At 62.8% G+C, this 229,427-nt stretch carries 215 protein-coding genes, 3 tRNA genes, 3 pseudogenes and 1 riboswitch (2 of these 222 cut by a window edge); of the genes and pseudogenes, 123 read left to right on the top strand and 98 right to left on the bottom strand.

What is annotated here, in order from left to right; all coding sequences use genetic code 11:
* The 3 genes from sbnB to NTU39_RS03005 form a co-directional block, all read right to left on the bottom strand.
* A protein-coding gene (gene sbnB, locus NTU39_RS03015) for a 2,3-diaminopropionate biosynthesis protein SbnB (RefSeq protein ID WP_150664130.1) crosses the window boundary here: on the bottom strand, positions 1-790 show its 5' portion. 245 nt of this gene lie to the left of the window's left edge; only the first 790 of its 1,035 coding nucleotides appear in the window; its start codon is at positions 788-790; its stop codon lies off the left edge, out of view.
* Positions 787-1,908 (bottom strand): 2,3-diaminopropionate biosynthesis protein SbnA, encoded by a 1,122-nt coding sequence (sbnA, locus tag NTU39_RS03010; RefSeq protein WP_257959173.1) that lies wholly within the window; start codon positions 1,906-1,908, stop codon positions 787-789. The genes sbnB and sbnA overlap by 4 nt, the downstream gene beginning before the upstream one ends.
* A 270-nt stretch (positions 1,909-2,178) precedes the next feature.
* On the bottom strand, positions 2,179-3,099 hold the full coding sequence (locus tag NTU39_RS03005) for a methyltransferase domain-containing protein (RefSeq protein WP_150664128.1): 921 nt from the start codon (positions 3,097-3,099) through the stop codon (positions 2,179-2,181).
* 340 nt (positions 3,100-3,439) lie between these two features.
* On the opposite strand from NTU39_RS03005, the gene NTU39_RS03000 reads away from it, so the two are divergent.
* A complete protein-coding gene (locus NTU39_RS03000; protein ID WP_174984559.1) occupies positions 3,440-4,084 on the top strand; it encodes a ComF family protein in 645 nt (214 codons plus the stop codon).
* Between the two features lie 9 nt (positions 4,085-4,093).
* Positions 4,094-4,564 (top strand): tRNA (uridine(34)/cytosine(34)/5-carboxymethylaminomethyluridine(34)-2'-O)-methyltransferase TrmL, encoded by a 471-nt coding sequence (gene trmL / locus NTU39_RS02995; protein WP_150664126.1) that lies wholly within the window; start codon positions 4,094-4,096, stop codon positions 4,562-4,564.
* Here the strand turns inward: trmL and NTU39_RS02990 are convergent.
* The 5 genes from NTU39_RS02990 to NTU39_RS02970 form a co-directional block, all read right to left on the bottom strand.
* Positions 4,546-5,094, bottom strand: coding sequence for an O-acetyl-ADP-ribose deacetylase (locus tag NTU39_RS02990; protein WP_150664125.1), 549 nt, complete (start codon positions 5,092-5,094; stop codon positions 4,546-4,548). The two genes, trmL and NTU39_RS02990, sit on opposite strands and share 19 nt — an antisense overlap.
* A gap of 123 nt (positions 5,095-5,217) precedes the next feature.
* Positions 5,218-6,237: an NAD(P)H-dependent glycerol-3-phosphate dehydrogenase gene (locus NTU39_RS02985; protein ID WP_150664124.1), complete on the bottom strand. Its 1,020-nt coding sequence runs from the start codon at positions 6,235-6,237 to the stop codon at positions 5,218-5,220.
* Positions 6,238-6,300: 63 nt separating this feature from the next.
* Entirely contained in the window at positions 6,301-6,807 is a 507-nt protein-coding gene (gene secB, locus NTU39_RS02980; protein ID WP_039395381.1) for a protein-export chaperone SecB, read from the bottom strand.
* Positions 6,808-6,872: 65 nt separating this feature from the next.
* Positions 6,873-7,133 carry a glutaredoxin 3 gene (gene grxC / locus NTU39_RS02975; RefSeq protein ID WP_039395378.1) on the bottom strand — a complete coding sequence of 87 codons (261 nt, stop codon included), beginning with the start codon at positions 7,131-7,133 and terminating at the stop codon, positions 6,873-6,875.
* A gap of 16 nt (positions 7,134-7,149) precedes the next feature.
* On the bottom strand, positions 7,150-7,557 hold the full coding sequence (locus NTU39_RS02970) for a rhodanese-like domain-containing protein (RefSeq protein WP_039395376.1): 408 nt from the start codon (positions 7,555-7,557) through the stop codon (positions 7,150-7,152).
* A 232-nt stretch (positions 7,558-7,789) separates the two neighbouring features.
* On the opposite strand from NTU39_RS02970, the gene gpmA reads away from it, so the two are divergent.
* The 3 genes from gpmA to NTU39_RS02955 all read left to right on the top strand — a co-directional run bounded on the left by gpmA (position 7,790) and on the right by NTU39_RS02955 (position 11,410).
* Entirely contained in the window at positions 7,790-8,536 is a 747-nt protein-coding gene (gene gpmA / locus NTU39_RS02965) for a 2,3-diphosphoglycerate-dependent phosphoglycerate mutase (protein WP_039395373.1), read from the top strand.
* Between the two features lie 494 nt (positions 8,537-9,030).
* On the top strand, positions 9,031-10,587 hold the full coding sequence (locus NTU39_RS02960; protein WP_257959172.1) for a S41 family peptidase: 1,557 nt from the start codon (positions 9,031-9,033) through the stop codon (positions 10,585-10,587).
* A 70-nt stretch (positions 10,588-10,657) separates the two neighbouring features.
* Positions 10,658-11,410 carry a HesA/MoeB/ThiF family protein gene (locus tag NTU39_RS02955; RefSeq protein ID WP_150664122.1) on the top strand — a complete coding sequence of 251 codons (753 nt, stop codon included), beginning with the start codon at positions 10,658-10,660 and terminating at the stop codon, positions 11,408-11,410.
* Between the two features lie 142 nt (positions 11,411-11,552).
* Here the strand turns inward: NTU39_RS02955 and ptsP are convergent, their stop codons facing one another.
* From ptsP to NTU39_RS02910, 9 genes are all read right to left on the bottom strand, one after another.
* Positions 11,553-13,289: a phosphoenolpyruvate--protein phosphotransferase gene (gene ptsP / locus NTU39_RS02950; protein WP_150664121.1), complete on the bottom strand. Its 1,737-nt coding sequence runs from the start codon at positions 13,287-13,289 to the stop codon at positions 11,553-11,555.
* 160 nt (positions 13,290-13,449) lie between these two features.
* The gene (locus NTU39_RS02945; protein ID WP_046290625.1) at positions 13,450-13,719 is read right to left on the bottom strand and encodes an HPr family phosphocarrier protein; all 270 of its coding nucleotides are present in this window, start codon (positions 13,717-13,719) and stop codon (positions 13,450-13,452) included.
* Between the two features lie 3 nt (positions 13,720-13,722).
* The gene (locus NTU39_RS02940) at positions 13,723-14,136 is read right to left on the bottom strand and encodes a PTS sugar transporter subunit IIA (protein ID WP_046290624.1); all 414 of its coding nucleotides are present in this window, start codon (positions 14,134-14,136) and stop codon (positions 13,723-13,725) included.
* Positions 14,137-14,370: 234 nt separating this feature from the next.
* Positions 14,371-15,309 carry a glutathione synthase gene (gene gshB / locus NTU39_RS02935; RefSeq protein ID WP_150664120.1) on the bottom strand — a complete coding sequence of 313 codons (939 nt, stop codon included), beginning with the start codon at positions 15,307-15,309 and terminating at the stop codon, positions 14,371-14,373.
* 59 nt (positions 15,310-15,368) lie between these two features.
* Complete coding sequence (locus NTU39_RS02930) at positions 15,369-16,625, bottom strand: helix-turn-helix transcriptional regulator (RefSeq protein ID WP_257959171.1); 1,257 nt, start codon at positions 16,623-16,625, stop codon at positions 15,369-15,371.
* Between the two features lie 512 nt (positions 16,626-17,137).
* Positions 17,138-18,427: a glutamate--cysteine ligase gene (gene gshA, locus NTU39_RS02925; protein ID WP_150664118.1), complete on the bottom strand. Its 1,290-nt coding sequence runs from the start codon at positions 18,425-18,427 to the stop codon at positions 17,138-17,140.
* 489 nt (positions 18,428-18,916) lie between these two features.
* Positions 18,917-20,443 (bottom strand): ammonium transporter, encoded by a 1,527-nt coding sequence (gene amt / locus NTU39_RS02920; protein WP_150664117.1) that lies wholly within the window; start codon positions 20,441-20,443, stop codon positions 18,917-18,919.
* Positions 20,444-20,468: 25 nt separating this feature from the next.
* Positions 20,469-20,807, bottom strand: coding sequence for a P-II family nitrogen regulator (locus NTU39_RS02915; protein ID WP_010804740.1), 339 nt, complete (start codon positions 20,805-20,807; stop codon positions 20,469-20,471).
* Between the two features lie 13 nt (positions 20,808-20,820).
* Positions 20,821-21,666 (bottom strand): TorF family putative porin, encoded by an 846-nt coding sequence (locus NTU39_RS02910; RefSeq protein WP_150664116.1) that lies wholly within the window; start codon positions 21,664-21,666, stop codon positions 20,821-20,823.
* Positions 21,667-22,061: 395 nt separating this feature from the next.
* Between NTU39_RS02910 and NTU39_RS02905 the strand changes: the two genes are divergently transcribed.
* The 9 genes and pseudogenes from NTU39_RS02905 to NTU39_RS02865 all read left to right on the top strand — a co-directional run bounded on the left by NTU39_RS02905 (position 22,062) and on the right by NTU39_RS02865 (position 28,457).
* Entirely contained in the window at positions 22,062-22,310 is a 249-nt protein-coding gene (locus NTU39_RS02905) for an accessory factor UbiK family protein (RefSeq protein ID WP_150664115.1), read from the top strand.
* Positions 22,311-22,614: 304 nt separating this feature from the next.
* Positions 22,615-23,568 (top strand): annotated as a pseudogene (locus tag NTU39_RS02900) (YifB family Mg chelatase-like AAA ATPase); the annotation flags it as partial.
* Positions 23,569-24,346: 778 nt separating this feature from the next.
* A complete protein-coding gene (locus NTU39_RS02895) occupies positions 24,347-25,501 on the top strand; it encodes a hypothetical protein (protein WP_257959168.1) in 1,155 nt (384 codons plus the stop codon).
* Between the two features lie 34 nt (positions 25,502-25,535).
* Positions 25,536-26,123, top strand: coding sequence for an HAD family hydrolase (locus NTU39_RS02890; RefSeq protein ID WP_257959167.1), 588 nt, complete (start codon positions 25,536-25,538; stop codon positions 26,121-26,123).
* A 585-nt stretch (positions 26,124-26,708) separates the two neighbouring features.
* A complete protein-coding gene (locus NTU39_RS02885) occupies positions 26,709-27,239 on the top strand; it encodes a helix-turn-helix domain-containing protein (RefSeq protein WP_257959166.1) in 531 nt (176 codons plus the stop codon).
* Positions 27,240-27,374: 135 nt separating this feature from the next.
* Positions 27,375-27,496, top strand: a tRNA-OTHER gene (locus NTU39_RS02880).
* A gap of 9 nt (positions 27,497-27,505) precedes the next feature.
* A tRNA-OTHER gene (locus NTU39_RS02875) sits at positions 27,506-27,625 on the top strand.
* A gap of 239 nt (positions 27,626-27,864) precedes the next feature.
* The gene (locus NTU39_RS02870) at positions 27,865-28,056 is read left to right on the top strand and encodes a hypothetical protein (protein WP_257959165.1); all 192 of its coding nucleotides are present in this window, start codon (positions 27,865-27,867) and stop codon (positions 28,054-28,056) included.
* A 107-nt stretch (positions 28,057-28,163) separates the two neighbouring features.
* Positions 28,164-28,457 (top strand): hypothetical protein, encoded by a 294-nt coding sequence (locus NTU39_RS02865; RefSeq protein ID WP_257959164.1) that lies wholly within the window; start codon positions 28,164-28,166, stop codon positions 28,455-28,457.
* 68 nt (positions 28,458-28,525) lie between these two features.
* On the opposite strand, the gene NTU39_RS02860 is transcribed toward NTU39_RS02865, so the two are convergent.
* Positions 28,526-28,864: a hypothetical protein gene (locus NTU39_RS02860; RefSeq protein WP_257959163.1), complete on the bottom strand. Its 339-nt coding sequence runs from the start codon at positions 28,862-28,864 to the stop codon at positions 28,526-28,528.
* A gap of 176 nt (positions 28,865-29,040) precedes the next feature.
* Between NTU39_RS02860 and NTU39_RS02855 the strand changes: the two genes are divergently transcribed.
* From NTU39_RS02855 to NTU39_RS02845, 3 genes are read left to right on the top strand one after another with little or no spacing between them, the layout of a single operon-like run.
* Positions 29,041-29,403, top strand: coding sequence for a hypothetical protein (locus NTU39_RS02855; protein WP_257959162.1), 363 nt, complete (start codon positions 29,041-29,043; stop codon positions 29,401-29,403).
* A complete protein-coding gene (locus NTU39_RS02850) occupies positions 29,396-32,404 on the top strand; it encodes an HsdM family class I SAM-dependent methyltransferase (RefSeq protein ID WP_257959161.1) in 3,009 nt (1,002 codons plus the stop codon). The genes NTU39_RS02855 and NTU39_RS02850 overlap by 8 nt, the downstream gene beginning before the upstream one ends.
* Positions 32,391-33,203: a hypothetical protein gene (locus NTU39_RS02845; RefSeq protein ID WP_257959159.1), complete on the top strand. Its 813-nt coding sequence runs from the start codon at positions 32,391-32,393 to the stop codon at positions 33,201-33,203. Before NTU39_RS02850 ends, NTU39_RS02845 begins: the two co-directional genes overlap by 14 nt.
* A 362-nt stretch (positions 33,204-33,565) precedes the next feature.
* Here the strand turns inward: NTU39_RS02845 and NTU39_RS02840 are convergent, their stop codons facing one another.
* The 8 genes from NTU39_RS02840 to NTU39_RS02810 form a co-directional block, all read right to left on the bottom strand.
* The gene (locus NTU39_RS02840) at positions 33,566-34,363 is read right to left on the bottom strand and encodes a hypothetical protein (RefSeq protein WP_257959158.1); all 798 of its coding nucleotides are present in this window, start codon (positions 34,361-34,363) and stop codon (positions 33,566-33,568) included.
* A gap of 400 nt (positions 34,364-34,763) precedes the next feature.
* Entirely contained in the window at positions 34,764-35,582 is an 819-nt protein-coding gene (locus tag NTU39_RS02835; protein ID WP_257959157.1) for a hypothetical protein, read from the bottom strand.
* Positions 35,583-35,799: 217 nt separating this feature from the next.
* Entirely contained in the window at positions 35,800-36,819 is a 1,020-nt protein-coding gene (locus NTU39_RS02830; protein ID WP_257959156.1) for a DUF4917 family protein, read from the bottom strand.
* 847 nt (positions 36,820-37,666) lie between these two features.
* Positions 37,667-38,182: a 3'-5' exonuclease family protein gene (locus NTU39_RS02825; protein ID WP_257959155.1), complete on the bottom strand. Its 516-nt coding sequence runs from the start codon at positions 38,180-38,182 to the stop codon at positions 37,667-37,669.
* 109 nt (positions 38,183-38,291) lie between these two features.
* The gene (locus tag NTU39_RS26975) at positions 38,292-39,410 is read right to left on the bottom strand and encodes a TniQ family protein (protein WP_373275388.1); all 1,119 of its coding nucleotides are present in this window, start codon (positions 39,408-39,410) and stop codon (positions 38,292-38,294) included.
* Positions 39,411-39,463: 53 nt separating this feature from the next.
* A complete protein-coding gene (locus NTU39_RS02820) occupies positions 39,464-40,354 on the bottom strand; it encodes a TniB family NTP-binding protein (RefSeq protein WP_257959154.1) in 891 nt (296 codons plus the stop codon).
* 8 nt (positions 40,355-40,362) lie between these two features.
* Positions 40,363-42,234 (bottom strand): TnsB C-terminal domain-containing protein, encoded by a 1,872-nt coding sequence (locus NTU39_RS02815; protein WP_257959153.1) that lies wholly within the window; start codon positions 42,232-42,234, stop codon positions 40,363-40,365.
* Between the two features lies 1 nt (position 42,235).
* The gene (locus tag NTU39_RS02810) at positions 42,236-42,901 is read right to left on the bottom strand and encodes a TnsA endonuclease N-terminal domain-containing protein (RefSeq protein WP_257959152.1); all 666 of its coding nucleotides are present in this window, start codon (positions 42,899-42,901) and stop codon (positions 42,236-42,238) included.
* A 43-nt stretch (positions 42,902-42,944) separates the two neighbouring features.
* Between NTU39_RS02810 and NTU39_RS02805 the strand changes: the two genes are divergently transcribed.
* Positions 42,945-43,610: an ATP-binding protein gene (locus NTU39_RS02805; RefSeq protein ID WP_308340642.1), complete on the top strand. Its 666-nt coding sequence runs from the start codon at positions 42,945-42,947 to the stop codon at positions 43,608-43,610.
* Between the two features lie 142 nt (positions 43,611-43,752).
* On the opposite strand, the gene NTU39_RS02800 is transcribed toward NTU39_RS02805, so the two are convergent.
* On the bottom strand, positions 43,753-44,301 hold the full coding sequence (locus tag NTU39_RS02800; protein ID WP_150664113.1) for a hypothetical protein: 549 nt from the start codon (positions 44,299-44,301) through the stop codon (positions 43,753-43,755).
* A gap of 170 nt (positions 44,302-44,471) precedes the next feature.
* Between NTU39_RS02800 and NTU39_RS02795 the strand changes: the two genes are divergently transcribed.
* The 3 genes from NTU39_RS02795 to NTU39_RS02785 all read left to right on the top strand — a co-directional run bounded on the left by NTU39_RS02795 (position 44,472) and on the right by NTU39_RS02785 (position 46,810).
* A complete protein-coding gene (locus NTU39_RS02795; RefSeq protein ID WP_246184531.1) occupies positions 44,472-45,131 on the top strand; it encodes a thioredoxin domain-containing protein in 660 nt (219 codons plus the stop codon).
* Between the two features lie 97 nt (positions 45,132-45,228).
* The gene (locus NTU39_RS02790; RefSeq protein WP_150664112.1) at positions 45,229-45,753 is read left to right on the top strand and encodes a TlpA disulfide reductase family protein; all 525 of its coding nucleotides are present in this window, start codon (positions 45,229-45,231) and stop codon (positions 45,751-45,753) included.
* A 346-nt stretch (positions 45,754-46,099) separates the two neighbouring features.
* Positions 46,100-46,810 carry a carbonic anhydrase gene (locus tag NTU39_RS02785; RefSeq protein WP_257959151.1) on the top strand — a complete coding sequence of 237 codons (711 nt, stop codon included), beginning with the start codon at positions 46,100-46,102 and terminating at the stop codon, positions 46,808-46,810.
* 64 nt (positions 46,811-46,874) lie between these two features.
* Here NTU39_RS02785 and NTU39_RS02780 read toward each other — a convergent pair whose 3' ends face one another.
* The 12 genes from NTU39_RS02780 to NTU39_RS02725 all read right to left on the bottom strand — a co-directional run bounded on the left by NTU39_RS02780 (position 46,875) and on the right by NTU39_RS02725 (position 60,203).
* Positions 46,875-48,224, bottom strand: a complete 1,350-nt coding sequence (locus tag NTU39_RS02780; protein WP_150664224.1) for a sigma-54-dependent transcriptional regulator — start codon at positions 48,222-48,224, stop codon at positions 46,875-46,877.
* Positions 48,224-50,233, bottom strand: a complete 2,010-nt coding sequence (locus NTU39_RS02775; RefSeq protein ID WP_150664110.1) for a sensor histidine kinase — start codon at positions 50,231-50,233, stop codon at positions 48,224-48,226. The genes NTU39_RS02780 and NTU39_RS02775 overlap by 1 nt, the downstream gene beginning before the upstream one ends.
* A gap of 191 nt (positions 50,234-50,424) precedes the next feature.
* Positions 50,425-51,711, bottom strand: coding sequence for a dicarboxylate/amino acid:cation symporter (locus NTU39_RS02770; RefSeq protein ID WP_150664109.1), 1,287 nt, complete (start codon positions 51,709-51,711; stop codon positions 50,425-50,427).
* A 44-nt stretch (positions 51,712-51,755) separates the two neighbouring features.
* Positions 51,756-52,550 carry an ABC transporter ATP-binding protein gene (locus tag NTU39_RS02765; protein WP_150664108.1) on the bottom strand — a complete coding sequence of 265 codons (795 nt, stop codon included), beginning with the start codon at positions 52,548-52,550 and terminating at the stop codon, positions 51,756-51,758.
* 10 nt (positions 52,551-52,560) lie between these two features.
* On the bottom strand, positions 52,561-53,397 hold the full coding sequence (locus NTU39_RS02760; RefSeq protein WP_052252453.1) for an ABC transporter permease: 837 nt from the start codon (positions 53,395-53,397) through the stop codon (positions 52,561-52,563).
* Between the two features lie 14 nt (positions 53,398-53,411).
* The gene (locus tag NTU39_RS02755; RefSeq protein ID WP_150664107.1) at positions 53,412-54,380 is read right to left on the bottom strand and encodes an ABC transporter substrate-binding protein; all 969 of its coding nucleotides are present in this window, start codon (positions 54,378-54,380) and stop codon (positions 53,412-53,414) included.
* 420 nt (positions 54,381-54,800) lie between these two features.
* On the bottom strand, positions 54,801-55,580 hold the full coding sequence (locus tag NTU39_RS02750; protein ID WP_046290609.1) for an IclR family transcriptional regulator: 780 nt from the start codon (positions 55,578-55,580) through the stop codon (positions 54,801-54,803).
* Between the two features lies 1 nt (position 55,581).
* Complete coding sequence (locus NTU39_RS02745) at positions 55,582-56,466, bottom strand: N-formylglutamate amidohydrolase (protein WP_150664106.1); 885 nt, start codon at positions 56,464-56,466, stop codon at positions 55,582-55,584.
* Between the two features lie 408 nt (positions 56,467-56,874).
* Positions 56,875-57,882 (bottom strand): lipoyl synthase, encoded by a 1,008-nt coding sequence (gene lipA / locus NTU39_RS02740; protein WP_257959150.1) that lies wholly within the window; start codon positions 57,880-57,882, stop codon positions 56,875-56,877.
* Positions 57,883-57,906: 24 nt separating this feature from the next.
* Entirely contained in the window at positions 57,907-58,620 is a 714-nt protein-coding gene (gene lipB / locus NTU39_RS02735; protein ID WP_150664105.1) for a lipoyl(octanoyl) transferase LipB, read from the bottom strand.
* 109 nt (positions 58,621-58,729) lie between these two features.
* Entirely contained in the window at positions 58,730-59,665 is a 936-nt protein-coding gene (locus NTU39_RS02730; RefSeq protein ID WP_150664104.1) for a DMT family transporter, read from the bottom strand.
* 205 nt (positions 59,666-59,870) lie between these two features.
* On the bottom strand, positions 59,871-60,203 hold the full coding sequence (locus NTU39_RS02725; protein WP_150664103.1) for a DUF2917 domain-containing protein: 333 nt from the start codon (positions 60,201-60,203) through the stop codon (positions 59,871-59,873).
* A gap of 100 nt (positions 60,204-60,303) precedes the next feature.
* On the opposite strand from NTU39_RS02725, the gene NTU39_RS02720 reads away from it, so the two are divergent.
* Positions 60,304-61,344, top strand: a complete 1,041-nt coding sequence (locus tag NTU39_RS02720; protein WP_150664102.1) for a transcriptional regulator GcvA — start codon at positions 60,304-60,306, stop codon at positions 61,342-61,344.
* A gap of 71 nt (positions 61,345-61,415) precedes the next feature.
* Here the strand turns inward: NTU39_RS02720 and NTU39_RS02715 are convergent, their stop codons facing one another.
* From NTU39_RS02715 to NTU39_RS02665, 11 genes are all read right to left on the bottom strand, one after another.
* The gene (locus NTU39_RS02715) at positions 61,416-61,685 is read right to left on the bottom strand and encodes an HP0495 family protein (RefSeq protein WP_150575326.1); all 270 of its coding nucleotides are present in this window, start codon (positions 61,683-61,685) and stop codon (positions 61,416-61,418) included.
* Positions 61,682-62,530, bottom strand: coding sequence for a D-amino acid aminotransferase (locus NTU39_RS02710; RefSeq protein ID WP_257959149.1), 849 nt, complete (start codon positions 62,528-62,530; stop codon positions 61,682-61,684). Before NTU39_RS02710 ends, NTU39_RS02715 begins: the two co-directional genes overlap by 4 nt.
* Positions 62,531-62,549: 19 nt before the next feature.
* Positions 62,550-63,782: a D-alanyl-D-alanine carboxypeptidase family protein gene (locus tag NTU39_RS02705; RefSeq protein ID WP_373275356.1), complete on the bottom strand. Its 1,233-nt coding sequence runs from the start codon at positions 63,780-63,782 to the stop codon at positions 62,550-62,552.
* Positions 63,783-63,994: 212 nt separating this feature from the next.
* Positions 63,995-64,633, bottom strand: a complete 639-nt coding sequence (locus NTU39_RS02700) for an alpha/beta hydrolase (protein WP_150664099.1) — start codon at positions 64,631-64,633, stop codon at positions 63,995-63,997.
* 63 nt (positions 64,634-64,696) lie between these two features.
* On the bottom strand, positions 64,697-65,029 hold the full coding sequence (locus tag NTU39_RS02695) for a (2Fe-2S) ferredoxin domain-containing protein (RefSeq protein WP_039395291.1): 333 nt from the start codon (positions 65,027-65,029) through the stop codon (positions 64,697-64,699).
* 156 nt (positions 65,030-65,185) lie between these two features.
* Positions 65,186-66,727: an MFS transporter gene (locus tag NTU39_RS02690; RefSeq protein ID WP_257959147.1), complete on the bottom strand. Its 1,542-nt coding sequence runs from the start codon at positions 66,725-66,727 to the stop codon at positions 65,186-65,188.
* A 274-nt stretch (positions 66,728-67,001) separates the two neighbouring features.
* Complete coding sequence (locus NTU39_RS02685) at positions 67,002-68,174, bottom strand: VanZ family protein (protein WP_150664097.1); 1,173 nt, start codon at positions 68,172-68,174, stop codon at positions 67,002-67,004.
* A gap of 15 nt (positions 68,175-68,189) precedes the next feature.
* Positions 68,190-69,053: an ABC-type transport auxiliary lipoprotein family protein gene (locus NTU39_RS02680; protein ID WP_257959146.1), complete on the bottom strand. Its 864-nt coding sequence runs from the start codon at positions 69,051-69,053 to the stop codon at positions 68,190-68,192.
* A complete protein-coding gene (locus NTU39_RS02675) occupies positions 69,050-70,015 on the bottom strand; it encodes an MlaD family protein (protein ID WP_150664095.1) in 966 nt (321 codons plus the stop codon). Before NTU39_RS02675 ends, NTU39_RS02680 begins: the two co-directional genes overlap by 4 nt.
* Positions 70,005-70,940, bottom strand: coding sequence for an ABC transporter ATP-binding protein (locus NTU39_RS02670; RefSeq protein ID WP_257959145.1), 936 nt, complete (start codon positions 70,938-70,940; stop codon positions 70,005-70,007). The genes NTU39_RS02675 and NTU39_RS02670 overlap by 11 nt, the downstream gene beginning before the upstream one ends.
* On the bottom strand, positions 70,940-72,061 hold the full coding sequence (locus NTU39_RS02665) for an MlaE family ABC transporter permease (protein ID WP_373275355.1): 1,122 nt from the start codon (positions 72,059-72,061) through the stop codon (positions 70,940-70,942). The genes NTU39_RS02670 and NTU39_RS02665 overlap by 1 nt, the downstream gene beginning before the upstream one ends.
* A 239-nt stretch (positions 72,062-72,300) precedes the next feature.
* Here NTU39_RS02665 and NTU39_RS02660 point away from each other — a divergent pair, with 239 nt between their 5' ends.
* From NTU39_RS02660 to NTU39_RS02650, 3 genes are read left to right on the top strand one after another with little or no spacing between them, the layout of a single operon-like run.
* On the top strand, positions 72,301-73,317 hold the full coding sequence (locus NTU39_RS02660; protein WP_257959144.1) for a biotin--[acetyl-CoA-carboxylase] ligase: 1,017 nt from the start codon (positions 72,301-72,303) through the stop codon (positions 73,315-73,317).
* Entirely contained in the window at positions 73,317-74,432 is a 1,116-nt protein-coding gene (locus NTU39_RS02655; protein WP_257959143.1) for a type III pantothenate kinase, read from the top strand. The genes NTU39_RS02660 and NTU39_RS02655 overlap by 1 nt, the downstream gene beginning before the upstream one ends.
* A 1-nt stretch (position 74,433) precedes the next feature.
* Positions 74,434-75,285 carry an SPOR domain-containing protein gene (locus NTU39_RS02650; protein WP_257959142.1) on the top strand — a complete coding sequence of 284 codons (852 nt, stop codon included), beginning with the start codon at positions 74,434-74,436 and terminating at the stop codon, positions 75,283-75,285.
* 124 nt (positions 75,286-75,409) lie between these two features.
* Here the strand turns inward: NTU39_RS02650 and NTU39_RS02645 are convergent, their stop codons facing one another.
* The 3 genes from NTU39_RS02645 to NTU39_RS02635 all read right to left on the bottom strand — a co-directional run bounded on the left by NTU39_RS02645 (position 75,410) and on the right by NTU39_RS02635 (position 78,066).
* The gene (locus NTU39_RS02645) at positions 75,410-76,417 is read right to left on the bottom strand and encodes an asparaginase (protein WP_257959141.1); all 1,008 of its coding nucleotides are present in this window, start codon (positions 76,415-76,417) and stop codon (positions 75,410-75,412) included.
* Complete coding sequence (rfaE2, locus tag NTU39_RS02640; protein ID WP_257959140.1) at positions 76,414-76,917, bottom strand: D-glycero-beta-D-manno-heptose 1-phosphate adenylyltransferase; 504 nt, start codon at positions 76,915-76,917, stop codon at positions 76,414-76,416. Before rfaE2 ends, NTU39_RS02645 begins: the two co-directional genes overlap by 4 nt.
* 279 nt (positions 76,918-77,196) lie before the next feature.
* Positions 77,197-78,066 (bottom strand): ferritin family protein, encoded by an 870-nt coding sequence (locus tag NTU39_RS02635; RefSeq protein ID WP_174984604.1) that lies wholly within the window; start codon positions 78,064-78,066, stop codon positions 77,197-77,199.
* A gap of 712 nt (positions 78,067-78,778) precedes the next feature.
* Between NTU39_RS02635 and NTU39_RS02630 the strand changes: the two genes are divergently transcribed.
* The 3 genes from NTU39_RS02630 to NTU39_RS02620 all read left to right on the top strand — a co-directional run bounded on the left by NTU39_RS02630 (position 78,779) and on the right by NTU39_RS02620 (position 80,554).
* Positions 78,779-79,375, top strand: coding sequence for a chalcone isomerase family protein (locus NTU39_RS02630; protein ID WP_257959139.1), 597 nt, complete (start codon positions 78,779-78,781; stop codon positions 79,373-79,375).
* A 24-nt stretch (positions 79,376-79,399) separates the two neighbouring features.
* The gene (locus tag NTU39_RS02625) at positions 79,400-79,837 is read left to right on the top strand and encodes a nuclear transport factor 2 family protein (RefSeq protein WP_150664088.1); all 438 of its coding nucleotides are present in this window, start codon (positions 79,400-79,402) and stop codon (positions 79,835-79,837) included.
* Positions 79,838-79,966: 129 nt separating this feature from the next.
* A complete protein-coding gene (locus NTU39_RS02620; RefSeq protein WP_150664087.1) occupies positions 79,967-80,554 on the top strand; it encodes a LysE family translocator in 588 nt (195 codons plus the stop codon).
* 16 nt (positions 80,555-80,570) lie between these two features.
* Here NTU39_RS02620 and NTU39_RS02615 read toward each other — a convergent pair whose 3' ends face one another.
* The 6 genes from NTU39_RS02615 to NTU39_RS02590 form a co-directional block, all read right to left on the bottom strand.
* Positions 80,571-81,437, bottom strand: coding sequence for an AraC family transcriptional regulator (locus tag NTU39_RS02615; protein WP_257959138.1), 867 nt, complete (start codon positions 81,435-81,437; stop codon positions 80,571-80,573).
* Positions 81,438-81,508: 71 nt separating this feature from the next.
* Entirely contained in the window at positions 81,509-82,795 is a 1,287-nt protein-coding gene (locus NTU39_RS02610) for a patatin-like phospholipase family protein (protein WP_150664085.1), read from the bottom strand.
* Between the two features lie 79 nt (positions 82,796-82,874).
* On the bottom strand, positions 82,875-83,852 hold the full coding sequence (locus NTU39_RS02605) for a PhaM family polyhydroxyalkanoate granule multifunctional regulatory protein (RefSeq protein WP_150664084.1): 978 nt from the start codon (positions 83,850-83,852) through the stop codon (positions 82,875-82,877).
* An 87-nt stretch (positions 83,853-83,939) separates the two neighbouring features.
* Positions 83,940-84,761 carry an enoyl-CoA hydratase/isomerase family protein gene (locus NTU39_RS02600; RefSeq protein WP_150736572.1) on the bottom strand — a complete coding sequence of 274 codons (822 nt, stop codon included), beginning with the start codon at positions 84,759-84,761 and terminating at the stop codon, positions 83,940-83,942.
* A 146-nt stretch (positions 84,762-84,907) separates the two neighbouring features.
* The gene (locus NTU39_RS02595; RefSeq protein WP_150664082.1) at positions 84,908-86,059 is read right to left on the bottom strand and encodes an ABC transporter substrate-binding protein; all 1,152 of its coding nucleotides are present in this window, start codon (positions 86,057-86,059) and stop codon (positions 84,908-84,910) included.
* Between the two features lie 292 nt (positions 86,060-86,351).
* Complete coding sequence (locus tag NTU39_RS02590) at positions 86,352-87,338, bottom strand: fumarylacetoacetate hydrolase family protein (RefSeq protein ID WP_150664081.1); 987 nt, start codon at positions 87,336-87,338, stop codon at positions 86,352-86,354.
* A gap of 187 nt (positions 87,339-87,525) precedes the next feature.
* Between NTU39_RS02590 and NTU39_RS02585 the strand changes: the two genes are divergently transcribed.
* From NTU39_RS02585 to NTU39_RS02570, 4 genes are all read left to right on the top strand, one after another.
* A complete protein-coding gene (locus tag NTU39_RS02585) occupies positions 87,526-88,392 on the top strand; it encodes an IclR family transcriptional regulator (protein ID WP_150664080.1) in 867 nt (288 codons plus the stop codon).
* 177 nt (positions 88,393-88,569) lie between these two features.
* A complete protein-coding gene (locus NTU39_RS02580; protein ID WP_257959137.1) occupies positions 88,570-89,655 on the top strand; it encodes a DUF3108 domain-containing protein in 1,086 nt (361 codons plus the stop codon).
* A gap of 231 nt (positions 89,656-89,886) precedes the next feature.
* The gene (pcaD, locus tag NTU39_RS02575) at positions 89,887-90,681 is read left to right on the top strand and encodes a 3-oxoadipate enol-lactonase (RefSeq protein ID WP_257959136.1); all 795 of its coding nucleotides are present in this window, start codon (positions 89,887-89,889) and stop codon (positions 90,679-90,681) included.
* Positions 90,682-90,877: 196 nt separating this feature from the next.
* Complete coding sequence (locus NTU39_RS02570) at positions 90,878-91,135, top strand: BTH_I0359 family protein (protein WP_039395232.1); 258 nt, start codon at positions 90,878-90,880, stop codon at positions 91,133-91,135.
* A 143-nt stretch (positions 91,136-91,278) separates the two neighbouring features.
* Here the strand turns inward: NTU39_RS02570 and NTU39_RS02565 are convergent, their stop codons facing one another.
* Entirely contained in the window at positions 91,279-91,671 is a 393-nt protein-coding gene (locus tag NTU39_RS02565; protein ID WP_150575302.1) for a rhodanese-like domain-containing protein, read from the bottom strand.
* Positions 91,672-91,815: 144 nt separating this feature from the next.
* Between NTU39_RS02565 and NTU39_RS02560 the strand changes: the two genes are divergently transcribed.
* From NTU39_RS02560 to NTU39_RS02545, 4 genes are all read left to right on the top strand, one after another.
* Entirely contained in the window at positions 91,816-92,916 is a 1,101-nt protein-coding gene (locus NTU39_RS02560) for a homocysteine S-methyltransferase family protein (RefSeq protein WP_257959135.1), read from the top strand.
* A gap of 54 nt (positions 92,917-92,970) precedes the next feature.
* Positions 92,971-95,676 (top strand): methionine synthase, encoded by a 2,706-nt coding sequence (gene metH, locus NTU39_RS02555; RefSeq protein WP_150575808.1) that lies wholly within the window; start codon positions 92,971-92,973, stop codon positions 95,674-95,676.
* Positions 95,677-95,934: 258 nt separating this feature from the next.
* A complete protein-coding gene (locus NTU39_RS02550) occupies positions 95,935-96,645 on the top strand; it encodes an MgtC/SapB family protein (RefSeq protein ID WP_150664221.1) in 711 nt (236 codons plus the stop codon).
* A gap of 198 nt (positions 96,646-96,843) precedes the next feature.
* A complete protein-coding gene (locus NTU39_RS02545; RefSeq protein WP_150664076.1) occupies positions 96,844-97,170 on the top strand; it encodes a hypothetical protein in 327 nt (108 codons plus the stop codon).
* Between the two features lie 221 nt (positions 97,171-97,391).
* On the opposite strand, the gene NTU39_RS02540 is transcribed toward NTU39_RS02545, so the two are convergent.
* Positions 97,392-97,718, bottom strand: coding sequence for a DUF1840 domain-containing protein (locus NTU39_RS02540; RefSeq protein ID WP_150664075.1), 327 nt, complete (start codon positions 97,716-97,718; stop codon positions 97,392-97,394).
* Between the two features lie 232 nt (positions 97,719-97,950).
* On the opposite strand from NTU39_RS02540, the gene argS reads away from it, so the two are divergent.
* The 6 genes from argS (at position 97,951) to NTU39_RS02510 (ending at position 104,447) form a co-directional block, all read left to right on the top strand.
* Positions 97,951-99,714 carry an arginine--tRNA ligase gene (gene argS, locus NTU39_RS02535; protein WP_257959134.1) on the top strand — a complete coding sequence of 588 codons (1,764 nt, stop codon included), beginning with the start codon at positions 97,951-97,953 and terminating at the stop codon, positions 99,712-99,714.
* Positions 99,715-99,774: 60 nt separating this feature from the next.
* Positions 99,775-100,458: an SPOR domain-containing protein gene (locus NTU39_RS02530; RefSeq protein ID WP_257959133.1), complete on the top strand. Its 684-nt coding sequence runs from the start codon at positions 99,775-99,777 to the stop codon at positions 100,456-100,458.
* Between the two features lie 279 nt (positions 100,459-100,737).
* Positions 100,738-101,436, top strand: coding sequence for a thiol:disulfide interchange protein DsbA/DsbL (locus tag NTU39_RS02525; protein WP_257959132.1), 699 nt, complete (start codon positions 100,738-100,740; stop codon positions 101,434-101,436).
* A gap of 55 nt (positions 101,437-101,491) precedes the next feature.
* Complete coding sequence (locus NTU39_RS02520) at positions 101,492-102,313, top strand: SDR family oxidoreductase (RefSeq protein WP_150664071.1); 822 nt, start codon at positions 101,492-101,494, stop codon at positions 102,311-102,313.
* 90 nt (positions 102,314-102,403) lie between these two features.
* Positions 102,404-102,883, top strand: a complete 480-nt coding sequence (locus NTU39_RS02515; protein WP_150664070.1) for a hypothetical protein — start codon at positions 102,404-102,406, stop codon at positions 102,881-102,883.
* A gap of 244 nt (positions 102,884-103,127) precedes the next feature.
* Complete coding sequence (locus tag NTU39_RS02510) at positions 103,128-104,447, top strand: MFS transporter (protein WP_257959131.1); 1,320 nt, start codon at positions 103,128-103,130, stop codon at positions 104,445-104,447.
* Positions 104,448-104,565: 118 nt separating this feature from the next.
* On the opposite strand, the gene NTU39_RS02505 is transcribed toward NTU39_RS02510, so the two are convergent.
* Positions 104,566-105,648: an MBL fold metallo-hydrolase gene (locus tag NTU39_RS02505; protein ID WP_257959130.1), complete on the bottom strand. Its 1,083-nt coding sequence runs from the start codon at positions 105,646-105,648 to the stop codon at positions 104,566-104,568.
* Positions 105,649-105,802: 154 nt separating this feature from the next.
* Here NTU39_RS02505 and NTU39_RS02500 point away from each other — a divergent pair, with 154 nt between their 5' ends.
* From NTU39_RS02500 to NTU39_RS02425, 16 genes and pseudogenes are all read left to right on the top strand, one after another.
* The gene (locus tag NTU39_RS02500) at positions 105,803-106,237 is read left to right on the top strand and encodes a MerR family transcriptional regulator (protein ID WP_150664220.1); all 435 of its coding nucleotides are present in this window, start codon (positions 105,803-105,805) and stop codon (positions 106,235-106,237) included.
* 312 nt (positions 106,238-106,549) lie between these two features.
* Entirely contained in the window at positions 106,550-106,969 is a 420-nt protein-coding gene (locus tag NTU39_RS02495; RefSeq protein WP_257959129.1) for a PaaI family thioesterase, read from the top strand.
* Positions 106,970-107,070: 101 nt separating this feature from the next.
* Positions 107,071-108,252, top strand: a complete 1,182-nt coding sequence (locus NTU39_RS02490; protein WP_039395188.1) for an isovaleryl-CoA dehydrogenase — start codon at positions 107,071-107,073, stop codon at positions 108,250-108,252.
* Between the two features lie 94 nt (positions 108,253-108,346).
* Positions 108,347-110,167: a bifunctional isocitrate dehydrogenase kinase/phosphatase gene (gene aceK / locus NTU39_RS02485; protein WP_150664066.1), complete on the top strand. Its 1,821-nt coding sequence runs from the start codon at positions 108,347-108,349 to the stop codon at positions 110,165-110,167.
* Between the two features lie 63 nt (positions 110,168-110,230).
* A complete protein-coding gene (gene can / locus NTU39_RS02480; protein WP_150664065.1) occupies positions 110,231-110,911 on the top strand; it encodes a carbonate dehydratase in 681 nt (226 codons plus the stop codon).
* Positions 110,912-111,052: 141 nt separating this feature from the next.
* Positions 111,053-112,237 (top strand): acetyl-CoA C-acetyltransferase, encoded by a 1,185-nt coding sequence (locus NTU39_RS02475; RefSeq protein WP_246184526.1) that lies wholly within the window; start codon positions 111,053-111,055, stop codon positions 112,235-112,237.
* 85 nt (positions 112,238-112,322) lie between these two features.
* Entirely contained in the window at positions 112,323-113,000 is a 678-nt protein-coding gene (locus tag NTU39_RS02470) for an SDR family oxidoreductase (RefSeq protein WP_150664063.1), read from the top strand.
* A 113-nt stretch (positions 113,001-113,113) separates the two neighbouring features.
* Positions 113,114-113,719 carry a 2-hydroxychromene-2-carboxylate isomerase gene (locus NTU39_RS02465; protein ID WP_150664062.1) on the top strand — a complete coding sequence of 202 codons (606 nt, stop codon included), beginning with the start codon at positions 113,114-113,116 and terminating at the stop codon, positions 113,717-113,719.
* Between the two features lie 29 nt (positions 113,720-113,748).
* Positions 113,749-114,156, top strand: coding sequence for a YchJ family protein (locus tag NTU39_RS02460; RefSeq protein WP_150664061.1), 408 nt, complete (start codon positions 113,749-113,751; stop codon positions 114,154-114,156).
* An 86-nt stretch (positions 114,157-114,242) separates the two neighbouring features.
* Positions 114,243-115,850, top strand: a complete 1,608-nt coding sequence (locus NTU39_RS02455) for a carboxyl transferase domain-containing protein (RefSeq protein WP_150575285.1) — start codon at positions 114,243-114,245, stop codon at positions 115,848-115,850.
* A gap of 62 nt (positions 115,851-115,912) precedes the next feature.
* Positions 115,913-116,704 carry an enoyl-CoA hydratase/isomerase family protein gene (locus NTU39_RS02450; protein ID WP_150664060.1) on the top strand — a complete coding sequence of 264 codons (792 nt, stop codon included), beginning with the start codon at positions 115,913-115,915 and terminating at the stop codon, positions 116,702-116,704.
* A 319-nt stretch (positions 116,705-117,023) separates the two neighbouring features.
* Positions 117,024-118,394, top strand: coding sequence for an adenosylmethionine--8-amino-7-oxononanoate transaminase (gene bioA / locus NTU39_RS02445; protein ID WP_257959127.1), 1,371 nt, complete (start codon positions 117,024-117,026; stop codon positions 118,392-118,394).
* Positions 118,391-119,599, top strand: a complete 1,209-nt coding sequence (gene bioF, locus NTU39_RS02440) for an 8-amino-7-oxononanoate synthase (RefSeq protein WP_257959126.1) — start codon at positions 118,391-118,393, stop codon at positions 119,597-119,599. Before bioA ends, bioF begins: the two co-directional genes overlap by 4 nt.
* Positions 119,592-120,395, top strand: a complete 804-nt coding sequence (bioD, locus tag NTU39_RS02435; protein WP_257959125.1) for a dethiobiotin synthase — start codon at positions 119,592-119,594, stop codon at positions 120,393-120,395. The genes bioF and bioD overlap by 8 nt, the downstream gene beginning before the upstream one ends.
* Positions 120,396-120,531: 136 nt before the next feature.
* Positions 120,532-121,521 (top strand): annotated as a pseudogene (bioB, locus tag NTU39_RS02430) (biotin synthase BioB); the annotation flags it as partial.
* Positions 121,522-121,720: 199 nt separating this feature from the next.
* Entirely contained in the window at positions 121,721-123,742 is a 2,022-nt protein-coding gene (locus NTU39_RS02425; RefSeq protein WP_257959123.1) for an acetyl/propionyl/methylcrotonyl-CoA carboxylase subunit alpha, read from the top strand.
* 56 nt (positions 123,743-123,798) lie between these two features.
* On the opposite strand, the gene NTU39_RS02420 is transcribed toward NTU39_RS02425, so the two are convergent.
* Positions 123,799-124,602 carry an AraC family transcriptional regulator gene (locus NTU39_RS02420; RefSeq protein WP_257959122.1) on the bottom strand — a complete coding sequence of 268 codons (804 nt, stop codon included), beginning with the start codon at positions 124,600-124,602 and terminating at the stop codon, positions 123,799-123,801.
* A 44-nt stretch (positions 124,603-124,646) separates the two neighbouring features.
* Here NTU39_RS02420 and NTU39_RS02415 point away from each other — a divergent pair, with 44 nt between their 5' ends.
* The 4 genes from NTU39_RS02415 to NTU39_RS02400 all read left to right on the top strand — a co-directional run bounded on the left by NTU39_RS02415 (position 124,647) and on the right by NTU39_RS02400 (position 128,600).
* Positions 124,647-125,732, top strand: a complete 1,086-nt coding sequence (locus NTU39_RS02415; RefSeq protein WP_373275354.1) for an NAD(P)-dependent oxidoreductase — start codon at positions 124,647-124,649, stop codon at positions 125,730-125,732.
* Positions 125,733-125,953: 221 nt separating this feature from the next.
* The gene (locus NTU39_RS02410; RefSeq protein ID WP_150664217.1) at positions 125,954-127,168 is read left to right on the top strand and encodes a porin; all 1,215 of its coding nucleotides are present in this window, start codon (positions 125,954-125,956) and stop codon (positions 127,166-127,168) included.
* 306 nt (positions 127,169-127,474) lie between these two features.
* Positions 127,475-127,660, top strand: coding sequence for a hypothetical protein (locus NTU39_RS02405; protein WP_150664055.1), 186 nt, complete (start codon positions 127,475-127,477; stop codon positions 127,658-127,660).
* Positions 127,661-128,354: 694 nt separating this feature from the next.
* A complete protein-coding gene (locus NTU39_RS02400; RefSeq protein ID WP_150575275.1) occupies positions 128,355-128,600 on the top strand; it encodes a hypothetical protein in 246 nt (81 codons plus the stop codon).
* A gap of 18 nt (positions 128,601-128,618) precedes the next feature.
* On the opposite strand, the gene NTU39_RS02395 is transcribed toward NTU39_RS02400, so the two are convergent.
* Positions 128,619-129,887: a diguanylate cyclase gene (locus tag NTU39_RS02395; protein WP_150664054.1), complete on the bottom strand. Its 1,269-nt coding sequence runs from the start codon at positions 129,885-129,887 to the stop codon at positions 128,619-128,621.
* Between the two features lie 355 nt (positions 129,888-130,242).
* Here NTU39_RS02395 and NTU39_RS02390 point away from each other — a divergent pair, with 355 nt between their 5' ends.
* The 3 genes from NTU39_RS02390 to NTU39_RS02380 all read left to right on the top strand — a co-directional run bounded on the left by NTU39_RS02390 (position 130,243) and on the right by NTU39_RS02380 (position 133,021).
* On the top strand, positions 130,243-131,166 hold the full coding sequence (locus tag NTU39_RS02390) for a DMT family transporter (protein ID WP_150664053.1): 924 nt from the start codon (positions 130,243-130,245) through the stop codon (positions 131,164-131,166).
* Positions 131,167-131,294: 128 nt separating this feature from the next.
* Positions 131,295-132,032: a helix-turn-helix domain-containing protein gene (locus NTU39_RS26880; protein WP_308340641.1), complete on the top strand. Its 738-nt coding sequence runs from the start codon at positions 131,295-131,297 to the stop codon at positions 132,030-132,032.
* A 605-nt stretch (positions 132,033-132,637) separates the two neighbouring features.
* Positions 132,638-133,021, top strand: coding sequence for a helix-turn-helix domain-containing protein (locus NTU39_RS02380; RefSeq protein WP_257959119.1), 384 nt, complete (start codon positions 132,638-132,640; stop codon positions 133,019-133,021).
* Positions 133,022-133,118: 97 nt separating this feature from the next.
* On the opposite strand, the gene NTU39_RS02375 is transcribed toward NTU39_RS02380, so the two are convergent.
* Entirely contained in the window at positions 133,119-133,955 is an 837-nt protein-coding gene (locus NTU39_RS02375; RefSeq protein ID WP_257959118.1) for an alpha/beta fold hydrolase, read from the bottom strand.
* Positions 133,956-134,132: 177 nt separating this feature from the next.
* On the opposite strand from NTU39_RS02375, the gene NTU39_RS02370 reads away from it, so the two are divergent.
* From NTU39_RS02370 to NTU39_RS02305, 14 genes are all read left to right on the top strand, one after another.
* The gene (locus NTU39_RS02370) at positions 134,133-134,684 is read left to right on the top strand and encodes a YaeQ family protein (RefSeq protein WP_150664050.1); all 552 of its coding nucleotides are present in this window, start codon (positions 134,133-134,135) and stop codon (positions 134,682-134,684) included.
* Between the two features lie 127 nt (positions 134,685-134,811).
* Positions 134,812-135,756 (top strand): 2-hydroxyacid dehydrogenase, encoded by a 945-nt coding sequence (locus NTU39_RS02365; protein WP_257959117.1) that lies wholly within the window; start codon positions 134,812-134,814, stop codon positions 135,754-135,756.
* Between the two features lie 93 nt (positions 135,757-135,849).
* Positions 135,850-136,785 carry a hydroxymethylglutaryl-CoA lyase gene (locus NTU39_RS02360; RefSeq protein WP_150664048.1) on the top strand — a complete coding sequence of 312 codons (936 nt, stop codon included), beginning with the start codon at positions 135,850-135,852 and terminating at the stop codon, positions 136,783-136,785.
* 42 nt (positions 136,786-136,827) lie between these two features.
* Complete coding sequence (locus NTU39_RS02355; RefSeq protein ID WP_150664047.1) at positions 136,828-137,346, top strand: YbaK/EbsC family protein; 519 nt, start codon at positions 136,828-136,830, stop codon at positions 137,344-137,346.
* 51 nt (positions 137,347-137,397) lie between these two features.
* Positions 137,398-137,835, top strand: a complete 438-nt coding sequence (locus tag NTU39_RS02350; protein WP_150575266.1) for a thioesterase family protein — start codon at positions 137,398-137,400, stop codon at positions 137,833-137,835.
* A gap of 31 nt (positions 137,836-137,866) precedes the next feature.
* Positions 137,867-138,109 (top strand): DUF1289 domain-containing protein, encoded by a 243-nt coding sequence (locus NTU39_RS02345; RefSeq protein WP_257959114.1) that lies wholly within the window; start codon positions 137,867-137,869, stop codon positions 138,107-138,109.
* Between the two features lie 59 nt (positions 138,110-138,168).
* The gene (locus tag NTU39_RS02340; protein WP_150664045.1) at positions 138,169-138,600 is read left to right on the top strand and encodes a MaoC family dehydratase; all 432 of its coding nucleotides are present in this window, start codon (positions 138,169-138,171) and stop codon (positions 138,598-138,600) included.
* A 50-nt stretch (positions 138,601-138,650) separates the two neighbouring features.
* The gene (locus NTU39_RS02335) at positions 138,651-139,574 is read left to right on the top strand and encodes an MBL fold metallo-hydrolase (protein ID WP_150664044.1); all 924 of its coding nucleotides are present in this window, start codon (positions 138,651-138,653) and stop codon (positions 139,572-139,574) included.
* A gap of 380 nt (positions 139,575-139,954) precedes the next feature.
* Positions 139,955-140,902 carry an NAD(P)H-dependent flavin oxidoreductase gene (locus tag NTU39_RS02330; RefSeq protein ID WP_150664043.1) on the top strand — a complete coding sequence of 316 codons (948 nt, stop codon included), beginning with the start codon at positions 139,955-139,957 and terminating at the stop codon, positions 140,900-140,902.
* A gap of 218 nt (positions 140,903-141,120) precedes the next feature.
* Positions 141,121-143,145 (top strand): hypothetical protein, encoded by a 2,025-nt coding sequence (locus NTU39_RS02325; protein ID WP_257959113.1) that lies wholly within the window; start codon positions 141,121-141,123, stop codon positions 143,143-143,145.
* A gap of 213 nt (positions 143,146-143,358) precedes the next feature.
* On the top strand, positions 143,359-145,500 hold the full coding sequence (locus tag NTU39_RS02320; RefSeq protein ID WP_257959112.1) for a hypothetical protein: 2,142 nt from the start codon (positions 143,359-143,361) through the stop codon (positions 145,498-145,500).
* Positions 145,501-146,137: 637 nt separating this feature from the next.
* On the top strand, positions 146,138-147,718 hold the full coding sequence (locus tag NTU39_RS02315; RefSeq protein ID WP_257959111.1) for a hypothetical protein: 1,581 nt from the start codon (positions 146,138-146,140) through the stop codon (positions 147,716-147,718).
* Between the two features lie 93 nt (positions 147,719-147,811).
* Positions 147,812-149,854, top strand: coding sequence for a hypothetical protein (locus NTU39_RS02310; protein WP_257959110.1), 2,043 nt, complete (start codon positions 147,812-147,814; stop codon positions 149,852-149,854).
* 40 nt (positions 149,855-149,894) lie between these two features.
* Positions 149,895-152,120, top strand: a complete 2,226-nt coding sequence (locus NTU39_RS02305) for a hypothetical protein (protein WP_257959109.1) — start codon at positions 149,895-149,897, stop codon at positions 152,118-152,120.
* A 57-nt stretch (positions 152,121-152,177) separates the two neighbouring features.
* Here NTU39_RS02305 and NTU39_RS02300 read toward each other — a convergent pair whose 3' ends face one another.
* From NTU39_RS02300 to NTU39_RS02285, 4 genes are all read right to left on the bottom strand, one after another.
* The gene (locus tag NTU39_RS02300; protein WP_150664037.1) at positions 152,178-153,026 is read right to left on the bottom strand and encodes a 3-hydroxybutyryl-CoA dehydrogenase; all 849 of its coding nucleotides are present in this window, start codon (positions 153,024-153,026) and stop codon (positions 152,178-152,180) included.
* Between the two features lie 248 nt (positions 153,027-153,274).
* Positions 153,275-154,324 (bottom strand): porin, encoded by a 1,050-nt coding sequence (locus NTU39_RS02295; protein ID WP_150660987.1) that lies wholly within the window; start codon positions 154,322-154,324, stop codon positions 153,275-153,277.
* Between the two features lie 488 nt (positions 154,325-154,812).
* The gene (locus tag NTU39_RS02290; protein ID WP_039395103.1) at positions 154,813-155,088 is read right to left on the bottom strand and encodes a hypothetical protein; all 276 of its coding nucleotides are present in this window, start codon (positions 155,086-155,088) and stop codon (positions 154,813-154,815) included.
* 352 nt (positions 155,089-155,440) lie between these two features.
* Entirely contained in the window at positions 155,441-155,959 is a 519-nt protein-coding gene (locus NTU39_RS02285; protein WP_150664036.1) for a hypothetical protein, read from the bottom strand.
* A gap of 565 nt (positions 155,960-156,524) precedes the next feature.
* On the opposite strand from NTU39_RS02285, the gene NTU39_RS02280 reads away from it, so the two are divergent.
* The 7 genes from NTU39_RS02280 (at position 156,525) to NTU39_RS02250 (ending at position 162,522) form a co-directional block, all read left to right on the top strand.
* The gene (locus tag NTU39_RS02280) at positions 156,525-156,926 is read left to right on the top strand and encodes a hypothetical protein (RefSeq protein ID WP_257959108.1); all 402 of its coding nucleotides are present in this window, start codon (positions 156,525-156,527) and stop codon (positions 156,924-156,926) included.
* A 196-nt stretch (positions 156,927-157,122) separates the two neighbouring features.
* Positions 157,123-157,527, top strand: a complete 405-nt coding sequence (locus NTU39_RS02275) for a hypothetical protein (protein WP_039395094.1) — start codon at positions 157,123-157,125, stop codon at positions 157,525-157,527.
* Between the two features lies 1 nt (position 157,528).
* Positions 157,529-158,131, top strand: a complete 603-nt coding sequence (locus NTU39_RS02270; RefSeq protein ID WP_257959107.1) for a hypothetical protein — start codon at positions 157,529-157,531, stop codon at positions 158,129-158,131.
* A gap of 314 nt (positions 158,132-158,445) precedes the next feature.
* On the top strand, positions 158,446-159,051 hold the full coding sequence (locus NTU39_RS02265; RefSeq protein WP_257959106.1) for a hypothetical protein: 606 nt from the start codon (positions 158,446-158,448) through the stop codon (positions 159,049-159,051).
* A complete protein-coding gene (locus tag NTU39_RS02260) occupies positions 159,048-160,664 on the top strand; it encodes a TolC family protein (protein ID WP_257959105.1) in 1,617 nt (538 codons plus the stop codon). The genes NTU39_RS02265 and NTU39_RS02260 overlap by 4 nt, the downstream gene beginning before the upstream one ends.
* Complete coding sequence (locus NTU39_RS02255; RefSeq protein ID WP_257959104.1) at positions 160,661-162,007, top strand: multicopper oxidase family protein; 1,347 nt, start codon at positions 160,661-160,663, stop codon at positions 162,005-162,007. Before NTU39_RS02260 ends, NTU39_RS02255 begins: the two co-directional genes overlap by 4 nt.
* A complete protein-coding gene (locus NTU39_RS02250) occupies positions 162,004-162,522 on the top strand; it encodes a cupredoxin domain-containing protein (protein ID WP_257959103.1) in 519 nt (172 codons plus the stop codon). Before NTU39_RS02255 ends, NTU39_RS02250 begins: the two co-directional genes overlap by 4 nt.
* A 52-nt stretch (positions 162,523-162,574) precedes the next feature.
* On the opposite strand, the gene NTU39_RS02245 is transcribed toward NTU39_RS02250, so the two are convergent.
* Positions 162,575-163,159 (bottom strand): IMPACT family protein, encoded by a 585-nt coding sequence (locus tag NTU39_RS02245; protein WP_150664032.1) that lies wholly within the window; start codon positions 163,157-163,159, stop codon positions 162,575-162,577.
* 15 nt (positions 163,160-163,174) lie between these two features.
* Positions 163,175-164,044: a PhzF family phenazine biosynthesis protein gene (locus tag NTU39_RS02240; RefSeq protein WP_150664031.1), complete on the bottom strand. Its 870-nt coding sequence runs from the start codon at positions 164,042-164,044 to the stop codon at positions 163,175-163,177.
* A gap of 381 nt (positions 164,045-164,425) precedes the next feature.
* Here NTU39_RS02240 and NTU39_RS02235 point away from each other — a divergent pair, with 381 nt between their 5' ends.
* A complete protein-coding gene (locus NTU39_RS02235) occupies positions 164,426-165,145 on the top strand; it encodes a pirin family protein (RefSeq protein ID WP_150664030.1) in 720 nt (239 codons plus the stop codon).
* A 175-nt stretch (positions 165,146-165,320) separates the two neighbouring features.
* Here NTU39_RS02235 and NTU39_RS02230 read toward each other — a convergent pair whose 3' ends face one another.
* Both NTU39_RS02230 and NTU39_RS02225 read right to left on the bottom strand, forming a co-directional pair.
* Positions 165,321-165,815, bottom strand: a complete 495-nt coding sequence (locus tag NTU39_RS02230; RefSeq protein WP_150664029.1) for a 6-pyruvoyl trahydropterin synthase family protein — start codon at positions 165,813-165,815, stop codon at positions 165,321-165,323.
* Between the two features lie 4 nt (positions 165,816-165,819).
* Complete coding sequence (locus NTU39_RS02225; RefSeq protein WP_150664028.1) at positions 165,820-167,076, bottom strand: GTP-binding protein; 1,257 nt, start codon at positions 167,074-167,076, stop codon at positions 165,820-165,822.
* A 567-nt stretch (positions 167,077-167,643) separates the two neighbouring features.
* Here NTU39_RS02225 and NTU39_RS02220 point away from each other — a divergent pair.
* The 5 genes from NTU39_RS02220 (at position 167,644) to alkB (ending at position 171,782) form a co-directional block, all read left to right on the top strand.
* The gene (locus NTU39_RS02220) at positions 167,644-168,063 is read left to right on the top strand and encodes a copper resistance CopC family protein (protein ID WP_257959102.1); all 420 of its coding nucleotides are present in this window, start codon (positions 167,644-167,646) and stop codon (positions 168,061-168,063) included.
* The gene (locus tag NTU39_RS02215) at positions 168,063-169,052 is read left to right on the top strand and encodes a CopD family protein (protein ID WP_257959101.1); all 990 of its coding nucleotides are present in this window, start codon (positions 168,063-168,065) and stop codon (positions 169,050-169,052) included. The genes NTU39_RS02220 and NTU39_RS02215 overlap by 1 nt, the downstream gene beginning before the upstream one ends.
* Positions 169,053-169,239: 187 nt before the next feature.
* Complete coding sequence (gene ada, locus NTU39_RS02210; protein WP_257960030.1) at positions 169,240-170,367, top strand: bifunctional DNA-binding transcriptional regulator/O6-methylguanine-DNA methyltransferase Ada; 1,128 nt, start codon at positions 169,240-169,242, stop codon at positions 170,365-170,367.
* Positions 170,364-171,095 (top strand): 2OG-Fe(II) oxygenase, encoded by a 732-nt coding sequence (locus NTU39_RS02205; RefSeq protein ID WP_257959100.1) that lies wholly within the window; start codon positions 170,364-170,366, stop codon positions 171,093-171,095. The genes ada and NTU39_RS02205 overlap by 4 nt, the downstream gene beginning before the upstream one ends.
* A 27-nt stretch (positions 171,096-171,122) precedes the next feature.
* Positions 171,123-171,782, top strand: coding sequence for a DNA oxidative demethylase AlkB (gene alkB / locus NTU39_RS02200; protein WP_150664024.1), 660 nt, complete (start codon positions 171,123-171,125; stop codon positions 171,780-171,782).
* 36 nt (positions 171,783-171,818) lie between these two features.
* Here the strand turns inward: alkB and NTU39_RS02195 are convergent, their stop codons facing one another.
* Together NTU39_RS02195 and NTU39_RS02190 are read right to left on the bottom strand one after the other, a co-directional pair.
* Positions 171,819-172,439, bottom strand: a complete 621-nt coding sequence (locus NTU39_RS02195; RefSeq protein ID WP_257959099.1) for an NAD(P)-dependent oxidoreductase — start codon at positions 172,437-172,439, stop codon at positions 171,819-171,821.
* 72 nt (positions 172,440-172,511) lie between these two features.
* Positions 172,512-173,246: a DsbA family protein gene (locus NTU39_RS02190; protein ID WP_257959098.1), complete on the bottom strand. Its 735-nt coding sequence runs from the start codon at positions 173,244-173,246 to the stop codon at positions 172,512-172,514.
* A 154-nt stretch (positions 173,247-173,400) separates the two neighbouring features.
* Here NTU39_RS02190 and NTU39_RS02185 point away from each other — a divergent pair, with 154 nt between their 5' ends.
* Together NTU39_RS02185 and NTU39_RS02180 are read left to right on the top strand one after the other, a co-directional pair.
* Entirely contained in the window at positions 173,401-174,321 is a 921-nt protein-coding gene (locus tag NTU39_RS02185) for a LysR family transcriptional regulator (RefSeq protein WP_150660970.1), read from the top strand.
* Positions 174,322-174,620: 299 nt separating this feature from the next.
* On the top strand, positions 174,621-176,333 hold the full coding sequence (locus NTU39_RS02180; RefSeq protein ID WP_257959097.1) for an acid phosphatase: 1,713 nt from the start codon (positions 174,621-174,623) through the stop codon (positions 176,331-176,333).
* A gap of 87 nt (positions 176,334-176,420) precedes the next feature.
* Here NTU39_RS02180 and NTU39_RS02175 read toward each other — a convergent pair whose 3' ends face one another.
* Positions 176,421-176,876 (bottom strand): MarR family winged helix-turn-helix transcriptional regulator, encoded by a 456-nt coding sequence (locus tag NTU39_RS02175; RefSeq protein WP_150664020.1) that lies wholly within the window; start codon positions 176,874-176,876, stop codon positions 176,421-176,423.
* A 195-nt stretch (positions 176,877-177,071) separates the two neighbouring features.
* Here NTU39_RS02175 and NTU39_RS02170 point away from each other — a divergent pair, with 195 nt between their 5' ends.
* The 6 genes from NTU39_RS02170 (at position 177,072) to NTU39_RS02145 (ending at position 182,188) form a co-directional block, all read left to right on the top strand.
* Positions 177,072-178,757 carry an FAD-dependent monooxygenase gene (locus NTU39_RS02170; protein ID WP_257959095.1) on the top strand — a complete coding sequence of 562 codons (1,686 nt, stop codon included), beginning with the start codon at positions 177,072-177,074 and terminating at the stop codon, positions 178,755-178,757.
* A gap of 27 nt (positions 178,758-178,784) precedes the next feature.
* Complete coding sequence (locus tag NTU39_RS02165) at positions 178,785-178,988, top strand: DUF2783 domain-containing protein (protein WP_150664018.1); 204 nt, start codon at positions 178,785-178,787, stop codon at positions 178,986-178,988.
* 131 nt (positions 178,989-179,119) lie between these two features.
* A complete protein-coding gene (locus tag NTU39_RS02160) occupies positions 179,120-180,529 on the top strand; it encodes an MFS transporter (RefSeq protein ID WP_257959094.1) in 1,410 nt (469 codons plus the stop codon).
* 120 nt (positions 180,530-180,649) lie between these two features.
* Positions 180,650-181,450, top strand: a complete 801-nt coding sequence (locus tag NTU39_RS02155; protein WP_150664016.1) for an NYN domain-containing protein — start codon at positions 180,650-180,652, stop codon at positions 181,448-181,450.
* A gap of 93 nt (positions 181,451-181,543) precedes the next feature.
* Positions 181,544-181,620: transfer RNA gene (locus NTU39_RS02150), tRNA-Val, on the top strand.
* 268 nt (positions 181,621-181,888) lie between these two features.
* Positions 181,889-182,188: a hypothetical protein gene (locus NTU39_RS02145; RefSeq protein WP_150664015.1), complete on the top strand. Its 300-nt coding sequence runs from the start codon at positions 181,889-181,891 to the stop codon at positions 182,186-182,188.
* A gap of 138 nt (positions 182,189-182,326) precedes the next feature.
* On the opposite strand, the gene NTU39_RS02140 is transcribed toward NTU39_RS02145, so the two are convergent.
* On the bottom strand, positions 182,327-183,226 hold the full coding sequence (locus NTU39_RS02140; protein WP_257960029.1) for a LysR family transcriptional regulator: 900 nt from the start codon (positions 183,224-183,226) through the stop codon (positions 182,327-182,329).
* 144 nt (positions 183,227-183,370) lie between these two features.
* On the opposite strand from NTU39_RS02140, the gene NTU39_RS02135 reads away from it, so the two are divergent.
* From NTU39_RS02135 to NTU39_RS02100, 8 genes are all read left to right on the top strand, one after another.
* Complete coding sequence (locus NTU39_RS02135) at positions 183,371-184,057, top strand: glutathione S-transferase family protein (RefSeq protein WP_257959093.1); 687 nt, start codon at positions 183,371-183,373, stop codon at positions 184,055-184,057.
* 81 nt (positions 184,058-184,138) lie between these two features.
* Positions 184,139-185,116: a pyridoxamine 5'-phosphate oxidase family protein gene (locus tag NTU39_RS02130; protein WP_257959092.1), complete on the top strand. Its 978-nt coding sequence runs from the start codon at positions 184,139-184,141 to the stop codon at positions 185,114-185,116.
* Positions 185,117-185,237: 121 nt separating this feature from the next.
* Positions 185,238-185,399, top strand: coding sequence for a hypothetical protein (locus NTU39_RS02125; RefSeq protein ID WP_174984545.1), 162 nt, complete (start codon positions 185,238-185,240; stop codon positions 185,397-185,399).
* Positions 185,400-185,648: 249 nt separating this feature from the next.
* Positions 185,649-186,497, top strand: coding sequence for a DMT family transporter (locus tag NTU39_RS02120; RefSeq protein WP_150664012.1), 849 nt, complete (start codon positions 185,649-185,651; stop codon positions 186,495-186,497).
* A 115-nt stretch (positions 186,498-186,612) separates the two neighbouring features.
* Complete coding sequence (locus NTU39_RS02115; RefSeq protein ID WP_257959091.1) at positions 186,613-187,509, top strand: LysR family transcriptional regulator; 897 nt, start codon at positions 186,613-186,615, stop codon at positions 187,507-187,509.
* Between the two features lie 197 nt (positions 187,510-187,706).
* Entirely contained in the window at positions 187,707-189,041 is a 1,335-nt protein-coding gene (gene argG / locus NTU39_RS02110) for an argininosuccinate synthase (protein WP_150575224.1), read from the top strand.
* 242 nt (positions 189,042-189,283) lie between these two features.
* Complete coding sequence (locus NTU39_RS02105) at positions 189,284-190,696, top strand: HdeD family acid-resistance protein (RefSeq protein WP_150664010.1); 1,413 nt, start codon at positions 189,284-189,286, stop codon at positions 190,694-190,696.
* 139 nt (positions 190,697-190,835) lie between these two features.
* The gene (locus NTU39_RS02100; protein ID WP_150664009.1) at positions 190,836-192,008 is read left to right on the top strand and encodes an alpha/beta fold hydrolase; all 1,173 of its coding nucleotides are present in this window, start codon (positions 190,836-190,838) and stop codon (positions 192,006-192,008) included.
* A 253-nt stretch (positions 192,009-192,261) separates the two neighbouring features.
* Here the strand turns inward: NTU39_RS02100 and NTU39_RS26875 are convergent, their stop codons facing one another.
* From NTU39_RS26875 to NTU39_RS02075, 5 genes are all read right to left on the bottom strand, one after another.
* Positions 192,262-192,432: a DUF6726 family protein gene (locus tag NTU39_RS26875; protein WP_306592201.1), complete on the bottom strand. Its 171-nt coding sequence runs from the start codon at positions 192,430-192,432 to the stop codon at positions 192,262-192,264.
* Between the two features lie 289 nt (positions 192,433-192,721).
* On the bottom strand, positions 192,722-193,003 hold the full coding sequence (locus tag NTU39_RS02090) for a DUF1653 domain-containing protein (protein ID WP_150664007.1): 282 nt from the start codon (positions 193,001-193,003) through the stop codon (positions 192,722-192,724).
* A gap of 124 nt (positions 193,004-193,127) precedes the next feature.
* Positions 193,128-193,910 carry a bestrophin-like domain gene (locus NTU39_RS02085; protein ID WP_150664006.1) on the bottom strand — a complete coding sequence of 261 codons (783 nt, stop codon included), beginning with the start codon at positions 193,908-193,910 and terminating at the stop codon, positions 193,128-193,130.
* Between the two features lie 207 nt (positions 193,911-194,117).
* The gene (locus NTU39_RS02080; protein ID WP_257959089.1) at positions 194,118-194,615 is read right to left on the bottom strand and encodes a GNAT family N-acetyltransferase; all 498 of its coding nucleotides are present in this window, start codon (positions 194,613-194,615) and stop codon (positions 194,118-194,120) included.
* On the bottom strand, positions 194,602-196,686 hold the full coding sequence (locus tag NTU39_RS02075) for an ATP-dependent helicase (protein ID WP_257959088.1): 2,085 nt from the start codon (positions 196,684-196,686) through the stop codon (positions 194,602-194,604). Before NTU39_RS02075 ends, NTU39_RS02080 begins: the two co-directional genes overlap by 14 nt.
* A 176-nt stretch (positions 196,687-196,862) precedes the next feature.
* On the opposite strand from NTU39_RS02075, the gene NTU39_RS02070 reads away from it, so the two are divergent.
* The gene (locus tag NTU39_RS02070) at positions 196,863-197,804 is read left to right on the top strand and encodes a DUF72 domain-containing protein (protein WP_150664003.1); all 942 of its coding nucleotides are present in this window, start codon (positions 196,863-196,865) and stop codon (positions 197,802-197,804) included.
* Here NTU39_RS02070 and NTU39_RS02065 read toward each other — a convergent pair.
* Positions 197,801-199,114: a voltage-gated chloride channel family protein gene (locus NTU39_RS02065; RefSeq protein ID WP_257959087.1), complete on the bottom strand. Its 1,314-nt coding sequence runs from the start codon at positions 199,112-199,114 to the stop codon at positions 197,801-197,803. The two genes, NTU39_RS02070 and NTU39_RS02065, sit on opposite strands and share 4 nt — an antisense overlap.
* 167 nt (positions 199,115-199,281) lie before the next feature.
* Positions 199,282-199,360, bottom strand: a riboswitch (Fluoride riboswitch).
* A gap of 154 nt (positions 199,361-199,514) precedes the next feature.
* Here NTU39_RS02065 and NTU39_RS02060 point away from each other — a divergent pair.
* Together NTU39_RS02060 and NTU39_RS02055 are read left to right on the top strand one after the other, a co-directional pair.
* Complete coding sequence (locus tag NTU39_RS02060) at positions 199,515-200,087, top strand: restriction endonuclease (protein ID WP_257959086.1); 573 nt, start codon at positions 199,515-199,517, stop codon at positions 200,085-200,087.
* Positions 200,088-200,089: 2 nt separating this feature from the next.
* Complete coding sequence (locus NTU39_RS02055) at positions 200,090-200,623, top strand: hypothetical protein (protein WP_150664000.1); 534 nt, start codon at positions 200,090-200,092, stop codon at positions 200,621-200,623.
* A gap of 72 nt (positions 200,624-200,695) precedes the next feature.
* Here the strand turns inward: NTU39_RS02055 and NTU39_RS02050 are convergent, their stop codons facing one another.
* The 3 genes from NTU39_RS02050 to NTU39_RS02040 all read right to left on the bottom strand — a co-directional run bounded on the left by NTU39_RS02050 (position 200,696) and on the right by NTU39_RS02040 (position 203,901).
* Positions 200,696-202,165: a catalase gene (locus NTU39_RS02050; RefSeq protein WP_257959085.1), complete on the bottom strand. Its 1,470-nt coding sequence runs from the start codon at positions 202,163-202,165 to the stop codon at positions 200,696-200,698.
* Between the two features lie 192 nt (positions 202,166-202,357).
* Complete coding sequence (locus NTU39_RS02045; protein WP_257959084.1) at positions 202,358-203,104, bottom strand: SDR family oxidoreductase; 747 nt, start codon at positions 203,102-203,104, stop codon at positions 202,358-202,360.
* A gap of 20 nt (positions 203,105-203,124) precedes the next feature.
* Complete coding sequence (locus NTU39_RS02040; RefSeq protein ID WP_257959083.1) at positions 203,125-203,901, bottom strand: SDR family NAD(P)-dependent oxidoreductase; 777 nt, start codon at positions 203,899-203,901, stop codon at positions 203,125-203,127.
* 167 nt (positions 203,902-204,068) lie between these two features.
* On the opposite strand from NTU39_RS02040, the gene gcvA reads away from it, so the two are divergent.
* Positions 204,069-205,097, top strand: a complete 1,029-nt coding sequence (gene gcvA, locus NTU39_RS02035) for a transcriptional regulator GcvA (RefSeq protein ID WP_257959082.1) — start codon at positions 204,069-204,071, stop codon at positions 205,095-205,097.
* Here the strand turns inward: gcvA and NTU39_RS02030 are convergent.
* The 3 genes and pseudogenes from NTU39_RS02030 to NTU39_RS02020 form a co-directional block, all read right to left on the bottom strand.
* Positions 205,021-206,178, bottom strand: a pseudogene (locus NTU39_RS02030) (cysteine desulfurase family protein); the annotation flags it as partial. The gene gcvA and the pseudogene NTU39_RS02030 overlap by 77 nt on opposite strands.
* A 142-nt stretch (positions 206,179-206,320) precedes the next feature.
* Positions 206,321-207,829, bottom strand: coding sequence for a sensor histidine kinase (locus NTU39_RS02025; protein ID WP_257959081.1), 1,509 nt, complete (start codon positions 207,827-207,829; stop codon positions 206,321-206,323).
* 21 nt (positions 207,830-207,850) lie between these two features.
* The gene (locus NTU39_RS02020; RefSeq protein ID WP_150663993.1) at positions 207,851-208,549 is read right to left on the bottom strand and encodes a response regulator; all 699 of its coding nucleotides are present in this window, start codon (positions 208,547-208,549) and stop codon (positions 207,851-207,853) included.
* A 159-nt stretch (positions 208,550-208,708) separates the two neighbouring features.
* Here NTU39_RS02020 and NTU39_RS02015 point away from each other — a divergent pair, with 159 nt between their 5' ends.
* The 4 genes from NTU39_RS02015 to NTU39_RS02000 all read left to right on the top strand — a co-directional run bounded on the left by NTU39_RS02015 (position 208,709) and on the right by NTU39_RS02000 (position 213,952).
* Positions 208,709-209,806, top strand: a complete 1,098-nt coding sequence (locus NTU39_RS02015; RefSeq protein WP_150664212.1) for an ABC transporter substrate-binding protein — start codon at positions 208,709-208,711, stop codon at positions 209,804-209,806.
* Between the two features lie 163 nt (positions 209,807-209,969).
* A complete protein-coding gene (locus NTU39_RS02010; RefSeq protein WP_150663992.1) occupies positions 209,970-211,733 on the top strand; it encodes an ABC transporter permease in 1,764 nt (587 codons plus the stop codon).
* Entirely contained in the window at positions 211,726-212,796 is a 1,071-nt protein-coding gene (locus NTU39_RS02005) for an ABC transporter ATP-binding protein (protein ID WP_150663991.1), read from the top strand. The genes NTU39_RS02010 and NTU39_RS02005 overlap by 8 nt, the downstream gene beginning before the upstream one ends.
* An 82-nt stretch (positions 212,797-212,878) precedes the next feature.
* Positions 212,879-213,952 carry a porin gene (locus NTU39_RS02000; protein WP_150663990.1) on the top strand — a complete coding sequence of 358 codons (1,074 nt, stop codon included), beginning with the start codon at positions 212,879-212,881 and terminating at the stop codon, positions 213,950-213,952.
* Between the two features lie 176 nt (positions 213,953-214,128).
* On the opposite strand, the gene NTU39_RS01995 is transcribed toward NTU39_RS02000, so the two are convergent.
* Positions 214,129-215,226: a saccharopine dehydrogenase family protein gene (locus NTU39_RS01995; RefSeq protein ID WP_257959078.1), complete on the bottom strand. Its 1,098-nt coding sequence runs from the start codon at positions 215,224-215,226 to the stop codon at positions 214,129-214,131.
* Positions 215,227-215,558: 332 nt separating this feature from the next.
* Between NTU39_RS01995 and NTU39_RS01990 the strand changes: the two genes are divergently transcribed.
* The 4 genes from NTU39_RS01990 (at position 215,559) to NTU39_RS01975 (ending at position 218,454) form a co-directional block, all read left to right on the top strand.
* Complete coding sequence (locus NTU39_RS01990; protein WP_257959077.1) at positions 215,559-216,068, top strand: lytic transglycosylase domain-containing protein; 510 nt, start codon at positions 215,559-215,561, stop codon at positions 216,066-216,068.
* A 262-nt stretch (positions 216,069-216,330) separates the two neighbouring features.
* On the top strand, positions 216,331-217,485 hold the full coding sequence (locus NTU39_RS01985) for a porin (protein WP_257959076.1): 1,155 nt from the start codon (positions 216,331-216,333) through the stop codon (positions 217,483-217,485).
* A 190-nt stretch (positions 217,486-217,675) separates the two neighbouring features.
* Complete coding sequence (locus tag NTU39_RS01980; protein WP_150663987.1) at positions 217,676-218,101, top strand: DUF3224 domain-containing protein; 426 nt, start codon at positions 217,676-217,678, stop codon at positions 218,099-218,101.
* A complete protein-coding gene (locus tag NTU39_RS01975; RefSeq protein ID WP_257959075.1) occupies positions 218,098-218,454 on the top strand; it encodes a VOC family protein in 357 nt (118 codons plus the stop codon). Before NTU39_RS01980 ends, NTU39_RS01975 begins: the two co-directional genes overlap by 4 nt.
* A gap of 128 nt (positions 218,455-218,582) precedes the next feature.
* Here the strand turns inward: NTU39_RS01975 and glmS are convergent, their stop codons facing one another.
* The 5 genes from glmS to NTU39_RS01950 form a co-directional block, all read right to left on the bottom strand.
* A complete protein-coding gene (gene glmS / locus NTU39_RS01970; RefSeq protein WP_150663985.1) occupies positions 218,583-220,412 on the bottom strand; it encodes a glutamine--fructose-6-phosphate transaminase (isomerizing) in 1,830 nt (609 codons plus the stop codon).
* Positions 220,413-220,520: 108 nt separating this feature from the next.
* Complete coding sequence (gene glmU, locus NTU39_RS01965; protein WP_257959074.1) at positions 220,521-221,882, bottom strand: bifunctional UDP-N-acetylglucosamine diphosphorylase/glucosamine-1-phosphate N-acetyltransferase GlmU; 1,362 nt, start codon at positions 221,880-221,882, stop codon at positions 220,521-220,523.
* A 155-nt stretch (positions 221,883-222,037) separates the two neighbouring features.
* Entirely contained in the window at positions 222,038-223,006 is a 969-nt protein-coding gene (gene ttcA, locus NTU39_RS01960) for a tRNA 2-thiocytidine(32) synthetase TtcA (protein ID WP_373275353.1), read from the bottom strand.
* A gap of 1 nt (position 223,007) precedes the next feature.
* Positions 223,008-223,403, bottom strand: a complete 396-nt coding sequence (locus tag NTU39_RS01955; RefSeq protein ID WP_039394985.1) for a dihydroneopterin aldolase — start codon at positions 223,401-223,403, stop codon at positions 223,008-223,010.
* Positions 223,404-223,424: 21 nt separating this feature from the next.
* Positions 223,425-224,285, bottom strand: a complete 861-nt coding sequence (locus tag NTU39_RS01950; RefSeq protein ID WP_257959073.1) for an SDR family oxidoreductase — start codon at positions 224,283-224,285, stop codon at positions 223,425-223,427.
* Positions 224,286-224,541: 256 nt separating this feature from the next.
* On the opposite strand from NTU39_RS01950, the gene NTU39_RS01945 reads away from it, so the two are divergent.
* The 3 genes from NTU39_RS01945 to NTU39_RS01935 all read left to right on the top strand — a co-directional run bounded on the left by NTU39_RS01945 (position 224,542) and on the right by NTU39_RS01935 (position 227,149).
* Positions 224,542-225,756 (top strand): class I SAM-dependent methyltransferase, encoded by a 1,215-nt coding sequence (locus tag NTU39_RS01945; protein WP_257959072.1) that lies wholly within the window; start codon positions 224,542-224,544, stop codon positions 225,754-225,756.
* 26 nt (positions 225,757-225,782) lie between these two features.
* Complete coding sequence (locus NTU39_RS01940) at positions 225,783-225,977, top strand: DUF2905 domain-containing protein (protein WP_044453465.1); 195 nt, start codon at positions 225,783-225,785, stop codon at positions 225,975-225,977.
* A 260-nt stretch (positions 225,978-226,237) separates the two neighbouring features.
* Complete coding sequence (locus NTU39_RS01935) at positions 226,238-227,149, top strand: glutamate/aspartate ABC transporter substrate-binding protein (protein ID WP_150663981.1); 912 nt, start codon at positions 226,238-226,240, stop codon at positions 227,147-227,149.
* An 89-nt stretch (positions 227,150-227,238) separates the two neighbouring features.
* Here NTU39_RS01935 and NTU39_RS01930 read toward each other — a convergent pair whose 3' ends face one another.
* The 3 genes from NTU39_RS01930 to NTU39_RS01920 all read right to left on the bottom strand — a co-directional run.
* Positions 227,239-228,489 carry a multifunctional CCA addition/repair protein gene (locus NTU39_RS01930; RefSeq protein WP_257959071.1) on the bottom strand — a complete coding sequence of 417 codons (1,251 nt, stop codon included), beginning with the start codon at positions 228,487-228,489 and terminating at the stop codon, positions 227,239-227,241.
* Positions 228,486-229,130 carry a glutathione S-transferase family protein gene (locus tag NTU39_RS01925; RefSeq protein WP_039394972.1) on the bottom strand — a complete coding sequence of 215 codons (645 nt, stop codon included), beginning with the start codon at positions 229,128-229,130 and terminating at the stop codon, positions 228,486-228,488. Before NTU39_RS01925 ends, NTU39_RS01930 begins: the two co-directional genes overlap by 4 nt.
* 109 nt (positions 229,131-229,239) lie before the next feature.
* Positions 229,240-229,427: the 3' end of a complex I NDUFA9 subunit family protein gene (locus tag NTU39_RS01920; protein WP_150663978.1), read on the bottom strand. Its footprint extends 763 nt past the window's final position; only the last 188 of its 951 coding nucleotides appear in the window; its start codon lies beyond the right edge, outside the window; it ends in the stop codon at positions 229,240-229,242.

The raw sequence follows: 229,427 nt of genomic DNA, 5'->3' as shown, positions 1-229,427 counted from the left end.
GGTCGATGTCGTCAACCACGTTGTGCGACGCCACGACAATCGATGGGGCGAGATCCCGCAACGACAGATGCAACACGATCGGACAGTGTGCAAACCATCCGGGATCTTCAATATGCGGAGACACTGCCGTGGTCGTCAAAACGATCACGTCCGAATCGCGTATCGCGATTTCCAGCGACGCTTCGACGCGGGCGTTCAATCCGATTTGCGTTTCGATTCGACTTGCAAGCGACTCTGCATATCGCATGTTCAGGTCATGGACCATGACCTCGCCGACGCTCAGTTCCGCCAGTGGCAAACACTCGGCGACATGGCGCGCAATCACCCCCGCCCCGATGAGCGCCACACGCCGAGGACGCGCGGCGTCGTCGTGCGCGAGACATCGAAGCGCGCTGATGGCGCTCGCCGCCGTGCGTGCCGCGCTGATGATGCTCGCCTCCATGCAGGCCATCGGGTACCCCGTCACCGCATCGTTAAGGATCAGCACCGCAGACGCCCTCGGCATGCCCCGCTCGATGTTCTCCGGGAAGCTCGAAATCCATTTGATACCGGTCACACTCTCGCGGTCTTCGCCACGTCCGCGGATGTGCGCCGGCAACGCGATGATGCGATTGCGCTGTGCGTCGGGAAACCGGAGAAACTGGCTTTCCGGATTCACGGTATGGCCCGCGTGATGCGCGCGATACGCCGCTTCGACGGTGTCGAGGATGGCACGCTTTCCGTGGCGGACGGCCGTATCGATCTGCTCGCCCGTGAACACGCGGAATTGCGGAATGGGGCGTGCGTTCATGACAGAGACGGTGCAACGATTTCGATGGAAGCGGCGGTAGTGCCGGATATGTCGGGCGCTCCGGATACGCCAGATATGCCCGACGTGTCGCCGAAACACGCAGCAGCCCAGTCACCGTCGTAAAGCGTGTCGAGATACTTGTCGCCCATGTCGGGCGCGATGGCAACGACGGTATCGCTCGCAGCAATGTCTGCTGTCGAGGCCTGAACGGCATGGAGCACGCTCCCCGTCGACCCGCCAGCCAGCAGCCCTCGTCGCGCCAGCGTGTGGCACATGCGCAAGGTGTCGGATTCGCAAACATGGACGATGGCGTCCGGCGGCTCCGAGTCCGAAAGCTCACTGAGCGGTGGCTTGCAACTCGTGCCAAGCCCCGGAATAAAGCGCGGCCCAGGCGGACCACCGAACGTGACGGACCCCACTGCGTCGACGGCGACCACACGCGTTCGCAACCGATGTGCACGGACATAGTGAAGACAGCCCATCAGTGTGCCGGTCGTGCCGGCACCGATGAAAAGATGATCGACGTCCGGATAGGCCGAGAAAATCTCCGGCGCCGTCCACCGGAAGTGCGCGCGCCAGTTGGCTGGATTCGCGTACTGATTGACCCAGATGCACCGCGGATCGCGCGCGACCTGCTCCCGAATCCATGCGATGCGCGTTGCGAGATAGCCTCCCTGTGCGTCGCGGCGGTCGACACGCACGACACGCGCACCGACCGCCTGCATCGCCCGGATGGCCTGCCGCGATGTGTTGGGGTCTGTCACGCACGTGAATCGGTAGCCGCGATTGGCACAGACCATCGCGAGCGCCACGCCGAGATTGCCCGATGAAGACTCCACGATCTGTGTGTCGGGCCGAATCGGATGGGCGATTTCAAGGTCTTCGATCAGTTGCAGCGCCGTCTTGAGCTTGACTGAACCTGCGGCGTTAAGCCCTTCCAGCTTCAGGTGAACGGCGGCCGCGCACAAACCCTCGATGGTTGTGAAGACGGGGACGGTCGGGCGAAGGAACTCGCCATCGATACGAAGCGCCGTCGACGCGCCCGCGTGACGCGACCGTTCGCATGGCGCACGTTCGACGTCTTGCCGTACCGATAACGCTTCGTGTTGAAAGTCCACCGCCCACCTCCCGAGTATTCGCCCGCAAGCAACGCTTTTGCGTGAAGAGGCGCAGGGAGGGATGTCTTCCAGGTCCTGCGATCAATCACGCCGTGAAGCATCATTTAAGCGAACTGGACGAACGCGGAACACCTGCATAGTCGTGTAGGACGCAGGCTGCGGCGGTGCATCGCGCGACTTATCGCGCGGCGTGATGCAAGAGCGTGGGAGAGGCTTCGGCATCGGCGGAACGCCGCCGATGCGGTGCTGGCGAAGGGAACGAAAGAGCGCTTAGCGAGGACGTCCGCCGCGACCGATATCCTGAAGACGCACGACAGCATTGCCTGCGGCATCGGTCTTCTCGGGGATCTTCCAGGCGTGACCGTAGACGAGTTCGAACGTCAGCGCGATCGTGCCATCGGGGCCACGCTGGCGCTCCAGCGCCGCTCGCAATGCCGCAAGTCGCGCCCGCCCCGTCAATCCCTGACGACGCTCGGGCTGCGGATTTACCCCAAGCAGGCGAACGTCGCGCAGCAAGGTATCGGGCGATTCGAACGTCAGCGTCAGGCGCTCCATGTCGGTCACGGGCGTATCGAATCCACTCGCCACCATCATGTCGCCCAGATCGTGCATGTCCGTCGGTTCCAGCGCGTGAGGAAGGCCGTCGACTTCCGCCCACGCAGCACGCAACTCACGCAGCGTGTCGGGACCGTAGGCCGAGAACATCAGCAATCCGTCCGTCGTCAGCACGCGGTGCCACTCGGGGATCACGCGATGTGGTTCACGGTACCAATGGAGCGCAAGGTTCGACCACACGAGATCGAAGGCACGCGACGCAAACGGCAGCGCAGCGAAATCGGCCTGAACCACTCCATACGGAGGAGCGCTACGCAGCAGACGCCGCCAGCCGGTTGTCGCGCCAGCCGCAGCAGCAGCCTTCGCCATACCGAACGAGGCGTCGAGGCCGACACGGTAGGCATCGGGATATCGTTCGCCGAAGCTCTGCAGATCGCCGCCCGTGCCGCAGCCTGCGTCCAGGACACGTTTGGGTTTGAGCTTGATGTAATCGAGCCGGCTCGCGAGTCGCGACGCCACTTCCCGCATCAGGAAATCGGCGTCCTGCCAGTTCGGCGCGCGACGGTCGAACGCAGTGCGCAAAAAGCGTGCGGAGAACGCAGAGGACGGGTTTTGGGGAGCGTCGGAAGGCTTCATGGGACAGGCGAAAAGGCGAGTCGGCAGTATACTCGCTGCTGTCGGAACGCATCGGACACGCCCGCGCCGCTCCGCCCCATTCCGCACCACGCGCCTGTTAAACCGCCGCTATCGATCCACCGCCCTCTGCCTTTCATCCCGGATATTCGCCGTGCCCATCCTCTCTTCGCTCCTCCTGACGCCGACTCGGCTAGCGAGCGGATTGCTGCGCACTGCGTTGCCCGATCATTGCGCGATTTGTCGGCGACGAGCGCTGAGACAGATCTGCGACGCCTGCGCGACGGCATTCGACGCGAGCCAACCCGACGGCAGGCCGCGCTGTGCACGATGTGCGGTCGCTTTGCTGTCGCCGGTGTTGGCACTGGACGGAACGGTTGCACCAACGGCGAATGATGCGACAATTTGTCGCACCCCAGCATCCGCCCTCTGCGGACAATGCCTGCAAGACCGGCCCGCGTTCGACGCCACGCTGACGCTCGCAGACTACGTTCCGCCGCTCGATATGCTGATGATTCGTCTGAAATACCGCGGTGCGCTGCCGCTCGCACGGGAATTCGGCGAACGCCTCGGCGATGCCTTGAGAGACATCGTCCCGGCAAGCCGCCATCGAGACGCCATGCCGCTTGTGGTGCCCGTGCCCCTGGCACCCTCGCGATTGGCCTCACGCGGCTTCAATCAGGCATGGGAGCTGGCGCGCGTTGCGGCGCGGCGGGCACGGCTGCCAGCCAGTGTCGGGATGCTTCACCGGGAGCGAACGACACCGGCGCAGCGTCGGTTGTCGCGTGACGCGCGCCAGCGCAATCTGCGTGACGTCTTTGTCGCTAGCGAGCGTATCGAAGGGCGCCGCGTCGTACTGATCGACGACGTGATGACCACCGGCGCCACCTGCGACGCTGCGGCCGCCGCGCTCAAGCGGGCGGGCGCCACACACGTCCTCGCGGCCGTCGTGCTGCGCACGCCGCCCTCGGCCCACTCAATTAATTAGCTCACACTCATGTTCAACGTCGTTCTCGTCTCGCCCGAAATCCCGCCGAACACCGGCAACGTCATCCGTCTGTGCGCCAACACGGGTGCCCGGTTGCATCTGATCGAACCGCTCGGATTTCCGCTCGACGACGCGCGCATGCGACGCGCCGGGCTCGACTATCACGAGTACGCAGAGATGAAAGTGCATCGGGATTGGGCCGCGTTTCTCGCTGCCGAAGCGCCCGACCCTGCGCACATGTTCGCGCTGACCACACGCGGATCGCGCCCCTTCGGCGAGTTGTCGTTCGCGCCGGGCGACTGGTTCGTCTTCGGCTCCGAAACGCGGGGACTGGACCCGGACCTGCTCGACACGTTCGCCATGACGCAACGTGTGCGTCTGCCGATGCGTCCCGGCAACCGGAGTCTCAATCTCTCGAATACCGTCGCCGTCGTCGTTTTCGAGGCATGGCGTCAGCAGGATTACGCTGGCGGATCCTGATTTTCCAGTTCGCGCCGGTACAGCGCGAACATCGCCGCGTCGAAGCACACGAATTCAACGTGCTCGATGCCGGGAAAATGGGGCAGCGCGTCACTCACGGTGAAGACGGCGAGCGGCACGGCAAGCTCCGGCGGGTATCCGTAAACGCCACAACTGATCGCGGGGATCGCCACGCTCCGGCACCCTTGCTCGGCCGCCAGACGCAAGCTTTCGCGATAGCAACTCGCGAGTTGCGCGGGTTCGTCATTCGCACCGCCGTGCCACACCGGGCCCACGGTGTGAATCACGAACTTTGCCTTGAGACGAAAACCCGGCGTGAGCTTCGCCTGTCCGGTCGGACAACCGTGAAGCTTACGGCAAGCATCCAGAAGTTCCGGACCTGCGGCGCGGTGAATCGCACCGTCGACGCCACCGCCGCCCAGCAGCGATTCGTTCGCGGCATTGACGATGGCATCGAGCGTGGATTGCGTGATGTCACCCTGCGAAGCGTGCAGGTGACGATGGGGGCGGGTAACTTGCGACATGGGCATCTCTCCCTTGTTGCGAGTGCCGACGGCCCAAAGCCGTGGCAGGGGAACGACCTTCCGTCGGTTCGCGGTCAGACGAACGACCGGAAAGTCCGGCAAAACTTCGATGTGCTGCGAAAGCTGCGCTCAGTCCTGCGAGGCGTCGTCTTCGCGCTCTGCGCGGGCGTCGCGACGTAGCAATGCCTCCACCGCAGCACGCGCCGGAAGCCCTTCGAACAGCGTTGCACAAACGGCGTCCGTAATCGGCATCTCGACACCATGCGCACGGGCAAGATCGCGCACCGCTCGCGCACATCGTACGCCTTCGGCAACATGGCCCAACGAGGCCAACACCTCATCCAGCGACTTACCCGATGCGAGCTGCAAACCCACAGTGCGGTTACGTGACAGATCGCCGGTAGCGGTCAGAATCAGGTCGCCCATGCCGGTCAGCCCCATGAACGTCTCGGGCTTGCCGCCCAGCGCAACGCCCAGACGGGTCATTTCAGCCAGACCGCGCGTAATCAGAGCCGCACGTGCGTTGAGCCCCAAACCCAACCCATCGCTCACGCCTGTCGCAATCGCGAGCACGTTTTTCACGGCCCCGCCGACTTCGACACCAACAAGATCGTCACTCGAATAGATACGCAACGCGCCGAAGTGGCTCGCCTTGATCGTCAATTCGCAAAGGGACGGGACAGCACTCGCAATCGTCAGCGCGGCGGGCAAGCCCTTCGCAACTTCTCGCGCAAAACTGGGACCGGAGAGCGAACCACCAGCGACGGCAGGAAAAACGTCCGACACGATCTGGTGCGGCAACAGGCCTGTATCCGCTTCGAAACCCTTGCACAGCCAGATGAGGTTTTTCGGCGCATTCGCGGCCTTGGCCATATGGCCAGCCAGCGCCCGCAACCCGGCGACGGGGACGGCCGCAACGCACAAGGCGTGATCGCCCGCGCCATGCGCCATCGCCGTCTCGAAATCGCTTTCGAAACGCAGACGGGGAGATAAGGGGGAACCGGGGAGGTAAGCGGAATTCTCGTGCGTAGCGGCCAGTTGCGTCACAAGCGCGGCGTCGCGCGCCCACAAGACGACGTCATGGCGTGTTGCCATGTGACTCGCCATCGCGGTGCCCCAGGCACCTGCACCGAATACGGCAATCTTCATGTGGAAATCTCGACGCTGCGGCCGGTTAGCGTACTGGCCACGGCGTCGAAGCAGCGCAAGCGCTTAGTGGGTCTGGGCGGACGAGCCGTCAGGCATCACGATGCCCGGGGCCGGCGTCTCGCCGTTGGCCGCTTGCTGCTCGGCCAGTTGTGCCAGACGTTGCTCGTACAGCGCCTGGAAGTTCACTTCAGCCAGATGGATCGGCTGGAAACCAGCGCGGCTGATGGTGTCGGCCACATTGGCGCGCAGGTACGGGTAGACGATCGTCGGGCAGGCGATGCCGATGAGCGGATCGAGCTGTTCGACCGGCACGTTGCGGATTTCGAAAATCCCGGCTTGCTTACCTTCGACCAGGAACGCGACCTTGTCCTTGATCTTGGCCGTCACCGTGGCGATCACGGCGACTTCGAAGATTTCCTCGGCCAGGCGCTCGGCGGCGACGTCCAACTGCACTTCAACGGTCGGCATCTCCTGCTCGAGGAAGATCGCGGGCGAATTCGGCTGCTCGAGCGACAGATCTTTCAGGTAGGCGCGCTGGATGCTGAAAAACGGCTGATTCTGGTCGGACATTTCGTTTCCTTGGAATTGAGACAGCCGCGCAATCACGCGGCTGGGCGACTATTTTGCAGGCGGTATCAGGCAGCTTGCAAGAGCGGAACGAGACCACCGGCACGATCGAGTGCCGACAGATCGTCGTAACCGCCAATATGACGCTCGTCGATGTAAATTTGCGGTACGGTGCGACGCCCCGTGCGCGACATCATTTCTTCGCGACGGGCCGGTTCCTTGTCGATCAGGATCTTCTCGATCTCCTGAACACCGCGCTGACGCAGCAGGCGCTCCGCCATCTGGCAATACGGGCACACTTGCGTGCTGTACATCACGATCTTCGGCATGACTGCAACTCCTTGATTACTTGATCACCGGCAAACCGGCTTCCTGCCAGGCGGCAACACCGCCCTGAAGGCTGAACGCCTCAGCATAACCAAGATTGCGAAGGAGCGTCTGAGCGCGCGCCGAGCGTTGGCCGCTCTTGCAGACGATCAGGACCGGAGCCGCCTTGTTCTTGATGACGCCCGCGACCTTTTGCTCCACGTCGTCGAGCGGCACGTTACGTGCAGACGGCAGGTGGCCAGCGGCAAATTCCTCAGCCGTGCGCACGTCGAGCACCACGGCGCCCTTACGGTTGATGAGCTGGGTTGCTTCCACGGTCGACAGACCGCGACCGCCGCGCTTGAATACCGGCCAGGCCAGCATGCCGCCCGAAACGAGGGCGATGGCGATCAGCGCGAGGTTGGTGTAATCGGCAAAGAACTTCACAAACCACCTGAAAAATATCAAAAGAATCCGATCATTATAAAATATTCCGTGATTGCGCCGACGGGTCTCGTTGCCAATCGTTGCGCCGGGCGTCGGCGGCTCCCTTTGCGAAGCCCCGAATGTCACCGCGAAGTGACGCCAAACCCTTACCGGGCCTGGCTCCGCCCGATGCAACGAACTGCCCCGCCTCCGTCGGCTGCCCCCGCTTTCCTACTCTGACTGAAGTTTGCTTATGTACAAGCTCGTTCTTATCCGCCACGGCGAATCGACGTGGAACAAAGAAAACCGCTTCACGGGATGGGTCGACGTCGACCTGACCGAAAAGGGCGTCGCCGAAGCCAGCCAGGCCGGCAATCTGCTCGCCGAAGCCGGTTTCAAATTCGACCTCGCCTACACCTCGGTGCTCAAACGCGCCATCCGCACGCTCTGGCACGTGCAGGACGCAATGGACCAGATGTGGATTCCGGTGGTGCACAGCTGGCGTCTGAACGAGCGTCACTACGGTGCGCTCGCCGGTCTGAACAAGGCTGAGACGGCCGCGAAGTACGGCGACGATCAGGTCCATGTGTGGCGTCGCAGCTACGACACGCCGCCGCCGCCGCTGGCCGCGGATGACGAACGCAGCTCGTACAACGATCCGCGTTACGCCAAGCTCAAGCGTGAAGAGATTCCGCTCACCGAGTGCCTGAAGGACACGGTGGCGCGCGTGCTGCCGCTGTGGAACGAGTCGATCGCCCCGGCCGTGCGTGCGGGCAAGCAAGTGCTGGTCGCCGCGCATGGCAACTCGCTGCGTGCCCTCATCAAGCACCTCGACAATATTTCGGACGACGACATCGCCGGCCTGAACATTCCGAACGGCACGCCGCTCGTGTATGAACTGGACGCCGATCTCAAGCCGATCCGTCATTACTATCTGGGCGATCAGGACAAGATCGCCGGTGCACTGGCTGCCGTCGCTGCGCAAGGCAAGTCGAAGTAAGTCTCAGCCAACGTGCTGACGGCTGCGACGCTCTCTTTCGGGCGAACGTCGCAGCCGCTCTCTGGCATTCTCGCCATCTTCCCGCCATCTCGCCGCACGCGCCCTCGCTTCAGACTCACCATGCAGCCGGCCTTCGCGACCCCCGAAATCTCCGATCTCTCGGGGGAATCCCTACGCTTTTCTGTGCATTTCCCCAAGCGCGCGTAGGCATCCGTAATACGCGGTAACACGAATTCCGCGCATCCCTTGCGTCTGCACGCAGTCAGGCGATCCTTGGCGCGGGCACGCCCCACCGGCGAAAGCGACACACTATCGGGCGACGTTCGACGAAATTCGCCGTGCAACATGGCCTGGAACGGAACTTTTCGTAGAACCACTCAGGAAAAGTCCCTGTCGAATGGGCAATGTCCCGCCTGCGGGCAAACGGTTATACTTCGCCAAAGTGCGCGCGCCGATTGGCGTGCGCCCCAAAATTCCGGGAATTCCACGCCTATATGCGCCAAACCCTCAAACACATCGGCCTGATCGTGCTGGGCCTCGCGACCGGTGCGGCTGCCACCCTCGCGTTCTCGCAGGCATCCGCCCAAAGCGCTACCACGCCGTTGCCGCTCGAACAGCTTCGTCTGCTGGCCGAAGTGTTCGGCCAGATCAAGCGCGAATATGTGCAGCCGGTCGACGACAAGAAGTTGCTGACCGCTGCCATCAAGGGGATGGTGTCAAGCCTCGACCCGCATTCGTCGTATCTCGACAAGGACGAATACAAAGAACTCCAGGAACAGACGCGCGGCCGCTTCGCCGGTCTCGGCATCGAGATCTCGCAGGAAGACGGCCTCGTGAAGGTCATCTCCCCGATCGAAGACAGCCCCGCGTTCAAGGCCGGCCTGAAGCCCGGCGACCTGATCACCCGCATCGACGACAAGCCCGTGCGCGGCATGACGCTCGATCAGGCGGTCAAGCGCATGCGCGGCGCCCCGGGCAGCAAGGTCACGCTGACGATCTTCCGCAAGTCGGAAGAGCGCACGTTCCCGGTCTCGATCGTGCGTGCCGAGATTCGTGTCCAGAGCATCAAGGGCAAGCTGCTCGAACCGGGTATCGGTTACGTGCGCATCACCAGCTTCCAGGAACGCACCGTGCCGGATCTGGCCAAGAAGCTCCAGGAACTGGCCAAGGACCAACCGCTCAAGGGCCTGATCCTCGATCTGCGTAACAACGGTGGCGGCATTCTCCAGTCGGCTGTCGGCGTGTCCGCTGCATTCCTGAAGGAAGGCGCGGTGGTCGTGTCCACCAACGGTCAGATCGAAGACGCCAAGCAGACGTACAAGGCGACCTTCGACAACTACCGTCTGTCGGCCAGCCCGGACGATCCGCTCAAGGGCGAAGCCCCGATCTGGAAGACGGTGCCGATGGTCGTGCTGGTGAACGCTTACTCGGCGTCCGCCTCGGAAATCGTGGCCGGCGCCCTGCAAGATTCGAAGCGCGCCATCATCATGGGCAAGACGACGTTCGGCAAGGGCTCGGTCCAGACCGTACGTCAGATGGGCCCGGACACGGCACTGCGTCTGACCACGGCTTACTACTACACGCCGAGCGGCCGCTCGATCCAGTCCATCGGTATCAAGCCGGACGTGCCGGTCGACCAGAATCCGAAGGGCGATCCGGACGACGTGCTGGTTACGCGCGAAATCGATTACCAGAACCACCTGCACAACACGCAAACGCCTGACGAGCAGAAGGAAATCGACGCACGCGAAGCCCGCCGTCTGGAAGAACTGCGCCGCCTCGAAGAAGAGAACGCGAAGAAGACGCCGGACGAGCGCAAGAAGGAACGCGAAGAACGTCTGCCGGATCTGGGCAGTGCCGACGACTTCATGCTCCAGCAGGCCGTTCACCAGATCAAGGGCGAACCGGTCCAGCGCACCAAGTCGCGCCTCGAAGCCAACGCCGGCCCGCTGCCGAAGGACGCTTCGAAGGCCACAGCACCAGCTGCCGGTGCCAAGACGGATCCGAAGACGGACACCGTCGTGCCGGCCAAGCCTGCGGACAAGAAATAAGCAACGGCTTTACACTACAAACCGTGCCCGCGAAAGCCGGCACGGTTTTTTTATCCCTTTCCGTTTTGCGATGAACGACGATCAGCTGCTGCGTTACTCCCGCCATATCCTGCTCGACGAACTCGGCATCGAGGGCCAGGAGCGTCTGCTTGCCGCGCACGCGGTCATCGTCGGTGCGGGCGGTCTCGGCTCGCCCGCTGCGCTCTATCTCGCAGCGTCAGGCGTCGGACACATCACGCTGATCGACGACGACACCGTCGATCTCACCAATCTGCAACGCCAGATTCTTCACGATACGCAGAGCGTCGGACAGCCGAAGGTTGAATCCGGTCGCGAGCGCATCGCGCGCATCAATCCGGGTGTGGTCGTCGACGTCATCAACGAGCGCGTGGACGAAGCCCGTCTGACGACAATCGCACGCGGTGCCACCGTCGTGCTCGACGGCTCAGACAACTTCGCGACACGTCACGCGGTCAATCGCGCCTGCGTCGCTGCCGGTGTGCCGTTGGTCTCGGGCGCAGCGCTGCGCTTCGACGGACAGATCAGCGTGTTCGACGTGCGCAACGACGCGTCGCCCTGCTATGAGTGCATTTTCCCGGCGGACGAGCCGTTCCCCGAGCAAGCCTGCGCCACGATGGGCGTGCTCGCACCGCTCGTCGGCATCATCGGGAGCATGCAGGCCGCCGAGGCGATCAAGCTGATCACTGGCATCGGCACGCCGCTCGTGGGCCGTCTTCAGATGCTCGACGGTCGCAAGATGAGTTGGCACACCATGCATTGCGCCCGCAATCCGGAATGTAAAGTCTGCGGACAGCGGCACTGATTGCTTGGGGAATGGCTGAGGACGCGCCCGGCGTCGTCCTAAATTTCGGCCACACGCCTCGCCATCGATCAGCGAGAAAGAAAAAGCGGACGCTTCCTCACGGGAGCGTCCGCTTTTGCGTTGTGCGACGCACGTCGGCCGATCAGGCCACCGCAAGTCTCGCCAGTGCGGCCTGCATTTCCTCAGGTTCGGTCGCGGCGAGCAGCTCCTGCACCGGCCGCTCCAGATCCGGCAAATGCGCACGCAGAATCTCCTGCTTGACCTGAAGCAACTGACTCGGGTGCATCGAAAACTCGCGCAACCCCATGCCGAGCAATAGACGCGTCGCCGTCGGATCCCCCGCCATTTCGCCGCACACGGCGACCGGCACGCCGAAAGCGTGTGCTTCACGAATCGTCATGGCGATGAGACGCAGCACCGCCGGATGCAGCGGGTCGTACAGATGCGCGACGGCATTGTCGGCGCGGTCGATCGCCAGCGTGTACTGAATCAGGTCGTTCGTGCCGATGGACAGGAAGTCGAGCCGCTTCAGGAACATGGGCACGGTGAGGGCGGCGGCGGGCACCTCGATCATCGCGCCGAGCTTCACGTTCGGGTCGTAGAGCAGACCGGCGGCGTCGAGTTGCGCTTTCGCTTCACGCACGAGTTCGAGCGTCTGATCGATTTCCTGCGCGTGGGCCAGCATCGGGAACAGAATCTGCACCTTGCCGAACGCCGATGCCCGCAGAATCGCGCGCAGCTGCGTGAGGAACATACGCGGCTCCGACAGACTCCAGCGAATCGCGCGCAGTCCCAACGCCGGGTTCGGCGCGGTTTCGTACGTCTCGTGGCTGTCGAGCGGCTTGTCGGCCCCTACGTCGATGGTCCGGATCGTGAGGGGCAGACCGTGCATCGCCTCCACCGCGCGCTTGTACGCCTCGAACTGCGCCTCTTCCTCCGGCGCTTCCTCCTCGTTCATGAAGAGGAACTCGGTGCGGAACAGGCCTACACCGACCGCGCCCGCATCGACGGCCGTCTTGGCGTCTTCCGGCAATTCGATGTTGGCGAACAGCTCGATGGGCGTGCCGTCGATGGTTTGTGCCGGGGAGTGCTTCAGGCGCTGCAAGCGACGTTCTTCCAGCGCACGCTCGCTTTGCCGGTAGCTGTACTCTTCGAGCACGATCGGCGCCGGGTCAACGATGACGATGCCGTGATCGCCGTCGATGATGATGACGTCGTCCTGCTTGACGAGCAGACTCGCCTGCGCCACGCCGACCGCCGCCGGAATGCCGAGACTTCGGGCAACGATGGCGGTATGCGACGTCTTGCCGCCGAGATCCGTGACAAACCCCTTGAACGTCTGCGACTTGAATTGCAGCATGTCCGCCGGGGCGATGTCGCGGGCCACGACGATCATGTCGTCGCGTGGCGTCTCGGCCACAGCATGGCGAATGCCGGGTGCACCCGCAAGGGCCTTGAGCACACGCTCCGTGACCTGTTCGATGTCGGCGCGACGCTCGCGCAGATACTCGTCTTCAATGTCCTCGAAGCGTGCAACGAGCACTTCGAGTTGCGTCGTCAGCGCCCACTCCGCGTTGTAGCGACGCTCGCGAATGAGTTTGACGACGGCGTCGACCAGCAGCGTGTCGTTCAGAATCAGGGAGTGAACATCGAGAAACGCGCCCATCTCGCCGGGCGCATCGTCGGGCAGTTCTTCCTTGAGGGTGTCGAGTTCCTGCTGGACTGTCGCCTGAGCACTTTGGAAGCGCGCGACTTCGTCATCGATCTGGCTGGGATCGAGCAGGTAGTGCGGGACATCGAGCGTGGCGGGCGCGAGCAAATAAGCGCGTCCGATCGCGATGCCGCGGGAAACGGGAATGCCGTGCAGGGTGAAAGACAAGGAAGTCTCCCCAGTTCAGAGGCGGTGATTCGACCGAATTCTATGTGTATTACTGCCCTCGGGACAGCGAGCGGCGGTGCGGCGACAGCACGGCCCGCAAGATGCCGGTGTGCTGCAAGATGCGGCGCGCCTGCCGACGCCACATCACTTCCGCAAGGCCTTATTCCCCTTCGCCGAACTTGTTCGCGATGAGGTCGAGGATTTCCTTCATGGCCTGAGCCTCATCCGAGCCTTCGGTCTCGACTTCCACCGTCGAGCCGATGCCGGCTGCCAGCATCATGACGCCCATGATGCTCTTCGCGTTGATACGCCGACCGTTCCGGGTCAGCCAGACCTCACTCTGAAATTTCGCCGCCAGTTGCGTCAGTTTTGCGGATGCCCGGGCGTGCAAGCCCAATTTATTTACGATCGTCGTTTCTTGTCGAAGCATGTTTCAGTGTGACGTAGTGTGTGTGGCCGGCGCACCCGCGCCGACTTCCAGAATACCTTTAGATCCGCCCGAAAGCACCTTCTCCGCCAGCGTATCGAGCGGCACCGAGCGGTAGCACACCGCTTTGATGAGCATCGACAGGTTGACCCCCGCGAGCACGCGCACTTTCGGACCCACCAGTTGTGCCGCCACATTCGACGGCGTCGCGCCAAACAAATCGGTGAGGACCAGCACGCCGTTCTCTTCGCGCAATTGCGCGAGGCGCTCTTTTGCGACGTCTACGAGCGCCGCCGTGTCCTGGTCGGGGACCACGTCGATCGCGCCGATGCGCGACGGACAACCACCGTAGATGTGCGAAACGCACTCGCGAAGGGCCGAAGCCAGCGGTGCGTGGGCAATGATCAGAATTCCAGCCATGATGCTAGGCACGCCGGGCGCCGCGGGTGTTCGGGATACAAACACAACGACGAACGCGAACCTGTCGATTTTGGGATTCTTATTTTAGCAGGCGCGCCAAAATCCCGAATTAACCCTGAAATTTCATTGGGTTAGGGACCGCCCCAAGCGGGTTCTCCGCAGGGCCGGCCCAAATAACGCGAGTTCCGTGCGGCAATCCCATGCGTCGCCGCGCGCTGCCACGATCCGGACGTCTCAGACCGCCAGTTCCAGCGCGTCGATGAACATCTTCGGCACGTCGAAACCGGTCTGATCGGTGATTTCCTGGAAGCACGTCGGGCTCGTGACGTTCACTTCCGTAAGGTAGTCACCGATAACGTCGAGACCCACGAGCAGCAAGCCGCGTTGCCAGAGGACCGGCGCCAGCGTCTCGGCGATCTCGCGATCGCGTGCCGTCAGATCGCGCGCCTCGCCCAGGCCACCGGCCGCGAGGTTGCCGCGCACTTCGGTGCCTTGCGGAATCCGGGCGAGCGAATGCGGCACCACCTTGCCGCCAATCACCAGCACGCGCTTGTCACCCAGCTTGATGTCGGGAATGAAACGCTGCGCCATCACTGAACGTGCGCCGTTCTCGCCGAGCATTTCGATGACCGAGCCGAGGTTGCGCTCGTCCGGACCGATACGGAACACGCCCGTGCCACCCATACCGTCGAGTGGCTTGTAGATGACGTCGCCATGTTCGGCGTGAAACGCGCGCAGACGTGTAGCGTCGCGCGTGACCAGCGTCGGTGCGACAAACTGGCCGAATTCGGCAATCGCCAGCTTTTCGGAATGATCTCGAATCGCGCTCGGCTTGTTGAACACACGAGCGCCAGCGCGCTCGGCAATCTCAAGCAACCACGTGGAGTTGATGTACTCCATGTCGAACGGCGGGTCCTTGCGCATGATCACCGCGTCGAACTCGGTAAGCGCCGCCACGCGAATGTCGACGACTTCGTACCAGGCGTCGGCGTCACCCGTCAGACGAATCTCCTTCACGCGCGCATCGACCGTAGCGCCTTGCCATGCCATCTCGTGCGGCTCGCACGCAAAAATGCGGTGCCCGCGACGTGCGCCCTCGCGCATCATCGAGAACGTGGTGTCCTTGTAAATCTTGAACTGGTCGAGCGGGTCGGCGATAAAGAGAATCTGCATCGATCGGAGGGAGTCTTGGGGGTTCGGATGCACACACCGCAAGCTGCGGCGACAGGCGTCTATTCTAGCCGAGGCGTCGTTTTGCCGCTGCGCAGTCCCAGGAGCAGCGACGCGTCGCGCACCGGATCCAGCCTTGCCCGCATGAGCGACAGATGCGTCTTGAGCGTCTGCACGCCTATCGCGCAAGCTTCGCGCGTCTGCGTGCGAGACTGCCCCGCCAGCAAGCGCATCGCGATCTCCCGCTGCACGGGCGTCAGCGCCGTATCCCACAACCGCGCCAACAGGCGAATGACGGGGGGCACGGCGAGATGCAGGGAGATGCGTACGCGCTCCGTGGCGCGCCCGCCCATGCCGCAGAGATAAGTGGCGTGCAGGTGCAACGTGCCGCCCGGCACCGACAACGTCGTACCGATTTGCGCCCCCGGGACGACCGCACCGGACATACCGCAGGGATGCAGCGTCAATTCGTCGGCCAGCCGCTGGCAAGCCCGCACGACCACACAGGCATCGGGCCATGCACGCCCCGGCACCAGTTGCCAGACGCGTCGCATAAGTGCCAACGCGCCCGGATCGGCCCACTCGGGCTCACGCCGGTGCCACACGAGCGTGCCCGATACGTCGGCACAGACAGTCCCCGCCCCCTCCGGCATCGCCTGCCCCTCGACGGCATGCATCGCGCTCGCGAGAGATGAGAGCGGCGGAAGCGGTGGGAAATGCGGACGTGCCGGAGCTTTGGCAAACTCGGCGGCCACCGCCTCGAACGCGGCGACGTCTCGCGCGCTGAACGCCTGTCGCGTCCGGCTGCGCGACACGAGTAACCGCAACGCGCCGAGGGGAGGCGTCTGCCCTGTCGGACTGGCCCCTTCGCCCCCTTGGGAAGGCGTCTGTTGCAGGCGTTCGTCGGCCACGCGACTCGTGGGTAGCAGATAGGCGTCGAGCACATCACCATCGGCCAAACAAGCATCAAGCTCCGGCGGGCGGTGAAGATGGCTCGGCAACGACGAACGTCTCGCCGCACCGGAACGCTTGCGCGCGTGCCCGAACAACACGCCACCGTGGTGCGGCGACTGAATCGACGACCCTCGCAACTCGGCCGCAGACGGCATCGCCCAACCGCACGATGCCAACCGCTCACACGCCGATAACGGTGCGTGCGGGGCGTACCCACACGTAACCTGTGCGGCACCTGAGGGATCGCTCACCGGACTCGCACCGTCGTGCGCATGGCACCAGAGCGCGACAACGCTGTCGGCCGAGAGCCACACGCGCAGCGTCTCCAGCCACAGCGGCAGGTAGCCGAGTGTGTGGACTGGCAATTGATGTATTTGGCGAAGGCACGCGCGCAAGTCCCCCTGCACTCCCATGCGACTCCCAATCAAAGTTGATTCCGGGGAAATTTCCTATTCCGCGTGAACACAGACGGACATCCCCCATTCGGGGGATGTTTGTTGCGTCAAACGGCCGCATCATCGCTCCATTGCTGACGCGAACCGGGACGGATCGGCACAGTACACCGATCCAGGAGGTGAAGGGGATGCGCAGGGAGCCAGTTTGCGGGGTGAACCGCCCAGGGAAGCCCCGATTTCCGGTCGTTGCATGAGGCGACCGGTAAATGTGACGCCCGGCTAGTCGGGGGGCCAGCCGGGCGTCTTTTTCTTTTCGCCTCTCAGGACGAGAGGCGTCTGAGACCATCGTCAAGCGGACGTCGTCTCACGCCAAATTCAGAAACTTCTCAAAGCGACGCCGAAGCCCGCCGAAACCGATAGCGCGCGGCAAGTTGTCACTCGCCGCGCAACGTGCCGCATTGCGCGACACCCGTCGGGATCGATCAGTACGTTTCGGGATCCGGATCGGTACGCTCCAGTTCGACCGACGCCGCCAGCAGCGCGAGACGCGCCACCACACCGTACATATAGAAGCGATTGGGCGGTGCTGCCCCCGGCTTCGCGTGGACATCCGGCAGCGCCGTATGCTCGAACGCAAGCGGCACGAAGTGCATGCCGGGGGCGTTGAGGTTTTCGTCGGTGCCGCGCCCGGTATGGACACGGTAGAAGCCGCCCACCACGTAGCGATCGATCATGTAGACGACCGGCTCCGCGACCGCCTCGTTGATGCGCTCGAACGTGTAGACACCTTCCTGCACGATGAAGTCGTGCACTTCGAGCCCCTCCTTCACCACGCTCATCTTCGAGCGATCACGGCGATTCAGGTTTTTGAGCTCGGCGGCGTCGTGCACCATCATCACGCCCATGCCATACGTCCCGGCATCGGCCTTGATGACGACGAACGGCTTCTCGGTGATCCCGTACTCGCGATACTTCTTGTTGATCTTCTTGAGCACGGCGTCGACGGTATCGGCAAGCTTCTCCACACCGACGCCTTCGTCGAAATCGACGCCCTCGCACTTCGCGAAGTACGGATTGAGCATCCATTGATCGACGTCGATCATTTTGGCGAATTTCTTGACGATATCGTCGTAGGCCGAAAAGTGCTGGCTCTTGCGACGCACCGCCCAACCGGCGTGCAACGGCGGCAACAGATATTGTTCGTGCAGATTTTCGAGAATCGGCGGAATGCCCGCCGACAAATCGTTATTGAGCAGAATCGAGCAAGGATCGAAGTTCTTGAGCCCCAGTCGGCGCGGCGTGCGCTCCAGCGGCTCGATCACGACGTGCTGCCCGTCCGGCAACTCGATGGTCGTCGGTTCGGTGATGTCGTCCGACACACTACCCAGACGCACATTCAGTCCGGCGTGACGCATGATCGTCGATAGCCGCGCGATGTTCTGCAAATAGAACGAGTTCCGCGTATGGCGTTCGGGGATCAGGAGCAGGTTCTTCGCATCGGGGCAAATCTTCTCGATGGCGGCCATCGCGGCCTGCACAGCGAGCGGCAACACTTCGGGTGCCAGATTATTGAAGCCACCGGGGAAGAGATTGGTGTCGACGGGAGCGAGCTTGAAGCCGGCATTTCGCAGGTCGACCGAACAGTAGAACGGCGGCGTATGTTCCTGCCACTCAAGCCGGAACCAGCGCTCGATGGCGGGCGTCGCATCGAGGATCTTCTTTTCCAGGTCGAGCAAGGGGCCTTTCAGGGCCGTGACGAGATGCGGAACCATGCTTCTCTCATATCCAGATGGAATATCGATTGTAGAGCATACGCTCAGCGCCCCCGCCCTTCGCCATGCCCCGGGAAGGGGCACCGGGACGCGGGGCCGATCACGCAGGAACACCGTCGATCAGGCGACGATTTCCGGCGTACGAGCACGCGTCGACAACGTTTATGGGGAGCGCGGCGCGATGCCGCGGTGAGAAGACATGGGGGCAAAACCGAGAATCACAAGCGCGGGGACGATTTCCGGAGGCGGGCCGAAAAAAACGGGCACCGCCTGGGTGCCCGCGCAATGCCGGGGCCGGCTGTCCGACCGGCTTCCGGCAACTCCTCTCGCGTCACCCGGGACGGGCCGTCTGGCCGTTGTCGGCGAGTCCTTGCCGACTCGCCGACGCTCCCGGGCTTTCCCCGGACGAAAGCCGGGGCTAAACGGTGCGATGAGACAGATGTCACTCAGGCGAATTCAGCGGCCTGAGTTGTTGCATCAGTTGTTGCTTCAGTTGTGATAAGCCGATTCGCCGTGCGAGGTGATATCCAGACCTTCACGCTCTTCGTCTTCCGGCACACGCAGACCCAGCACGATGTCGGCAATCTTGAAGGCGATGAAGGCGACGACCCCCGACCACACGAGCGTGGTCAGCACGCCCTGGAACTGAATCCAGACCTGCCCCGCAATCGAGTAATCCGGTGCGACCTTGTTGGCAACGTAGTCGTAGATCCCCGTGCCGCCGAGCGACGGCGCGGCGAACACGCCCGTCAGAATCGCGCCGAGCATGCCGCCCACGCCATGCACGCCGAACACGTCGAGCGCATCGTCGGCCTTGAGCAGGCGCTTCAGACCGTTCACACCCCACAGGCATACGAGACCGGCGATCAAACCGAGCACGATGGAGCCCATCGGACCGACGAAGCCCGCTGCCGGCGTCACCGCCACCAGACCGGCCACGGCACCCGACGCACCACCCAGCATCGACGGCTTGCCCTTGCCGATCCATTCACCTGCCGTCCAGGACAGCGTGGCAGCAGCGGTGGCGAGCAAAGTGTTGACGAAGGCGAGTGCGGCACCGCCGTTCGCTTCCAGACCCGAACCGGCGTTAAAGCCGAACCAGCCGAACCAGAGCAGCGACGCGCCGATCATCGTCATCGTGAGCGAGTGCGGCTTGAAGGCTTCCTTTCCGAAACCGACGCGCTTGCCAACCATGTACGAACCCACAAGCCCTGCGATAGCCGCGTTGATGTGCACCACCGTGCCACCAGCGTAGTCGAGCGCGCCCTTCTGGAACAGCCAGCCAGCGTGGGCATTGGCCGCGTCAGCCGCTGCCGCGTCGATGTAGGCATCCGGACCGGCCCAGAACCAGACCATGTGCGCCATCGGCAGGTACGAGAACGTGAACCAGATGACGGTGAACAACAGCACGGCCGAGAACTTGGCGCGTTCAGCGAAAGCACCGACGATCAGCGCGCAGGTAATCGCGGCGAACGCAGCCTGGAACGCCATGTACGCATACTCCGGCACATTCACGCCCTTACTGAACGTGGCCGCCACCGAGTCCGGCGTCATTCCCTTGAGGAACAAGCGATCGAAGCCGCCGAAGAACGCCCCGCCTTCGGTGAACGCGATGCTATAGCCGTAGATCGCCCAGAGGACGACTACCAGCGAGAAGATGATGAAACACTGCATCAGCACTGAAAGCATGTTCTTCGAGCGGACCAGACCGCCGTAAAACAGGCCAAGACCGGGCAGCGTCATGAGAATCACGAACGCGGTGCAGGTCAGCAACCAGGCCGTGTCGCCCTTGTTTGGCGGCACGGGCGCAGCCGCAGGAGCGGCCGGCGCAGCGGCTTGTGCAGCAGGTGCGGGTGCGGCCGCTGGCGTTGCGGCAGCCGCGGCGGGTGCGGGTGCAGCGGATTCCGAAGCGGCGACAGGCGCCGAAGCGTCCTGGGCCAGTGCGGCGCTGGCGCCGAGGCCCACGACACCCGTGAAGGCGGCGGCGAGCAGGAGTTTGGCAAGTAGTTTTTTCATGATTGTTGTCTCTTATGTGGGACCTTTACAGCGCGTCTTCGCCGGTCTCTCCAGTACGGATACGGACCACGTGCTCGACGTTGGACACGAAAATCTTGCCGTCGCCGATCTTGCCGGTACGGGCCGCCTGCTCGATGGCGTCGATCGCCTGATCGAGCAAGGCGTCGCCGATTACCGCCTCGATCTTCACCTTCGGCAGAAAGTCGACGACATACTCTGCGCCCCGATACAGTTCGGTATGGCCCTTCTGGCGGCCGAAGCCTTTGACTTCGGTCACCGTAATCCCTGCCACGCCGATGTTCGAGAGGGCTTCACGCACCTCGTCGAGCTTGAAGGGTTTCACAATTGCGGTAATCAGCTTCATGATGAGTCGCTCCTTAGAATGTCTTCGACAACCCTACGACGACCGTCGCCTTGGAAAGCACTTTGCCGGAATTCGCGGCGGTGTAGTACTTCTCGTCGGCGTTCGTATCGATGTAGGAGACCGACACGCTGAAGTTCTTGCCCAGGTCCTTGGACAGGCCGATCTTCCAGTCGGTGTAACTTGCGGCGCTGAAGTTGTGCACCCACTGATGACCCACGTGTCCGACGGCCGAGAGACCCCAGAAGCCGATATCGTAGGTGCCCGTCAGGTCGAGATAGCCGCTGTTGGTCGTGTCCTGACCGTCAGGGCTCGTAAGACCGAACAGACGGGTCATCGAGTGCGAATACTTCAGCGTTACGGTTTTCCAGCCCACCGCGGCATACAGCTCGAACGTATGCGGGCGTGCGTAAAACTGGCCGGACGGATAAGTGCCCGGGTAGTAGTACTGCAAACCACCGACATCGATGGTCCAGTCGGGAATGATTTCTTTCTTCCAGCCACCATAGAAATCCATCTCGATGGGTGCGCTGACGGCGGGATTACCATCCGAAATCCAGCTGATGTTCGACGCCCACACACCGGCGTACAGACCGGACTCGTGCGCGATATCGAAACCGCCCTGAATCGCCGGACGCTTGGCCGTTTGCGAAATGCCGCGGAAGCGGTAATCCGAGAACAGACCGACGTTGGCGGTAATCGTCAGCGGTTCGGCGGCAGCCGCAGCTGCGTCGGCCGGTGGTGCTGCGGGTGCTGCTGCCGGTGCGGCGCCTTCGGCGGCCGCTTGCGCAAATGCGCCGGCAGACGCCGTCATTGCACCAAGGAACACAAAGCCAGCCATCGCAGTTGACACTTTTCTCATCACTTTCCCCTTAAGTTGACGTTCCACGTCTTAGTACAGCGTGCGGCAGGTTCTGAACTGGGTAGAGCAACTCCCGTGCCAGGTCCTTCGACCGCGTATGCTGCGACGCGCAAGATACGAATTTCGGGATAAAAAATTGGCAAAATTCGGGGGGACGTGAGGCGTGCAAACGACAGCCAGGAACAACAAAGCGCGGTAAATCGTGTCAAAAGGGCACGCGGGCGCGGCTGGCCGGGCCGCTTGAGTGGCTGGGCGCAAAAAACGGTGTTAGAGTTGCGCCAACATTGAGAGGCCGCGCCGGAATGCACCACGTTGCACCGGTCTGGCTGGCACGACGAAGCACGTTGACGGTGCAAGCACCACATCGGTGCAGAGAAACGACGAGAGGAAGGCTTATGAAACCGAACGAGATCCTGCAAGACATGCAAGCCAAGGTGAGCGAGATGCTCAAGCAATCGCCCGCCAAGGATATCGAGCGCAACGTCAAAAGCCTGCTGGGTCAGGGCTTCACCAAACTCGATCTGGTGACGCGCGAGGAATTCGACGTGCAGGCGCAAGTGCTCGCTCGCACACGCGAAAAGCTCGAAGCGCTGGAAAAGCGCGTGGCCGAGCTCGAAAGCCTGCGCAGCGAAGCGCAAGACTGACGATCCAAAGGGGCGCGAAAGCGCCCCTTGTTACATGGGGACGCTCGCTCGTACGCGCGTTGCCCGCCCCGTCCTCGCGAATCTCACACATTCGCAAATCACTATCGGAATTGTCTTAGCTGACTGACGGGCAATTCCGGGTACCCATCGCCTCCCTCCCCAAAACGTTCCGCAGTCGCGCATTTGCGCGGATATAGCATTGCGCATTACCGCGCTAAAGGCCGACCATCGACGACATCGAGGCAACACGTCTGACGCGTTGCAATCTGAAATCGGCGCGATCTGCGCTTTCGGGGGGGATGTCATGTCATTGGCAGTGGTGAGTAGCCGTGCGATCACGGGAATGTCGGCGCGACCGGTGACGGTCGAGGTCCATCTGGCAAACGGCTTGCCGGGCCTGTCGCTGGTCGGGCTGCCCGATACCGAAGTGAAGGAAAGCCGCGAGCGGGTGCGCTCCGCCTTGCAGAACAGCCGATTCGAATTCCCCGCGCGACGCATCACCATCAATCTGGCCCCCGCCGATCTGCCCAAGGCCTCAGGTTGCTTCGATTTGCCGATTGCGCTCGGCATTCTGGCGGCGAGCGGTCAGTTGCCGGAGGCTGGGCTACGCACGCACGAGTTCGCGGGGGAGTTGTCGCTGACTGGCGAGTTGCGCCCCATTCGCGGCGGGCTGGCGATGGCGAGCGCGATGGCGTCGGAGCCATCGTCACGCGCGCTGGTGCTTCCTGCCGGGAGCGCGCAGGAAGCAGCGCTCGTGGAAGACGCCACGGTCTATGGCGCGCGCGCATTGCTCGACGTCTGTGCCCACCTCGCGGAGCCGGATGTCGCGATACCGCTCCCACGTGCCGTCGTGACGGCATCGCCCGACGCGACCGATGACACGACAGCCTTCGACAGCGGCGGTAAGCGCTCAGGAATGCGCAACGTTGCGCGCGCGGACGTGCACGGCGCAGCGCCCCCGGAGCGCGAAATCGCCGACATGATCGATATCAAGGGACAGGAGCATGCCAAACGAGCGTTGGAAGTCGCGGCTGCGGGCGGCCATCATCTTTTGCTTTATGGGCCACCCGGTACAGGTAAATCGATGCTGGCTACGCGGCTCTCCGGACTGTTGCCGCCGCTGACCAAATCGCAGGCCGTGGAGGCGGCAACGCTCGCGAGCCTGAGCGCACAGGGCTTCGACATGCGGCATTGGGGACGACGTCCCTTTCGGGCACCGCATCACACGGCATCGGCAGCGGCGCTTGTAGGTCGCGGTGTAAGAAACACTGTAATTTGCAATCACACATCACTAAATGAGAATATCGACCATTATTTGCTTTTGTAGGCACATAGTGGCGCGATTCTCCCATAAGCGTTTGGCACGTCGTCCGGGCCTCTGGCGTGTCGATGGTATTGGCCTGATTGAACCCCATGGCAAGCTTGGCACCAGGACGACAATCCACTTTTCCGGATTGTCCGAGGACGGCGTAACTCAGCCCTATTGGAAAAGCTCACTCAACGGTTTAACTTTTGCGCTCAGAGTGCATTCGGCATCACTTCGCGAATTCAAGGTTGGCTCACTGTGGCGTGACGGAAAACGCGTGGCGGGTCCGCCGGGTATTAGGGACACCTTCGAGATCGACCCAAGCCGGGCGCGCGTTCTTTCTCTTGATGAAAGGGCTAAGCTCGGTGATCAATGGGTACCTACCGTATTGCCCAGTAGCTACTTCCATATGGGAGAGAATCGCGCACGACTCCAATCTTCGTTATACGTGCTTGTGCCAGTACTAAACGATGTCAAGACTAGCTGGTTGGTGGCCCCCGCGTCGGAAATATTGCGATTCTATTTCGGAGTATCGGCACGTTTGCTCTCAGGATCCCTGCAAGGAAACCTAGGCAGATATGTGGATTGGAATCGTAGCCGGGTAGAGGATGGTCGACCCGTGGTCCACGTCAAGCAGCGAGTGAACAAGAGGGAGGCATCGGTAATCGCCCGCGCGGTCTATTCCTCGGCTTGGCGAACCGCACTTATGTCCTCGCATCAGCACTTGGCCATGTCTCAAGCGAACAATGTGCGAATTGACGAAAGCCGACGTCTGCCGCTAACAATCAAATCGGGCTTTCCGTTTGTCTCCCCCACCCGACTGTCCGTAGCGGGAAAACGCATGCCGATGGCAACAAATGGGGCCAATACGCAGTGGGGCGTATTGGCAATGGAAATATTGGATTGCTCCCATGCCTACGGCTTTTCCAGCTTGGTCTTGGAAAGCGATGATCCTTTCGGTGATGAAAACGTTGGAGGCGAAGGGAATGAAGGAGCTCAGCCGCCGCGGCACACTCCACTTCTTGAAGATGAAGACGAATTTGATCTGGATGACGTGCAAGCAGATCAGCGATTGGGAAGGCTGATAGTGCATAGCTATACAAATCAATTTAGTGCCCTCATATCCCTGGAAATAGAGCATCGCCGGCCGGTATCGAATCGCCGCGCCCATCGCGCTGGTCCCGAGATCGATGTTCCCGTGGGTGAATTCACCCTCGGAGATGGCACCTATGCTGCAGATGCCCATGGGAACTTAGGCATTAGTGATTTTGATAACCATGTCGCACAAGTTGACCGCGATTTGTCGCTATTTATAGAAATGCTCGGGCATCTTCGACAGAGCGTTCGACGTCGCGGATGGAAGATCGCGACGCGACGACTGAATGACGGTCTTTTCCAAGACGGGGAGTCGATTGCCGTATTTCCTGACAAGCTTGGGAAACGACGGTCATGGCATAAGATCGTTGACGCCAGCGGAAACACGCGGACGCGCCAAGTCGTCTGGGCAGAGATCGCCATCAACGACGAGAATGAGTTCGCCTATCTTATGGAGATGGAACTCAAACATGGGGAGTCTGGCCAATGCACGATCCTGCTGCACTTGTCAGATTTTTCCAGACTTGAAGACCGTCAGTTTTCCGAGCTTCTCGTGCTCACTGCGGTACAAAACAGATGGCCGGATCATCACAACAAATGGCCCTCGGAGGAATATCAGCGTAGAGCGAATGCTATGTTCGCCAAGGTTAAGATGCATCGCATACATCATCCAAAGCGAACCGATGACGAGAGGAAAACCGGGGCGAAAAACGCAAAACTCAACCCAGTATTGTGGAGCGCAGTACTGGTGGATAGGATGGACGAACTACTTCCGAGCGCAACCGCGTAAACGTGGCTGCATGAACCTCAGAGGAGGAAAATGTATGCGCGCCGTGATCTTCGATCTTTTCGGTACCCTGGTTGAGATCAAGACACCGCGATACCCTTATCGCAAGTTGCTCCGCTGGATACGGCAAAGCGGCACATCGCTGACACCAGATGACGCCAAACGAATCATGTCGCAGCCAGTCAGTCTAGCGGACGCCGCGGAGCTTTTCGGTGCCGCACCTCCCGCAGCTCAATTAGCCGCTTGGGAGACGGACCTGCAAACCGAACTGAGCGCAATGTGCGTATTTCCCGACACCTTACCTGCGCTGGCCCGTTTGCGAAGCACGGGGTATTGCATCGGTCTGTGCTCCAACCTCGCCGCACCATATGCCGCTCCAGCGAAGGCGCTCCTGCCCGAACTGGATGTGTACGCATGGAGTTTTCAGATCGGAGCGATCAAGCCGGACCCCCAGGTATACGAATATTTGGTCTACGAGCTTCAATGCCGCCCCTCGGATATCCTATTTATTGGGGACTCCCTGCACGCCGATTTTGATGGACCTTCGGAATTTGGGATGAAGGCCAGACTGCTGAATAGAACGGGCAACGGTACATTGCTCGAGCTCCTCGAAGCCGCCCTCTAACACTCTGCGTCCCACCGCCTGTCATCGCCCGATAGATAATGAGCGGTGGCTGTAAGGCTATTGCTTTGCAGGTATGGCCATGTACGCATTGGCGAATCGAGTCACACCGTCGGCTCGCTTTTGATTGAGTTGAGCCACCTAGTCGGCATGCTGTCGACCGAGTCGCCGTTTCAGCTGTTTGCTGGCGTGGAGGCAAAGACTCGATATCTTCGGGTCTTTGAGTTAGGCTTGGCTAAGTGTCGGCCTTGAACATCGCCCCCACAGAAATGGGCCAGGCCGATGTGCAGATCAGATCTGTGTGAGAGAAAAATATAGAAACCACGGCCACCCCCCATAAAGATATGTTTTTGGGCTTTTGAGGGGAGACGCCAACATCTCCCCCGGGCGTCACCGACGTCACCCCGAGGGGCGACACCGATGTCCTACGAAGCACACACGGCTCAGTAAGCAAACGTACGGAACGCAGACGCAGCATACGTACGTCGGGGGGCGTCCCCCACGCCTCCCCATCCCATGCCAGGAGCTCTTGTCAGGCAAAGTCCTGCGCCCGATACTGGTCTCAACAAGGCACCCGAGACCAGCGTCATGAGCACCAAAATCACAAAGACCACCACACCGAAACCCAAAGCGCCCAGCGCCCCGACGAAAGCGCCCGGCACCCCGGCGGATAAGGGGCTCCAGGCGCGCTGGGGAAAGGAACTGATCGCCGCGGGCTGGACGGCCCTGCCGGACGTCATCTTCCAATGCCAGAAGGCGTTGAAGTTGAACCCGGTCGATGTGCTGATCCTGTTGCACCTGGCCAGCTACTGGTGGAAGCCGAACGAGAACCCTTGGCCTGCGAAGGGCACCATCGCGGATGCCATCAATGTTTCCCCGCGTACGGTGCAGCGCGCCATCGCGCGAATGGAGAAATTGGGCTACGTGAAGCGTATCGCGCGGATTGCAACGGCTGGCGACAACATGTCGAACGAATATGATCTTCGTGGCTTGATCAAGGCCGCAAAACCGTTGGCCATCGAGAAGATCGACCGCAAAGAAAAGCGAGCAGCGGAGGACAAGCAACGACGTCAAACACCAGCGGCTTTCGCGCTGGTGAAGGGCGGCAAGAAAGACTAACTTTTATCGGCGTAGCTCAACGGACAGAGCGCCAGCGTCATGCCGCCCGCGGAGGGTGGCCGGCTATGCGGAGTAGACGCCGTCATAGTACACCGCTGGAGATCCCGGTTCGACTCCGGGCACCGACCCCTACCTTCGGCGTAGCTCAATGGACAGAGCACCAGCGTCATGTCACCCGCGGAGGGTGGCCGACTATGCGGAGTGGACGCCGCCATAGTACACCGCTGGAGATCCCGGTTCGACTCCGGGCACCGACCCCTACCTTCGGCGTAGCTCAATGGACAGAGCACCAGCGTCATGTCACCCGCGGAGGGTGGCCGACTATGCGGAGTGGACGCCGCCATAGTACACCGCTGGAGATCCCGGTTCGACTCCGGGCACCGCCCCCCACCTTCGGCGTAGCTCAATGGACAGAGCACCAGCGTCATGTCACCCGCGGAGGGTGGCCGACTATGCGGAGTAGACGCCGCCATAGTACACCGCTGGAGATCCCGGTTCGACTCCGGGCACTGATCCCTCCCCAAGTATGCGATTTCACAATCGCTAATTTTACGGTACCCGTAGTAAATGGGCTTTGCTGACAGCGGGCAAATCGCCACGCGGGCATTCGATATACGAGGTTCATATGAGTACCAATGCTCACGATTTCATCATCAGCCGCCTGAGCCAGTGGGACGGGGCGCGCATGAAGCTAATGACACTCAAGCTTGATTGCTTCAACGCGGGGTATACGGCAGTGGTCTTCAATGACGCTCTGTCTGACTTAGTTGATTCTGGCCAAGTCGAAGTGGAGGGCTCCTTCGCAAAGCTTGCATGACCGCATGCGTAAGTCGAGGGCAAGGGGCAATGCGACCCGCAGCAGAATGTTCCCTTGACCATATATTATTTAATTTAGTAAACCAAATTCACTGTTGAGAAAGTGAGGTGAACACGGGTAGAAAAATTGAGAAAGCGCTGACGGCGATCCAAGAGGCCCTGGTGGAACAATCCGCAGAGATGGCCAAGCAGGGCGACCGTCTTGACAGGCTTGAAACGGTTGTACTCGCTCAGGCCCGTAACATCGCTGAACTGGAAGCCGATGTGAAAAATTTGCGAGACCGCGCTATCCAGTCAGCGATCGATCGCGGCGTGCCGACGAAAATCGTCGCCCAAGCGCATGGCTTAAGCCCCGGTCGAGTTTCGCAGATCGCTCCGCGTAAGCGCCCACCGCTCTGCTAGGCAGGATAAAAAAAACGCCGAGCAAGGCGTTTTTTTATCCGGTGCAACTTCGGCTAGCTCAGTCGGGCTCACAGCATTCCGATGTCCTCTCCGTTGCTGGATCTTTCTTCGAGATCGACTAGGCGCTCCCGAGCGACATCTGTCATCCAATAGACGAAGTCTCCCCACGCGTTCTCTGTCAATGCCATGCCGGCATCCTTATTGCCCGGTTCGATTTCCACGAGCTCACAGTCGGGGGAGTCGTGTTCAATACGACCAGGTTGCAACATCAACCACCGAGGAAGGATCTCCGACCACTCATACGGAATGCGCGTCAGTGCGATATAGCGTCGTCCGTTGCGTTCGATAGTGTGAAAGCCCATGGGCATAAAACTGCCCAAAAGACGCATTTTTTGATCGATCGTCATGTGATGTTCCGAGAACGAGAGTGTGCCGCTGTCCGAGCCATATCCCGATGACCGCCTCTATGCCGCGTCACATTATGGACACAACCCGATCGGGAAAAGAGCACGCCCAAGAAAATCCTCTTCTAAATTCCGAATTATTCTCATAAAATCATGAGAATAATTAACAAGGGGTGAACGTGGACTACGCCGAATTCCGCCGCCACTTGGGCAAGGCTGGCATGACAATCAACAACTTTGCCGCATATCTCGGGGTCCGCCCGGCTTCCGTGTCTAATCACGCAAAAGAGGGGGCTGTGCCCAGAAGCTACGCCTTGCTGGCAGTATTGCTAGGCGACATGGCCGACCGAGGTATTCCTCCCCAAGAAGTCCTCTCACGTTACGGCTTACACCAGCTCGTCAATGGCCGCCCAAATGTGCGGCAGCTCGACATGTTTCGCGCGGAACGTGGGGCAAAAGGAAAGAACGTCAAACCCATGAAGATGAATCGCTCCACAGGGTCCCGCACCTCCATGCCTCGTGACGGAGTCTCAGGTGATTAAGTTACTACTCGACGCGCTGGGCTTCAGTTCCTCAAACGGATGGGTCGAGTCGAAGCGATTCGACTCTATCGCCGGACCTGTGGGCAGTTTACGCATGGCGAGTTCGCGAATGAACGTGAAAGGTGCATTTGGCCTCTGGCAGACAGGCGCCGGATCCGCAAAGTGCGCTAGGTACGTGCCATTGTTGTACGTCGCAGAAGCCGCAGATGCGACGGAAGCGAAAAAAATTCATTCGCAGGTTTGGAGCCAAGGACTTGTCCCCCTGCTTGTAATCTCCACAAACGACGCGGTTTATGTGAGCGAAGGTTTCCAGTTCTCTTATGACAATTGGGAAGCAAGTGTCACTCAGGTGCCCTGGGATCGGATCGAGATGACGCTTCGCGGCGCCGATGCGGAGTCGCCGCTCCAGCGCGTTCATGCATCACGCCTATCGTCTGCGCTCGCGTGGCGCGACTTCGCATTAAATCCGGCCGAACGAGTCGACCGGCGATTGCTGTCCACGCTCACATCATTGAGCAGACAGCTTGCCACACAGAGCGGGGCTTCGATTCAAGCCTCGAATGCACTCATCGGCAGATTTTTGTATTTCTACATTCTGCGCGACCGCGGGCTGCTCACAGATCAATGGTTGCAACGACACGACGCGCTCGAAATTTTCGAGACACGTTCCTTGTTACTAACCACGGAGAAAGTGTGGGGCGTTTTCGATGTGCTCGACGACATGCTCAATGGCACGATTTTTCCAGTGGCAAAGAAAGAGAGAGCTGCGTTTTCCAACAGTGATCTTCAACTGCTCCGTGACTGCATCAAGCTTGGCGACACGCTACAGGCTGATGGAGTGCAACTCAGCTTTTTCGATTTCTCGCTTGGAAGTCTTCAGACGGAGACTCTTTCAGCCATTTACGAGCAGTTCCTCGACAGTGAGGATAGCGAAGAGAAACGACTCAATGGGGTGTTCTATACGCCGCCATTTCTCGTCGATTTCGTCTTGGATCGCGTCGAAGATGAGATTCCGCTAACGCGAGACCGGCGAGTCATAGACTGCACGGCAGGCTCTGGCGTATTCATTGTGGGTGCATATCGACGAATCATCGAAAGTGAGCTTAAGAAATCGAGGCTCCGCTCACTGCCAGCCAATGAACTACGCGATCTACTCACGAATTGCATTTTCGGTATCGAGAAGAATCCATCGGCACACGCTGTCGCAGCATTTTCTTTGTATCTGACAATGCTTGACTATGTTGCCCCGTCCGATATCGACGTGTGCTTGGAGGGGCTCGCTACAACACCACTATTCCCCCCGCTCAGCACACAGAATCTAATTTGCGCTGACGTGTTTACGCTCGAAGCTCCCGACGTGAATACCAAGCGCTTCGACGTAGTGGTCGGAAACCCTCCATGGCAGAACATTCGAGAGATTACGCCGCACCATACTGAGCTCACAGAACAGTACGAATCGAATGTGGACTCGGGCGAATCCGCCGAACATACAGTTTGGTGGGCTGCGGATAACTTCCTCGAGCCTGGTGGAATTGCTGCACTTGTCTTGCCCACTAAATCTTTAGTGGGCCCCAGTGCAAGACGCTTTCCTTCCGCATTGGCAGCTCAGACAGAATTAGTCGGCGTAGCGAATTTTTCGCACCTGCGCTACAGCCTTTTCTCACATGCACGACAAGCCGCTTGCATGTTGATGGTGCGAGGAGGCGCCCCACGGTCACGATCGAGTTTCTGGACATACTCGCCTACTCGTGCCCACTTGTTGGGCCCAGTTGATGGCGACCCTTGGCTCATTACGTTCGACAACTCTCAGGTCGAGACGCATCGGCAGCTCGAGCTATCGCGCGCGGCTGACGATGATGCGTGGTTTAATCTAATCATGCTCCGCCCGGTAGATCGATACATCAAGCGGTACCTGCTTGACACGATTCATATTAATCGGACAGCAAGTTTTGGCAAATTGATGGCCAGCATTGGCGCCGATCTGAAACGAGGCGGATCGCCAGCTCAGACAGGATTGCCCTCAAACTTGTTGTTTGGCTCCGATAAATTCAAAGGCAATGATGTTCGCAATGCGCCGGGCACCATCATTCTTCGCGAGTATGGTCAGTTGGGTTTGTCGTTGGATTCAACTATCTCATATGATCAATCCTGGCTTGCAGATACGGAAGATAGTTTTGTCCGCATATTTTCCGGTAGCTGCTTGCTGGTACCGCGGAGCATGGTTGGCCTTGCTTACGCTCAACTCCCTGTTGCCTTCAATTCTTCGATTAACGCTGTTTTCTTCACTGAGCCTCCGCGCAATGCGACGCACGCAAAAAAACGGCAGCGATTGCTGATCGCTCTTGGAATTTTCCTGGAATCGGATGTCGCACACTACCTTTTTGCTCTGATGGGGCGACTCTGGATATTGGATCGAACTCGCCTCGAGAAGAGCGATCTTCAAGCGCTCCCGGTGCCGTTCCATGGCCTCGATGATCCGTTCATTGAGGAGTTTCTGAACACTGATGAATCCGCGCGCACGGAGCTCGTTTGCTCCCGTTTCGATCTCTCCGTTTTGTTACGTGGTGCCGTCAAAGAGTACCTCCAGTTTCGAAAAAATTTCGAGGACGGGCAAATACCGATCGGATACGGACAAACTCCGAACGATATGAGCATTGAGCGTTATCGCGAAGCGCTTACGTTTGTGCTGAGACCGGTGCTGAGCGACGCACAGAATGCCAAGGTAGATGTCACAAATGTCAGCGATGCCTCCGACCGTTATGTAGTGACAATTTCGTTTAAGACCGAAAACAAAAATTCCTCTTCTAGTTCAGGCACCACTAATAGAAAAAAGGTGTCAGCGCCGCTAACCGATGGCATGGTGTTCCATTACGAGCCTCACAATGCGGTAGTTACACTTGCGAAGCCGTGCGAAAAGTTCCGCTGGACGGTGGAGTCGGCGTTCAGCGATGGAAAAAGGGTTATTAAGGAATTGATGGAGGGTTCTAGTGCCGCAGCATGAGCAGATTTCGCCCGCCGAGCTAATCAGCCAAGCGGGCTATGCAGACGCCCGCGCGAATTTCATGCACTTAGTACTCCAATGCGCGATCGATAGCTTGCGGCATGCGGAGCTTGAGCTCAGCAAACAGTGGCCGAATTTTTGCGCGAAAGACGGTGCATTACGCCCACCTCAAAAGCGGTCGAAGGACATAAATCTTCGGCCTGATGAGAATGCCATCACTTACGAGCTTGGTGACTATATCCACACGTATCTTCGCGGTCTCGTGAGCGATCATCGATATCGGGCCGTACATTTTGTGTTTGAGCAACCCAAGCCATCGGCCAAGCTTGCCGGAAGTAAGCGGAAGCGCCTCGATCTCCGGTGGCAGGCATATATTGATGGTGGCCCGGAGTTCGTCGTCGAAGCCAAGCCGTTGTTCACGCAGCGTGACATCGAAACACGGTATCTTGGAGATGAAGGTTTAGGCCGATTTACTCGCGCAGAAGAAGCGTTCACCGAGGACGAGCTTGGAGCGCTGTTGGGATATGTCCAGCAAGATCCGAACAGCGACTGGTCCGCATCTATTCGTACCGCGGTTTCCGACGGGAAATGTGACTTGATAGTTGACGTGGACTTGGGATGGGAAAAAACCTACTCCACGAAGCACGGGCGAGACGTTGCATTTCCCCCCATGTGGATCCTCCATTTACTTATCCGGTACCCAGTACCTCCCGCCGCTTCACCAACGCCTCCAAAAGCTAAGATGAGTAAAGTGGCGCGCTCTCGTACCAAACCGACAAATTCACCACGCCCGATCTGAGCGCCGGCGGATGACATAGAGAGCTCACTCACACGTTCAGGATGCACCCAAGACAGCCCAAGTACCGCTTTCCCAGCGAAACGAACACATTGGCTCGGGCATCGTATTGCAAATAATGTTCTAGGTGGGGCGAGCATCCGAGGACGAGCAACGACATCAAACACTAGCGGCCGCCGCGCTGGTGAAGAGCAGCAAGAATGCCTGTTTACTTCGGAATAGCTCAACGCCACTGAAAATCCCGGTTCGATTCCGGACACCGCGCGCTCCTCGAGCGGGAGATTTCATAATCATCGATCAGCGAGCGGCAAGCGCCGTCGCAGATCACTCGGCGTAGCACAAACAGCAGCGAATTCTAGAAATCTTCAGTCCACGAACACGCACTCCGCTGCTCGTTCCTCAACGGCAGGAAGTTCCAGCGGTGACACCTTGCTCGGCCACAACGCGCGCCAAGCGTTGGAGAGCCTCTGCATGAAGTTGGCACGCTCAATACGCGGGACTAGAATTTTTCGAACGGCGTGCCAAGTCTCTCTCTTCATGCGAATCCCGCCATTTATGTTCCAAGAGCCATTCGAGTCGGTGCGAGGATCGGCAAAGAGCGGACGCAAATATTGAAGCAGAAATCCTGGAACCCAAGGAAAATCGCGCGCCCCGCCGTGAAGATAAAAATTGCTCCAACGATAGATCTTCCAAACATCATGCAGATCCACGATGAAATGAATATCTTTTTGCTCGGCCTGGATGGCTTCAAATAGCTTACTCAGATCAATAGGAATGAGGTCCTCCGGCTTTCCGGGATTGACGTAGCTAGACACACAAAATGCACCACGCATCCGAAGCTCAATAGCGGTGCGTAGTACAGCCACGGGCGTGTACGGCGCACGATCAACGTGAGTCATTCGGGAATAGGTACCGTAGATGATTTGCTCCGTCCCCTTATAGACCTCGAACGGAGTTTCGCGCTTGCGACGCCACGCCGAAAAATACCCGGAAACATCTGTAACGTTGTGCGCGGCATCCTCTAGAAGAATCCGTGCGTGCCGCATCATTTCGAGTAGCGCACGGTGCAAGGTATGCACTACCGCGTCTTCTGCGAACATGGAGGTTTCATGCGAGAAAGCATCGATGGTGTCGCAATAACGAGTCGCCTCTTTGTTGAGCATGGTTATTTGTGCTCTGTAATAGGATGGCTCTGTCAATTTATGCACTCTGTCTGCGACTGAAACCATCACTCCCTGGCGTACTGCGTCCGCATCAGTCATAGGAGTTAGTATTGGTGGTCGAGGTGCTGAGGTCGCATTGGGGTGTCGCTGCTTCGGAAGCAGTATTGCACCGCCCAGTTCACTCCAAAGCCATGGAAGCGCGTCGTTTCTTACCCAAGTACTCAAGGCCACTAAGTTGGCCCGATTGCAGTCTTCTAGTTGCTGTAATTTCCGCGAATAGTCGTTGTGGTCCATCGAACAGCCCTGTCATCTTCCTGCATAGTAGATTCCGGCCGCAGCGATCTGGCTCGCGGTCTCCGCGCCGCGCCTATATCGAAGGAGCGGTATCCAGATTTATACTTTAGCTGCCGTTGTTAAGGCGACGAAGCAAAGTGCGACCGGTAATAAGGCCAAGGTGTAGCCGGAATGTGCAGTGATCTTCGTCTGAGAGACCGGGATGAGAGCCGTCGGTATGCAACATCTTGAACAAGCCATTAAAATAGTTTTTTCCATCGTTGGTCCATTCGTTCCTGCTGCTTGACAGGAAGTCGATCTGGGCCAGCCATGAGCGCCGGTTTTCGCTCGAAGTTAGTGTGGCAGCCTTCTGCTGATCAATGTGTGAAGCTATGTCACTGAGCAACCCTTCCAGGAACGTGCGTATCTGGCTATTCGCTGCCGCCCAGTCTCCGCGCGCATGCGCATCAATGGCTTGGTCCAGATGCCCCAACGGCACAGTGAACCGGAACTGCTTCAACAGTTGGTGAACTTCGTCGTCAGCCGCAGGAAGATCCACCTCGCCAGGCAACGCAGCACGTAACAATGGCGTTCGTGCGCTCTCACCCCAAGAGACAACGTAGCCGTCGAGCGCTAGCCCTCGAAGAAGGTGCTCCTGCTCAGCACTCTCATACTGTGGCATGGTTACTCTAACGGCCTCGCGTACCGAAGCTTCAGCAAGAGTGACGGGGCCGTCCAAAGTGCCGACAATCTGCGTTGCCCGTTGATTGACGAGGCGCGCCAGTGCAGCGCTTTTCGCAGTCACGCTCCTTGCTGGCCCCAGCGGGATTTCGTCGTCCAGCCCCAGCCGTACCACGAGCTGATCGAACTTAGCCTGCGTCAAAATTTGCGCAAGAAACTCAACGGCAGCGATGATGGTGGGGCGAGTAAACGGATAGGCCTTCATTGCTGTCCACGTCCTTTAGTTATTGTAGAGCCCGCAGCTAGATGCAACACCACTGCCAACACCTTGCCATACAGGTAGCAAACAGTCCCGGTGCGTAGCGTCAGGGCTTTCTCGAACCAAGCCTACCGCAATACTGAATTGCACCTTCGCAGTGGCTGAATTGAGATGGCATCGCATGGCGCACGACGCGTTCTGATCAAACAAAAAGTCGGCCACATTAGGTAATGTCCTGAGGCGGCGGCACCGCATGAATCCAGCATCCAGGACTCTCACAATCAAAGAAGTCCACATGGACAGGCCCCAAATCATTTTGAATGACTTGGTAGGCATAGTTGCAATAGACCTGATCGCGCCCCAAAACGGAGACCGCCACCCGCTGAATGCCGGTTCCGCGCATCCGTTGCAACAAATGCCGGTCGTGCTCCCCGAGTCCCCAACCAAATAGCGTCAGTGTAAGCCGCGGCGAAGTGAGTACCTCGCGGTACACTGTAGAAAGGTAGTAACTATTCTGGATAGAGGAAATCTTCTGCGGCATCGTTCCCTCGCTGACAAATAGCGGCACAACTCGCTCACCGCGCCACTCCGCAAGAATGGCCTCCAGCAAGCCTCCTCCTGCGCTGTGAATTTTGAACTCCTGCTCCACTAAAGTTCTGCACAGAGCCAAGCTTCCATGCGGATAGAACACTAACGTGTTAGTCCGCTCCCTATAGGGGGCACGAAATCTCTGCCACGCATCGTCGAACATGCCATTCCCCAAAAAGCAATCCTTGAATAGATGACCATCTCGGATGCCAAATCCGTAGGTCATCGTCCAATAAACCAGCAAGTCATAGTTCAATGAAATTACCGTGTCGAATTCTTTTAGGAACTGGCGCATGCTGGGCAAATGACCACTCACTTGATCATATGTAGGATGCACTTCACGAACGGCTTGAATCAAACACTCCCTGACATTCAGGTAGGCTTGATTCGTGCGATTGTCTGGTATCTGTAGCGATCGATTGACGTTGGATGCCTGCCATACCAATCGAAGGATCAGCTCGAAATCCGATGTTCCGAAAAAGTGGAATAGTTGCTGGACATCCTCCGTGATTAGACCTACCCGTCGAGCATGATCTAGCAACGATCCGTAGCTAAAGCTTGGTGAAACTGCAATGCTCGCGCCATTGCCCAACAGAATCGTACCTTGATGGTAGCCAGGTGCAATTTGTACCCACGGCACAATGGGATGCGGCATATAGGTTCTCCCTGTTCCTTTCATGAGCTAATAGATGCGACAGGTTATTCTCCCCTGTCGCTCCAACTGGGTGTTAGCGCAGTATGGGCTGCTCCGCACGATTCACCGCCGAGGCTGTGCGCGGGGCCATTCGGCCCCAACCCACACGTCTTCACACCTGCCGTGAGGCGCTTCACTGCCTCTAGGGCAGCACGAAGCCTAGCGCTCTGAAGAGAGCCGAACTAGTGTCACCGGATCAGCCGGATAGTACCCGACCGCACTAGGCAGAGCGTGGCGAACATGCCGGAGCTTGATGCGTCAGCTTGTGTCAAAGCGTACCGTCCCGGACTCCGACGATTCTCGATACGGCAGTAACGGAGGACGGTTCACCGACACGCCGCCTGGCCTCACGGTAGAACCGCTACGTCACATATCAAACTCGTTCCAGCGTGGCATAGAGCGTTCTCGCCTGCCATTAGAGCATTGACCTTGGCCGCATCAGGACGCGAACCGGTGCGGTCGTGGGGGAGAGATGCCGGGTTGGCCGTGTTTCCTCTCGGGGCACGCGCCCCGTACGTCGTTGGCTTGTCGTGATTGCTAGCAAGGACACCGCTGGTCCTTTTGCTTCATAGCCGCAATCGGGCGGGAGAAACGATATCCCCGTTACGGCGAGGTTTCCTGGCGGGACAAATTCTTTCGCCTTTCGGCTCTCCACAGCGTTGAGACCGCAAGCGACGCTGCCGCCTCCCTCAACCAGCCAGACTACAACAGGTACGCACTGGTACGACCTCGGCTCACTGAAAGCCAGAACAGTACGGCGATGTGCGCGATGCACCTGCGTGCCCACGACAACCCGATTAACAATCTTCTAGCGAAACGCAAATGCGTTGGCACGGGCATCGTATAGTGCATGATGCTCCCCTCCGTGCACTGAGATATATTCAGCAAAACGCTCTGCATCTATTTTTTGAAACACGTTCTCGTGCTTCCACCCCTTCGGTAAAGGACTATCGAGCAATCGGGAGACAAGCTCAATATCGACGTTCGAGTCATAACAAAGTACAGGCTTAGGTTTCAGCGGCACCGCCGACAACCATTCCGCAAGCTCAATAGCCAGTTGAGCCGTCCGCATTGACCTATCAGGAAACTTGCCCAACTGAGGCAAAACGACGCGGCGCACGAAATCGCTACACAAAGCAATTGAGAAGTCGGAGCATTCGGCGTAGAACTCTCTGCCGTCCTCCCCGACAACCGCCACACTAATCAGCTGGCAAGAGGTTTGGGGTGCGAAATCAGTGAACTCAGTGTCGATGAAATACCGAGTTCTCCACGGGCTACGTGGCTTTCTTTTCCTCAAAACGCCGAGAACAGCTTCGGTTTCCATTTACACTCCGCGACTTGTTCATCACACGCAGCAGGCTTCGAAACGTCATTTGCTGACATTGCGTAAGATCGTTTTCAAGATAGAGACACTTGCTAGGCAGCCCCTTCTGCTACCCCTCGCTAGCCGATAGCGAACGCCGCTCAAGCCAAGTACGCCATGCAGTGCTCGCGCAATCCCTAGATAGGTCTAGCAGGGCGCCTAACGTCCGAGGAGTGACGCTCTGGCAATGCGCGCGTAGGTAGCTTCCGGCCGAGAATATCTCGTCCGCGTTGGGCATGTAATGGCGGTTGTCCAAATATTCATCCGCTACGCTAGCCAACCAGAACGGCAAGGCGCTCACCTGCTCAGCCAATCGGGAGCGGGTGAACTCACACTCAGCACACATTTCCACGAATCGGCTCGGCCAATCATTTAATAGCCAAACGGCTGCGAGAAGCAATCTTAGCCTCTCTGAGGCACCAAGACGCTCAAACTCAATGTGGTTCGCCGAACATTGCGGGTTAAAGCAGCAGTGAAACGTGTCACCGAGCCAGCGTCGTAATCGCTGGCCATGATGGCCGCCGATCGCGCTGATCAGTGCACGTAGTCCGACGAAAAAAAGTAAAGGACATGCGGGCGTAAGCCTCCCGAAATCCCATTCTCCCTGCGCGGAATACGTGATCAGATCGCTGAACGACTGTAAGGAACGAAGATCTGGCCAATCTGAATAGACCGGCTGCGTTTCGCGCAAATCGAATCCGCATCGATGGCAGAGGGAAAGCGCTCGATCAGGAATCACTCTGTCCCGGCCAATACCATGCCGATGGTATGCCACCGGCTCACGGCACGCCGGGCAATACTCTGCCATCACACAGCGGTGGCATCCACACATGGCATGCAATGCCAGCCGCCAAGAGCGACGAAAATATGGGTCAGTGTCACTGCGCAAACACAACGGGCAAAATTGCATACCAGCGCGACGCCGGTTGCGATGATGCACGCCAACAGGCAGAATCCAAGAGGCATTGCCAACTGGCGGCAGTTGCGAAAAGAGGATGTTATCGTAAGCACTGAGCGTCAACGCTCGCATTGCTGATATCGATTGACCAGTGCGCCGAGCCAGCACCTCTAGCAGTGCCATCGAGGGGTGGCGGTCAGTGTCACGATTCCAGATCGCCGCCTTATACCCGAGCAAGTTGGCATAGAACGTATGCAGCGGGAATCCGTTGGAAAATGCGAGGCGGACCATCCACGACGAAAGAATTTCGTCAGAACGTGGCTGCGGGTGCAGCGGTAGCAACATCAGGCGCGAGCCGCCTGCCGAGTTCGGTCACTAGGTGCTACATAGCCGCAGGCGTTCAGCACCTCAGCAGAAATCTGCTCACATCCCTGCTGAATCGCATGTGTTGCTGCCATGTTAAGCAGCATCGATAGCTCACCTATCGTGCCCTCGCACATCGCCAAGAGCTTGCCAGCCAGCTGCGGATCATGCAGATCAGATGGATTACGTAGCGGCAAAACACGCTCGAACGACATTAATAGCTGCCGAAACTCCTTGTTCATTTGCCACCTAGGAAGCAACTCCGGGACAAATCGATTCTGGATCTGTGGATCGATGCTTACGGCACGCAACAGATCGCCGGTACCGCAACCAACGACAGAGATCTGGAGTTCGTTGCCAAGATACTTGATCATGTTTAGAAACTGTTGCTGTTTAACAGATGCGCCAGCCAAGATGTTATGCAGCTCGTCCACGATCAACACTTTCAGTTGTATGCCTCTCAGCACCTGAACTACCCGCGCGCGCTTGGCATCCGTGGAGGATGTGGGCACTTTCTCAAATAGCGTGTTCAGGATTTCAGAGTAGAACCCTGCTTCGGTGGGCGTAGGAGGTGCTTGCACATATAGAACCGGCGAAACGATGTGCTCTCCATGTGGGTTTTCCTCGGCCGGATGCCGCTGAGCAAAACTCCTGATCAAGCGAGTTTTTCCATTATTCGTTCCGCCGATGAGCAGCATGTTTGGCATGCGTGCTTCACGTGGATGGCGCAGCAAGTCCTCCAGCCTACCCAGGACCTCCTGGGCTCGGGGATAGCCAATCCAACGCGGCCTTCTGAGCCAGAGGACGCGTTCACCAGCATCCAGCTCCGCACACTTTGCCGCACTGGGATGCAAATGCTCATAAGTTTTCATGCCGCCATCTACCCCAGTTGGATGTCATTGAAAGGTTCGATGTCATCTTCCAACGAAGAAGGCCGCACATCAATTTTTGGCGGCTCCCCTGCAGACGCGTGCACGCCGCTCCATCCGCTTCGGCGCTCAGCCATACGTCGCTTTCGCTTTTCTGTCGCGCGTTGCTGCTTAGCAAGACGCGTTTTTTCGATGGCTTCCTCCTCAATTGCGCGCATTTTACGAATACCCAGAAAGATCATTTCCTCGTCAACGTGATTGGCTGGCTCCTCTTTTAATTTTTTCAAAACAGCTCTCAACTCCCATAAGCTGATGGCCGGCCGAGCCGTATTGAAATACGGAATTGGGCTGTACGCCTGCGTGCTAGGATCAAGAAAATACACCACACTAATGTCGCGCGGATCACGCGCGAAGATGAACTTCCTAGCCTTACCGCTGCCGGAATCATCTGCCAATACCCAGCGTCGCAGAACAGGCGCGTAGTAGTGGATATTGTCGATCACAACACCTTGGCGCTGCACCGTGCGCTCAACATACGGTGTGAAGTCCAACCGGAAGTTTTCCTCGTCTTCGATCGGCGCAGGAAGACCGATGCCAGGCTGCGCATTAGAGCCATGCACGAACTGCTGATAGAGCTTTATCGGAGGAACATCATTGATCCCCTTGTGAGCTCGATGGTGGTAGCAATACACGACAAAGATCGTGAACCATAGCTCCAATTCAGCCAACGTTAAGCAAGCTCGCCCCTCCGAGTCGTAGTCCATCTTGGCTTGAACGTTGGAAAACGTCGTACCCGGAAGACTTTGGCATTCGCCCATGAATGTGCGAAATGCACGCTCGATGTGAGGGCCATAGTTGGGCTGTCCTTTCGGGCGGTATTCGAGAATAATTCCGTGCTGATCACACGCCCGCCGGAGCATGTTGCCATGGAACTCCTTGGCGTTATCGACATGGATTTTCCGCATCCTCCCGTAAATCGGCCACTCAGCGAGTATGTCGCGCTTTGCCAGCCAATGCTCCTTTCGCATTACCGCATGAGCGACGCACAATCCAGCCGACGAAGCTCCCGGCGGATCTAGTGTCATACGAAAACCTGTCACGAGCTTAGTCGCGACATCAAGAGCAAGCGTGAGATACGGACGACCGATAGGTAACCTGTGCTCCTCGTCGACCACAATCACATCGACCTTGGTGTGGTCGATCTGCACAACTGCATTCGGATAATCAGCACCGGGAAACTGGCCTCGTAGAGGCTCGAATTTTTCGCGTGCAAGCTTCGGACTGTAGCGCTTTCGAACCACCTCGCGTTGCTCGACTTCCCTCGCTCGAGCGTAGACCGTATTTTTGTGTGGGGCGTCAAGATCTGCATCCAAGCACTCCTGCTTGACACGCTTGTATAGCTTTAAGACCGATGGTCGCTCTTGCTTCAGGTAGTAGTGTTGGACCTGATGAGAAATGATTTGCTCGACCTCCTCGCTCAACCGCTGACCGCCTTTGTCGGAACGCGGCGTTCTCAGCAATGAGGATACAAGGCCGGTTTCTTCAAAACGCGTTAACCACCGATAAATGGTTGTTACGCTTTTCTCAGCTGCGTCTGCAACCCGCTGAACGTCTAAGGCCGAACGGCCCGGCAACTCGAACAGCGGGCGAATCAGCTCAAATCTCTCTACGGCTTTGTCCCACTCTTTATCTTTTGCGAGGAGATGCGGTGCCGATGGAGTCCTATTCTCAGTCGGCCCCAACGAAAGGTCCGCGACACACGCGACATCTGTTTTTGCGCCGTCAACGGTTCGTAAAATTGCATCAGAAAAGCCCTTCAGCTCCAGAACGATGGCGGCTTGATTTCTCCAATACACGAGTTGACCAGGTCTGATTGTTTTCATATCAGCACTCCATCTCGGCCCAAATGCGGGAGCGCATGGTCAATGGTAGGTTCAAGTCACAGCCGATCGCACCAGTCGCTACGAGATGCCAGACGGCAGGGATCATACGTGCACGATTTGACGAATCATGACAAAGCGCATATAGCAGGAGGTCTGGATCCGCTTCATCTAGATCCCATAACGTTTGCAGGATCATGGCAACTAGATCAGAGGAGGGCACCTGCTCCAGGTAGGCCCAAAGAAAACGGACATTTTCCAAATAAGGGGTACGAATCTCCCGCTCAGTGAATATCTGAAACCGCCAGCCATGCCGGAGGCAATATGCCTTGGCTGCGCGAAATTTTGGCATGAGGATCTTCCAGTCCTTTCGGAAATCCGCTCGATATTTGACTTCGAACAAGACGGGAGTGGCGACTAGACCAGCGTTTTCTTTGAAATAGATAAGACCGTCCGGTGTGTAACGTCGCAGACCGCCTAAGTCGTCGCGATATTCAATGGTAAGCGGCTGCGGGACGAAACGCTCAACATTGGGATCAAAGCGAAAAATCTCCATGAGATCGCGTTCCAATGAAGACTCGTACCTTCCGAATGACGGCACGGCGCCGGTCACGCCACGCGTACTGACGCCGATGCGTCGGGTCGGCACGTTATGCAAAAGATCACCCATTTACAAACTCCGCTGGAAACTTCAGCGATTTTTGCATTTATCGGTGGAAATTACACGCGGAAGCACGCCGCGTCCGGGAGAGATCAGTCTGGCGCATCGCGGCGTGTTGTTCCTCGACGAATTGCCGGAGTTTCAGCGTCGTGTCCTGGAAGTGCTGCGCGAACCGCTGGAACTGGGGCACGTCACGATTTCTCGCGCAGGGGGACACGCCACGTTTCCCGCAGCCTTTCAACTCGTGGCGGCGATGAACCCGTGTCCATGCGGGGATCTGGGGCACCCGTCGCGCAACTGCCGATGCACGAGCGACGCGGTGGCCCGTTACCGCAATCGCCTGTCGGGCCCACTGCTCGATCGCATCGACCTGCATGTGGAAGTACCCGCGCTTAGCGCGGAGACGTTCGCCGCCCCGGCCACCGGCGAGCACAGCGAAGTCGTGGCGATGCGCGTGAGGCAAGCGCAGACGCGCCAGCTGGCGCGTCAGGGTCAGTTGAACTGCGGTCTGTCGAATCGAGCGCTTGAAGCGCAATGTCCATTGCAACCGGAAGCGCAGGAGGTTCTGCACCGCGCGGTGACGCAACATCACTGGTCGGCACGCACTTACCACCGGGTGTTGCGCGTGGCGCGCACCATTGCGGACCTCGCCGGGTGCGACGCGATCGATGCGTTTCACATCGCCGAGGCGGTGCAATATCGAGAGGCACCGGGGTGAACGACGATACCCACTCGCAGCCAAGCGCAGACGGAGGAATAGCAGGAGGTGCCCAGCGCAAACACGAACGAATCAGGAAACGGGGCGATCTGTTCCTCGCTCGTAACTCGCGTCGCCGTGACGAGGACTTGTACGCCTCGACTCACTCCAGCGTGAAAGAGTCCAGAAACTGGTCGACTTGTTCCTTGCCGGGTGCCTTCGTTCCCATGACGACAACCTGATAGACGTGGTTGCCACGTCCGACGAAACGGGCAGAGACGTAGCGTTCCGCTTTGTCGCTCGCCATGCCCTGCGCAGAGACCGCCATGCCGGGAAGCGACGGCGCATCGCCCGCTTGACGCACCATCACTTGTGAGGGCGACACCTGCCGCTCGTTCACATTGGCAAGCAAGCCGTGTTGCAGTTCGTCGACGACGGTCTGGCGCAGCGTGGCGTCATCGCTGGGAAGCGTGACCACACCCACTGCGAAGAGCGCAGCGTCGACGCGCGCGGCCTGCATGCGCATCGGCAGCGGCCCGGAGGCGAACTTCACCTCGCGCTCGTCTTGCGTCGGCTTGGCGGGATAGGTCACGGCGTACGCGCCATCCTTGTCGTGGACCTCACGCCAATCGTAGCGAGGGGAGCACGCGGCCATCACGAGGGTCGCGACGGTCACGGCAAGCAGAGCGCAGACACGGACAACGCGGTTCATAGACGTCAGTGAGGTTGGAGAAAGGGGAGCCGCCATTATCCGCCATGCGGTGCAGCAGGGAAAAACGGCACGGCGCGGTTCCCGGTATCATCTGCGGCATGACACACGCCTGCGCTCCCGAGTCCCTTACCTCGTCCGCCCCAACGGCCCCGGCTGCTTTACCGCGGGCGATGGGACGCGCACGGGCGCTGAAGTCCCTGATCGCCAGCGCTGTGATCACACTGCCGATCATCGCGACGGTCACCGCTTTCGCGTCACCAGGCACGCCAAGCGCTAACGACGGCGTCAACCCGTCTGTAGGACACCCGACGTCCCCCGCCTCGACGTTGGTTCTCGCACAGGCAACCGGCGTCACCTATCCGCATGAGGGCGCGGCGGCAAAACCGCTCGACAACAAGACAGCGGCCAAACAGCAGGCGGCCGTGCCGCTGGCTACCGACTTCGCGGCGCACGCGCGTCGCGCGGCCTCGCTCGACGCGCCGCTGATCGTGCTCGTGTCGTTGCGGGACTGCGTCTATTGCGGCCCGATCCGTCAACGTGAGTTGGCCCCGCTCGTGCGCAGCGGCAAATATGAAGTGCGCGAAATCGGCATGGACAGCACGACACCCGTGCGCAATTTCGATGGCACGACGACCACCGGCGTTGCGTGGGCGCGTGCCCATGGCGTCAAGGTGTCGCCGACGGTTTTGTTCCTCGATACCAGCGGACGCCCCGTCGCAGACCCGTTGATCGGCGCAGGTCTGCCGGACTTCTACGGCGCGTATCTCGACGACGCCATCGAACGCGGACGCACCCGTCTGCACCCGGGCAGCGGCGCCACGACGCGCTGAGATTCAGAGTAGAATCGGTGGCAATTCGAGGGCGGATCGACGTCAAAACGGCGTATCTCTGCCCCCCACCGAACTCCACTACCCACACGGCTGTGTCATGAGCGCTACGACCTCCCGCAAGTCTCCCATCGGCAAGATCCTCGCCGTCGTGGTTATCGCCGCCGTGGCGATCGCCGCGTACTTCACGTTCGCCGGTCAGAAGCGTGCGCCCGAAGCGACGTTCACGCTGCTCTCGGGTCAGAAGCTCGGCACCGAGCAACTCAAGGGCAAGGTTTATCTGGTCAACTTCTGGGCGACGAGCTGCGTCACGTGCATGAAGGAAATGCCGACGATGGTGAAGACATACGAGAAGTACAAAGGCCAGGGGCTCGAGTTTGTCGCAGTGGCCATGAGCTATGACCCGCCGATGTACGTGATGAACTACGCGCAGTCGCGTCAGTTGCCGTTCAAGGTCGCAATGGACTCCGACGGCAGCGTCGCCAAACAATACGGCAACGTCCAGCTCACGCCGACGACGTTCGTCGTGGATCGCAACGGCAAGGTGCTCAAGCAATACGTCGGCGAGCCCGAGTATGCGGAACTCAACAAACTCATCGAGACCGCACTCGCAAAACAAGCCTAAATCATCGGCTTGATTGCGGGACACCACCCGCGCGATTCTCTGAAGACAAAAAAGCGCCCTATAGTCGTATAGGGCGCTTTTTGTTTTCCGGCAGCACATGCATTGTTCGCCCGTCATTGCACAAAAGCAGAAGACTGGGACGAAATACGCAAGCAACTTCCCAAATTTCTCAGCGCGTCGGGACGGACGCAAAGTCTCAAACACTTGCCGGTACATCTTGTCCCGGCGATGCACTCAAAACATCGCACAACCGGTGGCAATTCTCCGGACAAGTCGCATGCAAAAATGCATCTTCCCCCAATACCTGCTTTTAGGACGGTGCAAGATGTGCGAGACGAAATCCCCGGTGGCGCAACCTTCGACGCGACGTCATTTTCTTCGCGGCTCGAGCGCATTGGCCGCCACGATCGCCGGACTGACGAGCAGCATCTCGAGCTCTGCGTGGGCTGCCAAGACGCCCCCCAAACCGCATAACGTCGTCACGCCGGACGACGCCATCGCCCGACTGAAAGAGGGCAACGCGCGATATGTGGCCGGGCTCATGCGTCGTCATGATTTCGCGTCCGAGCGTAAAGCGCTCACGGAAGGACAAAACCCTTATGCAGCGCTGCTGAGTTGCGCAGACTCGCGCGTCGCGCCAGAGTACGCATTCGATAGCGTGCGCGGCGACCTGTTCACCACGCGCGTCGCGGGCAATATCGTCAGCACCGACGTGACCGGTAGTCTCGAATACGCCGTCGCGGTGCTCAAGGTGCCGCTCATCGTCGTGCTGGGGCATGACAAATGTGGCGCCGTCGATGCCGCACTCAGCGCGCACACCAAAGGGACGACCTATCCGGGCAGCATCCAGGCTATCGTTGAACAAATGCTGCCGACGGTGCGCAAAGTCGATAACGCACCCGACCGACTGGCGGCAGCCGTCTCGCAAAACGTGTCGGATAACGTGAGCGCGCTGCGTGCCGCGTCGACCATCTTGCGAGATGCGGAGGCGAAAGGCGCGCTGAAGATCATAGGCGGCGTGTACCGCCTCGGTAGCGGAAAGGTCGACCTGATTTGACCTCACTGCGACGTCGATAGGGGGGATACCTGGAATACGGGAACTGAAACGCGCCAACAACGACTCAGCGCCCGTCTCCCCCCTCGCCGTGCCCGCGCGTATGCAAGCCGTAGCGCTTGAGTTTTTCGTACAGCGTTGCCTTCGGCACATGTAACGCCTCGGCCGTCGCTGCCACGTTGCCCTTGCTGTGTTCCAGCGCCTCCTGAAGCACGGCCCGCTCGAACCGTTCCACCTGCTCCTTGAGCGGCAGCGGTGCGAGCGACTCCCCTTCGGGCGCGCTCGCCACACCCAGCACCAGACGGTCGGCCGCGTTGCGCAACTCGCGCACGTTGCCCGGCCAGTCCGACTGCAGCAACTCCTGACGCATCCGGTCCGACACCACCGGCGCGGGGCGTCCGTAACGCACGGCCGCATCGAGCATGAAATGTTCGAACAGCGGCAGGATGTCTTCACGACGCTCGCGCAGCGGTGGCAGCGCAAGCGTCACCACGTTCAAACGGTAGTAAAGGTCGCGACGGAACGTCCCCTCGCGCACGAGCGCTTCCATGTCGCCCTTGGCGGCCGCCACCACGCGGCAGTCCACACGAATCGACTGGTTCGATCCGAGGCGCTCCAGCACGCCATCCTGCAACACGCGCAGCAACTTCACCTGCAACGCGGCGGGCATGCTCTCGATCTCGTCGAGAAACAACGTGCCGCCCGACGCATGTTCCAGCTTGCCGATACGACGTTTCGCCGCGCCGGTAAACGCGCCGACCTCGTGACCGAACATCTCGCTCTCGAAGATCGCCTCGGGCAATGCGCCGCAGTTCAGCGCGACGAACGGTGCATCGCGGCGACGCGACAACTCGTGCAGACTACGCGCGACCAGCTCCTTGCCGGTGCCGGTGTCGCCGTTGATGAGCACCGGGGCATCCGTCATGGCGACGTTGGCGATCAACGTGCGCAACGTCTCCATCGACGGGCTACGTCCGATGATGCGCGAGGCGCGTCCGCCCTGCTCCGCCAGTTCACGACGCAGCGCCTGATTCTCCAGCATGAGCTTGCGCGTTTCCAGCGCACGCTTGGCCGACTCGATCAGACGGTCCGGCGCGAAGGGTTTCTCGATGAAGTCGTAAGCGCCGTCGCGAATGGCTTGCACCGCCATCGAAATATCGCCATGACCTGTGACGAGAATGACCGGCACTTCCGGCGCGTGCTGACGCAGATGCGCGAGCAATTCGAGCCCGCTCATGCCGATCAGACGAATGTCCGACACGACAATACCGGCGAAGTCCGGCGTGATGCGCTCTCGCGCCGCCTCTGCAGAGGCAAGTCCGAAGGCATCGAGCCCGGCGAGTTGCAGGCTTTGCAGCGTGGCACGCCGCACGAGTTCGTCGTCTTCGACAAATAGGATCTGGAGGTTCTTGTACATCATGCGATTGTCGCGCCGGTGCGTTGCACGCGGCGCAGCGTCACGAGAAATTCAGCCCCACCGCCCGGAACGTTGCGGGCGACCAACTGGCCGCCGTTCTCTTGTGCGATGGATGACGAAATTGCGAGTCCGAGCCCCATGCCCTGACCGCCCTCCTTGGTACTGAAAAACGGCTCGAACAGACGCGGCATATGTGCCTCCGAAATGCCCGGCCCGTTGTCGCGCACATAAATGCGCGCCCACAGGTCGTCCGCGTCCACATCGATCCATATCGACGGCGAGGCTTGCGGGTGAGCTGCCCCCACCACGGCGTCGATGGCGTTACCGACCAGATTGATCAACACCTGCTCAAGGCGCAAGCCCTCGCACGCCACCTGCACATCGTCCAGGCCGCGCGCGAAGGTGGTCGTCACCTGAATACCGGCCAGACGTACGCGCAGCAGCATCAGCGTATTGTCCAGCGCTCGTTGCACCGAAGCTTCCATGTCACCACGCCGCGCGCGCCCCGCAAAGAGACGCAACTGCCCGGTGATCTTGCCCATGCGGTCGGTGAGCGACGCGATGGCTTCGAGGTTCTCCTGCGCGGCGTCGTACTCACGGCGCTCGATCAGCACGCGCGTATTGTCCGAGAAACTGCGCAGCGCCGAGAGCGGCTGGTTGAGTTCATGCGTGATACCGGCGGCCATCTGCCCCAGCGCCACGAGTTTCGATGCCTGCACGAGTTCGCTCTGTGCCTCGCGCAATTCGTGTTCGGTGCGCGAGCGCTCCTGCACTTCCGTTTGCAAACGCTCATTGGCGGATTGCAGATCGGCCGTGCGCTCGGCGACACGCTCGCCCAGTTCGGCATAGGCGGACTGCAACAGCTCGCGGCTTTTGAGCATGTCGCGCACACGCTGACGTCGCTGATTCCACGCCACGCCCAGCAAACAAGTAAACGCCGCCAGACACGCCGCGGCTACCGCCGCGATCCGTGCATTGGCGATCACCTGATCGAGCGGCGCGAAGTACATGAGCGTCCAGTCAGGTTCACCCAGCTTGCGCTGCACGGCGAGAAAGCGCCGGTTCTTGCCCACGCCTCTGCCGTCGTGCACCGTCACGACCTCGCCATCGGCATCGAGCCGTTCGTCCTCGCTCCATGCGAGCGGCGTGACGTTCTGGTTGTAATACTGGCGCGTGCTGTCGAGCGCGGCCTTCACGGCCGGGGCGAGCGGCGTGAGCGAACGATATTGCCAGCGCGGCTCGGACGACAGGAAAATCACGCCGTGGTCGTCGGCCACGACAACGGGCTCGGAGGCATCTGCCCCCGCGCGCTGGAACCACTCCAGGTTCAGCTTTACCACGACCACGCCGTGGATCTGACCATCGACGAGAATCGGCTGTGAGACGAAATACCCTGGCTCACCGGAGGTCGTCCCCACACCGTAAAAGCGGCCGAAAGCACCTTTGATAGCGTCGATGAAATATGGACGAAAGCGGTACTCCTGTCCGACGAACGTGGCCTTCTCTCGCCAGTTGCTCGCGGCGAGTGCCAGACCGTTCGCGTCGATCACGTACGCGGCCGACGCCTTGGCGCGTTGATTGACGTCGAACAGATAATCGTTGGCCCGCTGCACGACGGCCTTGTCTTTCGGATTGAGCAGCAGGTCGTGCACGTACGGGTGCAGTGAGAGCAGATACGGAAGAAATTCGTAGCGGTCGACGGTACTACGCAGACTGCCTGCGTAACGCTCGACGCGCGCGCCGGCGTTCACGCGCAGGTCGGCCACACCCCGCTGCCAGCTCAGGGCGTACGTCAACCAGCAAAACAGGACACTCGCCAGCAACATGACGACGATCCATGACCAACGGCGCATCGGGACGGTCCTCTCGAGATCGATGGGGACTTCGTCGCGCCGATTGCCCACTGCGTCCTTCCCGTCCTTATGGCTCACGGGCGCAGCGGCACCTTGGGGTGCGTGACTGCCGTGGGCGTGGCGGGCGCGGATCGTGTTGTCGTGCGGGGTGGCCATTGGGGCACAAGGTGTTGCGTGAGATGCTCAAAGGACCACCGGGCGGCGAAGCTCAGGCGCTATTGTGCCTGTGCCGCGCCGCCCGGTGGCGAACGTACGGTCGATACAGGTTGGCAGGGAGCCGGCGAACCGGTCGGCAGTGTCGCGCGAAACACATCACGCGCAGCACCGCCCGCCCCTGCCGCCGGCCGTCAGGCCAGTTCCGGACCTTGCTTGCCCGACATGGCTTCGGCCAGCTTCTTGCGGTCCAGTTCCTTTTCCCAGGCCGACACGACGATCGTCGCGACACCGTTGCCGCAAATGTTCGTCAGCGCACGGCATTCGCTCATGAAGCGGTCGATACCGAGAATCAGCACCATCCCGGCGACCGGAATCGTCGGGATCACAGCCAGCGTTGCGGCCAGCGTGATGAAGCCTGCGCCGGTCACGCCCGAAGCACCCTTCGACGTCAGCATCGCCACGGCGAGCAGCGTGAGCTGTTGGCCCCAGGTCAGGTCGATGTTCGTCGCTTGTGCGATGAACAGCACGGCCATCGTCATGTAGATGTTCGTGCCGTCAAGGTTGAACGAGTAACCGGTCGGGATCACGAGACCCACCACCGACTTCGAGCAACCGGCCTTTTCCATCTTTTCCATCAGGTGCGGCAGCGCAGCTTCCGACGAGCTCGTACCCAGCACGATCAGCAGTTCTTCCTTGATGTACGCGAGGAAGCGGAAGATCGAGAAGCCGGTGAACTTGGCGATCAGACCCAGCACGACGATCACGAACAGGAACGACGTCAGGTAGAACGTACCCATCAGCTTGGCGAGCGGCACCAGCGAGGCGATACCGTACTTGCCGATGGTGAAGGCCATCGCACCGAAAGCGCCCAGCGGAGCGACCTTGGTGATGATGTGCACAACACGGAAGAGCACGCCCGACACGCTGTCGATCCAGCCCGTCACCACGCGACCACGCTCACCGATCATGCCCAGCGCTGCGCCGAACAGGATTGCGATCACGAGGATCTGAAGGATTTCACCCTTGGCGAACGCGTCGGTGATCGTGTTCGGAATCAGGTGCAGCAGGAAGTCGGTGAACGTGTCGCCGTGTGCAGCCTTCGCGGCGTAGCCCGCGATTGCCTTCGGATCGAGCGTGCTGATGTCGACATTGAAGCCAGCGCCCGGCTTGAGCACGTGCGTGGCGACCAGGCCGATCACGAGTGCGAGCGTCGAGACGACTTCGAAGTAGATCAGCGCCTTGCCGCCAACGCGGCCGACCTTCTTCATGTCTTCCATACCGGCGATACCGGTCACAACCGTACAGAAGATCACCGGACCGATGATCATCTTGATGAGCTTGATGAACGCGTCACCGAGCGGCTTCATCTCGACGGCCAGATCGGGCCGGAAGTGCCCGAGCAGAATGCCGACGACAATGGCAAACAGCACCTGCACGTACAGGATGCGGTAAAAGGGTTTTTTGGTCTGGGTTTGCATGTTGTTTCCTCTTCAGGCGGCGGGGCAAGCCACCGCCCTTCTTATTAATCCGCGGTGACGCCGCGAATCTCGCTTTGCGCAAAGCGCATTTGCTCCTCCATCACCATCTGGGCCAGCTCCTTCTTCAATTCATTGAATTCGCTGCCTGCCGTGTCGCGCGGACGGGGTAGTTCGATGACCACGTCCCGCTTGACCGTGCCCGGCCGGTACGTCATGACGACGACCCGGTCGGCCAGATAGATCGACTCCTCGATACTGTGTGTGACGAAAATGATCGTCTTCCTGAATTCCTCCCAAATGCGCAGCAACTCGTCCTGCAACGTGCGACGCGTGAGGGCGTCGAGCGCGCCGAACGGCTCGTCCATAAGCATGATCGGGCTGTCGAGCGCGAGTACGCGGGCAATCGCCACGCGCTGACGCATGCCGCCCGAGAGATCGCGCGGATAGCGGTCGCGAAACTCGCGCAGGTTGAGCTTGCCGAGCAGCAGGTTCACGCGCTCGTTGATCTCGGCGCGCTTCATGCCCTTGATTTCGAGACCGAACGCCACGTTCTGCGCCACGGTCATCCACGGGAACAGTGCGTACTCCTGGAACACCATGCCGCGATCCGGGCCCGGCTCGGCGGCGGCGTCGGCACGCCCGTTGATGCGAATCGCACCCGACGTCGGTTGCACGAAGCCGGCGAGTGCGTTGAGCAACGTCGACTTGCCGCAACCCGACGGGCCGAGCAGGCAGACGAACTCGCCTGCGTTGATGTTCAGGTCGATGTCCTTGAGCGCGTCGACGACGCCGCCGGGAATCGGGAACTGTTTGTTGACGTGATCGATTTGAATCAGCATGTCAGTCGCCTCACTTGGTTTCCAGACCACGGTGCCACTTGAGCAGGTGGTTGTTGAGACGATCCATGCCGAGGTCGATCACCAGACCGAGCAGACCGATGGTCAGCATCCCGGCGATGATCTTGTCCGACCACATGTACTCGCGCGCTTCCAGAATGCGATAGCCCAGACCGTTGTTCACGGCGATCATCTCGGCCACGATCACAACGATGAACGCCGTGCCGATACCGATACGCACGCCCGACAGGATGTAGGGCGTGGCCGCAGGCAGAATCACGCGACGGAAGATCGTGAGCTGACCCGCGCCTAGATTGCGCGCGGCACGCAGATAGATGCCGTCGACGTGACGCACACCGGCAATCGTGTTCATCAGCACCGGGAAGAACGCGCCCAGTGCGATCAGGAAGAACGCGGGGGGATTGCCCAGACCGAACCAGAGAATGGCCAGCGGAATGTACGCGATCGGGGGAATCGGACGCACCACTTGCACCAGCGGGTTGAACAGGCCGTAGACGCGCGTGCTCGTGCCCATGAGCAGACCGAGCGGCAGCGCAATGCCTGCGCCCACGATGAAGCCCATGATCACGCGGTAAAGGCTATGCGTGGCGTCCATGAGCAGTTCGCTCGATTCGAGCCACGCGCCGAAGCCTTCGGCCATCGCCACGGTAGGTTTGAGGTATTGCCACCACTTGGTCACAACAGCGAGCGGCGACGGGAGAATGATCGGGTTGATCCAGCCGAGGCCGGTGACGATCTGCCAGATCACCACGACCGCGACAGGGATCAGCACGCCGCGCAGCATACGCGCGGCGCGTGAAGCACCCGAATGGGGGAGCACTGCGGACATCCTTTCGCCTCGCCTTACTTAATGTTCAGCTTGGCTTTCGCCTTGGCGAGGAGGTCGAGCTTGACCCAGTCTCCCGCCTGCGGCACCGGATCCTGCAACTTGCCCACGCCGTACTTCTTCATCAGGTCGGTCGTGAGTTGCACGTGCGAGAGGCTCAGGTCGTAGCTATACGGCGAGTTGCCGATGGCGTCCGTGAAGTCCTGCTCCGTGATCTGGTTCTTGAACATGTCCTCGCGAACGTACTTCTCGGCCGCCTTCGGGTTTTTGATGAAGTAATCGGTCGCTTCGACGAACGCGTACATCAGACGTTGGGCAACGTCCGGCTTTTCCTTATAGAGCTTCTCGGTGATCACGAGCGCACGCACCGGCTCGCCGATGGGCGTGTCGTACGGCTTGAGCATTTCCACGCCGAAGCCCTTGTTGATGGCTTGCGAGGCTTGCGGCTCCGACTGGCACATCGCGTCGATGCTGCCAGCGGCCAGTGCCTGATTCAGATCGGCGAAGGCCATGAACATGATCTGCACGTCCTTGCCCGGCTGATCCGACCACGTCAGACCGGCCTTCGCCAGTTCTGCGTACAGAATCATTTCCTGAGCACCGCCACGGGCCACGCCCACCTTCTTGCCCTTGAGATCGGCCACCTTGGTGACCGGCAGTCCCTTCTTCGCCACGAGACGCACGCCGCCCTTGGCGAAACCGGCCACCGCGTAGATCGGTGCGCCCTGAGCGCGACCTGCGATAGCGGCATCAAGCGCGCTTGCCGACACGTCGATCTGACCGGCCACGATGGCCGGCATGATGTCCACGCCCTTGGCGAACATCCGTTCCTCGATCTTCAGGCCGTACTTCGGTCCAATCACTTTCATGTACGACACGGCGCCGTAGTGGGCGAACTTCAGGTTCCCCAGACGCACCAGATCGTCGGCAAAAGCGTGTAGCGAAGCTGCACACAGCGCAGCGGCGGCAAGGCATTGCTTGAACATAAGGTCTCCTCTCTTTATTAGAACGGCTTGCTCTGGGTTTCCGGAATTCCCATGGGAATTCGGAAACGACGGCAGCACGCGCGATAGAAAGCAATACTTATGCCAGCGATGCAAGTGCTTGATTTTATTGTGGGAAGCTGTGGAAAACCCGATGATCGCTTATACGGAAAATCGGAAAGCAAGCACAGATTGTTTCTGGTTTTCCGGAAAATCTCGGGGAATTGGGAGATTTCACGCGTTATCACGCGTTAAGGCCGGGTGAGTCCGAGGCTCGATGCGTCACAACGGACCGTTGAAATAAACAAACCTCCCTTGAAAGCGCCTGCCTGTGGCGGCAGGGCCTTCGATGGGAGGTTCTGATTCCGGCGGGGTTGCGCAACCGTCATCGGTTGCTCGCCCCGCAGGTTGCGCTCAGCGCACTTAGGCGGAAAGCGCTTCCGGGACCGGCGTGTGATAGCCCAGTGCGGCCGAGATCTCTGCGGCACAGGCCGACAGACGCGACGAGATATCGGGTAGCAACGCACGCGTCATGCGCGACGACGGGCCCGAGGCCGACAGCGAGGCAATCACCTCACCCGACGCGTCGCGCACCGGCACCGCGACCGAGACGGCTTCCGGCGCGAGTTCACCAAAGCTCACCGCGCAATCCTGACGACGCACGTTCAGCAGTTCGGCCGCCAGTTCGTCGCGCTCGATCAGCGTACCCGCCGTGAAACGCTTGCGGGGACGACCCAGCACTTGCGCACGGACGTCGTCCGACGCAAAAGCCAGCAGCACGCGGCCCGACGCGCCGACGTACAACGGGCGACGGTTGCCGACCACGCCATGCACGCGCAACTCGTGCGTCGATTCCACGCGGGCAACGCACAGCGATTCGAGACCGTCGCGCACGCGCAACTGGATGTTCTCGTTGAGCGCTCGGTTGAGCGCCTGAAGGTGACGATGGGCGACCTTCACGAGGTTGACCTGTTCATGGCCTGCCACGCCGAGCACCAATGCCTGCGCACCCAGCACGTAGGTCACCGGACTGCCCTCGCGAACCACCCAGCGGTGCTGTTCGAGCGTCGCCAGCAGACGAAACGCCCGCGACTTGTTCAGGCCGGCGCGCTGCGCCAGTTCCGTCACACCCAGGCCGGGGCACTCCCCGACCAGCGACAGCAGCGAAAGCGCTGTGTCGACCGAAGCGACTGTGTAGTCCATCTCAAACTTCCTCGCTATGTTGTTCGGCATAGGCGGCAAGCGCCGCCGCAAATTGGCCAAGTTGCGATTGCAGCGTCGAAAAGCCGTCATGCTTCTCGCCGCTAGATTCGTTCAGATAAAGCGCCTGATTCAGTTCGATCTGCACGCTGTGACGTCGCTCGGCGGGGCGTCCGAAATGACGCACCAGATCGCCACCTCGGTACGGCACGTTGTATGCGGTGCGCAATCCCAGACGCGTGAATTCGGCCATCACCCAGCGCGAAAACGCGGGGTCTGCGGTGGTGCCGTCGCCGTCGCTCACCAGTACGTCGGGGCGCGCCATCCCGGCATCGGGATCGAGTGCGCCGCCGCGCGAGCGCATCGAATGGCAGTCCAGATGCCAGACCACGCCGTGACGCTGCCACGCCGAATCGAGTGCATCGCGCAGCGCGTGGCGATACGGCACGTAGTAGTCGTGAATCCGTCGCTCGACTTCGGCCACCGTCAGGCGGCGGTCGTAGAGCGGTACGTTGGGAGCAGCAAACCGGTGCAGCAGACCGACGCCACGCTCGCTATAGCCTTGCGGACGCGCATCGTGCGGCCACAGGCTCGCCAGCAATTCGGGGTCGATGTCGTGCTCGGCGCGATTCGGATCGATATAGGCGCGCGGGAAAAGCGCTGCGACGAGCGTGGCGCCATGATGCGTCGCGACGGACCAGAGTTCGTCGACATAGGCGTCGCCGCAAGCGAGGATCGCGGCGGTCGGGGCGATGGTGTCGAAGTCCGGCGGGAGCACATGGCCGCTGTGAGGCGCGTCGATCACCAGAGGCAAGTGCCCCCCGTGGCGCACTGCGCCACCTTGCGGTGCTTCAACGAAAAATCGGCCCTCAGTGACCTGACGGGACATGCTGCCTCCTGGCGTGCATCCGGAACATCCGCTCGCCCAATAACCATGACGTGCGCAGTGTTTTGCCAAGCAAAACAAAGTTTCAATATTCTGGAACAACGCACCCGGCGCCACAAGGTGACGGTTGTTACAACATATTTCGAGGGAGATGAAGCTGGCGGGAGGGGGTAACGCTGGCCGTTCGGCGACGATCGTTGCAAATGGCGGTGCGTATCGTAGGCATTCGAACGCGTTAGTCGGCATCCGGGGATGCCCGTGGTGCGTATCGGCTATTAAACCGGGCGCGACTTGTGACGTCCCGTAATCGAGTATGGGGGTCGGGCTAACAACGGACGAAAAAAACGGACCGTCTTTCGACGATCCGCTTTCGTGATGCTTTCGTCCGGACGGGTGCCGGAAGGACTCCGCTCAGATGGCGTCGGCCACACCTGCTTCGTGCGCCTGCACGTCGGCGTGATAGCTCGAACGCACCATCGCGCCCACGGCCGCGTGGGTAAAGCCCATCTTGTACGCTTCTTCCTCGAACATCTTGAACGTATCGGGCGTCACGTAACGGCGCACCGGCAGGTGGTGCTCCGACGGTTGCAGGTACTGACCGATCGTAAGCATGTCGACGTTGTGTGCGCGCATGTCGCGCATCACCTGAAGAATTTCTTCGTCCGTCTCGCCCAGACCGACCATCAGGCCCGACTTCGTCGAGACGTCCGGATGCTGCGCCTTGAACTCCTTGAGGAGCGTGAGCGAGTGCTGGTAGTCCGAGCCGGGGCGCGCTTCCTTATACAGACGCGGCACCGTTTCGAGGTTGTGGTTCATCACATCGGGCGGTGCGGCATTGAGAATGCCCAGAGCGCGGTCCAGACGCGCACGGAAGTCCGGCGTCAGGATTTCGATGCGGGTCGACGGCGACAGCTCACGCACGTAGCGGATGCAATCGACGAAGTGCTGGGCACCGCCGTCGCGCAGGTCGTCACGGTCCACGCTGGTGATCACGACGTACTTCAGACGCATCGCGGCGATGGTCTTCGCGAGGTTCAGCGGCTCGTCGACGTCCAGCGGGTCCGGGCGACCGTGGCCGACGTCGCAGAACGGGCAACGGCGCGTGCACTTGTCGCCCATGATCATGAACGTAGCCGTGCCTTTACCGAAGCACTCGCCGATGTTCGGGCAGCTCGCCTCTTCACAGACCGTGTGCAGATTGTGCTCGCGCAGGATCTGCTTGATCTCGTAGAAACGGGAGGTATGAGTGGCCGCCTTCACGCGAATCCAGTCCGGCTTCTTCAGGCGCTCGATCGGCACGATCTTGATCGGAATGCGCGCCGTCTTGGCTTGCGACTTCTGCTTCGCGGTGGCGTCGTAATCGCCGTCGATCGTGCGAACTTCTTTGTTCGTGCTGTCGTTCTGAGTCACGGTGGTCATGATGGGGGCTTTCCAGGCGTCCAATCAGGCGGCGGCGTCTGCGCTGGCGGCCGAATTCGTATCGGCCTGCGGCGCGGCAACTGTCGTCGCGGGGTGCTGTTCGAGGTGATGACCGAGTTGCTGCGCCAGTCGCGCGGCCACTTCATCCCAGCGGGGAGCCACGCCAAGCGTGGCCATGTCTACGGTTTGCAAACCGGCGTAACCGCACGGATTGATCCAGTCGAACGGACGCAGATCCATCGCGACGTTCAGCGAAACGCCGTGATAACTACAGCCATTGCGGATTTTCAACCCGAGCGCAGCGATTTTCGCGCCGGCATGCGCCACAGTGCCGTCGCCCGGACTCACATAGATCCCCGGCGCGCCGGCATGGCGCTCAACGTCGAGATTATACGCCCCAAGGGTGTCGATCACCGCCTGCTCGATCAGACGCACCATTTCGCGTACGCCGAGCTTGCGGCGTCGCAGGTCCACGAGCAGATAAATCACCACCTGACCGGGGCCGTGATACGTGATCTGGCCGCCGCGATCGACTTTGACGAGCGGGATACCAGTGTTGGCAACGAGCAGGTGAGCGGGATCGCCAGCGAGTCCGAGCGTGTAGACGGGCGGATGCTGGACGATCCAGAGCTGGTCGGGGCCGTGCGAGCCACGCGCATCGGTGTACGCGCGCATGGCGTCGAACGAGGTGGCGTAGTCTTCTGTGCCGCGCCAGCAAACTTCGATCGGGGAGGTCATGGACGCAATTTTAGCGAAACCACGCCAGTCTTGCTCGAAGCCATGTCCGGCAAGACGCGGCGCCCGGTGTTGCCCGGCCGCAACGGGCACCGGCGTCAGCGCCGCAGCCTCAGGCCGCCTTTCGGGCAGGTGCCGCGCCCAGACCTCGGGCATACCACCCGGCCGCGAGCAGAATCATCACGCCGCCCAGCCACTGCGTCGGGTGCAGCACGATGCCGAACGCCAGAAAGTCCACCGCCACGGCGACCACGGGGTAGACGAAGCCGAATACAGCCAGGCTCGACGTCGACGCCTTCTGAAACGCCCCGTAGAGCAACAAATACATGAACGTCGTGTGGAAAAGGCCCAGCGTGACGATGGCGCCGACCTCACGCGGTGCAGACGGCAAATGCTGGAAGTCCGCCATCCAGACGAAAACGACCGCCCCGATGACCATGTGCAGCGCAGCGATGATCTCGGGACGAATCGTCCCGGCCAGCTTCTTGGTGAAAAGCGTGGTCGCGGCGTAAAGCGACGCAGCCGCCAGCGCACTCGCCACGCCAATCAGATAACCCGCGCCATGCACGCCCCCCGGCTCGGCCAGGATCACCAGCCCGGCGAACGCCACACCCAGACAGCCCAGCGTGGCCAGCGACGGCCGCTCGCGCGTGACGATCACACTGGCGAGCACCAGCAGGAACGGCTGGACGTTGTAGACGACGGTCGTAATGCCGACCGAGGTCAGCCGGTAAGCCGTGAACAGGAAATACCAGTTCGAGACGAGCGTAATCGCCCCAAGGGTCACGTTCACCACTTGCCAGCGTGTCATGCGCAAGCCGCGCCAGTAACCGCGAAGCGCACACCAGCCGCACAGGCTGAGCGCGCCGATCAGGCAGCGAAAGAACACCACATTGAGCGCGGGCTGGCCCGACATCAGCACGAAGTAACCGATCGTGCCGGAGATCACCATCGCGGCGATCATCAGCAAACGCCCGAGGCGTTCGTCGGCTTGCGGGTTCGGTGTGGCGGAGGACGGCATCGGTGCAGGGGGCGAAGCTTGGCTCATCGGGGGACGACTTCTCTTGTTTCGACGCGTTATCGCTGTGCTTTTGATTCGATTATTGCGCGTCTTGTTGTGAATTCGATTAACAGCACCGAGGGTCGGACTTCGATGGCCCAAACGAAACACGCGCTCGTCCGGCGACTATCGCCTTGGAGCGCGTGGGTTTCACGGGCCGAAGCCCGGCACATCGATCGGATTGCCAGTGATATCAGGCGGCGCAGGTGCAGGAATTCGCTTCACGCGCCGCACGACGGCCCGCCAGCCACTTGCGAAGCAGGCGCATCACCGGAAAGCGACGCGAGACTTCGCGCTCCAGTTGAGCCTCGGCGGGCGTATCCGCAGACACCCAGTAGCGGCGTCCCGGCTCAACGGCCAGGCGCTGCCCCGGCGCGAGCCAGTAATCGCGCGGATCGCCGGCACGCGTCACCCAGACCGACGAGCCACGTGCGACGAGCGTATGCTCATGGTGCAGATCGAGCGTGATCACTTCGCCCGGGCGAAGACCGTAGAAGTACTGAACCTTTGTCAAATTGTTTTGCATTTTACGACCCCCACTCAGTGCGAGACAATGACTGAATCATAGGGACTGGCAGGCGCCGTATCAAACGACATATTTTCACGGCCTTGCGAATAGAACTCACATGGACCTTCGGAGACTTCCCAACCTTAGCGCCTTGCGCGCCTTCGAGGCGGCTGCCCGCCTGGAGAGCTTTTCCCGTGCGGCGGAAGAGTTGTTCGTCACACACGGCGCAATCAGCCATCAGATTCGCGCGTTGGAGCAGGAGCTGGGCACCATCCTGTTCGCCCGCAACGGCAAGCGCATCAGCATCACGCCTGCGGGGCGTCAGTACGCTGCGTCGATCCGGGCCGCCCTCACCGACATTGCGCAGGCCACGCGCAAGCTGCAAGCGGGCACGCGCAGCGAGCGGCGCCTGGTGCTCACCACCATGCCGTCGTTCGCCAGTCGCTGGCTGACCCCGCGCATCGGCCGCTTCATCGACCGGCATCCGGAACTGGAAGTGGAGTTGCGATGCAGCGCGCAGTTGACCGATTTCGAGCGCGACGACGTCGACATCGCCCTTCGTATGGGCAAGGGTAACTGGCCGGGGCTGCACATCGAGAAGGTGCTCGACGACGTCTTCTTCCCCGCGTGCAGTCCATCCTATAACGACGGCAAGCTGCCGCAGACCGCCGACGAATTTCGCCAAAGCACGCTGCTGCGCTCGCAAGATGAGCCGTGGGCCCCGTGGTTCGCGTCCGCAGGTTTCGATATCCCCGAGCCGATGCAAGGGATGATGTACGAGGATTCCGGCATGCTCTCGCAGGCCGCCATCGTCGGTCAGGGGGTGGCGCTGGTGCGTCGCTCGCTCGCGGTCGGCGACATCATGGCGGGACGCCTCGTGCGGCTGTCCGACGTCGATACGCCGTGCGAATGGGATTACTTCTTCGTGTGTCCGCTGGCCGTGCTGGAGACGAAACGCGTGCAGGCGTTCAGGACGTGGTTTCTGGAGGAAGTGGCGGCGTTCGAGCTGGTGAAGGACACGCGGCAGCGTCCGACGAAGCCGAGCCGTGCTGCGCTGGCGGCCGGGATGGCCGCGACGGCCGGGGAGATGGCGACCGATGCGCAACTGGGTCTCGACCCTGCGAAGCTGCCCGACGACGGGGCACCGACGCACGCCTGATCGATCCGGGGATCGGAAGTCGGAAGACGCGCGCCTGAGGCAAGCTCGGGCACGCGTCGGTACTACGTCGCTTACAGCACCACCTTCACCATCGGATGGGACGTCAGCTTGCGGTAGATGTCGTCGAGGTGCGCCTGCGAATGCGCGCGCACCGTGACGGTCAGACCGAGATACTTGCCCGTGCTGGACGGACGCATTTCCATCGTAGCCGCGTCGAACTGCGCATCGAACTCGCGCAGCAGCTCCGCGATGGCCTGCGCGAAGCCGTCCTGCGCATGTCCCATCACCTTGATGGGAAAGTCGCACGGAAACTCGATCAGGCTCTTCTTCTCTTCCGTCATAGTGCCTCCTTGGCGCGTTGATACGCCGCATAAAGCGCGCGGAAGACGGGGCCCGGCTTGCCGTCGCCCACCGGCTTGCCGTCGAGCGTGACGACAGCCAGCACTTCCTTCGTGGCAGACGTGATCAGCAGTTCGTCGGCGTCGCGCACTTCCGCTTCGCTCACCGCACGCTCCTCGAACGCGATCCCGCATTCCTGCGCGAACGATTCGAGCGCGCCGTAGCGAATGCCTTCGAGAATCCGATTATCGCGCTGCGGCGCGGCCATTGCACCGTGCTTGATCACCCACACGTTGCTCGACGACGCTTCCGTCAGCAACCCGTCGCGGAACTGGATCGTTTCCTGCACATCGTGATCGGCCGCGTATTGCGCCATCAGCACGTTGCCCAGCAGCGACGTCGACTTGATGTGGCAGTTCAGCCAGCGACGGTCTTCATGCGTGACCGCGCCGACGCCCTGCTCCACCTTCTCGCGGCCCGGCAGCGTAAGCGGCGTGGCGATGCCGAACACGGTCGGCGTGATGTCCTTCGGGAACGTGTGCTGACGCGGCGCGACACCGCGCGTGACCTGCACGTAGACGCTGTGCGGATCGGCCGCACACGTGGCCGACAGACGCGCGAACAGCGCTTCCCATTCGGCACGCGTGTACGGGTTCGCGATGCGGATTTCCGCGAGACTGCGCTCCAGGCGGTCGAGATGCTGCGCAAGACGGAACGGCTTGCCGTGATAGACCGGCACGACTTCGTAGATTCCGTCCCCGAAGAGGAAACCTCGGTCGAGGACGGAAATCTTCGCGTCGGCAAGCGCAATCAGTTCGCCGTTGAGCCAGACGGTGGGGTTGTTCATGATGCGAATGGCTTCCCGGTTACTTCTTCACGAACATCAGACGCAGGGCGTCCCATGCACGGCCGATGAAGCTGGCCTGCGCCACGTCGGCCAGCGCCACGACCGGGAATTCGGCCAGTTGCTTGCCATCGGCCATGACCTTGACGGTGCCGACCTGCGCGCCGTTGGCGATCGGTGCGATCAGCGGCTCACGCAGTTCGAGTTGCGGCTTGATCTTGTCGGCCATGCCCTTGGGCACGGTAATGAAGGTGTCCTTCTTCACGCCGATCTTCAGTTCGCTGTCCTTGCCCTTCCAGACCTTGGGGGTGGCCACGACCTGATTCGCGCCGTACACGCGCAGTGTGTCGAAGTTCTGATAACCGTAGTTCAGCGCCGAGAGGCTGTCCTGCACGCGCGCGCGCTCGGTCGGCTCACCCACGACCACCGACAACACGCGACGGTTCACGCCCGCTGCGCCCGGCAACGGACGCGATGCCGTCGACACGAGGCAGTAGCCCGCTTCCTTGGTGTGGCCGGTCTTCAGGCCATCGACCGTCGGGTCGAGCGACAGCAGACGGTTACGGTTCGGCTGGCGAATGTTGTTGTACGTGAAGCTCTTCTCCGAGTAAATCTTGTAGTACTCGGGGAAGTCCTGAATCATGTGCGTCGACAGCGTGGCGATGTCAGCGACCGTCGTGTAGTGCTGCGGGTCGGTCAGACCGTCGACGTTCGTGTAATGGGTGTTCTTCAGGCCCATGCGCTGCGCGGCGCGGTTCATCAGCTCGACGAAGCCCGGCTGCGAGCCGCCGACGAGTTCGGCCAGCGCGATGGAGGCGTCGTTGCCCGACTGGATGATCATGCCCGAGACCAGATCGCGCACAGAGACCGGCTTGCCGGCTTCGATGAACATGCGCGATTCGTCGCGACCCACCTTGCGAACCGAGTCGCCCGGAATGACGGTCTGATCCATCGAGATGCGCTTGTCGCGAAGGGCTTCGAAGACCAGATACGTCGTCATGATCTTCGTGAGCGAAGCCGGCTCCACGCGGGCATCCGGGTCACCGGCGGCGAGCACCTGACCGCTGGTGACGTCGACAATGGTCCACGCCTTGGCCGACATCGGCGGCGGCGGGATCTGTTGAGCGCGGGCGGGAAGCGTAGCGAGCGAGCCACAAGCGACAATCGCCGCGGCGGCGGCGGCACGGGACAGCGAAGCGTTGAATTTCATTGGCGATGAGAAAAACGAAGTGAGCGAAGCAAAACTCAGAGGCATCTGCGCTTGAAAGCGCCGTGCAACCCACGCTTTGGCGAGCGCGGCACGGCGAAGAAGACGGCGGCACCGGAGCGCCGGAGCCATGCCGTTCGGGAAATAGACCCGTCACGGCACGACAAGGTTCAGAGGCGAATTATACCCGTCGCCATCCGACGTCCCCAGCGAAGCGGGTCGCTGTCAGACGAAACGGCCCGAAATTCGGGCCAGATGTATCAATGACGCCACGCATCCACCACGATCTGTTTCAGCAGCGGTAACAGGCCGTGGAAAAAGTGTTCGCCGCCGGGGATTACCACGACGGGCAAGGTTTGCGGACGCGCCCAGTCCAGCACCGATTGCAACGGCACCGTGTCGTCCTTCTCGCCGTGGATGACGAGCGTGTCGGCGGGCACGGTCGCTACGTCCCAGTTGCTCGCGGCCGTGCCGACGAACACCAGACGTTGGGCAGGCGTACCTGCGGCTTCGAGCGCTTTGGCCACGTGCGAGAGCACGAACGTGCCGAAAGAGAAACCAGCGAGTGCGAGCGGCACCGTTTCCCAACCCGGTTGCTGACGCATCCAGGCGATGACGGCCATCAGGTCGTCGCGCTCGCCGATGCCTTTGTCATGCTCGCCTTCGCTCTTGCCCACGCCACGGAAGTTCGGACGCACCACGGCGTAACCGAGCTGGACGAAAGCACGCGCGAGCGTCTGCGCCACCTTATTGTCGAGCGAGCCGCCGAACAACGGATGCGGGTGCGCGACGAGGGTGATGCCGCGCAGATTTTCCGGCCCACCGGCCGGGCGGTCGATAGCGATTTCGATGGCGCCGACCGGGCCGTCGATGGTGAAGCGTTCAGTCTGAGCGTTCATGAGCGAAGTAGGTCTGGAGTGCGAAGCCGCACGCATGCATCGACAATGCGGCTGGTCAGTCGATCAGTCGATCAACAGGCGCTCGACGATCTCGCCTTGCGCCAGGTGCTTCTCGACGATTTCGTCGATATCGGTCTCGTCGATGTACGTGTACCAGGTCCCTTCGGGATAGATCACGACGACCGGCCCCAGCTCGCAGCGGTCCAGGCATCCGGCCTTGTTCACACGCACCTGACCGGGACCGGCCAGACCGAGTTGCTTGACCTTCTTCTTGGCGTATTCCTGCATCGACTGCGCATTGCAGTTCGCGCACGACGGACGGTCGGCGCCCGCTTCGCGCTGGTTGAGACAGAAGAACACGTGATGCTTGTAGTACTGCGACTGGGTGGTGGCCATGTCGGTGCTTTTATGTGGGGGAATTGGCAACGTAACGACGTGTTGCGGGCATTCTAACCGACCTGCTTAAGGCTTGCGGGCGGCCCCGGCGGGCGCACTCAGCGCTCCGCACCGAAGAGACGAGGAAATGCAGATTCCGGGACACCTGGACACAGATCAGCGAAGACGCCGCTGTACCGCCATGAACAAGGCGCAGAAGGCAGCCAGACACGCGAAGCCGAAGAACACGTTCACACACGAGAGCACCAGCGCCTGTTGCGACGCGAGATTGCCCACCCACGCAGACGCCATATGCGCCGCCGTCGTCGCATCGACACTCGCGCCGAACGTCTGCTGCGCCTGCGAGACGGCCGCATTGTAGGCGGGGTTCAGCGGCGTCATCGCGGGCGTCAGTTGATGCATGAAGACGGCCTGACGGTCCTGCATCAGCACGGCCATGACGGACACCGACATCGAACTCACCAATTGACGCACGATGTTCTTCGTCTGATAGCCATGCTGGAAGACGTACTCGTCCATGCCGCGAAACGTCAGCTCGGCAATCGGAATCATCGCGAACACACCGCCAAGACCGCTCAGCACCATCGGCAGAATCAGCCACTGACTCGACACGCCCTGATAGCTCTGCGACAGCAGGAATGCGTAGCCGAGCAGGCACAGATAGCCGAGCAGCACGAACGGTTTGAGTTTCACGAACTTCGGACGCGCCATCGTGTAAATCACGGCCACGACGAGACTCGTCACCGACGCCACCGCTTGCAGATACCCCGTGTGCTCGACGCTCCAGTTCAGCCCCTGTTGCATGTAGATAGGGAACAGGTAAGACGTCGAATACGAAAAGAAGTAGTACACCGCATACCCGCCCAGCCCGAGCACATACACGGGGTTGCGCACGAGCACGCGAAAGTCGATCAGCGGCTTGTGATGCGAATACTGATGCCACATGTAGCCGATGGCGCAGATTGCCCCGACCAGACAGAGTTCGAGCAGATGCAGCGGGCTGGAGAAGAAGTCGAAGCGCGAGCGCTGCATCATGACTTCGACGAACAGCACACCCGCCGCGAAGAACACGATGCCGCGCATTTCGAATTCGCCTTCGTCGCGCAGACGTTCGCGAAAATCCGGAATGACGAGCCACGACGCCAGTGCCCCGGCCAGCGCAATCGGCACCATGACAAGAAATACCGACGACCACATGAAATGATCGACGAGATAGCTCGCGAGCAAGGGCGCGGAAATCTGCGCGCCGAAGAAGCCGTAAGTGAAGAACAACAACGCCCGCAGCCGCAATTCGGGCGCGAAACACAGGTTAATCAGAATGCGGCTCGCCGTGAACAGCGACCCTGCGCCCAGTCCGAGCACGAAGCGCGCCACGGCAAGCTCCACCGGGTTGTGCGCCATGCCGCACAGCCACGCGCCGAACGCCATGAGCGTGAGCGCACCGGTCAGAAAACCGCGATAACCCAGACGCGACGCGAGCCAGCGTTGTTTGAGAATGACGAGAATGCCAGCGACGGCGTAAAGCGTTGAGACAAAGGCGTACTCTTCCGGGGCCGCACCGACGCCGCCCGCGATATGCGACGACGCGAACACGAACATGCCGTTCTCCAGCATCTCGATGCCGGTGGCCGCCGCGATCACGGCCATCAGTACGCGCTGCCGTGTCTTGTGCGCAAACACCAATCCCCAGGTACTCATCTTCGCTCCCCAATGAAAACCGCCCGGGATCTGCCTGTAGATGCCGGGCGGTCGTGGCGCGCCAGTGTCAGTACGCCTTACATGAGAGTTTAGGAGTCGAGGCCGGCCTCACCAATGGGCAGACGGCCAATACGCTATTTCCAATTTGGAAACAATGGCGCTGGGGAATCGACCGGAAACGCTTATCGGACGGGCCTTGACGGACATTTCACCCTTCAGGCGGGCGCATCGATGCGCCCGCAAAAAATGCCGAATTTCCGGGCGCTCGTCGGCGTCAGTCCGGCTTGCCGCCGCGACGCGCCGGACCGCGATGGCTCGGGTCGAACATCGCGAGTAGGTAGATCAGCACGAGATACGGCCATGTCCACGCGAGCCAGCGCGCCAGCACGTTGAAGTGCACGTACTGCCCCTGACGCCACGACTGAAGCGCCGCCTCGTAATAGGGATTCGCAGGCAGAAGATTGACGAAGACGAGCAGGACGACCAGCGCCGCGAGCGCAACGGCGCCCCGCAGAAAACGCGGTCCGCGCCCGGCGACGCTCAGCACGAGCGCGCCGACGACCAATCCGTAAATCGCGCCTGCCGTCACCCAGTCGAACGCCTGTGCGGGCGAGAACTGCCACGCGGCCGCAATGGCCTTGATCGCGAAAGCGCTGATGAACATCGCGCACAGCAGCGGCACACGCGGCGCTGTGCGACGCATGGCCAGCGTCGCGAGCAACCCCGCGAGAATCGTGCCGCTCGCGGTCACGACCGTCTCCCACAGGGCGTGGCTTGCGACGGCATCCAGCGCCGACAGATAGTCCTGCAATTCCCCGAGCTTCGGCACCCAGTCCAAGACCAGATCGGTGACATCCGGGTCCTGCCAGAGCCAGATTTGCCGGACAAGGTCGCCGTCGCCAAAGAGAAACTGCTGCGGGTACGCCTGCGCCCACGGCCACAGCGCCAGCAACACGAGCAGCAGGCTCGCATGACGCTCGAACCACGCGAAGCGCAAATGACGGAGCCATCCGCGATCGAGCAACGGGCTGGTGAGCGGTACGGCCATCGCACCGCCAATGAGCGCGCCCAGCGCATTCGTCGCGAGATCGACATTCGACGCCACGCGCGTGGGCAGATACGTCTGCAACGCCTCCATGCCGCACGAGAACAGCGTGCCCAGCACGAACGCCGCGATCACCGCGCGCGTGCCGCGCCATGCCGGGTGCAACGCCCACACGGTCAGCACACCCAGCGGGATGTAGCCCAGCACGTTGGTGACGACATCGAACATCGTCATCCAGCGGGGCAGCGGTGCGAACAGGTAGTCGAACGGCCCGACCGCCGCCCGCTGAAACTCAAACGGGTAGAGGCTGGCGTAGGCCATCAGCAGAATCAGGCACAGCAGCGCCTGACGCGTAAGCGGAGAAGCGCGTCGTTGCCAGGGTTTGACTTCGTGCTCGGGCATCGGCGAGACGACCCGCTATCGCGACGGCGCCGAAGCGCTTACCGACGACGAGGCTGTGGAAGAAGTTGCGGAAGAAGCGGCGGAAGAAGCGGCGGGCAACGCACGCGACTGCGCAGGCGCACGTGTTGTTGCCGAAGGTGCCGGTACACGTCCGGCGAGCCACTGGATCAACTGCTTCTGCACCGCATCGCTCGCGGTAGCCAGCGCACGCGCGCCACCGGCAGCATCCGCCGTGGCGGCGGGGGCTTGGGAGCGCAACGTCGTCTGCGCGAGCAGCTTCGGCCCGTCGAACAACGTCGCACGGACCTGCACCACGCCATGACTGGCCGACGTGCTGTCGAAGTACTGCGCGAACTCTTCAAGCTCGACACGCAGCGCGGGGGCCGCCGCCGGGTCGCCCGCGGCGAGCACCACACGGTCGACGGACAGCGCCGCTCGCAGACGATCACCAAAGAGCCGTGCGGGCGACGCAAGCCAGCGACTGTTCGCATACACGCGCGCCTGATCGCCCTCGCTGGCGGGCAAGCGGTAATAAATCATGTCCGAGTCGAGCCAGCTCGGTGCGTTGACCACGACCTTGAGCGGTGACAGTTGCTGCGCACCGGCAGCCGCGACGTCGGAGGCGGGGGCGTTAGCACCGGCTGCACCGGCTGCACCATTCGCACCATTCGCACCATTCGCGCCGGCCACGGCCGACGCAGGAATCGTCGGTGGACCCAGATCGAAGCGCGCCAATGCACCCGACGGTGTCGGTGCGGCGCATCCGGCGACCAGCACCACAGTCCCCAGCGCGGCCCCAAGACCGAACAGCCATGTGACGAAGCCGCCCTTACCGTTATTCATCTCGATATCCCCTTGCGTGACGGTGTCGCGCATCATTGACCTGCCCCGGCCCCACTCGGCCACGCGAAACCGGTTTCGCCCGGCCCCGGCGGCGGCGGCGACGTGCCGAAGAGCAATGCGCGCGGATTGCGGTTGATCGTCTCTGCGGCTTGCCCCACCGCCTGCGACGTGAAGCGCAGATCGTCCGACAGACGATTCAGACGCGGCAGCGCTTCCTGTTGCAACGAACCTTCGAACGTCTGCATCGTGCCCTGGAACGCTGCGAGGCTCGACGCAGCCTGATCCGCCGCCCGCCCCACGCTATCCAGATTACGCACCAGCGGCCCCTGCGGATCCGTCAGCTGGTTCGTCAGACGATGCGCTCCAGCGAGCGTTCCATTCAGTTCGCGCACCGTTTCCGGCAGTTGCTTGGTGACCGGCTCGAGTTGCGTCGCCACACGGTTCACGCTCTGGGCGGCGGTCTTCACGCTATTGATCGAATCGACGATCGCCTGCCGATTCTCGGGATCGAGCAACTTGTTGACCGACGACGTCGCTTCCTCAAGCTGGTGCACGAGGTTGTTGCCACGTCGCTGAAGCTCGTCGACGAAGCTCGGACGCAAACGCAATTGCGCGACCTGTGTCTCGGATGACGACAGCAGGGTGCGGTCGTGGCCATCGTCATCGAGTTGCACGAAGGCCAGCCCAGTCACGCCCTGATAACTCAGCGTGGCGAACGTCGACTTGGTCATCGGCGTGCCTTCATTCACGAGAATGCGAATCAGGATCTGACCCGGCGTGCGGGGATCGAACTTGATCGACTCGACTTTGCCGACGCCCAGACCGCGATAACGCACGGCCGACTCCGGATTGAGGCCCGTCACGTTCGTGCGCGAGACCAGGTCGTAGGGCACACGGACGCGGTTGTCGCGATTGAACCAGTACACCGAAGCGGCGACGGTGGCGAGCAATACCAGTGTGAAGAGGCCCGCCATGAAAGCGTGCGATTTATTTTCCATCGTCGAGTAACTCCGAAATCTTGGCGCGCCGTGCCGCAGGCAAAGCCAGCAACGCGCGTCTGCCGCGCTCACCGAGGAAGAAGCTGTGAATGAACGGGTGATCGACACGCACCACGTCTTCGACCGGCGCGTTCACGAGTACCTTGCGATCAGCCAGCACTGCCACTCGGGTCGCCAGCATCATTACCGTGTCGAGATCGTGGGTGACCATCACGACCGTCAGGCCGAGCGAGCGATGCAGGCCGCGAACCATGTCCACGAACTCGTCCGACGCCTGCGGGTCGAGCCCGGCCGTCGGTTCGTCGAGGAACAGCAGCTCCGGCTCCAGTGCGATGGCGCGCGCAATGCCGACACGTTTGATCATGCCGCCCGACAATTCCGACGGCATGCGATTGGCCATGCGCCCCGACAACCCGACCATCTCCAGCTTGTACATCACCACATCGCGAATCAAATCCTCCGAAAGCGTATGCAGCTCGCGCAGCGGTTGCGCGATGTTGTCGAACACCGTCATCGCGGAGAACAGCGCGCCGCGCTGAAACAACATGCCCGAGCGACGACGCAGCAGATGCGCCGTGCGCCGGTCGATCATCGTGATGTCGTGCCCGAAGATACTGATATGGCCGCTGGTCGGACGTTCAAGGCCGATGATCTGCCGAATCAGGGTGGTCTTGCCCGACCCCGACCCGCCGACCAGCGCAATGATCTCGCTTTGACGCACCGTGAGATCCAGATGTTCGTGAATCGTGTGCGTGCCGTAGCGTTTCGTGAGATCGCGAACTTCGATGACCGGCTCGGCTTCGCCCGGCAACGTCGACGACACCGGTGGGCAACTGGCCGACGCACCGAACAGCACATCGCTCTGGGCCAGCGGCGACGAGACCGCAGCGGTGTTGGCAGGATCGCGCACGATAGGTTCGCTCATCAGCCGATCCCCACGTTGCGGAAGAGGATGGCGAAGACGGCATCCGCCAGAATCACCACGGTGATCGACGTGACGACCGATTGTGTCGTGCCCTCGCCAAGGCTCTGTGTGTTGGGTTTGACGCGCATGCCGAAGTGACACGCCACCAGCGCAATCAGCATGCCGAAGACCACGCCCTTGCCCAGACCGATCCACAAGTTCGCGATACGAACCGCGTTAGGTAGCGTCGTGAAGAAATAATGCAGTCCGATGCCGAGTTCGTACTTCGCTGCGATGGCGCCGCCGAGCAGCGCGACGATGTTCGTCCACATCACGAGCAACGGCATGGCGATGGCCAACGCGATGACCTTCGGCAGCACGAGTCGCAAACCGTGCGGGATATCCATCACGCGCATGGCATCCAGCTCTTCGGTCACGCGCATCACACCCAGTTGCGCCGTGATCGCCGATCCTGAGCGCCCCGCGACGAGAATCGCGGAAAGCACCGGCCCCAGTTCCCGGATCACCGACAGGCCGAGAATGTTCACGATAAACGTACTTGCCCCATACAACTTCAGTTGTTGGGCAGAAAGATAGGACAGAACGATGCCGATCAGGAACGCGACCAACGCCGTAATGCCGAGCGCCTTCGCCCCCGCACTGTAGATGTTCGCGGACATTTCCAGCCATGGCGCGCGCGACGGATGGCGAACGACACGGCCGAGGTCGATCACGAATCGGCCGAACATCGAGATGCCGTCGCGCAAATGCTCACCTAACGTGAACAGCGAATAGCCCAGTTGGCTGACGGGATCGACGCGGCGCTTGGGCACCGCACTCTGACGCGTTCGGTCGAATTCGGCGAGGTGATCGAACAGCGCACGCTGTGTGGCGGTCAGCGCGATACGCTGAGGGTACTTGCGTTGCCAGTAACGCCACAGCGCCTGCGCACCCACGTGATCGAGCCGCTCCACACAAGTGAGGTCCCACGCCAGCTCGCCGTGAGGCAACGCACGCACCAGCCCGATGAGCGTCTTCTTGCGCTGCGAAAGCGCCAACGCCGTCCACAGACCACGCAGCATGACCACCGGGCCTTGTGCCGAGGTGGTCAGCTCGAGAGTGGGTACGGCATCGAGGTTCAAAACTGAGGATCTCCTGACAACAAACTCGCCGGAATCCAGCGTGGATCCGGCATGGATCCAGCAAAATGCGCGGCAAAACGCGGTCATTGTACGGTACAGGCGCGGCCATACGATGGCAACCCGGTGGCGGCTGAAAACCTGCCGGAATTGTCCGACGCGCGCATCGGATGATGCCGAAATACGGCCATCGACGCAGGACAGACCGGCGCGGCGCCAACCTCGCCGCTACAATAGCAGCCATGAATAACGCCGCACCTTCTTCGCCCCCCGCTCCGCTCGACGCCATGGCTTCCGGTTCGCCGGAAAGCCCCGCCAGCGCGGGGGCAACGTCCGCCCACGACACCGCCGCGCGTCAGCTCGACGGTGAGCGCATTCGCTCGCGTCTGGCGGCGGTTTGCCGTGACTGGCAGATCGAAGTCGTCGACACCACGGGCTCCACCAATCTAGACCTGCTCGCGCGCCTTCGTGAAGACGCAACGTGTGCGCCGGTCGTGCGCGCCGCCATGCAGCAGACCGCCGGTCGCGGCCAACGCGGGCGCGCATGGCAGAGCTTGCCGGGCGACAGCCTGACGTTCTCACTGGCGTACGTCATGACCGGCGGTCCGGCACAACTGGCCGGATTGTCGCTGGCAACCGGCGTCGCGGTCGTGGAAGGATTGTCGGATCTACCGGTATGCGCTCCGCAGGCGCTCGGCCTCAAATGGCCCAACGACGTCCTGCTGCGCGGCGGCAAGCTCGCGGGCATTTTGATCGAGACGGTCCCGGCAGGGCCGGGGCGCATCGGCGTCGTCATCGGCATTGGCGTCAATCTTCGTCATGCGGGCGATGTGGCGACGCGCATCGACAGCGCAGCTGTTCAGAGCGCGGCGACGGCCACGCCCAGCACCGCCACGCCAGCGGTCCCTGCCACGCCGCCCGCTGCGCTCGAGTCGGTCCTCGTGGATCCGGATATGTCGTCGGTCCTCGTCGCCCTGGTTCAGCGGCTTGCGGCCATGCTTGCGCGTTTCGACGCGCAGCGCTTCGACGCGTTCCGCGAAGACTGGGAAGCGATGCATGCCTACAGTGGGTCGTCGATTCGTGTGATCGAACACGGACGCGACGTGTTGCACGGCGTCGCACTCGGCGTCGATTCACAGGGCTGCCTGCGTGTCGCGACGACCGAAGGCGAGCGCACGATCGCCAGCGGAGAAGTCTCGGTACGTTTGCTCGACCCGTCTACCGCAGCGACGCTTCCCGGAACGCAGGGAGGCCGCTGATGTCCGCGCCCCGTAAAGCGTCATCAGCATCACCGACACCCGCAAGCATGCAGGGCGCGGACGGCATGCCTGCCGCATCGAACGGCGGCGTCTATGGCAGTGCCGCCCCCTGGCTGTTGGTCGATGCCGGGAACAGCCGCATCAAGTGGGCATTGGCACCGGCCGTGCGACCCGCACACTGGCGTGCTGCCTCGCCGTCCTTCCTCGCCAGCGGCGCGGTGGATCACGCCGAGTGGCGCACGCTAGCGACACAAATTCGTGCAGGCTGGTCGGCATTGGCAGCGGATACCTCTGCGACGTCAGATCCCGACGGCAACGGGAGCCAAACCGGCGGTCGACACTTCGCGCCCAACGCTGCGCCGCTCGCCATCGGGCAGGGCGGGCAACACGACGGATTCATCTGCCCGGCACCCGCCGGCGTGTGGCTCACCAATGTCGCGGGCGATGCTGCCGAGCAAGCCGTCCGCATGACGTTGCAGACGTTGTGGGGCATGGCGTCGTCCGACTGGCTTCAGGTGCTGCGCGCGAGCGACGCACGGGCGGGTGTGCGCAACGGCTATCACACGCCGTCGCAGCTCGGCAGCGACCGATGGGCCAGCCTGATCGGTGCGCATGCCGCATGGCCGGGCGAGCACCTCCTGATCGTGACACTGGGTACCGCCACGACCATCGAGGCGTTGCGCGGCGACGGCGACTATCTCGGCGGGCTGATCGCCCCGGGCCCGGCCCTGATGCTGCAATCGCTCGCGCAGGGCACCGCGCAGTTGCCCACACTCGACGCCACGATGCCCTCGGGTGGCCAGGCATTCGCACGTAGCACGACCGAGGCCATTCTTCGCGGATGCGCTGCCGCTCAGGCCGGTCTCGTCGAACGCAGCTACGCACAGCTCGAAGCACAGCTCGGCGCACCCGTGCGTTGCGTGCTTTCCGGCGGGGCGCGTCATGCGCTCGCACAAACGCTCGCACTGCCCTTTACCGAGCACGATCAGCTTGTGCCAGCAGGACTCTATGAAGTCGCGTTACATGCGGCTGAATCGTCGGCGGCAAAAGCCACCGAGCCCCATACCCCGGCAGACGCTTCACGCGATGCCGGACACGCACGAGGAGGCGTTTGAGATGTTGCGCGCGTTGTTGCTCGTCATGTTTCTCGCGGCAAACGCAGCATTTGCGGCCGTGCAACTGGGCTGGCTGAAATGGCGTGACGTGTTGCCGGAAACCGGCCGCGAACCGGCCCGCGTCAAGACGCAACTCGACCCTACGCACATCCGGCTGACGGGCGCGGACATCAGCGGCGGGACGCCGGTACGTGCGTCGTCTGCTGCGGCAGAAGCACCGGGCAACGCAAGCGGAAGTGCCGCGTCTCCCGACACCGCCGCATCATCGGTAGCCGCAACGGCAGCGACTCAGGCGGTGGCAGCGGCTACGCCAAGCGTCGTCGCCAGCGATGCCAGCGCGGCGCAGGCGGCCGCAGCCGCCGCGACGTCTTCCTGCCTCGATATCGGCCCGTTTGCCGCAAACGACGCACAACAGGCGCGCGGTCTGCTGCTCGCCGCGTTGCCCGCCGGTCAGGGCGACATTCAGTCGGTCGCCGTCGACAAACGTTACTGGGTGCATCTCGATCCAGTACCGAACAAGGCCGCCGCAGACAAACAGGTGGCGCAATTGCGCTCGGCAGGTGTGACCGAATACTTCCTGCTCAACGACGAGGGTTCGAATATCGTCGTCTCGCTCGGGCTGTTCAACGACAAGGATCGTGCGACGCGTCTGATGGCGACCGCGCAAAAGAAAGGCCTGACGCCGCAATTGAGCGAAAGGCCGAATGCCAAGAGCCGGATCATCTATCGCATTGCCGGTATTAATGCGAACGCGGCAACGCAGGTGCGTGGCGTCGTCACGCAGCAATGGTCGGCGCAACTGGTGAAAGCATGCCCGGCACCGGCGGGAAGTCCACCCGCCGGGGTTCATTAGCAGGCCTGCGCGCGAATCGACGGTCACTCGCGGAAAATGGCGGATGTGAGTACGCGCAGTGGCGAAACGTCCCGCACGCCGCGCAGACGCATCGTCCCGCCCGCCATTCGTCAACTTGTCAGAGTCAACTCACCCGCTTCAAGTCAACGACCGGGCGCACAACGCCGGTTTGCGTACCGCGTGCGTTCTTGACGACAGGCGACACCCACGGGGCAAGACCGGTGGTTTCCGGGGCATCGACGAGGCCCAGCGCTTTGAGAACGGCTACCGCTGCGGTGTAGAGCGCACGCATGTTGCCGTCGACCACCTTGATGGCAATGCCCAGGCCAGCGGAGCGAACGCCGATGGTCTGCACACCGTCCGCGCCGATTTTCGCCACCCAGTCACCGGGTGCCATGCGCATGAAGGCCAGGTCGTTGCGTGCAGTCCCCGACACCATTTCCGGCTGCTGCGTCATCGCGTCGAACAGCGTCGAGAGCGCCGCGTCGTCACTTGCCGCGAGACGCGCGTAGGCCGCCGCCAGTTTGTCGAGCGGCAACGCGTAGTTCGGCGCGGAGCAACCGTCGATGCCCAGTGGCAGCGCATCGCCCGAAACGCCGATAACGTCGCCCACACGTGCGCGAATGCGCTGCTGCAACGGGTGCGAAGGATCGAGATAAGTGTCGAGCGGCAAGCCGTGTTGCGCGCAGTACGCGAGGAAGCCCGCGTGTTTGCCCGAGCAGTTGTGGTGCAACGGCGTCGGCTTCAGATCGGCCGGTGCGCGCTTGCCTGTGGCGGAATAGAACGTCGGCACGTGGCATCCGCACTGCAAGTGATGTTCGTCGCACCCGGCTTTGCTCAACAGGCTTTTCACGCCGTCGACGTGAAACGACTCACCGGAATGGCTCGCGCACAGCAGTGCAAGCTCAGGTTGCGTCAGGCCGAAGTGCGCCACGCCGTCGCCTTCCACGAAGGGCAGCGCCTGAAACGGCTTAAGCGTGGAACGCGAGAACGTCAGAAACGACGGATCGCCTGCGGCATAGCGCAAGCGCCCCTGCGCGTCGACGACAGCCACCGAACCGTAATGAATGCACTCGACGGTGTCGACACCGTTCGCACCGCGCGTGACTTCAACGAGAGGCGCGAGACTCATGATTGGGCCCGCACTTTCTTGAGCAGCGACGTCGTCGAGCGCTGATGTTCGAACGCAATGGCCACTGCCTTGCCGCCCCAGCCGCGCACCAGTGCAGACTCCGGCAGCTTGTCCATGTCGTAGTCGCCGCCCTTTACCAGAATGTCGGGGCGCACTGCGGCAATCAGCGCTTCGGGCGTCGTTTCACCGAACGTCACCACGTAATCGACGCTTTGCAACGCCGCGAGCAAGGCAGCACGATCGTTCTCATTGTTGATAGGGCGATCGTCGCCCTTGCCGAGCGTGCGCACAGACGCGTCGGTATTCACGCCGACGATCAGACATCCGCCGAGCGCGCGTGCTTGCGCCAGATAGGTCACATGACCGCGATGCAGAATGTCGAATACGCCGTTGGTGAACACCAGCGGGCGCGGCAGTGTCGGCGCCAGCGCGGCAAGCGCTTCGCGCGAGAGGATCTTGGTCTCGAAATCGGCCGGAGGAATGACTTGGGGAGTTGACATGACGCTCGCTCGAAGTGGACGCGCATTCGCGAAGATGGCCGCTATTGTCCCACGAGCGACCGGGCCGGCGTCGTTGATGTCGAACGCCTTGTTGGTACACCGCCTCATGCGCAGCAACACCGTCGCTGTATACGGGACGGCGCAGGCGTCGAGGTCGGGGTTCGTGCGATGGGCGCAGCCTGGTAATACGCCGAGCCACGAACCGCCAACGCAACAAAAAAGGGGCCGAAGCCCCTTTCTTGTTGATACCGATACAGCGAAGTTCGCCTGCTGAGCAGCTTATGCAGACGCCGCGACCGGTGCCGGTGCGGTCACGGCCGCGAGGCGGACGGTGATTTCCTTGCGGTAACGGTTCAGGTCTTGCGCCGTCGCGAACGTGCGCTCGAACAGCAGCGACATGTTGTGCAGAATGCGCTCGACAACCTTCTTTTCCCAGCTGTCGTCGAACTTGATTTGCTCGTCGAGCCAATGTTCGAGCCACTCCGGCTCCGGCAGACGCGACTGCACCGTATCGTTCGGGAACAGTTCCTTGTTCACGTGCAGATTGGTCGGGTGCAGCGGCTTTTCCGTGCGACGCGCCGCAGCCATCAACACGCCGATCTTCGCGAACGCAGCACGTGCGTTGTCGCCGAAGGTCGTCATGGCCTTCTTCATGTAGCGCAGGTAAGCGCCGCCATGACGCGCTTCGTCGCGCGAAATGACTTCGTAGATGTGCTTGATGACCGGCTCGGTGTGCCATTCGGCAGCACGGCGATACCAGTGGTTCAGGCGGATTTCGCCGCAGAAGTGCAGCATCAGCGTCTCGAGCGGCGGTGCCGGGTCGAACGGGAAACGCACAGCGTGCAGTTCAGCTTCGGTCGGCACGAGTTCCGGGCGGAAGCGGCGCAGGTACTCCATGAGCACCAGCGAATGCTTCTGCTCTTCGAAGAACCACACGCTCATGAAGGCGGAGAAATCGCTGTCGTCACGGTTGTCGCGCAGGAACATCTCGGTAGCCGGCAGTGCGGCCCATTCCGTGATGGCATTCATCTTGATGGTGCGCGCCTGATCGTCGGTGAGTTGGCTTGCGTCGAATTTGTCCCACGGAATGTCCTTCTCCATGTTCCAACGCACTGCCTCCAGCGACTTGTACAGTTCGGGATACAGCATTTCGGTCATTTCAATTACCCCCAAGGTCGCGAGACCTTACACCAGGACTCAAGATAGTATTGTGAAAGTTTACGCCGAATTTCGACAGACAAAACGGTGAGCGGGTCTCGGTCGGCCCCCGCCGTCCGGTTCCACGTCTTGAACCCTGCCGTCGCAGAAGGACGGCGATTTCACGCCTGTTCTCTGGCCGCATCCTGGCAAAATGGCTTAGAGCGACCCTACTAAAATATGGGCAAACTCTTGAATCATAACATAATTCCCCTTCATTACCGTGACGTCTGACACTCGCGTGACGGTAATGCGTCGTAATTTTGACGCTTGTCAAATTGTCACGCAAACCTCCTAAGCTGAGGGAACGAGAGAATTCCCAGCGCACCTCCTGATAGACGGTTGCACGCAGTCGATGCTTACCCTGCCCCGGCCGTCCAAAGGGTGATTTCAGGTGAGGCGTCAGGGTATGTCCTTGTGCCACGGGCCTGCGCAGGCCGCGCTCATGGTCTACGCTGAAAACAATCGTTCCGAATTCGCGACGACACCACCTCAGGCCGACCCGGCAGGCGCCGCTCGCCACGCGTCACTTTGAGGATAGTTCTCAGTCGCAATTACGCAACACGTATGACGGGCAGACGCACCGGCTGAACGAACCGGGCGCCGCCAATGGGCCTACCGACTCGACTTAATCCTTGATCCCTTCACCGATAGGGAGCCGAGCATGGCACTTCAAGCACATCGGGCAAACCGGGCGCACGCAGTTCATCGTCCCCACTTTGCCGCCTGGTTGCGCACCGCCTGCTTTTTGATGGCAGTGGCGGCAGCGCCTGGCGCTCTGGCGTTCGACGCCGGGCAACTCGCCTCGCAGGAAATCCCGTCTGCACATCTCGTCGGGCAGGGATCGTTCTCGCGAATGGGCTTCCATCTATACGACGCCACCCTCTTCTCCGGAGCGAATCCCCTCAGCGCCAACTGGAGTACGCATCCGCTCGTGCTCGACGTGCGCTACGCGCGAAGTTTCAAGTCCCACACGCTCGTACAACGCAGCCTCATCGAGATGAGCAAGCTGCAAGTGGGGACCGACGCCGAGCGCCAGCACTGGGCCGAAGAACTTGCGCGCATCTTGCCCGACGTCTCGGCAGGGCAGCATCTCACCGGCGTCTTCCGCCCGGGTGATGGCACACGTTTCTTCTCGGACGGCAAGCTCATCGGTCAGATCGCAGGCGACGCCTTCGGACGCGCCTTCTTCGCCATCTGGCTGGACCCGCGCACCAGCGCGCCCGACCTTCGCGCGGAACTGATCAGCGACGCCCGCTGAGCCCGCGCCCGGAAACGCGTGCCTATGGACATCGATCACGCTGCCGCGCTCACGCGCCTGACCCACTACTTCGAGACGTTGACCCGCCAGAGCCTCGGGAATCTGGGGGAGTTCTACACCCCCAACGTCTACGTCAAGACACCGCTGCACGAAGTACGCAGCGCCGCCGAAGTCGCGTCGCTCCTCACGCATCTGTTCGAGCGCCTCGACGTGCCGCGCTTCGAAATCACGGCGCAACTGCTCCAGCACAATCAGGCGTTACTCGTCTGGAACCTCCACTTTCACGCCAAACGCTGGCTCGACGACGAACAGGTCATCCATGGCGCGTCGCATCTTCGGCTCGCGGTCGACGGTCGCGTCGCCTATCAGCGCGACTATTGGGATGCGACTGAAGACGTCTATCTGAAACTCCCTTTTGTGGGACGTTTGATACGTTGGCTGCGTGAGCGCATGTTTCTTTGAGCCGCCACCGCCCGGCATAGAGCAGTTTTCTTCAATACACCGCGCAAGCCCCCGCCTACAGTCGGAACCTCACACACGCCGCCACGTGGCGGACGTGATGTTGTGAACTCGTTCGCAATGAGGATTCCGATGACCGTTTTCTATTCGATGGCCGCGTTCGCGCTGGCGGCCTCCATCACGCCCGGCCCCGTCAACGTCGTAGCGCTCGGCTCGGGCGCGCGCTATGGGCTCGTGCCGAGTCTGCGTCACGTGACGGGGGCGACCGTCGGCTTCGTCGCGCTGCTCGTCGCCGTGGGTTTCGGCGTGTACGAACTGCTGCAACGCGCGCCGGTACTCCTGCATGCTATCCAATGGTTCGGCGTGGCCTTCCTGCTGTACATGGCGTACAAGCTCGCCGTCGACGACGGCGAACTCGGCGACGCAAGCACGCAACGCGGCCCGACCGTGTCGCACGGTGCCGTCATGCAGTGGCTCAATCCGAAGGCGTGGCTTGCCGCGCTCGCGGGCATGGGCGCTTACACGGGCGGCGACCCCACACGTATCTGGCAATTCGCCGCGATCTACTTCGTCGTGTGCTGGTTGTCGGTCGGGTGTTGGGCGGCGGCGGGCGCGATGCTGCGCCATCGCATGCGCGATCCGAAACGGGTGCGACGGCTCAATCGCGTGATGGCCGCGCTGCTGGCGGGAAGTGCGGTGTATCTGGTCGCGGCGGGATGATGCGGTGGCATGACGCTCAGACCACACGCGTCTCGCGATAATGTCCCGGCGTCGCGGCGAGAAACTGCTTGAAGGTCCGCTGGAAATGCGCCTGATCGGCAAAGCCCGCATCGAGCGCGACTTCGGCGATGGCGTGTCCGCGCCGCAAACGCGCCCGCGCATACTGAATGCGCTGGTTCATGAGAAACGCGTGCGGCGTGAGGCCGAACTGCGCACGGAATGCCCGCGTCAGATACGACGCCGACAAGCCCGCCGCCGCGCTGATCTGCGCCAGCGTCAACGCCTCGCAGCAATGCGCGCGGATGAAATCCGCAGCGTCGCGCAGTTTGTGCGAGTCGTCGCGCATCGGCTTCGGCGCAGGATTCAACCGCTCGTGCACATCGATGAAGAACTGCTGCACGACGCTCTCGCGTTCCAGCCGATCACGCGACGCGTCGGTGCAAACATCGTAAAGCCGGTTCAGTCCGTCATACAGCGCGGGGTCGGTTGACGACATCGGGTCGAAAAGATGCAAATCCTGCCCGCGCGCAAACCCCAGCTCGCGCTGAAGATCGCCCAACCACGCGGTGTCGACGAATAGCATGCGATAGGCCCATGCCTCGTCGCCGATGGGATTGCAGGCGTGTACCGCGTCGGGGTTCATCACGACGACGCTGCCGCGCCCTACCGTCTCACGCGCGTGACCGTTCAGATACGTGCTTCGACCGCCCGTCACCGCGCCGATGGAGAACGTCTCGTGACTGTGCAACGCGTAGCACACGCGCCGCCCGTCGAGCACTTCGCGGGCTTCGATGAACGGCAACGCCGGGTCGCGCCAGAACGTCGACGGGTATGGACATTTAACAGCGGGGCATGCGACAGCGGAACGGGACGATTTCGACATACGCGCGGCTCAGTGAAGACGGCAATGATAGCGGGACATTGGAGACACGGGAGACGTGGCGTCCGTCCGTCTCATGCCGCAGGCTTCCCGGTATCCGCCACGGTGTCGGGATCGATCGACAGCGGCGAGTTGGCCGGTGGCGCGGCACCGCCGACCGCACCGGATTCGACGTCGTCGAGCGGGCTGGTGCCATCGGCTTCGGCGACGAGCCACGCGGCAATCGCGTCGCGCTGCGCGTACGCGTCCGCTTCGCCGAGCGCGATCAGCTCCTGCGTGTAGGACGACTCGAACAGCAAGTAACTCGCAAACGCGGCACCACGCTCGGCATCCGCGCCGATCGCGCCCAGCATCGTGCGCACTGCGCGCGGTAGTTGCTTCAGATGTCGTGCCGCAATCGGCTCGAGACGCTGGCTCGGCGAAATCAGCAGCGTCTCAATAGGACGCCATCCGCTCGACTCGCGTTGCGCCTCCGGCACGTATCGCAGCACATTGTTGATGTGTTGCAGACGTTCCAGATCCGCCGACAACCCGTCGATGAACACGCTCGCCAGCGCTTGCCCGCCGATCTGCGCGAGGCTCGGATAACCGCTGATGCGTTCGCCGCTGCTATCGAGTCCGTACTGTCCGTGCGACGCTCCGATGATCAGCACACGCGAGGCCCCCAGGTGAATCGGCGGACTGAGCGGCGCGATCTGACGCATCGAGCCGTCGCCGAAATACTCGGGCTGCCCGTCGAGATCGAGTTCGATGGCCGGAAAGAGGAACGGGATCGCGCTCGATGCCAGCAGGTGCTCGACAGTGAGTGGCACAGCGCGCGCGAGCCGTAACGAGCGCTTCCACGCCTGAATCGGCTCGGCGCTTTGATAGAAGGTGACGTGTTTGCCCGAGGAGTACGACAACGCAGTGACCGACAGGGCTTCGAGCGCACCGGAGGCGAAAACATCAGGCAACCGGTCCAGACGAATAGCCTGGCGCAGCATATCCGCCAGCGGGGACCAGTCGAACAGCGAGCGCGGCGAGCGGCGCAACGCCCAGCCGAGGGAGATGGCGGCGAGCCAGCGCGCACCGGTGCCCGCCATGCCCAGCGAATCGGCACGAAACACCTGACCGGCGTGAAACTGACGCCAGACGGCATCGAGCTTCATGACCCCGTGCTGGAAATCGTCAGCATGCGAAGCGAGTGCAGCGGCATTGATCGCGCCCGCCGACGTCCCGCAGACAATCGGAAACGGGATCGCCCGTCGCGACGGCAGGACCTCGCGTTGTATCGCGGCAATCGCCGCGAGCACGCCGACCTGATACGCGGCGCGTGCGCCTCCGCCCATCAGGACGAGACCGGTACGTTCGCCTGAGATCATGGGGGGCCTCCTCTGCCTTCGCTGTCGTTATTTTTCCCTCGCCGTCAGCCGTCCGGGCAAGCGACCGAAGTCGCGCGCCCTACCACTTCCAGGCGGATTGTTTCCCTGTGCTGCCCGATGCACGGCCCTTGGCGGACGCTTGCGTCGGGGTATCGCCCTCGGCCTTTGCCGACGACGTGCGTCCCGGCGTTTTAGCGGATGTCTTGGCCGACGTCTTGGCCGCAGCGGATTTGGTCGCCGTTTTGGCGGACGTCTTCTTGCTGGCCGGTGCGCGTTTAGCCGCCGTCTTCGGTGCTGCCTTCGTTCCCGTCGCGGCGCGCTTTGCGGGTGCCGCCGTCTTGTCGGCTGCCTTCGCTGCGGCCTTCGTGGCTCCCGAGGCCTTCGTTGCCTTGGCCGCTGCGTCGGACATTTGTGCCGCTGCGGCTTCGGTCATCTGCGCGGCCGAGACGCCTGCCGCCTGCGCGGCAGCGGCAATCTGGTCGAACTGCGCGCGCATGGCGTTGAACCACATCGACGGGTCCAGCGCGCCGTAGGCGCTGCTCGCCTGCCCAAAAGGCGATGCCGACGCGGCTTCGTTCTCGGCACCGGCTTCACGTGCAGCGCCCGGCTCGGCTTGCGGTTCAGGTTCGGGCGCACTCGCCTGCGGTTCCGGCTCGACGTCCTGCGCCGGTTCGGAGGCGGCAAACGGCGAACGCCAAAGGTTGGCAGCGTCCGCCTGTCCGAACGGGGATGCACCGGTGTCGGCGGCCCCGGTGTCGGTCGTGCCCGTCGCACCAAAGCTGCCCGTGCCGAACGCGCGCAGCGTCGCGTACGTGGCGCGCTGCACTTCGAAGGCCTGAATCGTCGAGCGCAGCACGTTCAGGTTGAGTGTGAGCCACTGTTCCACCGCACGCATCTCGGCAATGCGATTTTCGATTTCGTTGGGATCGAGCAACGGCGCGGCGCTTTGCATCAACTGCGTCAGCGGCGAGGTGAATGTCGCGGGCGGACTGAACGCCTCCCACATCTTCTTGAGAATGTCGAAGCCGTTGGGCATGGCACTCGTCGAATCGCTCATTACAGTCTCCAGTCGGGCACGGACGGCAGGTGAAGCACACAGGGCGTATGGCTATCGATCATACGCCGAGCTTGCGCCAGCGGTGTGTCAAAACGGGGCGTCGCCACCGAAGTCCGGTGCGCGGCGATCCCGCAGCGACGCCAGACCCTCGCGCACGTCCGGTCCGGAGAAACCCATGAATTCGAGCGCCAGCGACGCGTCGAACGCCGGTCCGGCGCTGCGTAGCCAGTTGTTCAGTGCGTATTTCGTCCAGCGAATCGCCGTGCTGGAACCGCGCGCGAGCTTGTCGGCCACTTCGAACGCCTTCGGCAGCAGGTCCGCCTCGTCCACGGTGAGCGACACGAGTCCGATGCGCTCGGCCTCCTCGCCCGTCACCGGCTCGCACAGCAGCAGGTAGTACTTCGCTTTCGCCATGCCGCACAAAAGCGGCCAGACGATGGCGGCATGGTCGCCCGCTGCCACCCCCAGACGCGTGTGTCCGTCAATGATGCGCGCCGTCTTCGCGGCAATCGAGATATCGGCGAGCAAGCCCGCCACCAGCCCCGCGCCGACCGCCGGGCCGTGCATCGCGGAGACGATGGGCTTGCTGCAATTGATCACGTTGTAGACGAGATCGCGCGCCTCGCGCCATACTCGCGCTCGCACGGCGAAGTCGTCGGCCATGTCTTCGACGAGCGACAGATCGCCGCCGCCGGAAAAGCCCTTGCCCTCACCGCGAATGACGACGGCGCGCGTCTCGGCGTCGCGGTCGATATCGCGCCACACGTCGGCCAGTTCCTGATGCATGCGATGGTCGGCCGTCGACAGACCGCTCTTGTTCGCCCCGGCGCCCATGATGAGTTCGAGCACGCCGTTCGGATGCCGCTTGAATTGCAGCGACTGGTAGTGTTGATACGGGTCTTGCGACATGGCTTACCGCTCCAAAAAAATATCCCCGCACAGGCGGGGATGGGAAACAGCGGCACCGGACATGCCAGCGCCACCGACGGTCAACAGGTCAAATGCGAGGATGATGCAGGACGGACATGACGTCCCGCATTCGGAAGTCGCAGTGATTACGGGGCGATCACCCACTTGCCGTTTTCGATCTTGACCATCACGCGGGCGCGCTGGTCGAGGCCGAGGTGATCGGTCGGGCTCATGTTGGTGATGCCGTTCGAGACGTGCACGTCCTTGGTCGTTTCCAGCGCGTCGCGCAGCGCCTTGCGGAATTCCGGCGTGCCCGGCTTGGCCGTCTTCAGCGCAATCGGAATCGCGCGCTCAAGCAGGATACCCGCGTCCCAGGCGTACGAACCGAAGGCCGCCACCTTGCCCGCGCCGTACTTGGCGTCGAACTTCTTGATGTAGTCGAGCGCGACCGCCTTGGCCGGATGATCGTTCGGCAGTTGCGATGCCACGAGCACCGGGCTGGCCGGCAGGTACGTGTTGTTGCAGTCCTTGCCGCACACGCGCAGGAAGTCGTTATTGCCCACGCCGTGGTTGTGATACACGAGGCCCTTGTAGCCGCGCTCGGCGAGTGCCTTAGGCGGCATCGCTGCCGGGGTACCGGCGGCGCCCACGACGACGGCATCCGGGTTGGCCGCCGTGATCTTCAGGATCTGGCCGGTGACGCTCGCATCCGTGCGTGCGAAGCGCTCGCTCGCGACCATCTTGATCTTGTGCAGACCGGCGAACTTGGCGACTTCTTCATAGAAGGCTTCGCCCAGCGCATCGCCCTGTCCGATGAAGGCCATCGTCTTCACGCCGTGACGGCTCGCATGCTCGGCAATCGCAGAGGCCATCTGCGCGTCGGTCTGCGGGGTCTTGAACATCCAGTAACGCTTGGCGTCGACCGGCTCGATGATGCGGGCGGACGAGGCGAGCGAGATCGTCGGCGTGGTGCCGGCAGCGATCACATCGAGCATCGCCAGCGTGTTCGGCGTGATCGACGAGCCGATGATGGCGTCGACGTGGTTTTCGGAGATGAGCTTCTTGGTGTTCTGAACGGCGGTCGTGGTGTCCGACGCGTCGTCCAGCACGATCCAATCGACCTTCTGTCCGCCGATTTCCCTCGGCAGCATGGCGACAGTGTCGCGCGCGGGCAGGCCGAGGGAGGCCGCCGGGCCGGTGAGCGAGATGTTCACACCAATCTTGACCTGAGCGGCAGCGCCGCCGGCCAACGCCAGCAACATCGCACCCAGCAGGGCAGTGCGCACGGGGTTTCGCATGGAATTCTCCTGGTCTGGCCTGCGCTGGATTTTTGTAACGCGGGCATCCCGGGACGGACACCTCGCGCCGCGCCGGCGAAAGTAACGGCCGGTGCGCAAACCTGCCAAGCATGCGCACCGACTCAAGGAGACAAAGAATAGCGGAGGCAGAATTCCCCGCCATATCCGGGTTCACCCTATGGACGTATCGTCCGATACCCCGTGAAGTCACGCCGGATATGGCTTGGAGCCATCTTTACTTTTCCCGTCCGCGCGGTTGGTGTACTCGTTGGCCGTACCGTTCGGACTACGATTACTCGTCCAGCGGTGCGACCGCCTGATCGATCGCCCCGAAGATCGTCTTGCCCTGCGTGTCGAACATCTCGATGCGCACACGGTCGCCGTAACGCATGAACTCGGTCACGGGCGCACCCTTCTCGATGGTCTCCAGCATGCGCTTCTCGGCAATGCACGCGCTGCCACGGCTGCGATCCTTGTTCGATATCGTGCCCGAACCGACGATGGTCCCGGCGCGCGCGTTACGCGTCTTGCACACGTGCGCAACCAGCTGACCGAAGTCGAACACCATGTCTTCGCCGCACTCCGGTGCGCCGAACTTCTTGTCGTTCCACTTCACCGTCAGCGGACGATGCACACGACCGTCGCGCCAGGCATCGCCTAGTTCGTCGGGTGTGATGGCGACCGGCGAGAATGCGCTGGCCGGTTTGCTCTGGAAGAACCCGAAGCCCTTGGCGAGTTCGGCCGGGATCAGGTTGCGCAGGCTCACGTCGTTGACCAGCATGAGCAGACGCACGCCTTCGAGCGCGCGCGCCGGGCTCGCGCCCATCGGCACGTCCGACGTCACCACGGCGATCTCGGCTTCGAAGTCGATGCCGAAGTCTTCCGAGGCGCAGACGATGTCGTCCGTCGGCCCGATGAAGTCGTCGCTGCCGCCCTGATACATCAGCGGGTCGGTCCAGAATTCGGGAGGCATTTCCGCGCCGCGTGCCTTTCGCACCAGCTCGACGTGATTCACATAGGCCGAGCCGTCGGCCCACTGATACGCGCGCGGCAACGGCGCCATGCAATCCGCCGGATCGAACGCGAAGGTGTTGCGCGCGCGGCCGTGGTTGAGTTCGGTATAGAGCGAGTGCAGTTGCGGCGCGTAGAACGTCCAGTCGTCGAGTACGCGTTGCAGCGTGGGGGCGATGGCGTCGGCGATGCAGGCGGTCGACAGGTCGCGCGAGACGACGATCAGTTGACCGTCGCGCGTGCCGTCCTTACGGGTAGCGAGTTTCATGTGATGGCGTCTGCAGGCAATTACGGGAGTTTTAGCGGATTCGGATAAAGCGGATTCCAATTTGAGGCCCGGCGATTTTGGCCCGATAGAATGGCGCTTGATGCCGACGATTCTACCTGAGCGCATCGACCGGGCACGGGTCGAGCAGCGCCCCGGCGAGCGGCCATGACAACTATTCAAGAGACACATGACAGCGCCTGAACAACACAACGAGAGCGAGATCGAGCGTGAGAAGGACGGCAGCGCAGCCCCCGACGAGGAGAAGACCCGCTCGGGCATTCAGTCCATCGAAGTGGGCTTCCGTCTGATCGAAGTCCTCACCGAAGCGTCGAACGCCATGATGCTGCGCGACCTCGCGCACGCGGCAGGCATGAACCCTGCCAAAGCGCACCGCTATCTGGTGAGCTTTCAACGGCTCGGACTCATCGTTCAGGACCCGGTTAGCGGACGTTACGACCTCGGCCCCTTCACGCTGCGCATGGGACTCGCGCACCTCGCGCGCATCGACGCCTTCAAGGCCGCGCGCTTCGCCATGTCGGAACTGCGCGACGCCATCGATCAGACCGTGGGACTGGCCGTCTGGGGCAATCAGGGGCCGACCGTGGTGCACTGGCTCGAATCGACGTTCCCGATGCGTGTGCCGCTGCGTCTGGGCGACGTGATGCCCATGCTCGAATCGGCTGCCGGTCGGCTCTTCGCCGCCTATCTCCCCGAGCGTCAGACCGCGCCGCTCATCGACGCCGCACTCGCTGATTTGCAACATGCGTCGCGTCATCATCTGCCCGCGACGCGCGCGGAATACGAAGCGGTACTCGACGACGTGCGCGCGCATCGGGCGGCGCGCGTCGAAGGCACAGTGCTGCCGTCCGTCAATGCGTTCTGCATGCCGGTGTTCGACGCGACGGGACAACTCGTGATGGGTCTCATGGCGCTCGGCCCCGAGAGTCGCTTCGACGCGCGCTGGGGCGGCCCCATCGACACGGCCTTGCGCACGCTCGCGCAGAATCTGTCCGCCGACCTCGGACACGCGCAGGCGCCCGGGGGAAAGCGCTGAGAGTTGAGGGATGAACGGCAGACAGCAGGGACTGTCGAACTCAGTTCATCGCAATATGAGATCCTGAGCTTCTGACGTCCCGATCGATTCCATCTCGTGTCTTTGCCGCCCACTGGTACGCCGCCTCAAGCGACACCCGACATGCCTGCGGTCACCGATTCCTCGGCGACCCCGGGCATGACTGACGTCGCCGGGCAGACGCTTGCGCGGCCGTCGGGCGCTAAGCGACCGGGCAGACGTTGGGGTCTGTGGGCCGCCGTGCTCACGGCGGTGTTCGTCGCACACGTGCTCATCGCGTTTTGGGTCGCCGTCCATCGCACGACGCTCGACGACACGCCGATCCCCAGCATTCCGATCACGCTGATTCCGCTCAAGCCGGTCGCGCCACCTGAACCGCCAGCACCGCCGCCACCCAAACCCAAGCCGGTCGCCAAGCCACGTCCGCATGCCCCTGCGCCGCCCGACACGCTCGCCGCACCGGTTGCGACGGATACGCCCGGGCCGATGGCGGCGTCGGAGACCGTGGCGGGCGAAGGCGATACGCCCGGCGCAAAGGCTTCGGACGCCGCAGCCGCACCCAGCGTGCCGCTCACGGCCGCCGCCGCGAATGGCGACAAGTTCGATCCGCCGCCCTCCGTCACGCTGACCTACGACGCGCTCATGAACGGCGTGCGCAACCAGACGGGTCAGCTCCACTGGATCAACGAGAACGGGCATTACGCGCTACGGGTGGCCGTGCCGATCATCTTCTTCGGCACGTTCGAGTTCATCAGCGAAGGCGGCTACGACGCGAACGGCATCGCGCCGTCCCGTTATGTGGAAAAACGCGGGCGGCGCGCGGAATACATCACCGATTTCCATCGTGACGCCACGCCCACACTCCACTTCTCCCGCTCGGGGCAGTCGGTGCCGCTTGCACCCGGCGCCCAGGACCGGTTCAGCGTGATGATGCAGTTGGCGAGCTACGCGCGGGGCAATCCCGAACGCTATACCCAGGTCGGGGTGACGCACGAGTTCACCGTGGTCGACACCGACAGTAGCGAGGTGTGGCCGGTGCAGTACGTCGGCAGCGAGACGATGGCCACACCCAACGGCTACGTCGAGACGCGCCATTTCACGCGTCTGCCGCGCAAGGCGGGCGACGAGCGGCGCGTGGATATCTGGCTCGCGCCATCGCTCGACTGGCTGCCGGTGCGCGTAAAGCAGACGGAACCGTCCGGCAACGAGTTCGAGCTGATCTTCACGGAGAAATCGGCCCCGTAATGAAGGACTAAACCCCTCGTGACACAGGGTTTTCCGTCCCGAAAATCGACGCAAAATTCCTTAGAATTTTGAGTGATGCAGGCGGCATGCGGGTGGGCAGCGAAGTGTTGCCCAACTACGACGAAACGGTCTGCAAAATCCCGATGTTCCTGACATAATCAGAGTCATCCCAGTGCATCGACGCCCATCGACATCACCTCGCAACGCATCGACGAACCCAGGGGGCCGCCCATGAAAGTCAGTGCCAACGGAGCATCGATTCATTACGCGGTGGACGGCCACGGTCCGTGGCTCACGCTGGCGCACCCTTTGGGTGCAGATCTCACCGTCTGGGACGACCTCGTCCCCGAACTGACGGCCCACTTCCGAGTACTCCGATACGACAGCCGTGGCCACGGCCGCAGCGATATTACGCACGGCCCGTACTCCATTGAACAACTGGCCGCCGATGCAACCGCCCTGCTCAATTCGCTGGAGATCCCCTCGACGCATTTCGTCGGCATCTCTATGGGCGGCGCGGTGGCGCAGCAAGTGGCGCTGGACGCGCCCGAGCGCATCGCCAGCCTGACGCTGATCGATACCACAGCCGGTTACGACGAGGCAGATGCCAAGGTATTTCTGGAGCGCGCGGCGACGGCTCGCGCACACGGCATGAAGGATCTTGCGGTCGGTACGCTGGAACGCTGGCTGGGCGCGCACTTTCGCAAGCATCACCCCGCGCAGGCCGAGCGCATCCGCGCCCTCGTCGCGCAAGCCTCCCCGGAGGGCTTCGCGGCGTCCTGTGAGGCGCTCGCGGCGTTCGACGTGCGCGCACGCCTGTCCGAGATCGACGTGCCGACACTGGTGCTGGTCGGGGAAAACGACCCGTCGACGCCGCCCGCCGTGGCGCGCCGGATCGCCAGCGGCATTCCAGGCGCGCAGCTGGAGATCGTGCCGGACGCCGCCCATCTGTCGATCGTCGAGCAGAAACAGTTCGTAACGAATGCCCTTGCAACGTTTTTGCTCGGGGCCGCATCTAACGTCTGAACCCTGCAAAAAGAACGACTTGCAGGGGGTACTTGCAGGACTTGTAGCGTGACCTTTACAAAAGGAGGGCCAAAACCATTGAATTCGTCAGCCGGTGTGCCGATAAGCGAATCATGGGGCGTTGCCTCTTGAAATCGCGCCGCGTCGCCCCTATGTGGGTTACTCAGGACCATGCAGGAACACCAGGAGAGTTGCCATGCTCATGATTTACAACAGCCCGAACTACTGTGTCGTTGAGTTTGCCGCGGATAACGGCAATCACTCGCTGTCCGCCGGCGGCTATGAAATCGTGGACAAATCCGCCGGCCGCGAGATTTTCCTCGACGGCTCGCTTGCCCGGCAATTCCGTGAAGAAGTGCAGAAGTTGATCGCCAGCGAACCGTCGGAGGACGAAGTCGACGAATTCCTCGGGCAGTTCGACACCTTCATGACGAATCCGGTTGTGCTCCACTGATACCGACTCCATTCGGTAGTACCCACGAAAAACCCTCGCCAAGGCGAGGGTTTTTTCATGGTGCGGGAACCTGACGCGATGTCAGGGTTTGGCGGTCCGGCGGAAAGACGGGTGACGGCCACGACCTCATCGCGACATCCCGCTCAGCACTGCTGCCACGGCAGACCGTCGAACCGCCAGCCGTTCACGGCGTTTCGGTGATGCGAGGCGTCCAGATCGCCCTCGAAGCCGTGCAACACCCCGTAGACGTTCAGGAAACCGGCCGCCTCCAGCGCCTCGCCGGCCGCCGTGCTGCGGTTGCCGCTACGGCAGATCAGCAGCACGGGGCGCTCACCGCCTGCGCCCGCCAGCTTGCGCACGCTCTGCACGAAGTGCGGATTGACTTCCCAGTCCGGGCCGTCGTTCCAGGCCACGTGGATCGCCCCCACCGGGTGCCCCACGAACAGATGCTCGATTTCACTGCGGCAATCGACGAACAGCGCGTTGGCGTTGGCTTGCAGGAACTTGTGTGCGGCGCTCGGGAGCAAGAATTCCATGTCGTTGTGCAAACACTGGCAAGAAGTTGGCGGAAAAATAGCGAATCGTCCGACGGCCCCGCCCATCCGGCGGCAGCGCGAGGCGATACGCACGAAAACCATTACAATTATAGGTTTTCCGGCCACTCCAGGGCGACGTCCGTCATGACCACCGCAACCCCACCCGCCTCGATCGCACGATCGGCACTGCAATACACGCGCGGTCAGGCGCTGCCCGCACTGCTTGAGAAGCGCATCCTGATCCTGGACGGCGCGATGGGGACGATGATTCAGCAGTACAAGCTGAACGAAGCGCAGTACCGTGGCGAGCGTTTTGCCGACTTCGCCCACGACGTGAAGGGCAACAACGAGTTGCTCTCGCTCACGCGCCCGGACGTCATCAGCGAAATCCACGGCAAGTATCTGGCCGCCGGTGCCGACATCCTCGAGACGAACACCTTCGGGGCAACGACGATCGCGCAGGGCGACTACCACATGGAAGGCCTGGCCGACGAGATGAACCGCGAGTCGGCGCGTCTCGCGCGTGAAGCCTGCGCGGCGTACAGCACACCGGACAAGCCGCGCTTCGCCGCCGGCGCCATCGGCCCGACGCCCAAGACCGCGAGCATCAGCCCGGACGTGAACGACCCCGGCGCGCGCAACGTCGACTTCGATCAGCTGCGCGACGCGTACTACGCACAGGCGAAGTCGCTGATGGAAGGCGGCGTGGATCTGTTCCTCGTCGAAACCATCTTCGACACGCTCAATGCCAAGGCCGCGCTCTTCGCCATCGACGAACTGTTCGAGGACACCGGCGAGATTCTGCCGATCATGATCTCCGGCACCGTGACGGACGCCTCCGGGCGCATTCTGTCCGGCCAGACGGTCGAGGCGTTCTGGAATTCGTTGCGTCACGCGCGCCCGCTCACGTTCGGCCTGAACTGCGCGCTCGGCGCGACGCTCATGCGTCCGTACATCGCCGAGCTGGCCAAGCTGTGCAACACGTACGTGTCGGTCTACCCGAACGCCGGTCTGCCCAACCCGATGAGCGACACGGGCTTCGACGAGACGCCCGACGTGACGTCCGGCCTGCTGCGGGAGTTCGCGCAGGCGGGTCTGGTGAATCTGGCAGGCGGCTGCTGCGGCACGACGCCGGAGCACATCGCCGAGATCGCCCGCGCACTGTCGGACGTCAAGCCGCGCCGCTGGCCCTCGCAGTATCGCAACGACGCAAGCAGCGCCATCGACGCCGACGCGAACATCTAATACAGAACGGATTGCCCCATGAGCCAAACGTCTCTCAATGCGCTGGTCCCGCCGATGCGCCTGTCCGGCCTTGAGCCTTTCAACATCGGCGAGGGCACGCTTTTCGTGAACGTCGGTGAGCGGACCAACGTCACCGGTTCGAAAGCGTTCGCGCGCATGATCCTGAACGGCCAGTTCGACGAAGCGCTCGCGGTCGCCCGTCAGCAGGTCGAAAACGGCGCGCAGGTCATCGATATCAACATGGACGAGGCCATGCTCGACTCCAAGGCCGCGATGGTTCGCTTCATGAACCTGATCGCGTCCGAGCCGGATATCGCACGCGTGCCGATCATGATCGACTCTTCGAAGTGGGAAGTGATCGAAGCGGGTCTGAAGTGCGTGCAGGGCAAGGCCATCGTCAACTCGATCTCGCTCAAGGAAGGCCACGAAGCGTTCGTGCACCACGCGAAGCGCATTCGCCGATATGGCGCAGCCGCCGTCGTGATGGCGTTCGACGAACAAGGTCAGGCCGACACTTACGCTCGCAAAACGGAAATCTGTCAGCGCAGCTATCGCGTGCTGGTCGACGAAGTGGGCTTCCCGCCCGAAGACATCATCTTCGACCCGAACATCTTCGCGGTGGCCACCGGCATCGAGGAACACAACAACTACGCGGTCGACTTCATCAACGCCACGCGCTGGATCAAGGAGCACCTGCCCGGCGCGAAGATCAGCGGCGGCGTGTCGAACGTCTCGTTCTCGTTCCGTGGCAACGACCTCGTGCGTGAGGCCATCCACACCGTGTTCCTGTACCACGCGATTCAGGCGGGCATGGACATGGGCATCGTCAACGCCGGTCAGCTCGGCGTGTACGAAAACCTCGACCCCGAACTGCGCGAGCGCGTGGAAGACGTGGTGCTCAACCGTCGCGACGACAGCACCGAGCGTCTGCTGGAAATCGCCGACCGCTTCAAGGGCGGCGCGGCCAAGCGCGAAGAGAATCTGGAATGGCGCAATCAGCCGGTCGAGGCACGCCTCGCCCACGCGCTGGTGCACGGCATTACGACATTCATCGTCGAAGACACCGAGGAAGTACGTCAGAAGATCGCCGACGCGGGCGGCCGTCCGATTCAGGTGATCGAAGGCCCGCTCATGGACGGCATGAACGTCGTGGGCGATCTGTTCGGCGCGGGCAAGATGTTCCTGCCGCAGGTGGTGAAGAGCGCCCGCGTGATGAAGCAGGCCGTGGCGCATCTGGTGCCGTTCATCGAAGAAGAGAAGGCGCGCATGGCCGCCGCCGGTGAAGACGTCCGCTCCAAGGGCAAGATCGTGATCGCCACGGTCAAGGGCGACGTGCACGACATCGGCAAGAACATCGTCACCGTGGTGCTTCAGTGCAATAACTTCGAAGTCGTCAACATGGGCGTGATGGTGCCCTGCGCCGAAATCCTCGCCAAGGCGAAGGAAGAAGGCGCGGACATCATCGGTCTGTCGGGCCTGATCACGCCAAGTCTCGAAGAGATGGCTTACGTCGCGGCAGAAATGCAGCGCGACGACTACTTCCGTCTGCGCAACATTCCGCTGCTCATCGGCGGTGCCACGACCTCGCGCGTGCACACGGCCGTGAAGATCGCGCCGAACTACGAAGGCCCGGTGATCTACGTGCCGGACGCGTCGCGCTCCGTGTCCGTGGCGTCGAACCTGCTCTCCGACGAAGCCGCCGAGCGCTATCTCGCCGACGTCAAGACGGATTACGAACGCGTGCGTCAGCAGCATGCGAACCGCAAGGCCACGCCGATGGTGTCGCTCGCGACCGCGCGCGAGAACAAGTACAAGATCGACTGGTCGAGCTACGTGCCGCCCAAGCCGAAGTTCATCGGTCGGCGCGTATTCAAGAATTACGATCTGGCCGAACTGGCCGAATTCATCGACTGGGGTCCGTTCTTCCAGACGTGGGACCTCGCCGGTCCGTACCCTGCGATTCTCAAGGACGAGATTGTCGGCGAGTCGGCAACACGCGTGTTCGCCGACGGTAAAGAGATGCTCGATCGCCTGATCAAGGGCCGCTGGCTGACCGCCAACGGTGTGATCGCGATGCTGCCCGCGAACGTCGTGAACGACGACGACATCGAGATCTACACGGACGAGTCGCGCTCGGAAGTGGCATTCACGTGGCACAACCTGCGCCAGCAAACCGAGCGCCCGGTGGTGGACGGCGTGCGTCGTCCGAACCGCTCGCTGGCCGACTTCGTCGCCCCCAAGGACAGCGGTGTAGCTGACTACATCGGTGTGTTTGCCGTGACGGCAGGGCTGGGTGTCGATGCTAAAGAAGCGGGCTTCCTTGCCACGCACGACGACTACAGCGCGATCATGCTCAAGGCGCTGGCCGACCGGCTGGCCGAAGCGTTCGCCGAATGCATGCACGCACGCGTGCGCCGCGACTTCTGGGGCTACGTGAGCGACGAGCAGCTCGACAACGATGCGCTCATCAAGGAACAGTACGTCGGCATCCGCCCCGCACCGGGCTACCCGGCCTGCCCCGAGCACTCGGTCAAGGGTCCGATGTTCCACTATCTGCAAGCGCATGAAATTGGCATGAGCGTGACGGAATCGCTCGCCATGCTGCCTGCGGCGAGCGTGTCGGGCTTCTATCTGTCGCATCCGGACAGCACTTACTTCAGCGTCGGCAAGATCAGCCCCGATCAGGTCGAAGACTTCATGGAACGCACCGGCGTGGACGAAGCGACGGCACGACGTCTACTGGCACCGCAACTGTCGTAACAACACTGTCATCAAGACCGGCCATCGTCGAACGTGACGTCCGATGGCCGGTCCCGCGCACCGCCGCCCCATCTGCCCCATCTGCCCCACCTTCCCGGTGTGGCCCATGTTTCGCCATGTGATACCTGAACGCCATTCCGGCGGGATGACTTCCGTCCGTCAGAGCCCAATGCCATAATGCGGCGGCGCAACATGCCCGCCTGGCCCGTTGCACCCGCCCATGTCAGCCGCCTCAAGTCGAGACGTTCCATGCAAGCACTGCACAGCATCCAGAATTTCCATCTCCTCCCGCTGCTCAACACGCTTATCTCGCTCGCCGTCGCGTTTATCCTCGGCACGATCATCGGCGTGGAACGGCAAGTGCGCCAGCGAACGGCGGGTTTGCGTACCAACGTGCTTGTGGCGGTCGGTGCGGCCGCCTTCGTCGATCTGTCGATGCGGCTCATGCCGGGCGATACGCGTGTGATTGCGTATGTGGTGTCGGGCGTCGGCTTCCTCGGCGCGGGCGCGATCATGAAAGACGGCGCGTCGGTACGCGGCCTGAACACCGCCGCCACGCTATGGGGCTCGGCCGCCGTAGGGGCCGCCGCCGGGGCAAGTCTGATCGTCGAAGCGGTCGTCGTGGCGTTCTTCGTGCTGGCCGCCAACACGCTGCTGCGCCCGGTCGTGAACCGTATCAACCGCGCGCCGATCAACGAGGCGACCTCGGAAGCCACCTATGCGTTGTCCGTCATCTGCGCCCGCACTACGCAGCGTGAAGTGCTCGACAAGGTGGAAGCGTGGCTCGAAGCGTCGAACTATCCGGTGCGCGCGCTCGACATCCATCCGTTCGGCGAAGCGGAAGTCGAAATCGAAGCACTGCTGTTGCCGACGGCCGTCAAGGCGGGCGAACTCGACGCCCTCACCGATCATCTCGAAACGCTGCCCGGCGTGAATCAGGTGTTCTGGTCAAGCCGTTCGGATGACTAATCAATAGGCGAATACGATGGGACGTCTCCCGCGCATATGCGTGGGAAATGGCCTAGGAAAAAGCCGAATTACATTCAATTACAAACCCTTACAGCACCGCACGTCGCAGCTTCTTAGACTGGAATCTCACTAACGCAAGTGATGCCTGCACGAAAGACGTTCCTACCCAGTGCAACGCAAAGCAAAGGAGTCCATCTGATGAAGAAGCTGATTATTTCGGTTGCTGCCCTGACCCTCGCCGGTGCTTCGGCACTGAGTTTCGCTCAAGGCTCTGCGGGCGGTGGCGCTGCCGGTCCTGGCGGCGGCACGACGACGGACCCGTCGGCCACGATGCCTAGCCAGGCGAACCCGAATGCGCGGCAGTCGGCCCCGACGCCGGGCGCGCAAACGATGACGCCGTCGGATCCGCACCCGAATTCGAAGGCCCAAAAGCCGCGTCACAGCACCAAGAAGACGCCGAGTAACGGTAACACCGGCAACGGTGCGACCAACGCGCCGGATAACGCTCCGGGCAAGGCCCAGTAAGCGAGTATCCAGCGGGACCGACGTCGTAGCTTCAGGCGTCGCCTCCCTCGGACCGGCACCCGCGCCGCCACTGCTCAGGCCTCGCGGCCTGATTCAACCCCCTCGCCCGGGGGCGGCCCGGTCCGATCATGTCTCGAAGCACATAAAAAAAGCAGGCCCGCGATTCGCGGCCTGCTTTTTTTGTAGCCGTCGCAGGCGATGCCGCCTGCGACGCCAGACGACTATCTAGCGCTCACTTCCCACATCACGGCGCAGTTCTCAGCTTGCGCTTCCTTGAGCATGTTCAGCAGCGGGTAGGCGCGCTGCGAGAGGCGCAGACGATTGTCATCGTCACGATCGTCGGACTTCTTGCCCTCGTTTTCCTTGTCGGCGACGGCTTTGTCCGCGGCAATCGCGGCTTCCAGCTTGGCGATGGCTTCGCCTGTTTCGTCCGATCCGATCGCACCGCGCTCGCCGAGCTTCTTGCCGACGATACCCAGCAGCCATTGCGCGAGATTCTCGAGCATGTCGATCCTCTGCGATGAGTGCGCCTTAAACGTTACCAGCATGGTTGGCTCCCTTTTCGAGTTATCACCACCGCCGCCCCAAACCTCCACGGCCCGTCGTCTGCCTGAGGGTCGTGTGGCGCTTGCGTGGCACCTGAGTGTGGCCTGAGTGAGCCTGTTACGCAATGAGGGGTACCGGCGGGCACCGTGACTTCATCATACACCTGTTAAAATCCGGTGCTGACGATTCAATTGCCTGTCCGGACGCGTCCGGACGCACCCGAAACACCCGCCAATGCTACCCGCACAAAAGAATGCTCTCGTCGCGCTGATCGGCGACGTCGTCGCCGGTTTGATGCCTGCGGACGGCACCGCGCCTGCCGCGCCCGTCATCCTGCTCGAACGCCCCAAAGTGGCCGCCCACGGCGATCTGGCCTGTAACGTGGCCATGCAGCTCGCCAAGCCGTTGCGCGCCAATCCGCGCGAACTGGCCCAGAAGATTGCCGACGCCATCCTCGCCGACACCCGCGCCAAAGGCCTCGTCGACGCCGTCGAAATCGCCGGTCCCGGCTTCATCAACCTGCGTCTGGCCAATGCCGCCAAGCAATCGGTCGCGCGCGCGATCCTGACCGAAGGCGCTGCCTTTGGGCGTCGCGCCGCGAGCAACGAAGCCGCTCCGGTGCTCGTCGAGTTTGTCTCGGCCAACCCGACCGGCCCGCTGCACGTCGGCCACGGCCGTCAGGCCGCGCTCGGCGACACGATCTCGGCACTGCTCGGCACACAAGGCCGCCCGGTGCACCGCGAGTTCTACTACAACGACGCCGGCGTGCAGATCCAGACGCTCGCGACTTCCGTGCAGGCACGCGCCCGTGGCTTCAAGCCGGGCGACGCCGAATGGCCGGAATCGGCTTACAACGGCGACTACATCGGCGACATCGCGCAGGACTTCCTCGCGGGCAAGACGGTGCAGGCCTCCGACGGCGCGCCCGTCACGGGCAGCGGCAGCGTCGAAGACATCGACTCGATCCGCGCCTTCGCCGTGGCCTATCTGCGCCGCGAGCAGGACATCGATCTGCAAACGTTCGGCGTCATTTTCGATCAGTACTACCTCGAATCGTCTCTGTACGCCGACGGTAGCGTCGAGCGCACGGTGCAGGCGCTCATTGATGCAGGCGTCACGTACGAGCAGGAAGGCGCGCTGTGGCTGCGCACGACCGATTACGGCGACGACAAGGACCGCGTGATGCGCAAGTCCGACGGCACCTACACGTACTTCGTGCCGGACGTCGCGTATCACACCCGCAAGTGGGACCGTGGCTTCCATCAGGTCATCAACGTGCAAGGCTCGGACCACCACGGCACCATCGCGCGCGTGCGCGCCGGTCTGCAGGCACTGGGCATCGGCATTCCGAAGGGCTACCCCGACTACGTGCTGCACAAGATGGTCACCGTCATGCGCAATGGCGAAGAGGTGAAGATCTCCAAGCGTGCAGGTAGCTACGTGACGGTGCGCGATCTGATCGAATGGTCGGGCGGCATTACGGCAGAAACGCCGGTGACGGACCCCACCGAGCGTGAAGATGCCCTGCGCCGTGGCCGCGACGCCGTGCGTTTCTTCCTAATTTCGCGCAAAGCAGACACGGAATTCGTGTTCGACGTGGATCTCGCGCTCAAGCAGAACGACGAGAACCCGGTGTATTACGTGCAATATGCCCACGCGCGCATCTGCTCGATCCTCACCCAATGGGCAGGTGACGAAGCGTCGCTGGCAAACACCGACCTCGCGCCGCTCGACAGCGAACGCGCGCTCGCGCTGCTGCAACTGCTCGCCGAGTACCCGGACATGCTCACGCGTGCCGCCGAGGAACTTGCGCCGCACGCCGTGGCCTTCTATCTGCGGGATCTGGCCGGCGCGTTCCACTCTTTCTACAACTCGGATCGCGTGCTGGTCGACGACGAGACCGTGAAGCATGCGCGTCTGGCGCTGCTCGCGGCGACGCGTCAGGTGCTGCGCAACGGGCTTGCCGTGCTGGGCGTGTCGGCCCCGGCCAAGATGTAAGTTATCCAACCACTCCGAACGGCAAACGCATCGGAACTCTGTAAGGACGGAATCGACTTGATGGCAAACACACGTCGACCACCCCGCCAGCGGGGCGGTACTTTTCTGGGCATCGTGCTCGGCCTGATCGTTGGGCTGGCCGTTGCCGTCGTCGTCGCGCTCTACATTACGAAGACGCCAACCCCGTTCGTCGAAAAGACGCCGCCGCGTCCGGCCGAGAACTCGCCGGCCGCGCAGGCGCCGGACCCGAACAAGTCGCTGCAGCCGCGCACCCCGCTGCCGGGCGCCGCATCGGGTTCCACCGCGCCGGAAGCGCCTTCGGCAGCCGAAACGTCGCCGCTCGTGCCGGGCAATCCGGTAACACCAGTGACGCCGCCGACCGCCTCTGCACCGACGGCCCCGACCGCGCCGGCGAAGCCCTCGCCTGCCGACATTCTCAACGGCAAGTCGACGGTGCCGGTCGCTCCGCCGACCACGCCGCCCGCGAGCGCCACGGATAACGCCAGCACGGGTTACTACCTGCAAGTCGGCGCGTTCAAATCGCAAACGGACGCCGAGCAACTGCGCGCCAAGCTGGCCCTCTCAGGCTTCGAGGCAAAGGTCACGCAGCGCGACGCCAACGGCCTCACGCTCTATCGTGTGCGCCTTGGCCCGTACGGCAAGCTCGACGAAATGAATCACGTGCGTCAACGCCTGCAGGACGGCGGGTACGACACGGCAGTGATCCGCTTCACGAAGCAATGAACGCGAAAGGCGTTGCCCCACAAGGCAACGCCTTTTGTTTCTGCCGCATCGCATGGGCACTGCCTGAGCATTCGCTCAGCGCCGCCCGGCAAGGATTCGCAAAAGCCCGCATCATTGGGGGCCCGGCGATATCCACGCTGACGAGACGTTGAACCCGGCGAGACATCGCCGGTCATACGCACTAGCTAATTTGGCTGAATCCGGGATATGGTTTTGCTGGCGCGCCGCTCACCGATGATGGACAAACCGGCGTGTTGGACTCACTCCTATACAAAGATCATGAAAAAACTTCTTGGTGCCGTTCTGATTTCTTTCGGTTTCCTCTCGGGTGTCGCCTCGGCGTCGCCTGAAGCACCGGTCGCGGGGACCGACTATCTGACGATTTCCCAGCTACCGCTGACGGCGGGTCCGGGCAAGATCGAAGTGACCGAGTTCTTCTGGTATGGCTGCCCGCATTGCAATGCGCTGGAGCCGTCGCTGGAGAAGTGGGTCAAGGCGCAGGGCAAGGACGTCGTGTTCAAGCGCGTGCCGGTCGCCTTCCAGAGCCGTTTCGAGCCGCATACGCGCATGTACCTCGCGCTCGTGGCCATGGGTAAGGATGCAGAACTCACGCCGAAGGTCTTCAACGAAATCCACGTCAAGCACAACTACCTGCTGACCAAGGACTCGCAAGCAGACTTCCTCGCAACGCTCGGCGTCGACAAGGTCGCATACGGCAACGCTTATGACGCTGCCGGCAAGCCGGCGATGGCACGCAAGGAATCTCCGGTGGAAATTGCCAACAAGACCTGGCAGGACTACAAGATCGACGGCGTGCCGACGATCGCGATCCAGGGCAAGTACCTCGTCTCCCCGGCGACGTCGGGCGACGCCCTGCAAAAGCAGGGCAAACCGGCGACGACCGAACAGCAGACGTTCGACGCGGCGCTCAAGACGGCCGACTCGATCATCAATCAGATCCGCGCGAAGAAGATGTAAGCTTCGCGGCTCCTGAAGCCCGGCCCCGGCCGGGCTTTTGCGTTCTATGGCGACAATGGCAGCACATACGACATCACCGAAGGTTTTCATCACCGGCGCGTCCAGCGGGCTGGGGCAGGCGCTCGCGCGTCACTACGCGGCGCAGGGGGCGATTCTCGGGCTCGTCGGACGCCGTGGCGACAAGCTCACCGATCTCGCCGCCACGTTGCCGCATCCGCATGCCGTGCATTGCTACGCGCTCGACGTGCGCGACGCCCTCGCACTGCGCGCGGCAGCGGGCGACTTCATGGCGCGCCACGGCGTGCCGGACATCGTGATCGCCAACGCGGGCATCAGCCACGGCGTGAACACGGAAGACCCTGCGGATCTGCCGCACTTCGCCTCCGTCATGGACACCAACTGGATGGCGATGGTCGCGACGTTCAGTCCCTTCGTGGGTCCGATGCGTCAGCGCAAGCGCGGCACGCTCGTGGGCATCGGCAGCGTGGCCGGTGTGCGCGGTCTTCCGGGGCACGGCGCGTACAGCGCCTCCAAGGCGGCGGCGATGACGTATCTCGAAAGCCTGCGCGTCGAACTGCGCGCGGACAAGGTGGCAGTCGTGACGATTGCGCCGGGCTACATCCGCACAGCGATGACCGACGGCAATCCGTTCCCGATGCCGTTCCTGATGGACGCGGACAAGTTCGCGCGCAAGGCGGCAGCGGCCATTGCACGCGGCAAGCGCTTCGCTGTGCTGCCTTGGCAGATGGGCGTTGCGGCCTTTGGCATGCGATGCCTGCCGCGCTGGCTTTACGACATGCTGTTCGCCCGCGCCCCGCGCAAGCCGACGATGGCGCAACGACAGGCACGCGAGGCGGCAAAAGACCGGGACAGCTGACTCGGACATCCCCCAAAATGCAGGACGAAACGGGGAAATGCATGACCTCGCGCGTTAGAGTGCCCCGCCTTCTTAACGCGCGGTGCCCCAATGAATGTCGTCCTCTCTCGCATCACATTGCGTCTTGCCGGACTCACGGCCGCAGCGATCCTGACGGGTTGCGCTGCCGCAGATCCGGGCAACTGGCAGGTCTTCGGACCGCCATCCTCATACGTCCGGCCTGCACCCGTCATCGTCGGCCCGGCACCGGCCATCGTTCACCCTGCGCCGGTCATCGTGGCACCCGCTCCCGCCTTGGTTCAACCTGCGCCCGTCCTCGTCACGCCCGCCCCTGCCATCGTTCGACCCGCGCCCGTCATCGTGCAGCCTGCACCGGTCGTCATCGTGCCAGCGCAACCCCGTTCGTCGCGCGACGCGGCGCACTTCCTGCGCGAGCGCTGCTATCTCGAGAAGGGTGGTTGCTATACGAGCGAGTATCGGGAAGGCTACGCGTTCGATCCGTCCACGGGCACCTGGGGCTGGGTCGGTCAGCGCGACTATCGATGGAAAGGCAGTCGGGGGAATCGCTGACACCCCGCTGACCTCAGCTATCGCATTCCATGCGTAAAATGCGCCGTCTCACGCAAGATTCGGTCGTAATTTTGACCCGTTGTGGTGCATTCCAAACCTGCGTTAGAGTGCTCGTGTAACTTGAACAGAGGTATACACGACGTTAAACCGGATTCGCCGCCATAGAGCGGACGCGTGTGTAGACGGCGATGCGCCGGTCCATACCGATCCGACTGCGGCACTCCCAACCAAGCAGGAGAGGCACATGCAGACAACCCCCGCCGGTACGCCGGTCATCGATCCGGCGCTGCGACGCAAAGCGGTGATCGGTTCTACCCTGGGCAACGCGTTCGAGTGGTTCGACTTCACGGTTTACGGTCTCTTCGCGGTGGTCATCGCGAAACTCTTCTTCCCTGCAGATAACGATACGACGTCGCTGCTCGCGAGCGTGGCGTCGCTTGGCGTCGCGTTCTTCTTCCGCCCCATCGGCGGGCTGGCCTTCGGTCTGTATGCCGACCGTGCGGGTCGCAAGTCGGCGCTGTCGGTCATGGTGCTGCTCATGGCGCTCGGTACGGGTCTGATCGGCATTGCGCCGACGTACGCGACCATCGGCTTCGCGGCGCCGTTGCTGATCTTGCTGGCCCGCGTGATTCAGGGCTTCTCGGCAGGCGGCGAATTCGGCGGCTCGACGGCCATGCTCATCGAGTTCTCGCCGCCGAATCTGCGCGGCTTCTACGGCAGTTTCCAGATGTGCTCGCAGGCGCTGGCCGTAGCGCTCGCCGGGTTGTGCGCTTACGTACTCACGACGGGACTGTCGAAAGAAGCGCTCGAATCGTGGGGCTGGCGTCTGCCGTTCCTGTTCGGGATTCTGATCGGGCCGGTGGGCTTCTACATTCGACGCCGCATGACGGAGTCGCCGGAGTTTCTGGCCTACGCCGCGACGCGCGAACCGACGCGTCGCACGCCGCTCGCCGACGTATTCTCGAAGCACTATCGCTCGCTGATCGCCGGTTTCGGTCTGACGGTGGCGGCCACGACGTCGTTCTACGTCACGCTCATCTACACGCCGATTTACGCCGTCAAGCAACTCGGCCTGACGCAAGGTTCTGCCAGCCTGTCGACGTTCATCTCCGCGATGCTGATCGCCGCGCTCTGCCCGCTCACGGGATGGATTTCGGATCGTGTCGGCCGCAAGCCGCTGATTCTGTTGTTCGTGCTGCTCTACGGTCTGACGTCGTTCTGGATGTTCACGCGTCTGCACGGTTCGCCGTCGATGGGCAATCTGCTGCTCGCGCAGATTCTCCCGGCGGTGTGCATGGGCTTCGTGTGGGGTGCATTCGCGACCGCCGTCACAGAAGTATTCCCGGTCGGCGTTCGCTCGACGGGCGTCTCGATTCTGTACAACGTTTCGGTGATGCTCTTCGGCGGCCTCGCGCCGTTCTGGATCACGTACCTGATCAAGGTCACGCAGAATCCGCTCGCCCCGGCGTACTACATTCTGATGACCGTCGCGATCAGTCTCGTGACGTACGGTCTGCTCGGTCGTGAGGGACGCAATATGCAAGCCTCGACGCAGCACGCCTGAGTGCTTTGGCGACACGCTCGCCACGCAATGCAAAACGCCCCGGGGACTTCCGTCTCCGGGGCGTTTTTTTGTCTTCTGAGCAACACGCTTGCGTCAGCCGCTCAGGACTACGTGATCCTTACACAGGCGAGAAGCGCCAGACGCCCTTGGCATCACGCTCACGCTTGAGTTCGCCCGAGCGCCACAGCATATGCAAGTGCGCGAGTGCTTCCCCCATCGCGAAGGTCGTCTGATGCGCGTCGAGCTTGCGATGGAACATGATGGGCACGATATCGCCCGCGCTTTGCGGCGACTTCGCACACGCATCGCGCACTTCCTGCAAGCGCGCCGCATGGTGATCGCGAAGCTGACCGATGCGCGTGTGCAAGCCCGTGAACGGTCGGCCGTGCGACGGCAGCACGAGGCAGTCGGCAGGCAAATCCAAATAAACGCCCAGTGAGTCGAGGAACAGTTGCAGCGAGTTGGCTTCCGGCTCAATGTCGAAGACGCTGACGTTGGTCGAAATACGCGGCAGCACCATATCGCCGGAGATGAGCACGTTGTGCTGCTCGGAGTACAGCGCCATATGCTCGGGCGAGTGACCGTAGCCCGCAATCAGACGCCAGTCGCTGCCGCCGATGCGCAGCGTGTCGCCATCCTTAAGACGGAAGTAGCGCGAGGGCACTTCGGGCACGAGGTCGCTGAAGTACGACTTGCGATTGCGAATCTGGTCGATCATGGCTTCGTCGGCGAGACCATGTGCGATGAAGTGCGCGACGGCGAACTCACCACCGGCGTTGGCGGCATTGTTGTTATCGCCCTCGGACATGAGACGTCCCCACGCGTAGTCGCCGAGCGACATGGCGAGCCGCGCTTGCCAGCGCTGTTTGTCGCCGCCCTTGCAAATCCAGTGCGCGAGGCCGAGGTGGTCCGGGTGGCAGTGCGTGACGACAACCCGCAGCACCGGCTCGCCGCCGAGCGCGCTGTCGAACACCTGCTCCCAGTACGCCTTGATCTGCGGATGCGTGATCCCGCAATCGACGACCGTCCAGCCCTTCACCCCATCGACTTCATCGCGCAACAACCACAGGTTGATGTGATCGAGCACGAACGGCAGCGGCATGCGCACCCAGAAGACGCCCGGCACGACTTCATGCACAGTGCCGCCATCGGGCAGGAATTCGCCAAGGGGATAGTTCAGTTGCTGTTCAAGGGCATTCACGGGGGCCACGCTCCAGATGGGCTTGTTCTCTTGTTGTCAGGTTGACGCCATCACCGATTGCATACGATGCAAGTTGACGCTAACGTAAACGGCAATTCTATCTGCAATGGTAAGCACCCGCTTAAACTTGCCAATCCGATCCCCTGCCGATCCGATGCTCACATACACGATCACCGACCTCGCCCGCGAGTTCGACATCACGCCCCGCGCGATCCGCTTTTATGAGGATCAGGGTCTGCTTACGCCCGCCCGTGAAGGCCCCGGCGGACGTCACCGCGTCTACACCGGACAGGACCGCACGCGCCTGAAGCTCACGCTGCGCGGCAAACGCCTCGGCCTCACACTCTCCGAGATCAAGACGATTCTCGATCTCTATGAGTCGCCCAAGGACACCGTGCCGCAGCTCAAGGTGTTTCTCGACACGCTCTCCCAACACCGTCAGGTGCTGGAGCAGCAACTCGAAGACCTCCACGCCACACTCGACGAAGTCTCCCAGCACGAAGCGCAATGCCTCGCTTTGCTCGAGGCCGCTGGCGAAACTGTGCCGCCTTCTGCTCGACGGGTTAAGGCTGCTGCGGCTTCTCACTGACTTTTTTTTCACCACATCCCGCTCCAACCTCCCCCAGCCCTGTCTCACCCCCAGGGCCGCGGGAATCGGCACTACCCTGACTCCGTTCCACCTGAAAGTCACTGCGTCAGGGCAGCACCGATCCCCGCCCATCCATTTCCCTAACACCGCTCGCTTCGCCCTCCCTCCCCGACTCAGGAAAGTCCTTACTTTACGTTTACGTAAACGTTAAGTAGTATCTGCGAATCTGGCTTTTCAGCCGCTTGCGCCCTGACGATCATGCACAACGTCCCCTCGTCTTATGCTGTTCATGCCGCCCCCGTCGACCCCGCCGTGGACGCGAAAATCCGCGCCAGCTTCGACAAACAAGGCGTCATGACCCACTGGGGCGCACAACTCACGCATATCGCCGACGGTTTTTGCGAAATTTCGCTGCCGTTCTCGGACAAGGTGAATCAACAGCTCGGCTATTTCCACGGCGGTGTCATCGGTGCCATCGCCGATTCGGCAGGCGGTTACGCAGGCTACACACGCATCTCGCCCGATCAGGAACTGGTCACCGCCGAATACAAACTGAACATTCTCGCGCCCGGCAAGGGCGATACACTGGTCGGACGCGGTCAGGTCGTCAAATCCGGACGCACACTCATCGTCGCCACCGCCGAACTGTTCGCCATCGATAACGGTAAATGGACGCTCTGCGCCCTCATGCAACAAACGCTTTTCGTGCTGGCACCTAATCCGTCCGCCTGACGAACGCTTCACACCGCTTACCAAGCATCTTCAAGCACCTTCAAGCACCATCGAACATACGCGCGGGCCAACCGCCACGCGCCACCTCTGGAGACTGTGTCATGACGACGTTGCCCGGCCTCAATTTCATGCTCGGCGAAGACCTGGACATGCTGCGCGAATCGGTCGCGAACTTCGCATCGAAGGAGATCGCCCCGCGCGCCGCCGAAGTGGATCGCACCGACCAGTTCCCGATGGATCTCTGGCGCAAGATGGGCGACCTCGGCGTGCTCGGCATGACAGTCTCCGAAGAGTACGGCGGCGCGAACATGGGCTATCTGGCCCACATGATCGCGATGGAAGAAATCTCGCGCGCGTCCGCCTCGATCGGCCTGTCGTACGGCGCACACTCGAATCTGTGCGTGAACCAGATTCACCGCAACGGCACGGCCGCGCAAAAAGCGAAGTACCTGCCGAAGCTGGTGTCGGGCGAACACGTAGGCGCCCTCGCGATGAGCGAGCCGAACGCTGGCTCGGACGTCGTCAGCATGAAGCTGCGCGCCGAGAAGCGCGGCGACCGCTATGTGCTCAACGGCACGAAGATGTGGATCACGAACGGCCCGGACTGCGACACGCTGGTGGTCTACGGTAAGACGGACATCGAAGCCGGTGCACGCGGTATGACGGCGTTCATCGTCGAGAAAGGCATGAAGGGCTTCTCGGTCGCGCAAAAGCTCGACAAGCTCGGCATGCGCGGCTCGCACACGGGCGAACTGGTGTTCGAGAACGTGGAAGTGCCGGAAGAAAACGTACTGGGTCAGGTCGGCGGCGGCGTGAAGGTGCTCATGAGCGGTCTGGACTATGAGCGCGCCGTGCTCGCAGGCGGTCCTATCGGCATCATGCAGGCCGCCATGGACGTGGTCGTGCCGTACATCCACGACCGCAAGCAGTTCGGTCAGTCCATCGGCGAATTCCAGCTGATTCAGGGCAAAGTCGCCGATATGTACACGATCCTTCAGGCAAGCCGCGCGTATCTGTACGCCGTGGGCCGTCAGCTGGAATCGCTGGGCAGCGATCACGTGCGTCAGGTACGCAAGGATTGCGCCGGGGTGATTCTCTACACGGCCGAAAAGGCGACGTGGATGGCCGGTGAAGCGATCCAGATTCTCGGCGGCAACGGCTATATCAACGAGTATCCGGTCGGTCGTCTGTGGCGCGACGCCAAGCTGTACGAGATCGGCGCAGGCACGTCGGAGATCCGCCGCATGCTGATCGGCCGCGAATTGTTCTCCGAGACGATGTAATCACAAGGAAAGCCCACAAAAAAGACGGACATTCAGACGCAGGCAGCGGCGCTACAATCTTCACAAGCCTCGCCCTGCGCCTGTCCCGACCGGTATGAATCACTTCCCGAAACTCCTGTCGTCGCAGTTTGCTTTCGACGTCGCCCGCACGATGCTGGACGGCTTCGACAAGCATTACCGCATCTTCCGCGAGGTGTGTGTCGCGGCGCAGGCATGTTTCGAAGCCGGTGACTTCATGGGCATCCAGAAGCTCCAGCGCGACCGCATCGCCTATTACGACGAGCGCGTGCGCGAATGCATCGTGACGCTGGAAGACGAGTTCGACGCACAGTCGCTAGACGACGATGTCTGGCAGCAAGTGAAGCTGCATTACATCGGCTTGCTCACGGAGCATCGTCAGCCCGAACTGGCCGAGACGTTTTTCAACTCGGTGTGCTGCAAGATCCTGCACCGCTCGTACTTCAATAACCGCTTCATCTTCGTGCGCCCCGCCGTGGCGACGGAGTACATCGAGAACGACGCGCCCGCCGCGAAGCCGACGTACCGCGTCTACTATCCCGCGCAGGACGGCATGGCCGCCACGCTCGCGCGCATCGTCACGAATTTCCAGCTTAAGCGCCCGTTCGCCGATCTGTCGCGCGACGTGGGCTATGTGATGCGCGCCATCGAAGAGGCGTTCGGCACATTCGACGCTGCGCCGAATTTTCAGATTCACGTGCTGGCGTCGCTGTTCTTCCGCAACAAGGCGGCCTATATCGTAGGACGCATCGTGAACGGCGACACCACGACGCCCTTCGCCGTCCCGATCATGCACGACGCCCACGGCAAGCTGGCGCTCGACGCCGCTTTGCTGCGCGGCGAGCAACTGCGTGTGATGTTCAGCTTCTCGCACGCGTACTTCATGGTCGACATGGAGGTGCCGTCGGCCTACGTGCAGTTTTTGCGCACGATCATGCCGGGAAAGCCGAAGGCCGAGATCTATACGTCGGTCGGCTTGCAAAAGCACGGCAAGAATCTGTTCTATCGCGATTTTCTGCATCACCTGAAGCATTCGAGCGACAAGTTCGTGAGCGCACCGGGCATTCCCGGACTGGTGATGCTGGTGTTTACGCTGCCCTCGTACCCGTACGTCTTCAAGCTGATTCGCGAGCGCTTCGCGCCGCCCAAGGAGACGACACGCGAACAAGTGAAAGCGAAGTATCTGATGGTCAAGCAGCACGATCGCGTGGGCAGGATGGCCGACACACTGGAGTTCTCCAGCGTCGCCTTCCCGCTCTCGCGCTTCGACGATGCCCTGCTCGCCCAGCTCCGTACAGAAGTGCCCTCGCTGCTCGAATTCGACGGCGACGCGCTGGTGATCCGCCACTGCTACATCGAGCGTCGCATGACGCCGCTCAATCTGTGGCTGCAATCCGCCTCGGACGACCAGGTGGACCACGCCATGCGCGAATACGGCAACGCGATCAAGGAGCTGATGGCGGCGAACGTGTTTCCGGGCGACATGCTGTACAAGAATTTCGGTGTGACGCGTCACGGCCGGGTGGTCTTCTACGATTACGACGAACTGGAATATCTGACGGATTGCCACATCCGTCGAGTGCCGGAACCACGTAACGAAGAAGAGGCGATGTCAGGGGAAGTCTGGTACCGTGTAGGCCCGCACGACGTGTTTCCGCAGACGTTTGAGACGTTTCTGACGGGAGACGCGCGCGTGCGGCACTATCTGAGCCAGCATCATCCGGATTTCTTCGACCCCGGCCTGTGGCAAGGCTTTCAGGATCGGGTGCGAGCCGGACAGATGCACGACTTCTATCCGTACGATGTCTCGCTGCGTTTCGTCAATCGCTACGGTGCCGCCCGCGGCATCACGGATTCAGGTGCTTCGGCCGCTCCGCCTCGCGCGGCAGCCGCCTGAGCGCCGGACTTCCTCGCCATTGACGCCTCCCAGCTCACGACATGCCCGCCGGATGACACGATCATGACCGAAGACAAAGACCAACCTCTCATCCATCTGCTCGATAACAACCGCGCCTGGGTTGCCAGCGTGAACGCGGAAGATCCCGCGTTTTTCGAGCGGCTGTCCAAGATACAGACGCCAGAATACCTCTGGATCGGCTGCTCGGATTCGCGCGTGCCCGCGAACCAGATCACCGGACTGGCACCGGGCGAAGTGTTCGTCCACCGCAATATTGCGAACGTGGTGGTCCACAGCGACCTGAACTGCCTGTCGGTTTTGCAGTTCGCTGTCGAAGTGCTGAAAGTGCGTCACATCATGGTCGTCGGCCACTACGGCTGCGGCGGTGTGGGCGCAGCACTCGACGGCGCGAAGATGGGCCTCGTCGATAACTGGCTGCGCCACGTGCGCGACGTCTACGAGCGCCACGTCGACCAGATCGACGCGCTGCCCTCGCGCGACGCCCGTCACGATCGCCTGTGCGAGTTGAACGCCATCGAACAGGTCGTGAATATTTGTCACACCACCGTCCTGCGCGACGCCTGGGCCCGCAACCAACCGGTCACCGTGCACGGCTGGGTGTACGGCCTGCGCGACGGTCTGGTGCGCGACCTGCGCATGTCGGTGAATAGCCTCGAATCCCTGCCGCGTATCTATGATCGCTGCGTGGAAGCGATGGCCGAATTACGTCATCCACGCGCCTGATCGCTTAGGCGAACCCAGGCCAGTCAGGCGCGCAAGCGGGCGCGTGGACGACGGAAGATTGAAGCATTGGATATTCGGGGCTGACGCACCGATCCGCAAGGACGCAGCGTCAGCCACGCAACCCCTTTTATGGAGATTGCCATGCAACAAGACCCGATCGTCATCGTTTCCGCTGCCCGCACGCCGATGGGTGGCCTGCAAGGCGTATTCGGCGATGTCGCCGCGCCGCAACTCGGTGCCGCCGCCATTCGCGCGGCTGTCGAACGCGCTGGCCTGAAGCCGGAGCAGGTCGACGAAGTCGTCATGGGCTGCGTGCTGCCCGCCGGTCAGGGGCAGGCACCTGCGCGTCAGGCAACGCTCGGCGCCGGGCTGCCCCTCGCAGCCGGTGCGACCACCGTCAACAAGATGTGCGGCTCCGGCATGCGTGCCGCGATGTTCGCCCACGACATGCTCGTTGCCGGTAGTGCCGACGTCATCGTCGCCGGTGGCATGGAAAGCATGAGCAACGCCCCCTATCTCCTGCCCAAGGCGCGCGCCGGTATGCGCATGGGTCACGGTCAGGTCATCGACCACATGTTCTTCGACGGTCTGGAAGACGCTTACGACAAAGGTCGCCTGATGGGTACCTTCGCCGAAGAGTGCGCCGACCGTTACGCCTTCACCCGCGAAGCGCAAGACGCCTTCGCCATCGCCTCCCTCGAGCGCGCGCAGAACGCCACGAAAGACGGCTCGTTTGCGTGGGAAATCACTGCTGTGACGGTGCCGGGCCGCAAGGGCGACACCGTCGTCGAGCAGGACGAGCAGCCCTTCAAGGCCAATCCCGAAAAGATTCCGACGCTCAAAGCCGCCTTCCGCAAGGACGGCACGGTCACCGCCGCCAACTCGTCGTCGATCTCCGACGGCGCTGCCGCGCTCGTGCTCATGCGCGAATCGACGGCCAAACGCCTCGGCCTCGCGCCGCTCGCCCGCATCGCCGGTCACAGCACCTTCGCGCAACAACCGGGCCTGTTCACGACCGCCCCGGTCGGCGCGATGCGCAAGCTGTTCGAGAAGACCGGCTGGTCGACGGCCGACGTCGATCTGTTCGAGATCAACGAAGCGTTCGCCGTCGTCGCAATGGCCGCGATGCATGAATTCGATCTGCCGCACGACAAGGTCAACATTCACGGCGGCGCGTGCGCGCTCGGCCACCCGATCGGCGCGTCCGGCGCACGTATTCTCGTCACGCTGATCGGCGCACTGCGCAAGACCGGTGGCAAGCGCGGCGTAGCGAGCCTGTGTATCGGCGGCGGCGAAGCAACCGCGATGGCCATCGAACTCGTCTGACCGACGCGTTCGACCGGCTCACGCGTCTGAACTCACACCGGCGTCCAACGCCGGTTCACCGTTTCTACGGGGACATATCGACGTCATGAAAACAGCGCTCATCATCGGTGCCTCACGCGGCATCGGCATGGAATTCGTACGGCAGTATCGCGAAGACGGCTGGCGCGTGTTCGCCACCGCACGCAACGAAGACGGTCTGGCCGCGCTGCGCGAGCTCGATGCCGAAGCCCTGAAACTCGACGTCACGCGCGTGGAGTCGCTGTCCGGCCTGTCGTGGCAACTCGACGGCGTGGAACTCGACGTGGCGGTCTACAACGCAGGCGTGAACTCCGAACGCACGACCGGTCTCGCACCGATCACGAAGGACGAGTTCGACCGCGTGTTCCACACCAACGTCCTCGGCGCGATGCAGGTCGCGCCGCTCGTGCTGCCTTTCGTGGAAGCGGCGGGCGGCAGCTTCGGCTTTCTGTCGAGCCGCATGGGCAGTGTCGAATTGATGGAGTCGAACGGTAGCTGGCTGTATCGCGCGAGTAAAGCCGCCGTGAATTCGGTCGTCAAAGCGGTGTCGCTCGAAGCCCAGCGCGCGACGTGCGTCGCCATGCACCCGGGCTGGGTGCGCACCGACATGGGCGGCGAGAACGCCGACATCGATGTCGAGACGAGCGTGTCCGGCATGCGTCGCGTGCTGGCTCGCGCCCCAGGCGAACGCGCGACGCACAACGGCGGCTTTTACAACTACGACGGCACGCCGTTCCCTTGGTAAGCCACGCAGTACCGTAGCACTTGCATCACCGGTAGCACCCATAAAACGCTGTTGCCACACCGCCGTATCTTTTGATTCGCGGGCCAGAAACGTCACTCGGAAACGGAGCCAACATGACGTCCGCCATCGACTTTTATTTCGACTTCGCATCCCCGTATGGGTATTTTGCGAGCACCTGCATCGACGACATCGCTTCGCGCAACGGGCGTGGCGTCGCGTGGCATCCGATCCTGCTCGACATCGTCTACAAGGTGAACGGCACGGGCGCACCGGTGCAGCATCCGATCAAGACGGAGTATCTGAAGAACGACGTGGCGCGCACCGCGCGTTTTCACGGCATCGACTACAAGCGGCCGACGCATTTCCCGATCCCCACGCAAGCCGCCGAGCGCGCCGTGTTGTGGGTACAGGACCATCGCGGCGGCGACTTGTCGGCGGAGTTCGCGAAGTCAATCTTTCGCGCGCTCTATGTCGACGACGTGAACATCGGCGACCCGGCGGAACTGGTACGGCTCGGCGAAGCGCTGGGTATCGATGGCGCAGCCCTCGACACCGGCATGCACTCGCCCGCCGCCAAGGACCATCTCAAAGCCGAGATCGATCTGGCGATGGCGCGCGGCGTGTTCGGCTCGCCGTTCGTGATCGTGGACGGCGAACCGTTCTGGGGTTTCGACCGTTTCGCACAGGTAGAGGCCTGTCTGAAGCACGGCAAGATCTGACACTGAAACACCACAAGGCACGACATACGATGGCAAGCCCCCAATCGCCGCAAAACAAGGACCGTGAAGGCTGCCCGTGCGGCGGCCTCGCGTTCGAGGATTGCTGCGCACGTTATCTCGAACACGGCGAGATTCCGCCCACGGCCGAAGCGCTGATGCGCTCGCGCTACACGGCGTTCGTGCGTCAGAACGCACCGTATCTGCTCGATACGTGGGCGGCACGCACGCGTCCCGCGACGCTCGATTTCGGCGACGCCCCGCAGTGGCTCGGCCTTCAGGTCAAGGCGCATCTGCAACGAGACGAGCACCACGCCGAAGTCGAATTCGTCGCCCGTTACAAGGTCGGCGGACGCGCTCACCGGCTGCACGAACGCAGTCGCTTCGAGCGCACCGACGACGGCCGCTGGCGCTACATCGACGGCGACCTGTTCGACTGATCTCGCGACGTCATTCAGCACATCGCTCGCCACGTCGCCAAGCACAAGCACTCAACTAAAACTCACACTCCACCGGATTTCGTCACATGCCGATTCTCGAAAGCAAACTCAACCCGCGCGGCGAAGACTTTGCACGCAACGCGTCCGCCATGCAGACCGTGGTCGACGAACTGCGCGCCCGTATCGCGCAACTGGCCGGTGGCGGCGGTGAGGCTGCGCGCAAGAAGCACACCGGTCGTGGCAAGCTGCTGCCGCGCGATCGCGTGCAACAACTGCTCGATCCGGGTTCCCCCTTTCTCGAACTCTCGCAACTCGCCGCGACCGGCATGTATCACGACGACGCACCGGGCGCGGGGATCATCACGGGCATCGGCCGCGTGTCCGGCCAGGAATGCGTGATCGTGTGCAACGACGCCACGGTCAAGGGCGGCACGTACTACCCGATGACGGTCAAGAAGCACCTGCGCGCGCAGGAGATCGCCGAGCAGAACCATCTGCCGTGCATCTATCTGGTCGACTCGGGCGGCGCGAACCTGCCGAATCAGGACGACGTCTTCCCCGATCGCGATCACTTCGGCCGCATCTTCTACAACCAGGCGCAAATGTCGGCGCAAGGCATTCCGCAGATCGCCGTGGTGATGGGCTCGTGCACGGCAGGTGGCGCGTATGTGCCCGCCATGAGCGACGAGTCGATCATCGTCAAGGAACAGGGCACGATTTTCCTCGGCGGCCCGCCCCTGGTGAAAGCTGCCACGGGCGAGGAAGTGAGCGCCGAAGATCTCGGCGGTGCGGATGTCCACACGCGCCTGTCGGGTGTCGCCGACCACTTCGCGCAGAACGACGCACACGCGCTGTCCATCGCGCGCAGCATCGCCGCGAACCTCAATCGTCGCAAGCCTGCGACCGTCGCCACCAAGACGCCGGTCGAACCGAAGTACGACGCGCGTGAACTGTACGGCGTGATTCCCGCCGACACGAAGAAGCCGTTCGACGTGCGCGAAGTGATCGCGCGTCTCGTCGACGGCTCCGAGTTCGACGAATTCAAGGCGCGCTACGGCACCACGCTGGTGTGCGGCTTCGCGCATCTGTGGGGCTATCCGGTCGGCATCGTGGCGAACAACGGCATTCTGTTCTCGGAGTCCGCGCAAAAGGGCGCGCACTTCATCGAACTGTGCTGCCAGCGCAAGATCCCGCTGATCTTCTTGCAGAACATCACGGGCTTCATGGTCGGGCGCAAGTACGAAAACGAAGGCATCGCCAAGCACGGCGCGAAGATGGTGACGGCCGTCGCCACCGCGAACGTGCCGAAGTTCACCGTCATCATCGGCGGTTCGTTCGGCGCGGGTAACTACGGCATGTGCGGTCGCGCCTACTCGCCGCGTTTCCTGTGGATGTGGCCGAACGCGCGCATCTCCGTGATGGGCGGCGAGCAGGCCGCGTCGGTGCTCGCCACGGTCAAGCGCGATGGCATCGAGGGCAAGGGCGGTCAGTGGAGCGCCGAGGAAGAAGACGCCTTCAAGCAGCCGATCCGCGATCAGTACGAACGTCAGGGGCATCCGTTCTACGCGAGCGCGCGCCTGTGGGACGACGGTGTGATCGATCCGGCCGACACGCGCACGGTGCTCGGTCTCGGCCTGTCGGCTGCGCTCAATGCGCCGATTCCGGAAACGCGCTTCGGCCTGTTCCGTATGTGATCGCATGTAATCGCATGTAATCGAGCGTCATCGCCCACACCGGTCCATCGAGGAATTCCGTCATGCAACTCGCAACGCTCAAGTTCAGTGTCGACGCCCACGTCGCCACCGTTACGCTCAACCGTCCGGACGTGCGCAACGCGTTCAACGAAACCGTCATCGAAGAACTGACCGGCACGTTTCGCGCGCTGGCGACGAACGACGACGTGCGCGCCATCGTGCTCGCCGCTGAAGGCGTCGCGTTCTGCGCCGGCGCCGATCTGAACTGGATGAAGAAGATGGCCGGTTACTCGGACACCGAGAACCGCGCCGACGCCATGACGCTCGCCGTCATGCTCAACACGATCTACCGCTGCCCGAAGCCGGTGATCGCGCGCGTGCAGGGCGATACGTACGCGGGCGGTGTCGGACTCGCGGCCGTGGCGGACATTGTGGTCGCCGTCGACACGGCGCACTTCTGCCTGTCCGAAGCCAAGCTCGGCCTGATTCCTGCCACCATCGGCCCGTATGTGATTCGCGCGCTGGGCGAGCAGGCGTCGCGTCGCTATTTCGTGACGGCGGAACGCTTCACGGCCGCCACGGCGCAGCGTCTCGGCCTGGTGCACGAGGTCGTTGCCGCCGATGCGCTCGACAGCACCATCGGCGCGCTGGCGAAGGCGCTTGTCGACAACAGCCCGAACGCGGTGAAGGAGTGCAAGCGCCTTGTGCAGGACTTCGCCGGGCGCGCCATCGACGAGGCGGCCATCGCCGACACGGCCGAGCGCATCGCGAAGATCCGCGCCTCCGACGAGGGTCGCGAAGGGGTGCGTTCGTTCCTGGAGAAGCGTTCGCCGTCATGGCGCGACGCCTCCTGAGCGAACGCACGAAAATCATCCATTTCGACGGTTACAAAATTTTTTTGGGAGGGGTGACGGCGGAGATGCCTGAACGTTATCGGCGGGTTTTACGAAATTGTCGATAACGTCTCTTTACGGCTCGCAAAACAGCGAGTTTTCGCACCAAATCCGCCTATTGCCCTGCCAAATCGCTTTGCCTACCATGCGCCCATCCCCCACCTCCGGCCACGTGCAGCAGCGCAGCGCGCAATGCCCCGCACCGGCCAGCCAGACGGACGACGAGCATCGGGCATCTTGCCCGGCTTCTCGCCCGTCATGGCCCTCCAAGGAGTCAAAGATGGACGCCTCCCCGCGCCCCCCCAACGGTCCCGGCGATCTCGCCGCGCGCAGTCTGCGACAGGTCTGGCACCCCTGCACGCAGATGAAGCAACAGGCAAAGCTGCCCCTCGTCGCGCTGTCTCACGGCGAAGGGCCCTGGCTCGTCGACACCGGCGGCGAACGCTACCTCGATGCCATCAGTTCGTGGTGGGTCAATCTGTTCGGCCACGCGAACCCGCGCATCAACGCGGCGCTGATCGATCAGTTGGGCCGCCTCGAACATGCGATGCTCGCGGGCTTCACGCATGAGCCCGTCGTGTCCTTGTCCGAACGTCTGTCGGCATTGACCGGCGGCGTGCTCGGTCATGCGTTCTTCGCGTCGGACGGTGCGTCGGCCGTCGAGATCGCGCTGAAGATGAGCTTTCACGCGTGGCGCAATCAGGGCCACAGCGACAAGCGCGAATTCGTCTGCGTGCGCAACGGCTATCACGGCGAAACGCTCGGCGCGCTGGCCGTCACCGACGTCGCCCTGTTCCGTGACGCCTACGATCCGCTGCTGCGGCATGCGCACGTCGTGGCATCGCCCGATGCGCGTCAGGCGTGCGATGGCGAGACGGCCATCGACGTCGCCCGCCGCGCCGCTGCCGAACTCGACACGCTGCTCACACAACGTGAAGGACGCATCGCCGCCGTCATCGTCGAGCCGCTGGTGCAGTGCGCCGCAGGCATGGCGATGCACGACCCCGAATACCTGCGCCTCGTACGCGCGCTGTGCGACAAGCACGGCGCACACATGATTGCGGACGAAATCGCCGTCGGTTGTGGCCGCACCGGCACGTTCTTCGCGAGCGAGCAGGCCGGTATCTGGCCCGATCTGCTCACGCTCTCCAAGGGCATCAGCGGCGGCTATCTGCCGCTCTCGCTCGTGCTCTCGCGCGACGCGATCTACGACGCCTTCTACGACGACGACACCGCGCGTGGCTTCCTGCACTCGCACTCGTACACCGGCAATCCGCTGGCGTGCCGTGCCGCGCTGGCCACGCTCGACATCTTCGCGGACGACGACGTCCTCGCTAGCAATGCCGTGCGCGCTGCGCGTCTGACGCAAGCCCTCGCACCGCTGGCCGACGATCCGCGCGCGAAGCATTTCCGTCATCGCGGCATGATCTGGGCGTTCGACGCCGTATTGCCGGATGCCCCCGGCGCGGCGGGTGCCTTCGCGAAGCGCTTCTACACCGAAGCTCGCGCGCGCGGCGTGCTGCTGCGTCCGATCGGCGCGACGGTCTACCTGATGCCGCCGTACGTGCTCGACGACGGCACCACCGACTGGCTGGCGACGCAAACGCTCGCTGCTTTCGACGCAACGATGCAACAGGAGGTGGCCGCATGACGACCCATCCCCTGCTCGACCGCCTCGACGCCGGACTCGCCGAGATCGACCGTCAGCACCTGCGTCGCCGTCATCGCGTGGTGAGCACGCCGTGCCAGCCGCATTTGAGTGCTGACGGGCGCGACGTCCTCGCTTTCGCGAGCAACGACTATCTCGGGCTGGCCGCACACCCGAAGGTCGTCGAAGCGCTCATCGAAGGTGCGCAACGTTACGGTGCTGGCAGCGGTGCTTCGCACCTCATCAGCGGCCATTCGCAGGCGCACGCGGAACTCGAAGACGCCCTCGCCGACTTCATGTCGCCGCATCTGGTCGACGAGCGCGCGCTGTACTTCTGCACCGGCTACATGGCCAATCTGGCGACAATCTCCGCGCTCGCCAACAAGGACTCGGAAATCTTCTCCGAAGCGCTCAACCACGCCTCACTGATCGACGGCGCACGACTCTCGCGCGCGAAGACGCACGTCTATCCGCACGGCGACGTCGACGCCCTCGCCGCCCTGCTCGAAGTCAGTACCGCCGAGACGAAGCTGATCGTCACCGACGGTGTCTTCTCAATGGACGGAGACATCGCGCCGCTGCCGCAGTTGCTCGCGCTCGCCGAGCGTCATAACGCGTGGCTCATCGTGGACGATGCGCACGGCTTCGGCGTGGTCGGTGAGAACGGACGCGGCGTGTTCGAACACTTCGACATGCGCTCGCCGAATCTGGTGATCATCGGCACGCTCGGCAAGGCCGCCGGTGTCGGTGGCGCGTTCGTCGCGGCCCATCGCAGCGTGATCGAGTGGCTGATCAATCGCGCCCGTCCGTACATCTTCACCACGGCGGCAGCGCCCTCGCAGGCGCATGCTTTGCTCACGAGTCTCGCAATCATCGCGGGTGACGAAGGTCGCGAGCGTCGCGCGACGTTGCAGGCGCGCATTGCGCAACTGCGCGATTCGCTCACGCTGAAGCACTGGCGCCACATGGTCTCGCCGACGGGCGTGCAGCCGATCATCCTCGGCGAGAACGCAGCCGCACTGCATGCGCAGGCCGGGCTGGCCGAGGCCGGATTGTGGGTCCCCGCGATTCGCCCGCCGACGGTAGCGCCTGGCACGTCGCGCCTGCGCCTCACGCTCAGCGCCGCGCATACGGCCGAGGACGTCACGCGCCTGACCCGCGCCATCAATCGACTCGACAACGACTGGACGGAGCACGCGCATGGCTGAACGCAACCTCATCACCGCCGCCGATGCCCCGACCGAGCGTGCAACGCCCGCGCGTCACGCGTTCTTCGTCACCGGCACCGATACCGAGATCGGCAAGACGCTCGTCTCGTCGGCGTTGCTGCATGCCGCCGCGCGTCGCGGGCTGGTGTGTGCTGGGCTGAAGTCGGTGGCCGCAGGCGCGTCGGAACACAATGGTCGCTTCGTGAATGAAGACGTCGAGCAGTTGCACGACGCGAGCAATCTGAAGCTGCCCGACGACTGGTACTGCCCGTACGTGCTCAAGGACGCGACCGCGCCGCACATCGCCGCCGCCGCCGAGGGCATCGACCTCGATTGCAGCGTGATCCGGGCAGGCTATGCGCGGGTCGCCGCGCGCGCGGACCTCGTGATCGTCGAAGGCGTCGGCGGCTTTCGCGTGCCGCTCGGCCCCGACGCCAGCGCGCCCGACACCGCCGATCTGGCGCGTCAGCTCGGCCTGCCGGTGATCCTCGTCGTCGGCCTGCGTCTGGGCTGCATCAGCCATGCGTTGCTGACGGCCGAGGCGATCACGTCGCGTGGTCTCACGATCCCCGGATGGGTCGCCAATCACGTCGATCCGGACATGCGTCATGTGGACGCCAACGTCGAGGCGATTGCCGCGCGACTGGGTGCGCCGTTACTGGGGCGCGTGCCACATCTGCCGCACCCCGACGCGGCGACCGCCTCCGGCTATCTCGACATTGCGCCGCTGGTCGATACCGCATTGCATCGCACTGCGCAGACATCGTCCGGCCCTCGCCCACATACCGCTCCCTGAGCGCGATCCACACACCGACATCGCGCCAACACCGAACACACAGAATTCAAGGAATCTCACCATGCAAGTTCACGCCCACACCGCCGCTCACGGCCACGACGAAGCCCTGCGCCGTAACGACACGCCCTGGACCGTCGCCGACATCGAAGCGCTGTTTGCCCTGCCGTTCAACGACCTGATCTTCCGCGCGCAGCAAGTGCACCGCGAGCATTTCGACGCCAACGCCGTTCAGCTCTCGACGCTGCTCTCGATCAAGACCGGCGGTTGCCCGGAAGACTGCTCGTACTGCCCGCAGTCGGCGCGCTACGACACCGGCGTGGAAGCCGAGAAGCTGATGCCCGTCGAGGAAGTGGTCGCCGCCGCACAACGCGCCAAGGAAGCCGGTGCTACGCGCTTCTGTATGGGCGCTGCGTGGCGCAGCCCGAAGCCGCATCAGGTCGACGCCGTGGGCGAGATGGTCCGCAGCGTGAAGGCGCTGGGTCTGGAGACGTGCGTGACGCTCGGCATGCTGCGCGACGGTCAGGCGCAGCAACTGCGCGACGCAGGTCTCGACTACTACAACCACAACCTCGATACGTCGCCCGAGTTCTACGGTCAGATCATCACGACGCGCACGTATCAGGACCGTCTCGACACGCTCGCCCGCGTGCGCGACGCCGGTCTCAAGGTGTGCTGCGGCGGCATCGTCGGTCTGGGCGAGACGCGCCGTGAGCGCGCCGGTCTGATCGCGCAACTCGCGAACATGTCGCCGTATCCGGAGTCGGTGCCCATCAACAACCTGATGAAGGTCGAGGGCACGCCGCTGGAGAACAACGAGAGCGTCGATCCGTTCGACTTCGTGCGCACGATCGCCGTGGCACGTATCACGATGCCGCGCGCGATGGTGCGTCTGTCGGCCGGGCGCGAAATGATGGACGACTCACTGCAATCGCTGTGCTTCCTCGCCGGGGCGAACTCGATGTTCTACGGCGAGAAGCTGCTCGTCACGCAGAACCCGCAAGCCGAAGCCGACCGCGCGCTGCTCGCACGCCTCGGCATGCGCACGTCGACCGAAGAGAAGCTCGGTGCGGAGAATGCGGGCGACGCGAGCGAGTGCGACGCATTGAAGCCCTGCGCGACCCACTAAGCGGAGCAACGCGGTCGCCGCGCAGGTGTTGAAGGATAAGTGCCACCACAACGACCAGATCGCAACAGACGATCCGCTCCATCCGTTGTGGCGGCAGAGCTGAATAGCAAAGAGAATGGTGTCAGTGCGCTGCCCCTCCGTCACAAGCGGAGACGTTAGTCACCAACGCCGCCCAAATCGATCATTTTCCGGAGGCAACATGTTCGACAAAATCCTCATCGCCAACCGCGGCGAAATCGCCTGCCGAGTGGCTGCCACGGCCGCACGGCTGGGCATCCGCACGGTCGCTGTCTATTCCGACGCCGATGCGCACGCCAAGCATGTCGCCGTGTGCGACGAAGCGGTGCACGTAGGCGGTGCGGCCGCTCGCGAGAGCTACCTGCGCATCGACGCCATCATCGCAGCCGCCAAGGCCACCGGTGCTCAGGCCATCCACCCGGGCTACGGCTTCCTGTCCGAGAACGAAGCGTTCGCCGCTGCCTGCCATGAGGCCGGCATCGTCTTCATCGGCCCGCCGGTCGGCGCCATCCACGCAATGGGCAGCAAGAGCGCCGCCAAGACGCTGATGGAAGGCGCGGCCGTGCCGCTCGTGCCGGGCTATCACGGCGACAACCAGGACGCCGCCTTCCTCCACGCACGCGCCGACGAGATCGGCTACCCGGTGCTGCTCAAGGCCAGCGCTGGTGGTGGCGGCAAAGGCATGCGCGTGGTCGAGCGCAGCGAAGAATTCCGCGCCGCGCTCGCTTCTTGCCAGCGCGAAGCCGCGAGTAGCTTCGGCGACGAACGCGTGCTCGTTGAGAAGTATCTGACGCGTCCGCGTCACATCGAAATTCAGGTGTTTGCCGACACCCACGGCAACTGCGTCTATCTGTTCGAGCGCGACTGCTCGGTGCAACGTCGCCACCAGAAGGTGCTGGAAGAAGCGCCCGCGCCGGGCATGCCCGAAGCACGTCGCCGTGCGATGGGCGAAGCGGCGTGCAATGCCGCGCGCGCCGTGGGCTACGTCGGTGCGGGCACCGTCGAGTTCATCGCCAATCAGGACGGCTCGTTCTACTTCATGGAGATGAATACGCGTCTTCAGGTCGAACACCCCGTCACCGAAATGATCACCGGCCTCGATCTGGTCGAATGGCAACTGCGTGTGGCCGCAGGCGAAGTGCTGCCCCGCAAGCAGGACGAGCTGCGCATTCACGGCCATGCGCTCGAAGCGCGTATTTACGCTGAAAATCCGGATAACAACTTCCTGCCGTCGACGGGCACGCTCTCGACGCTGCGTCCGCCCGCAGCGGTGCAGTTCGAAATCGGTGGCACAACGTCCCCGGCGGGTGTGCGTATCGACTCGGGTGTGCGCGAGGGCGATACCATCTCCCCGTTCTACGACCCGATGATCGCCAAGCTGATCGTGTGGGGACAGGACCGCGACGAAGCGCTCGCACGCATGCGTCGTGCGCTGGGCCAGTACCGTGTGGTCGGCGTGCAGACGAACATCGCATTCCTCGGACGTCTCGTGGCGAGCGAACCGTTCGCCGGGGCCGATCTCGACACGGGCCTCATCGAACGCCATCGCGACACGCTGTTCCCGGCCGCAGCGCCAGTGCCCGCCACGACGCTCGCGCTGGCTGTTGCGGCACAACTCGCACGCGAGACGGTCGTCGGCTTCCGTAAGTATCAGGACAGCATCGACCGTCATTCGCCGTGGCAACTCGCGACGGGCTGGCGGCTGAACGGCGACTATCAGCGCACGCTCTCGTTCGATCATGGCGAGACGCGCCTTGACGTCGTGCTCACGAGCGGTGCGCAGGCCAGCACGCTGACGGTCGACGCACAGACCTACCCGTACCGCTATGCCCACGACGCGGGCGTGTACCGCGTGACGCTCGGCGAGCGCCGCGTGCAGGGCCACGTCGACTTCGAACACGAGACGGCTCACGTCTTCGCCGACGGTCAGTCGTGGACGCTGCGCTGGCACGATCCGCTCGCACAGGCAGGCGCGCAGGAAGGCGGCGAAGGCCGTCTGACCGCACCGATGCCGGGCAAGGTCATCGCCGTGCTGGCGGCCGTCGGTACGAAGGTCGAGAAAGGCGCGCCGCTGCTCGTGATGGAAGCGATGAAGATGGAACACACCATCAGCGCACCCGCCGACGGCGAGATCGAAGAAGTGCTGTACGCCGTGGGCGATCAGGTGCCGGAAGGCGCGCAGTTGCTGGCGTTCAAGCGGTGAGTTTTATCGCGTCGTAAGGACCATCTCGCACACGAAGGCCAGGTATCACGCTGAAATCATGCCGAATCGTGCGCGGACGCGCTGAGGATCGTCTGACGCCGGAATTGCTCCGGCGTCAGTCCCGACTGGCGCGTGAACATCTCGATGAACGCCGACGGTGTGGCGTAGCCCAGATCGAACGCGATCGACTTCACCGTCCGCCCCGCCTCCAACCCCTCGATGGCCCGCAGAAAGCGCATGCGCTGCCGCCATTGCCCCAGCGTCATCCCCAGCTCCGTCAGACAGTGACGCGCCAGCGTGCGCTCCGTCATCGACATCGTCTTCGCCCACGCGGCGAGTGTGCGGTTATCGGCAGGCTCGCTCTGTAACGCATCCAGCACACGCACCAGCGAGGGCGACCTCGCCTGCGGCAAGAAGCGCGGCTCCGCCGGGGCCAGCGCGATCTGGTCGATGAGCACCTGTGCAAGCCGTCGGTCGGCATCGGTCTGCGGGCACGCGACGCCGCGCTCCGCGAAGTCCAGCAGGATCGCGCGCAGCAAGCCACTGATGCGTAACGTCGCCGCCTTCGCCGGGAGGCCGCTGGCGAGCGAGGCGTCGATGTACACGGATCGGTAGATCACGGCGTGCGCGTTGAAGCTCGCGTGCGTCGCCTTCGGCGGCACCCACACGGCGTATTGCGGTGGCGAGAGAAAGCGCGTGCCCTCGATCTCGATCTGCATGACGCCGTTCGCCACGTAGCTGAACGTCCCCCAGTCGTGACGATGCGGCACCCAGGCGGTCTGCGCGTCGAACTCGTCGTAGCGGAAGTAGACCGGGTACGGCAGCGTCTTGAAGGTCGGCCAGTTGTAGCGAACGGTCATGGTGAGGACGCAGGCGATGCGGGGCCGCCTGCCCGTGGGAGTCGATGGCGTCCATCTTACCGTTCGCCGGTCTCCTCTGCGAAAACTCGCTTCCGGTGTCATGCTGCTGGCTGACGCGCGTCGCCCGTGCGGGTACTCGATGGACTCTACCGACCCGGTGGTCCTTAGCGCCACGCGCTGCAACACATTCCTTTGCATCAGGAGAAAGTATGAATATCGGATTTCTCGGACTCGGCACGATGGGCGCCCCGATGGCGCGCAATCTATTGAAGGCAGGCTACGCGCTGCGCGTGTGGAACCGTTCGCGCGGCCCCGTGGACGCCCTCGCCGCTGAGGGCGCCACGCCGACGGCGAGCCCCGCGCAGGCCGCGCTCGGTGTCGACGTGCTGATCGCCATGCTGGCCGACGACGACACCTCACGCACGGTGCTATGCGACGGTGGTGCGCTTCATGCCCTCACGCGCGGTGCCATCGTGGTGAACATGGCCACGGTCTCGCTCGACTTCGCCCGCGAGATGCACGCGCAATGCGAAACGCTAGGTCTGCGGTATCTGGCCGCACCGGTGTTGGGACGCGTGAATGTGGCCGAGGCCGGAAAGCTCAACGTGCTGGTCGCGGGCGAGGCGTCGGTCATCGATACGGTGCAGCCGCTGTTCGATGTTCTCGGTCAGCGCACCTGGCGATTCGGTGACACGCCCGAGCAGGCGAACGTCGTGAAGCTCGCGTCGAACTTCATGATCGCCAGCGCCATCGAGTCGATGAGCGAGGCAGCCGCGCTCGCACAAGGTCACGGGGTTGCAGGCAGCGACTTCCTCGAGATGGTGACGTCGACGGTTTTCAACACGCCCGCTTACACCGGATACGGCGGGGCGATTTCGAAGCAGGTGTTCGAACCCGCGGGCTTCAAGCTCGCGCTCGGCGCGAAGGACGTGCGCCTGGCGTTGCTCGCAGGTGAAGCCGCGAACGTTCCCATGCCGTTCGCGAGCGTGCTGCGCGACAACCACCTCGACAGCCTCGCGCACGATGAAGGACAACTCGACTGGGCCGCGCTTTCACGTGTCGCCTTGCGGCGTGCGGGTTTGCCGCGAGGTCAGGGTGAAGGCAGCGAGGAAGGTAACGACGGATCCTGACGTCAGCTACGCGTCCAGCGGGGAGCTTCGTCAGCACGCTTATCGCGGTGTTTGCACGAGGCGCCTAAGGAGGGTTCCTAGAAAATCTGGCAGCGGCCTCGGACGATGGTCGCTGCCATGCGGATCTCCGGGGTTTCGGAATTTTCATAAGGAATCCGAATAGGTGTTCGCCAATATTCTCGATGTCGATTTCAACCATGCGCGCCAACGCGCTCGACATCATGAACCAACGTCCACACCTGAACACCGGCCTGCGCACCCTCGCGCTCGCCGCGACGCTCGCGTTGCTCGCACTGCCGTGCGGCGTCAGCGCACAAAGCAATGTGACGCTCTACGGCACGATCGACTCCGGTATCGTGCACGCCAATCACACGGCGGTCGCCAACGGCCCTGAGTCGTTCACCGGCATCACGAGCAACATCATCGGCGGCAGCCGCTGGGGCCTGCGCGGCACGGAATCGCTGGGGAACGGCCTCTCGGCGTTGTTCCAGATCGAAAGCGGTTTCAACGCTGTCAACGGATCGATGGGCAACGGCGGTCTCGCGTTTGGGCGCAAAGCCATCGTCGGTCTGCGCAGCAGCGAATGGGGCGAAGTGACGATCGGCCGTCAGTACGATCCGGTCGTCAATCTCGTGCAGGGCCTGACCGCAGACGGCTACTTCGGCGGCTTCTTCGCCACGCCGGGCGACGTAGACAACTACGACAACGGCGCACGCATCAACAACTCGATCCGTTACGCCACGCCGAATTTCGGTGGTCTGCAATTCGAAGGGATGTATGCGACCGGCAACGTCGCAGGGAAGACAGGCGCAGGACGCTCATACGGCCTCGCGGGAGCCTACAGCAATGGCCCGGTCGCTCTCGCGGCCGGCTACTTCTTCGCAGATGGCGGCAGCAACCGCGGCAACCCGCTCACCAACGGTGACTGGCCATATCGCGAATGGACGAGCAGCGCGGGGTCGCTGTTCAACTCGCCGATCAACGCCGGCTTCCGCACGGCAAGCAAGGTGAGCATTGCACGGGTGGGCGGTAAGTACGCGATCGGTCCGGCGATTCTCGGCGTGACGTTCTCGAACGCGCAGTACGCGAGCGACGCCATGTCGCTGTTCACCGGCACTGCGAAGTTCGACAGCGTGAATGCGTTCGCCACCTATGCGCTTACGCCAGCCATCAACACCGGTATCGGCTACAGCTACACGCGCATGCGCGCCGACGGCACCCTCGGTGCGCATTACAACCAGTTCAACGCGGGCGTCACCTATGCGTTGTCCAAGCGCACGTCCACTTATGTGATTGGCGGCTATCAGCAAGCGGTCGGCAAAACGCTGAATCAGGGACAGGCCGTGGAAGCGACGGCCTCGGTCGGCTCCTATGGGATCGACGCCGGTGCCCGCACGCAGTTACTGCTGGGCATGGGGCTGAAGCACAGCTTCTGATCGTCCGTCTCCGGCCAAATCGGCCAATCGGCTCGAACCCGTGAAGGCATGCGGGTTTGAGCCGTTTTCTCCCCGGATTCAATGGCATCCACATTCAAACGACCGTTTGGAATATTGGATTAATGAGTCTAAAAAAATACACCATTTACGATTTTAAGGGTTTACCCTATTCGGGAATCTATTTAGAATTCACTCCATTGAAGTTAGCGACCGGCGCTCACCACGCTTTTTGATTTCCCTTCGAATTCGATGCGTACTGGTTCATCCCGGATCGTCTCGGCGCTGCACTCAACGGGGAGAAGTGTTGTGGTTTTCGTCAGTTGGTTGGTTGTCGCGGCATTGGCCGTTTCGGTGTCGGCAGCACGTGTGAAGCAGTTGCACCGCCGTGCAGTGCGCAACGCCTCGGCAGCGCATATGGACCGCGTGTTGCGCTACCGCCGCAGCCACCGTATCACGCCGTGCCCCCGTATTCAGTTTAAGGACGCCGCATAACTCAGCGTCGTCTTGCAGCAGGTGGTAGCAGTAGCAGTAGCAGTAGCAGTAGCAGTAGCAGTAGCAGTAGCAGTAGCAGTAGCAGTAGCAGTAGCAGTTCGGAAGTCTTGTATTACTCGTAGTTCCGCTTTATCCGCAGTAGCAGTTCAGCAAGTCGCAGTATTGGTCGTTTGAAGTCTGCATCGCTGTACACGCATCAATCGCAGTCCTGTAGTTCAGAAGGTCTCGCATCACCGCAGTACCCTGCAATATCTAAGCAATATCTAAGCAACATCAAAGCAATACCGCAGTTGCAATTCGCAGTCCCGCAGTACTCATGCTGTATTCCGGCGCTTGTGCGATGGCCGGATGGAGAGTCAGCCCTCCCTGTTGTTACGAGGCATCGCTCTCACGCGTTAGTGCCGTACCGCCGCCCGCGCAGCACTCAGGCGGCGGATTACGCGCCCACAGCCTCGTATTGCCCACGCGTTACTTAAAACAACCCGACGCCACGATCAGACATCGCGTGCATCGGCGGACCGAAATCGTCTTTACCCTGACGACGTTTCGTTCGCCCGACGTGTCCGCCATGTGCGCCCTACAGGCCCGATCCCACGCAGTCGGATCCGGCTCGCCCGCGTTATCGCGTGGGCGTTTGGCATGCGCCTACCCGTGCGTCATGCCCGATGTATCGAAAAAGAGAAAATTGAAAGTCATGAACACCGACCCAGAGCGCATTACCCTCACCATCAGTCTGCATCCGAACGACCTGAAGCAACTCGATCACGCGTGTCAGCGTGTGGGCATGCGCCGTGAAGATTTCTGCGTGCTGGCCACGCATCTGGAAGGCGCGCGAGTACTCAATGGCGAGGGTCTGGCCGCACTGGCCCGTCCGTTCAATTTCGCCGCTGGTCTGCCTGCGGCGCTGCGTGGCGCGTTTGCACGCCTGTGCACGCGTTGAGCCGGTAAGCATCAGGCGCTATACGTCTTTGGCGCCTGCTGCATCTGTACCGCCGGTAGCGTCTTCGCGATTCGGCGCAGCCCCTGCGCCGGACATACCGAAGGCACCGGCTTCAAGCACCACCATCCCGTCGCGCCCCTGACGTTTAGCCCGATACAACGCACGATCGGCTTGCTGAAGCCATGCCTGCGGGGTGTCGAAAGCGCTCGAAAAAGGCACCAGCCCGATACTCACCGTGCACTCCGTGAGCGACACACGAAGCGCTTCGTCCTGTCGCATTTGCGCTTCTGCCTGCGCCACACGGGCGCGCAAATCGGCGAGCAGCCGATGCATCAGATCGCGTCCCGCGACTTCGCCGGTGTTGACCAGCACGGCACCGAACTCTTCCCCACCATATCGCCCGACCGCGTCGATCTCTCGCAGACGCTGACGCAGCAGTCCGGCAAAGCGCCGTAGCGCCGAGTCGCCCGCTGCGTGGCCAAGCGTGTCGTTGATGCGCTTGAAGTGATCCAAATCCATCAGCACCAGACACGCCGGTTGCTCCGTGTGTGCGCAATGCTCGTGGATGTCGGCCAGCCGCTGCTCCCACGCCCGCCGATTGAGCAGGCCCGTCAGGCCATCGTGTCGCGACAGATGCTCCATTTCCCGAGAGCGCTGCGACAGCTTCTGCGCGAGGTCATACGTCACCTTGCCGAGTGCGACGGGATACAGAATCACCATCGGCAAACTCGTGATGACATTGAAGGTATCGGACGCGGGGGCCCAGACAAAGCCAAGCAAGGCGATCCCGATCAGTCCGCCAACGACATTGGCCAGCAGCCCCTGAAGAAAAAGCCGTACGCCGCCCGCGCCGATGTTATCCATCGACATCATCGCGAGGACGACGACGCTCGGCAGCAGATTGAACTGCATTGCAGCGACCCAGAAGCCACCGAATGCCGCATCGATCATCAGATTCGTGCGCTCGGCGCGGTAAGGGACCGGGCGCGACAGCGCGAGTACACAGGCCAGATGCGGCCAGACGAAACCGTGGAAGATCACAAGCGCCCACAGCCACAGCGGCGTGGGCGGATCGAGTCGATAGAAGACGCCTGCGACACAGAAGAATCCGATGCCCAGACCGATGGTCCGCAGACGGTAGATGCGTCGTACGAAACGCTTGCCCTTGCCTGCGACGGCGGGATCGACACCGGCAGCGGCAGACGCCGAAGCGGCGGTCCCCGTCCTTCGGTGTTGTAGCGTGCCGTCGGCGCGCGCGTTGCTGTCTTGCTGACTCACTGACACCATGCTGCTCCGATCAACCTGCACGAACCACGGACCACGAATCAAGAACGACGGACTACGAAATACGCGCACGATGTCATCGCACCGTGTGGCCGGGCATCGCGCTTCGTGCGTGCGAACACATTGGCTTACGGTCACCGCAAGGACCCGATGGCGCCATTCTACCTGCGGCAACGTCGGCGAGCGATTCCGAAGCGCCTGACGTTGAGGGTGGTCAATATAGCCACGGACGTCACGTCCGAAATACCTTATCGTTTGTCTGAAATTCGCTATGCGACGGATACCTTTAGGGCGGACAATTTGCCTCAGTTCGTAAGACACCCGCCGGTCGCCCCCCGACCGGCACATCGCATACATCATGGCTAATTTCATTCTGCCGCTGACCGCAGTGCTTATCTGGTCGGCCAACGTGATCGTCAACAAGCTTGCCGTCGGTCACATCTTCCCTGCTGAGATTGCGTTCCTGCGCTGGTTCGCCGCCGCGTTGCTGCTCACGCCGTTTGCGTTGCCCGCGTTGTGGCGCGCCCGCCGTCAATTTGCGCCCCATATGGCGCAATACGCCACCCTTGGCGTGCTGGGTATGGCGATCTATCAGGGCCTCGCCTATTCGGCAGCGCATTACACGAGTGCCACCAATATGGGGATCATTCTGGCGCTGCTGCCCCTCACGACCCTCACGCTCGCGGTCATGCTGCTGGGCGACGCCCTCACCGCCGGTGCGCTGGCCGGTGGCTTGATGTCGATCGGTGGCGTGCTGCTGGTCGTCGGACACGGCTCGCTGCTGCATCTCGCCGATCAGGGCATCGGTGTGGGCGACGCCATGATGGTCGCCGCCATGCTCGCGTACGCCGTGTACTGCGTGCTGCTGCGCAAATGGCATCTGCCGCTCGCCCCGCTGCCGTCGCTGTACGCGCAGATCATGTTCGCGGTCATCGCGCTGCTGCCGTTCTATCTGATCTCGGAGAAGGCAGGCATTTCGATGGACAACCTGCCGGAGCTGGCCTTCGCGACGATCCCGGTGTCCATCGCCGCCCCGTTCATCTGGATGATCGGCGTTGCGCGCATCGGCCCGCGTCGCGCGACCGTCGTCATCAATCTGGTGCCGATCTTCACGGCCCTGATCGCAGCCTTCGGTCTCGGAGAGCATCTCGCCGGTTATCACCTTCTGGGCGGCGCGCTGATTCTCGCGGGGGTGGCACTCGGCGAAAACTGGCATCTGCCGATTCGCAAAGCGCGTGAACCGATGCCCGCTGTGGCGGATGAATTGGGAAGCGTCCGATAAATTTTGCGCTATTAGCGTCACCGACTCTTTATAGAGGCCCGCCCGTCACGCATGGGGAGGAGAGCGATATAACGTCGCAGGGCGCGGGGGGATTGATTACGCTGTGTGACTCGTCAACGGAGTTCGCCATGCAAACCAATCCACTCGCCCTGTTCGGAGACCATCTGGCCCGCTTGCGTAAGGCGCGCGGCTGGTCGCAGGAGAAGCTTGCCCTAGAGAGCGGTCTGGCACGCTCGTATGTCAGCGGTATCGAACGGGGCAGACGCAATGTCGCTCTCGTCAACATTTGCGTGTTGGCAGACACGCTGGGCGTGCCAACGTCCGAAATGCTGCGTTTCGCTCAGGCCGCCGCAGGCGGTGCAGAAGACGTGGCGGTGGCCTCCGAGCGCACGCCGCTGCCGCAGATCAGCCGGTCACTGTGCAAGCTGGAGAACCGCGATCAGGTCTGGCTCGCAGAGATCATCCGCAGTCTCAGCTCACGCCTGAGTCACGCGGCGCCGCCGTCCGCCACGAGCGCCTACGCGCAGTCTTCCCACGGCACGACGTCCGTCGGCGCGCATGCGGGTGCATTCGACGACGACACGCCCGACGACAGTGGGGACCTGGACGCCGGATTTCCCGTCCACCATCACCCCCCCTCTACCTCGCCCACCCGGTACCCGGCCATCTCGGAAGCGTCTTCAGAAGTCAACGTGACGCATGCCGACGCGCAGGCGAGCGAGGGCTCTCACCGCATCGGCGATCCGGACCGTCGACAGGACGGCGAAATGGATCGATCGCCCCGCGCGGCCACAGCGCCGGGCACGAACGTCGTGGCGCAAGAGGACCCACTGCGCTGGCCTGCCAGCAGAGAAGAACGCGAATGAGTGCGCGAACGAGGCATGGTCGAAAGCGTGTGCCATCGCCACGCCATTAGTGCTTAGGACATCGCGCAAAGTCCCTCTGCCACACGGGGGGCGTTGCGCGATGATTCGTCTCGTAAAAGTGACTAATTAACCTATTAAAAATAGCCGCTCTTGCGCGGACCGCGTCGTCACCGAACGAAGAGAACGCGGCGACGTGCGCGTCAACGACGACAGGAGCGACAGCGAGTCGACGCCTACCGCAATTCCACGACGCTGGACACAATATCCGGCTCGGCTCGTCATCATCGAGTGACATCCCAACGCGGAACCTTTCAGAATCCCCGCTCTACTTCTACCGGTCAGACCAGTGTCACACTGCGCGGCGCTGGTTGACGGGAGAGCGACACGACACCTCACAGCGCGTCGGTGCAGTACGGCGGTACGCGAAATAGCGCCGCCGTCACCGTCAGAGCGACTGCACTCGTTGTGCCTTCTCCGAAAGTCCGCAAAAAATCTGCGCGACGCTCCCGGTAGTTCGTGCCTCACAAACGAGGGACACCCGAGGCACCGTCCCCGATGCCGGATTTTTGTTCCAATCTTCTCGTCCCGAACAAGGAAACTTTTTTATGGACACCAATTTATTTCGATTCGGCAGACATCTCGCCGGTTTGCGCAAGAAGTACAACTGGGCGCAGGACAAACTTGCGCTGGAGAGCGGTCTCGCACGTTCCTATCTGAGTGGTGTCGAGCGCGGCAAACGCAACATCTCGCTGCGCAACATCTGTATTCTTGCCGACACGCTGGGACTGCCCCCGCATGAGTTGCTGGCATTCGACGCGTCGAGCGGCATGGCGGCGGACATCGGCCCGAGCGTGTCGGTCCCCTGCGATCCGTGTCCGTCGCTCAATCGTGCCATGCAGAAGTTGTCCGATCGCGATCAGGCATGGATGGCCGATCTGGTCCGCACCCTGAGCCTGCGGCTGGGTCACGGGTTGTTGCGTGACGAATGAAATTGGAAGTCGCGACCGGCAGAAAGCGCGTACGACAGGCAATGCGCGTGAGGCAGCGCGAGGGCAGGACGCCAGGCCCGACGCTGCGCTCGCCGGATCAGTCGGTGCCGAGGAAGGCGTCGACCGCGCGGTGAAATGCGATCGGATTGGCGAGATTCATGCCGTGCGACGCGTCCTGAATCACCATGCGACGCGCTTCGGGCATCGCATACGCCAGCGCATTGAGCACGTCCGGATACGGCGCGGGACTTTCGGCGCCGCCCATCAGCAGCACCGGCGCGTGGAGTGCGCCGAGGGCGTCGATCGGCAGCGGCGTGCGCGGTTCGGCGACCTGCCCGATCAGGGTGCGCGCATTGTCGCGCACCATCTGTTTGAACCACGGCACCATGCGACGCCAAGTGTCCGGACCGCTCACCGTATCGATAAAGAGTGCGAGACCACCGTCGATATCGCCCGCTTCGATGGCTTTCAATGCCGCTTCACGGAAATTGCCGCGCTCGCTGTCGAGCGGAATCTGCACCGGGCCGCCGCTGATTTCTACGCCCGGGTCGGCGAGGATCAGCGAGCGGACGGTGTCGGGTGCGAGCAACGCGGTGCGCAGCGCGACATAGCCGCCGCGCGAATGGCCCAGCACGTGGACGGGGCCGACACCGAGCGCCGTAATGAAGGCCGCGAGGTCTTCGGCGTGTTGCTCACCGGAGAACTCACCGTCGTGGCCATTCCAGGCTTCGGGAAAATAGTGACGCAGGCTGACCGAAATGACGCGCCGACGCTGCCCCAGCGGGGCCATATTCGGTTTGAAGTATCGGTAGTCGCAAAGCGATCCGTGAACCAGCACTAGCGGCGCGCCGACAGCCTCGGCGGGGGCGGGGGTTTCGACGTAGGCCATCGGGTAGCCGTTGACGTCGATCGTTTGCGGTGCAGGAACCGGCATGGGGGATACATCAGGTAAGACGAAGGCGCCAGTATACCGAGCTTGCAAACCCTTTGCTGCGGTGCGCCACGGGCGTAACGGACGTGACGGACGTGACGGACGTGACGGGGCCTCACACAGAACGCCACACCGCCTGGTGTATGCTTGCGACTTTCTTCAATCCTGCGGTTTCCCTGCATGGCGCTCAAAGCCACTATCTATAAGGCCGAGGTGCAAATCACCGACCTCGACCGTCACTACTACGCATCCCACAACCTCACGATTGCCCGTCATCCGTCGGAAACCGACGAGCGCATGATGGTGCGCGTGCTCGCATTCATGTTGTATGCGGGCGAGCGCCTCTCGTTCGGCAAGGGCATTTCCACGGCCGACGAGCCGGACCTCTGGGAGCACGATTTCGGCGGCGATATCGTTCGCTGGATCGATGTCGGCCAGCCGGATGCCCGTCGTCTGGTCAAAGCAGCAGGCCGTGCCGAGCATGTCGACGTGATCGCCTACGGCGGCAAGCCCGCCGCCGTGTGGTGGCAGGCGACCGAGAAGGAGATCAACCGTCTGTCGAACCTCACCGTGCGGATGCTCGACGACGAATCCGCCGAAGCCCTGACGGCGCTGGCCTCGCGCACGATGCGCCTGCAATGCACGATTCAGGACGGCGAAGTCTGGGTCGCGGACGACAACCACAATTTCGCGGTCAAGCTCGAAACCCTGCGCGCGGCCGCCCGCGACTGAGCCTCTGGCTCAGGCCTCGCCCCAATACATGGGCGAGCCGAAGCTGCGTTACACTTGACGTTAACGTAAATCGAGTGAACGCAGCTGTTGCGACGGCACGCGTCCACCCACGCCTGCCGCGCACCTCATGGACATCCTGATCTTCTCCCCGGACGGCAAGACTGCCGCCTATGAAACCGGCCTCGCCGAGCATCTGCCGCAGGCCAACATCCGTGGCTGGCAGCCGGGCGACACGGCCCCCGCCGACTACATCGTGCTGTGGAAGCCGAACGCCGAAGTCCTGCAACCTCGTGAGCGCCTGAAGGCGATCTTCAATATGGGGGCGGGCGTCGATGGCGTGCTCGGTGCGCACGGCGAGAGCGCGCACCGTCTGCCGCCGGGCGTTCCGCTCGTGCGCCTCGAAGATGCGGGCATGGCCGACCAGATGGCGCAATACGTCAGCGCCGCCGCACTGCGGTACTTCCGCCGCCTCGACGACTTCCAGACCCAGCAAACCGAAAGCCAGTGGAAATTCCAGAAGCCGAACCGGCTCGCCGACTTCCCCGTCGCGGTACTGGGTTACGGCACGCTCGGCGCGCACGTGGCCAAAGCGCTGAAGACGTTCGGGTTTCCGGTGCGCGCGTGGAGCCGTAGCGAGCGTCAGGACGACACGGGCATCACTCTCTATCACGGCGATGCAGGGTTCGACGCCTGCGTGTCGGGCGCACGCATTCTCGTCAACCTGCTGCCGCTCACGCCGCAAACGGTAGACGTGCTGAACGCCGACCTGTTTGCGAAGCTCGCGCAGGGCGCGTACCTGATCAACGTGGCACGCGGCGCACATCTGGTCGACGACGACCTGCTGGCCGCCCTCGACAGCGGCCAGATCGCCGGTGCCACGCTCGACGTGTTCCGCACCGAGCCGTTACCGGCCGAGCATCCGTTCTGGCGCGCCCCGAAGGTCACGGTCACGCCGCACATCTCGGCGCTGACGCTACGTGACGAGACCGTCGCGCAAATCGCAGGAAAGATTGCCGCGATGTCACGCGGCGAAGCCATTACCGGCATCGTCGACCTGACGCGCGGCTACTGAGCGACCGAACGAGCGAACCAACAAGACGACTGAGCCGCCGACGGGTGCGTCGCGGCCGATCCCCACCAGACGAATTAGAGGAGACCGATCCCCATGTCCGCATCTCATCTGCCGCAACGTGTGAAAGTGGTCGAAGTCGGCCCGCGCGACGGCCTGCAAAACGAAAAGCAGCCCGTTGCTACGGATATCAAGATCGCGCTGATCGACCGTCTCTCGGCCGCGGGCTTCGCCAACATCGAGGCGACGTCGTTCGTGTCGCCGAAGTGGGTGCCGCAGATGGCCGATGGGGCCGAAGTCATGGCTGGCATCACGCGTCGTCCGGGCACGATCTATTCGGTGCTCACCCCGAACATGCGCGGCTTCGAAGGCGCGGTCGCCGCGAAGGCGGACGAAGTGGTGATCTTCGCCGCCGCGAGCGAAGCCTTCTCGCAACGCAACATCAACTGCTCCATCGAAGAGAGCATCACGCGATTCGAGCCGGTCGCCCGCGCCGCCAAAGAGGCAGGTCTGCGTCTGCGCGGCAGCATCTCGTGCGCACTCGGCTGCCCGTATCAGGGTGAAGTGCCGGTCGCGAGCGTGGTGGACGTCGTCAAGCGACTTGCCGCACTCGGTTGCGACGAGATCGACATTGCCGACACCATCGGGGTCGGTACGCCCACCCGCACGCGCGAAGTCATGGACGCCTGCGCGAAGGTGTTCCCCATCGAGCGTCTGTCGGGACACTTCCACGACACCTACGGTCAGGCGACGGCTAACATCTACGCCGCGCTGCTTTCGGGCATCTCGATCTTCCATTCGTCCGTCGCCGGTCTCGGCGGCTGTCCGTACGCCAAGGGTGCGACCGGCAACGTGGCGACGGAAGACGTGCTGTATCTGCTGCAAGGGCTGGGCATCGAAACAGGCATCGATCTCGAAGCGGTCGTGCACACGGGCGACTTCATTTCGCAAGCCATCGGCCGCCCGAACGCCTCGCGCGTGGGCCGCGCAATGCTCGCGAAGCTGAAAGACGCCGCTGCCTCGACTAATTAACGCGGCCCCCTGAAGCGCCCCACGGACCCGACCGACCCGACCATGAGCGACTCGCCACAGATCCCCGAATCCGCCGACGAACATCAACTGCCCGAAGGTGCGCGCCACGTCGCACGGCTGCTCGCGGGCATGGGCCACGACCAGCCGATCGTGCTGCTGCCCGCCACCGGCAAGACCTCGGCGGAAGCGGCCGCAGGCCTGGGCTGCGAAGTCGCACAGATCGCCAAGTCGATCATCTTCCGTCGCGCGGCCGACGACACGCCGGTGCTCGTCATTGCCAGCGGCATCAACCGCGTGGATGAGAAGAAGGTCGCCGCGCAGGTGGGCGAACTGGCCCGCGCCGACGCCCGCTTCGTCAAGGAAAAGACCGGTTACTCGATTGGCGGCGTGAGCCCGATCGGGCACGTCGTCTCGCCCGTCACGCTGATCGACGAAGACCTGCTGAAGCTCGCGAGCCTGTGGGCCGCCGCCGGGCACCCGCACGCCGTGTTCAACCTCACGCCGCAGCAATTGGTGGCAATGACGGGCGCACCGGTCGTCGACGTCGCGCTGCGTAGCTGACGACGCACGGTCGACGCCCCGTCACCGCTCACAAGAACAAGGAGACCTGCCATGCCGAGCCCAGAACTTGTGCCGGGCCTGACATTCGAGTGGACGTATCGCGTGCCGAAAAAGGCCGTGGTCCCCGAACTCTACGACGATGTCGAACTCTGCCGCGACATGCCTGCGGTGCTGGCCACGGGCTATCTCGCGGGCATTCTCGAGTGCGCATGTCTTCAGGCGATCCGTCCGTATCTGGACTGGCCGCGCGAGCAGTCGCTCGGCACGCTAGTCTCCTTCACGCATCTGGCGGCGACGCCTGCGGGTGACACGTTGCGCATCCGGGGCAAGCTGATCGACGTCGACGGGCGCACGCTGCGCTTCGAAGTCGCCGCCTGGGACGGTCTCGACAAGGTCAGTTCAGGCACGCATGAGCGCGTGATCGTCGATCAGGAACGCTTTCACGGCAAATTGCGCGAGAAAGCGGCCAAGCTCGGCCTGCCCATCTGAAACCGATACCTCACGCGCCCGACGCACGCTCATGACCTCGTTCGACTCTCCTGTCCCGTCGCCCTGCACCAACATCTGCCGCATGAATCCTGCGACGGGCTGGTGCTCGGGCTGCTGGCGCACCCTCGACGAGATCGCCGCATGGTCAACGATGGCGGACGACGCCAAACGCCTCGTCTGGTCGCTGCTGCCCGCACGCCGCGCGGAGCATGAAGCGCCGCCCGAGATGCATCGTCGCGTGGTCGTGAGCAAGCCGGGCGCGAGCGACGCCTAGCCCATTTCGCGATACGCACCGCCACTCACGCAATTTCTGCCCAACTATCGTCATTACTCATGGGAAAAATCGTTGCCGTCGGCGAGACGTTCTCCGCCAGCCACCACTTCTCGCCGGATTCGATCCGCGAATTCTCCACGCTTGCGCACGATTTCAATCCGCTGCATCTCGACGCCGAGTACGCCGCAGCCGATCCGCGTTTCGGGGGACTGATCTCGTCGGGTACGCAGCAGATGTCGTATCTCGCAGCACTCCTCGCTACGCACTACTCGAAGACGGCGCAACCGCTCGGTCTGGAGTTCGACATGAAGCTTCGCCGCGCCGTGCATGCGGGCGACGACATCACCGTGCGCTGGACGGTCACCGACAGTCTGTGGAAAGAGAAGCTGGCAGGCGACATCGTGTCGCTCGACGGTGAGGCCGTGAATCAGCACGGCGAGACGGTGATTGCGGCGACAGCCAAGATCCTCGTCTGCGCCAAGCCCGCCTGATCGCTGGCGCAAGCTAAAGAACATCTCCAAAGCCTAACGAGATACGCCCAATGACCTCGCTTACCCTGCCCGCCGGGTTGCGCGTGTTCGAGCGCGGCTGGCTCTCATCGAACAATGTGCTGTTCCTCGGCGACGAGCCCGCGCTCGTCGACAGCGGCTACGTCAGTCACTCGGAGCAAACGCTGGCCCTCGTGGCGCACGCGCTGCCCGAAGGCCGAACCCTCGCCCGCCTCATCAACACGCACCTGCATTCCGACCACTGTGGCGGCAATGCGGCGTTGCAGGCCCGCTACGGCTGCCGCACGTGGGTGCCCGCCGCCGAGGCCGATCCCGTGCGTCACTGGGACGAGCACCGCCTGTCGTTCGACGCGACCGGCCAGCAATGCGCACGCTTTACGTTCGACGACACGCTCTCGCCCGGCGACACCATCGCGCTCGGCGAGCACGAATGGCTGGTACTCGGCGCGCCGGGACACGATCCGCACGCGCTGATGCTCTACAACGCCGCCGACGGCATTCTCATCTCCGGCGACGCGCTCTGGGAGCGCGGCTTCGGCGTGATCTTCCCGGAACTCGACGGCGAGTCGGGATTCACCGAGCAGGCCGCCGTGCTCGACCTCATCGAGCAGTTCGACGTCTCGCTGGTGATTCCCGGACATGGCAAGCCGTTCGACGACATCGACGGTGCGCTCGCCGCCGCGCGCGGACGACTCGACTATCTGCAAAGCGATCCCGCCCGCAATGCCCGCAACGCGCTGAAGGTGCTGATCGTGTTCAAGTTGATGGCGCAAGGACAGATGACGGGCGCAATGCTCAAAGCGACGCTCGACACGGCGCGCGCCTGGCGTAATGCGGCAGCGATGCTCGCTCCGCCTTCCGGGTGGCCTGCGTTACTCGACACGCTCGTCGCGGAACTGGTCAAAGCCGGTGCGCTGCGCTACGACGCCGAGACGGACACGTTGCACGCCGTGTGAGCGGGTGCACGCCCCCTTTTCGGTGGCAAAAAAATAACGCCGCTCGCCAGTGACGGCAAGCGGCGTTTGAGGACGTGACGTGCCGGACAAGCGCTGCGGTCGCTAACGCGGCGCTCGTCCTGCGACACCGGCTACCGGTGTCCCCTGGCACGCGTCTATATCGTAGTCAGCACAGGGCATCGACCCAAGAGGACTTTCCCTGATACGGCGGCAATCAGCGCATCGGAACCGAAGCTTTCTTCGAGTGACCGCTCACCGGGCGACGTCCGAATCCCCCTATAATCGAACGATCGTTCGCGAAATTGCCGTGACAGCCATGCCGCGACCCGACTCTCACGTACCGGCGAGCGCACACCGAACGTCCTGCCTCAGGAGACTTCATGGCCCTTCCCAAGATTCTGCAAAACCTGGCGTTGCCTGTCGTGGCGTCGCCGATGTTCATCGTGAGCTACCCGGAACTGGTGCTCGCGCAATGCAAGGCCGGTATCGTCGGCTCGTTCCCCGCGCTCAACGCGCGCGAGCCGCAGATTCTCGAAGACTGGTTGTCGCGCATCACCGAAGAACTTGCGTCGTACAAGGCGGCGAATCCGGACGCCGTCGTCGGCCCGCTCGCCGTCAACCAGATCGTGCATCAGTCGAATCAACGGCTTGAGCATGACGTGCGCGTGTGTGTCGAGCATCGCGTGCCGATCTTCATCACGAGCCTGCGCGCACCGCCCAAGGAAGTGCTCGACGCCGTGCACAGCTACGGTGGCATCGTGCTGCACGACGTCATCAATCTGCGTCATGCCAACAAGGCGCTCGAAGCCGGTGTGGATGGTCTGATTCTCGTGGCCGCCGGCGCGGGCGGTCATGCAGGCATGCTCTCGCCGTTCGCGCTCGTGGGCGAAGTGCGCAAGATCTTCGACGGCCCCATCGTGCTCTCCGGCTCGATTGCCAACGGCGGGTCGATTCTCGCTGCGCAGGCGATGGGCGCGGACCTCGCCTACATCGGCACGCGCTTCATCGCGTCCACCGAGGCGAACGCGAGCGACACCTACAAGCAAGCCATCGTCGACGCCAGCGCCAACGACATTGTCTACACGAACCTCTTCACCGGCGTGTCGGGCAACTACATCCGCCAGAGCATTCTGAATGCGGGTCTCGATCCCGAGAACCTGCCCACCGCCGACAAGACCGCGATGAACTTCTCCAAGGCGAAAGCGTGGAAGGATATCTGGGGTGCGGGTCAGGGCGTGGGGTTGATGGACGATGTGCGTCCGGCGGCGGACATCGTTGCGCGCCTGAAGCAGGAGTACGACGACACGCGCAAGCGTCTGGCAGGCTGATGTATCGCGGCGCGAGGCGGCTTTCGTCTCGCGCCGTATGACAACATCGGCATCCCCTCGCAAATTCGCAGAATCGACAGCGCGACCCAACGAAACGCAAGCATCCGCGCGCCTGCCAGTGGCAAGCTCCTCCACCCGGGCTGGCGCATGACACTGTCTTCGGCAATACATGCACGGCCCGCCTTTTGTGCCCTTATGTGGTTTAAGGAGGCCTTCCCATGTCGCATATGCCACACCATCGCGCGATCGGTTCCGCGCCCTGCTACAGACTTTCCCCTACCGCCAACCGTCGCCAGAGCAGCCGCTACGGTGGGCATGAGTTTCCGCGTCATTTTCGCGGGACGCGCGCCTCGCCGCGTACGCACGTCGCAGCGGCGACCGGTCCGTGCCGCAGCGCATCGGGGCGAGCGTCGTCCGTCGGCCAATGGCAGACGGTATTCGCACTGGCCGTCGTCGCCAATCTCGTGCCCCACACACTGGCGGGGCCGCGACTTCCCTTCTCGCGTAACGATCGCCGCCCCGCAGAGGACATCGGCGGTGATGCTGCGCTCCATATCTCCGATGTCGCCGCAGGCACCCTGGACGATGTGCAACGCGCGCCCGTCCAACACGCCGCCATCCAGTCCGACTACTCCTTGCCGCAGCTGATGCGCGCGTTCGGCGCATCGAGCTCACCGTTCCAGAATCTGGGGAAGGCGATCAACGAGATGCATGTCCTCGTCGCTGGCGAAGAACTGGACCGGGAAACGCTGGAGACGGTGAAGGACGTCGGCGCGTTTATCGACATGGTGACTGCGTTGATTCCGTCGGTGCAAAGCGCGCGTCTCGGCGGCCATCTAGCGGAAGCGGCGGCCGATGCGGCCGAGGGCAAACCTACGAATGCCGAACGCATCGCTTCCTTGATCCAGATGAGCGATCCACGCACGCTAGGTGCGTCATTGCCGACACACACGGGTGATTCCTCGGCAGGTCTCGTGGCTTCGGAAGTGTTGGTCGCTGAGCGTCCCGCGTCGGCTCACGAGGTTCTCGATGTCGCAGGCAGCGCCGAAGGCGACGTCGTTGCGGCTGCGCCTGCTGACGCCAGTGTCTCGGAGAGACTTGACGAACCCCGCATCGAAGGCGAGCGCGATCATCTCCAGGGGTACGAACAGGCGCTCCCGTCCGGGGCGCACCCAGACACGTCACATCCACAGTTGTTCGTCGTCGATGCTCGCCACTATCTCGGCGGAGAGGCCGGGTTCTACCGTCTGACCAGGTCACCGCATGCGAATCAGTGGCTGGTCGACGCGCCACGCGGCATCCGCGCCCAGGTGCCTGTGACGTACGATCCTCAGACCGGTCGATGGCAGGTACAAGCACCGCTGCGGCTATGCGGCGGCGGTTGCGGTCCGAGCCGGGAGTCGACGCCCGACAGCGTTGCGATGAGTCAGAACCAGATCGCCGATGCGATTCGCCACATTCCCGACCGCGACGTGCGGGACTCCATTCAGCTTGCCTATCACGATCTCAGTCACCTGCATCTGCTACGCACCAATCGTGAAGACTTGCGGTCGCTACGCGACAACTCCATCGTCGGCCACCGGAAGATTCTGGTGCCGCAGTTGATGCGTCTCGATCCGTACGCGACGCTATTTGAGCAACAGCGCGAAGCCGCCGAGATCACGGCGATTCATTACGACACCTATATCGACACCGGTATCTATGACCTCAGTCCGGAAGCGTTCTGTCAGGAGAACGCCGAGATTCTGTTCCACTATCTGCTCGCGCGTGGCGTTCCCAGTCATCACATCCGCATCATGACGGTGCAACCCAAGAGTCAGCCCGCGCACGTCATGGTGCTCTATACCGAGTCGGATCATTTCATCGATCTTCTCGATCTGTCGACGCCGCAACCACCGGTCGAGGGCTACGTCGACGGCATCAGTGGAGAGCGCTTCACTGCGGCGCTGTTCCTGACGCGCGACTCCACCGTTCTTCTCGACCCGTGGAGCCGTGTCAAAGCCTCCTCGTTCGTCGATGCGGACAGTATCGAGGCACTGATGAGCGAGCTGGATATTGCGTTGTCCGACACTGGACACCGGCCCGGGAAGCCTTTCCGGGTCTCGCTGACGCGCCCTTATCCGGCCCCTCGTGATCGTGCACGCGCACAGCGGCCGAGCCCGAGCGAATCACGTGGCTCGCGGGGTTCGAAAGGGTCCAGCAGTTCCGGAAGTAGCGGAAATCCGGCGTCGACGGCGACGTGAAGCGGTCTCTTTCACCGGATGAAACGCTTCGCGGGTATCCATCATTTACATCGCCATCCGAAATAACTAGCATCCAAAAACGACAGACGCTCTGACCGATGCGTAAGCCCTGCGCATCGGTGCGATGGCAGTCTTCATCTCCCGGGCCACCGAAACGTCATGGTGCTGCACATGCGCCGAAAACGGTGGCCCACTACTTTGGGAGAGGACGCCATGCCGCACGCCTTGCATCACAGCCCCCGGCACTTCACACCCCACTACGGGCTGTCACCCGCACGTCAGCATCGTGCGTCGTCGGCCGGAGTGTCCGACAGCTTTCATGTCACATTCCGTCGGGCGCGATATGCACATCGTACCGCCCATCACACTCACGATGTCCCACAAACGACCTGCGCGTCGAGCGCGGCGCAGCGTGCGCCCGGCATCTGGCCGGCCGCATTCGCCGTGTTGTTCGTGGCAAATCTTGTGTCACCGGGCGCTGGCGCCATTCCGCGTCGACATCTCGTCGCCGATACGAATGACGACAACTACTTTCTTTCGCAACCTGGATCAGGCCAGGCACTCGCGCCGCAGACCGAAGCGTCGGCGAACGGTACGTCCACGCCTGACGACGTCGACATCCGTCTCGTCGAGCGCACATACCTCAAGACCGACTACACGTTGCTGGACTTGCTGAGGATCATCGCCGCATCGCGCGCGCCGTTCGAGGAATTCGGCGCTTCGTTGGGCGACGCGTACGAGGTCTTCGCCGACGAATCGATTGCGCGCGAAACACGCAAGTCCGTCAAGCGCGGCGGCAAGGTGCTGGACTTGTCCACGAGCCTGATTCCCCAGGTGCGCCTAAGCCGCATACCCGGCGACGTTTCGTATGTCGCGGCCCAGCAGATCGAAGGCAAGCCGCCCGTTGGGGAGGACATGGTGATGTTGACGCGAGTGCTCGATCCGCGCGCGTGGCAAGGCAGCCAACAGACGGAAGTCGCGGCGCCTCGCGTGGCGGCCTCGGACGCCGAGACGCTTCACCTCCCCATTGAACCGAAGCCGCATGCCGGTCAAGGCCAGGCTCAGGTCATTCGTCGTCCGCCCCCATCAGATGCGCAGGCGCTGGATGTCGACGGTCTCAGACGCGAAGCGGACACTTTGTCGGCAGCACCCATCGAAGCACCGGCCTCATCCACGACGATTGCAGGCGAACGTGAGTATCTGGCCGGCTACGAGCAGAGCATCGCCGCGGATCGCCTGCCGCCCGGCGACGCCAAACGCGTGACGTTGATCGACGGGCACCACTATCTCTCGGGTGACAACGGCTATTACCGCGTGACGAAGGGAGCGCACGAAAACGTCTGGTTCGTCGATGCCCCGCGTCACGACAAGGCACAGGTGCCGGTGACACTCAATCCCGAGACCCGCGAGTGGCGCGCCGATGCCCCATTGCGGCTATGCGGCGGCGGGTGCGGGCAAAGCAAGAACATACCCGGGTCCGACAGCATCGTGGACGAATGGATGACCATCGCAGCGGCGATCTCGCATCTGCCCGAAATCGACACACAAGACGCCATTCACACCGCCTTTGGCAGTCTGAGCAGCCTACAACTGTTGCGCGGCAACCGTGCCGACCTGCGCGCGACACGCGACTATTCGATCGTCGGACACCGCGCCGCACTGCGCAAAGCGATGCGCAACATCGACCGCGAAGCGCCGTTGCTGCAACAGCAGCGGGAGACGGCGGCGGCCACCGCAATGTATTACTCCGACAATCCACACGCCGAGGCTTTCTGTCAGGAGAACGCCGAGATACTCTTCCATCTGCTGATCGAAAGCGGTGTGCCCGAAGAGAGGATTCGCATGATCACGCTCAATCCGATGAACCGCGCCTCGCACGTCGTCGTGCTCTACACGGAAGAGGAGGCGCTCATCGACATGCTGCATCTGGCCACCCCGCAACCGGCGATCTATGGCCGTCCGGATGGCATCGGCAGACGCGTGTTTGCGCGCGCGATCCTTCTTACACGCGACTCCACACTCATTCTCGACCCCTGGGGTCGAGCCAAAGCCACGGGGTTCATCGAATCGGACACCGACCTCGACATTCAGCGCCAACTGGATGAAGTCCTCGCCACGATGGGGCACGGCGAAGGTCATCCCTTCACCGTCTCGATCACGCGCCCTCTGACGGGATCGCACCAAGGCTCGCGGCCGCGTAGCGCGGCCAGCGCCGCCAGTGGCAGCAGCGGCAGTAGCGGCAACAGCCCGATGAGTTTTGGCAGTGAGAGCAACAGCATCCTCAACATGCTGATACCACCGGACACGCCATCGTCGCCGGACGAGGCGCCGGCGGCAGGCGTGCCGGAACGCTGAACGTGAATGTCTGCGTCATCACGCGACGCGCACTGTTCGATTTCCCCATTCATGCTCATCGCGCGTCGTGACTGGACGCACCTTCGGAGACGTTGCCATGCTTTATCCATCACATTGCCATGTCATCGGGTCCGTGCCTCGCTACGGATTGCGTGCTTCGGAGTTCTCTTCGCGAACGCGGGGTGCGTCCGGCAACCCGCTCGCCAGAACATTCCGCCATGCTCATACGGCCCGCGCCCTCGACACCGGTCGTGCAGACCGCACTCGGAAATCGCGCAGGGCCCCCCCTCACTCTGCCCCGGCTGCGTCGGCAGCCCCGGTGGCCAGAGGCGCATGGCCCGCAGCATTCGCCCTCCTCTTCGTCGCCAATCTGACGGCACCGGCAAGGAGCGCCGTCCCCTGGGGCGCGATGCGCGAATCGGCACCAGAGGGACCTGGCACGCAAGGCGGTTCGCTCCAGGTTTGCGTCGGGGGCCATACGGGTGACGCACCGATGCATTGCCGAGCGCCGGATGTCGTGGCCGTTCAGCCTGTACAGACGCCCGCTATCAAGTCGAACTACACCTTGTCGGAATTCCTGTACGCCGTTGCAGCGTCAAGCGAGCCCTTCCGAAACACAGGTGAATCGCTACTTCAGATGTACACGCTCGTCACTGGCGAGGAGGTCCGTATCGATACGCGCAAGTCAATCAGTCAATGGACCGAAGCACTCGATCTTGCGACCGGATTGGTGCCGGATGTCGGGATATCGCGAATCCCGGGCGATGCGGCCGGCATTGCCGCCGATCAGATGGAGAGGCGCCCGGTAGCCCCGGATCGGTTGATTAGCATGATTCAGGCGTCCGACTCTCGCAATCTGGCGAGCCGGGGCGTCATGCGCAAGCCACCGGATTTTTCCGCAATTGAAGCCAAATGGCGTCAAACGTCGAGAGGCAAAGCGCACGCCGATGAATCACGCCGCGCGGCGGTCGCCCGGGCGGAAGCCATCGCGCGCCGCCGAAACGAAGCGCAGATCGACGCAGAGAGAGATCGCATTACGGCCGCCCTGGAAGAGGACATGCAGCTCGCCGCGAATTCCCCCGACGACACCTCGGCTCACCACCAGCCGTACTCACCTCAGGAATGGCGCATCGAAGGCGAGGACACGCATCTGGACGGATATGCGCGGTCTCTGGCGCCCGACAAACTGCCGAGCGATCAGCAACGTCGAATCGTCACGATCGACGGGTACCTCCACCTTCGAGGCGCGGCCGGCTACTACCGTGCGATCCGTGGCCGGAGCCTCGACCACTGGCTTGTCTCGGCACCACGCGGCAGCGGCCGCGCTGCGCTCGTGCCGGTGCATTTCGACGCAGCCACCGGGCGCTGGCACGCAGAAGCGCCGCTACGGCTTTGCGGCGGCGGCTGCGGGCCTAGTCGGGAGGCCACCCCCGACAGCATCTCACTCGACCGGGAGAAAGTCCGGGACGCCGTCGCGCATCTGCGCAACGAGGACATACGCGACGCGATCGTCTTCGCATACGACGATCTCGCCGCCCTGCACCTGTCTCGCAGCAATCGTCCCGATCTTCAAGCGGGACGCGACAACTCCATCGTCAATCACCGGACGGCATTGCGCTCGTCGATGAAGCGAATTAAACGCAACCTTCCGCTGGCCAGACAACAAGAAGAAGCGGCCCTGATCACCGCAATGCACTATCACTGGAACCCGTACGCCGAGGCGTTCTGTCAGGAAAACGCAGAGATCCTTTTTCACTTCTTGCGGGTGAACGGCGTTCCGCTCGAAAACCTTCGCATCATTACAGTGAAACCCAAGAACCGGCCGCCGCACGTGCTGGTGCTTTACACGGAGTCGGAGCGCCTGATCGGACTGCTCGAAGAAGCGACGCCGCACCCGCCACTCAACGTGGGACCGGACGGCCTGATCGACATGCTCTTCGCCCGCGAAGCCTATGAAGCCCGCGATTCCACTGTGCTGCTCGATCCGTGGAGCCGCTCGCGCGCCACATCGTTCGCTCTTGCCACACATGCCGTCGCGATGGTCGACACACTCGACGGCGCCTTCGCCGAGATCGGACATCGACCGGGCAGCCTGTACTGGGTCTCCATTACCCGTCCTCTGGGGCAACGCCGAGGCAGCGCGAGCAGTCTTGGCAGTGCGGGCAGCGGTGGCTCGTCCGGCGGGTCCGGGAGTTCGGTCGGCGGCTTGATCGCCTAAGTTCGTACTACGGGAACGGGGAGCGCCCTGTAGCGCGCTGATCGTCGATACCGAGAATGTCACTAACGCAGCACGTCCTTCGGAGATCTCGCCGTGTCTTTGACAACCCATCATCGCGCCGTGCGCACGACACCATGCTATGGCCCATCGCACACCGTGATGCGTAAATGCGATGCCGCCGGCTTCCCCCGTGCATTTCGTCGCGCGCGCACCGCGCGAGCTTTCGACAACGCTATCGAACCGCACGCACCGTCGCGCTCGTCCCACAGCGCGCCGTGGACCGTCGCCTTTGCGATTCTTCTGGTGACGAACTACGGTGCTTACGCCACCGCATCGCTGCCGCGAGGATATCGCGATCGCTTCGAGCCCGCGTTGACACCGGACGGGCATCACGACGCCCAGGCCGCGTCAATACCCGGCGAGGTTGTCGCCGAGCCCTTGCCACAAGTCCAGGTCAAATCCGAGTACACGCCAGTCGATGTCCTCCGGGCAGTCGCTGCCGCGCGGACGCCGTTCGCGAGCACCGGCGAGTCGATGACCGACGTTTATTCGCTCATGACCGGCCGCGATATCCCGCACGAGACGCGTGAGACGGTCAAAGCGTGGGGGACGGCCATCGACATCACCTCCGGCCTCATTCCCGAAGTCCAGATGTTGCGACTACCGGCGGAGGTCTCGGATATGGCCGTGGACAGCATCGACGGCAAGCCGCCAACCATCGACCGGATCATCGGACTCACGCAGTTCGCGTCCCCGCGCGGCAGTGGCTCACCTGCCGCGCCCGAGCCCGCGCCGCCGAGACTTGCCGCAAAGTCGGGCGTCCGCCGTCCGCCGAAGTCCCCGCTGTGGCTAGCCCCGAAAGACGAACGCATCGGGGTCGTCGACTTGCAGGACAATCTGGCCGCAGAAAAGCCGACGAGCCGTTTCGCTATCCGGGGCGAGTTCGACCATCTCGACGGCTACGAGCAAACGTTCACGCAGGCCGAGTTGCCCACCGACAAAGCGACACGTCTAGCCCTCGTCGGTGGCCATCGCTACCTGCGCGGAGAGGCGGGTTACTACCGCATATCGCAGGGCCTCAGCGGCGATCACTGGCTCATCGACGCGCCTCGTCAAACGCGCGCGCAGGTGCCCGTGACTTACGATCCCGTGACCGATCAATGGCGGGCGCACGAGCCGCTGCGCGTGTGCGGCGGTGGGTGCGGGCCGAGCCGCCCGATCAGCCCCGACAGCATCGCCACGAGTTTCGACAGCATCTTCTCGGCCACCATGCATGTGACCGATGAAGGTGCACAGGAAGCCATTCATAACGCCTTCGCCGATCTGAGCCGCCTGCATTTGGTGCGCTCCAATCGTCCCGATCTGCGCATGTTGCGGGATAACTCGATCATCGATCACCGTGCCGCGCTACGCGTGGCGATGCGCGACATCGACCCGCAACTGCCGCTCGTCAAACAGCAAGGTCTGGTCGCCGAAGCCACGGCACGGTACTACTACTCTCATCCGTTCGCCGAGGCGTTCTGTCAGGAAAACGCCGAAATTCTCTATCACTTCCTGCTTCAGGACGGCGTGAGCAGCGACCAGCTTCGCATGATCACCGTGCAGCCGAAGAATCGTTCGCCACACGTGATGGTGCTCTTCACGGAGTCGCACCGCTTCATCGACATGCTCGACGCGTCGACGCCGCGCCTTCGCGAGAGTCTGCGTCTGGACGGCCTCTCGTCGGGACAGTTTGCGTGGGCCGCCTACATGACGCGCGACACGACCTTGCTGCTCGATCCGTGGAGCCGCAACAAGGCCATCTCATTTGTATGGGCCAACGAGCCACAGGACGTCGTCGACATTCTGGACGTCGCTTTCGCGGACATCGGCCATCGCACCGGTAGTCCATACACGGTATCGCTCACCCGGCCGCTTGCCTCACGTCGAAGCTCGCCCGGCAGTCAGTCCAGTCTGGGGAGTCCCGGTAGTTCCGGGGCGAGTTCGGGTACCTCGCGCAGCTCGCTGCTGTCGTCCTCAAGCCCCCGACTGAGCGCCTCGGTCCGGCCTGCGGCGGGACAGCGTCGCGCGTCCGCCCAGTGGGATATCGAACCACCCGGAAGTGAATCGTCCGATCCTGTATCGCAAGCCGACTGACGCATCGCCCGCTTCATCCATTTTCTTCGGAGACGTTGCTATGCCTTACGCCTCGTATCGTCGTGCCACCTCCAGTGCACCCGCCTATTCGCTTTCGCACGCCGTGCAGCACCGCAAGGCGTCGGCGCGCGCCGACGGCGGTGTGAATGTGCAAACGAAACGACACTTTAGTACCGCGTTCACTCACGCACGGCTCGCGACGCAATCAGATGCTTCGTACACATCGCAAACACATTCGCCACTGCTGCAAGGTCGCGCGCGGCGTAAAGCCGCAGGCTCGGCCACGCCGACCGTCTGGCCCGCCGCTTTCGCGCTCATGCTCGTCGCCAATCTGATAGCGCCCGTCGCATCCGTCGGTCCGGTCTCCGCCTTCGTGCCGAAAGTCCCGCGTCCCTGCCACGGAAATGATGACGCGGAAGGCAATGCGCCCGGCGGCGCGCCACAGTCGCTGCCAGATCAGGCGCAGCCTATGCCAAGCGACGTCGGCGCGGCCGTTCGAGTCGAGCCGGTCGATGCGCCGATGACGCTCAAAGATCAGTATTCGCCACAGGACGTGCTCAGATCGATCGGCACTGGCAGCGCCCCGTTCCGGCACTTCGGCGATTCGGTCGCGGACATGTATTCCCTACTGACGGGCAACCCGGTCGGCCAACAGATGCGCGAAGAGATTCAGCAGCGCGCTCATCTCGTGGATGTGGCCACGGGCCTGATTCCCGAAGTCGCGATGTTGCGCCTCCCCTCGGAGGTGGCGGATGCCGTGGCCGATGGTATCGATGGCAAACCCATCACCGCAGATCGGATCATTTCCATTGTGCAGAGCGCCGATCCGCGCGTGCTGGCGCGTCCGCTCGGCAGTGCCCTGCGACCGGCGAGGCTGAGTACGGCGGGCAAGAAGGCCGCGCAAGCGACGGTGGAAAAGCCTGGCGCGCCGTCGCCCGCCGTCCACATGGAGTCTCCCGAGAAAGCCTTGAAGGATGTCGAGAAGAAGGCGGCTGCGAACGATCTGGAGCGCATGCTCGACCCTGCCAGCGTCGACGCCCCCTCGCAGGAGGTTTCGCTCGGCGATGTGTCTAACGGGACGCCCGACTTGTTCATCGCCGGTGAGCAAACGTATTTGCAGGGATATGCGCAACACATTCCTGCACACCGCCTCCCGCCCGGTCACGCTACGCGATTGGTGACCATCGACGGTCAACAATACCTGCGCGGCCAGAACGGCTTCTACCTCGCGAGTCAGGCATCGAACACCGACCATTGGCTCGTGGACGCGCCGCGCCGCGCGAAGGCGCAGGTGCCGGTCACGTACGACCCACATCTGGATCTGTGGGTCGCGCATGAGGCACTGCGACTGTGCGGTGGCGGTTGCGGAAACAGCCGTATCACAACGCCCGACAGCATCGCCCTGAATCGGCACGAAGTCGACGCGGTACTCAGTCATCTGCGTAACGACGACGCGCAAAACGCCATTCTCTCGGCCTACAACGATGTGTCACGCTTGAAGCTGATGCGCTCCAACCGGCCGGACCTCCGGCAATATCGCGACTACTCGATCATCCCGAATCGGGAGGCGATCCGCACCGCTCTCGGACACATTCCGCCCGACACGCCTCTCTACGAACAGCAACGACTCGCCGCGGTCATCACCGCAAGTCATTACCGTCTGAATCTGGGCACGGAAGCGTTTTGTCAGGAGAACGCGGAGATTCTTTTTCACTTCCTGATCGAAAACGGCGTTCACGGCGACTGCATCCGCATGATTACCGTTCATCCGAAGGGACGCTCGCCCCACGCGCTCGTACTTTATACGGAATCCGAAGAATTAATCGATGCCCTCGAACTTTCAACACCGGTCGAATACGAGGGGCCCGGTGCCGACGGCATCGCCGGCGATAATTTCGCCGGACTCATCATGAATGCACACGACACGACGCTTTTGCTCGATCCCTGGAGCCGGGTGAAGGCTGTCGGCTTTGCCATGTCGAAAAACCCGCAGGAAACGCGGCGCGTGCTCGACGAGGCCCTTGTCGACGTCGGGCACCGGCCGGGCGAGGCCTACCGCGTCTCGCTCACGCGCCCGCTCGGACCGCGCCGCACCGGGGCAAGCCGACGAGGAAGTCTGGCCAGCCAGGGAAGTGCCGGATCGGTATCGAGAACGTCAAGTACGGGGGGATCGTCAGGGACACCGGGTTCGTCAAGCGGGCTGACGTCTCTCGACGCCCCTAACTTGCCGCTTGCGAACGGGCACGAGGAAGCGCACGGCGCATGAGCGCCGCCCGTCGCTCGCCACCTCCGGCGCGCGTTGCACGCGCCGGATTCAAGTCACTCAGTACGTGTAGACGCCCCGTCCCGTCTTGCGTCCCAAATAACCGGCCGCAACCATCTCCTTGAGCAGCGGGCACGGACGATACTTGGAGTCCGCGAACTCCTCGAAGTAGACGTTCATCACCGACAGGCAGACGTCCAGGCCGATCATGTCGGCCAATGCGAGCGGGCCGATCGGATGATTGCAACCCAGCTTCATGCCTTCGTCGATTTCCTCCGGCGACGCGAGATTCTCCGCGAGCACAAAGAACGCTTCGTTGATCATCGGCACCAGAATCCGGTTGACGACGAAGCCCGGCGCATTCTTCACCGTGATCGGGGACTTGCCCAACTGTCGCGCCAGCGCGTCGACGCGCGCATGCGTCTCGTCGCTCGTTTGCAGTCCACGAATGAGCTCCACGAGGGCCATGAGCGGCACCGGATTGAAGAAGTGCATGCCGATGAACCGGTCGGGATTGGCGACCACGGCCGCCAGCTTCGTGATCGAGATCGACGACGTATTCGACGCGAGGATCGCCCCGTCCTTCACCGCCCCTTCAAGCTGCTTGAGAATCTTCACCTTCAGGTCGAAGTTCTCGGTGGCCGCTTCGATCACGATGTCGGCCGTGCCCAGCGCGGCGTAATCGGTGGACGTCGTAATGCGCGCGAGGGCGGCGTCCTTGTCGGCAGCGGTGAGCTTGTCTTTCTTGATGAGGCGCTCGAGGCTACCGGCAATCGTCGCTACGCCCTTTTGCACGGCCGCGTCGCTGATGTCGACCATCGTCACCGGCAGTCCGGCCACCGCACAGGCCTGTGCGATGCCGTTACCCATCGTGCCAGCGCCAATGATGCCTACGTGTTGAATCGTCATGTCGTCTCTGCTCCGTTTGTGCTTGAAAGGTGGCGGGGGATACCGTCTTGCGCGGTGCACAAATCATAGCGCGGACACGTCGAATCGGTGACACATGAAACCGCTGTGCGGAATGGCCGATGCGATTGACGGGGTGCTTCCTGTACGTCGTCGTCACCCAAAGAAAAAGGGGCAGACCCCACGGTCTGCCCCTTCGCCCCTTCGCCGATTCCACCGTCACGTGCATGCGATGCGCGCACGCCGTGGCATCAGAACTTCATGCGAACGCCACCGCCGAAGGTGTCGCCGCCCGACATCGTGCTGACCTTGTCGTTCATGTACGCGGCGTAGATATCGGTACGCTTGGACAGGTTGTAGTCGTAGCCCAGCGCCCACGTCTTGCGGTTGACGTTGCTCGCGCCCGAGCTCTTCGTGTACGCGTACGAGGCGAGCACCTTTCCGTTGCCCAACGGCACCGACACGCCGAGCTGGCCGCCGTTCTCCGACACGCCGCCGCCGGTGATGTTGTTGCGGATGTACTGGTACTGGCCGAAGAACTTCACGACTTGCAGGTCGTACGTCGCGCCCAGTTGCAGCGCCTGCTGGCTGCGGAAGCCCGTGATACCGGCCATGTCGTCCGGCACGGAGTCGAACTTGACCTGCTGGTAAGCGACGGTCGCCGCGAACGGCCCGTTGAAGTACAGCGCGGAGGCGCTCCACTTGTTCTGACCGGTTTCACCTGCCTTGTTACCGAAGGCGTACGAGACAGCGCCCGTCAGCCCCTTGAAGTTCGGCGTGGTGTACATCACGGCGTTGCTCCAGCCGGAATCGCCCACGACGCCCTGACCGGCCTGGCCGATGAAGGTGTGGAACACCATCGGGCTGAAGGTGTACGAATCGACGAACGGGTTGAACAGAATCGTCGAGACGAAGTACGACGTGGTCAGACGACCGATCGTGACGGTGCCGGCCGTGTCCGACTGCAAGCCGACGTAGGCGTTGCGCGAGAACATCGAGTCGCCCTGGAAGCGGCCGTACTGACCGTTCTGCGGACGGAAGAAGTCTTCCAGCACGAAGACAGCCTTCAGGCCGCCGCCGAGGTCTTCGTTACCCTTCATGCCCCAGTACGACGTGGACATACCGCCGCCGCCCTGCGTCCATGCCCGGTCGCCGCCTGGGTTCTTGACCGCGCCCACCCAGGCGTCGACCTGACCGTAAAGCGTGACGTTCGATTGTGCGAGTGCCGGTGCGCTCACCGCCCCCATGCACGCGCCCAGAACGAGTGCCCCACCCATGCCCTTGGCCATACTGCGCTTCATTGACTTCTCCTTGGTTTATGTATTTTGTGTGCCTGCTCCCGCCCTGCACGGGACCCTGCTGGCGCCCTTTCGAGAAGCGCCTCCCTGATAAACGGCCGTGATTCTCGCACAGCCCCGCCGTGCGCAGAAAGACCGGAACGGCAAGGAAAAATGCACCACACGAAGTGGCTGGGAAATGGTGGGGAGACAAAATTCGGACGACCATCCGCGCCACAATTAATCCCGGTATAACGGGATCGATATAAGGCGTATATTTCTGGGTTAGCAACCGCTCACATTCGCCGTGTGATGCGCGAATCATGGACGTCGCTCAAGTGCGACTGACGGATGTCTTTGGGGAGGGAGGAACGTATCCAATGTTGCACATGTGCAACATTCGGTGCAGATCGGGGATGGCTACGGAGGGGTACTACAGGATTGAGCGGTGGAACTGGCAAGGCGTCGGGGGTGCACTCATCGGGTGCGCAGGTGCGCGTGGTGCAGTCGCCTTAGAAGCCGCGTCCTCGGCGTCCGCCGCCTTCATTGCCGCGCTGGCCGCGAGGTTCGCCTTGCGGTGTGTACTGACGCTCACGGGGTTCGGCGGGCGACGCCCAGTTCGGGTAAGCCGCCTGTCCACGGCCACGGTCCGCGTTGAAACGGCTGATGTCTTCGCGCAACGACGCCTTGTTCACGTCCAGCATTTCGCGCCCACGCCCGCCATCGGCCCAGGCAGGGTAGGCACACACCAGCAGTAGCAGGAAACAACAGCGAAGTCGCGCACTCATTTGGGTTCAGCCACATCTCCCGGCCGCTACGGTGGGGCCGGTTGCACGAGGTGCGCCCCGCATCGGCGGATTGCCAATGCGCCATACACCTCATGAATGACTTTACCGGGACAGTCGAATGAGCGTCGACTGAAAAGATGTTAATACGCGATGCGGTCTGCAACCGTTTGTAACCGGGCGACGAATGCGATTCGGACTTGCCGAATGAATCAGCGCAAACCCATGCCCAGCATGCCTGCGCGGGCGACGGCGGTTGCGCCGCACGACCTCAAAGCGCACGCCGTGTCACCACATCTTGCCGCTACGCACTCGTCTTGAAGCGGTCTGACGCGCCAGACGACGGCGCGTCGGATCACTTGTCGCCGACCTGCTTTTCCACCGACAACGAAATCTCACGCATGCGGTCGCCGCGCGGCGTGACGAGATCCTGCGCAGTGATGGTGAAATTGACCGGACGCGCGTACTTCCGGCTCGCGCTCTGCCATTCGGCGGGCAGCCCGGCCGGGTTCGTCGTGGTCGTGCGCATCGTCGTCACGCCGCGCGTGCAGCGCGCCATGTCGGTCGCGAACTTCTGCGCCTGATTGCGCAAATCCATCGGCGTGATCTTCTGGTAATCCCAGATGCACTCGTAGGTCGGGGCGAGTCCGGTCGCACGGAACACCTTGCAATCGCCGCCGGGCACCGAATACGTCGCCTGATAGCTCTCGCCACGCTCGTTCTTCGCCACCAGCGGACCGGAGACGTCTTCAAAGCCGGTTTGTGCGCTCTTGGCCAGCATCAGAATGCCTTCGCACTGGTCGGCGGCAAACGCCGACTGTGCAGTACACAGGCATGCCAGCAAAGCCCATCGTTGAAAAGATTTCGTTGCCATTATTGGAATGTTTGACTGGGGTACGGCGCGTCAGCGATGACCGGGGGTGACCGGGTCGTGCGGGCGCGGACCACTTTCGATATCGCCTGGAATGGTGACATTAGAACGCAAAGTGTGCGCGGACGAAACCACGGTCACAAGGGAAATCGTGCGCCATTTCGAGTCCGGAAGTGCCTGATAGTTCGTATTGTGGGTTGAGGGCGCGCTCATCCAAAAAGCCGATTGGCGAGCGACGCTCGCGACCTATACTCAAAGCGCAGTCAAACTGCATAGGCACGGCCGGGGACCGATGGTGGTCCGATGCATGACGGCAATGTCCCTCGGTGCCAAGTCTCCTTGGCCCATACCATGCCGCGCCGGTACACGCGGCTGGCGATGCCCCGATGGGGCCTCAACCGGCGGCTTAGCCCGCCGGTTTCCATTTGTGCTGACGCCTCTGCGCCGACCCTCATGCCGAAGGATTAAGCGAAAGTGCGGATTTCGCCGCGCGTGCCGGTCTGCAACTATCGAATCACAAGACCAATATTTACCGGGCACTCACCTTCGGGAAGTCAACGGAGCGTTTGTGTACACCAATGGTTACGGCACGCCGCACCTGATCGACTTCGTTCGCGGTCACGGTGGCACGCTCGCGCACGTGCTGGGTGCGCTCGGTAAATTTCGCCATCGTCACGGCCATTGGCCGTCGCGCCTGTTTCTCTATCCCGAAACGCTTGCTGCGCTGGTGCAGGATCTCACGCCGCTCGGCTTCTACCGCCTTCAGCAGCGGCTCGACGTCATCGCCGATCTGGAGCGCGATCTGTTTTGCGGGGACGATTGCGGCAACGTCGCGATCTACCGCGTTCAGGTGGCGTCGGATCCGGCCGAAGTCGACGCTGCGGCCATCTGGCTGGGTCTGATGCTCCCCGAGGCGCTGCAAACGGACGGTCGACCTCGCCCCTCCGCCACGCCTGCGCCGCCACGCTGACGACGGCACTCGCGTCGTCGGCCGCTGTCACAGGAATATCGTGACTCGCGGCTAGTCTGGCCTGCCGCCGGTGACCGATTCATGACACCGGCGGGATCTCGGCCCGCTTTCTTATATGACTCAGACGATTTGACTGCGCGGGGCGCTAAGCCTGCGCACCTCTGTACCTCCGCACTCTTTACGCCGGAGAGATGTCATGAACCGACTCGCGATCGTTCTGGATGGACTGATGCTGCTCTACCTGGCGGCGGCAACCGTTGTGGGCGTGCAATCGAGCGCCGCCGACGGGCACGAACTGCTGACCAGCGTGCTGGGCGTGCTGCTCGCCCTCTGCGTGCTCGCCGTCATTGCGGCCCCGTTTTACGTCTCGCTGGTCGTGCTCGTCGCACAGTCCGAGCGGCACTTGAAACTCGCGGCGTGGCTCCATCGTGTGCTGCTGACGCTTATGGTCGCGCTCACGCTCGTCTCGCTGCTCGCGCGCGACACCATCGAGGTCTCCGCACCGTTGTTCGTGCTCGTCGCGCTGGTATGCGTCGTCAACCTCGTCGCGCTCTCGAGACGGCGCACGCACTTCGAGACGTTCCATCTATTCGAGCATTGAGATGGACGGCGTAGCAGGTGGCGTCGACGTTGGTGGAAGCCTGCGTGGCAGTCGGCGGACGTCGATGTGCACGATGGTGCGCCACACGTCGATTTGCGAGCGACGCGCGGGCGATGCTAGACTTCGCAGCATGAATCGCTGGCGCAAACTCCTCGTGCTGTTGCTGTTGTGCGTGACCATGCCGCTACAGGCTATGGCCGCACTGCGTACGCATTGTGCACCGGGATCGCCTGCGGCTTCGATGCAGAGCCCGTCCGTTGCGACGGTCGACGCCATGGCAATCATGGCGATGCATCACGCCATGATGTCCGGTGACGGCATGTCCGGCATGCATCATCACAGCGACGAAAGCGCGGCGACAGGCGCGACCAGCGACACGGGTGACGCGACGCATGCGTCATCACAGACATCGCAGAAATCGCACAGTCAACACGCCAGTTGCTCGGCCTGCGCGGCGTGCGTCGTCTGCACCGCCCTGCCGCAAAGCGTCGTGCTGCGCCTACCGGACGCACAGCCGTCCGCCGCCATTCCGTTCCTTCGCACGTCGGCCGCCAGCGCCATCGTCGCCGTCCTCGAACGTCCTCCGAAAGCCCTCGCCATCTGACGGCTTCGCATTGCGACACGCGTCGCGGCAGCGTTATCTGACGCCCGTGCGCTCCCGTCGGATGCCGCCGTCTCCGCTCTCCGTCAGACTGATTTACGAACCGCCTCGTGACTGGCATGACTACGCCTGATCTGCCAGTTGCCGTCGATGTGTCCGTTGCGGTCGCTGCTATTGAGGCGACTGCCGCTTGCGTCACATTCGTCACGCGCGTCGTAAGTCCGTCTGCCCGATGAACATGCGGTGCCGTGCCGTACGCGCTGCCTTCCGAGGCGCGTGTCTCCACGCCCGGCATCGCCAGATCGACGAGTCTTTCGATGATGTTTCTTTCCATTCGACGGCACACCTTGTGTGTACCCGTCGCGCTGTCGCTGTGGGGCGTGAGTTCGCTACCCGCCGTCGCCGCTGAACCGGCGACAACAATGGTCGTCTCCGACGATCCCGCGTCTGCCGACGCCCCCGCCGGACCATTACCCGCCGCCGTGCTGAGCGACTTCGCCCGGCCCGCGCTATCCGTCGCGACAAGCGACTGGCGCATGGTGAACGCCAGCGTGTCGGGCATGCCCGGGATGTCCGGTTCGGGTCATGACATGGCGAGCCATAGCGGGCATGCCATGAGTCCATCCGCCACGACAGGCCACGAAGCGATGGGGCATACCATGCCGATGCCTCCTTCGTCCGCCCCCGTGGCACCGGGCCACGAAAACATGGGACATACGATGCCCATGACGTCCGCTCCCACCACTACGCCAACACCGTCGGGCCACGAAGGCATGGGGCACACCATGCCCATGACGTCGCCTCCCGGCGTGCCCGTCGATCCGCACGCCGATCATGGCGATCATGGCGATCATGGCGATCATGGCGATCATGGCGATCATGGCGGCCATGGCGGTCACGGCGGACAGGGAGGGCTGCAATGACAAGCGCTCATTTGTCGCTCATGACAGCGACGGTTTCCACGTCTCTTACGCGCGACGCCACAGCATCCCGGCCGCATCATCGCGTCGCACGAACGGCACATCGGCCCCGTCGGACACCGCTGGTCGTCGCCGCGATTGCCACACTGGTGCTGTCCGGTTGCGCAACATTCAGCGACGACGGCGGTTTCACACCGGTCGCCGACGCCACGCAACAGCGCCTCGGCAAATCGGCCGTCTGGGCGCGCGACGACGCCACTGCACAAGCGCTCGCCAAACAACGCGACGACTTGCTGGCGCGCCCGCTCGACATCGACACCGCCGTCCAGCTCACGCTACTGAACCATCGCGGCTTGCAAGCCACATACGCCGAACTCGGCATTGCCGAAGCCTCACTCGTTCAGGCGGGACGTCTGCCCAATCCCCGCTTCTCGTTTCAGCGCGTGCAGGGCGGTGGGGACGTCAGCATCGAGCGCACGTGGGGCATCGACTTCGTCCGTGTCCTCACGATGCCGCTCGCTTCGCGCGTCGAAGCGCGTCGGTTCGCGCAGGTGCAGGCGCAGGTGACGCAAGCCATCGTCGAGCAGGCGACGCTCACACGCCGCGCATGGATCGACGCCGTTGCCGCACAGGAACGCGTGCAGATCCTTGAGCAGACGAGCCTCGCCACACAGGCTGCCAGCGAACTCGCCGACGGCATGGCGCGTGCGGGTAACTTCAGCGCCATGCGGCGCACGCAGGAGAACCTCGTCTATGCCGATACAGCCGCGCGTCTCGCACGCGCCCGCGAACAGGCGAACACGGCACGCGAACAGCTCGCGCGGCAAATGGGCCTCTGGGGCCAGCAACTGAGCTTCACGTTGCCGCAACGTCTGCCCACCTTGCCCGCGAACCGCCCTGCATGGCCCGACGCCGAAGCGCAGGCGATCCGCGAACGTGCCGACGTGCGCGCCGCACGCGCTGCGCTCGATGCCACTGCGAGCGATCTCGGCCTGACCCGCGTCACGCGCTTCGTCAACGTGCTGGACACGGCGTATCGCAACAACAGCGCCACCGGTTCACCCAGCGAGCGCGGCTACGAGATCTCGCTGGAAGTGCCGCTATTCGACTGGGGTTCGACACGCATTGCCGGGGCCGAAGCGCGCTATCGCCAAAGCGTCGACCATCTGGCCGACACGGCCGTTGCCGCGCGCGCGGAAGTTCGCACACGTCGCGCGCAGACGCTCGCTGCGTGGGACATCGCCGAGCATTACCGCACGACCATTTTGCCGATGCGTCAGCGCGTGTCCGACGAATGGCTGCTGCGCTACAACGGCATGCTCGCCAGCGTCTTCGACTTGCTGACCGACGCGCGCGAGCAACGTGACACCGTCCTGGGCTACATCGACGCAACGTCCGATTACTGGCTGGCCGATGCAGCGTTTCGCGAGAGTCTCGGCGGCGGCATGCCCGAATCGTCGCCATCGCGCTCGTCAGCGGAAGCTGCCACACCGGTCGCACCGATCGCACCGGTCGCATCGCCCTCGTCAGCCGTGCCATCAACGCCCACCACACCGCCTGCCCCCGCGCAGCCTGCTTCATCTCACCCGTCTCACCAACACGGAGGTGACGCATGACTTCGCGCCGACGATTCCTGCGTGACGCCAGCCTCGCCGTCGTGGGCGCGGCGGCCGTCGAACGCACCAGCCTCGCAGCGCTGCCGGACGCCGCCACCCGCAGCGACGCCAGCACCGCCAAACCGCTCGCTCCGCCCAACGGACGCCCCTACCGCCCCGTCGTCACGCTCAACGGCTGGACGCTCCCCTGGCGCATGCGCAACGGCGTCAAGGAATTCCACCTGGTCGCCGAACCCGTGGTGCGTGAAATCGCCCCCGGCATGCAGGCCAACCTGTGGGGTTACAACGGCCAGAGTCCGGGGCCGACCATCGAGGTCGTCGAAGGTGACCGCGTTCGCCTTTACGTGACGAACAGGCTGCCGGAGGCCACGAGCGTGCACTGGCACGGCCAGCGTCTGCCCAACGGCATGGATGGCGTAGCGGGCCTCAATCAGCGCGCCATCGCGCCGGGCCAGACGTACGTCTACGAGTTCGAAGCGAAGCATCCCGGCACGTTCATGTACCACCCGCACGCCGACGAGATGATGCAAATGGCCATGGGCCTCATGGGCTTCTGGGTCACGCATCCGAAAGACCCGTCGTTCATGCCAGTGGATCGCGACTACGTGTTCCTCATCAACGCTTACGCCATCGACCCGGGCACGCGCACGCCGCGCGTGAACGAGATGACGGACTTTAATCTCTGGACGTGGAACAGCCGTGCGTTTCCGGGCATCGATCCGCTGGTAGCGCGTCAGGGCGACCGGGTGCGTATTCGCATCGGCAACCTCACGATGACGAATCACCCGATTCATCTGCACGGACACGAGTTCAAGGTCACAGGCACCGACGGCGGCTGGGTGCCCCCCACTGCGCAATGGCCGGAAGTCACCACCGACGTGGCCGTCGGCCAGATGCGCGCCATCGAGTTCGACGCCACCGAACTCGGCGACTGGGCCTTCCACTGTCACAAGTCGCACCACACGATGAACCCGATGGGTCACGACGTGCCGACCATGCTCGGCGTGAATCAGCGTGAGATCGCCAAAAAGATCACCCGCATCATTCCCGACTACATGGCGATGGGCGAAACCGGCGCATCGATGAACGGTATGGAAATGCCGATTCCCGAAAACACGCTACCGATGATGACGGGCACCGGCCCCTACGGCCCCATCGAAATGGGCGGCATGTTCACCACGCTCAAAGTGCGGCAAGACCTGCCGCGCGACAGCTATCGCGATCCAGGCTGGTATCGCGCGCCACGCGGTACCGTCGCAAGTCCGTGGCAAGGCAGCACTTCAGCGTTACCCTCTACCCATCGCCCGCCCGCAAGCGCAGGCAAAACCGGAGTCAAATCATGATTCGTCCGCACTTCACATCGATGTTCGCCCGCTCGGTCGCCGCCCCTCTCGTCCTTGGCGCCGCCACGCTTGTGCTTAGTCTGCCCGCGATGGCCGACGACCCGCACGCCATGCATATGCAGCACGGCCACAGCAGCGAGGCGGCTGCGATCGGCGAGCCTGGCAACGATGCGCAAGCCACGCGCACGGTCGACGTCGACATGCGCGACACCATGCGCTTCTCACCGGCCACGCTGACCGTGAAGCGTGGCGACACGGTGCGCTTCGTCGTCACGAACAACGGCAAGATCCGTCACGAACTGACGCTGGGCACGGCGGCGTCGCTCGCTGAGCACGCAAAGATGATGCAGCAGATGCCGGGCATGACCCACGCCGAGGCGAATGCAGTGACGGTCGAGCCCGGTCAGCGCAAGACGCTGGTGTGGCACTTCACGCAAGCCGGAACGGTAGATTTCGCGTGCCTCGAGCCGGGGCACTTCGAAGCAGGCATGCGAGGGGTTGTGAACGTGCGCTAGTGCCCGATGAGAAGCGACGGCAAGCGACGATGGGCGATGACGAGGTGCCTCGTCAGTCGTCGCTTCGCACGAGGCCGCCGCTGAGCGCTTCGGTGGCGTCGGCCTCGAACGCTTCGACGTCGCGCACTTTGAGCCGCAGGCGCAAGGTGACGGCGTCGTCGTAAGCGGCGTCGAGCACCTCGGCAGCGTGACGTTCCGCCAACCGGCGCAACATCGCCTCATGGGCAAACGAACAGCGGTAACGAGGTTCGATCGTCGGCTCTACGGCGGTGAGCGTTGCGAGCTTCAGCGCTTCGCTCACCGCTTGTCCGTACGCGCGCGTGAGCCCACCCGCGCCCAGCTTGATCCCGCCGTAGTAGCGCACCACGACCGCGAACACGTTCGCCAATCCCTTGTGCATGAGGACGTTGTACATCGGCTTGGCGGCGGTGCCTCCCGGCTCGCCGTCGTCATCGAATCCCGACGCTCCCTCGCACAACAGCACCCAGCAGTAATGCGTGGCGTTCGGAAAACGCACCCGCAGCGCATCCAGTTCACGCATGGCCGCTTCGCGCGATGCCACAGGCATAACGATGCCGATAAACCGGCTCTTTCTAATTTCCAGCTCGGTCTCGACCGGTGCTGCCAAAGCGTACATACGACGATATTCCCCTTACAGCGTGACCTCGCCACGCGCGATTTCGATCACGTTGCCGCCCACGCGAATCTCGCGGTCCGCCGTGACTTCGAGCGTCAGACGACACGCACGCTCGATGGCATCGCCCTGCGACACGCGCGCACGCACAGGCAACGGATAGCCTTGCCCGATCAGCCAGCCGCCCAAATTGGCGCATGCCGACCCCGTGCCCGGATCTTCGCTGACACCGCCACCCTGCGTGGTGAAGAAGTAACGCGCCGTGACCTGCAACTCGTTGCCTTGGCGGTCGTCGATGGAGAACACGTATCCGGTCTTGCGCTCAAGGCTCGAGAGCGGCCAGCGCTCCAGCTTGGCGCTGTCGGGCTGGGCACGTGCAACCGCGTCGGCATCGTGCACCGGGATCAGCAACTGATCAGCCCCCGTATCGACCCACTGCGGCGATTGCGCCAGATCGTCACGGCTCAGTCGCACGAGCGCTGCGATATCCGAATCCGCTTCGGTGGCCTTTTGGATCTTCGGCTCGCCCGACGACGGTGCGGTCAACGTCCAGTGGTCGCCCTGCGCCTGCACGGGCACAAGACCGGCGGCGAACTGAAGCGTGACGTTATCGCCCAGGCTGCGCAGCGAACGCAGCACGTGCGCGGTCCCTAGCGTCGGATGGCCCGCGAAACGCATTTCGTAGCCGGGAGTAAAGATGCGCACATGAGCGTCGGCCGTCTCCGAGGGAAGAATGAACGTCGTCTCGGACAGGTTGAACTGACGCGCCAGCAATCGCATCTCGTCGTCGCTCATGCCCCGGGCGTCTTCGAACACGCACAGCGGATTACCGCCGAACGTGGATTCGGCGAAGACATTGACGATACGGAATGCGTAACTGCGACTCATGGCGATGCTCCAGTAAGAGGTGGATCGTGACGGAATCGAACATTGGCACGGCCGCCCACGCTTCGTGAGCGCGGGCCGCCGCCGGACGGCCGGTCGTCTGGCCTTTCGAAAGAAGGCTCGTAGTCTCGCACATCGCGCCACAGCACGGGCGTCCCGCGCGGCGCTCACGCCCACTTTCGGTGTTTTGTACCCCGTGCGATCGGAATCGTCCGATGTCCGGGCGGAAAACTCGCCGGATCGGTCGCCCCCCCTATTGACAACTATGGCGAGACAATAATTCTCAAATCAGACGGATTGTGGTTCTCGTTGGGGACTCTAAAATGTCATTCATCGAGGCCAACACAGCCTCCCAACTTAACGAAGAAGTGACAGGAGCCCATCATGCTGGACATCAGAAAAGCTGCAGACCGAGGCGTTGCCAACCATGGCTGGCTGAACTCGCACCACACGTTCTCGTTCGCTAATTACTACGATCCGAAGCAAGTCGGCTTCTCCGACCTGCTGGTGATCAACGACGACCGCGTGGCGCCGGCACAGGGCTTCGGCAAGCACCCGCACCGCGACATGGAGATCTTTTCGTACGTGCTCGAAGGCGCGCTCGAACACAAGGACACCATGGGCACGGGCTCCGTGATCGAGCCGGGCGACGTGCAATTGATGAGCGCAGGACGTGGCGTGGCGCACAGCGAGTTCAACCACTCGAAGACCGATTCGGTGCACTTCCTGCAAATCTGGATCGTGCCGAACCAGACGGGCATCGCGCCGGAGTATCAGCAACAACGCTTTACGGCAGAAGAAAAGCGCGGCCAGCTGCGCAAGATCATCTCGCCGGACGGCAGCGACAACTCGCTGCACATCCATCAGGATGCGCGCGTGTATGCCGGGCTGTTCGACGGTGACGAATCGGCCACGCTGACACTCGCGCCGAACCGCTACGCCTATGTGCACGTTGCACGCGGTAGTGTGAGCGTGAACGGTGTGGCGCTGGGTGAAGGGGATGGTGTGCGAGTGCGTGATGAAACGGCACTCACGCTGTCCGGCGGCAAGGATGCCGAAGTGCTTGTGTTCGACCTGCGTCCGGTGGAAACGCCCGACTTTTAAGGTGCAATACGGCCTGGTCGACAACAGTGGTCGTGGCGTACGGGTAGCTTCCCGCCGTGCGCCACACCTCGGGCACCGCCTTCCCTCGGTGTCCACGCGGCCGGTACCTTAGGGTGCCGGTCGCATCTTTTTTAACGTCGACGAATGCTAACGCGCGTCGACAAGCATTCGCGCTTCATGCCTCGCGCATGGAGAGCGAGCAGGCGTCCCCGCGCGCATCGCGACTGACGGTAACGCGCGATAGCCCCACGAGATGCGGCGCGAGTGCGCGCCAGATAAACGCGCAGAGATTCTCCAGCGTTGCGGGTCCGAGTCCTGCGACATCGTCCAGCAGACGGTGGTCGAGGCGCTCGCTCACGCGCGTGAGGGCGGCGTCGAGTTGCGCGAGATCGAGCACCATGCCCGACTCGCCCATCGGCGCGCCGGTCACTTCCACGGTCGCGCGATAGCTGTGACCGTGGATGCGACGACTCGCGTCCATGCTCGGCGGATCGATGTCGCGGCGGTTCAGCGTGTGCGCCGCTTCGAACACAAAACTGCGCGACAACGTGAACCGGGCCCGCGTCTCAGTAGCGGCATGTGCACGCGCACTCCGCTCTGACGGTTCAGGCGTTCGCTTCAGCGCGCGCTCGCGTGCCGCTACGGGCTTCTGCACATGGGTACGACTCATGCGCTCACGCCTCGTCGGCCATTTCCAGCGGCAGTGCGTGTTCGTCGTCACGCCACGCCTTGTCGCCCTGCGAGAGTTCGACGGCGCTCAGGCGGCAATCCCGGAATGCCTTCTCGATGGCGTCGCGATCCAGATCGCGCCCGATGAACACGACCTCGTTGATGCGGTCGCCCCACGGCGCTTCCCAGTTCGATTCGATGGCCGTGCGTTGCGGGTCGCCGACAGGCGGCCACAAGTCCGGATCGGCCGCAGCCCACCATTGACCGACCGACTCCAGCGTCGCCGTATTGCCCGCACGCGAGTACGCAAGCGCCCATGCCGGACGATTCGCCGCCCAGACATAACCCTTCGCGCGGATCAGCCCGTCGAACGGCATCGACATGAACGCGGCGAAACGCGCCGGGTGCATCGGCTCGCGCTGACGCAGCACAAAGCTCGTCACGCCGTACGTATCCGCTTCGGAATCGTGTTCGCCCACGAGCGCCTGCGCCCAACCGGCCATCTGCTCCGCGCGCACAGGGTCGAACAGGCCAGTGCCCAGCACTTCGTTCAGCGGCACCTGACCGCGCTCGCCCAACACGATTTTGGCCGACGGATTGAGGCCGGTGATGAGCGCCTTGACGGCGTCGAGTTGCAACGCGTCGACGCAATCCACCTTGCTCACCACGACCACGTCGGCGAACTCGATCTGCTCGGTCAGCAGCTCGGCGAGACGACGCTCGTCCTCGTCGCCAGCAACTTCACCGCGTTGCGCCAGCGTGTCCAGCCCGTTGAAATCCTTCAGCACGTGCAGGGCGTCGACGACGGTCACCATCGTGTCCAGACGTGCAATGTCGGCGAGCGACTGTCCCGCTTCGTCGCGGAATTCGAACGTCGCGGCCACCGGCATCGGCTCGGCAATGCCCGTCGACTCGATCAGCAGATAGTCGAAGCGACCGTCCTGTGCCAGTTCACGCACGGCGATCAGCAAGTCCTCGCGCAACGTACAGCAGATGCAGCCGTTGCTCATCTCGACGAGGCGCTCTTCCGTGCGCGAGAGGGCCGCTCCGGCGTTGCTTGCGCCACGCTCCACGAACGACGCGTCGATGTTGACTTCGCTCATGTCGTTGACGAGAACCGCCACGCGCAAGCCCTCGCGATTGCGCAGCACATGGTTGAGCAGCGTGGTTTTACCGGCGCCGAGGAATCCGGAAAGGACGGTGACGGGCAGACGGCGATCTGCATCGACGGCGGCGCCGGTTTGGGAGAGAGGGTGTGTCATGACAACAAAGTCCTGTGGTCTTGTGGGGCAGGCGTTCGCCCGAAGGGTGCGCGCCGACGTCGCCCCACTGGAGGCGGGTGGCGCCGCACCGGTGCCTGGGTTGACCGGTACGGCGAAGCGTGACGCCGCTGGTGCACGCCGTCGGGGGGACCGGCGCAGCGTCACGCTTTTCGCAGGCGCGTCAGCGCGCATTCTTGGCGATGCCAGCCATTCACCGGACATCGCGCAGCCAACTCGGCAGCCGATTAAATGCAACCGAGTTGCAATATGGCGCGATGATACGGCGAGTCCTTCAGTTTTGCAACTCAGTTGCACATAACCCACAGGTTTCCGTCGGGACGTTCGATTGTGTAAGGCCCTTGGCAAGGGCGCGACGCGAAGCCGCGCAAGGCGTCCGGCGGTGGAACCGGTGGGCCGCTGCGCCTGTCTGCAAGGTCTGCGATACTGCGCGAGCGGCGCGCTTCACGCGCCATTGCCTCTGACGGTTGGCTCACGCAGTTCGACAATCCTCGCGTGCCGCCGCTGCCGGATGGCCGCTTTGTTCCCGTCTTTTTAGCCAAATTCGATATGCGCACTTCCAAAATCGCTTCCTCCGCTGTTCAGGCCCGTCGCGCAACCGGTGCGCTGCGTCGCGCGACGCAGGGCCTTACTGTTGCGGCCGTCATCGGGCTGGCCAGCCTGTCGCAGGGAGTCTGGGCGCACGCGCACATCGCGTCGAGCGAACCGGCGGCGCAGACCACCGTCGAGGCGCCGAAGTCGGTGCGTGTAACGTTCGACTCGGCGCTCGAAGGCGCGCTCTCGAAGCTCACCGTCGTGGACGCCAAGGGCAACGCCGTCACGCAAGCGAAGCCCGAACTCGATGCCGCCCGCAAGACGCTCACGCTCGCCGTCCCGACACTCGCCGCCGGTGAATATCAGGCGAACTGGGTGGCCGTCGCGAGCGACGGTCACCGCACCCAGGGCAGCTTCAAGTTCACTGTGAAGTGATGCCAGCGGATCTGGCCGCGGGCACCTGGCAGCCCGCCACGGCGGGCTTGCTGAATCTCGCACTGGCGCTGGCGCTCGGCGTATTGCTGCTGCGCAGCCCGCACGCGGTGCGCAGTGGTCTCACGCGTCGCGTGCTACCGGCGTTCGCGGCCGGGTTGGCCGTGCTCGCATGGATCGCCTATGTGCTGGCAAGCACCGAGGCGATGACGGGTGGCGACTGGGAAGATTCGTCGGCGATGTTCAGCGACGTGTGGGTCGTGCTCACGCAGACGCATTTCGGCCGCGCGCAGTGGGTGGCCGGACTCGGTGCGGCGCTGCTATGCGCGGGCGCGTGGGCATGGTACGAAGCGCGGCGGCGTCTGCGCGCCGTCATGCCGATTGCCGACGATCCGCGCGACCGGCATCACCGTCGCGAGCATCGTCAGGAACGTTATGGCCGGTGGGTCTATGCTGCCGGTGCCGTGATTCTTGCGCTGGCGCGCGCGAGCACGGGGCACGCCGCCGATGCGTCGATGCCGTGGCTCGCCATCGGCGTGCATACGTTGCACGTGGCGGCAGCGGCATCGTGGACGGGCCTGGTGCTGGTCGCCGGATGTGTGATCCCGGGCTGGCGTCACTGGCCCGTCGGCGCGCGAGCCGCCTACGGCGAACGGTTGTCGTCGGTCGCCACACTTGCGATGCTCGTCGCACTCGTCACCGGTGCGTTCAACGCGTGGCGCACGCTCGGTGAGAATGCGTCGCTCTGGTTCAGCGATCAGAATGCCCCTTATCTGGCGTGGCTGATCACGAAGTTAGTCCTCGTCGCGTGTGCGGCGTTGCTGGGCGCGTGGAACCGCTGGCACTTTCTGCCGCGTCTGGCGCTCGACACCGGCGACACGACGCTCGATACGAGCGCCTTCGCACGCGTGGTTGCAATCGAAGCCCTCGTGCTGGTGATGGTGATGAGTTTCGCCGCGAAGCTCGGCACGACCATGCCGCCGGGCGTGTGACGAAGGACTTCGAATTCGATAGCAAGAAACGGAGCGCAGCATCGCGACCGTCTCCCTAGACTGAAAGCCAGTCATCAGCCCTCGGGAGATCCTTGTGATGCACTTCTATCCTATGACCGCCAAACGTCCGTCACCCAAGCACCGCGACCCGCACGACAACGACGCCTCGCACCGCATAACGTCGGATATGTCGGATGCACACGCGGGGTCAGTGACGTCCCGCTACGCCACCGACGACGCCAAGTGGGCCGCCGTTGTGGCGCGCGACAAGCAGGCGGACGGCGAATTCTTCTACTCCGTGCGCACGACCGGTGTGTTTTGCCGTCCATCGTGCGGCGCGCGGCTGGCTCGCCGCGAGAACGTCGCTTTCCACACCGATATGGCCGCGGCCGAGCGTGCGGGCTTTCGTCCCTGCAAACGCTGCAAGCCCGATCAGGGCGCGCTCGACGCGCGTCATGCTGCGCTGGTGACAGCCGCCTGCCGACGCATCGAAGCAGCCGAGGCGCCGCCATCGCTCGAAACGCTCGCAGCTGAAGCCGGACTCAGCCCGCACTACTTTCACCGGCTCTTTCGCTCGGTGACGGGGGTCACGCCACGTGGCTACGCGAACGCCCGCCGCGCCGAACGGGTGCGCGACGCGTTGCCCGAGGCGCAGAGCGTGACGTCGGCCTTCTACGACGCTGGCTTCAACTCCAACGGCCGCTTCTACGCGAGTGCCGACGCCCTGCTCGGCATGAAACCTGCGGCCTTCCGCGCGGGCGGCAAGGCCGAGTCGATCCGCTTCGCTGTCGCGCAGTGCTCGCTCGGTGCACTGCTCGTGGCGGCGACTTCGCGCGGTCTGTGCGCGATTTCTTTGGGTGACGATCCGGACGCGCTCGTGCGTGAGTTGCAGGATCGTTTCCCCAAGGCGGAACTCGTCGGCGCAGATGCCGAATTCGAGCGCTGGGTCGCGCAGGTGGTCGGCTTCGTCGAATCGCCGCACATCGGCCTGTCGTTGCCGCTCGACGTGCGCGGCACCGCGTTCCAGCAGCGCGTGTGGCAAGCGTTGCGCGACGTGCCCGCCGGGGAGACAGCGAGCTACGCCCAGATCGCCGAGCGCATCGGCTCGCCGCGTGCCGTGCGCGCCGTGGCGCAGGCGTGTGCGTCCAACACGCTCGCCGTGGCAATTCCGTGTCACCGGATCGTGCGCAACGACGGCGCGCTGTCGGGCTACCGCTGGGGCGTGGAGCGCAAACGCGCGTTGCTCGTACACGAGCATGAGGAGCGTGGCGACCGACACGACAGCGACAATCGATCTGCCAAGGTGAAGCTGTGAGCGCTCGCGTCACATCGCTCGACTGGGCCGCGCTGGAAGACGAACTGAACGCCTTCGGCGCGGCGCGCATCCCGAAGCTGCTGAATGCCGACGAGTGCGCGGACCTGTGCGCAATGTACGGAGAGACGAACGGACGTACCGGCACCGCACCGACGTCCGAACGTTTTCGCAGCCGGATCGTGATGGCGCGTCACGGCTTCGGGCAAGGCGAGTACCAGTACTTCGCCTACCCGCTGCCGTCGCTCGTCGCCGATTTGCGCGAAGCGTTCTACGCGCCGTTGCGCGATATTGCGCACCGCTGGCACAAGGTCATGGGGATAGACACGCGCTATCCGCCGACGCATCGCGCCTACCTCGCGCAATGCCACGACGCCGGTCAGCGCCGCCCGACACCGTTGCTTTTGCGTTACGAGGCAGGCGACTACAATTGCCTGCATCAGGATCTCTACGGGGAGCACGTCTTCCCGTTGCAGGTGGCGATTCTGCTATCTCAGCCCGGCGAGGACTTCACCGGTGGCGAGTTCGTGCTGACGGAGCAACGTCCGCGCATGCAATCGCGCGCCGAAGTGGTGCCGCTCACGCGTGGCGACGCGGTCGTCTTCGCCGTGCATCACCGACCGGTGAACGGCACACGCGGTGTGTATCGCGTGAACATGCGGCACGGCGTGAGCCGTCTGCGCAGCGGCCATCGCCACACGCTCGGCGTGATCCTGCACGACGCCACCTGACATCCTCCGCCCCCCCATGACATCGCCATGACGTTCGACCTCTTCGGCAACGATGCCGACGACGACACCACCAACGCCCCGCAAACCGACGAACTCGGCCCGGGCGCGTTTGTGCTGCGCGGCTTCGCACGCGCGCGTCTCGCGACGCTTCAAACGGATATCGATGCGGTGATTGCGCAGGCCCCGTTGCGTCACTGGCTGACGCCGGGCGGCAAGCGGATGTCGGTCGCCATGACCAATTGCGGCGACGTAGGGTGGATCAGCGACAAGATGGGTTATCGGTACGGCACGCACGACCCGCTCTCGAAACAGCCGTGGCCTGCGATGCCTGCTTCGTTCGTGGCGCTGGCAAGCGACGCTTCCGAGGCCGCCGGATATCGCGACTTCTCGCCCGACGCGTGCCTCATCAACCGCTATACGCTCGACGCGCGACTGACGTTGCATCAGGATCGCGACGAACGCGAGTTGGGCGCGCCTATCGTGTCCGTCTCGCTGGGCTTGCCCGCTGTCTTTCTGTGGGGCGGCCTGCAACGAGGAGACCGCACGCGGCGCGTGCGGCTGGAGCCGGGCGACGTCGTCGTCTGGGGTGGCCCCTCGCGACTCGTCTATCACGGCATTGCAAGCGTCGAAGGCAGCTTCGACGCGCAAGCCGTGCGTTACAACCTCACTTTCCGGCAGGCGCGCTGATCGCCGTGAGCGTCAGCGTCACCTGCCGCCTGCGTTTTAGTAACCGACCGTGAAACGCGCGCGCGGGTGTTGGTTCTTCTCAAGCTCGTCGACCAGCGCAATCGCGTAGTCTTCCATCGAGATCCAGCTCTTGCCGTTCGCGTCGACGAGCAGTCCGTCGCCACCGATGCGGAACTTGCCCGTGCGCTCGCCCGGCTCGAACAGTGCCGACGGCGACAGGAACGTCCAGTTCAGCGACGAATCCTTCGGCTCGGCGCGCAGCACTTCCAGGAACACGCGACCGGCGCTCGCTTCGGGCTTGTACGCGTCCGGGAATTCCGGCGTATCGATGAGCGCCTTGCCCGGTGCGATCTCGAGACTGCCCGCACCGCCGACCACCAGCAGACGCGGCACGCCTGCACGCTTCACAGCGTCGACGAGTTTGGCGGCGTCCATCGAGACGAAACGACCGGCGCTGATCACGGCGTCGTGACCGGCGAGCAGCGGCGCGAGCGACGACGGATCGGACGCGTCGCCCTTGACCACGGTGAGACCGTTCTCGGCTTCGACACGCTCCGGATTCCGTGCGATGCCCGTAACCGTGTGACCACGTTGCAGCAGTTCTTCGGCAACGCGCGTTCCGACGCGGCCAGTAATTCCAATTAGTGTGACTTTCATCAGGATGCTCCTGCGGATGAGGGGGGATGACTTGCGGGTGAAATTCGGGTGACGAGTGAGACGCTGTGAGACTCAGATCGCGCAGCCGTCGGGGCCGCATTGCGGCAATGCGCCAGCGTCGCCAACGGCGGCGGGGTGTGCTGCCAGCAAGCGCTCGCGAAGCGCATCGCGCCACGCGTCCGGCTGTCCGAGATAGCGGCCGGGTTCAAGCCGTTCCAACTGGCCGTCGATCTCCAGCGCGAATGTCGGGAAGCCGCTGCCGCCCATGCGCGTGAGCCACGCGCGGCTGTCGCGGAAGTGCTGCATGAGCGCGTTGGCGTCCTGTGCGTCTAACGCTTTGCCGAAGGCCTCGCGATCCAGCCCGAGGTCCGCCGCGAGATCGATCAGCACGTCGCGATCGGCGATGCGTTTGCCGTCGACGTAGTGCGCGCGCTGCACGGCGGCGAACATGTCGAGACCGCGTCCCGCGAGCGATTCGGCCGCCAGCACGGCTGCCGTGGGCGGTGCGGAGTCGAACACGGCGGTGCCGTCACGCAGCAGGCCTTCGAAGTAGGCATCGCCGAATGGCTGGCCGGTCAGCGCTGCGATCCGGTGATCGTGCGGCATGACGTAGTTGCGCAACTGCGGCGTGACGGGCTGGGCGTTCGGACCGGCCATCATGCCGCCACCGTGAAAGGCGACGTCGAGACCGGCCACGTCGCGCGCGGCACGCACGAGGGGCGCGGCGGCGTAGCACCAGCCGCACAGCGGGTCGGCGATGTAATGCAGCGTGGCTTGATGGGCGGTTTGCTGTGCGGCTGAGGTCATGGCGGGGTTCCTGTGTGTTGCAGCGCGGCGTCCAGAGCCCTTGCAGGACCGTAGGGGACAAATTCGCGCTTTCCATGACTGCCATCGTAGTCGCGCCACTCGCGCAAAAAAAGCCCATAATGACGATCACTTTGTTGCACCGATCGAGCAAATCATGGACCGTCTGACGGCGATGCGGGTCTTTACGGAAGTGGCCGAGCGCGGCTCGCTGACGGCGGCGGCGCAGCGGCTCGATATGTCGCGTGCGATGGTCTCGCGCTACCTCGCAGAACTCGAAGCGTGGCTCGGCACTCGCCTGCTGCATCGGACGACCCGCGCCGTGAGCCTCACCGACGCGGGTAACGACGCCCTGCCGCGTTGTCGCGAAATGCTCGGCATCGCCGACGATCTGGCGTGCGCGTCGAACGCCGACAGTACGCCGCGCGGCTTGTTGCGCGTGGCGTGCAGCACGTCGCTCGGGCAGGCGTTTCTGGCCGCGGCAGTCACGCGCTTCATCGTGAAGCACCCGGGCGTGGCGATCGATCTCGTGGTCGCGGACCGCACCGTCGATCTGGTGGACGAGCGCATCGACCTCGCCATTCGCGTGACGACCGAGCCGTCTCCCGGCCTCATCGCTCGCAAGCTGGCGACGTGCCATTCCGTCATCTGCGCCGCGCCGTCCTATCTGCAACGTCATGGCACGCCGACGCGCGCCGAAGATCTCGCGCTTCACAACTGTCTGACGTACACCTACTTCGGCAAGAGCCTCTGGCAATTCACGCACGACGGCGTGCCGCTCGGCGTACCGGTGGGCGGCAATCTGTCGGCCAATGAGGTGAACGTGGTGTTTGCCGCGACGCTCGCCGGCGCAGGCATCTCGATGCAGCCGGTCTACTCGGCGCTGCCACATCTGCGCGACGGTTCGCTCGTCGCACTGCTGCCCGACTACGTGCCGCGCGAAATGACCGTCTATGGCGTGTACATCTCGCGCAAGCAGATGCCCAGCGCCCTGCGCGCGCTGCTCGACGATCTGGTCGAGCAATTCCAGACGGGGCTCTTTCAGGACACGGGCTATCCGGGACGTCGGGCTGCCTAGTCGGTCCGAACGCGCCGCTTTTTGCCCGTCGTCGCGCCCATCGTCTCGCTCATCGTCTCGTTAAGATTCGCGCGACCTGCGAGCCCGATGGCCCCATCCTGTTTCACACTGCGTGACGCATCGGCAATGTCACCGAAATGTCACATTCCCCGCGTAAAACCGTCGCTTGCCTCGCCCGCCCGGGCAAGCCGACACGTTAAGGGTCCGGAGTTACCTGCGGCCCCTGCCCGTCAGTCCTTGCCGACCGGTCGCGGGCGCTCACGCGCGCCCCACTGCCCGACACGTCAAACAAGGACATCATGACGCACGACACCACGCCCCAGCCGCACGATCCGGCACTCGACGCCGACCTCTCGCACGACGACGATCCGACGAATCCGCAGCGCCGCCGCATTCTGCAAGGCCTGGCCGCCATCGGCGCCGCCGGTGCCGCAGGCGCTTCGCTGAGTGGCTGCGCGACCGAAGGCGGTGCCGGTGCACCGACCGCCGTTGCTGCGGGTGGCACGTTCGACGCCCAGCTCAAGGCCAATGTGAAGACGGTCGTCGTGATCTATCTCGAGAACCGCAGCTTCAACAACCTGTTCGCCGACTTCCCCGGCATCGAGAAGCCGCTCTCGAAGGTAGCTGCATCGAGCTACACGCAGCTCGATCGCGACGGCAAGACGCCGATGTCGCTGCTCCCGCCGGTGTTCGACGGTCTGGTGCCGCGCGCGCAGATGATCGGCGGCAAGAAGTACCACATCACCGAGAAGGACATTGCGCGCCAGCCGAACGCACCGTTCATGCTCAAGGACGCCGAGGGCAAGCTGCTGCCGGAGTCGGTCATCACGCGCGACCTGTGGCACCTGTTCTGGCAGAACCAGATGCAGATCAACGACGGCGCGAACAACCAGTTCGCCGCCTGGGCGGACTCGGGCGGTCTGGTCATGGGCTACTACGGCGACACGGCCAAGACGCTCGACCTTTACAAGATCGCGCAGCAGTACACGATGTGCGACAACTTCTTCATGGCGGCCTTCGGCGGCTCGTTCCTGAACCACCAGTTCCTCGTGACGGCACGCCCGCCGATGTATCCGAACGCCGCGCAGAGCCCGGCCAAAGACAAGATCGCCGTGCTGGCCGACGGTCCGCAGGGTGTGCGTCTCGCCGTGGCGCCCGACTCACCCGCATCGGCTGCCGACGGCAAGCCGAAGTTCGTGCGCGACGGTGCGATCACGCCGGACAACTTCGCCGTGAACACGATGATGCCCGCGTATCAACCGTCGCCGATCAAGCCCGCCGCGTCGGGTGACAAGCGTCTGGCCGATCCGTCGAACCCGGCGACGCTGCCGCCGCAGAACTACGCCACCATCGGCGACCTGCTCTCGACGAAGGGTGTCTCGTGGGCGTGGTATGCGGGCGCATGGCAGTCGGCACTCGACCACAAGGGCGGCGCGGACAAGCCGAACTTCCAGTACCACCATCAGCCGTTCAACTACTTCGCCCAGTTCGCACCGGGCACGTCGGCACGCGAAGAACACCTGCGCGATGGCGGGGAAGGCGACGGCCCGATCTCGAACAAATTCATCGCCGACGCGATTGCGGGCAAGCTGCCCGCCGTCACGTTCTACAAGCCGCAGGGCAACCTGAATCAGCACGCCGGTTATTCGGACGTGGAGTCCGGCGACCAGCACGTGGCGAACGTGCTTGCGCACCTGATGAAGTCGCCGCAGTGGAACAACATGGTGGTCGTGATCACGTATGACGAGAACGGCGGCTGGTGGGATCACGTGGCACCGCCGAAGGGTGACCGCTGGGGTCCGGGTTCGCGCATTCCGGCCGTCGTGGTGTCGCCGTTCGCCAAGCGCGGCAACGTCGATCACACGTTCTACGACACCACGTCGGTCCTGCGCTTCGTCACGCGTCTGCACGATCTGCCGACGCTCGAAGGCATCGCGTATCGCAACGCCGCCTTCGCAGCGCGCGGCACGAACCCGCCGGGCGATCTGACGAAGACGCTGAACTTTGCGTAATCGGCTTAGACGTCGGCGATAAAGAAAAGGGCACCTTCGGGTGCCCTGATTCATGGTGGTGACGCCTACTCCCCCTACTCCCCCTACTCACTCGAGCTCATCGAGCTCGTCCGAGCGCAGCAGCAGTTTGTCCAGCAGACGTTCGTACACGCGCATCTCGTCGTCGCTCAGCGCTTCGAACAGCCGTTCGTAATGCGTGCGTGCGGCATCGATCACCACGCGCCAGACACGCTCGCCCTCCGGCGTGAGCGTCACTTTGACGGCGCGACCGTCGTGCTCGTCCGGGGCGCGGCGCACCAGCCCGCGCGTAACCAGCCCGTCCGCCCCACGGCTCGCCTGACTCTTGTCCAGATTCGCCCGGCGCGCCAGTTCCGAGTTCGACAACGCCCCGGCCGTGCCCACCGCCGCCAGCACGCGCGATTCCGCCAGACTCAACTGCGCACCGTCCGCGTACGACTGCGCAACGCGCCTGTCGTGCTGCTTCATCAGGCGGTGCATCTTGTACGTCAGGAACTGGTCGAGCGATTTGTGGGATGGCCGCATTTCAGTGTTTTCCCCTAGACGAAATGGGTCGATATTTGGTTGCGAACGCAACCTTATCACACTAGAATTGTTGCGTTAGCAACTAAATGCTCGATGACGGTTCCCGTCATTCGCGCGCTGTGGCTGCGCCGCCTCTCCGCTGACACGAGGCCCCGCAACACACGCGCCGAGCGGCTTTTCGGGTGCCGCATCACCATGCATAAACCAGAGACCACCCCGCGCGCGTCGCTGTATCACACGTATCGCGTCTATCCCCATTTTGCGCCGCAGAGCGACACCCCTGCCGTGCCCGTCACCATCGTGGGCGGCGGTCCGATCGGCATGGTCACCGCGTTGGCGCTGGCGCGTCACGGTGTGCGCTGCGTTGTGCTGCAAGCCGAACAGCAAGTCTCCGAAGGCAGCCGCGCGATTGTCTTCACGCGCCGCTCGCAGGAGATTCTGCAAGCAGTCGGCGTGGCCGATGCCGTCGTCGCCAACGGTCTGCCGTGGACGAGCGGTAATTCGTACTATCGCGGCCAGCGCGTGTTCCGCATGGAGTCGCCCGTCGATGAGGACGACCGCTTCGCACCGCTCATCAACCTCCAGCAAAACGTGCTCGAGAGCTATCTGGTCGACGCCATCGAGCGCGAGCCGCTTGTCGAAATGCGCTGGGGCAACAAGCTGATCGGACTAACGCAGGACGACGACGGTGTCGCGTTGCAAATCGACACGCCCGAGGGCGAGTACACGCAGCGCACGGGCTGGCTCGTGGCCGCCGACGGCGCGCGCTCGACGGTGCGCACAACGCTGGGCCTGCGCTTCGAAGGCGCGAGCTACGAGGGCCGCTTCGTCATCGCCGACATTCGCATCGATCTCGATCTGCCGACCGAGCGCCTTGCCTTCTTCGCCCCCGATTGGAACCCGGGCAACACCGTACTGATGCATCGTGAGCCGGGCGATATCTGGCGGGTGGACTATCAGTTGCCGGTCGACGAAACGTCCGAACATGCGCTGCAACCGGAAACGATTCGCGAGCGCATCAACGCGCAACTCGACATGATGGGTCTCGGCGGCAAGCCCTGGGAACTCGACTGGTGCTCGGTGTATTCGGCGCGCGCGCTGACGCTGCCCGACTACGTGCACGCACGCGTGCTCTTCGCCGGTGACGCCGCACACTTGCTGCCGATCTTCGGCGTGCGCGGCGCCAACACCGGTTTCCAGGACGCTATCGATCTGTCGTGGAAACTCGCGGCCGTGGTCAAGGGCGCGGCCCCGACGCCGTTGCTCGCGTCGTACACGCACGACCGTGTGGGTGCTGCGCGCGAGATCATTTCGGAAGCGGGCAAGAGTACGCGCTTCATGACGCCGCCGTCACACGGATTCCGCGTGCTGCGCGACGCCGTGCTCGATCTCTCGCTCGATCATGAATTCGTGCGTCCGCTGTTCCACTGGCGCACGTCGCGCGCGCACGACTATCGTCACTCGCCGCTCAACAGCCCGAACGACGACAACGCGACGATGACGGCAGGCCCGAGCGTCGGCGCGCCCACACCGAACGTGAAGCTCGCCGAGAACGACTATCTCTACGACCACCTCGGTGCGGCGTTCCATCTCGTAACGTTCGGCGATGCACCGCTCGACGATGCGCTGCGTCAGGCCATCGTGACGTGGCGCGAGCGTGGCGTGCCCGTCAAGGTCATCGCCTTCGCGCTGTCCGAGAACACCGTGGCCGGTGCCGATCTCACGTTGCCCGACCCGACAGGCCACGCCGCCGCCAAGTACGGCGCGGCCGATGGCACGGCGTACCTCGTACGCCCCGATCACCATATCTGCGCCCGTTGGTTGCAGCTCGACGCCCCGCGTCTGGCCAGCGCCCTTGCGCAGGCGACGGCGCTCGCCTGAACGCCCCGCTCTCCAAGGAAGCTCGTCATGACCGCTCAACAAACCGCCATCGCAGGCCTCGAAGACATCTACGACACGCTCGCGCTAGCCATCGACGCCGCCCCGGCCGACAAGCGCGAATTGCTGCTCGCCAAAGTCGCGCTGCTGCTCGCCAATGAGATTCGCGATCCGCAACGCGCGATCGATCTCATCGCGCAGGCCGCAGGCAGCACGCAATTGCAAGCCGCCTGACGGCGGTACGCGACGCCCAATCGTTCATATCGTTCGTTCAGTTCCTTTCGGCGTCCGCCCTCGATGGCGGACCCCATCTCAAAACACCGCCACATCAAACAAGGCGGGGAGCGCTGGAGAAGACACCCATCATGAGTCGTATCACGCCCGCCGCCGGTCTTACCGGCGGCATTGCCGCATCCGTACCCGACGCTCGCGTTCGCGCAGACGCCCCGGTCCACCGTGTCGCCAGCGAGGCGATGGAGCGCGCCGTCGTGCGCAAGGTCTCGCGGCGTTTGCTCGGCTTTCTGTTCGTCCTGTTCCTGTTCTCGTTCCTCGACCGCATCAACGTCGGCTTCGCTGCACTTACGATGAGTCAGGACCTCGGGCTCACCAGCACGATGTTCGGGATGGCCTCGACGGTTTTCTATCTGACGTACGTGCTGTGTGGCGTGCCGAGCAACCTCATGCTTGTGAAGTTCGGCGCGCGTCGCTGGATCGGCGCGATTCTGATCGCGTGGGGCCTGGCATCGAGCGCGACGATGTTCGCGCATGACGCCACCAGCCTCTATCTGATTCGCGCCATCGTCGGCATTACCGAAGCGGGTTTCCTGCCCGGCATGCTGCTGTACATGGGCGACTGGTTCCCGTCTGCCGCGCGCGCACGCGCCAACGCGTGGTTCATGATTGCGATGCCTGTGACGTCGGCACTCGGTGCTGCGGCATCGGGCTATCTGCTGCGCCTCGACGGCGTGGCCGGACTCGCAGGCTGGCAGTGGCTGTTCGTGCTCGAAGGTTTGCCGACAGTGCTGCTCGGCCTCGTCACCTGGTGGTATCTCGACGACAAGCCGTCCGACGCGCGCTGGCTGAGCGCCACCGAGAAGCAGACGCTTGGCGCGATGATCGAGCGTGATCGCGCTGAAGCGACGGCACGACAAGCGGGCGAAGCAGGCACAAAGTCGAGCGCAAACACCAGCATGTGGCGCGCCATCTGCACGCCGAGCGTGGCGAAGTTCGCGCTCGGGTACTTCTGTCTCGTCAACACGCTCTCGCTGGCGTCGCTGTGGATTCCGCAGATCGTAAAGAGCTTCGGTACGACGAGCAGCAACGTCACCATCGGTCTGCTTGCCGCCATCCCGTCTGTCTGCACCATCGCAGGCATGATCTGGTGGGGACGCCGCTCCGACCGTCTGCAAGAGCGACGCTGGCACCTCGTGCTGCCGATGCTGTTCTCCGCCGCGGGCTGGGTCGTCACCTGCTTCGCACCGGAACCATCGCTGCGACTCGCGGGGGTGGCGATGGCGTCGACCGGCGCGTACACGGCGATGGCGATCTTCTGGACGGTGCCGGATCGCAGCCTTGCGCCGCACACCCGCGCGCTGGGGCTGGCCGTCATCAATGCGGTCGGCAACCTCGGTTCCGCATTGAGTCCCATCGTGGTCGGCGTGCTCAAGGACTGGACGCATTCGTTCACCTCGGGGCTGATGTTCGCGGCGGTGAGCCTGCTCGTCGGCATCGGCGTGTTGTGGTTCGCCCCGCTGGGGCAGCGAGGCACGCGTTAGCCGCTCGCATTCATCTCTGTCACTCAGGTTAGGCATGGCGGTCACAGTTCCGGGTCATAATGCAAAGCGTCCGACCGATCCGAAAGATCCGACACATCTTTGCGTCCAAGGAACCCCGCCATGCCCGTGACAACACCGGTGGCCGCTCAGGGCCCCACGCTCGTCGTGCTCATCGACGCCGATAACGCCGCACCCGCCATCGTCGAAGGTCTGCTCACCGAAGTCGCCAAGTACGGCGTCGCCAGCGTGAAGCGGATCTACGGCGACTGGACCAAGCCGAATCTCGACGGCTGGAAGAAGTGCCTGCTCGAATACTCGATTCAGCCCATCCAGCAATTCCGTTACACCGTCGGCAAGAACGCCACCGACAGCGCCATGATCATCGACGCGATGGATCTGCTCTACACCGGGCGCTTCGACGGCTTCTGCCTCGTCTCCAGCGACAGCGACTTCACGCGGCTCGCGTCGCGCATTCGCGAACAGGGCCTGATCGTGTACGGCTTCGGTGAGCGCAAGACACCGCAGCCCTTCGTCACCGCATGCGACAAGTTCATCTACACCGAACTGCTGCGTCAGGACGATGAGCCGGACGACGACGAAGCGCCCACACCGCGCAAGCGTCGCAGCGCCGCCGAACTCAAACGCGACGCACGGCTCGTTCGGCTGTTGCGCAACGCCGTGACCGGCGTGTCGGACGAAGACGGCTGGGCCAGCCTCGGCGCGATGGGCAGTCACATCGCGAAGCAAGCGCCCGACTTCGACGCACGCAACTACGGCTTCGGCAAACTGAGCGATCTCGTCGCGACCATCGGGCTGTTCGACGTGGAACAGCGCTCGGGCAGCGGCGGCAACAAGGGTATCTGGGTGCGCATCAAGCCGAAGCGCGGTGCTTCGGGTGCCGCCGCCAAGCGGGGAGAATGAGCACGCGACGGGGCATCCACGCGCGTTTCGTTAAGATTTTTTCGCAAAACGCTTGCCAGCCTCAGAAATACCCCATATACTCGCGGTCTTTCTAGGCTCGTAGCTCAGTTGGTTAGAGCACCACCTTGACATGGTGGGGGTCGTTGGTTCGAATCCAATCGAGCCTACCAACGATTAAATGCAAAAGGCGTCACGCGAATTTCGTGTGACGCCTTTTGTGTTTTCTGCGCCCGATTTTTTCGTCGACCACCGCTCGTCGCATTCCATGTTCGTCGCGTTCCGCGCGCCGCGCCGTCCACCGGCGTTACAAAACGACACATCCCCAACACACTCGTAGCACCTGCTACGCAAGGCCGTCGCTAGACTGGCTTCAACGGTTTCAACAACGTGGCCAACGCCACTACCGAATCAACAAAAGCAGGACTCATGGAGGACACCATGAAACGCATTCTGATCATCGCTGCCCTTGGCGCCGCTGCCGCCGTCGCTTCCACCGCCGCTTCGGCGCACGTGGATGTCGGCCTCTATCTCGGCGTGCCTGCCCCGGTCGTCGTGGCGCCGCAGCCGGTCTACGTCGCACCGGAACCGGTGTATGTGGCCCCACAACCCGTATATCGCGCGCCGCAACCGGTGGTGTACTACGGTCGTGACCGTTATGACGACTGGCGCGAGCGCCGCTGGGAGGAGCGTCGTCACGATCGCGGCTGGCACCGTGGCTGGCGCGAAGACCGCGACTAATACTCGCCTGAACTGACAAAAGAACGAAGCGGCCCGCCGGTTGGCGTCGGCGGGCTTTTTTAGCGGGAAGCGGCTCCGTCGCTTTCCGCGTTCTTTTATCTGACGTTCGCTCGTCGACTAGCTCGACGCGACGTCACGTCAGCGCCACCGCGTCGCCACTTCAGGCAATTCCCGCTTCATCCACTCCACGAACGCACGTGTGCGCGACGGCAACAGGCGCGCATGCGGATAGACGATGTTCACCGGTCGCGCCGGTCCTTCGTAGTCCTTCAATACGCGCACGAGCCGCCCCTCGTCCATCGCCTGCGCCACCTGATACGACAGAAAGCAACCGTAGCCCATGCCGTCGGCGCACGCTTCGACGGCCGTCATGCCGTGGCTGATTTCAAGATTGCCGTCGACGGGCACGACGAACTCCCGTCCCCCTTCCCAGAAACGCCATTGGCCGTAACCACCGCCGTGCGAGAGGATGCAGTTCTTGCCGAGCAGATCGCGCGGATGCGCCACTTCGCCCTGCTCCGCAATGCACGCGGGACTCGCGACCACCACGCGGCGAATCGCCCCGATGCCCTGCGCGACAAGCGTGGAGTCGTCGAGCGGCGAGATCCGGATGCCGACGTCGATGCCCTCCTCCCATAGATTCACCACGCGGTCGTTGAGCAGGAGCCTGCATTTGACGTTCGGGTACGCGCGCAGGAACCGGAACATCGCCGGGGCGACGTGCATCTGTCCGAACAGCACCGGAGCGGTGATGACCAGCGTACCGCTCGGCGCCTCGTGACGCGCCGCCAGCCGCGCCTCAGCCTCGTGTAACTCGCTGAGGATCTGACGGCAGGTGTCGAGGTAGGTGCGCCCCTCTTCCGTGAGGGCGATGCGGCGCGTCGTGCGATTGAGCAACCGCACTTCCAGGGAAGTTTCAAGCGCCGCCAGCGTCCGCACCACAGCGGGCAGCGACGAATCGAGCGCGCGTGCCGCCGCACTCAGGCTGCCCTGATCGACGATGGCAACGAACGTCTGCATTGCGCGAAGTTTGTCCATGCGGCGCATGATTACTCCGTTTTTCGGAGTAGTCAAATCAAGTTCACGCCATTTATCCGGAAATCGACTGGATGGAGAATTGGCTTATTGCGTGACGGTTCCGACTCCGGCGCTGCCGCATCCACTCACCCACGGAGATGCCCAATGACCCGCCCTACCGATATTCACGCCTACGCGCCCGCCCGCCCTGCGCGTCCGATCAAGTTCTACCGTTTCACGCTCTCGGGCCACTGTCATCGCATCGAGCTGATGCTCAATCTGCTCGACTTGCCGTATGAGGCCATCGACGTCGATCTGGCGACCGGTGAGAACAAGCAACCTGCGTACCTCGCCATCAACCCGTTCGGTCAGGTGCCCGCCATCGACGACGACGGTGTGATCCTCGCCGATTCGAACGCGATCCTCGTCTACCTCGCGACCCGCTACGACGCTAAGCACGCCTGGCTGCCGCAGGATGCGGTGGCTGCTGCTCACGTGCAACGCTGGCTGTCGGTGGCCGCTGGCGATCTGGCGTTCGGCGCGGCGGCAGCGCGCGTGGCGGTCGTCTTCAACCGTGGCGTCGATACAACCGCGATGGTCGAGCGTGGCGTGTTGCTGCTCACGCGTCTCGAAGCGCATCTCACCGCAGTGAACGCCATGCCGTTCGTCACGGCCACCACGCCGACGATTGCCGACATCGCGCTGTACACGTACCTGGCGCATGCGCCCGAAGGCAACGTGTCGCTGCAACCGTATCCGGCCGTGCGCGCCTGGCTGGCGCGCATCGAAGCGCTGCCGCGTTTCGTGCCGATGCCGTCGACGGCGTGCGGTCTGAACGCCGTTGCCGCATAACGACTGAATGAAGGCTGCTCGCGTCGCCTGTGCAGTGCCTGATGCATTGCCCGAGCGCCGCCTGAACCGAAGGAGAGCATCATGAACGCCCCCACCCCGTCACCGCTTCAACTGGAATCGCCCTTTCACGCAGGCGAAATGTACGTGCAGACGCTCGCAGGTTCCCGTGAGCAGATGGCGGAGGTGGGGGCGCGCGTGATTCGTCTCGCGATGCCGGATCAGCATCGCCAGTTCTTCGCGCAGTTGCCGTTTCTCGTCATGGGCGGGCTGGACGCCGACGATCAGCCGTGGGCCACGCTGCTCAGCGGCACCCCCGGCTTCGCGCATTCGCCCGATCCGACGCTGCTGCGTGTGAATGCGTTTCCGCCCCCGACCGATCCGCTCTACGGCGCGGTGACGTCGGGCGCACCGATCGGCTTGCTGGGGATCGAGCCTTCGACGCGGCGTCGCAATCGCGTCAACGGCTCCATCGATGAAGTCGATGCGCAAGGGTTCACGCTGCGGGTCGCCCAGAGTTTCGGCAACTGCCCGCAGTACATCCGCAAGCGCGAAGCAACGCCGCAAGCGCACGATGCGCCACCGGTGGCCGAACCGCCGCAAAGCTCACTCGACGAGGACGCGCAGTGGCAAATCGCGAGTGCCGACACGTTCTTCATCGCCACGCATTACGCAGGCGATGGCGCGACAGCGCGCAGTTCAGGCACCGACGTCTCGCATCGCGGCGGCAAGCCTGGATTCGTGCGCGTGGAAGACGCCAACACGCTGGTGTGGCCCGACTTTCGCGGCAACTCGTTCTACAACACGCTCGGCAATCTGCACGCCAACCCGCGCGCCGGGCTGGTGTTCGTCGACTTCGCGTCGGGCGACTTCTTGCACGTCGCAGGAGACGCCGAAGTCCTTTGGCACGACGAAGCACAAAGCGGCTTCGAAGGTGCGCTGCGGCTGGTGCGTCTGCATGTGCGCGAAGTGCGACGCGTACGAGGTGCGCTACCGGCCGCCTGGCGCGACGGCGAGGCATCACCCAGCGTCGAGCGCACGGGCGCGTGGCCAACCGCCTGACGCACGCGACGTTGGGCGCTTGCCCGCGTCGATACCTCCGTGTAAAGTGTGTCCACGCTCGTCGAGTGACGGGCGTGATTCGACATTCGAATCAACACCCATTCGATCCCTCCATCGATCCATGACTGCTCACGCATTCGTCCACCTCGCCGTAGCATCGATTTCGCCGCCGCAACGCGGTGTCGGTGCTCGACTGCGCGGACGTTTTGCAGCCGTGGCACCTCCCCCGCCGTCCGGCGTGGCACCGCCCACCGTGGTGGTCGCCGACGTGGTCGTGGCCTGACGCCACACACGGCTCGCTGGGTGTCCGTCACCCGGCACAACACTTTTTCATTCGAATTTCAGCGGGTTCAAGTGGTCTGCGCGCATTGCGCCAGCCGCGATGATCTTGTGTCGATGCCTCGATGCTGTCGTCTAGATTATGTCGCCCCGGTTGTGTGCCACTTCAGGCGCGCGACGTGAGCGATCTCGTCATGACGTCGCGGCACAAACATTGCACGCCACACCGGACACGCTGCTCAGGGGAAGATCGATGCAACTCGATGGTCTTGCATTGCGCCGCCATGGCGCGACGCTCTTGTTTGTTCTGTTGTGGAGCGGCGGCGCACTGGCCGCCAAATGGGGGCTGGCGCACGCGTCGGCGTTTGCCTTTCTCGTCATCCGTCTGGGGGTCGCGTTCGCGGCGCTCACGCTGATCGCACTGACCCGTCGCCAATGGTGGCCCGCACCCGGCACCGGCTGGCAGGTGGCGGGCACCGGTGTGCTGCTCATCGGCGGCTATCAGGCGTCGTATCTGCTGGCGCTCGCCAGCGGCATCACCCCGGGGGCGCTCGCGACGGTGCTTGGCGTCCAGCCGATTCTCACGCTCGTGGTGCTGGAGCGGCGCCATAGTGCGCGACGTCTGTTGGGGCTGGCGGTCGCGCTGGTCGGGCTGGCGCTCGTGGTCGCACAAAGTCTGATGTCGGCACGGCTATCGGCAGCGGGGTCCGTGTGGGCGCTCACCGCGCTCGCCTGCATGACGCTCGGCACGCTCGCGCAAAAAGGGTCGCGACAAACGCCCCTCGACGTGCTGCCGCTGCAGTACGCGGTCGGACTGGCGCTGGCATTGCTCGTCGCGCCGACGCAGCCGTGGCACATCGACAACACGTTGGGCTTCTGGCTGCCGCTGCTCTACATGGGTCTCGTGATTTCGGTCGGCGCGACGCTGCTGCTTTACCGAATGATCGCGTCCGGCAATCTGGTGACGGTGACGAGCCTGTTCTATCTGGTGCCCGTGGTGACCGCACTGCTCGACTGGGGCATCTTCGGGCACCGGCCGACGACGCTGGCCGTCGCGGGCACCGCCGCGATTCTGATGGGCCTGCGGCTGGCGCTCCGATAGCTTGCGTCGCGAACGCCGTCGGCATCTCGGCTAAGATTGTCTTTCTCAGGGTGACAATGCGCATCGAAGTGCGCTCGTTGTCACCCGCAATTTATTGAAGACGGAAATCTTGCCGATGGACCTGCTCGACGACATGCGCATCTTCGTCAGCGCCGTGGACGCCATGAGCTTTACCGGGGCGGCGGCGAAACTCGGACTCTCGAAGCAGTTCGTGAGCCGCCGCATCTCCTCGCTGGAGCAATCGCTCGGCGTGCGCCTGCTGCTGCGAACGACCCGACGACTGGCCGTGACCGATCTCGGACGAGTTTATTACGAGCGCGCCCGACGCATCCTTGACGATGTGGAAGCCGCGAATCTGGCGGTGAGCAGTCAGGGGGAGCGCCCGCGCGGTAATTTGCGGGTGTCTGCTCCGATGTCGTTCGGGACGATGTTCCTCAGCTCGGCGATTCCGTCGTTTCTCACGACCTATCCCGACGTCACCATCGAACTCGAACTGAACGACCGCACGGTGGACATCATCGGCGAAGGCTACGACGTGGCGGTGCGTATCGGCGCGCTGGCCGACTCGTCGCTGATCGCCCGCACGGTCGCGCCCATGCGCATGGTCACGTGCGTCAGTCCCCGCTATCTCGAAACCCACGGTGCGCCGCAAACGCCTGAAGATTTGAGCAATCACACGTTGCTGCCCTACGGTCACAGCCAGCGCGTGAGCTGGCATTACTCGCGCGACGGGCAGCCGCTTGAGATTCCGGTGTCCGGACGGCTCCGCGTGAACAACGGCGAGCTGGCGCGCGATGCGGCGGTGGCCGGGCTTGGCGTGACGTGGCTGCCGGTGTTTATCGTCGCCCCCGCCTTGCTGGGCGGTCGTCTCGTGACGGTGCTCGACGACTTCGAACCACCGCCGTCGTCGATTTATGTCGTCTACCCGCAGCATCGTCAGGCATCGCTCGTGATCCGGGCGTTTTCGGACTTTCTGGCGGCGGCGTGCGGCGTCGCGGGCACGCAGTGGTGAACGGTGAGGGATGACAGCGTGGGAATGTCATCCCGGCGTGCGGGAATCCGACCGGAGTCACGGACAAATGGCGGATAAATGGTGGATGAATGGTGGAGAAAACATGATCGGATCGCGCCCAAAAGGCCATCAGACTTGACCATCCATAGCCCGGACGGGGATACTTGACAGGTTAAAAACCCAGCTTTTTCACGCCGATGACCACGATTCTGCAACACATCCCCACGGGACAACGGGTCGGCATCGCCTTTTCGGGCGGTCTCGACACCAGCGCTGCGCTGCTTTGGATGCGCCAAAAGGGCGCGATTCCCTACGCTTACACGGCCAATCTGGGTCAGCCGGACGAACCCGACTACGAAGAAATCCCGCGTCGCGCGATGGGTTACGGTGCCGAGAACGCCCGCCTGGTCGACTGCCGTGCGCAACTCGTGGCCGAAGGCATCGCCGCCCTGCAATCGGGCGCGTTCCACATCTCGACGGCCGGCGTCACGTACTTCAACACCACGCCGATCGGCCGCGCCGTCACGGGCACGATGCTCGTGGCTGCCATGAAGGAAGATGGCGTCAATATCTGGGGCGATGGCAGCACTTACAAGGGCAATGACATCGAGCGCTTCTATCGCTACGGTCTCTTGACCAACCCGGGCCTGCAAATCTACAAGCCGTGGCTGGACCAGACGTTCATCGACGAACTCGGCGGCCGCAAGGAAATGTCGGAATTCCTGATCGCCAACGGCTTCGACTACAAGATGTCGGTCGAGAAGGCCTATTCGACGGACTCGAACATGCTTGGCGCGACGCACGAAGCCAAGGATCTGGAACACCTGAACTCGGGCATCAAGATCGTTCAGCCGATCATGGGCGTGCCGTTCTGGCGCGATGATTGCGCGATCAAGGCCGAAGAAGTCACCGTGCGCTTCGAAGAAGGCCAGCCGGTGGCGCTCAACGGCAAGACGTTTGCCAACGCCGTCGAACTGTTCGAAGAAGCCAACCGTATCGGCGGCCGTCACGGCCTGGGCATGAGCGACCAGATCGAGAACCGCATCATCGAAGCCAAGAGCCGCGGCATCTACGAAGCTCCGGGCCTCGCGCTGCTGTTCATCGCTTACGAGCGCCTCGTGACCGGCATCCATAACGAAGACACCATCGAGCAGTACCGCGAGAACGGCCGCCGTCTGGGCCGTCTGCTGTATCAGGGCCGTTGGTTCGACCCGCAAGCGATCATGCTGCGCGAGACGGCTCAACGCTGGGTGGCCCGCGCCGTGACCGGCGAAGTGACCATTGAACTGCGCCGCGGCAACGACTACTCGCTGCTGAACACGACGTCGCCGAACCTGACGTACAAGCCCGAGCGCCTGACGATGGAAAAGGGCGACTCGGTCTTCACGCCGCTCGACCGTATCGGTCAGCTCACGATGCGTACGCTCGACATCGTCGACACGCGCGAAAAGCTGATGACGTACGCCAAGGCCGGTCTGCTGACGTCGACCAGCGACGACGCACTGCCGCAGCTCGAAGGCAAGAAGGACTAAGCGGTCATCCGACGCATCGCTCGCGAGAGCGGTGCGCCACGTGTTACCTGCTGCAACAGGCGGCGCGCCCCGAAAGGAGCGCGCCGCTTTTGTTTTTGGCCTGTCACGTTTGACGCGCTAAGATACGGACGAAAATGCGCACAAAAATAGGCCGCATCCCAAATTAATCGAAACCCTCCCCGCAATCGGGGTGCGCGTCGGCCCCGGACACCGGGACGCGCGCATGCGTCGGAGACCCTGCGTTGGTACGTCTGATTCTGTTATTGCTTGGCGTGAATTATTTGCGTCGCCGGGCCCGGGCGCTGATCTGGATCGGCGCGATCTTCTTCGCCTTCGGCATGGCATTGATCGTCGATGCACTCGACGGCGTCGTGCACTTCCCGCTCAAGGTCTTCGCGTGGCTGCTGCTGCTCGAAGGACTGGCGACGCTTGCCATCGCCACCATCGGGGTGGGGGGTCAGCGTCTCGTACGGGGGCTGAAGGGCGGCACCTTTACTGTTGCAGCACTGCTGGTCCTGCTGTTCGATCAACACAACGGCAACTTCTGGTTATCGATGCTCTTCGGCACGCTGTTCCTCGCCGACGGCCTGCTGCAATGCGTGGCGGCGTACGTGGTGCGCTACCCGCGCTGGGCGTGGGCCATTGCAGGCGGTGCGCTGGAAATCGTCGTCGCGATCTTCTTCTATCAGCCCTACCCGACGCACTACAAGGGCACCCTGCCGTACGCCATCGGACTCGGACTCGTCTTCACCGGGTGGAACGTACTCGTGCTGGCGATGCGGGCGCGTCGCATGCGCGGCGATTTCCGCGTCGAACAGATTCTCGGCAGCCCGGAAGACAAGCGCCGCCTGTGGAGCGAGCGCCCCCGTGCGCCGCGCTGGGACGGCCCACCCACCGACGCCGAGCCAGCGCTCACGGTGCACGTGTGGACGCCCTCGGGGTCGTCCAAAGCACCGGCGCGCCGTCATCCGGTCATCGATCGCTACATCGCGGCTGTCGACAAGAACGGCGTGATCTCGACGGGGCACGCGGCGCTGGAGAGTCACGAAGGCGTGTACGTGAGTCTTTACCCCGCCAAGGAAATCGACCGCTCGCCGGACCAGTTCGGACAGTTGCTGCGCGCGACGCGCGAGAACGACGTGCCCGGCACCTTCCAGCCGAACTACGCCACAGAGTCGAAAGCGTGGTGCCCGTCGACGGTCAAGGTGCGTATCCGCAACTACAGCCCGCAGCAATTGAGCGCTTTCTGGCAGACCTATCAGCAGAACGCCACCTATAACCTCACGCACCGTAACTGCTCAAGCAGTGTGGCCAAGGCGCTCGAAGCCGCGATCGAGGGCCGTGTGGGGCAGTTGCACGACGGCGGCGACGCTGGCTGGTGGACGTTCGTCCGCCTGTGGCTTACGCCCGAATTGTGGGTGGCCGCACAACTGCGCAAGCGTGCGAAGACGATGGCCTGGACACCGGGTCTGGTGCTCGATTACGCGCGTGCAGTGAGCATGCTGGTGGATCCGCGTCCGTTCGGCTGGATCACGATGACCTCGCTGGCGTTGCGTCGCATGCGTCGCTCGCGCCGCGCATGGCGCGAGGCCGAGCAGGCAGCCGCATCGCAAGCGCAGAACGCAACGCACGCATCTCACGCACCACACGGCTGACGTCGGATCGAGACTTTCCCAAGGGGACGGTGTAACGTCACCCGTATTGGCACACGCAAGAGCAGCAGGCATCCGGGCAACGCGTAAGCGCTGCCCGCCCGAGCTTCAGACGCATTACCCAATACGAGGACAGTTCAACATGCTCAATCGCCTGTGGCGCTATGTCAGTGCCGCCCTGTTCGCCAGTCTGGTCATCGGCCGCGCCGCACACGCGATCACGCCCGACGCCGCGCCCATCACCATTCCGCATGGCGCGATTGTCGAGCGACAACCACTGAAAGCCGACTACGGACTCCCGGAAGCCGGTGAGCAATTCAGTATCCGTTACAGCTCCATCGACGGCGTCGGCGGCATCGAAGCCCGTGAAGACACCGGCGCCGTCTTCCTGCCCAAGGGACCGACACCGCCCGGCGGCTGGCCGGTCGTGGTCTGGGCACATGGCACGGTCGGCATTGCCAGCAAGTGTGCGCCGTCGCTCAACGTGCGCAGTACGCGCGACATTCAGTACCTCGGCACCTGGCTGTCGCTCGGCTTTGCGGTCGTCGCCCCCGACTACGCGGGTCTTGGTTCGCAAGGGCTGCATCACTATCTGAACGCCCGCGCCGAAGCGTATAGCGTGCTGGACAGCCTGCTCGCCGCCCGCAGCGTCTTTCCGTTGCAGAACCGTGTGATCTTCGTCGGGCAATCGCAGGGGGCTCATGCAGCGTTCGCCGCGGCAGGCTTTCAGCCGATTTACGCCCCGGACGTGAAGGTGATCGCCACAGTTCTTACCGGCACGCCGTATTTCAATGCACAGACGTCGGCTGCCACCCTCTTCGCGGGTCAGCCCGATCCGGGCGCGCCGGACCCGAAGATTCCGTACGCGATGTACATCTTCCTGTCGGCCGCCGACCGCGATCCGTCGTTGAATCCCGCGAAGTACTTCTCTCCACAGGCGTTACCGGTGCTCGATGAGGCCCGCACGCTGTGCATCGATACGCTGACCGATCACTCGACGGCCGCCGGTCTGAACGCCGGGAACAGCATGCAGCCGGGTATTCAGAAGCTGCTGGATAGCCAGACACCGTCACTGCGCTATCCGACGCTCAGCATTAAACATCCGGTGTTCATCGGCATGGGAATGGAAGACATCGACGTGCCGGTCATCATGCAAAAGGCATTCGCGCGGGACGTCACCAAGGCGGGCACGAAGACCACGGTGCGCATGTACGACGGACTCGATCACGACGCGACGGTCAACCCGTCACTGCGCGACTCGGTGCCGTTCATCCTGCAACTGATGTCGACGAAAAAGCGTGCATCCGCACAATAACTAGAGGAACGACTCGGAAAGCTACGGGGCGCGACGATAGCTCATCGCTCACGGAAAGCGACGCAAATCATTGATTTTTATATTATTTGTTTTTCGTTGCGCCTACGCAACATGGAGACACTTACGTAAAAATACATATGGTGCGATGCAACACGTCGTCCTATACTGAACTCGTCTCCTCCATGTCTCCTCCTGATATGGATTAAGCCCGCAACGCGCGGGCTTTCTTTTTTTCTGCGAGCGCTTTCTACGATCAGTCGATGGCTGCCGCGCATGCATCCGTCGGCGTCGCCAGTGCGCCCCCTACCCCCGGAATGATCTTCAGCCCCGCCGACACTACACGGCAGGGTGCCGCCAGCAAACCACATCCCGCCACTGACGTCACGAACGGCAGAATCGCGAATAGCGCCCACCAACGACGCAAATTGCGCGGTGCGGGCTTCGATGCCCGCCGACCGCTAAGGTCCGAGTCGTCCGAACCCGCCGAACGGCGAGGCTCACGCAGAGCGAATGCATCGCTCGTCTCAATCGTACGGGCCGTATGGGCGTAAGGAGTCGCGACGGCCTTTCGGCTCATCGTATGAAGCGTCGTCATGGGGGGCGTCCTGAGAAGGGCTAGGTGCCGGAATTACCAGCGGTTCGGGTGAGTTCTGTCAGTTCGGAGGTCGGGCAATCGCCTTACGGTCGTTGACGGCGCGCAGTGAACAAATACCTCACGCGGGAGGCGTCGTGTGTCCGATGTACGTGAAACGGGCCACCGGGCCACTCTCCGTCATCACCGGTTCATTCCAGATGCGCAGTAGCCGCGTGCTCATCGGCAAGCCTTCACGCGGGTAGAGCCGTGTGTAGACGACCACGGGTTCGTCCGTCTCGTCGGCACGGGCAATGCCGAGCGCGAGATAGCAATTCCCTTTGTAGTGACGATAGACACCGGGGCGAAACGCCTCGATTTCAGGCGTCGATTCCGCCGACGCCGCTGGCACATTCGAAAACATCGTTCTCTTCTCCTGCATTCCTACATACGACTACCGCGCGCCGCCGCGCATGAGACACCCTGCCTAAGCGTCGAGTTCGACGCCTCAGGGCCTCAGGGCCTCAGGGCCTCAGTGCTTCAGCAACTCAGCGCGGCACCACGATTCCCACCGACTTCGCCAATGGCGCGGGCGAAATACCCGAGGCGCCACGAAACGGTTCATCCAGATTCACGATGAGTGCGACCACCATCCCGATCGCGCCCATGTGAATGGCGATGATGAGATTGCTCTTCCACGACCCCGGATAGCGGCCGTTCATCGCCATCGCCGCGAGCATGAACAACGAGATGACCCACCAGAACACGCCCGGCACCGTCTTCGTCGCGTTTTCAAACCGCCCCTGTCTCGCCTCTTCGAGTCGATCCAGCAACGTACGTATCGAACTCGCGCTGTCTTCGTGCCGCGCAATGACGCGCCGCGTGGCACCGACAAATGCTGTCAGCGCAGATTCGGTGTCCGGTGAGAGATCGGGATCGGCGGTACTCAACGTTTTCCATTCGTCCGTGACGGCAGAGGTCACATACCCGCGCAGCAGCACACGAGCCGACTGCGCGTCGGCGTCGCCCACCGCTTTCAGCTCACGATCGAGGCGTCGCACCACCGACGCTTCGTGCAACGCCTGATCGTCGGCATGGCCGAGGTTGGCCCGCACATCGGTCAGCACATGGGCAAGCACAAAGACGATGAACGCAAGCAGGCTCCCGTGGACCACGTCAGCCACCGTGCCGCGCACCTCCGTCGGGTCTGCGAGACGGTCGAACAGGACGACGCGCGCGAGCCAGGCCACGGCAACGGCAAGCCCCGCCGTGCCGAGCGCCAGGCCGACGAGCAGTAGCCCCGTCGGCAGCAACGTCATCTGATCCACCATCCATCGCCTCCGTGTCTTCCGACATCTACGATGCCGCGACGACAATCCATTTCTTAGGTATTCCGGGCAGCGTGAGCGTAATGCTCCGCCGCCGATGCGGCGACTATACCTGATGCACGGAAGACGGCAACTTTAGAAAATTTCCGCGCCTGACAGCGGAAACGTGACGAAAGATTTCACAACGCCGCGCGACGCAGAAGACTGCGCCTAAAGCGCTTTCGTCAGTAGCACCGTGGTGAAGCCGCTGTCCCACTCCTCGTCGGGATAGGTGGCCACTTCCCGATACCCATTGCGGACATAAAACGCGCGGCTCTGTACGTTGAAGGTGTCCGTCTCGAGTCGTGCCAGCGGATGGCCGAGCGACCGCATTTTCGCTTCCGCATGTGCGAGCAGCAACGCACCGACACCGCGTCGCTGCTGCGAAGGCGTTACGTGCAGGGCATCGATGAAATCGCCGACAACGTGCACCATGCCGAGGACATCGTCATCCGACGCAGTCGAGACAGCCACTACGAATTCAGACCAATGCGCCTGCACATAGGCACGCGTGCGTTCACCGGAGGCGAATGCCTCCGCCACCTCCGGACGCAACATCGGCGCCCATGTCGTGCGATACGTCTGCATGAGAAGCTGCGTCACGGCATCGATATCGGACGCACGCGCTTCGCGCAGCACAATGTCGGGACAACGTTCAGGACCAGGCATTGCGAAGTTTCCTCGCGACGTCGATGTGCACCGTGACGTCGCCGACCGGTCCGCGCGGCACATCGTCCTCGCGCGGCTTGGGGAAAATGTCGTACAGCGGCAGCATCTTGTCGGACACGAAACGGCTGCGCGTGCCATACACATGGCGATCGCCCAGACCGGTTTGCTGATGGACGTAGAAGCGCTGCGGCACAACGAGTTGCAGCGACTCTTTTGCACGCGTCATCGCCACATAGAGCAAACGTCGCTCTTCCTCGATGTCTTCGTCGTCACCGGTGCTCATGTCGGAGGGAATACAGCCATCGACCACGTTGAGCACGTACACCGAATGCCACTCCTGCCCCTTGGCACTGTGAATCGTCGACAGGATCAGGTAGTCCTCATCGAGGAGCGGCGGACCGGATTGCGCGCTCGTGGCATCGGGGGGATCGAGCGTCAGCTCGGTGAGGAATTGCTCGCGCGAGCCGTAGGTGTTGGCGATGCGCGCGAGTTGTTCGAGATCGGCCTGACGCACGGCGGCGTCGTCGAAACGTTGGGTGAGCAGCGGTGCGTACCAGCGCAGCGCCAGGTCCACATCTGCCGGCCACGCCAGCCGTGTGTCGTGCAACGTCATGAAGACTTCGACGAACGCTCGCCACTGCGTCGCGGCACCCGACGGTGGCTTGAACTCGGCCAGTACCTGCGCGGGTGTCGCGGACTGCGCCATGGCATCGAGCAAGCGCGTGGCGCTTACAGGCCCGATGCCGGGGATCAACTGCGCAACGCGAAAACCCGACAACCGGCTCGCCGGGTTATGCGCCCATCGCAAGATCGACAGCATGTCCTTCACGTGCGCCGCTTCGAGAAACTTCAACCCACCGAACTTCACGAAGGGAATATTGCGACGGGTGAGCTCCAGTTCCAGCGCCGCACTGTGACTGCCCGTGCGAAACAGCACCGCCTGTTGCGTGAGTCGCGTACCGGTCTCACGTTGTGCCAGCACCTGATCGGCGACCCAGCGCGCCTGCCCCGATTCGTCGCTCACATTGACGAGTTGCGGCAACCGGTCCGATGGTCGGTCCGTCCACAACGCCTTCGCGTAGCGCTCGTTCGACTCGGCGATCACAGCATTGGACGCATCGAGAATCGGCTGCGTCGACCGGTAGTTCCGCTCCAGCGTCACCACGTGCGCCGGCTCGGCGAACTGGCCCGGGAAATCGAGGATGTTACGGATCGTCGCCGCGCGAAATGCGTAGATCGATTGCGCATCGTCGCCCACGACCGTCAGGCCACGCCCGTCCGGTTTCATCGAGAGAAGAATCTGCGCCTGTAAGCGATTGGTGTCCTGATACTCGTCGACGAGTACATGATCGAAGCGGGCATCGAGCTCGCGCGCCAGTTCCGGTGCGCCCATCGTCTCCGCCCAGTACAGCAGCAGGTCGTCGTAATCGAGCACGTGCTGCGCTTGCTTCGCGTCGACATAACCGCCGAAAAGCTGCTTGAGCTGCGCTTCCCATTGCGCACACCACGGGAAATGCTTCGCAAGCACTTCGGCCAGCGGCGCCTGACTGTTCACCACGCGCGAGTAGATCGACAGACACGTGCCCTTGAGCGGGAAACGTGACTGCGTCGCGGAAAAACCCAGATCGTGCCGCACCAGCCCGAGCAAATCCTCGGCGTCGCTGCGGTCATGGATGGTGAACGCTTCCGACAGCCCGATACGTGGCGCGAAATCGCGCAGCAGCCGTGCGCCGATGGCGTGAAACGTACCCGCCCACGGCAGCGATGGCGGCTGTGTCGACGCCAGCCCCAGCACCTTCTGCAACACGGCCCCCACGCGACGCTCCATTTCGCCAGCGGCACGACGCGAGAAGGTGAGCAGCAGGATGCGATTGGGATCTGCGCCACGCACGATCAGATTCGCGACCCGGTGCGCAAGCGTACTCGTCTTGCCGGACCCCGCCCCGGCAATCACGAGCAACGGGCCGCCGGGCGCGCCATCGTCGCCCACACCGAAGTCGACGGCCTCACGCTGACGGTCGTTGAGTTCGGCCCAAGGATCGCGGGCGGCGGCGGACGGCTGTTCTGACATGCGAGTTGGCGGATGAACGGCGGGAAAACGGGTTAGGTACGCTCAAAGAGTACTGTATATTTATACATTATAACGATGGCTTTTACGCCCATCGAGCTCCTTGCGAAATTCGGACGAATCCTCGCTGACACCCGCGTTGACCACCCACCACACTCATCACCCCGCCTACGGCCCTTATGACAATCCGCACCGGCACGTCGTCCTGGACCGACCCCACGCTCATCGCGTGCGGCCGGTTCTACCCGCCGGGCGTCGATACACCGGCCGCGCGCCTGCGCCACTACGCGTCGACGTTCGATCTGGTCGAGGTCGACAGCAGCTATTACCGGCTGCCCGCCGCCGACGTTGCCTGGCGATGGACGCAGCGCACGCCCTCCGCCTTTCGCTTTCACATCAAAGCGTTTCGCGCCTTTACCGGGCACAGCACGCCTGTCGCCGCGTTGCCGTCCGATATCGCGCGAGCGTTACCGTCACATGAAGCGCAGCACCACCGTGCATCGCCGGAAAGCGCACAAATTGCCGCTACCGACATACCTGCCGAGTTGCGCGACGAGTTGTGGCGACGCTATCTCGAGGCCATCGAGCCGTTGCGCCAAAGCGGGCAACTGACAGCCATCCACTTCCAGTTCTCGCCAAGGGTGCAGAACGACCGCGCCGGACGCGCCCTCGTTTTCGAGACCGCGCGACGGCTGGACGGGGAGCGCCACGCCATCGAATTTCGTCACCGGAGCTGGTTCGATACGCCATCGCGCGAGGCAGCCACGCTCGCCATGCTGCGCGAGACGGGCGCGGCGCACACCATCGTCGACAGCCCCTGCGGATTCGACAACACCGTGCCCGCCGTATGGGCCACGACACGCGACGACCTGTGCGTCGTGCGTCTGCACGGGCGCAATGCTGCCGCGTGGAACCGGCGAGGCATCACGGCGTCGTCGGGCCGCTTCGTCTACGAGTACAGCGCGAGTGAACTGATCGACATCTCGGCGCGCGTCGAACGGATCGCCGCGCTCGCCGACGACACTCATGTGCTCTTCAACACCAATCACGAAGATCAGGGGATGAAAAACGCGTCTGCGTTTGAACGTGCCCTCGCCGAGCTGGCTCGCCTGCGTGCTTAAGGGCGATGCGCATTGTCCGACGATGACGGATTCACCCTGAGCGTCTTGCGCCACGCCGGGAGATCCGCGAGTCGCGTGCCTTCGGGCACTGCACCATGTTTGCTGTGGCCCACACGCTGTGCACGATAGATGCCCGTGTGTCCGGAACACAGATACGCAAGCACGCACGCGATAGCTGCGTAGCCTCCGATCTGCGGACCGAAAATCTCGATCGCCATCAACGTCGACGCAATGGGCGTATTCGCCGCCCCTGCGAATACCGCGACGAAGCCGATGCCCGCGAGCACTGCCGCTGGCAGCATCAGCACATGGGACAACGCATTGCCCATCGTCGCGCCGATATAGAACAGCGGCGTCACCTCGCCGCCTTTGAATCCAGTTCCGAGCGTGATCACCGTGAAGATCGTCTTGCCGAGGAAGTCGTACCACGGCAGCGACGTATGGAAGGCGTCGACGATGGTCGGAATACCAAGGCCGAGATACTGGGGCGTCCCGAGCATCGTGGCCGCTGCTGCCACCAGCACACCGCCCGCGAGGGGACGCAGTGGCGCGTACGCGATACGCCGCTTCATGAAGGCGGACGTGGCGTGCGTCGCCTGTGCGAACGCCATGCCGACCAGTCCGCAAAGCACGCCTGCCGCCGCGGCACTGAAGGCACCGGCGAGCGTGATCGACGGCGCGAATGCCGTCGGCGCAATCGTGTAGACGGTGTGGTGCGCGCCCCACGCGCGGGTCACCGCGTCGCCCACGAGGGCGGCCACGAGGCACGGCAGCAAGGCGTCGTAACGCAATCGGCCGATGGCAAGCACTTCGAGACCGAATATCGCACCCGCGAGCGGCGTACCGAACACCGACGCGAACCCTGCGGCGATCCCCGACATCAGCAACACACGGCGCTGCTCGCCTGACAAGCGGAAGACGTGCGTCAACTGATCGGCGAGCGCGCCGCCCATTTGCACGGCTGTACCTTCGCGTCCCGCTGAGCCACCGAAGAGGTGCGTCACAACCGTGCCGAAAAGCACGAGGGGTGCCATGCGCAACGGCACGACTCGCCGGGGATCGTGAATCTCGTCGATCAGCAGGTTGTTGCCTGCTTCGACGCTCGCGCCCAGCCGCAGATAAAGCCAGCCGACCGCGAACCCGGCGAGCGGCAGCAGCCATAGCAGCCAGGGGTGGACGAGGCGCGTATTCGTCGCAAGATCCAGCACGACGAGGAAGAACGCCGATGCACTGCCCGCCATCACGCCGACGAGTGCTGCGAGCGCGCTCGCATGGGCAGCGCGCGGCAATACGCCGAACAGATCGCGCATGGAGGACCACAAAGGAGAATCGCGGAACATCTTCACAGGTTCAAACAAGGACGAACAATGCCGTCGACACATGGCCTGAACGTGAAGGGGAACGGTCTGGGGAATGCGACTTCAGGGGAACGAGAAAAACGCTCGTTTGCATAGCCCGCAACCTCCCGGCACGCCAGGATCTTGCAGGCATCATCAGCCCCGTTGCAGGGCGGTTTGCGAAACGAACGCCGGAGGAATGCCATCTCCGTGCAGCAGTCACGATGCTATCAGGAACCGCGCGCACTCACAATAAGTGACATTTTTTGGGACCAAATGCCGAACCCGATCGGCGGATTCCGATAAATCGGCCAATCGCCGCTTTTCCCCGGCTCACGCCCCTAGAATCGGCCTCAGATTCACGGAGGACAGCATGGTGGCGGACAGGGAATATGTGGAGCGGGTGAGGGATTACGGGTGGGAGGATGTCGGTGATTTGTGGCGGGACGTCCGGCAGTGTTCAACGCCCGGATGGGATCCGGGGAAAGCGCTTGAGTATTTGGTGATCAAGGGATTCGAGTTGAGTGGGGCGAAGGTCAGATGGCCGTACAGCGTCGACCTTTTTGGAACAAAGAACGTCGAGCAGATCGACGGGGTCGTGTACGTGGCCAACATCGCCGCGATGATCGAATGCAAAGACTATTCGACGCCTGCAAGTCGGGCGAGCCGGAAGTTGGCATACGGTCCCATTGCGAAATTGCAGGGACAACTCGCGCGGCGTCCTTCTGCGCTGATCGGCTGTCTGTTCACCACGGGAGAATTCAGTCGATCAACGCTTGCGTTAGTCAACTTCACCAAGCCATCAACCATTTTGTGCTGGACCGGTCGCGACATCGACCATTGCGTTCGTCGGAAAGACTTCTCTGACGCGCTAAAAAGCAAGCTTCGTGCGTGTATGGAAGACGCTACGCACTACCACATCTCACCAAATCACAGCGGAGCGTGAATATGTTGAAGCGAAATATCGTTTGCCCATCATCGGACGACGCGAAGCTCCTCAAAGCCTGGCTACCGCAACACATTGTGGACTCGTCACTCTTCTATCTGAGCACGAGTCAGACGCTCGCCGACTGCCATGCCGCGCCGATCCTACGGGAGAACGAACTACAACTTCTGCTGATTCGCAACGCCTATACCTATCATGAGGAGCTGATCCTAGACATGGAAGGCGATTCAGAGGAGATGCTGTCTCTGTATTCGTCAGAGCGACGATTCGAAGTGGAGGTCGTAGCGCCTGCGCTTGAATGGATGCTTTTCGAGACACCGGAACTCTTCGAATCAATCTTTCGCGACAAGGCTACGTCCCGGCTCCAGTTGATTGGTTCCTATGAGCCTGATCGCGCGATACGGGAAGCCGGGTCAACCGTCGACGACATCATTGCTCGCGTCGATGAAAAGACTCGCGAATTGCTCCGCGCGACGCCCACGGCACAGCGAATCCTAAAGCGAATTGAACGACTCGACGAGAAACTCTTCACATAAAACAACGGCGAGGACGATGCTTTGCATTGTCCTCGCCGTCATCGACATCGATGCAGCGTTACCAAGTACGCATCACTTCTTCCCAGCCTTCACCGCCTTCTCGATGCGCGCGCCGACATCAGCGTCGACCTGCTTCCAGTAGTCGAACGCGCGCTCCAGCACCGGACTGCGAACACCGCCGAGCAGGGCACCGGAGACGGTTTCAACGAGACGCGTACGGGACGCTTCGTCGAACACGTTACGCACGAGGTCGCCCGGCTGCGAGAAGTCGTCATCGTCCTTGTGCAGCGTGTAGGCACTGCGGACCATGGCGCCGTCGGATTCCCATCCGTCTTCGGCCGCACCGGTCTGATCGGCATACGGACGCCCACCGCTGTTGGGCACATACACCGGGGCGTTACCGCTATGTTCGTAAGCCATGTGACCGTCGAACATGTACGTCTGCACCGGCACCTTCGGGCGATTCACCGGCAGTTGGTGGAAGTTGGTGCCGATGCGATTGCGTTGCGCGTCGTTATAGGCGAACGCACGACCGAGCAGCATCTTGTCTGGCGACAGACCGATGCCCGGCACGGTGTTGCCCGGCGAGAACGCCGCTTGCTCGATTTGCGCGAAGAAGTTCTCCGGATTGCGGTTGAGCGTCATCTTGCCCACCTTGATCAGCGGATAGTCCTTGTGCGACCACGTCTTCGTCAGATCGAACGGATTGAAGCGGTACTGCTTCGCGTCCGCGTACGGCATGACCTGCACCGACAGGATCCAGCTCGGGTTTTCGCCACGCGCAATGGCGTCGAATAGATCGCGACGGTGGAAGTCGGCGTCCTGACCGGACATGGTCGCAGCTTCTGCATTGGAGAAGAACTCCATGCCCTGCTGTGTGTGGAAGTGGTACTTGACCCAGAATTTCTCGCCGCTGGCGTTGACCCACATGTAGGTATGCGAACCATATCCGTTCATGTGACGCCAGGTGCGTGGCAAACCACGGTCGCCCATCAGATAGGTCACCTGATGCGCGGACTCCGGATTGTTCGTCCAGAAATCCCACTGCATGTGGTTGTCGCGCAGGCCCGAGTCCGGCAGACGCTTCTGGCTGCGAATGAAGTGCGGGAACTTCATCGGGTCGCGGACAAAGAAGACTGGGGTGTTGTTGCCAACGAGGTCGTAATTGCCTTCGTCGGTATAGAACTTGAGGGAGAAACCGCGCACGTCGCGCCAGGTGTCCGGGCTCCCGGCTTCGCCCGCGACCGTGGAGAAACGCGCGAGCATGTCGACCTTCGCGCCCTTCTTGAACAACGACGCCTTGGTGTAACGGCTCACATCTTCCGTGGTTTCGAAAACGCCAAAGGCACCTGCGCCCTTGGCGTGCGGCTGGCGCTCGGGGACCTTCTCCCGGTTGAAATGCGCCATCTGTTCGAGGAAATGAACGTCGTGCAACAGAAGCGGGCCATCCGCTCCGACCGAAAGCGTGTTTCGGTCGCTTGCCGCCGGTGCACCGGCACCGGTCGTCGAGCCGGTGTCCAGACGGTCTTTCTCTTTGCTCATACATACCTCCGACATGAAGGTGGGTGGGGAGAGGGAGAGAATTAGAGTCAGCAATATCGCAAGTCGTTCAAAGCATAATACAAGACGGCGAAATGCACTCCCCGGCACCCAGTGCGTTGAATATTCGTCAACTTGCTATGGATCAAGTAACACTCCCTCGTTTCCCATCTCCCAGACTACCTGTCGCAAGGTCTACAGCGTGGAAAACCCGCCGTCCACCACAATTTCAGCGCCGAGCATGTAGCGCGAATCGTCGCTCGCCAGGAATAGCGCGGCACGGGCGATGTCTTCCGGTGCGCCAAGATGGCCCACGGGAATGCGCGATGCTATCTTCTGCTTAGTCTGCGTGACCTGTTCTGCCGATGCGCCCCCGCGCGCGTGAATCGGGGTGTCCGTCGCACCGGGACTTACGGCGTTCACCCGAATTCTTCGCGACAGCAATTCGCTCGACCATGTCCGCGCCAGCGACCGCACGGCCGCCTTTGACGCCGAAAGCAACGACAAGCCCGGCGTGCCGACCTGATTCAGCCATGAGGTGTTCAGGATCACCGACGCACCGTCGCGCAGCACGGGCGTCACCGCCTGCATCGAAAGGAAGACGCCTTTCACGTTGATGTCCATGAGCGTGTCGTACTGCGCAGGCGTTGTGCCATCGAGCGGTGTCGAGAAAGCGACGCCCGCGTTGGCAAAGAAGACGTCCAGCACACCGAACGTCTGCTTGACGACATCCTGCATTCGCCGCAGGTCATCGACGTTTCGCACATCCGCCTGAATCGTGACGATGCGCTCGCCGAGTTCGGCACGTACGGCGTCGAGTTTGGCGGCGTCGCGTCCCACGATGACAACGCGTGCGCCCTCTTCCACGAACAGCCGCGCCGTCGCGAGACCGATGCCGCTTGTCGCGCCGGTGATCAGCGCTGTTTTGCCTTCGAGCTTCATTCGCATTCTCCTGACGATGGTTATGCGTGGCGACCGGCCATCACGCCGCCATCCACCGGCAGCACCGTACCGGTGATCCATGAAGCCGCGTCGGAGGCAAGAAACAGAATGGCCTCGGCCACATCGCGCGGCTGACCATTGCGGCCAAGCGGATGAAACGCGTTGAATGCGGGCAGGGTCGCCTTCACTTCGTCGTCGCTCATGAAGGTGTTGTAGACCGGCGTTTCGACAACGCCGGGGGCGACAGTGTTGATGCGGATGTTCAACGGCGCAAGCTCGATCGCGAGATTACGCGTCAGCGCGTGCACGCCCGCGTTCGCGGCCGAGTAGGCGGAGGACGGCGTCGCGCCGATTGCCTGCAATGCCCACAGCGACCCCGTCTGCACGATTGCGCCACCGCCCCGCACCGACATGGCTTTGGCCGCCGCCTGCGCCATGAAGAACTTGCCTTTGAGGATGATGTCGAGGAAACCGTCGTAATCGGCTTCGGTTAGCGAGAGGAACGCCTTCGGACGGAACACGCCAGCGTTATTCACGAGAATGTCTACACCGCCAAAGGCCGACGTCGCCAGATCTACCAGCGCCTGTGCCGTCTCCGGACGCGCGATATCGCCCGCCAGATAGCGCACGTTCGCAGCGCTCGCATCGATCTGCGCGGCGGCCGACTTGAGCTTGGCTTCGTCGCGCCCGCCAATGACGACCTTCGCACCGGCAGCGACGAGTCGTGCCGCCACTTCCTTGCCGATGCCCGAACCGCCACCCGTCACGATGGCAACCTTGGAAGAAAAACTATGCATTTTCTGACTCCCGGAAAACGTTGAGGTGTCGCCGGACGGTTTCGTAATCCACATCTTGTGCAAACAATGCCGTCCTTCGATGACCGCATTGTTCGCCTCGGGCAATGGCTTCACAAATCAGTTATTCTGCGTCGCATCGAAAGAAAATCTTTCTCATAGGGGCTCACATGAAAGCGCCCGTATTCCTGAACGCCTTGCGCGCGTTCGAAGCCAGCGCCCGACACCAGAGCTTTTCCGCGGCTGCGGGCGAACTGAACGTGACGCCGGCGGCCGTCGGCCAGATGGTCCGCAGTCTCGAAGCATGGCTCGGCGTGCCGCTCTTCGAGCGCAGCGCGTCTGGACGCGCGCGACTGGTGCCGACGCAGGCCGCACAGCGCGCGCTGCCCGATCTGCGCGACGGCTTCGACCGTCTGAATCTGGGATTCGCCAAGTTGCGCGAAGGCTCGACCGTCGGCGTGCTGACCGTTGCAGTCAGCCCGGCCTTTGCCGCGAAGTGGCTACTGCCACGCATCGACCGGTTCCAGACCGCGTGGCCCGACACCGACGTGCGGCTCGACACCAACCTTAAGCCGGTGGATTTCGTCGCACAGGGCATCGATATCGGCGTGCGCTACGGACTCGGCCATTGGCCGGGACTGGTGGCAGAGAAGTTGATGGACGAGGCGGTATTTCCGGTCTGCGCGCCGTCGTTATTGCGCGCGCATCCGGCATTGAAAACGCTAGCGGGATTGAAGGGGATGACGCTGATTCACGACTTATCCGTCGACCGAAGCACCGGCTACGTGACGTGGCCGACGTGGCTCGAGCGGGCGGGACTCTCCTCGCTGGAGACGCGCGCCGGGTTGAAGATCAACAACTCGGCGGCCGTATTGCAGGCGGCGGTCGACGGACACGGCATTGCGCTCGCACGCAGCGTGCTTGTGCGCGACGACCTCGCGGCGAATCGTCTGGTACGACTCTACCCCGAGGTCGATTGTTCGTCGCCGCTCGCGTACTACGTGGTGTATCGCGCGGAGTGCGCCACGCTACCGCGTCTCGTGGCGTTTCGCGAGTGGTTGCAGCAAGAAGTCGCCGCGCTGGGCACCGACGGCACCGACCGCAGTGCCCCCAAAGGTATTACGCCGCCAGCGCGCGGCACTGGCAAACCACGCGCTCGAAGCACGCAATCGCAAAATCGACGGACGCCTCGGAGGTAAACCGTCCGAGACTCAGGCGCACGGTGCGGCTCGCCGCTTCGCTGTCCAGCCCGATGGCGCTCAACACGTGCGACGGTTGCCCGGAGGCCGAATTGCACGCCGACGTCGACGACACCGCGAGATTGCCATTGAGCATGAACGTGAAGAAGCCGGGGTGGCGGATCGTCAGGCTGAGCGTATGGGGAATGCGGCGGGCGTTCGCGGCGTTGTGCACCACGCCATCGAGCACGCGCACACCGTCGAGCAAACGACGGCTCAGCGCTTCGATGCGATGGGTGTCGACCGTCATGTTTTGCATCGCCAACTCGCACGCCGTGCCCATGCCAACGATCTGATGTGTCGCCAGCGTGCCCGAGCGCAGGCCGCGCTCATGGCCGCCACCATGCATCTGCGGCGCGATGCGCGGCATCGCGTCTTTGCTCACATACAGGGCACCGATGCCCTTCGGGCCATACACCTTGTGTGCCGACATCGACAGCATGTCGATGCCCATGGCCTTCACGTCGATGGGGGTCTTGCCGAGCGCCTGCGCGGCGTCCACGTGCAGCAACGCGCCTGCGGCATGCACAACCTTCGAAATGGCCGCGACGTCGGTCAGCGTCCCCAGTTCGTTGTTCACGAGCATCACCGACACCAGCCCCGTATCCGGACGCAGCGCCGCCGCCGCGATCTCGGCCGTGATCTCGCCGGTCGCCGAGGGCTTCACATAGGTGACGGGCATACCGCGCTTTTCCAGACACGCCATCGTATCGAGAATCGCCTTGTGTTCCAGCACGCTGGTGATGAGATGCGGGCGCGCCTGCCCCAACTCGGCATAGCCCTTGAGCGCGAGATTGTTCGATTCGGTCGCGCCGGACGTCCAGACGATCTCGGCCGCATCTGCGCCGATCAGCGACGCGACCTGCGAACGCGAGCGTTCCACGAGACGGCGGGCGCTCACGCCTGCAGAATGCGAACTGGACGCGGGATTACCGAAAACACCGTCGATGCCCAGACAGTCGGCCATCGCCGCGATGACGGAGGCGTCCGCTGGCGTTGTCGCAGCGTAATCGAAGTAGTGAAGTGTTTCGTTCTCGCGCATGATCGGCCCCCGCCAAAAAAGAGTGCATCGATCGTACGCGCGGGAACGGGGAAAAGGCTTGCAGAATTACCCTTCGTTATGCAGTTTCATGGAATATCCTTCCCGCAAAACGGAATAACGAGGAAATTTCATCCATCGGCAGTTAGGCAGCCTCGTTTGCCGGGAATCGGACGGTGACTTCCAGACCGCCCCCCGGGGCTTCTCCAAGCGTCACGACGGCGTGATGTTTGCGTGCGATTTCTTTGACGATGGCGAGCCCGAGACCGGAGCCGTCGGCGGTGGATGGGGTGAGCGCTGCGGACTCGCGACGATAAAAGCGTTCGAACACGGCGTCGCGCTCGTGCGCCGGAATGCCGGGGCCGTTGTCGACGACCTGAAGCGTCGGCCCGTCGAGGTTGTCGTGCGCGCCAGTCGACGCTTGCCCAACGTTTGCAACGTCCGCATCGTCCACACGGCCCGTCTGCCCGCCGCGCCGTGTACGTACTGTGATCATCGCGCCGTTCCCCGCGTAGCGAATGGCGTTGTCGATCAGGTTGCCGCACAACTCGGCCAGCAACTCACGTTGCGCCAGCACCGTCACGGCACCGTCGTTCTCGAAGCCGAGATCGATCCCGCGCGAGCGCGCCACCGGCGACCAGTCGAGTGTGACGCTGCGTGCCGCCTCGTCGAGCCGGGTCGGCACCATCGCCACGGGCGGGCCGTCCTCCGCCTCCAGACGCGACAGCGAGAGCAACTGCCGCACGCTTTTCGCCGCCTGCTTCACCGCCTGATTGAGGCGCTCTACGCGCTCACGCGCCTGTGCGCTCAACGATTCGCGCAGCGTCAGCTCGGACTCTGCCTGGATGATCGCCAGCGGCGTCTTCAACTGATGGGCAGCATCCGCAAAGAAGCGCTGACGCGACGCCTGCATGCGTCCCACCCGTCCCACGTACTGGTTGATGGACTCGACGAGCGGCTTGACCTCGGTCGGCAGATCGACGTTTTCGAGCGGCGTCGTGTCGTCCTCCTCGCGCGCGGCGACCTTGGCCGAGAGCCGGTTGAGCGGACGCAGGCCGCGCGTCACACCGAGCCACACGATCGCGAGCGCCAGCACCACCAGCAGCACCTCTTGCTGAAGTGCGCCGGTCAGAATCTGACGGGCAAGCTCGTGACGCGCCTCGGTCGTCTCGCCGACGACGATCCACACCACACGCGTCTTCGCGTTCGGGACGTCGTGGACCGGCAACTGAAGCGCGCCCATGCGCAACGTCTCACCGCGATACGTCGCGTCGTAGAAGGCCGTGTGATACGGCTCCGGCGTGACGCGTGCGGGCGGCAACGGCAGGTCGTGATAGCCCGTGACGGCACGGCCGTCGTTATCGCCGCCCTGCACGCCGTCGCCGCCTTCACGAATCACGTAGTAGATCTTGCCGCCACGATCCGATTCGAACATCTCCAGCGCGAGATACGGCAGATTGACCTGCACCTCGCCGTCGATCAGTTGCGTGCCTTCGCGAATCGACTTGATCGAGAATTCCAGCGAGCGGTCGAACGCCGAGTTGGCCGCACTCATTGCGCGCTGATAAGTCAGCCAGGTATCGAGCGCAAGCAGTCCCAGCAATGGGAACAGCAGCCAGAGCGCCAGTTGACGGCGAAGGTTCGGTTGCGGCATGAGGTGACGGTACGTCCGATGTCAGTCGACGGAAGGTGCGGGGGGGGCAGGATCGGCCTTCTCTTCCAGCAGATACCCCAGCCCGCGCAACGTGACGATCGCCACGCGGCTGCCTTCGAGTTTCTTGCGCAGACGGTAGACGTAGATCTCGATGGCGTCCGGATTCACGGACTCGTCGATACCGAAGAGCTTCTCCGACAGCGCTTCCTTGTTGATCGCGCGTCCACCGCGCAAGATCAGCACTTCCAGCACGGCGCGCTCACGCTTGGTCAGCGCAAGCAGCTCGCCATCCAGCCGGAAACTGCGCTCCACACCGTCGAACACGAGCGGCCCGCATGTCACGTCCGCGCTTTCGTGATGCTGCGAGCGGCGAATCAACGCACGCGCACGTGCTTCCAGTTCATCAAGCTCGAACGGCTTCGAAAGATAATCGTCGGCCCCAAGATTGAGGCCCTTCACGCGATCTTCGAGCGAGCCGTGTGCGGTGAGGATCAGCACGGGCACCCGATTACGGCGTGCACGCAGTCGGCGCAGGATCTCTAGCCCGTCCAGTCGCGGCAGCCCCAGATCGAGAATCACGAGCGAATACTCCTGCGTACGCAGCACGTGATCGGCCGCCTCGCCGTCGTGCATGCAATCGACGGCGAAGTTCGCCTGCGTCAGCGCTTCGGAGAGCGATTTGGCCAGACTCGGATTGTCTTCGACAAGCAGGATGCGCATGAGACCTAGGGAAATCCATGACCCGAAAATCGGGTCTCGGGCCGGATTCGACACGAAATCGAAAGCGAATTGAAAGTTTCGGCAAATTAACATGCGCCACGCGAAAACGACAAACCCCTTGCAAGGGGTCTTCCGGAGGATGACATGAAGCAAACGACAATGCCCCGCGCCCTGCTCGCGACGACGCTTGGTGCAGCGCTCTTCACGGCAGCGCTCCCGGCCGCCCACGCTCAGGTGCCGCCCGGCTATCCGGCGAACTATCAGGCCACCATCGACGGCGCAAAGAAGGAAGGCAAGCTGATCGTCTATTCGGTGACGGACACCGCGCTGGTGCGCCCGCTCATCAAAGACTTCGAGTCGATGTACGGCATCAAGGTCGAGTACAACGACATGAACAGCACGGAGTTGTACAACCGCTACATCAGCGAGTACGCCGCGAACAGCACCAGCGCCGACGTGCTCTGGAGCTCCGCGATGGACCTCCAGGTCAAGCTCGTGAACGACGGCACGATGGCGAGCTACGAATCGCCCGAAGCCGCCCACATTCCGCAATGGGCGCAGTACCAGAAGCAGGCCTACGGCACGACGTATGAGCCGCTCGCCATCGTCTACAACAAGCGCCTGTTGCCTGCAGGCGAAGTGCCGCAAACGCGCATGGAGCTGATCAAGCTGCTGCAGACGAATGCGGCCAAGTTCAAGGGCAAGGTCACGACCTACGACATCGAAAAGTCGGGTGTGGGCTTCAACTATCTGACGCAGGATGTACGCGTGAACCCGGAAGTGACGTGGGAACTCGTCGGCGCGATGGGCGCGCTCAATCCCAAGCTGCAATCGAGCACGGGCGCGATGATGGAGCGCATCTCGTCGGGTGAAAACCTGATCGGCTACAACATTCTCGGCTCGTATGCGTTCGCCAAGGCGAAGAAGGATCCGTCCATCGGCTATGTCTATCCGCGCGACTACACGCAGGTCGTGAGCCGTCTCGTGACGATCTCGAAGCAGTCGAAGAACCCGAACGCCGCCAAGCTGTGGGTCGACTATCTGCTCTCCAAGCGTGGTCAGACGCTGCTCGCCAACCAGGCCAACCTGTTCTCGATCCGTGCGGACGTCGACGGCGAAACCTCGATGGCGAACCTCACACAGCAGCTTGGTGCAGCGCTCAAGCCGATCCCCATCGGCGCGGGTCTGCTCGTCTATCTGGATCAGTCGAAGCGTCTTGAATTCCTCAAGCGCTGGCAGCAGTCGATCAAGCGTTGATCGGCGCCGACCGAAGTCGCTGCATCCGCCCTCAGTTTTTCTAAGCCCCAGGCCTCAAGTCCGGCGGCCGCGCCCTCACCTCGTCTCCTGACGACGTAACGCGCGGCCCGCCTCTCCCCAAGCCTTTCTCGATATGCGCCCTGCGGGGTGCAGGGAGACCCTCATGCTGTCGTCCTCTACTGCCAACCGCGCAGCGGCCCCTGCTGGCCGCCCGCCAGCGGGTGCCGCCCCTCACGTAGCGCCCCCCTGGCGCGCACTCGCGGCTACGTCGCGCTGGCTCGTCATCACCGTGCTCACGATTGCGGTGTTGCTGCCCCTGTCGTTCATCGTGTTGCAGAGTCTGCTCTCCGCACCGTTCTTCGACGCCAGCCGCACGTTCGGCATCGACGGCTACCGCTTCATCTTCACCGACCCCGACTTCTGGTCGGCCGTGAAGAACTCTTTCATCATCGCGTTCGGGATGCTGTTCATCTCGATCCCGTTCGGCGGCATTCTCGCCTTCCTGATGGTGCGCACCGACCTGCCCGGCCGCCGCTGGCTCGAACCGCTGCTGCTCACACCGGTGTTCGTCTCGCCGATGGTGCTCGCGTTCGGTTACGTGGTGGCTGCCGGTCCCGTCGGCTTCTACTCGGTCTGGTTCCGTGAACTGACGGGTCTCGACGCCCCGTGGTCGGTCTACTCGATCTTCGCGATCACCGTAATCGTGGGCCTCACGCACGTGCCGCACGTCTACCTGTATTCGTCGGCCGCGCTGCGTAATCTCGGCTCCGACGTCGAAGAAGCTGCCCGCGTGGCCGGTGCGCGCCCGTTCCGCGTGGCGCTCGACGTGAGCCTGCCGATGACCATGCCTGCGCTGCTGTTCGCGGGCGTGCTCGTGTTCTTCCTCGGTTTCGAAGTCTTCGGTCTGCCGCTGGTGCTTGGCGACCCCGAGGGCCATCTGGTGCTTGCCACCTACCTCTACAAGCTGACCAACAAGCTCGGCGTGCCGTCGTATCACCTGATGGCAGCCGTGGCGATGTGCATCGTGGCGATCACCTTCCCGCTGGTGCTGTTGCAACGCCACCTCCTCAAGCGCGCTAACAAGTTCGTCACGGTCAAGGGCAAAGCGGGTCGTCAGACGGTGTTGCCGCTGGGCATCTGGCGCTGGATCGCGCTGGCCATCGTCGCCGTGTGGCTGATCGTGACGGTGTTCGTGCCGATCTCCGGCATCGTGCTGCGCTCGTTCGTCACGCACTGGGGCGAAGGCGTCGCGCTCGCCGAAGTACTCACGCTCGCGAACTTCACCGAACTGTTCGAGCAGGACAACCTCGTGCGCGCCATCGTCAACACGCTGGGCATCGGTGTGATCGGCGGTGCGCTGGCGGTGGGCTTCTACTCGCTCGTCGCCTTTGCCGGTCATCGCCGCAACGACTGGGCCGCGAAATTGCTCGACTACCTCGTGCTGCTGCCACGTGCGGTGCCGGGCCTGCTCGCCGGTCTCGCATTCCTCTGGATCTTCCTGTTCGTTCCGGGGCTGCGCGAACTGAAGAACTCGATGTGGAGCATCTGGGTGGCTTACACGGTGGTGTGGCTCGCCTACGGCATGCGCCTCATCCAGAGCGCGCTGCTGCAAGTCGGCCCCGAGTTGGAAGAAGCCGGGCGCAGCGTCGGCGGCACGCGCAGCCGTGTGAGCCTCGACGTCACGCTGCCGCTGGTGCGCTTCGGCCTGCTCGCTGCGTGGCTGCTCATCTTCATGATCTTCGAGCGCGAATACTCGACGGCCGTCTACCTGCTCTCGCCGGGCACGGAAGTCATCGGCTCGCTGCTCGTGTCGCTGTGGGCGACCGGCGCCGTCGATCAGGTCGCCGCGCTCTCTGTCATCAACATCGCGATGGTCGGCGCCGGTCTGGGCGTGGCGTTGCGCTTCGGAGTCAAATTGCATGGATAAGCTCATCGTCGACAACCTCTTTCTGAGCTACGGCGCCAACCCCATCCTCAAGGGTGTCTCGTTCGAACTCAAGGCCGGTGAAGTCGTGTGTCTGCTGGGCGCTTCGGGCAGCGGCAAGACCACCTTGCTGCGTGCCGTGGCCGGCCTCGAACAACCGTCGCAAGGCCGCATCGCGCTCGACGATCAGGTCTTCTTCGACGGCGCCAAAGGCGTCGATTGTCCGGTCGAGCAACGCTCGCTCGGTCTGGTGTTCCAGTCGTACGCGCTGTGGCCGCACCGCACCGTGGCGGACAACGTCGGCTATGGACTGAAGCTGCGCAAAGTGGGCGCAGCGCAGCGTCGTGAACGCGTGCAGAACGCCCTCGACCAATTGGGCCTCGGCCATCTCGCCGAACGCTTCCCGTTCCAGCTCTCGGGCGGTCAGCAACAGCGTGTCGCCATTGCGCGTGCGCTCGTCTACAACCCGCCCGTCATTCTGCTCGACGAACCGCTCTCGAACCTCGACGCCAAGCTGCGCGAAGAAGCCCGTGCCTGGCTGCGCGAGCTGATCGTGTCGCTGGGACTGTCGGCGCTGTGCGTCACGCACGATCAGACCGAAGCGATGGCGATGTCGGATCGCATTCTGCTGCTGCGCAACGGCCGCATCGAGCAGGAAGGCACACCGGCAGAACTGTACGGCTCGCCGCGCTCGCTCTACACGGCGGAATTCATGGGGAGCAATAACCGCATCGACGCGACGGTCAGCGCCGTCGACGGCGATCTCGTCACGCTCGCGGGCGACGGCTTCGCACTGCAAGCACGTGCACGCGACACGCTCGCCCCGGGGCAGGATGCGCAGGCCGTCATTCGTCTTGAGCGCGTGCAAGTGGCCGACGGTCCGGGCCACAACCGTGTGAACGCGCAGCTCGTCACGTCGATGTATCTCGGCGACCGCTGGGAGTACCTGTTCCATTGCGGCGCGTTGCGCTTCCGCGCATTCGGTCACGTCCCACGCGAACCCGGCAATCACTGGGTGGAATTCCCCGCCAACGACTGCTGGGCGTTTGCGCAATCGAACGGCTAAGGGAGACGTAGCCACGCTTTTCATGCGACGCGCGGGCGCTCTCCCGCGCAACACCACGAGAAAGAGAAGAGAGGAGACAACAATGAAACGAAGCAGTATGGCGCGTGCCGCGCTGATCGCTGTGGGCGCGCTGGCCGCTCAGGCGCACGCCCAATCGAACGTGACGATTTACGGGATCGTCGACGCCGGTGTCGAGTATGTGAATCACGCCGCCGATAACGGCGGTGCAATGCGTGCGGTCTCGGGCGGCAAGAACACGTCGCGCTTCGGCTTTAAGGGCACGGAAGATCTCGGCGGCGATCTCAAGGCCGTGTTCAACCTCGAGAGCGGCATCAACGTCGTGAACGGCCAGTTCGACGATGGCCCCGGCGCGATCTTCGACCGCCGCGCCACCGTGGGCCTGTCGCACAAGAAGTGGGGCCAGTTCACGCTCGGCCGTACGTTCACCACGACGTACGACTACATGCTCCAGTTCGACCCGATGGGCTATGCGCCGAACTACTCGTGGGCGACGAGTTCGACGGCCACCGGCGCACGCAAAGACGGTCTGTTCTCCCGCTCGGCTAACGCCGTGCGCTACGACGGCGAGTTCAACGGCCTGAAACTCGGCGCGATGTATGGCTTCGGCAACGTGGCCGACAGCATGAAGACGTCGTCGAAGTACGACTTCGCTATCGGCTACGAGAACGGTCCGTTCGCCGTCGTCGCAACGTATGACCGTCAAAACGGCGCGGGCAACAGCGTGACGCCGGCCGACACGACGGACTACATTCAGGGGATCCACGCGGGCGCGAGCTATCGCTTTGGCGGGGCCAAGGTGATGGCCGGGTATCGCAACTACAAGAAGACGTTCGTGAGCGCAGGCACCGCGTCGCTGCGCAGCGACATGTACTGGCTCGGCGCATCGTACGACTTCACCCCGGCGTTCACGCTGTATGGCGCGATCTACCATCAGGACATCAAGGACGCGGGCGACGCCGATCCGACGCTCATCTCCCTGCGCGCGCAATATGCGATGTCCAAGCGCACGGCGCTGTATCTGTCCGGCGGCTATGCCTTCGCGAAGCACGGCCAGAAGGTCAGTCTTTCGCGTGACCTGACGGGCGCAGCCGATACGCAGGTCGGCGTGACGGCGGGCATCCAGCATCGCTTCTAAAACGCCGTAACGACGTTTCACATCGCTTCAAACCGCTTCAAACCGCTTTAAACCGCTTCAAACCTCTTCGCATTCGCGTCAGCCAATGCGCTTCCTCAACGACGGCCCGCCGATGGCGGGGCGCACCGCTTGCCGGGCCGTCGTGTTTTTTCGTGTCCTGGGCTACGTCCGCGACGTCAGGAAAGCGACTCGATATGCGTCGAGTGCGCGTAGACCTGACCGAAGCGATTCGCCAGAAAGTCCGGCAAGGCAATCTGTTCCTGACGCACGAAACCGCGCTGCGGGAGTTGCTTTGCGAAGAACATGTCGACGGCGGCGCAAATGGCCGACGCCGTCGTGATCTGGATGGCGCTCGCGCTGTGACCGTTGTTGCGTTCCGCGAAGATCTTGCGCGCGAATACTTCCTGCGTCAGCACGCCTCGACGGATTCCGTTCACCACCACGAAAATGAGCACCACGTCCTGCAAAGTGCTCGGAATCGCGCGTTTGAGAATCGTCTTGATCGTTTCCTGATCGTCCTTCAGACGCAACTCGTTCAACAGCACCTTCATCAACGCACCGTGCCCCGGATAGCGCACCGACTTGTAGTCGAGGTCGCGCACGCGCCCCGCCAGCGTTTCGCATAACGTGCCGAGACCGCCCGAAGTATTGAAGGCCTCGTACTCCACACCGTCGAGCGAGAAATGTTCCAGGTCTTCCAGCGGCTGCACACTCAGACGCGCACCATCACGAATCGCCTCGCACGGCTGACAGTACTCGTTGATCAAACCATCGACGCTCCACGTCAGGTTGTACTTCAGCGAGTTGGTCGGAAAGGCTGGCAGCGCACCCACGCGCATCTTCACGGAGTCGACGCGATCGAACGCCGCCGCGAGGTGATGCGCCGCAATCGCGATGAAGCCCGGTGCGAGTCCGCATTGCGGCATCAACGCTGTCGACGCACCTTCGGCCAGTTGCGCAATCGCGTGCGTGGCCGCCACGTCTTCGGTCAGATCGAAGTAGTGACAGCCCGCTGCCACGGCGGCGGTGGCCGCGCTCGTGGCCATCGTGTACGGCAACGCGTTGACCACGGCATCGAAACCGGTAACAGCGCGTTGCAGCGAGCCAGTGTCATTGCCGGTGAGTTCGACGAATGCGTGCGCATAGTCGCGCACCGCTTCATAGGACTGCGCGTTGCGGTCGAACACCGTCACGCGGTAGTCGCCGCTGTCGTGCAACAAACGCGCGATGGTCTGGCCGATGTGTCCCGCACCCAGCAAGGCGATCTTCTTCATGTTTTCCCCCAATTCAGGAACGTCGGTCGACGCGTCGTCACGGTTTGCCGCGCGACGTGATATGCCTCAATTCTAGGGAGAGCTTCGGATGAAATGTAGCGTTAATTCGTCTATTAATACGATAATTATGACGATATGTCGTTTATCTCAATTCATATCGTCATTTCGGAAGCCCCCATGCGACGACTGACACGTTGAGCCGACAGCACCTTGAGTCTGCGAATCGACGCACGACTCGCACAGGGATGAGCACGTTCTGAAAGCCGAGGCGGCGAGCGTTTATCGATAATCTCGCCCACCCGCGCGGTCGTGGCACTGTCAGGAGTCTCGATTTGTCATCCCCCCCGATCTCCCCTCTCCTTCGTCACCTTCGTCTTCGTCATGCCTGCGCCGCAGCCGCTGTCCTCGTTGCGCTTGTGTCGACACCTGCACGGGCCGACTGTTGGGACGTCGCCGCCGATCGCTATGGTCTCGATCCGCTGCTGCTGTACGCCATCGCACAAGTCGAATCGAATCTCGACGTGAACGCCAGCAACGTGAACCGCAACGGCACGCACGATATCGGGCTGATGCAGGTCAACAGCGCCCACCTGCCGACACTCGCCCGCTACGGTTTGACCGAACGTCGATTGCGTGAAGACGCCTGTGCGTCGATCGTCACCGGCGCGTGGATTCTCGCAGGCTTCGTTCGTCAGTACGGGTATGGATGGGAAGCCGTGGGCGCGTATAACGCCGGCAGCGGTGAGGCACGCGCCACGCTGCGCCAGCGCTACGCCGATAAGGTTCGCAAGCGCTATGCGGTGCTGGTGGCCGAGCGTGAAAGGCAGATGACGCTGCGGTGAAATTCAGCGCAAGCGGTCTGCACGTTGGACCTCTCGCGGATTCCTTTTTACGGCATTCATGTGTCATGAAAATGAATTTGAGGGCATTCGTCGCGATGTGCCGCGATGCGTTGCGTCGAGCAGACATCGCACGCCTCATTTCGTTAATACACCTATGGAATTGCGGCGTCGTTCGATATAGTTCGGCCCGAACCCACGGGGCGCCCGTCCACAGGCGAAGGGTTCGAATTGATTAATAAGTTTTCGATAGAGGATTCGACCGATGAAAAAGACGCAACTGGCCGCCGCACTGGCTGGCGTGATCGCAGCCGCTGCAGCAGGTGCTGCACATGCGCAAAGCAACGTTTCGCTGTATGGCGTTCTCGATGGCGGTCTGGCCTACGTGAGCAACGTCGGCGGAAGCAAGAACTTCACGACGGCCGACGGCCTGCAATCGGGGAACCGCTGGGGCCTGAAGGGTTCGGAAGATCTGGGCGGCGGCACGTCGGCCATCTTCACTTTGGAGAACGGCTTCAACATCACGAACGGCGCACTGGGTCAGGGCAGCCGTGAATTCGGCCGTCAGGCGTTCGTCGGTCTGTCGAACAAGACGTTCGGTAGCGTGACCATCGGTCGTCAGTACGACTCCGTGGTGGATTACGTGAGCGGCCTGACGTCGGCCAAGCAGTTTGCAACGAAGCTCGGCGCTCACGTCGGCGACGTTGACAACCTGTACAACTCGTTCCGCATCAACAACTCGATCAAGTACACGAGCGCCAACTACGCAGGCTTCTCGTTCGGCGGCCTGTATGGCTTCTCGAACCAGGCCAACAGCGGTAACGGCACGGGCTTCTCGAACAACCGCGCATGGAGCCTGGGGGCGAGCTACGCCAACGGTCCGTTCAAGTTCGGTATCGGTTACCTGGAAGTCGGCACGCCGAACGGCGCGAACACCGGCGGCGCAGTGGCTGGCGACTACAGCGGCGACTTCTACTCGGCCAAGGTCGGCACGGCAACGGTCGGTGTGGACAAGCAGCGCGTGTTCGCCACGGGCGGCAGCTACAAGTTCGGTCCGGCTAACGTCGGCTTCATCTACAGCAACACGCAGCTGAAGTACGTTGGCGGCACGGGCGCACGCGTGTCGAACTACGAACTGAACGGCACGTACAACCTGACGCCGTCGTTGCTGCTGGGCCTGTCGTACACGTACACGGACGCCAGCACGCGTAGCGCCACGCTCGCCAACCTGAGCCCGAAGTACCACCAGGTCAACGCCGCAGTGGACTACCTGCTCTCGAAGCGTACCGACGTGTACCTGGTCGGCATCTATCAAAAGGCCGCTGGCGACGCCTCGGCCGCATCGATCAACGGTGCTGGCGGTGCGTCGAGCACGAAGACCCAAACGGCGGTGATCTCGGGCCTGCGCCACAAGTTCTAAGCTAAACGCTTCGCGAGATGTTTAGCCGTTGATTTGAGTGCTCCAGTAGTTGAGGGAGTCCCGAAAGGGACTCCCTTTTTTGTTGAGGTCAGGCGATGGACACGATTCCAGCTTGCATCTTGCTCAAGTTTGAGTACACTTGACACTGTACAAAAACACAGTATTCGTATTCAGCTGGAGGAGCACACAAGTGAATCAGACCGCCAAAGGGCTTTTCGATGTTCAGCTCGGGCCGGAAGCGTTAAGTGCCGTTGCGCAGGACACCGGGCTTGGCCGTCTCTCGCTGGACAAGACGTACCACGGGGATCTGAGCGCAACCGGTCGGGGAGAGATGCTGGCATTTCGCAGCGGCACACCCGGCTCAGCCGGTTACGTCGCCATGGAAACCGTGCGCGGTGCGCTTCATGGACGCAACGGGACGTTTGTGTTGCAACACAGCTCGACAATGACGCGCGGTGTGCCCACGCAGTCCATTACCGTCGTGCCCGATTCCGGGACCGACGCGCTGACGGGCCTGACCGGCAGTCTCGTCATCGAGATCACCGACGGCACGCACGCTTACGACTTCCGCTACGCCCTTCCCGACGAACCGTCTTCCGCAGGAGAACAAGCATGAGCCACCAAGGCCGCGATCGTCAGATCGACAACATCGAGTTCAATGTTTCCGATATCGCACGCAGCAAGGCGTTCTACGGCAGCGTGTTCGGCTGGACCTTCACCGACTACGGCCCGACGTACACCGAATTCACTGACGGACGCCTCACGGGTGGCTTCACGACGGGAGAAGCGGTTCGCCCCGGTGGCCCGCTGGTGATCCTCTACGCCGATGACCTCGCTGGAACCCAACGGCGTGTCGAAGCGGCCGGTGCAACGATCAGCCGTGCCGTGTTCTCGTTTCCCGGCGGCCGCCGCTTCCACTTCCTCGATCCCGATGGTTACGAACTCGCGGTCTGGTCCGCAGCGACGTAAACCCACCGATGTCCGGAAACGACTCACGTCGACATCGCTGAACGCACAAAGCAAGAGAGGCACCCGCAGGTGCCTCTTTTCGAGCTTGCCGACAAGGCCGGCGAACGCCAGCCCCTCCGTCAGTCACCTCACTCCACCGTGACAGATTTCGCGAGATTGCGCGGCTTGTCGACGTCGGTGCCACGAGCGCAGGCGGTGTGATACGCGAGCAGTTGAAGCGGCACAACGTGCAGAATCGGCGACAGCTGGCCGTAGTGCTCCGGCATACGGATCACATGGAGGCCTTCGGCATTCGCGATCTCCGTGTCCGAATCGGCAAACACATACAGCTGACCGCCACGGGCACGCACTTCCTGCATGTTCGACTTCAGCTTCTCCACCAGCGCGTCGCGCGGCGCCACCGTCACGACGGGCATCTGATCCGTCACCAGTGCCAGCGGACCATGCTTCAGCTCGCCAGCTGGATACGCCTCGGCGTGGATGTACGAGATTTCCTTGAGCTTGAGTGCGCCTTCCAGAGCAATCGGGTAGTGCAGACCGCGCCCCAGGAACAGCGCATTTTCGCGACGGGCAAACTCTTCGGCCCACGCAATGATCTGCGGCTCCAGCGCCAGCACGCTGTGCAGCGCCGACGGCAGGTGACGCAGTTGCGTCAGGTAATCTGCCTCCTGCGCCGCGCTCAGACGACCACGCAACTTCGCAATCGTCAGCGTCAGCAGGAACAGCGCCGTGAGCTGCGTCGTGAACGCCTTCGTCGACGCCACACCGATTTCCGTACCCGCGCGCGTGAGGTAATGCAACGCGGTCTGACGCACCATCGCGCTCGTCCCCACGTTGCAGATCGCCAGCGTGTTCGTCATGCCCAGCGATTGCGCGTGTTGCAGCGCCGCCATCGTGTCGGCCGTCTCACCCGATTGCGAGATCGTCACGACCAGCGTTTTCGGATTCGGCACGCTGTCGCGGTAGCGGTACTCGCTCGCCACTTCGACCTGCGTCGGAATCTGCGCCAGCGACTCCAGCCAGTACTTCGCCGTCATGCCCGAGTAATAGCTCGTGCCGCACGCCAGAATCAGAATCGAATCGACGTTGCTGAGCATCGCTTCGGCCTTCTCGCCGAAAAGCGTCGGCGAGATACCTTCGACGCCTTCCATCGTGTCGCCGATCGCGCGCGGTTGCTCGAAGATTTCCTTCTGCATGTAGTGACGATACGGTCCCAGCTCCACGGCACCCGTGTAAGCCTGAACGGTGCGCACTTCGCGCTCGACAGCCGCATCGTTGCGATCCACGATCTTCACGCCGTCCAGCGTGAGTTCGACGACATCGCCCTCTTCCAGATAAATGAACTGGTCGGTCGTGCCAGCCAGCGCCAGCGCGTCCGACGCGAGGAAGTTCTCGCCCTCGCCCACACCGACCACGAGCGGCGAACCCGCACGTGCGCCGATGACGCGATGCGGTTCCTGCTTGCGGAACACGGCGATGGCATAGGCGCCATGCAGACGACGCGTCGCCAGACGGACCGCCTGATACAGATCGCCAGCTGCGCCGTTAGAGAGAATGTGGTGAATCAGGTGGGCAATGACTTCGGTGTCGGTTTGCGACACGAACTCATAGCCAAGACCGCGCAATTCGTCACGCAGGCTTTCGTGATTCTCGATGATGCCGTTATGAACCAGCGCCACTTCGTCGCGCGAGAAAATCGGGTGCGCGTTGTTCGTGACCGGTGCGCCGTGCGTTGCCCAGCGCGTGTGGGCAATGCCCGTCTCGCCCGTCAGTTGCGTCTGGGCAAGTTGCTCGTCGAGGTCAGCCACGCGCGAGACGCTGCGTGCACGTTGCGGCACGCCGTCCTTGAGCACAGCCACGCCACAGGAGTCGTAGCCACGATACTCGAGACGACGCAAACCTTCGACCAACACCGGTACTACATTACGTCGCGCCACCGCGCCGACAATGCCGCACATATTCGCTTTCCTAAGTGCCAGAAACTCTGGCTCATCCAATCGGATGAGATCCGTATTCACTCACCAGCGCACGCCAATGGGCCATGCGCCAGCACATAACCGCCGATTTTACTGCTTCTGCTTGCGCGGGCGGACATAACCCGCCTTCGCTTCCTGCGTCTTGCCGTTGAGCACCAGTGCGTCTTCCGGCGTGTCCTTCCAGACCGTCGTGCCAGCAGCAATCGTCGTACCGCGTCGGACCGTGACGGGTGCTACGAGCTGCGTGTCCGAACCGATGAAGACATCGTCCTCGATAATCGTGCGGTGCTTGTTCGCACCGTCGTAGTTGCACGTGATCGTGCCCGCACCGATATTCACGCGCGCGCCCACGGTCGAATCGCCGACGTACGCCAGATGGTTCGCCTTCGAACCCTTGGCCATCGACGCATTCTTCACTTCCACAAAGTTGCCGATGTGCACATCGTCCGCCAGATCGGCGCCCGGACGCAGACGTGCGTACGGCCCGATGACGGCATTCGCCCCGACCACTGCGCCGTCCAGATGACTGAACGCTTCGATACGGGTATCCGCACCGATCGTGGCATTTCGAATGACGCAGTTCGCCCCGATGGTCGCACCGTCGCCGATCGTGACCTTGCCTTCGAAGACACAATTCACGTCGATGGAGACGTCGGTGCCGCAGACGATCTCCCCACGGACATCGAAGCGCGCCGGATCGATCAGCGTGACGCCGGCCGCGAGCAGTGCACCCGCCGCGTTACGCTGATAGTCGCGCTCCAGCGCGGCCAGTTGCGCCTTGTCGTTCACGCCGTTCGGCTCCCACGCAAACGCCGGCTGCGTGGTGACGACGGGCACGCCGTCCGCCACCGCGCAGGCGATCACGTCGGTCAGGTAGTACTCGCCCTGCGCATTCTGATTCTTCAGACCGCCGAGCCATCCCTTGAGCGCGCGCGTCGGGGCGACGACGATACCGGTATTGATCTCGCGAATCGCCAGCTCGGCCTCATTGGCATCTTTCTGTTCGACGATACGCTGCACGTTACCTGCCGCGTCGCGCACGATACGACCATAGCCCGTCGGGTTGTCGAGATCGACGGTGAGCACACCCAGCTTGTCGTTGCCCGCCGCATCGAGCAGCCCTTGCAACGTTTCGACGCGCGTGAGCGGCACATCGCCATAGAGCACGAGGGTCGGCACCGATTCGTCGAGCTGCGACGCCGCTTGCTGCACGGCATGCCCGGTCCCCAGTTGCTGCGTCTGCTCTGCGAACAGGATGTCCTGCGCAGAAACGGCTTCGCGCACGGCGTCGCCACCGTGCCCGATCACTACGATGAGCTTGCCCGGCGCGAGTTGACGCGCTGTCGCAATCACGTGCGAGAGCAACGGGCGACCGGCCAGCGGCTGCAACACCTTGGGCAACTTCGAGCGCATGCGCTTACCCATGCCGGCGGCGAGAATCACAATATTCATGGCGTCGTGACGATTCGAAAGTGGGAGGCGTTTGTCAGTGTGTCGGGATCTCGCGTCCCCGGCCGATGACAGCACGGGGATCGCTGAAGATGCCGTCTGGCGCACGATTCGGTTCGCAAAATACGCGCCGGTCGTGCGTCAGCCGTCGATGTCGATCAGTCGTCGAATTGCGTCAATTGATTGATGCGGATGATGCCCGCATCGTCCTCGTCGCCGCAGGGCGCTTCGTCGAACGCAATATCGCCGAGCGGATCAGGTTGCCCCGTCGCACGCAAATTCCGGAAGTCGTGAAGGTTCGTGTCCATCAGATGCGACGGCACCACGTTCGACAACGCGCTGAAAATCGACTTGATGCGCCCCGGGTGCTGCTTTTCCCACAGGCGGATGAGCGACTTCATCTCGGCGCGCTTCAGGTTCGGCTGGCTGCCGCACAATGTGCACGGAATGATCGGGAACTGCTTGTACTCGGCGTAACGTTCGAGATCCGGTTCGCGCACATACGCGAGCGGTCGGATCACCACGTTCTTGCCGTCGTCCGATTGCAGCTTCGGCGGCATGCCCTTGAGCTTGCCACCGTAGAAGATGTTCAGGAACAGCGTCTCGATGATGTCGTCGCGATGGTGGCCCAGCGCGATCTTCGTCGCACCGAGTTCGCCAGCCACGCGATACAGAATGCCGCGACGCAGACGCGAGCACAGCGAGCAGGTGGTCTTGCCTTCGGGCACCACACGCTTGACGATGGAGTACGTGTCCTGGTTTTCGATGTGGAAATCCACGCCGATGGAACGGAAGTAATCCGGCAGCACGTGTTCGGGGAAGCCGGGCTGCTTCTGATCGAGGTTGACGGCGACGATGGAGAAGTCGATCGGCGCGCGCTCGCGCAGCTTGAGCAAAATGTCGAGCATGGCGTAGCTGTCCTTACCGCCGGACATGCACACCATGACGCGATCGCCCTGCTCGATCATGTTGTAGTCGCCGATGGCCTGCCCCGTCAGACGGAACAGGCGCTTTTCGAGCTTGTTGTTCTCGAACGCGAGCTTCTGCGCTTTCTTCACGCTGTCGGCGGCGGCGGCATTGCCGGTCGCGGCCAGCGGCGCGCCGGTCTCGGGCATGACGGCACTCATGTCAGGCATCCTTCATCTGAAACACTTCGATGCCGACCGAGTGGCAATCGGGGTAGACGTCGGGCTTCTCGGTCGACACGCCCACGGCGCGCACGCGCGGATGCGCCAGCAGCGCACGCGCGACGTCGTCGCAAAGGGTTTCCTGCAAGTGAATGTGGCCCTGCCCCACACGCTTGGCGATGGTCTCGCGCATGAAGTCGTAATCCACGACTTCGTCGAGCTTGTCTTCCGTGGGCGTGCTCTCGGCGAGCGGCACAAACAGTTGCACGTTGATCAGCACGCGCTGCTCGCCACGCTTTTCGTGATCGTGCACGCCGATGTTGATGAACACCTCGTAGTCGCGCAGGAACATGCGACGGCAGTCCATCAGGCGGGGGTGGGAAAGAGCGCTATGCATTTTGAAGACTCGTAATGACAATCAACGAGACCGGTCGGCATCGGCCGGCTCGGTCAGAAATTTCACGTCGCGCGACGAACTCGCGAGATGTTGGCCACCGTCCACATACAACACCGTGCCGGTGACGGCGGGCGCCTGCGCCAGATAGGCGACGGCTTCGGCGATGTCTTCCGGCGTGGACGACGCGCCCAGCGGCGTCGACGCATGAGCGGCGGCAAAGCCCGCTGGCGTCTGGTCGACGGACAGGAGCGTGACGCCCGGGGCGACGCCGACCACACGCAAGCGCGGTGCAAATGCTTGTGCCAGCAAGGTCGTCGCGACATCGAGCGCCGCTTTCGACAGCGTATACGACAGGTAATCGGGGTTCGGATTCGCCAGCTTCTGATCGAGCAGATTGACGACGACCCCTCGCCCCGACTCACCGAGCGCCGCGTGCATCTCGCGCGCCAGCACCAGCGGCGCGCCTGCATTCACGCGCATGTGACGCTCCAGCGCCTGATAGCCGAAATCGTCGGCGCAATCGTACTCGAAGCGCGACGCATTGTTCACCAGACACGTCGGCACGCCCAGCGCCTCGCGGCAACGCCCGATCAGGGCGACGGTGGCGGCCTCGTCGGCGAGCGACGCCTGCAACGCGAGCGCGCGGCGACCCATCGCCTCGATGGCGGCTACCGTTTCAAGCGCCTCGTCGTGCGAGCGCTCGTAGTGCACGGCAACGTCCCAGCCCAGGCTCGCGAGCTTCAGCGCGATGGCGCGTCCGATGCGGCGCGCGCCGCCGGTCACCAACGCAACGCGCGATGCATGCGACGCGTGCAGCACGTCGGACGTGCGAGCGGCGTCATTTGCGTCGTGGGCAGGGCGTGGCGTCGATGCAACGGTCATGCGGCGAATTCCTGTTTCACAGCGGGCGGATGAACGAACTTCGGGCGGCTTGAGGCTTCAGCGGTAGCGGGACACGACAGCCTGCGAACCTTAGACAGGGCTCCTGGCGGAGGCCGAGCGTTGCGCAAACTGGCGAAAAACACGCAAAAACAATCGAAAACCAGCAAAAATCGGCGCAAAACACGTTGAATTCGCCCACAGACGCACTATCTCAACCATAGCAGCCAGTCTGCACCGTCTCCGTTACAATGCCCGCATGAATCAGGCCGCACCGAAACCCCATAGTTTACCCGTTCCGGAGACGGACGCGCTCGAACACTCGCGCCGCCTCACGGCATATCTTGCCGACGCCATTGAAGCGGACGGCGGATGGTTGCCGTTCGATCGCTTCATGGAACTGGCCCTGTACGCGCCCGGCCTCGGCTATTACGCCGCCGGCGCCGCCAAGTTCGGACGCCTCGCCGCCGATGGCAGCGACTTCGTCACCGCGCCGGAACTCACGCCGTTCTTCGCGCGCACGCTCGCGCGCCAGCTCGGCGAAGTCTTCGAACAGACGGGCGACGCGCAGGTACTGGAGTTCGGTGCCGGGTCCGGACGCCTCGCCGCCGATCTGCTGCTCGCCCTCGAAGCCGAAGGTACGCCTTGCGAGCAGTACTCGATCATGGAGCTCTCGGGCGAACTTCGCGCCCGCCAGCGCGACACCATCGAGAAAGCGGCACCGCATTTGCTGGATCGCGTGACGTGGCTCGATCAATTGCCCGACGCCTTCCACGGCACGATGATCGGCAACGAAGTCCTCGACGCCATGCCCGTGCGCCTGTGGGCACGCCGTCCGGATGCCAACGGTCAGCCGGTCTGGTTCGAGCGCGGCGTCGTGCTCACACCGGAAGGCTTCGCGTGGGAAGAGCGGCTATACACCGGCCCGCTGCCGGAAGCGCTCGACGCATTGGCCGTTCTGCCCCCGACGCAGGAATATCTGACGGAAACGCACGAAGCTGCCGCGGCCTTCGTGCGCAGCGTCGCCCCCTTGCTGGCGCGTGGCGTGTTGCTGCTGATCGATTACGGCTTCCCCGCACGCGAGTACTACCATCCGCAGCGCGCAGGCGGCACGCTCATGTGCCACTACCGCCACCACGCGCACGACGACCCCTTCTATTACCCCGGCTTGCAGGACATCACCGCGCATGTGGAGTTTTCGGGCATCGCCGACGCCGGTGTGGAAGCCGGTCTCGACCTGCTGGGCTTCACGTCGCAGGCGCGTTTCCTGATGAATGCGGGCATCATCGATCTGATGAGCACGCTCGACCCTACCGATCAGAAGACGTTCCTGCCTGCGGCCGCCGCCGCACAGAAACTGCTCTCCGAGGCCGAGATGGGCGAGCTCTTCAAGGTCATCGCCTTCGGACGCGCGATGGACGAATGGGCCGGTCTGGTCGGCTTCGTCAACGGCGACCGCAGTCACGCGCTCTGATCACGCCCAACCGAGAGGCCGCCCCGATGTTTCGCTGGATGTTCACCATCTTCTTCGCGATCTGCGTCCTCTCGGCGGCTGCGCCCTGGCTGACCAAACTCGGCATCGGCCGCCTGCCCGGTGACGTGCGACTGCGCTGGCGCGGGAAGGAAATGGTCTTCCCGTTTGCCTCGACCGTGCTGCTCTCGCTCGTCTTCAACCTGCTGATTCGTTTGCTGTAACAGTCGCCACACTCCGCAACCGTCGCAACACCCGTTGCAACGCCGCACGTCAGCGGCGCCTCGCTCGTTCCCACCGCACCGTCTCGTCTTCCCCCGTAAGTCCCCGCCATCGGTTCGCCGCACCGTCACGTCTCACGACCTGGGGTATGCCGCTGTCGTTTTTGCGGGTTAACTATGATTTGATCATTTGTTGCAAAAAAATTAACATGCAACAAATGATTCAATCATGAATCACGGGAAGACCATTTCAGGAGCAGGACATGATCAAGACGCGATTGACCGGGGTGATGCACGGGGCGCTGGCCGTAGCGATGACGTTGGCTGCCGGTGCGGCGCTGGCGCAGGGCGCATCGGAGACGCTGCAAAAGATCGAGAGCAGCGGCGTGATTTCCATCGGTCATCGCGAATCGTCGATTCCGTTCTCGTATTACGACAACGGTCACAACGTCATCGGTTACTCGCAGGATCTGTGCAACAAGGTCGTCGACGCGGTCAAAACGCGTCTGAAGAAGCCCGATCTGCAAGTCCGCTTTATCCCCGTCACATCGCAGAACCGCATCGCACTCGTGCAGAACGGTACGGTCGACATCGAGTGCGGCGTGACGACGAACCTCACGGCGCGTCAGTCGCAGGTCAACTTCTCGAACACGTTCTTCGTCGCGGGCACGCGCCTGCTCACGAACAAAAATTCGGGCATCAAGGACTTCCCGGATCTGGCGGGCAAGCCGGTCGTGACCAATGCCGGTACGACCTCGGAGCGCATCCTCAACAAGATGAACAACGAGAAGAAGATGGGCATGAACGTCATTTCCGGCAAGGACTACGGCGAGTCGTTCACCATGCTTCAGGGCGGACGCGTTCAGGCATTCATGATGGATGACGTGTTGCTCGCCGGTGCGCGCACGATGGGCCGCAATCCCGACGACTGGATCGTGACGGGCAAGCCGCAGTCGTTCGAAGCGTACGGCTTCATGATGAAGCACGGCGACACCGAGTTCAAAAAGCTGGTGGACGACACACTCGCCGGTGTGATGAAGAGCGGCGAGATCAACGCCATGTACAAGAAGTGGTTCGAGACGCCGGTGCCGCCGAAGAACATCAACTTCAATTTCCCGATGAGCGAGCAGCTCAAGCAGTTGTACGCGAACCCGAACGACAAGGCGTTCGAGTAAGCCAGACGAGGGCGAAGCAAACGACCGAGGGGCATGCGAGATTCGGAAATCTCGCATGCCCCTCTGTCATTCGGATCGACGGATAGCGCTTAGCTGTCGTCGCCGCCTAACCCGGCCGCTTCGACGGCATCGATGCGCGCGGCCTGAACCGCTTCGCGAATCTTCCCCGGATTGTCTGCATACTGACCTGCCACCGCCCCGGCATCGATGCTGCGCGCAGCTTCCAGCGCCGCCAGCAAGCGCTCGCGTTGCGGATACGGCGCCGTCGCGAAGTCGCCGCCACGTCCACGTGCATCGGCTTCGCACGCTTGCAGCACCTCATTGAAGCGCTCCGGCTTGCGCAGCGCATCGCACCGCTCCAGCAGACGCACCAACGCACCCGCGCCGAACTTCTGACTCGCGTGGATGTTGCCGTGCTCGCGCGCCACGACCTGCGCCAGTTCACGACACTCAACCGGCACGCGCAAGCGCGCGCACAGCGGGCCGAGCAAGCCGACGCTGCGTCCTTCATGTCCGATGTGGCGCGGCAGGATATCTTCCGGCGTGGTGCCCTTGCCGAGATCATGCGTAAGCGCGGCGAAACGCACGGGTAGCGAATAGCGCTGCTGCGCGGCGTAGTCGAGCACCATCATCACGTGCACGCCGGTGTCCACCTCAGGATGGAAGTCGGCACGTTGCGGCACGCCCCACAACTGGGAGACCTCCGGCAGAATGCGCGCGAGCGCCCCCGCCTCACGGAGGACGTCGAACATGCGCGACGGGCGATGCTCCATCAACCCGCGCGAGATCTCCTGCCATACGCGCTCGGCCACCAGCGCATCGACCTCGCCGTTGGCCGTCATCGTCTGCATCAGCGCCATCGTCTCGGCGGCGACGGTGAAGTCGGTGAAGCGCGCGGCAAACCGTGCGCAGCGCAAAATGCGCACCGGATCTTCCGCAAACGCCTCGCCGACATGACGAAACACGCGGGCGTCCAGATCGCGCTTGCCACCGTAGGGGTCGACCAGCACGTCGGACAGACTGTCGTCCGGCAGCACTTCGCGCGCCATGGCATTGATGGTGAAGTCGCGCCGTATCAGATCCTCTTCCAGCGTGACTTCCGGTGCAAAGTAGAACGAGAAGCCATGGTAACCGCGCGCCGTCTTGCGCTCGGTGCGCGCCAGCGCGTACTCGGCTTGTGTCTTGGGATGCAGAAACACCGGGAAGTCGCGGCCCACCGGACGGAAGCCCTGTCGCACCATCTCTTCCGGCGTCGCACCGACCACGACATAGTCGCGGTCTTTCACCGGCAGCCCCAGCATGGCGTCGCGAATCGCGCCGCCGACGGCGTAAATCTTCATGGGCGCACGTCGTAGAAAGCGACGCTCTGCGTCTCCGCGCGACCGGCGGCCACCCACGCCTGCACGGCAGGCACTTCGCGAATGCGCTCGGCATACGCCTGCGCATGCGCCGACAACGCAGGCTCGAACGTCGTGAAGCGCATCACGATGGGGGCATAGAACGCGTCGGCAATCGAGAAGTCACCAAAGAGGAACGGACCTTCGTAGCGCGCGAGGCAGTCTTCCCAGATCGCTTCGACGCGACGGACGTCGGCGAGCGCTTCGGGCGTCGCACCGGCACCGGGCCAGTGGGCTGCGACGTTCATCCACATATTGGTGCGCAATGCGGTGAAACCGCTGTGCATCTCGGCACAGATGCTGCGGGCATGTGCGCGGGTGCCCAGCGACTTCGGCCACAGCGGCAGATGCGGATAGGCGTCGGCCAGATATTCGCAGATGGCGAGCGAATCCCAGACGGTGATGCCGTTATCGATCAGACAGGGCACCTTGCCCGTGGGCGAATAGCGCAGGATCTGCTCGCGCGAATCGGGCTGCGCGAGCCACACGTTCTTCTCTTCGAACGCGATGCCGAAGTGCTTGAGCAGCACCCAGGGACGCATCGACCACGAGGAGTATTTTTTGTTGGCGATGATGAGTTGCATGAGGACCTTCTTTGCCCGCGCAGCGCCTGAGCGCCGCGCGTTGGCTTGTGATGGCGAATCGATGAAGCGATGTTGCGTATGACGGCGCAACGTCGGCGTTGCGTAGGCGCTAGCGTCCGGCGAAGCGGCGATAGTCCGCCATCCGCTTTTCCCAGTTGCCGCCGTTGAGATAGTCGACGGCGATTTCCAGACCGTTCGGCGTCAGATCGAGTTCCGGGGCCAGCGGGCCGGTCAGCACGTTATCGACCGTCATCGAATCGAGATTGTCGCGCGTGATGATCGGCTCGCCCGGCAGCT

The organism is Pandoraea commovens (assembly GCF_024704525.1).
GTDB classification, from domain to species: Bacteria; Pseudomonadota; Gammaproteobacteria; order Burkholderiales; family Burkholderiaceae; genus Pandoraea; species Pandoraea commovens.
The sequence above is the reverse complement of the archived record's forward strand: the minus strand, read 5'-3'. Positions and strand labels throughout refer to the sequence as shown.

Bases quoted from the DNA above. Each gene is read 5' to 3' on its own strand.
- NTU39_RS03005 (WP_150664128.1), bottom strand. From the start codon at position 3,099: ATGAAGCCTTCCGACGCTCCCCAAAACCCGTCCTCTGCGTTCTCCGCA.
- trmL (WP_150664126.1), top strand. From the start codon at position 4,094: ATGTTCAACGTCGTTCTCGTCTCGCCCGAAATCCCGCCGAACACCGGC.
- NTU39_RS02990 (WP_150664125.1), bottom strand. From the start codon at position 5,094: ATGCCCATGTCGCAAGTTACCCGCCCCCATCGTCACCTGCACGCTTCG.
- NTU39_RS02985 (WP_150664124.1), bottom strand. From the start codon at position 6,237: ATGAAGATTGCCGTATTCGGTGCAGGTGCCTGGGGCACCGCGATGGCG.
- secB (WP_039395381.1), bottom strand. From the start codon at position 6,807: ATGTCCGACCAGAATCAGCCGTTTTTCAGCATCCAGCGCGCCTACCTG.
- grxC (WP_039395378.1), bottom strand. From the start codon at position 7,133: ATGCCGAAGATCGTGATGTACAGCACGCAAGTGTGCCCGTATTGCCAG.
- gpmA (WP_039395373.1), top strand. From the start codon at position 7,790: ATGTACAAGCTCGTTCTTATCCGCCACGGCGAATCGACGTGGAACAAA.
- NTU39_RS02960 (WP_257959172.1), top strand. From the start codon at position 9,031: ATGCGCCAAACCCTCAAACACATCGGCCTGATCGTGCTGGGCCTCGCG.
- NTU39_RS02955 (WP_150664122.1), top strand. From the start codon at position 10,658: ATGAACGACGATCAGCTGCTGCGTTACTCCCGCCATATCCTGCTCGAC.
- NTU39_RS02945 (WP_046290625.1), bottom strand. From the start codon at position 13,719: ATGCTTCGACAAGAAACGACGATCGTAAATAAATTGGGCTTGCACGCC.
- NTU39_RS02940 (WP_046290624.1), bottom strand. From the start codon at position 14,136: ATGGCTGGAATTCTGATCATTGCCCACGCACCGCTGGCTTCGGCCCTT.
- gshB (WP_150664120.1), bottom strand. From the start codon at position 15,309: ATGCAGATTCTCTTTATCGCCGACCCGCTCGACCAGTTCAAGATTTAC.
- gshA (WP_150664118.1), bottom strand. From the start codon at position 18,427: ATGGTTCCGCATCTCGTCACGGCCCTGAAAGGCCCCTTGCTCGACCTG.
- amt (WP_150664117.1), bottom strand. From the start codon at position 20,443: ATGAAAAAACTACTTGCCAAACTCCTGCTCGCCGCCGCCTTCACGGGT.
- NTU39_RS02915 (WP_010804740.1), bottom strand. From the start codon at position 20,807: ATGAAGCTGATTACCGCAATTGTGAAACCCTTCAAGCTCGACGAGGTG.
- NTU39_RS02910 (WP_150664116.1), bottom strand. From the start codon at position 21,666: ATGAGAAAAGTGTCAACTGCGATGGCTGGCTTTGTGTTCCTTGGTGCA.
- NTU39_RS02905 (WP_150664115.1), top strand. From the start codon at position 22,062: ATGAAACCGAACGAGATCCTGCAAGACATGCAAGCCAAGGTGAGCGAG.
- NTU39_RS02895 (WP_257959168.1), top strand. From the start codon at position 24,347: ATGTCTCAAGCGAACAATGTGCGAATTGACGAAAGCCGACGTCTGCCG.
- NTU39_RS02890 (WP_257959167.1), top strand. From the start codon at position 25,536: ATGCGCGCCGTGATCTTCGATCTTTTCGGTACCCTGGTTGAGATCAAG.
- NTU39_RS02885 (WP_257959166.1), top strand. From the start codon at position 26,709: ATGAGCACCAAAATCACAAAGACCACCACACCGAAACCCAAAGCGCCC.
- NTU39_RS02870 (WP_257959165.1), top strand. From the start codon at position 27,865: ATGAGTACCAATGCTCACGATTTCATCATCAGCCGCCTGAGCCAGTGG.
- NTU39_RS02860 (WP_257959163.1), bottom strand. From the start codon at position 28,864: ATGACGATCGATCAAAAAATGCGTCTTTTGGGCAGTTTTATGCCCATG.
- NTU39_RS02840 (WP_257959158.1), bottom strand. From the start codon at position 34,363: ATGCTCAACAAAGAGGCGACTCGTTATTGCGACACCATCGATGCTTTC.
- NTU39_RS02835 (WP_257959157.1), bottom strand. From the start codon at position 35,582: ATGAAGGCCTATCCGTTTACTCGCCCCACCATCATCGCTGCCGTTGAG.
- NTU39_RS02830 (WP_257959156.1), bottom strand. From the start codon at position 36,819: ATGCCGCATCCCATTGTGCCGTGGGTACAAATTGCACCTGGCTACCAT.
- NTU39_RS02825 (WP_257959155.1), bottom strand. From the start codon at position 38,182: ATGGAAACCGAAGCTGTTCTCGGCGTTTTGAGGAAAAGAAAGCCACGT.
- NTU39_RS26975 (WP_373275388.1), bottom strand. From the start codon at position 39,410: ATGGTCCGCCTCGCATTTTCCAACGGATTCCCGCTGCATACGTTCTAT.
- NTU39_RS02820 (WP_257959154.1), bottom strand. From the start codon at position 40,354: ATGAAAACTTATGAGCATTTGCATCCCAGTGCGGCAAAGTGTGCGGAG.
- NTU39_RS02815 (WP_257959153.1), bottom strand. From the start codon at position 42,234: ATGAAAACAATCAGACCTGGTCAACTCGTGTATTGGAGAAATCAAGCC.
- NTU39_RS02810 (WP_257959152.1), bottom strand. From the start codon at position 42,901: ATGGGTGATCTTTTGCATAACGTGCCGACCCGACGCATCGGCGTCAGT.
- NTU39_RS02800 (WP_150664113.1), bottom strand. From the start codon at position 44,301: ATGAACCGCGTTGTCCGTGTCTGCGCTCTGCTTGCCGTGACCGTCGCG.
- NTU39_RS02795 (WP_246184531.1), top strand. From the start codon at position 44,472: ATGGGACGCGCACGGGCGCTGAAGTCCCTGATCGCCAGCGCTGTGATC.
- NTU39_RS02790 (WP_150664112.1), top strand. From the start codon at position 45,229: ATGAGCGCTACGACCTCCCGCAAGTCTCCCATCGGCAAGATCCTCGCC.
- NTU39_RS02780 (WP_150664224.1), bottom strand. From the start codon at position 48,224: ATGTACAAGAACCTCCAGATCCTATTTGTCGAAGACGACGAACTCGTG.
- NTU39_RS02775 (WP_150664110.1), bottom strand. From the start codon at position 50,233: ATGGCCACCCCGCACGACAACACGATCCGCGCCCGCCACGCCCACGGC.
- NTU39_RS02770 (WP_150664109.1), bottom strand. From the start codon at position 51,711: ATGCAAACCCAGACCAAAAAACCCTTTTACCGCATCCTGTACGTGCAG.
- NTU39_RS02765 (WP_150664108.1), bottom strand. From the start codon at position 52,550: ATGCTGATTCAAATCGATCACGTCAACAAACAGTTCCCGATTCCCGGC.
- NTU39_RS02760 (WP_052252453.1), bottom strand. From the start codon at position 53,397: ATGTCCGCAGTGCTCCCCCATTCGGGTGCTTCACGCGCCGCGCGTATG.
- NTU39_RS02755 (WP_150664107.1), bottom strand. From the start codon at position 54,380: ATGTTCAAGCAATGCCTTGCCGCCGCTGCGCTGTGTGCAGCTTCGCTA.
- NTU39_RS02750 (WP_046290609.1), bottom strand. From the start codon at position 55,580: ATGGACTACACAGTCGCTTCGGTCGACACAGCGCTTTCGCTGCTGTCG.
- NTU39_RS02745 (WP_150664106.1), bottom strand. From the start codon at position 56,466: ATGTCCCGTCAGGTCACTGAGGGCCGATTTTTCGTTGAAGCACCGCAA.
- lipA (WP_257959150.1), bottom strand. From the start codon at position 57,882: ATGACCACCGTGACTCAGAACGACAGCACGAACAAAGAAGTTCGCACG.
- lipB (WP_150664105.1), bottom strand. From the start codon at position 58,620: ATGACCTCCCCGATCGAAGTTTGCTGGCGCGGCACAGAAGACTACGCC.
- NTU39_RS02730 (WP_150664104.1), bottom strand. From the start codon at position 59,665: ATGAGCCAAGCTTCGCCCCCTGCACCGATGCCGTCCTCCGCCACACCG.
- NTU39_RS02725 (WP_150664103.1), bottom strand. From the start codon at position 60,203: ATGCAAAACAATTTGACAAAGGTTCAGTACTTCTACGGTCTTCGCCCG.
- NTU39_RS02720 (WP_150664102.1), top strand. From the start codon at position 60,304: ATGGACCTTCGGAGACTTCCCAACCTTAGCGCCTTGCGCGCCTTCGAG.
- NTU39_RS02715 (WP_150575326.1), bottom strand. From the start codon at position 61,685: ATGACGGAAGAGAAGAAGAGCCTGATCGAGTTTCCGTGCGACTTTCCC.
- NTU39_RS02710 (WP_257959149.1), bottom strand. From the start codon at position 62,530: ATGAACAACCCCACCGTCTGGCTCAACGGCGAACTGATTGCGCTTGCC.
- NTU39_RS02705 (WP_373275356.1), bottom strand. From the start codon at position 63,782: ATGCCTCTGAGTTTTGCTTCGCTCACTTCGTTTTTCTCATCGCCAATG.
- NTU39_RS02700 (WP_150664099.1), bottom strand. From the start codon at position 64,633: ATGAACGCTCAGACTGAACGCTTCACCATCGACGGCCCGGTCGGCGCC.
- NTU39_RS02695 (WP_039395291.1), bottom strand. From the start codon at position 65,029: ATGGCCACCACCCAGTCGCAGTACTACAAGCATCACGTGTTCTTCTGT.
- NTU39_RS02690 (WP_257959147.1), bottom strand. From the start codon at position 66,727: ATGAGTACCTGGGGATTGGTGTTTGCGCACAAGACACGGCAGCGCGTA.
- NTU39_RS02685 (WP_150664097.1), bottom strand. From the start codon at position 68,174: ATGCCCGAGCACGAAGTCAAACCCTGGCAACGACGCGCTTCTCCGCTT.
- NTU39_RS02680 (WP_257959146.1), bottom strand. From the start codon at position 69,053: ATGATGCGCGACACCGTCACGCAAGGGGATATCGAGATGAATAACGGT.
- NTU39_RS02675 (WP_150664095.1), bottom strand. From the start codon at position 70,015: ATGGAAAATAAATCGCACGCTTTCATGGCGGGCCTCTTCACACTGGTA.
- NTU39_RS02670 (WP_257959145.1), bottom strand. From the start codon at position 70,940: ATGAGCGAACCTATCGTGCGCGATCCTGCCAACACCGCTGCGGTCTCG.
- NTU39_RS02660 (WP_257959144.1), top strand. From the start codon at position 72,301: ATGAATAACGCCGCACCTTCTTCGCCCCCCGCTCCGCTCGACGCCATG.
- NTU39_RS02655 (WP_257959143.1), top strand. From the start codon at position 73,317: ATGTCCGCGCCCCGTAAAGCGTCATCAGCATCACCGACACCCGCAAGC.
- NTU39_RS02650 (WP_257959142.1), top strand. From the start codon at position 74,434: ATGTTGCGCGCGTTGTTGCTCGTCATGTTTCTCGCGGCAAACGCAGCA.
- NTU39_RS02645 (WP_257959141.1), bottom strand. From the start codon at position 76,417: ATGAGTCTCGCGCCTCTCGTTGAAGTCACGCGCGGTGCGAACGGTGTC.
- rfaE2 (WP_257959140.1), bottom strand. From the start codon at position 76,917: ATGTCAACTCCCCAAGTCATTCCTCCGGCCGATTTCGAGACCAAGATC.
- NTU39_RS02635 (WP_174984604.1), bottom strand. From the start codon at position 78,066: ATGCTGTATCCCGAACTGTACAAGTCGCTGGAGGCAGTGCGTTGGAAC.
- NTU39_RS02630 (WP_257959139.1), top strand. From the start codon at position 78,779: ATGGCACTTCAAGCACATCGGGCAAACCGGGCGCACGCAGTTCATCGT.
- NTU39_RS02625 (WP_150664088.1), top strand. From the start codon at position 79,400: ATGGACATCGATCACGCTGCCGCGCTCACGCGCCTGACCCACTACTTC.
- NTU39_RS02620 (WP_150664087.1), top strand. From the start codon at position 79,967: ATGACCGTTTTCTATTCGATGGCCGCGTTCGCGCTGGCGGCCTCCATC.
- NTU39_RS02615 (WP_257959138.1), bottom strand. From the start codon at position 81,437: ATGTCGAAATCGTCCCGTTCCGCTGTCGCATGCCCCGCTGTTAAATGT.
- NTU39_RS02610 (WP_150664085.1), bottom strand. From the start codon at position 82,795: ATGATCTCAGGCGAACGTACCGGTCTCGTCCTGATGGGCGGAGGCGCA.
- NTU39_RS02605 (WP_150664084.1), bottom strand. From the start codon at position 83,852: ATGAGCGATTCGACGAGTGCCATGCCCAACGGCTTCGACATTCTCAAG.
- NTU39_RS02600 (WP_150736572.1), bottom strand. From the start codon at position 84,761: ATGTCGCAAGACCCGTATCAACACTACCAGTCGCTGCAATTCAAGCGG.
- NTU39_RS02595 (WP_150664082.1), bottom strand. From the start codon at position 86,059: ATGCGAAACCCCGTGCGCACTGCCCTGCTGGGTGCGATGTTGCTGGCG.
- NTU39_RS02590 (WP_150664081.1), bottom strand. From the start codon at position 87,338: ATGAAACTCGCTACCCGTAAGGACGGCACGCGCGACGGTCAACTGATC.
- NTU39_RS02585 (WP_150664080.1), top strand. From the start codon at position 87,526: ATGACAGCGCCTGAACAACACAACGAGAGCGAGATCGAGCGTGAGAAG.
- NTU39_RS02580 (WP_257959137.1), top strand. From the start codon at position 88,570: ATGACTGACGTCGCCGGGCAGACGCTTGCGCGGCCGTCGGGCGCTAAG.
- pcaD (WP_257959136.1), top strand. From the start codon at position 89,887: ATGAAAGTCAGTGCCAACGGAGCATCGATTCATTACGCGGTGGACGGC.
- NTU39_RS02570 (WP_039395232.1), top strand. From the start codon at position 90,878: ATGCTCATGATTTACAACAGCCCGAACTACTGTGTCGTTGAGTTTGCC.
- NTU39_RS02565 (WP_150575302.1), bottom strand. From the start codon at position 91,671: ATGGAATTCTTGCTCCCGAGCGCCGCACACAAGTTCCTGCAAGCCAAC.
- NTU39_RS02560 (WP_257959135.1), top strand. From the start codon at position 91,816: ATGACCACCGCAACCCCACCCGCCTCGATCGCACGATCGGCACTGCAA.
- metH (WP_150575808.1), top strand. From the start codon at position 92,971: ATGCGCCTGTCCGGCCTTGAGCCTTTCAACATCGGCGAGGGCACGCTT.
- NTU39_RS02545 (WP_150664076.1), top strand. From the start codon at position 96,844: ATGAAGAAGCTGATTATTTCGGTTGCTGCCCTGACCCTCGCCGGTGCT.
- NTU39_RS02540 (WP_150664075.1), bottom strand. From the start codon at position 97,718: ATGCTGGTAACGTTTAAGGCGCACTCATCGCAGAGGATCGACATGCTC.
- argS (WP_257959134.1), top strand. From the start codon at position 97,951: ATGCTACCCGCACAAAAGAATGCTCTCGTCGCGCTGATCGGCGACGTC.
- NTU39_RS02530 (WP_257959133.1), top strand. From the start codon at position 99,775: ATGGCAAACACACGTCGACCACCCCGCCAGCGGGGCGGTACTTTTCTG.
- NTU39_RS02525 (WP_257959132.1), top strand. From the start codon at position 100,738: ATGAAAAAACTTCTTGGTGCCGTTCTGATTTCTTTCGGTTTCCTCTCG.
- NTU39_RS02520 (WP_150664071.1), top strand. From the start codon at position 101,492: ATGGCAGCACATACGACATCACCGAAGGTTTTCATCACCGGCGCGTCC.
- NTU39_RS02515 (WP_150664070.1), top strand. From the start codon at position 102,404: ATGAATGTCGTCCTCTCTCGCATCACATTGCGTCTTGCCGGACTCACG.
- NTU39_RS02510 (WP_257959131.1), top strand. From the start codon at position 103,128: ATGCAGACAACCCCCGCCGGTACGCCGGTCATCGATCCGGCGCTGCGA.
- NTU39_RS02500 (WP_150664220.1), top strand. From the start codon at position 105,803: ATGCTCACATACACGATCACCGACCTCGCCCGCGAGTTCGACATCACG.
- NTU39_RS02490 (WP_039395188.1), top strand. From the start codon at position 107,071: ATGACGACGTTGCCCGGCCTCAATTTCATGCTCGGCGAAGACCTGGAC.
- aceK (WP_150664066.1), top strand. From the start codon at position 108,347: ATGAATCACTTCCCGAAACTCCTGTCGTCGCAGTTTGCTTTCGACGTC.
- can (WP_150664065.1), top strand. From the start codon at position 110,231: ATGACCGAAGACAAAGACCAACCTCTCATCCATCTGCTCGATAACAAC.
- NTU39_RS02475 (WP_246184526.1), top strand. From the start codon at position 111,053: ATGCAACAAGACCCGATCGTCATCGTTTCCGCTGCCCGCACGCCGATG.
- NTU39_RS02470 (WP_150664063.1), top strand. From the start codon at position 112,323: ATGAAAACAGCGCTCATCATCGGTGCCTCACGCGGCATCGGCATGGAA.
- NTU39_RS02465 (WP_150664062.1), top strand. From the start codon at position 113,114: ATGACGTCCGCCATCGACTTTTATTTCGACTTCGCATCCCCGTATGGG.
- NTU39_RS02460 (WP_150664061.1), top strand. From the start codon at position 113,749: ATGGCAAGCCCCCAATCGCCGCAAAACAAGGACCGTGAAGGCTGCCCG.
- NTU39_RS02455 (WP_150575285.1), top strand. From the start codon at position 114,243: ATGCCGATTCTCGAAAGCAAACTCAACCCGCGCGGCGAAGACTTTGCA.
- NTU39_RS02450 (WP_150664060.1), top strand. From the start codon at position 115,913: ATGCAACTCGCAACGCTCAAGTTCAGTGTCGACGCCCACGTCGCCACC.
- bioA (WP_257959127.1), top strand. From the start codon at position 117,024: ATGGACGCCTCCCCGCGCCCCCCCAACGGTCCCGGCGATCTCGCCGCG.
- bioF (WP_257959126.1), top strand. From the start codon at position 118,391: ATGACGACCCATCCCCTGCTCGACCGCCTCGACGCCGGACTCGCCGAG.
- bioD (WP_257959125.1), top strand. From the start codon at position 119,592: ATGGCTGAACGCAACCTCATCACCGCCGCCGATGCCCCGACCGAGCGT.
- NTU39_RS02425 (WP_257959123.1), top strand. From the start codon at position 121,721: ATGTTCGACAAAATCCTCATCGCCAACCGCGGCGAAATCGCCTGCCGA.
- NTU39_RS02420 (WP_257959122.1), bottom strand. From the start codon at position 124,602: ATGACCGTTCGCTACAACTGGCCGACCTTCAAGACGCTGCCGTACCCG.
- NTU39_RS02415 (WP_373275354.1), top strand. From the start codon at position 124,647: ATGGCGTCCATCTTACCGTTCGCCGGTCTCCTCTGCGAAAACTCGCTT.
- NTU39_RS02410 (WP_150664217.1), top strand. From the start codon at position 125,954: ATGAACCAACGTCCACACCTGAACACCGGCCTGCGCACCCTCGCGCTC.
- NTU39_RS02400 (WP_150575275.1), top strand. From the start codon at position 128,355: ATGAACACCGACCCAGAGCGCATTACCCTCACCATCAGTCTGCATCCG.
- NTU39_RS02395 (WP_150664054.1), bottom strand. From the start codon at position 129,887: ATGGTGTCAGTGAGTCAGCAAGACAGCAACGCGCGCGCCGACGGCACG.
- NTU39_RS02390 (WP_150664053.1), top strand. From the start codon at position 130,243: ATGGCTAATTTCATTCTGCCGCTGACCGCAGTGCTTATCTGGTCGGCC.
- NTU39_RS26880 (WP_308340641.1), top strand. From the start codon at position 131,295: ATGCAAACCAATCCACTCGCCCTGTTCGGAGACCATCTGGCCCGCTTG.
- NTU39_RS02380 (WP_257959119.1), top strand. From the start codon at position 132,638: ATGGACACCAATTTATTTCGATTCGGCAGACATCTCGCCGGTTTGCGC.
- NTU39_RS02375 (WP_257959118.1), bottom strand. From the start codon at position 133,955: ATGCCGGTTCCTGCACCGCAAACGATCGACGTCAACGGCTACCCGATG.
- NTU39_RS02370 (WP_150664050.1), top strand. From the start codon at position 134,133: ATGGCGCTCAAAGCCACTATCTATAAGGCCGAGGTGCAAATCACCGAC.
- NTU39_RS02365 (WP_257959117.1), top strand. From the start codon at position 134,812: ATGGACATCCTGATCTTCTCCCCGGACGGCAAGACTGCCGCCTATGAA.
- NTU39_RS02360 (WP_150664048.1), top strand. From the start codon at position 135,850: ATGTCCGCATCTCATCTGCCGCAACGTGTGAAAGTGGTCGAAGTCGGC.
- NTU39_RS02355 (WP_150664047.1), top strand. From the start codon at position 136,828: ATGAGCGACTCGCCACAGATCCCCGAATCCGCCGACGAACATCAACTG.
- NTU39_RS02350 (WP_150575266.1), top strand. From the start codon at position 137,398: ATGCCGAGCCCAGAACTTGTGCCGGGCCTGACATTCGAGTGGACGTAT.
- NTU39_RS02345 (WP_257959114.1), top strand. From the start codon at position 137,867: ATGACCTCGTTCGACTCTCCTGTCCCGTCGCCCTGCACCAACATCTGC.
- NTU39_RS02340 (WP_150664045.1), top strand. From the start codon at position 138,169: ATGGGAAAAATCGTTGCCGTCGGCGAGACGTTCTCCGCCAGCCACCAC.
- NTU39_RS02335 (WP_150664044.1), top strand. From the start codon at position 138,651: ATGACCTCGCTTACCCTGCCCGCCGGGTTGCGCGTGTTCGAGCGCGGC.
- NTU39_RS02330 (WP_150664043.1), top strand. From the start codon at position 139,955: ATGGCCCTTCCCAAGATTCTGCAAAACCTGGCGTTGCCTGTCGTGGCG.
- NTU39_RS02325 (WP_257959113.1), top strand. From the start codon at position 141,121: ATGTCGCATATGCCACACCATCGCGCGATCGGTTCCGCGCCCTGCTAC.
- NTU39_RS02320 (WP_257959112.1), top strand. From the start codon at position 143,359: ATGCCGCACGCCTTGCATCACAGCCCCCGGCACTTCACACCCCACTAC.
- NTU39_RS02315 (WP_257959111.1), top strand. From the start codon at position 146,138: ATGTACACGCTCGTCACTGGCGAGGAGGTCCGTATCGATACGCGCAAG.
- NTU39_RS02305 (WP_257959109.1), top strand. From the start codon at position 149,895: ATGCCTTACGCCTCGTATCGTCGTGCCACCTCCAGTGCACCCGCCTAT.
- NTU39_RS02300 (WP_150664037.1), bottom strand. From the start codon at position 153,026: ATGACGATTCAACACGTAGGCATCATTGGCGCTGGCACGATGGGTAAC.
- NTU39_RS02295 (WP_150660987.1), bottom strand. From the start codon at position 154,324: ATGAAGCGCAGTATGGCCAAGGGCATGGGTGGGGCACTCGTTCTGGGC.
- NTU39_RS02290 (WP_039395103.1), bottom strand. From the start codon at position 155,088: ATGAGTGCGCGACTTCGCTGTTGTTTCCTGCTACTGCTGGTGTGTGCC.
- NTU39_RS02285 (WP_150664036.1), bottom strand. From the start codon at position 155,959: ATGGCAACGAAATCTTTTCAACGATGGGCTTTGCTGGCATGCCTGTGT.
- NTU39_RS02275 (WP_039395094.1), top strand. From the start codon at position 157,123: ATGAACCGACTCGCGATCGTTCTGGATGGACTGATGCTGCTCTACCTG.
- NTU39_RS02270 (WP_257959107.1), top strand. From the start codon at position 157,529: ATGGACGGCGTAGCAGGTGGCGTCGACGTTGGTGGAAGCCTGCGTGGC.
- NTU39_RS02265 (WP_257959106.1), top strand. From the start codon at position 158,446: ATGATGTTTCTTTCCATTCGACGGCACACCTTGTGTGTACCCGTCGCG.
- NTU39_RS02260 (WP_257959105.1), top strand. From the start codon at position 159,048: ATGACAAGCGCTCATTTGTCGCTCATGACAGCGACGGTTTCCACGTCT.
- NTU39_RS02255 (WP_257959104.1), top strand. From the start codon at position 160,661: ATGACTTCGCGCCGACGATTCCTGCGTGACGCCAGCCTCGCCGTCGTG.
- NTU39_RS02250 (WP_257959103.1), top strand. From the start codon at position 162,004: ATGATTCGTCCGCACTTCACATCGATGTTCGCCCGCTCGGTCGCCGCC.
- NTU39_RS02245 (WP_150664032.1), bottom strand. From the start codon at position 163,159: ATGTACGCTTTGGCAGCACCGGTCGAGACCGAGCTGGAAATTAGAAAG.
- NTU39_RS02240 (WP_150664031.1), bottom strand. From the start codon at position 164,044: ATGAGTCGCAGTTACGCATTCCGTATCGTCAATGTCTTCGCCGAATCC.
- NTU39_RS02235 (WP_150664030.1), top strand. From the start codon at position 164,426: ATGCTGGACATCAGAAAAGCTGCAGACCGAGGCGTTGCCAACCATGGC.
- NTU39_RS02230 (WP_150664029.1), bottom strand. From the start codon at position 165,815: ATGAGTCGTACCCATGTGCAGAAGCCCGTAGCGGCACGCGAGCGCGCG.
- NTU39_RS02225 (WP_150664028.1), bottom strand. From the start codon at position 167,076: ATGACACACCCTCTCTCCCAAACCGGCGCCGCCGTCGATGCAGATCGC.
- NTU39_RS02220 (WP_257959102.1), top strand. From the start codon at position 167,644: ATGCGCACTTCCAAAATCGCTTCCTCCGCTGTTCAGGCCCGTCGCGCA.
- NTU39_RS02215 (WP_257959101.1), top strand. From the start codon at position 168,063: ATGCCAGCGGATCTGGCCGCGGGCACCTGGCAGCCCGCCACGGCGGGC.
- ada (WP_257960030.1), top strand. From the start codon at position 169,240: ATGTCGGATGCACACGCGGGGTCAGTGACGTCCCGCTACGCCACCGAC.
- alkB (WP_150664024.1), top strand. From the start codon at position 171,123: ATGACGTTCGACCTCTTCGGCAACGATGCCGACGACGACACCACCAAC.
- NTU39_RS02195 (WP_257959099.1), bottom strand. From the start codon at position 172,439: ATGAAAGTCACACTAATTGGAATTACTGGCCGCGTCGGAACGCGCGTT.
- NTU39_RS02190 (WP_257959098.1), bottom strand. From the start codon at position 173,246: ATGACCTCAGCCGCACAGCAAACCGCCCATCAAGCCACGCTGCATTAC.
- NTU39_RS02185 (WP_150660970.1), top strand. From the start codon at position 173,401: ATGGACCGTCTGACGGCGATGCGGGTCTTTACGGAAGTGGCCGAGCGC.
- NTU39_RS02180 (WP_257959097.1), top strand. From the start codon at position 174,621: ATGACGCACGACACCACGCCCCAGCCGCACGATCCGGCACTCGACGCC.
- NTU39_RS02175 (WP_150664020.1), bottom strand. From the start codon at position 176,876: ATGCGGCCATCCCACAAATCGCTCGACCAGTTCCTGACGTACAAGATG.
- NTU39_RS02170 (WP_257959095.1), top strand. From the start codon at position 177,072: ATGCATAAACCAGAGACCACCCCGCGCGCGTCGCTGTATCACACGTAT.
- NTU39_RS02165 (WP_150664018.1), top strand. From the start codon at position 178,785: ATGACCGCTCAACAAACCGCCATCGCAGGCCTCGAAGACATCTACGAC.
- NTU39_RS02160 (WP_257959094.1), top strand. From the start codon at position 179,120: ATGAGTCGTATCACGCCCGCCGCCGGTCTTACCGGCGGCATTGCCGCA.
- NTU39_RS02155 (WP_150664016.1), top strand. From the start codon at position 180,650: ATGCCCGTGACAACACCGGTGGCCGCTCAGGGCCCCACGCTCGTCGTG.
- NTU39_RS02145 (WP_150664015.1), top strand. From the start codon at position 181,889: ATGAAACGCATTCTGATCATCGCTGCCCTTGGCGCCGCTGCCGCCGTC.
- NTU39_RS02140 (WP_257960029.1), bottom strand. From the start codon at position 183,226: ATGGACAAACTTCGCGCAATGCAGACGTTCGTTGCCATCGTCGATCAG.
- NTU39_RS02135 (WP_257959093.1), top strand. From the start codon at position 183,371: ATGACCCGCCCTACCGATATTCACGCCTACGCGCCCGCCCGCCCTGCG.
- NTU39_RS02130 (WP_257959092.1), top strand. From the start codon at position 184,139: ATGAACGCCCCCACCCCGTCACCGCTTCAACTGGAATCGCCCTTTCAC.
- NTU39_RS02125 (WP_174984545.1), top strand. From the start codon at position 185,238: ATGACTGCTCACGCATTCGTCCACCTCGCCGTAGCATCGATTTCGCCG.
- NTU39_RS02120 (WP_150664012.1), top strand. From the start codon at position 185,649: ATGCAACTCGATGGTCTTGCATTGCGCCGCCATGGCGCGACGCTCTTG.
- NTU39_RS02115 (WP_257959091.1), top strand. From the start codon at position 186,613: ATGGACCTGCTCGACGACATGCGCATCTTCGTCAGCGCCGTGGACGCC.
- argG (WP_150575224.1), top strand. From the start codon at position 187,707: ATGACCACGATTCTGCAACACATCCCCACGGGACAACGGGTCGGCATC.
- NTU39_RS02100 (WP_150664009.1), top strand. From the start codon at position 190,836: ATGCTCAATCGCCTGTGGCGCTATGTCAGTGCCGCCCTGTTCGCCAGT.
- NTU39_RS02090 (WP_150664007.1), bottom strand. From the start codon at position 193,003: ATGTTTTCGAATGTGCCAGCGGCGTCGGCGGAATCGACGCCTGAAATC.
- NTU39_RS02085 (WP_150664006.1), bottom strand. From the start codon at position 193,910: ATGGTGGATCAGATGACGTTGCTGCCGACGGGGCTACTGCTCGTCGGC.
- NTU39_RS02080 (WP_257959089.1), bottom strand. From the start codon at position 194,615: ATGCCTGGTCCTGAACGTTGTCCCGACATTGTGCTGCGCGAAGCGCGT.
- NTU39_RS02075 (WP_257959088.1), bottom strand. From the start codon at position 196,686: ATGTCAGAACAGCCGTCCGCCGCCGCCCGCGATCCTTGGGCCGAACTC.
- NTU39_RS02070 (WP_150664003.1), top strand. From the start codon at position 196,863: ATGACAATCCGCACCGGCACGTCGTCCTGGACCGACCCCACGCTCATC.
- NTU39_RS02065 (WP_257959087.1), bottom strand. From the start codon at position 199,114: ATGCGCGATCTGTTCGGCGTATTGCCGCGCGCTGCCCATGCGAGCGCG.
- NTU39_RS02060 (WP_257959086.1), top strand. From the start codon at position 199,515: ATGGTGGCGGACAGGGAATATGTGGAGCGGGTGAGGGATTACGGGTGG.
- NTU39_RS02055 (WP_150664000.1), top strand. From the start codon at position 200,090: ATGTTGAAGCGAAATATCGTTTGCCCATCATCGGACGACGCGAAGCTC.
- NTU39_RS02050 (WP_257959085.1), bottom strand. From the start codon at position 202,165: ATGAGCAAAGAGAAAGACCGTCTGGACACCGGCTCGACGACCGGTGCC.
- NTU39_RS02045 (WP_257959084.1), bottom strand. From the start codon at position 203,104: ATGAAGCTCGAAGGCAAAACAGCGCTGATCACCGGCGCGACAAGCGGC.
- NTU39_RS02040 (WP_257959083.1), bottom strand. From the start codon at position 203,901: ATGCATAGTTTTTCTTCCAAGGTTGCCATCGTGACGGGTGGCGGTTCG.
- gcvA (WP_257959082.1), top strand. From the start codon at position 204,069: ATGAAAGCGCCCGTATTCCTGAACGCCTTGCGCGCGTTCGAAGCCAGC.
- NTU39_RS02025 (WP_257959081.1), bottom strand. From the start codon at position 207,829: ATGCCGCAACCGAACCTTCGCCGTCAACTGGCGCTCTGGCTGCTGTTC.
- NTU39_RS02020 (WP_150663993.1), bottom strand. From the start codon at position 208,549: ATGCGCATCCTGCTTGTCGAAGACAATCCGAGTCTGGCCAAATCGCTC.
- NTU39_RS02015 (WP_150664212.1), top strand. From the start codon at position 208,709: ATGCCCCGCGCCCTGCTCGCGACGACGCTTGGTGCAGCGCTCTTCACG.
- NTU39_RS02010 (WP_150663992.1), top strand. From the start codon at position 209,970: ATGCTGTCGTCCTCTACTGCCAACCGCGCAGCGGCCCCTGCTGGCCGC.
- NTU39_RS02005 (WP_150663991.1), top strand. From the start codon at position 211,726: ATGGATAAGCTCATCGTCGACAACCTCTTTCTGAGCTACGGCGCCAAC.
- NTU39_RS02000 (WP_150663990.1), top strand. From the start codon at position 212,879: ATGAAACGAAGCAGTATGGCGCGTGCCGCGCTGATCGCTGTGGGCGCG.
- NTU39_RS01995 (WP_257959078.1), bottom strand. From the start codon at position 215,226: ATGAAGAAGATCGCCTTGCTGGGTGCGGGACACATCGGCCAGACCATC.
- NTU39_RS01985 (WP_257959076.1), top strand. From the start codon at position 216,331: ATGAAAAAGACGCAACTGGCCGCCGCACTGGCTGGCGTGATCGCAGCC.
- NTU39_RS01975 (WP_257959075.1), top strand. From the start codon at position 218,098: ATGAGCCACCAAGGCCGCGATCGTCAGATCGACAACATCGAGTTCAAT.
- glmS (WP_150663985.1), bottom strand. From the start codon at position 220,412: ATGTGCGGCATTGTCGGCGCGGTGGCGCGACGTAATGTAGTACCGGTG.
- glmU (WP_257959074.1), bottom strand. From the start codon at position 221,882: ATGAATATTGTGATTCTCGCCGCCGGCATGGGTAAGCGCATGCGCTCG.
- ttcA (WP_373275353.1), bottom strand. From the start codon at position 223,006: ATGAGTGCCGTCATGCCCGAGACCGGCGCGCCGCTGGCCGCGACCGGC.
- NTU39_RS01955 (WP_039394985.1), bottom strand. From the start codon at position 223,403: ATGCATAGCGCTCTTTCCCACCCCCGCCTGATGGACTGCCGTCGCATG.
- NTU39_RS01950 (WP_257959073.1), bottom strand. From the start codon at position 224,285: ATGACCGTTGCATCGACGCCACGCCCTGCCCACGACGCAAATGACGCC.
- NTU39_RS01945 (WP_257959072.1), top strand. From the start codon at position 224,542: ATGAATCAGGCCGCACCGAAACCCCATAGTTTACCCGTTCCGGAGACG.
- NTU39_RS01940 (WP_044453465.1), top strand. From the start codon at position 225,783: ATGTTTCGCTGGATGTTCACCATCTTCTTCGCGATCTGCGTCCTCTCG.
- NTU39_RS01935 (WP_150663981.1), top strand. From the start codon at position 226,238: ATGATCAAGACGCGATTGACCGGGGTGATGCACGGGGCGCTGGCCGTA.
- NTU39_RS01930 (WP_257959071.1), bottom strand. From the start codon at position 228,489: ATGAAGATTTACGCCGTCGGCGGCGCGATTCGCGACGCCATGCTGGGG.
- NTU39_RS01925 (WP_039394972.1), bottom strand. From the start codon at position 229,130: ATGCAACTCATCATCGCCAACAAAAAATACTCCTCGTGGTCGATGCGT.